The sequence below is a fragment of the Mesorhizobium sp. URHB0026 genome, assembly GCF_054059755.1.
Map to the genome: position 1 here is coordinate 1,226,091 of NZ_JBSSCN010000001.1, position 223,624 is coordinate 1,449,714.

219 protein-coding genes, 1 tRNA gene and 6 pseudogenes (1 of these 226 running past the window's edge) are annotated in these 223,624 nt (G+C 64.0%); 82 read left to right on the top strand and 144 right to left on the bottom strand.

Annotation, left to right across the window (positions count from 1 at the left end):
- The first annotated feature begins 127 nt into the window (after positions 1–127).
- Positions 128–571, top strand: a complete 444-nt coding sequence (locus ACVWWD_RS06210; protein ID WP_348524172.1) for a low affinity iron permease family protein — start codon at positions 128–130, stop codon at positions 569–571.
- 1 nt (position 572) lies between these two features.
- Positions 573–1,916 carry a phospholipase D-like domain-containing protein gene (locus ACVWWD_RS06215; RefSeq protein ID WP_023771748.1) on the top strand — a complete coding sequence of 448 codons (1,344 nt, stop codon included), beginning with the start codon at positions 573–575 and terminating at the stop codon, positions 1,914–1,916.
- A 56-nt stretch (positions 1,917–1,972) separates the two neighbouring features.
- Here ACVWWD_RS06215 and recQ read toward each other — a convergent pair whose 3' ends face one another.
- Positions 1,973–3,808: a DNA helicase RecQ gene (recQ, locus tag ACVWWD_RS06220; protein ID WP_352548841.1), complete on the bottom strand. Its 1,836-nt coding sequence runs from the start codon at positions 3,806–3,808 to the stop codon at positions 1,973–1,975.
- Between the two features lie 236 nt (positions 3,809–4,044).
- Between recQ and ACVWWD_RS06225 the strand changes: the two genes are divergently transcribed.
- Entirely contained in the window at positions 4,045–5,466 is a 1,422-nt protein-coding gene (locus ACVWWD_RS06225) for a coniferyl aldehyde dehydrogenase (RefSeq protein ID WP_457102959.1), read from the top strand.
- Between the two features lie 154 nt (positions 5,467–5,620).
- Here the strand turns inward: ACVWWD_RS06225 and ACVWWD_RS06230 are convergent, their stop codons facing one another.
- The 8 genes from ACVWWD_RS06230 to uxaC all read right to left on the bottom strand — a co-directional run bounded on the left by ACVWWD_RS06230 (position 5,621) and on the right by uxaC (position 12,785).
- On the bottom strand, positions 5,621–5,959 hold the full coding sequence (locus ACVWWD_RS06230; protein WP_352548838.1) for a cupin domain-containing protein: 339 nt from the start codon (positions 5,957–5,959) through the stop codon (positions 5,621–5,623).
- Between the two features lie 10 nt (positions 5,960–5,969).
- Positions 5,970–6,734, bottom strand: coding sequence for a 2-dehydro-3-deoxy-D-gluconate 5-dehydrogenase KduD (gene kduD / locus ACVWWD_RS06235; protein ID WP_023771752.1), 765 nt, complete (start codon positions 6,732–6,734; stop codon positions 5,970–5,972).
- Positions 6,731–7,582 carry a 5-dehydro-4-deoxy-D-glucuronate isomerase gene (gene kduI, locus ACVWWD_RS06240; RefSeq protein ID WP_352548836.1) on the bottom strand — a complete coding sequence of 284 codons (852 nt, stop codon included), beginning with the start codon at positions 7,580–7,582 and terminating at the stop codon, positions 6,731–6,733. The genes kduD and kduI overlap by 4 nt, the downstream gene beginning before the upstream one ends.
- A gap of 22 nt (positions 7,583–7,604) precedes the next feature.
- Positions 7,605–8,378 (bottom strand): FadR/GntR family transcriptional regulator, encoded by a 774-nt coding sequence (locus tag ACVWWD_RS06245; RefSeq protein ID WP_352548834.1) that lies wholly within the window; start codon positions 8,376–8,378, stop codon positions 7,605–7,607.
- Positions 8,379–8,490: 112 nt separating this feature from the next.
- Complete coding sequence (locus tag ACVWWD_RS06250) at positions 8,491–9,771, bottom strand: TRAP transporter large permease (RefSeq protein ID WP_023784229.1); 1,281 nt, start codon at positions 9,769–9,771, stop codon at positions 8,491–8,493.
- A gap of 3 nt (positions 9,772–9,774) precedes the next feature.
- Positions 9,775–10,299, bottom strand: a complete 525-nt coding sequence (locus ACVWWD_RS06255; RefSeq protein ID WP_023771756.1) for a TRAP transporter small permease — start codon at positions 10,297–10,299, stop codon at positions 9,775–9,777.
- A gap of 62 nt (positions 10,300–10,361) precedes the next feature.
- On the bottom strand, positions 10,362–11,339 hold the full coding sequence (locus tag ACVWWD_RS06260; RefSeq protein WP_352548832.1) for a TRAP transporter substrate-binding protein: 978 nt from the start codon (positions 11,337–11,339) through the stop codon (positions 10,362–10,364).
- A gap of 33 nt (positions 11,340–11,372) precedes the next feature.
- Positions 11,373–12,785 carry a glucuronate isomerase gene (gene uxaC, locus ACVWWD_RS06265; protein WP_031252060.1) on the bottom strand — a complete coding sequence of 471 codons (1,413 nt, stop codon included), beginning with the start codon at positions 12,783–12,785 and terminating at the stop codon, positions 11,373–11,375.
- Between the two features lie 151 nt (positions 12,786–12,936).
- Here uxaC and ACVWWD_RS06270 point away from each other — a divergent pair, with 151 nt between their 5' ends.
- Positions 12,937–14,445: a mannitol dehydrogenase family protein gene (locus ACVWWD_RS06270; RefSeq protein ID WP_352548830.1), complete on the top strand. Its 1,509-nt coding sequence runs from the start codon at positions 12,937–12,939 to the stop codon at positions 14,443–14,445.
- A gap of 137 nt (positions 14,446–14,582) precedes the next feature.
- Here ACVWWD_RS06270 and ACVWWD_RS06275 read toward each other — a convergent pair whose 3' ends face one another.
- The 8 genes from ACVWWD_RS06275 to ACVWWD_RS06310 all read right to left on the bottom strand — a co-directional run bounded on the left by ACVWWD_RS06275 (position 14,583) and on the right by ACVWWD_RS06310 (position 23,455).
- The gene (locus tag ACVWWD_RS06275; protein WP_023771760.1) at positions 14,583–14,990 is read right to left on the bottom strand and encodes a F0F1 ATP synthase subunit epsilon; all 408 of its coding nucleotides are present in this window, start codon (positions 14,988–14,990) and stop codon (positions 14,583–14,585) included.
- Between the two features lie 111 nt (positions 14,991–15,101).
- A complete protein-coding gene (gene atpD / locus ACVWWD_RS06280; protein WP_352548827.1) occupies positions 15,102–16,697 on the bottom strand; it encodes a F0F1 ATP synthase subunit beta in 1,596 nt (531 codons plus the stop codon).
- Positions 16,698–16,767: 70 nt separating this feature from the next.
- Positions 16,768–17,652, bottom strand: coding sequence for a F0F1 ATP synthase subunit gamma (locus ACVWWD_RS06285; protein ID WP_023771762.1), 885 nt, complete (start codon positions 17,650–17,652; stop codon positions 16,768–16,770).
- 46 nt (positions 17,653–17,698) lie between these two features.
- On the bottom strand, positions 17,699–19,228 hold the full coding sequence (gene atpA / locus ACVWWD_RS06290; protein ID WP_352548825.1) for a F0F1 ATP synthase subunit alpha: 1,530 nt from the start codon (positions 19,226–19,228) through the stop codon (positions 17,699–17,701).
- A complete protein-coding gene (locus ACVWWD_RS06295; RefSeq protein WP_023771763.1) occupies positions 19,228–19,788 on the bottom strand; it encodes a F0F1 ATP synthase subunit delta in 561 nt (186 codons plus the stop codon). The genes atpA and ACVWWD_RS06295 overlap by 1 nt, the downstream gene beginning before the upstream one ends.
- A gap of 246 nt (positions 19,789–20,034) precedes the next feature.
- Entirely contained in the window at positions 20,035–20,430 is a 396-nt protein-coding gene (locus ACVWWD_RS06300; protein ID WP_023771764.1) for an AGROH133_08824 family phage infection protein, read from the bottom strand.
- 96 nt (positions 20,431–20,526) lie between these two features.
- Positions 20,527–21,222: an aspartate/glutamate racemase family protein gene (locus ACVWWD_RS06305; protein WP_457102960.1), complete on the bottom strand. Its 696-nt coding sequence runs from the start codon at positions 21,220–21,222 to the stop codon at positions 20,527–20,529.
- A 49-nt stretch (positions 21,223–21,271) separates the two neighbouring features.
- On the bottom strand, positions 21,272–23,455 hold the full coding sequence (locus tag ACVWWD_RS06310) for a primosomal protein N' (protein WP_352548820.1): 2,184 nt from the start codon (positions 23,453–23,455) through the stop codon (positions 21,272–21,274).
- A 91-nt stretch (positions 23,456–23,546) separates the two neighbouring features.
- Here ACVWWD_RS06310 and fsa point away from each other — a divergent pair, with 91 nt between their 5' ends.
- Positions 23,547–24,203 carry a fructose-6-phosphate aldolase gene (gene fsa / locus ACVWWD_RS06315; protein WP_023771766.1) on the top strand — a complete coding sequence of 219 codons (657 nt, stop codon included), beginning with the start codon at positions 23,547–23,549 and terminating at the stop codon, positions 24,201–24,203.
- A 67-nt stretch (positions 24,204–24,270) separates the two neighbouring features.
- On the opposite strand, the gene ACVWWD_RS06320 is transcribed toward fsa, so the two are convergent.
- The 3 genes from ACVWWD_RS06320 to leuS all read right to left on the bottom strand — a co-directional run bounded on the left by ACVWWD_RS06320 (position 24,271) and on the right by leuS (position 30,194).
- Positions 24,271–26,730: a DNA translocase FtsK gene (locus tag ACVWWD_RS06320; RefSeq protein ID WP_352548819.1), complete on the bottom strand. Its 2,460-nt coding sequence runs from the start codon at positions 26,728–26,730 to the stop codon at positions 24,271–24,273.
- Positions 26,731–27,004: 274 nt separating this feature from the next.
- Complete coding sequence (gene lptE, locus ACVWWD_RS06325) at positions 27,005–27,583, bottom strand: LPS assembly lipoprotein LptE (protein ID WP_023771768.1); 579 nt, start codon at positions 27,581–27,583, stop codon at positions 27,005–27,007.
- Positions 27,570–30,194, bottom strand: coding sequence for a leucine--tRNA ligase (leuS, locus tag ACVWWD_RS06330; RefSeq protein ID WP_457102961.1), 2,625 nt, complete (start codon positions 30,192–30,194; stop codon positions 27,570–27,572). The genes lptE and leuS overlap by 14 nt, the downstream gene beginning before the upstream one ends.
- 154 nt (positions 30,195–30,348) lie before the next feature.
- On the opposite strand from leuS, the gene ACVWWD_RS06335 reads away from it, so the two are divergent.
- From ACVWWD_RS06335 to ACVWWD_RS06350, 4 genes and pseudogenes are all read left to right on the top strand, one after another.
- Complete coding sequence (locus tag ACVWWD_RS06335; RefSeq protein WP_352548814.1) at positions 30,349–31,011, top strand: YggS family pyridoxal phosphate-dependent enzyme; 663 nt, start codon at positions 30,349–30,351, stop codon at positions 31,009–31,011.
- A gap of 67 nt (positions 31,012–31,078) precedes the next feature.
- The gene (locus ACVWWD_RS06340) at positions 31,079–31,333 is read left to right on the top strand and encodes a type II toxin-antitoxin system Phd/YefM family antitoxin (RefSeq protein WP_023771771.1); all 255 of its coding nucleotides are present in this window, start codon (positions 31,079–31,081) and stop codon (positions 31,331–31,333) included.
- Positions 31,333–31,724 (top strand): annotated as a pseudogene (locus tag ACVWWD_RS06345) (PIN domain-containing protein). Before ACVWWD_RS06340 ends, ACVWWD_RS06345 begins: the two are co-directional and overlap by 1 nt.
- Before the next feature lie 156 nt (positions 31,725–31,880).
- Entirely contained in the window at positions 31,881–32,930 is a 1,050-nt protein-coding gene (locus tag ACVWWD_RS06350) for an aldo/keto reductase (RefSeq protein ID WP_352548810.1), read from the top strand.
- Between the two features lie 62 nt (positions 32,931–32,992).
- On the opposite strand, the gene ACVWWD_RS06355 is transcribed toward ACVWWD_RS06350, so the two are convergent.
- Positions 32,993–33,898: a LysR family transcriptional regulator gene (locus tag ACVWWD_RS06355; RefSeq protein ID WP_352548808.1), complete on the bottom strand. Its 906-nt coding sequence runs from the start codon at positions 33,896–33,898 to the stop codon at positions 32,993–32,995.
- Between the two features lie 122 nt (positions 33,899–34,020).
- On the opposite strand from ACVWWD_RS06355, the gene ACVWWD_RS06360 reads away from it, so the two are divergent.
- On the top strand, positions 34,021–35,202 hold the full coding sequence (locus tag ACVWWD_RS06360) for an MFS transporter (RefSeq protein WP_352548806.1): 1,182 nt from the start codon (positions 34,021–34,023) through the stop codon (positions 35,200–35,202).
- Positions 35,203–35,257: 55 nt separating this feature from the next.
- The gene (locus ACVWWD_RS06365) at positions 35,258–36,292 is read left to right on the top strand and encodes an aldo/keto reductase (RefSeq protein WP_352548804.1); all 1,035 of its coding nucleotides are present in this window, start codon (positions 35,258–35,260) and stop codon (positions 36,290–36,292) included.
- A gap of 69 nt (positions 36,293–36,361) precedes the next feature.
- On the opposite strand, the gene ACVWWD_RS06370 is transcribed toward ACVWWD_RS06365, so the two are convergent.
- A complete protein-coding gene (locus ACVWWD_RS06370) occupies positions 36,362–36,634 on the bottom strand; it encodes an usg protein (protein ID WP_023784217.1) in 273 nt (90 codons plus the stop codon).
- A gap of 317 nt (positions 36,635–36,951) precedes the next feature.
- Between ACVWWD_RS06370 and acs the strand changes: the two genes are divergently transcribed.
- Positions 36,952–38,907 (top strand): acetate--CoA ligase, encoded by a 1,956-nt coding sequence (gene acs / locus ACVWWD_RS06375; RefSeq protein WP_352548801.1) that lies wholly within the window; start codon positions 36,952–36,954, stop codon positions 38,905–38,907.
- The gene (locus tag ACVWWD_RS06380) at positions 38,907–39,653 is read left to right on the top strand and encodes an MOSC domain-containing protein (RefSeq protein ID WP_457102962.1); all 747 of its coding nucleotides are present in this window, start codon (positions 38,907–38,909) and stop codon (positions 39,651–39,653) included. Before acs ends, ACVWWD_RS06380 begins: the two co-directional genes overlap by 1 nt.
- 15 nt (positions 39,654–39,668) lie before the next feature.
- On the opposite strand, the gene ACVWWD_RS06385 is transcribed toward ACVWWD_RS06380, so the two are convergent.
- The 3 genes from ACVWWD_RS06385 to ACVWWD_RS06395 all read right to left on the bottom strand — a co-directional run bounded on the left by ACVWWD_RS06385 (position 39,669) and on the right by ACVWWD_RS06395 (position 44,003).
- Positions 39,669–40,937 carry an SAM-dependent methyltransferase gene (locus ACVWWD_RS06385; protein ID WP_023794825.1) on the bottom strand — a complete coding sequence of 423 codons (1,269 nt, stop codon included), beginning with the start codon at positions 40,935–40,937 and terminating at the stop codon, positions 39,669–39,671.
- A 334-nt stretch (positions 40,938–41,271) separates the two neighbouring features.
- Positions 41,272–42,750, bottom strand: a complete 1,479-nt coding sequence (locus ACVWWD_RS06390) for a TadE/TadG family type IV pilus assembly protein (protein WP_352548795.1) — start codon at positions 42,748–42,750, stop codon at positions 41,272–41,274.
- A 383-nt stretch (positions 42,751–43,133) separates the two neighbouring features.
- A complete protein-coding gene (locus ACVWWD_RS06395; RefSeq protein ID WP_023771780.1) occupies positions 43,134–44,003 on the bottom strand; it encodes a transglutaminase-like domain-containing protein in 870 nt (289 codons plus the stop codon).
- A 170-nt stretch (positions 44,004–44,173) separates the two neighbouring features.
- On the opposite strand from ACVWWD_RS06395, the gene ACVWWD_RS06400 reads away from it, so the two are divergent.
- On the top strand, positions 44,174–44,839 hold the full coding sequence (locus ACVWWD_RS06400) for an HAD-IA family hydrolase (RefSeq protein ID WP_023771781.1): 666 nt from the start codon (positions 44,174–44,176) through the stop codon (positions 44,837–44,839).
- 9 nt (positions 44,840–44,848) lie between these two features.
- Here the strand turns inward: ACVWWD_RS06400 and ACVWWD_RS06405 are convergent, their stop codons facing one another.
- Positions 44,849–45,070 (bottom strand): DUF1674 domain-containing protein, encoded by a 222-nt coding sequence (locus ACVWWD_RS06405; protein ID WP_352548792.1) that lies wholly within the window; start codon positions 45,068–45,070, stop codon positions 44,849–44,851.
- 105 nt (positions 45,071–45,175) lie between these two features.
- Here ACVWWD_RS06405 and htpX point away from each other — a divergent pair, with 105 nt between their 5' ends.
- Both htpX and ACVWWD_RS06415 read left to right on the top strand, forming a co-directional pair.
- On the top strand, positions 45,176–46,198 hold the full coding sequence (htpX, locus tag ACVWWD_RS06410) for a zinc metalloprotease HtpX (RefSeq protein ID WP_352548790.1): 1,023 nt from the start codon (positions 45,176–45,178) through the stop codon (positions 46,196–46,198).
- Positions 46,195–47,586, top strand: a complete 1,392-nt coding sequence (locus ACVWWD_RS06415) for an RsmB/NOP family class I SAM-dependent RNA methyltransferase (RefSeq protein ID WP_352548788.1) — start codon at positions 46,195–46,197, stop codon at positions 47,584–47,586. The genes htpX and ACVWWD_RS06415 overlap by 4 nt, the downstream gene beginning before the upstream one ends.
- A gap of 101 nt (positions 47,587–47,687) precedes the next feature.
- On the opposite strand, the gene ACVWWD_RS06420 is transcribed toward ACVWWD_RS06415, so the two are convergent.
- The gene (locus ACVWWD_RS06420) at positions 47,688–48,620 is read right to left on the bottom strand and encodes a phytanoyl-CoA dioxygenase family protein (protein WP_352548786.1); all 933 of its coding nucleotides are present in this window, start codon (positions 48,618–48,620) and stop codon (positions 47,688–47,690) included.
- A 422-nt stretch (positions 48,621–49,042) separates the two neighbouring features.
- On the opposite strand from ACVWWD_RS06420, the gene ACVWWD_RS06425 reads away from it, so the two are divergent.
- Positions 49,043–50,767, top strand: a complete 1,725-nt coding sequence (locus ACVWWD_RS06425) for a heparinase II/III family protein (protein ID WP_352548784.1) — start codon at positions 49,043–49,045, stop codon at positions 50,765–50,767.
- 105 nt (positions 50,768–50,872) lie between these two features.
- Positions 50,873–52,489, top strand: a complete 1,617-nt coding sequence (gene purH, locus ACVWWD_RS06430) for a bifunctional phosphoribosylaminoimidazolecarboxamide formyltransferase/IMP cyclohydrolase (protein WP_457102963.1) — start codon at positions 50,873–50,875, stop codon at positions 52,487–52,489.
- A gap of 160 nt (positions 52,490–52,649) precedes the next feature.
- Here purH and ACVWWD_RS06435 read toward each other — a convergent pair whose 3' ends face one another.
- Positions 52,650–54,023, bottom strand: coding sequence for an MFS transporter (locus tag ACVWWD_RS06435; protein ID WP_352552578.1), 1,374 nt, complete (start codon positions 54,021–54,023; stop codon positions 52,650–52,652).
- An 85-nt stretch (positions 54,024–54,108) separates the two neighbouring features.
- A pseudogene (locus ACVWWD_RS06440) lies at positions 54,109–58,897 on the bottom strand (NAD-glutamate dehydrogenase).
- A 138-nt stretch (positions 58,898–59,035) separates the two neighbouring features.
- Between ACVWWD_RS06440 and ACVWWD_RS06445 the strand changes: the two are divergent.
- Together ACVWWD_RS06445 and ACVWWD_RS06450 are read left to right on the top strand one after the other, a co-directional pair.
- A complete protein-coding gene (locus ACVWWD_RS06445; protein ID WP_023784205.1) occupies positions 59,036–59,599 on the top strand; it encodes a peroxidase-related enzyme in 564 nt (187 codons plus the stop codon).
- A 139-nt stretch (positions 59,600–59,738) separates the two neighbouring features.
- Entirely contained in the window at positions 59,739–61,559 is a 1,821-nt protein-coding gene (locus tag ACVWWD_RS06450) for an aromatic amino acid ammonia-lyase (RefSeq protein ID WP_023771791.1), read from the top strand.
- Between the two features lie 2 nt (positions 61,560–61,561).
- Here the strand turns inward: ACVWWD_RS06450 and ACVWWD_RS06455 are convergent, their stop codons facing one another.
- Positions 61,562–62,173: a LysE family translocator gene (locus ACVWWD_RS06455; RefSeq protein ID WP_352552573.1), complete on the bottom strand. Its 612-nt coding sequence runs from the start codon at positions 62,171–62,173 to the stop codon at positions 61,562–61,564.
- 438 nt (positions 62,174–62,611) lie between these two features.
- Here ACVWWD_RS06455 and ACVWWD_RS06460 point away from each other — a divergent pair.
- Positions 62,612–63,238, top strand: a pseudogene (locus tag ACVWWD_RS06460) (DUF1062 domain-containing protein).
- A gap of 55 nt (positions 63,239–63,293) precedes the next feature.
- On the opposite strand, the gene typA reads toward ACVWWD_RS06460, so the two are convergent.
- Entirely contained in the window at positions 63,294–65,123 is a 1,830-nt protein-coding gene (typA, locus tag ACVWWD_RS06465; RefSeq protein WP_023771793.1) for a translational GTPase TypA, read from the bottom strand.
- A 198-nt stretch (positions 65,124–65,321) separates the two neighbouring features.
- Here typA and ACVWWD_RS06470 point away from each other — a divergent pair, with 198 nt between their 5' ends.
- The gene (locus ACVWWD_RS06470; RefSeq protein WP_031241339.1) at positions 65,322–65,603 is read left to right on the top strand and encodes a hypothetical protein; all 282 of its coding nucleotides are present in this window, start codon (positions 65,322–65,324) and stop codon (positions 65,601–65,603) included.
- A 190-nt stretch (positions 65,604–65,793) separates the two neighbouring features.
- Here the strand turns inward: ACVWWD_RS06470 and ACVWWD_RS06475 are convergent, their stop codons facing one another.
- Positions 65,794–67,077 carry an MFS transporter gene (locus ACVWWD_RS06475; RefSeq protein ID WP_352552570.1) on the bottom strand — a complete coding sequence of 428 codons (1,284 nt, stop codon included), beginning with the start codon at positions 67,075–67,077 and terminating at the stop codon, positions 65,794–65,796.
- Positions 67,078–67,151: 74 nt separating this feature from the next.
- Between ACVWWD_RS06475 and ACVWWD_RS06480 the strand changes: the two genes are divergently transcribed.
- Both ACVWWD_RS06480 and ACVWWD_RS06485 read left to right on the top strand, forming a co-directional pair.
- Entirely contained in the window at positions 67,152–67,769 is a 618-nt protein-coding gene (locus ACVWWD_RS06480; RefSeq protein WP_023784201.1) for a TetR/AcrR family transcriptional regulator, read from the top strand.
- 44 nt (positions 67,770–67,813) lie between these two features.
- Complete coding sequence (locus ACVWWD_RS06485; protein WP_352552567.1) at positions 67,814–68,407, top strand: hypothetical protein; 594 nt, start codon at positions 67,814–67,816, stop codon at positions 68,405–68,407.
- Between the two features lie 9 nt (positions 68,408–68,416).
- Here ACVWWD_RS06485 and ppa read toward each other — a convergent pair whose 3' ends face one another.
- From ppa to ACVWWD_RS06515, 6 genes are all read right to left on the bottom strand, one after another.
- On the bottom strand, positions 68,417–68,950 hold the full coding sequence (ppa, locus tag ACVWWD_RS06490; RefSeq protein ID WP_023771797.1) for an inorganic diphosphatase: 534 nt from the start codon (positions 68,948–68,950) through the stop codon (positions 68,417–68,419).
- Positions 68,951–69,141: 191 nt separating this feature from the next.
- The gene (locus tag ACVWWD_RS06495; protein WP_352552564.1) at positions 69,142–69,648 is read right to left on the bottom strand and encodes a GNAT family N-acetyltransferase; all 507 of its coding nucleotides are present in this window, start codon (positions 69,646–69,648) and stop codon (positions 69,142–69,144) included.
- 244 nt (positions 69,649–69,892) lie between these two features.
- Complete coding sequence (locus ACVWWD_RS06500; RefSeq protein WP_023771799.1) at positions 69,893–70,531, bottom strand: TPM domain-containing protein; 639 nt, start codon at positions 70,529–70,531, stop codon at positions 69,893–69,895.
- Positions 70,532–70,540: 9 nt separating this feature from the next.
- Positions 70,541–71,404 (bottom strand): TPM domain-containing protein, encoded by an 864-nt coding sequence (locus tag ACVWWD_RS06505; protein WP_435054043.1) that lies wholly within the window; start codon positions 71,402–71,404, stop codon positions 70,541–70,543.
- Positions 71,405–71,432: 28 nt separating this feature from the next.
- Positions 71,433–72,245, bottom strand: coding sequence for a TPM domain-containing protein (locus ACVWWD_RS06510; RefSeq protein ID WP_457103617.1), 813 nt, complete (start codon positions 72,243–72,245; stop codon positions 71,433–71,435).
- A 99-nt stretch (positions 72,246–72,344) separates the two neighbouring features.
- A complete protein-coding gene (locus ACVWWD_RS06515) occupies positions 72,345–72,983 on the bottom strand; it encodes a LemA family protein (protein ID WP_352552560.1) in 639 nt (212 codons plus the stop codon).
- 165 nt (positions 72,984–73,148) lie between these two features.
- Here ACVWWD_RS06515 and ACVWWD_RS06520 point away from each other — a divergent pair, with 165 nt between their 5' ends.
- From ACVWWD_RS06520 to ACVWWD_RS06545, 6 genes are all read left to right on the top strand, one after another.
- Positions 73,149–73,400 carry a hypothetical protein gene (locus ACVWWD_RS06520; protein ID WP_023771802.1) on the top strand — a complete coding sequence of 84 codons (252 nt, stop codon included), beginning with the start codon at positions 73,149–73,151 and terminating at the stop codon, positions 73,398–73,400.
- A gap of 13 nt (positions 73,401–73,413) precedes the next feature.
- Positions 73,414–74,298 carry a pyridoxal kinase PdxY gene (gene pdxY, locus ACVWWD_RS06525; RefSeq protein WP_023771803.1) on the top strand — a complete coding sequence of 295 codons (885 nt, stop codon included), beginning with the start codon at positions 73,414–73,416 and terminating at the stop codon, positions 74,296–74,298.
- Positions 74,295–75,086, top strand: coding sequence for a DUF429 domain-containing protein (locus ACVWWD_RS06530; RefSeq protein WP_352552555.1), 792 nt, complete (start codon positions 74,295–74,297; stop codon positions 75,084–75,086). The genes pdxY and ACVWWD_RS06530 overlap by 4 nt, the downstream gene beginning before the upstream one ends.
- Before the next feature lie 147 nt (positions 75,087–75,233).
- Positions 75,234–75,878 carry a carbonic anhydrase gene (locus ACVWWD_RS06535; protein WP_023771805.1) on the top strand — a complete coding sequence of 215 codons (645 nt, stop codon included), beginning with the start codon at positions 75,234–75,236 and terminating at the stop codon, positions 75,876–75,878.
- Positions 75,875–76,309: a nuclear transport factor 2 family protein gene (locus ACVWWD_RS06540; protein WP_352552552.1), complete on the top strand. Its 435-nt coding sequence runs from the start codon at positions 75,875–75,877 to the stop codon at positions 76,307–76,309. The genes ACVWWD_RS06535 and ACVWWD_RS06540 overlap by 4 nt, the downstream gene beginning before the upstream one ends.
- Before the next feature lie 89 nt (positions 76,310–76,398).
- A complete protein-coding gene (locus ACVWWD_RS06545; RefSeq protein ID WP_457102964.1) occupies positions 76,399–78,453 on the top strand; it encodes a M3 family metallopeptidase in 2,055 nt (684 codons plus the stop codon).
- On the opposite strand, the gene ACVWWD_RS06550 is transcribed toward ACVWWD_RS06545, so the two are convergent.
- From ACVWWD_RS06550 to ACVWWD_RS06565, 4 genes are all read right to left on the bottom strand, one after another.
- Positions 78,454–79,974, bottom strand: a complete 1,521-nt coding sequence (locus ACVWWD_RS06550) for a M81 family metallopeptidase (RefSeq protein ID WP_457102965.1) — start codon at positions 79,972–79,974, stop codon at positions 78,454–78,456.
- A gap of 80 nt (positions 79,975–80,054) precedes the next feature.
- Positions 80,055–80,879: a carbohydrate ABC transporter permease gene (locus tag ACVWWD_RS06555; protein ID WP_023771809.1), complete on the bottom strand. Its 825-nt coding sequence runs from the start codon at positions 80,877–80,879 to the stop codon at positions 80,055–80,057.
- Positions 80,876–81,745, bottom strand: coding sequence for a carbohydrate ABC transporter permease (locus tag ACVWWD_RS06560; protein ID WP_352552977.1), 870 nt, complete (start codon positions 81,743–81,745; stop codon positions 80,876–80,878). The genes ACVWWD_RS06555 and ACVWWD_RS06560 overlap by 4 nt, the downstream gene beginning before the upstream one ends.
- A gap of 412 nt (positions 81,746–82,157) precedes the next feature.
- A complete protein-coding gene (locus tag ACVWWD_RS06565; RefSeq protein ID WP_023771811.1) occupies positions 82,158–83,384 on the bottom strand; it encodes an ABC transporter substrate-binding protein in 1,227 nt (408 codons plus the stop codon).
- 178 nt (positions 83,385–83,562) lie between these two features.
- On the opposite strand from ACVWWD_RS06565, the gene ACVWWD_RS06570 reads away from it, so the two are divergent.
- Genes ACVWWD_RS06570 through ACVWWD_RS06580 form a run of 3 tightly spaced genes read left to right on the top strand, consistent with a single transcriptional unit; the run spans position 83,563 to position 86,304 of the window.
- Entirely contained in the window at positions 83,563–84,333 is a 771-nt protein-coding gene (locus ACVWWD_RS06570; protein WP_352552980.1) for an SDR family NAD(P)-dependent oxidoreductase, read from the top strand.
- 2 nt (positions 84,334–84,335) lie between these two features.
- Positions 84,336–85,406, top strand: coding sequence for an ABC transporter ATP-binding protein (locus tag ACVWWD_RS06575; RefSeq protein WP_023784190.1), 1,071 nt, complete (start codon positions 84,336–84,338; stop codon positions 85,404–85,406).
- A gap of 16 nt (positions 85,407–85,422) precedes the next feature.
- Positions 85,423–86,304: a MurR/RpiR family transcriptional regulator gene (locus ACVWWD_RS06580; protein WP_023784189.1), complete on the top strand. Its 882-nt coding sequence runs from the start codon at positions 85,423–85,425 to the stop codon at positions 86,302–86,304.
- Positions 86,305–86,468: 164 nt separating this feature from the next.
- On the opposite strand, the gene ACVWWD_RS06585 is transcribed toward ACVWWD_RS06580, so the two are convergent.
- Both ACVWWD_RS06585 and ACVWWD_RS06590 read right to left on the bottom strand, forming a co-directional pair.
- Positions 86,469–86,783 (bottom strand): DUF167 family protein, encoded by a 315-nt coding sequence (locus ACVWWD_RS06585; RefSeq protein WP_023771815.1) that lies wholly within the window; start codon positions 86,781–86,783, stop codon positions 86,469–86,471.
- Positions 86,784–86,790: 7 nt separating this feature from the next.
- Positions 86,791–87,084: a YggT family protein gene (locus ACVWWD_RS06590; protein ID WP_023771816.1), complete on the bottom strand. Its 294-nt coding sequence runs from the start codon at positions 87,082–87,084 to the stop codon at positions 86,791–86,793.
- Between the two features lie 148 nt (positions 87,085–87,232).
- On the opposite strand from ACVWWD_RS06590, the gene ACVWWD_RS06595 reads away from it, so the two are divergent.
- The 4 genes and pseudogenes from ACVWWD_RS06595 to ACVWWD_RS06610 all read left to right on the top strand — a co-directional run bounded on the left by ACVWWD_RS06595 (position 87,233) and on the right by ACVWWD_RS06610 (position 89,129).
- Positions 87,233–87,308 (top strand) — tRNA-Ala (locus tag ACVWWD_RS06595).
- Positions 87,309–87,618: 310 nt separating this feature from the next.
- Positions 87,619–88,269: pseudogene (locus ACVWWD_RS06600) on the top strand (XRE family transcriptional regulator).
- 251 nt (positions 88,270–88,520) lie between these two features.
- On the top strand, positions 88,521–88,850 hold the full coding sequence (locus ACVWWD_RS06605; protein WP_352552984.1) for a nitroreductase family protein: 330 nt from the start codon (positions 88,521–88,523) through the stop codon (positions 88,848–88,850).
- A gap of 27 nt (positions 88,851–88,877) precedes the next feature.
- Positions 88,878–89,129 carry a hypothetical protein gene (locus ACVWWD_RS06610; protein WP_352552986.1) on the top strand — a complete coding sequence of 84 codons (252 nt, stop codon included), beginning with the start codon at positions 88,878–88,880 and terminating at the stop codon, positions 89,127–89,129.
- 119 nt (positions 89,130–89,248) lie between these two features.
- Here the strand turns inward: ACVWWD_RS06610 and ACVWWD_RS06615 are convergent, their stop codons facing one another.
- From ACVWWD_RS06615 to ACVWWD_RS06630, 4 genes are all read right to left on the bottom strand, one after another.
- The gene (locus ACVWWD_RS06615) at positions 89,249–90,193 is read right to left on the bottom strand and encodes an energy transducer TonB family protein (RefSeq protein WP_352552988.1); all 945 of its coding nucleotides are present in this window, start codon (positions 90,191–90,193) and stop codon (positions 89,249–89,251) included.
- On the bottom strand, positions 90,190–90,657 hold the full coding sequence (gene exbD / locus ACVWWD_RS06620) for a TonB system transport protein ExbD (RefSeq protein ID WP_023771825.1): 468 nt from the start codon (positions 90,655–90,657) through the stop codon (positions 90,190–90,192). Before exbD ends, ACVWWD_RS06615 begins: the two co-directional genes overlap by 4 nt.
- Before the next feature lie 13 nt (positions 90,658–90,670).
- A complete protein-coding gene (gene exbB / locus ACVWWD_RS06625) occupies positions 90,671–91,597 on the bottom strand; it encodes a tonB-system energizer ExbB (protein WP_457102966.1) in 927 nt (308 codons plus the stop codon).
- 66 nt (positions 91,598–91,663) lie between these two features.
- Positions 91,664–92,317: an ATP-binding cassette domain-containing protein gene (locus ACVWWD_RS06630; protein WP_352553001.1), complete on the bottom strand. Its 654-nt coding sequence runs from the start codon at positions 92,315–92,317 to the stop codon at positions 91,664–91,666.
- A gap of 305 nt (positions 92,318–92,622) precedes the next feature.
- On the opposite strand from ACVWWD_RS06630, the gene ACVWWD_RS06635 reads away from it, so the two are divergent.
- A complete protein-coding gene (locus tag ACVWWD_RS06635; protein ID WP_023784180.1) occupies positions 92,623–93,309 on the top strand; it encodes a cysteine hydrolase family protein in 687 nt (228 codons plus the stop codon).
- A 6-nt stretch (positions 93,310–93,315) separates the two neighbouring features.
- On the opposite strand, the gene ACVWWD_RS06640 is transcribed toward ACVWWD_RS06635, so the two are convergent.
- Both ACVWWD_RS06640 and ACVWWD_RS06645 read right to left on the bottom strand, forming a co-directional pair.
- Positions 93,316–94,257, bottom strand: coding sequence for an LLM class flavin-dependent oxidoreductase (locus tag ACVWWD_RS06640; RefSeq protein WP_352552993.1), 942 nt, complete (start codon positions 94,255–94,257; stop codon positions 93,316–93,318).
- A gap of 154 nt (positions 94,258–94,411) precedes the next feature.
- Entirely contained in the window at positions 94,412–94,567 is a 156-nt protein-coding gene (locus tag ACVWWD_RS06645; RefSeq protein ID WP_023771829.1) for a hypothetical protein, read from the bottom strand.
- Between the two features lie 293 nt (positions 94,568–94,860).
- On the opposite strand from ACVWWD_RS06645, the gene ACVWWD_RS06650 reads away from it, so the two are divergent.
- Positions 94,861–95,628 carry an SDR family NAD(P)-dependent oxidoreductase gene (locus ACVWWD_RS06650; protein WP_023771830.1) on the top strand — a complete coding sequence of 256 codons (768 nt, stop codon included), beginning with the start codon at positions 94,861–94,863 and terminating at the stop codon, positions 95,626–95,628.
- A 90-nt stretch (positions 95,629–95,718) separates the two neighbouring features.
- Here the strand turns inward: ACVWWD_RS06650 and ACVWWD_RS06655 are convergent, their stop codons facing one another.
- From ACVWWD_RS06655 to ACVWWD_RS06700, 10 genes are all read right to left on the bottom strand, one after another.
- Positions 95,719–96,663: an ABC transporter permease gene (locus ACVWWD_RS06655; protein WP_352552996.1), complete on the bottom strand. Its 945-nt coding sequence runs from the start codon at positions 96,661–96,663 to the stop codon at positions 95,719–95,721.
- The gene (locus ACVWWD_RS06660; protein ID WP_352552998.1) at positions 96,660–97,715 is read right to left on the bottom strand and encodes an ABC transporter permease; all 1,056 of its coding nucleotides are present in this window, start codon (positions 97,713–97,715) and stop codon (positions 96,660–96,662) included. The genes ACVWWD_RS06655 and ACVWWD_RS06660 overlap by 4 nt, the downstream gene beginning before the upstream one ends.
- Positions 97,715–99,202, bottom strand: coding sequence for an ATP-binding cassette domain-containing protein (locus ACVWWD_RS06665; RefSeq protein WP_435054048.1), 1,488 nt, complete (start codon positions 99,200–99,202; stop codon positions 97,715–97,717). Before ACVWWD_RS06665 ends, ACVWWD_RS06660 begins: the two co-directional genes overlap by 1 nt.
- Before the next feature lie 261 nt (positions 99,203–99,463).
- Entirely contained in the window at positions 99,464–100,495 is a 1,032-nt protein-coding gene (locus tag ACVWWD_RS06670) for a BMP family protein (protein ID WP_140662476.1), read from the bottom strand.
- A 153-nt stretch (positions 100,496–100,648) separates the two neighbouring features.
- Positions 100,649–101,854 (bottom strand): 3-oxoadipyl-CoA thiolase, encoded by a 1,206-nt coding sequence (gene pcaF, locus ACVWWD_RS06675; RefSeq protein ID WP_457102967.1) that lies wholly within the window; start codon positions 101,852–101,854, stop codon positions 100,649–100,651.
- A 1-nt stretch (position 101,855) separates the two neighbouring features.
- On the bottom strand, positions 101,856–102,656 hold the full coding sequence (locus ACVWWD_RS06680; protein ID WP_352595854.1) for a CoA-transferase subunit beta: 801 nt from the start codon (positions 102,654–102,656) through the stop codon (positions 101,856–101,858).
- Complete coding sequence (locus ACVWWD_RS06685; protein ID WP_457102968.1) at positions 102,653–103,510, bottom strand: CoA transferase subunit A; 858 nt, start codon at positions 103,508–103,510, stop codon at positions 102,653–102,655. The genes ACVWWD_RS06680 and ACVWWD_RS06685 overlap by 4 nt, the downstream gene beginning before the upstream one ends.
- Before the next feature lie 65 nt (positions 103,511–103,575).
- On the bottom strand, positions 103,576–104,874 hold the full coding sequence (locus tag ACVWWD_RS06690) for an NAD(P)/FAD-dependent oxidoreductase (RefSeq protein ID WP_352549715.1): 1,299 nt from the start codon (positions 104,872–104,874) through the stop codon (positions 103,576–103,578).
- Between the two features lie 2 nt (positions 104,875–104,876).
- The gene (locus ACVWWD_RS06695) at positions 104,877–106,247 is read right to left on the bottom strand and encodes a glutamine synthetase family protein (protein WP_023784171.1); all 1,371 of its coding nucleotides are present in this window, start codon (positions 106,245–106,247) and stop codon (positions 104,877–104,879) included.
- A 16-nt stretch (positions 106,248–106,263) separates the two neighbouring features.
- The gene (locus ACVWWD_RS06700; protein WP_023771840.1) at positions 106,264–106,614 is read right to left on the bottom strand and encodes a glycosyltransferase; all 351 of its coding nucleotides are present in this window, start codon (positions 106,612–106,614) and stop codon (positions 106,264–106,266) included.
- A gap of 6 nt (positions 106,615–106,620) precedes the next feature.
- On the opposite strand from ACVWWD_RS06700, the gene ACVWWD_RS06705 reads away from it, so the two are divergent.
- Positions 106,621–106,944, top strand: coding sequence for a hypothetical protein (locus ACVWWD_RS06705; RefSeq protein WP_023771841.1), 324 nt, complete (start codon positions 106,621–106,623; stop codon positions 106,942–106,944).
- Between the two features lie 337 nt (positions 106,945–107,281).
- On the opposite strand, the gene ACVWWD_RS06710 is transcribed toward ACVWWD_RS06705, so the two are convergent.
- The 6 genes from ACVWWD_RS06710 to ACVWWD_RS06735 form a co-directional block, all read right to left on the bottom strand.
- Positions 107,282–108,097, bottom strand: coding sequence for a hypothetical protein (locus ACVWWD_RS06710; protein ID WP_023771842.1), 816 nt, complete (start codon positions 108,095–108,097; stop codon positions 107,282–107,284).
- 280 nt (positions 108,098–108,377) lie between these two features.
- Positions 108,378–109,139: an SDR family NAD(P)-dependent oxidoreductase gene (locus ACVWWD_RS06715; RefSeq protein ID WP_023771843.1), complete on the bottom strand. Its 762-nt coding sequence runs from the start codon at positions 109,137–109,139 to the stop codon at positions 108,378–108,380.
- A 10-nt stretch (positions 109,140–109,149) separates the two neighbouring features.
- On the bottom strand, positions 109,150–109,962 hold the full coding sequence (locus ACVWWD_RS06720; RefSeq protein ID WP_023771844.1) for an ABC transporter permease: 813 nt from the start codon (positions 109,960–109,962) through the stop codon (positions 109,150–109,152).
- Entirely contained in the window at positions 109,962–110,852 is an 891-nt protein-coding gene (locus ACVWWD_RS06725) for an ABC transporter permease (RefSeq protein ID WP_198019198.1), read from the bottom strand. Before ACVWWD_RS06725 ends, ACVWWD_RS06720 begins: the two co-directional genes overlap by 1 nt.
- A gap of 36 nt (positions 110,853–110,888) precedes the next feature.
- Positions 110,889–112,052 carry an ABC transporter substrate-binding protein gene (locus ACVWWD_RS06730; RefSeq protein WP_015315088.1) on the bottom strand — a complete coding sequence of 388 codons (1,164 nt, stop codon included), beginning with the start codon at positions 112,050–112,052 and terminating at the stop codon, positions 110,889–110,891.
- Positions 112,033–113,169, bottom strand: a complete 1,137-nt coding sequence (locus ACVWWD_RS06735) for an ABC transporter ATP-binding protein (RefSeq protein WP_352549647.1) — start codon at positions 113,167–113,169, stop codon at positions 112,033–112,035. Before ACVWWD_RS06735 ends, ACVWWD_RS06730 begins: the two co-directional genes overlap by 20 nt.
- Positions 113,170–113,283: 114 nt before the next feature.
- On the opposite strand from ACVWWD_RS06735, the gene ACVWWD_RS06740 reads away from it, so the two are divergent.
- Positions 113,284–114,096 carry a response regulator transcription factor gene (locus ACVWWD_RS06740; protein WP_352549650.1) on the top strand — a complete coding sequence of 271 codons (813 nt, stop codon included), beginning with the start codon at positions 113,284–113,286 and terminating at the stop codon, positions 114,094–114,096.
- Between the two features lie 27 nt (positions 114,097–114,123).
- Here ACVWWD_RS06740 and ACVWWD_RS06745 read toward each other — a convergent pair whose 3' ends face one another.
- The 5 genes from ACVWWD_RS06745 to ACVWWD_RS06765 form a co-directional block, all read right to left on the bottom strand.
- Positions 114,124–116,184, bottom strand: a complete 2,061-nt coding sequence (locus ACVWWD_RS06745) for a 3-hydroxyacyl-CoA dehydrogenase NAD-binding domain-containing protein (RefSeq protein WP_352549652.1) — start codon at positions 116,182–116,184, stop codon at positions 114,124–114,126.
- A 116-nt stretch (positions 116,185–116,300) separates the two neighbouring features.
- Positions 116,301–117,248, bottom strand: coding sequence for an ABC transporter permease (locus ACVWWD_RS06750; protein ID WP_352549654.1), 948 nt, complete (start codon positions 117,246–117,248; stop codon positions 116,301–116,303).
- A gap of 3 nt (positions 117,249–117,251) precedes the next feature.
- Positions 117,252–118,232, bottom strand: a complete 981-nt coding sequence (locus ACVWWD_RS06755; RefSeq protein WP_352549656.1) for an ABC transporter permease — start codon at positions 118,230–118,232, stop codon at positions 117,252–117,254.
- A gap of 1 nt (position 118,233) precedes the next feature.
- On the bottom strand, positions 118,234–119,754 hold the full coding sequence (locus ACVWWD_RS06760; protein WP_457102969.1) for a sugar ABC transporter ATP-binding protein: 1,521 nt from the start codon (positions 119,752–119,754) through the stop codon (positions 118,234–118,236).
- Positions 119,755–119,803: 49 nt separating this feature from the next.
- Positions 119,804–120,817, bottom strand: coding sequence for an ABC transporter substrate-binding protein (locus tag ACVWWD_RS06765; RefSeq protein WP_023771853.1), 1,014 nt, complete (start codon positions 120,815–120,817; stop codon positions 119,804–119,806).
- 210 nt (positions 120,818–121,027) lie between these two features.
- Here ACVWWD_RS06765 and ACVWWD_RS06770 point away from each other — a divergent pair, with 210 nt between their 5' ends.
- The 8 genes from ACVWWD_RS06770 (at position 121,028) to ACVWWD_RS06805 (ending at position 130,207) form a co-directional block, all read left to right on the top strand.
- Positions 121,028–123,445, top strand: a complete 2,418-nt coding sequence (locus tag ACVWWD_RS06770; RefSeq protein ID WP_352549661.1) for a glucan 1,4-alpha-glucosidase — start codon at positions 121,028–121,030, stop codon at positions 123,443–123,445.
- A gap of 49 nt (positions 123,446–123,494) precedes the next feature.
- Positions 123,495–124,511, top strand: a complete 1,017-nt coding sequence (gene gnd, locus ACVWWD_RS06775) for a phosphogluconate dehydrogenase (NAD(+)-dependent, decarboxylating) (protein ID WP_140618400.1) — start codon at positions 123,495–123,497, stop codon at positions 124,509–124,511.
- 22 nt (positions 124,512–124,533) lie between these two features.
- Positions 124,534–125,910, top strand: a complete 1,377-nt coding sequence (zwf, locus tag ACVWWD_RS06780; RefSeq protein ID WP_015315078.1) for a glucose-6-phosphate dehydrogenase — start codon at positions 124,534–124,536, stop codon at positions 125,908–125,910.
- 14 nt (positions 125,911–125,924) lie between these two features.
- Positions 125,925–126,629, top strand: a complete 705-nt coding sequence (locus ACVWWD_RS06785) for an ROK family protein (protein ID WP_352549664.1) — start codon at positions 125,925–125,927, stop codon at positions 126,627–126,629.
- A gap of 189 nt (positions 126,630–126,818) precedes the next feature.
- On the top strand, positions 126,819–127,301 hold the full coding sequence (locus ACVWWD_RS06790) for a MucR family transcriptional regulator (protein ID WP_198019200.1): 483 nt from the start codon (positions 126,819–126,821) through the stop codon (positions 127,299–127,301).
- Between the two features lie 123 nt (positions 127,302–127,424).
- The gene (locus tag ACVWWD_RS06795) at positions 127,425–128,525 is read left to right on the top strand and encodes an aminotransferase class I/II-fold pyridoxal phosphate-dependent enzyme (protein WP_352549666.1); all 1,101 of its coding nucleotides are present in this window, start codon (positions 127,425–127,427) and stop codon (positions 128,523–128,525) included.
- 158 nt (positions 128,526–128,683) lie between these two features.
- Positions 128,684–129,922 carry an MFS transporter gene (locus tag ACVWWD_RS06800; RefSeq protein ID WP_352549668.1) on the top strand — a complete coding sequence of 413 codons (1,239 nt, stop codon included), beginning with the start codon at positions 128,684–128,686 and terminating at the stop codon, positions 129,920–129,922.
- A 15-nt stretch (positions 129,923–129,937) separates the two neighbouring features.
- Positions 129,938–130,207, top strand: coding sequence for a hypothetical protein (locus ACVWWD_RS06805; protein WP_051407630.1), 270 nt, complete (start codon positions 129,938–129,940; stop codon positions 130,205–130,207).
- 57 nt (positions 130,208–130,264) lie between these two features.
- Here ACVWWD_RS06805 and ACVWWD_RS06810 read toward each other — a convergent pair whose 3' ends face one another.
- The 6 genes from ACVWWD_RS06810 to hemC form a co-directional block, all read right to left on the bottom strand.
- A complete protein-coding gene (locus ACVWWD_RS06810) occupies positions 130,265–130,981 on the bottom strand; it encodes a glutamine amidotransferase (protein ID WP_023771860.1) in 717 nt (238 codons plus the stop codon).
- Between the two features lie 15 nt (positions 130,982–130,996).
- Positions 130,997–131,476, bottom strand: coding sequence for a tellurite resistance TerB family protein (locus ACVWWD_RS06815; RefSeq protein WP_015315071.1), 480 nt, complete (start codon positions 131,474–131,476; stop codon positions 130,997–130,999).
- 37 nt (positions 131,477–131,513) lie between these two features.
- The gene (locus ACVWWD_RS06820; protein WP_352549671.1) at positions 131,514–133,106 is read right to left on the bottom strand and encodes a heme biosynthesis protein HemY; all 1,593 of its coding nucleotides are present in this window, start codon (positions 133,104–133,106) and stop codon (positions 131,514–131,516) included.
- A gap of 10 nt (positions 133,107–133,116) precedes the next feature.
- Positions 133,117–134,595 carry a COG4223 family protein gene (locus tag ACVWWD_RS06825; RefSeq protein WP_352573652.1) on the bottom strand — a complete coding sequence of 493 codons (1,479 nt, stop codon included), beginning with the start codon at positions 134,593–134,595 and terminating at the stop codon, positions 133,117–133,119.
- A gap of 109 nt (positions 134,596–134,704) precedes the next feature.
- Positions 134,705–135,421: a uroporphyrinogen-III synthase gene (locus tag ACVWWD_RS06830; protein ID WP_352549675.1), complete on the bottom strand. Its 717-nt coding sequence runs from the start codon at positions 135,419–135,421 to the stop codon at positions 134,705–134,707.
- A 2-nt stretch (positions 135,422–135,423) separates the two neighbouring features.
- Complete coding sequence (gene hemC, locus ACVWWD_RS06835; RefSeq protein WP_457102970.1) at positions 135,424–136,350, bottom strand: hydroxymethylbilane synthase; 927 nt, start codon at positions 136,348–136,350, stop codon at positions 135,424–135,426.
- A 101-nt stretch (positions 136,351–136,451) separates the two neighbouring features.
- Here hemC and tsaD point away from each other — a divergent pair, with 101 nt between their 5' ends.
- The 7 genes from tsaD to ACVWWD_RS06870 are packed head-to-tail and all read left to right on the top strand — an operon-like array spanning position 136,452 to position 141,232.
- Positions 136,452–137,537 (top strand): tRNA (adenosine(37)-N6)-threonylcarbamoyltransferase complex transferase subunit TsaD, encoded by a 1,086-nt coding sequence (tsaD, locus tag ACVWWD_RS06840; protein ID WP_457103618.1) that lies wholly within the window; start codon positions 136,452–136,454, stop codon positions 137,535–137,537.
- Positions 137,534–138,556, top strand: a complete 1,023-nt coding sequence (locus ACVWWD_RS06845) for an NAD(P)H-dependent glycerol-3-phosphate dehydrogenase (RefSeq protein WP_457102971.1) — start codon at positions 137,534–137,536, stop codon at positions 138,554–138,556. The genes tsaD and ACVWWD_RS06845 overlap by 4 nt, the downstream gene beginning before the upstream one ends.
- 37 nt (positions 138,557–138,593) lie before the next feature.
- Positions 138,594–138,890, top strand: a complete 297-nt coding sequence (locus ACVWWD_RS06850) for a YciI-like protein (RefSeq protein WP_352549682.1) — start codon at positions 138,594–138,596, stop codon at positions 138,888–138,890.
- A 39-nt stretch (positions 138,891–138,929) separates the two neighbouring features.
- Entirely contained in the window at positions 138,930–139,355 is a 426-nt protein-coding gene (locus ACVWWD_RS06855) for an EVE domain-containing protein (protein ID WP_023771868.1), read from the top strand.
- Entirely contained in the window at positions 139,352–140,035 is a 684-nt protein-coding gene (locus ACVWWD_RS06860) for a class I SAM-dependent methyltransferase (protein WP_457102972.1), read from the top strand. The genes ACVWWD_RS06855 and ACVWWD_RS06860 overlap by 4 nt, the downstream gene beginning before the upstream one ends.
- Before the next feature lie 23 nt (positions 140,036–140,058).
- Positions 140,059–140,475, top strand: coding sequence for a DUF1761 domain-containing protein (locus ACVWWD_RS06865; protein ID WP_023771870.1), 417 nt, complete (start codon positions 140,059–140,061; stop codon positions 140,473–140,475).
- 13 nt (positions 140,476–140,488) lie between these two features.
- Entirely contained in the window at positions 140,489–141,232 is a 744-nt protein-coding gene (locus tag ACVWWD_RS06870; protein ID WP_352549688.1) for a glycosyltransferase family 25 protein, read from the top strand.
- A gap of 4 nt (positions 141,233–141,236) precedes the next feature.
- Here ACVWWD_RS06870 and gcvA read toward each other — a convergent pair whose 3' ends face one another.
- On the bottom strand, positions 141,237–142,169 hold the full coding sequence (gene gcvA / locus ACVWWD_RS06875; protein ID WP_023771872.1) for a transcriptional regulator GcvA: 933 nt from the start codon (positions 142,167–142,169) through the stop codon (positions 141,237–141,239).
- A 166-nt stretch (positions 142,170–142,335) separates the two neighbouring features.
- Here gcvA and ACVWWD_RS06880 point away from each other — a divergent pair, with 166 nt between their 5' ends.
- Positions 142,336–142,596: a hypothetical protein gene (locus tag ACVWWD_RS06880; protein ID WP_023771873.1), complete on the top strand. Its 261-nt coding sequence runs from the start codon at positions 142,336–142,338 to the stop codon at positions 142,594–142,596.
- Positions 142,597–142,662: 66 nt separating this feature from the next.
- On the opposite strand, the gene ACVWWD_RS06885 is transcribed toward ACVWWD_RS06880, so the two are convergent.
- Positions 142,663–143,199, bottom strand: coding sequence for a L,D-transpeptidase family protein (locus ACVWWD_RS06885; RefSeq protein WP_198019203.1), 537 nt, complete (start codon positions 143,197–143,199; stop codon positions 142,663–142,665).
- A gap of 144 nt (positions 143,200–143,343) precedes the next feature.
- On the opposite strand from ACVWWD_RS06885, the gene ACVWWD_RS06890 reads away from it, so the two are divergent.
- Together ACVWWD_RS06890 and ACVWWD_RS06895 are read left to right on the top strand one after the other, a co-directional pair.
- A complete protein-coding gene (locus ACVWWD_RS06890) occupies positions 143,344–144,027 on the top strand; it encodes a response regulator transcription factor (RefSeq protein WP_015315056.1) in 684 nt (227 codons plus the stop codon).
- A gap of 123 nt (positions 144,028–144,150) precedes the next feature.
- Entirely contained in the window at positions 144,151–144,606 is a 456-nt protein-coding gene (locus tag ACVWWD_RS06895) for a Crp/Fnr family transcriptional regulator (RefSeq protein WP_023771875.1), read from the top strand.
- 157 nt (positions 144,607–144,763) lie between these two features.
- On the opposite strand, the gene ACVWWD_RS06900 is transcribed toward ACVWWD_RS06895, so the two are convergent.
- The 7 genes from ACVWWD_RS06900 to tesB all read right to left on the bottom strand — a co-directional run bounded on the left by ACVWWD_RS06900 (position 144,764) and on the right by tesB (position 152,834).
- On the bottom strand, positions 144,764–145,570 hold the full coding sequence (locus tag ACVWWD_RS06900; RefSeq protein WP_352549692.1) for an exodeoxyribonuclease III: 807 nt from the start codon (positions 145,568–145,570) through the stop codon (positions 144,764–144,766).
- A 100-nt stretch (positions 145,571–145,670) separates the two neighbouring features.
- Entirely contained in the window at positions 145,671–146,351 is a 681-nt protein-coding gene (locus tag ACVWWD_RS06905; protein ID WP_023771877.1) for an outer-membrane lipoprotein carrier protein LolA, read from the bottom strand.
- A 133-nt stretch (positions 146,352–146,484) separates the two neighbouring features.
- On the bottom strand, positions 146,485–149,139 hold the full coding sequence (locus tag ACVWWD_RS06910) for a DNA translocase FtsK (RefSeq protein ID WP_023784150.1): 2,655 nt from the start codon (positions 149,137–149,139) through the stop codon (positions 146,485–146,487).
- A 210-nt stretch (positions 149,140–149,349) separates the two neighbouring features.
- Positions 149,350–149,625 carry a hypothetical protein gene (locus tag ACVWWD_RS06915; protein WP_023784149.1) on the bottom strand — a complete coding sequence of 92 codons (276 nt, stop codon included), beginning with the start codon at positions 149,623–149,625 and terminating at the stop codon, positions 149,350–149,352.
- Between the two features lie 325 nt (positions 149,626–149,950).
- Entirely contained in the window at positions 149,951–151,306 is a 1,356-nt protein-coding gene (locus ACVWWD_RS06920) for an ammonium transporter (protein ID WP_457102973.1), read from the bottom strand.
- A 31-nt stretch (positions 151,307–151,337) separates the two neighbouring features.
- Entirely contained in the window at positions 151,338–151,676 is a 339-nt protein-coding gene (locus ACVWWD_RS06925) for a P-II family nitrogen regulator (RefSeq protein ID WP_015315049.1), read from the bottom strand.
- 297 nt (positions 151,677–151,973) lie between these two features.
- Entirely contained in the window at positions 151,974–152,834 is an 861-nt protein-coding gene (tesB, locus tag ACVWWD_RS06930; RefSeq protein WP_023771879.1) for an acyl-CoA thioesterase II, read from the bottom strand.
- A gap of 110 nt (positions 152,835–152,944) precedes the next feature.
- Here tesB and ACVWWD_RS06935 point away from each other — a divergent pair, with 110 nt between their 5' ends.
- On the top strand, positions 152,945–154,204 hold the full coding sequence (locus tag ACVWWD_RS06935) for a ubiquinone biosynthesis hydroxylase (RefSeq protein ID WP_352549696.1): 1,260 nt from the start codon (positions 152,945–152,947) through the stop codon (positions 154,202–154,204).
- 113 nt (positions 154,205–154,317) lie between these two features.
- On the opposite strand, the gene ACVWWD_RS06940 is transcribed toward ACVWWD_RS06935, so the two are convergent.
- From ACVWWD_RS06940 to ACVWWD_RS06950, 3 genes are all read right to left on the bottom strand, one after another.
- Entirely contained in the window at positions 154,318–154,848 is a 531-nt protein-coding gene (locus ACVWWD_RS06940) for a hypothetical protein (RefSeq protein ID WP_023784146.1), read from the bottom strand.
- Positions 154,849–154,987: 139 nt separating this feature from the next.
- Positions 154,988–155,344: a YciI family protein gene (locus ACVWWD_RS06945; RefSeq protein WP_352549699.1), complete on the bottom strand. Its 357-nt coding sequence runs from the start codon at positions 155,342–155,344 to the stop codon at positions 154,988–154,990.
- Positions 155,341–155,568 (bottom strand): hypothetical protein, encoded by a 228-nt coding sequence (locus ACVWWD_RS06950; protein ID WP_023784144.1) that lies wholly within the window; start codon positions 155,566–155,568, stop codon positions 155,341–155,343. Before ACVWWD_RS06950 ends, ACVWWD_RS06945 begins: the two co-directional genes overlap by 4 nt.
- A gap of 212 nt (positions 155,569–155,780) precedes the next feature.
- On the opposite strand from ACVWWD_RS06950, the gene ACVWWD_RS06955 reads away from it, so the two are divergent.
- Positions 155,781–156,206: an OsmC family protein gene (locus tag ACVWWD_RS06955; RefSeq protein WP_023771884.1), complete on the top strand. Its 426-nt coding sequence runs from the start codon at positions 155,781–155,783 to the stop codon at positions 156,204–156,206.
- 156 nt (positions 156,207–156,362) lie between these two features.
- On the opposite strand, the gene ACVWWD_RS06960 is transcribed toward ACVWWD_RS06955, so the two are convergent.
- The 7 genes from ACVWWD_RS06960 to ACVWWD_RS06990 all read right to left on the bottom strand — a co-directional run bounded on the left by ACVWWD_RS06960 (position 156,363) and on the right by ACVWWD_RS06990 (position 161,597).
- Positions 156,363–156,992 (bottom strand): YceH family protein, encoded by a 630-nt coding sequence (locus ACVWWD_RS06960; RefSeq protein WP_352549701.1) that lies wholly within the window; start codon positions 156,990–156,992, stop codon positions 156,363–156,365.
- A 53-nt stretch (positions 156,993–157,045) separates the two neighbouring features.
- On the bottom strand, positions 157,046–157,825 hold the full coding sequence (locus ACVWWD_RS06965) for a succinate dehydrogenase iron-sulfur subunit (RefSeq protein ID WP_023771886.1): 780 nt from the start codon (positions 157,823–157,825) through the stop codon (positions 157,046–157,048).
- Positions 157,825–158,259: a hypothetical protein gene (locus ACVWWD_RS06970; RefSeq protein WP_023771887.1), complete on the bottom strand. Its 435-nt coding sequence runs from the start codon at positions 158,257–158,259 to the stop codon at positions 157,825–157,827. Before ACVWWD_RS06970 ends, ACVWWD_RS06965 begins: the two co-directional genes overlap by 1 nt.
- A gap of 2 nt (positions 158,260–158,261) precedes the next feature.
- A complete protein-coding gene (gene sdhA / locus ACVWWD_RS06975) occupies positions 158,262–160,097 on the bottom strand; it encodes a succinate dehydrogenase flavoprotein subunit (protein WP_023794796.1) in 1,836 nt (611 codons plus the stop codon).
- A gap of 4 nt (positions 160,098–160,101) precedes the next feature.
- Positions 160,102–160,497 carry a succinate dehydrogenase, hydrophobic membrane anchor protein gene (gene sdhD, locus ACVWWD_RS06980; protein ID WP_352549705.1) on the bottom strand — a complete coding sequence of 132 codons (396 nt, stop codon included), beginning with the start codon at positions 160,495–160,497 and terminating at the stop codon, positions 160,102–160,104.
- Positions 160,497–160,913 carry a succinate dehydrogenase, cytochrome b556 subunit gene (gene sdhC / locus ACVWWD_RS06985; protein ID WP_023771890.1) on the bottom strand — a complete coding sequence of 139 codons (417 nt, stop codon included), beginning with the start codon at positions 160,911–160,913 and terminating at the stop codon, positions 160,497–160,499. Before sdhC ends, sdhD begins: the two co-directional genes overlap by 1 nt.
- Positions 160,914–161,171: 258 nt before the next feature.
- Positions 161,172–161,597, bottom strand: a complete 426-nt coding sequence (locus ACVWWD_RS06990) for a hypothetical protein (RefSeq protein ID WP_352549707.1) — start codon at positions 161,595–161,597, stop codon at positions 161,172–161,174.
- Positions 161,598–161,838: 241 nt separating this feature from the next.
- Here ACVWWD_RS06990 and ACVWWD_RS06995 point away from each other — a divergent pair, with 241 nt between their 5' ends.
- Positions 161,839–162,231, top strand: a complete 393-nt coding sequence (locus tag ACVWWD_RS06995; RefSeq protein ID WP_435053032.1) for a hypothetical protein — start codon at positions 161,839–161,841, stop codon at positions 162,229–162,231.
- 39 nt (positions 162,232–162,270) lie between these two features.
- Here ACVWWD_RS06995 and ACVWWD_RS07000 read toward each other — a convergent pair.
- Positions 162,271–163,431 (bottom strand): annotated as a pseudogene (locus tag ACVWWD_RS07000) (diguanylate cyclase); the annotation flags it as partial.
- A 75-nt stretch (positions 163,432–163,506) separates the two neighbouring features.
- On the bottom strand, positions 163,507–164,703 hold the full coding sequence (locus ACVWWD_RS07005) for a GGDEF domain-containing protein (RefSeq protein WP_023784138.1): 1,197 nt from the start codon (positions 164,701–164,703) through the stop codon (positions 163,507–163,509).
- Positions 164,704–164,852: 149 nt separating this feature from the next.
- Here ACVWWD_RS07005 and ACVWWD_RS07010 point away from each other — a divergent pair, with 149 nt between their 5' ends.
- On the top strand, positions 164,853–165,170 hold the full coding sequence (locus ACVWWD_RS07010; protein ID WP_023771895.1) for a hypothetical protein: 318 nt from the start codon (positions 164,853–164,855) through the stop codon (positions 165,168–165,170).
- A 36-nt stretch (positions 165,171–165,206) separates the two neighbouring features.
- Here ACVWWD_RS07010 and leuC read toward each other — a convergent pair whose 3' ends face one another.
- The 7 genes from leuC to rplS all read right to left on the bottom strand — a co-directional run bounded on the left by leuC (position 165,207) and on the right by rplS (position 171,058).
- Positions 165,207–166,616 carry a 3-isopropylmalate dehydratase large subunit gene (leuC, locus tag ACVWWD_RS07015; protein ID WP_023771896.1) on the bottom strand — a complete coding sequence of 470 codons (1,410 nt, stop codon included), beginning with the start codon at positions 166,614–166,616 and terminating at the stop codon, positions 165,207–165,209.
- Between the two features lie 255 nt (positions 166,617–166,871).
- Positions 166,872–167,507: a class I SAM-dependent DNA methyltransferase gene (locus tag ACVWWD_RS07020; protein ID WP_023784135.1), complete on the bottom strand. Its 636-nt coding sequence runs from the start codon at positions 167,505–167,507 to the stop codon at positions 166,872–166,874.
- A 56-nt stretch (positions 167,508–167,563) separates the two neighbouring features.
- The gene (locus ACVWWD_RS07025) at positions 167,564–168,373 is read right to left on the bottom strand and encodes an amino acid ABC transporter permease (protein ID WP_352549709.1); all 810 of its coding nucleotides are present in this window, start codon (positions 168,371–168,373) and stop codon (positions 167,564–167,566) included.
- Positions 168,374–168,471: 98 nt separating this feature from the next.
- Positions 168,472–169,269: a transporter substrate-binding domain-containing protein gene (locus ACVWWD_RS07030; RefSeq protein WP_023771900.1), complete on the bottom strand. Its 798-nt coding sequence runs from the start codon at positions 169,267–169,269 to the stop codon at positions 168,472–168,474.
- A gap of 169 nt (positions 169,270–169,438) precedes the next feature.
- Entirely contained in the window at positions 169,439–169,939 is a 501-nt protein-coding gene (locus tag ACVWWD_RS07035; protein ID WP_352549710.1) for a MarR family winged helix-turn-helix transcriptional regulator, read from the bottom strand.
- Positions 169,936–170,349: an organic hydroperoxide resistance protein gene (locus ACVWWD_RS07040; RefSeq protein ID WP_023784132.1), complete on the bottom strand. Its 414-nt coding sequence runs from the start codon at positions 170,347–170,349 to the stop codon at positions 169,936–169,938. The genes ACVWWD_RS07035 and ACVWWD_RS07040 overlap by 4 nt, the downstream gene beginning before the upstream one ends.
- Before the next feature lie 157 nt (positions 170,350–170,506).
- The gene (gene rplS / locus ACVWWD_RS07045; protein WP_013892267.1) at positions 170,507–171,058 is read right to left on the bottom strand and encodes a 50S ribosomal protein L19; all 552 of its coding nucleotides are present in this window, start codon (positions 171,056–171,058) and stop codon (positions 170,507–170,509) included.
- 338 nt (positions 171,059–171,396) lie between these two features.
- Here rplS and ACVWWD_RS07050 point away from each other — a divergent pair, with 338 nt between their 5' ends.
- Entirely contained in the window at positions 171,397–172,149 is a 753-nt protein-coding gene (locus tag ACVWWD_RS07050) for a sulfite exporter TauE/SafE family protein (protein WP_023784131.1), read from the top strand.
- Here ACVWWD_RS07050 and trmD read toward each other — a convergent pair.
- Together trmD and rimM are read right to left on the bottom strand one after the other, a co-directional pair.
- Positions 172,131–172,829 carry a tRNA (guanosine(37)-N1)-methyltransferase TrmD gene (trmD, locus tag ACVWWD_RS07055; RefSeq protein WP_023784130.1) on the bottom strand — a complete coding sequence of 233 codons (699 nt, stop codon included), beginning with the start codon at positions 172,827–172,829 and terminating at the stop codon, positions 172,131–172,133. The two genes, ACVWWD_RS07050 and trmD, sit on opposite strands and share 19 nt — an antisense overlap.
- Positions 172,826–173,425: a ribosome maturation factor RimM gene (gene rimM, locus ACVWWD_RS07060; protein ID WP_023771905.1), complete on the bottom strand. Its 600-nt coding sequence runs from the start codon at positions 173,423–173,425 to the stop codon at positions 172,826–172,828. Before rimM ends, trmD begins: the two co-directional genes overlap by 4 nt.
- 114 nt (positions 173,426–173,539) lie before the next feature.
- Here rimM and ACVWWD_RS07065 point away from each other — a divergent pair, with 114 nt between their 5' ends.
- On the top strand, positions 173,540–174,478 hold the full coding sequence (locus ACVWWD_RS07065) for a tyrosine recombinase XerC (RefSeq protein WP_352573677.1): 939 nt from the start codon (positions 173,540–173,542) through the stop codon (positions 174,476–174,478).
- A gap of 62 nt (positions 174,479–174,540) precedes the next feature.
- Positions 174,541–175,608 (top strand): TraB/GumN family protein, encoded by a 1,068-nt coding sequence (locus ACVWWD_RS07070; protein WP_352549631.1) that lies wholly within the window; start codon positions 174,541–174,543, stop codon positions 175,606–175,608.
- 740 nt (positions 175,609–176,348) lie between these two features.
- Here ACVWWD_RS07070 and lpdA read toward each other — a convergent pair.
- The 12 genes and pseudogenes from lpdA to mdh all read right to left on the bottom strand — a co-directional run bounded on the left by lpdA (position 176,349) and on the right by mdh (position 188,262).
- Positions 176,349–177,755: a dihydrolipoyl dehydrogenase gene (gene lpdA, locus ACVWWD_RS07075; protein WP_352549629.1), complete on the bottom strand. Its 1,407-nt coding sequence runs from the start codon at positions 177,753–177,755 to the stop codon at positions 176,349–176,351.
- A gap of 23 nt (positions 177,756–177,778) precedes the next feature.
- Complete coding sequence (locus ACVWWD_RS07080; protein WP_352549627.1) at positions 177,779–178,534, bottom strand: SDR family oxidoreductase; 756 nt, start codon at positions 178,532–178,534, stop codon at positions 177,779–177,781.
- Positions 178,531–178,997, bottom strand: a pseudogene (locus ACVWWD_RS07085) (hypothetical protein). Before ACVWWD_RS07085 ends, ACVWWD_RS07080 begins: the two are co-directional and overlap by 4 nt.
- 78 nt (positions 178,998–179,075) lie before the next feature.
- Complete coding sequence (gene odhB, locus ACVWWD_RS07090; protein WP_352549625.1) at positions 179,076–180,353, bottom strand: 2-oxoglutarate dehydrogenase complex dihydrolipoyllysine-residue succinyltransferase; 1,278 nt, start codon at positions 180,351–180,353, stop codon at positions 179,076–179,078.
- A 32-nt stretch (positions 180,354–180,385) separates the two neighbouring features.
- The gene (locus ACVWWD_RS07095; protein ID WP_352549623.1) at positions 180,386–183,370 is read right to left on the bottom strand and encodes a 2-oxoglutarate dehydrogenase E1 component; all 2,985 of its coding nucleotides are present in this window, start codon (positions 183,368–183,370) and stop codon (positions 180,386–180,388) included.
- 142 nt (positions 183,371–183,512) lie between these two features.
- A complete protein-coding gene (sucD, locus tag ACVWWD_RS07100; RefSeq protein WP_023775429.1) occupies positions 183,513–184,415 on the bottom strand; it encodes a succinate--CoA ligase subunit alpha in 903 nt (300 codons plus the stop codon).
- A gap of 27 nt (positions 184,416–184,442) precedes the next feature.
- Positions 184,443–184,859, bottom strand: a complete 417-nt coding sequence (locus ACVWWD_RS07105; protein WP_031241316.1) for a PIN domain-containing protein — start codon at positions 184,857–184,859, stop codon at positions 184,443–184,445.
- Complete coding sequence (locus ACVWWD_RS07110) at positions 184,786–185,091, bottom strand: hypothetical protein (protein ID WP_352549621.1); 306 nt, start codon at positions 185,089–185,091, stop codon at positions 184,786–184,788. The genes ACVWWD_RS07105 and ACVWWD_RS07110 overlap by 74 nt, the downstream gene beginning before the upstream one ends.
- A gap of 83 nt (positions 185,092–185,174) precedes the next feature.
- Positions 185,175–185,672 carry a DUF1579 family protein gene (locus ACVWWD_RS07115; protein WP_023794780.1) on the bottom strand — a complete coding sequence of 166 codons (498 nt, stop codon included), beginning with the start codon at positions 185,670–185,672 and terminating at the stop codon, positions 185,175–185,177.
- A 3-nt stretch (positions 185,673–185,675) separates the two neighbouring features.
- Entirely contained in the window at positions 185,676–186,047 is a 372-nt protein-coding gene (locus ACVWWD_RS07120; RefSeq protein ID WP_023794779.1) for a cupin domain-containing protein, read from the bottom strand.
- A gap of 4 nt (positions 186,048–186,051) precedes the next feature.
- Positions 186,052–187,245 (bottom strand): ADP-forming succinate--CoA ligase subunit beta, encoded by a 1,194-nt coding sequence (gene sucC, locus ACVWWD_RS07125; RefSeq protein WP_352549619.1) that lies wholly within the window; start codon positions 187,243–187,245, stop codon positions 186,052–186,054.
- 48 nt (positions 187,246–187,293) lie between these two features.
- Entirely contained in the window at positions 187,294–188,262 is a 969-nt protein-coding gene (mdh, locus tag ACVWWD_RS07130; RefSeq protein WP_352549617.1) for a malate dehydrogenase, read from the bottom strand.
- Positions 188,263–188,523: 261 nt separating this feature from the next.
- Here mdh and ACVWWD_RS07135 point away from each other — a divergent pair, with 261 nt between their 5' ends.
- Positions 188,524–188,904, top strand: a complete 381-nt coding sequence (locus ACVWWD_RS07135) for an N-acetyltransferase family protein (RefSeq protein ID WP_457102974.1) — start codon at positions 188,524–188,526, stop codon at positions 188,902–188,904.
- A gap of 73 nt (positions 188,905–188,977) precedes the next feature.
- On the opposite strand, the gene ACVWWD_RS07140 is transcribed toward ACVWWD_RS07135, so the two are convergent.
- From ACVWWD_RS07140 to ACVWWD_RS07185, 10 genes are all read right to left on the bottom strand, one after another.
- Entirely contained in the window at positions 188,978–189,517 is a 540-nt protein-coding gene (locus ACVWWD_RS07140; RefSeq protein ID WP_023794777.1) for an NADPH-dependent FMN reductase, read from the bottom strand.
- 36 nt (positions 189,518–189,553) lie between these two features.
- Complete coding sequence (locus ACVWWD_RS07145; protein WP_352549614.1) at positions 189,554–190,174, bottom strand: pyridoxamine 5'-phosphate oxidase family protein; 621 nt, start codon at positions 190,172–190,174, stop codon at positions 189,554–189,556.
- A gap of 19 nt (positions 190,175–190,193) precedes the next feature.
- Complete coding sequence (locus tag ACVWWD_RS07150; RefSeq protein ID WP_023763224.1) at positions 190,194–190,868, bottom strand: septation protein A; 675 nt, start codon at positions 190,866–190,868, stop codon at positions 190,194–190,196.
- A 55-nt stretch (positions 190,869–190,923) separates the two neighbouring features.
- The gene (gene ftsY, locus ACVWWD_RS07155) at positions 190,924–192,798 is read right to left on the bottom strand and encodes a signal recognition particle-docking protein FtsY (RefSeq protein WP_352549612.1); all 1,875 of its coding nucleotides are present in this window, start codon (positions 192,796–192,798) and stop codon (positions 190,924–190,926) included.
- Positions 192,799–192,810: 12 nt separating this feature from the next.
- On the bottom strand, positions 192,811–194,136 hold the full coding sequence (gene mtaB, locus ACVWWD_RS07160) for a tRNA (N(6)-L-threonylcarbamoyladenosine(37)-C(2))-methylthiotransferase MtaB (protein WP_023782136.1): 1,326 nt from the start codon (positions 194,134–194,136) through the stop codon (positions 192,811–192,813).
- Positions 194,136–195,020, bottom strand: coding sequence for a diaminopimelate epimerase (dapF, locus tag ACVWWD_RS07165; protein WP_023782135.1), 885 nt, complete (start codon positions 195,018–195,020; stop codon positions 194,136–194,138). The genes mtaB and dapF overlap by 1 nt, the downstream gene beginning before the upstream one ends.
- A 93-nt stretch (positions 195,021–195,113) precedes the next feature.
- Positions 195,114–195,275 carry a DUF1328 family protein gene (locus ACVWWD_RS07170; RefSeq protein ID WP_015315001.1) on the bottom strand — a complete coding sequence of 54 codons (162 nt, stop codon included), beginning with the start codon at positions 195,273–195,275 and terminating at the stop codon, positions 195,114–195,116.
- 175 nt (positions 195,276–195,450) lie between these two features.
- Positions 195,451–195,849: a hypothetical protein gene (locus tag ACVWWD_RS07175; protein ID WP_457102975.1), complete on the bottom strand. Its 399-nt coding sequence runs from the start codon at positions 195,847–195,849 to the stop codon at positions 195,451–195,453.
- Positions 195,831–196,016, bottom strand: a complete 186-nt coding sequence (locus ACVWWD_RS07180) for a hypothetical protein (RefSeq protein WP_352549608.1) — start codon at positions 196,014–196,016, stop codon at positions 195,831–195,833. Before ACVWWD_RS07180 ends, ACVWWD_RS07175 begins: the two co-directional genes overlap by 19 nt.
- A gap of 78 nt (positions 196,017–196,094) precedes the next feature.
- Positions 196,095–197,105, bottom strand: coding sequence for an MBL fold metallo-hydrolase (locus ACVWWD_RS07185; protein WP_023793612.1), 1,011 nt, complete (start codon positions 197,103–197,105; stop codon positions 196,095–196,097).
- Positions 197,106–197,311: 206 nt separating this feature from the next.
- On the opposite strand from ACVWWD_RS07185, the gene ACVWWD_RS07190 reads away from it, so the two are divergent.
- The 3 genes from ACVWWD_RS07190 (at position 197,312) to zapE (ending at position 199,733) form a co-directional block, all read left to right on the top strand.
- Positions 197,312–197,755 (top strand): VOC family protein, encoded by a 444-nt coding sequence (locus ACVWWD_RS07190; protein ID WP_023774511.1) that lies wholly within the window; start codon positions 197,312–197,314, stop codon positions 197,753–197,755.
- Positions 197,756–197,893: 138 nt separating this feature from the next.
- On the top strand, positions 197,894–198,433 hold the full coding sequence (locus ACVWWD_RS07195) for a protease inhibitor Inh/omp19 family protein (protein ID WP_023774510.1): 540 nt from the start codon (positions 197,894–197,896) through the stop codon (positions 198,431–198,433).
- 91 nt (positions 198,434–198,524) lie between these two features.
- Complete coding sequence (gene zapE / locus ACVWWD_RS07200; protein WP_352549602.1) at positions 198,525–199,733, top strand: cell division protein ZapE; 1,209 nt, start codon at positions 198,525–198,527, stop codon at positions 199,731–199,733.
- 38 nt (positions 199,734–199,771) lie between these two features.
- Here the strand turns inward: zapE and ACVWWD_RS07205 are convergent, their stop codons facing one another.
- Positions 199,772–199,981 (bottom strand): tautomerase family protein, encoded by a 210-nt coding sequence (locus tag ACVWWD_RS07205; RefSeq protein WP_352549600.1) that lies wholly within the window; start codon positions 199,979–199,981, stop codon positions 199,772–199,774.
- A 162-nt stretch (positions 199,982–200,143) separates the two neighbouring features.
- Positions 200,144–201,064 carry an SMP-30/gluconolactonase/LRE family protein gene (locus ACVWWD_RS07210; protein ID WP_023774507.1) on the bottom strand — a complete coding sequence of 307 codons (921 nt, stop codon included), beginning with the start codon at positions 201,062–201,064 and terminating at the stop codon, positions 200,144–200,146.
- 281 nt (positions 201,065–201,345) lie between these two features.
- Here ACVWWD_RS07210 and ACVWWD_RS07215 point away from each other — a divergent pair, with 281 nt between their 5' ends.
- Positions 201,346–201,513: a hypothetical protein gene (locus tag ACVWWD_RS07215; protein ID WP_023774506.1), complete on the top strand. Its 168-nt coding sequence runs from the start codon at positions 201,346–201,348 to the stop codon at positions 201,511–201,513.
- An 84-nt stretch (positions 201,514–201,597) separates the two neighbouring features.
- On the opposite strand, the gene ACVWWD_RS07220 is transcribed toward ACVWWD_RS07215, so the two are convergent.
- Genes ACVWWD_RS07220 through ACVWWD_RS07230 form a run of 3 tightly spaced genes read right to left on the bottom strand, consistent with a single transcriptional unit; the run spans position 201,598 to position 207,393 of the window.
- A complete protein-coding gene (locus tag ACVWWD_RS07220) occupies positions 201,598–204,933 on the bottom strand; it encodes an error-prone DNA polymerase (RefSeq protein WP_352549595.1) in 3,336 nt (1,111 codons plus the stop codon).
- The gene (locus ACVWWD_RS07225; protein WP_352549593.1) at positions 204,930–206,408 is read right to left on the bottom strand and encodes a DUF6504 family protein; all 1,479 of its coding nucleotides are present in this window, start codon (positions 206,406–206,408) and stop codon (positions 204,930–204,932) included. The genes ACVWWD_RS07220 and ACVWWD_RS07225 overlap by 4 nt, the downstream gene beginning before the upstream one ends.
- Positions 206,350–207,393 (bottom strand): ImuA family protein, encoded by a 1,044-nt coding sequence (locus ACVWWD_RS07230; protein ID WP_023782130.1) that lies wholly within the window; start codon positions 207,391–207,393, stop codon positions 206,350–206,352. Before ACVWWD_RS07230 ends, ACVWWD_RS07225 begins: the two co-directional genes overlap by 59 nt.
- 177 nt (positions 207,394–207,570) lie before the next feature.
- Here ACVWWD_RS07230 and ACVWWD_RS07235 point away from each other — a divergent pair, with 177 nt between their 5' ends.
- Positions 207,571–207,993, top strand: a complete 423-nt coding sequence (locus tag ACVWWD_RS07235; protein ID WP_023774502.1) for a metallopeptidase family protein — start codon at positions 207,571–207,573, stop codon at positions 207,991–207,993.
- Between the two features lie 16 nt (positions 207,994–208,009).
- On the opposite strand, the gene ACVWWD_RS07240 is transcribed toward ACVWWD_RS07235, so the two are convergent.
- Together ACVWWD_RS07240 and ACVWWD_RS07245 are read right to left on the bottom strand one after the other, a co-directional pair.
- Positions 208,010–208,216, bottom strand: coding sequence for a DUF1737 domain-containing protein (locus tag ACVWWD_RS07240; protein ID WP_023782129.1), 207 nt, complete (start codon positions 208,214–208,216; stop codon positions 208,010–208,012).
- Between the two features lie 37 nt (positions 208,217–208,253).
- Positions 208,254–209,141 carry an HpcH/HpaI aldolase/citrate lyase family protein gene (locus ACVWWD_RS07245; protein ID WP_352549589.1) on the bottom strand — a complete coding sequence of 296 codons (888 nt, stop codon included), beginning with the start codon at positions 209,139–209,141 and terminating at the stop codon, positions 208,254–208,256.
- Positions 209,142–209,390: 249 nt separating this feature from the next.
- Here ACVWWD_RS07245 and ACVWWD_RS07250 point away from each other — a divergent pair, with 249 nt between their 5' ends.
- From ACVWWD_RS07250 to ACVWWD_RS07265, 4 genes are read left to right on the top strand one after another with little or no spacing between them, the layout of a single operon-like run.
- Complete coding sequence (locus ACVWWD_RS07250) at positions 209,391–210,959, top strand: DUF4153 domain-containing protein (RefSeq protein WP_435054005.1); 1,569 nt, start codon at positions 209,391–209,393, stop codon at positions 210,957–210,959.
- A 3-nt stretch (positions 210,960–210,962) separates the two neighbouring features.
- The gene (locus ACVWWD_RS07255; protein ID WP_023774499.1) at positions 210,963–211,655 is read left to right on the top strand and encodes a response regulator transcription factor; all 693 of its coding nucleotides are present in this window, start codon (positions 210,963–210,965) and stop codon (positions 211,653–211,655) included.
- Entirely contained in the window at positions 211,646–213,262 is a 1,617-nt protein-coding gene (locus ACVWWD_RS07260; protein ID WP_457102976.1) for an ATP-binding protein, read from the top strand. The genes ACVWWD_RS07255 and ACVWWD_RS07260 overlap by 10 nt, the downstream gene beginning before the upstream one ends.
- A 26-nt stretch (positions 213,263–213,288) precedes the next feature.
- Entirely contained in the window at positions 213,289–214,455 is a 1,167-nt protein-coding gene (locus tag ACVWWD_RS07265) for an NAD(P)/FAD-dependent oxidoreductase (RefSeq protein WP_352549584.1), read from the top strand.
- A gap of 39 nt (positions 214,456–214,494) precedes the next feature.
- On the opposite strand, the gene ACVWWD_RS07270 is transcribed toward ACVWWD_RS07265, so the two are convergent.
- The 5 genes from ACVWWD_RS07270 to ACVWWD_RS07290 form a co-directional block, all read right to left on the bottom strand.
- On the bottom strand, positions 214,495–215,226 hold the full coding sequence (locus tag ACVWWD_RS07270; protein WP_352549582.1) for a DUF72 domain-containing protein: 732 nt from the start codon (positions 215,224–215,226) through the stop codon (positions 214,495–214,497).
- 132 nt (positions 215,227–215,358) lie between these two features.
- Positions 215,359–215,784: an SRPBCC family protein gene (locus ACVWWD_RS07275; protein ID WP_352549580.1), complete on the bottom strand. Its 426-nt coding sequence runs from the start codon at positions 215,782–215,784 to the stop codon at positions 215,359–215,361.
- A 42-nt stretch (positions 215,785–215,826) separates the two neighbouring features.
- Positions 215,827–216,273 carry an SRPBCC family protein gene (locus ACVWWD_RS07280; protein ID WP_352549578.1) on the bottom strand — a complete coding sequence of 149 codons (447 nt, stop codon included), beginning with the start codon at positions 216,271–216,273 and terminating at the stop codon, positions 215,827–215,829.
- Entirely contained in the window at positions 216,273–216,590 is a 318-nt protein-coding gene (locus tag ACVWWD_RS07285; RefSeq protein WP_015314978.1) for an ArsR/SmtB family transcription factor, read from the bottom strand. Before ACVWWD_RS07285 ends, ACVWWD_RS07280 begins: the two co-directional genes overlap by 1 nt.
- 80 nt (positions 216,591–216,670) lie before the next feature.
- Entirely contained in the window at positions 216,671–217,111 is a 441-nt protein-coding gene (locus ACVWWD_RS07290; RefSeq protein WP_352549576.1) for a GNAT family N-acetyltransferase, read from the bottom strand.
- A 151-nt stretch (positions 217,112–217,262) separates the two neighbouring features.
- On the opposite strand from ACVWWD_RS07290, the gene leuD reads away from it, so the two are divergent.
- From leuD to leuB, 6 genes are all read left to right on the top strand, one after another.
- Entirely contained in the window at positions 217,263–217,868 is a 606-nt protein-coding gene (leuD, locus tag ACVWWD_RS07295; protein WP_015314976.1) for a 3-isopropylmalate dehydratase small subunit, read from the top strand.
- A gap of 51 nt (positions 217,869–217,919) precedes the next feature.
- A complete protein-coding gene (locus ACVWWD_RS07300) occupies positions 217,920–218,855 on the top strand; it encodes a hypothetical protein (RefSeq protein ID WP_352549573.1) in 936 nt (311 codons plus the stop codon).
- A 156-nt stretch (positions 218,856–219,011) separates the two neighbouring features.
- Positions 219,012–220,016 (top strand): L,D-transpeptidase family protein, encoded by a 1,005-nt coding sequence (locus ACVWWD_RS07305; protein WP_457102977.1) that lies wholly within the window; start codon positions 219,012–219,014, stop codon positions 220,014–220,016.
- A 123-nt stretch (positions 220,017–220,139) separates the two neighbouring features.
- Complete coding sequence (locus ACVWWD_RS07310; RefSeq protein WP_023782119.1) at positions 220,140–220,523, top strand: RidA family protein; 384 nt, start codon at positions 220,140–220,142, stop codon at positions 220,521–220,523.
- Between the two features lie 13 nt (positions 220,524–220,536).
- Positions 220,537–220,887, top strand: a complete 351-nt coding sequence (locus tag ACVWWD_RS07315) for a VOC family protein (RefSeq protein ID WP_352549569.1) — start codon at positions 220,537–220,539, stop codon at positions 220,885–220,887.
- Between the two features lie 231 nt (positions 220,888–221,118).
- A complete protein-coding gene (leuB, locus tag ACVWWD_RS07320; protein WP_023793595.1) occupies positions 221,119–222,222 on the top strand; it encodes a 3-isopropylmalate dehydrogenase in 1,104 nt (367 codons plus the stop codon).
- Here leuB and ACVWWD_RS07325 read toward each other — a convergent pair whose 3' ends face one another.
- The 3 genes from ACVWWD_RS07325 to ACVWWD_RS07335 all read right to left on the bottom strand — a co-directional run.
- Positions 222,223–222,672, bottom strand: coding sequence for a MarR family winged helix-turn-helix transcriptional regulator (locus tag ACVWWD_RS07325; protein WP_352549566.1), 450 nt, complete (start codon positions 222,670–222,672; stop codon positions 222,223–222,225).
- Complete coding sequence (locus ACVWWD_RS07330) at positions 222,665–223,093, bottom strand: SRPBCC family protein (protein ID WP_352549564.1); 429 nt, start codon at positions 223,091–223,093, stop codon at positions 222,665–222,667. The genes ACVWWD_RS07325 and ACVWWD_RS07330 overlap by 8 nt, the downstream gene beginning before the upstream one ends.
- A gap of 136 nt (positions 223,094–223,229) precedes the next feature.
- Positions 223,230–223,624, bottom strand: partial view of a DUF805 domain-containing protein gene (locus ACVWWD_RS07335; protein WP_352549562.1) — the 3' portion only. The gene runs 334 nt beyond the window's last position; the window shows 395 of its 729 coding nt (coding positions 335–729); its start codon lies off the right edge, out of view; its stop codon occupies positions 223,230–223,232.

Below are 223,624 nucleotides of genomic sequence, written 5' to 3' on the forward strand. Positions count from 1 at the left end.
TGGAAAGGGTATTGGCGCAGTACTCGCCGGGCTGCCTTGAGAACGTCCCGACGCTGGGGCGCTCCGAGAAAGGCCCGCGATCGCAAGGCTCCCATTGCAACCTCTGACGCTTCAGCCATTCGAGACAATGCCCAACCAATACGGATGGTCAGGGCCTGATGGCTCCCGCCAGACAACCGTGCTGCACGGCAGCCTTCGCCGACGCGCTCGCGGGAACCTGCGTTACCGTGGAAAGTTCCTGCTGATGGCAAATCACCCCATTACCGGCGCCCTCACCTCGATCGGCACGTGGACCTCCCGTCCGGCAGCATTCCTGGTTCTGCTGGCCTATGCGATCTTCTGGATCGTTTTCGATCGGCAAAGCTTGAACTGGCATGGCGCGGCCACACTCCTCACCTGGGCCATGACGCTCTTCATTCAGCGGGCTGAACATCGCGATACCCAGGCCATTCATGCCAAGTTGGACGAAATGCTGAGATCAAACAATTCTGCTTCGACCATCACCCGCATCGACGATGAAGAGCCCGAGGACATCGAAAAACATCGCGATCGCAAGCAGCAGGGCGACTGACATGCGCGCTACCGGTTTCGTGGCGTTGCTGAGAGGCGCGAAGCCAACGCGGTTGGGCCGAAAGTTCAGCCCGCTGCTCAAGACACTAAGCTATGTGGCCGTTGCGGTTGTCGCCGGTCTGGTCACGTTGGCGGCCATAAACCTGACCCCTGAACCGCGCGTTTTGCGGACGATCGTCGCGCATCGTTTCGACGCATCGGACCCCCAGTTCGCCAGGTCGATGAGCAGCTACTCGCTGGGACAGATGTCAAACGCGAACGCGGTGCAGACCCTTGTGAACGGCGACGAGATTTTTCCTTCGATGCTCCAGGCGATCGGCGCGGCCCGGTCCACCATCGATTTTGAGACCTATATATATTGGTCTGGGGACGTCGGAAATGAATTCGCACAAGCCTTGGCGGCCAAGGCGCGGCAAGGTGTCGAGGTCCGGGTGCTTGTCGACTGGGTCGGCAGTCTGCCTTTCGATGAAGATCTCATCCACATCATGACAGGAGCCGGCGTGAGGTTCCAACGCTACCGGCCGATCCATTGGTATACGTTGGACCGTGTGAACAACCGGACCCATCGCAAACTGCTCATCGTCGACGGACGGGTGGCTTTTACGGGTGGCGTCGGCATCGCCGACAATTGGCGCGGAGACGCCCGCAATCCGGATGAATGGCGCGATACGCACTATCGGATCGAAGGGACCGCCGTGCCTGCTTTCCAGGCGGCTTTTGCCGAAAATTGGTTGGAGACGACCGGTGAGGCATTGCAAGGTCAAAAGTTCTACCCTCCGCCCGAACCCGCGGGGTCGCTCGGCGCCCAGCTGATACTTTCTTCGCAGCCAAATGGCTCGGAGAACATGGAATTGATGATGCTGGCCGCGATAGCCGCCGCCAAGGATCACCTGCGGATCGGAATGGCCTATTTCGTCCCCGACGACATCGCCCTCCAGCAGATTCTGGACGCCAGGAAGCGAGACGTGTCTGTCGATGTGATCGTTCCGAACGCGCTGACGGACGTGCCATTGGTTCGGAAGGGCTCGCGCTATTTCTGGGGCGACTTGCTTAGGGCCGGTGTGCATATCTACGAGTTTCAGCCCACCATGTATCATCCCAAGCTGCTGATCGTTGACGACGTCTGGACGAGCTTTGGTTCCACCAATCTGGACGAACGCTCCTTGCGGCTGAACGATGAAGCCAGTCTGAACGTCTACGGCAGGGATTTCGCAAACACGCAGATCGACCTGTTCAACCAGGACCTTGGGAGATCCCGGCGGATCACCCTGGCTGAATGGGAAGCGCGTCCCCTGCGGGAAAAAATTTCGGACTGGCTGGCCAGCAGGCTGCGCTCCCAACTTTGATAACCTAGCCTATACTGCTCGTTGGATCAGCCAGATCAGCCCTCGCCGTCAAGCTTTCAACCAGCCTGTTGCGCCGCGATCGCGGCCAGAAAAATCGCGCCAAACTCCTTGAGCTTGGCCCCTCCCACGCCATTCACTTCGGCAAACGCATCGAGGTCGCGCGGGCGGCGGGCGGCCATGTCGATGAGCGTGCGGTCGGAAAACACCACATAGGCCGGCACCTGGCGCTCCTTGGCGAGCCGCAGCCGCAGCGACTTGAGCGCCGCCAGCAGCGAAGCATCGACGCCCTCGGCTTCCGCGGCGGCGCCTTCCCCGGGACGCTTCCTGCCCCGCACGAAAGGATCCCGCGTCTCGACGCGATACTGGAATGCAATCTCGCCACGGCCGAGCGCGCGGCCGCTTTCGGAGATGGCGAGACCGCCATGGCCCTCGGGATCCGGCATGAGGAACCCGCCGGCCACCAGTTGCCGGATCAGCGACAGCCACACTGTCTTCCTGTGCGCGACGCCGGCGCCAAAACTGCTGAGTGTTTGATGAGCTCTCGCCAGCACCTTCTCGGTCTCGTGGCCAAGCAGGATATCGGTGACATGGGACGCGTCGAAGCGCTCACCGCTCTCTGCAATTGCCGCGAGGATCTTCCGTGCTTCGGTACTGCCATCGGCGCGCGGCGCCTGATCGAGGCAGTTGTCGCAATTGCCGCAGGCTTGAGCCTCTTCGCCGAAATAACCGAGCAGCACCTGGCGGCGGCATTGCGCGGTCTCGCAATAGCCGATCAGCGTGTCCAACCGGCGGTGCGACCGCCTCTTGTGCTCTGACGAGGCATCCTCGTCGTCGATGAACAGCCGGCGCATGCGGATGTCGCCAAGGCCGTAAAGCATATGCGCCTCGGCCTCGCGTCCGTCGCGGCCGGCTCGGCCGATTTCCTGATAGTAGGCTTCCAAGCTGCCCGGCATATCGGTGTGGAAGACATAGGCGACGTCAGGCTTGTCGATGCCCATGCCGAACGCGATGGTCGCCACCATGACGACGCCGGACAAGGTCATGAAGGCGTTTTGATTGGCTTCACGCGCCTCCTTGTTCATGCCGGCGTGATAGGCGAGCGCGGTGACGCCGTTGCGCTTCAGAAAGGCCGCCATCTCTTCGGTTTTCTTGCGCGACAAGCAATAGATGATGCCGCTCTTGCCCGCATGGCGCTCGATGAAGCCGAGCAGCTGGCGCTTGCTGTCCTGCTTGGGCGCGATGGCCAGCTTGATGTTGGGCCGGTCGAAACCCAGCACCAGCGTTTCGACCTGCTCGGCGAACAGGCGGGCGGCGATGTCGGTGCGCGTACTCTCATCGGCCGTCGCCGTCACCGCGACGATCGGCACATTGGCAAAGATACCGCGCAACCGGGAGAGATCCTCATACTCGGGCCGGAACGCCGGACCCCATTGCGAGATGCAATGCGCCTCGTCGATGGCGATCAAGCTGACGTGGAGCCTGGAGAGGGCGTCCAGCATGCGCTCGGTCATCAGCCGCTCCGGCGCCAGATAGAGCAGCCGCGTCTGGCCAGATGCCACACGGCGCCAGGCGGCGACGTTGGCCTCGCGGTCGAGCGAGGAATTGATCGTATCGGCCGCCACGCCGGCAAGCCGCAGCGCCGCGACCTGGTCCTGCATCAGAGCCACCAGCGGCGAGACGACGAGAGTGAGCCCGCCCAAAACCAGCGCCGGAACCTGGTAGCAGAGCGATTTGCCCGCGCCCGTCGGCATGACGGCCAGCACATGCCGCCCGGCCAGCAGCGCATCCATCACGTCGGCCTGGCCGGGACGAAAATCGTCGAAGCCGAACACGTCCTTCAGGACGCGCCGCTTGGAATCGCCGGCCAGCATGCTCGCCGCCTGTGCCGGCATCAGGCGGCCACCTGGCGGCAAGCGATATTTCGCGTACGGGAGAGATCGGGGAAGATGGTCAAGGGCGACTCCTTGTGAGGCATTGGAGTAGCCCACCGCTCATCCCACCACAACCGCCCTTCAATGCCCTCGGCAACACTGCCGGCGCCGCCTTCCCCAACGGCACACGCACCTCTGGTGGATTCCGCCACGTTGCGATGTAAGCTTGCCTTTGCCGACACGCCAAGGAGGGCGCGATGCTGCAGGTGAGACAGGATTTGCTGGGCGAACGGTTCCGGCTGCAGCGCGTCGCCTTCAAGGCACAACCATTTCCCGACCTTGGCGTCCGCAAGGATCGGCTGAGGCGCCTGCTGGCGCTGACCGAGCGGCACGAGACTGAAATCTGCGCGGCGATCGACGCCGACTTCGGCGGCCGCTCGGCGCATGAAACCCGCCTGGCCGAACTGTTCGTCGTGCGCGCAGGCATTCGCCATGCGCTCGCCCATGTCGGCGGCTGGATGCGGGAGCGCCGGATTGCCACCACCTTGCCGTTCCTGCCAGGCAGGAACCGCCTCGTGCCGCAGCCGCTCGGGGTCGTCGGCATCGTGTCGCCCTGGAACTATCCCTTCCAGCTCGCCGTCGCGCCGGTTACGGCAGCGCTTGCCGCCGGCAACCGCGTGCTGGTCAAGCCGTCCGAACTGACGCCGGCCTTCTCTGGGTTGCTGGCCAAGCTGGCCGGCGAACATTTCGCCCCGGACGAACTCAGCGTCATTTCCGGTGATGCCGATACGGGGAAGGCCTTCGTCTCGATGCCCTTCGATCATCTGCTGTTCACCGGTTCGACCGCGGTCGGCCGCCAGGTCGCGATCGCCGCCGCCGCCAACCTGACCCCCGTCACACTCGAACTCGGCGGCAAGTCGCCGGCGATCCTCGATCCCTCCTGCGATCTCGACACTGCGGTCGCCAGCGTCGCCTATGGCAAGTTGTTGAATGCCGGGCAGACCTGCATCGCGCCGGACTATTTGCTGGTGCCGAAGGGACAAGCCGGTACGGTCGCCGCGAAGCTCGCCATCGCCATGGCGCGGCTCTACCCCTCGCTGCGCGACAACCCCGACTATACCTCCATCATCAGCGACCGGCATTACCAGCGCCTGCGCGCCATGGTCGCGGAAGCCCGCGAGGCCGGCGCCGACGTCACCGAAATAAATCCGGCCGGCGAAGCGTTCGGCGCCACGAGCCGGAAGCTCCTGCCGACCCTGGTCAGCAACGCCGGCCCCGATCTGCGGCTGATGCGCGAGGAGATTTTCGGCCCGGTGCTGCCGATCGTCGAATACGCCACGGTCGACGATGCGATCGGCCATGTGAACCGGGCCGACCGGCCGCTGGCGCTCTACTGGTTCGGCAACGACAGCGGCAACCGCCAGCGCATCCTGCGTGAGACGGTCGCCGGTGGCGTCACCATCAACGACTGCATGCTGCATCTGGTGCAGGAGAACCAGCCCTTTGGCGGCGTCGGCGCCAGCGGCATGGGCGCCTATCACGGCGAATGGGGTTTCCGCACCTTCAGCAAGGAGAAACCGGTCTTCCTGCAGTCGCGCTTGAGCGCGGGGAGCCTTCTGCGGCCGCCCTATGGCAAGACGTTCGAACGGCTTTTCGGCCTGCTCAGGCGCATCACCTGACGTGCATTAAGTCTATCTTCACCATGATGGGGTAGCTTTCGCACCTGCGGTGATGTTTGGAGTACCGCGGGCTCCGTTGGCGCCCAGGCAACAAACCCGCGCTTCCTTGGAGGCGCGGGTTTTTTCGTTGGCCGAGAAATCGTCGGCGACGCGGTCAGGCGAGGAAATCGGCGCGGTGCGGCGTGAAACTGTCGACCAGCCGCCCCGGCTCGAGCGCCTTGACGCCGTGCACCAGGCCGGACGGCACGATGAAGCTCCCGCCGGTCTCGACGATTTCGGTCCGGCCGTCGATGGTCACCTCAAAGCGGCCTTCGGCGACATAGCTCGCCTGCACATGCGGATGCGAATGCAGGGCGCCGACACCACCCTTATCGAAACCGAATTCGACCATCATCAGTTCGTCGGTGGAGAGGAGAACCCGCCGGCGATTGCCGTCCGGGGTCGGGGTCCAGGCACCCTGGCCGGCATGCGCGAACATCTTCGGCTCGGTCATTGTCTTCTCCTCATCGCGCAAGCCATCCCCCGTCCACCGGCACCACCGCGCCATGCATATAGTTCGAGGCCGGCGCCAGCAGGAAGACGGCGGCATCGCCAATGTCTCCGGGCTCGCCCCAGCGGCCGGCGGGAATGCGCCCAAGGATGGCCGCGCTGCGGTCGGGATCGGCGCGCAGCGCCTGTGTGTTGTTGGTGTCGATATAGCCCGGCGCTATGCCGTTGACGTTGATGCCCTTCGCCCCCCACTCGCAGGCGAGCAGCCTAGTGAGGCCGAGCACGCCATGCTTGGAGGCCGTGTAGGACGCGACGCGGATGCCGCCCTGGAAACTCAGCACCGAGGCGATGTTGACGATCTTGCCCTGGCGTCCACCGGCAAGGACGCGCCGCGCAAAGGACTGACACAGCAGGAAGACGGACTTCAAATTGACGTCGATCACGTCGTCCCAGTCGGCTTCGCCGAGATCGACGGCATCGGCTCGCCGGATGATGCCGGCATTGTTGACCAGCCCGTCGATCGGACCGTTTTGGTCCCAGACGCGGTCCAGCATCGGTCCGACTGCTGCCGTGTCGGCAAGATCGATGCTCATCGCCTCGAATTGGCCGCCCACCGCGCCGACCTTGCTCACGGTGTCGTCCATCGACGAGCGGCCGACGCCGATCACGGCGCCACCGGCGCGCGCGATCGAGACCGCGATGCCTTGGCCGATGCCGGTGTTGGCGCCGGTCACCAGGATGCGCTTGCCGGCCAGGCTGAAGGCTGTGAGGTCGCTCACCGCAGCATGTCCATCGCCACCGGATCGACATCGGTGTAGTCGACATTGTCGCCGGCCATCGCCCAGATAAAGGCATAGTTGGAGGTGCCGGCGCCAGAGTGGATCGACCAGCCCGGCGCCAGCACCGCCTCCTCGTTGCGCATGACGATGTGGCGTGTCTCGTCCGGCTCGCCCATGAAGTGGAAGACGCGCGCCGCCTCGTGCAGGTCGAAATAGAGGTAGGCCTCCATGCGCCGGTCATGCACATGGCACGGCATGGTGTTCCAGATGGAGCCCGGCGCCAGCTGGGTCATGCCGACGACGAGCTGGCAGGTCTTTGTTCCCCCGGCATGGATGAACTGGAAGATCGAGCGCTCGTTGCAGGCCTCCTTGCTGCCGAGATCGAGGCGCTTGGCGTCATCGAGGCGGATCAGCCGGCTCGGATTAGCCTGATGCGCCGGGGCGCTGAGCAGATAGAACTTGGCGGGGTCGTTCTTATCGGCGGAAGCGAAGGAAACCGTGTCAGCGCCCATGCCGAGATAGAGCATGTCGCGCGCCCGCAGGTCGAAGAACTGGCCGCCGGCTTCGATCGTGCCGGCGCCGCCGATGTTGACGGCGATCAATTCGCGCCGGTCGAGAAACCCGTTGGTGCCGGTCGGCTTGATCGCTTCCAATGGCAATGCCGTTCCCACGGGCATGGCGCCGCCGACGATCATGCGGTCGTAGTGCGTGTAGGTCAGGCTGATGCGGCCGGGCTGGAAGAGGTCCTCGATATGGAAATTATGGCGCAGCTCGTCCGTTCCCATGGCGGCGGCGGCCGCCGGGTCGATGGCGAAGCGCGATGTATAGTCGATGTGGTTCTGGCTCATCTCTGTCCTGGCTTTCGGTGGATCATTCGCCCGCGGCCGCCTTGACCGAACTGGCGTAATAGGCCTGTCGCGCCTGCAGGCGCGCGCGATAACGCTGCTGGCTAGCGCCGAGATGGGCGCGCATCGCCTCGCGCGCGGCTTCGGCATCGCCGGCCGTGATCGCGTTCAGGATTACCAGATGCTCGCGCTGCAGCCCGCGCTGGTAGCTGTCGGACTGCGCCAGTTCGGTCGACCAGGGCGAGGTCACGTCGCATGGAATGGCGCGCCGGCCGAGCACGTCGAGCATCTCGACATAGAACGGGTTGTTGGTGGCGCTGGCGATGGCGCGATGGAAGGCCAGGTCGGCCGGGCCGGTCGGCTGGCTGCCGAGCAGCAGCCGCTCGAACTCGAAGAAGGCTTCCTGGATCGCCGCCTCCTGCGCGGCGTTGCGGCGGATGGCGGCGAGCCCAGCCGATTCGATCTCGATCGCCAGCCGCACCTCGAGCACGTTGAGCGCGACCGAATCCTTGGCTCCCAAGTCGGCGGCCAGCGCCCCGAACATGGTCGAAATATGCTCGGTGACGAACACCCCGGCGCCCTGCCGCGGCTCGACCAGACCGTCGGCGGCAAGCTTGGCCAGCGCCTCGCGGATGACTGTGCGGCTGACGCCGAAAGTTTCGGTCAGCTGGCCCTCGGTCGGCAGCTTGTGGCCGGGCAGGATCTCGCCCGCCTGCAGCTGCTTGCGGATCGCCCCCATGACGGTTTCCGACAGCTTGGGTTTTCTCTCGATCCTGAGGTCGTTTGCGGTATCGGACACCTCGGTGACCTCCTAAAGCAATTGCAGGACAAGCGCGTAGCGGTTTTTTCGTCGTGAATTGCGTAAAAACAAAGAGTTACGGTTCAGCGATTCTAACGATCGCTGAACCGCTCTAATGGAACAGGCCCGGCAGCCACAATGAGATTTCCGGGACGTAGGTGACAAGCATCAGCACGGCGAAGGCGGCGCCGTAGAATGGCCAGATCGAGCGCATCGCGGTCCAGATCGGAATGCGGCCGATCGCGCAGCTGACGAACAGAACCGCGCCGACCGGTGGCGTGCAAAGCCCGATGCCGAGATTGAGGATGAGGATGACGCCGAAATGCACGGGATCGACGCCATAGGCCATGACCACCGGCAGGAAGATCGGTGTCGTGATGATGATCAGCGGCGACATGTCCATGAAGGTGCCGAGGATGAGCAGGACGACGTTGATCAGCAGCAGGATCACCAGCTTGTTGTCGGACACCGACTGCAGAAAGGCGACCAGCGCCGCCGGCACCCTGAGATAGGCGAGCAGCCAGCCGAAGGCCGCCGCGCAGCCGATGATCATCAGCACCATGGCCGTGGTGCGCACCGAGGCCGTCGTCGCCGCGACGAAATCGCCCCAGCTCATCGAGCGGTAGATGATCAGCGTCACCAGGAACGCGTAGACGATGGCAATGCAGGAGCTCTCGGTCGCGGTGAAGACACCGGACCTGACGCCGCCGAAGATGATGGCGATCAGGATGAGCCCGGGAATGGCGGCGACAAGCAGCTGCAAGGCCCGGCCGAAGCCGGCGAAGGGCTCCGTCGGATATCCCCGGCGGCTGGCGACCCAATAGGCCGTTATCATCAGCGACAGCGCCAGCAGCAGACCCGGTAGCACGCCAGCCGTGAACAGGTCGGCGATCGAGATACGGCCGCCGGCGGAGATCGAATAGATGATCATGTTGTGGGACGGTGGAATGAGAAGGGCGATGATGGCCCCGACAGAGGTGATGTTGACGGCATAGTCGATGCCGTAGCCGCGCGCCTTCATCTGCGGAATCATCAGCCCGCCGACCGCCGACGCATCCGCCACGGCCGAGCCGGAGATGCCACCGAACATGGTCGATGCGGCGATGTTGACCTGCCCCAGACCGCCGCGCAAATGACCGACCAGGGAGCCTGCCAGCGCGACCAGCCGAGCGGCGATACCACCGCGCACCATCAGGTCGCCGGCGAAGATGAAGAACGGGATGGCCATCAGCGAAAACACGGCGACGCCGGAATTGAGCCGCTGGAACACGACGACCGGCGGCAGGCCAAGCGTGAGGATCGTGGCGAAGCTGGCGACGCCGAGACAGAAGGCGATCGGCGTGCCGATGACCAGCAGGAACACGAAGGTGCCGAACAGGACGATCAGGGCCATGGTTCAGGGCTCCTCGCCGGTTGCATGAATGTCGGCGTCGACGGGCAGGCCGGCAAAGCGCCCGGCCAGCCGTTCCAGCGAAAACAGGCAGACCAGCGCCCCACCCAGGATGACCGGCAGGAAGCTGGCGCCGCCCGGCAGGGCAAGTGACGGCATGACCGTGTTCCAGGTCAGCCTGGCCAATTGCACGCCATAGACGATCATGCCGGCGCCGAAGGCCAGCACGACAAGGTCGGAAATGCTGCGCAGCACCGCCTTGGCCGAAACAGGGAGGACATAGAGCAGCACGTCGAAGCCGAGATGGGTGCGTTCGCGCACGCCGACGGCGGCGCCGAGAAAAATGAACCAGCCCATCAGCAGTACCGAGAAGGGTTCCGTCCAGCTTGGCGAACGGTTCAGCACATAACGCGAGAAGACCTGCCAGAAGATGATGATCGTCATCAGCGTCAAGCCGGCGCCACTGATCCAAAGCGCCAGCCTGGCAAGTCCCGACAGGACCCGCTCCGCACCCAGCCAGAATCCTCGCATGGCCGACGCGTCCGAAGGCAGCGCGGAGGTCTCCGCGCCGCTCGATCCATTGCCCCTGCCGTTCATTTCTCGGCCTGTATGCGGGCGGCCAGGTCCTTCAATTCAGGCGTCGACAAGTACTTGTCGTAGACGGGCTTCATCGCGTCGATCAGCGGCTGCTTGTCGATCTGGCTGACCTTGACGCCCGCGGCCTCGACGATGCCGCGCGACTTCTTCTCCTGCGCGTCCCACAGTTCGCGCATCTTGACGACGCTGTCCTTGGCTGCCTGGCGCACGATCGCCTGGTCTTCGGGCGAGAGCTTGGCCCAGCTTGCCTTCGACATGACCAGCACTTCCGGCACGATCTGGTGTTCGTCCATCGTGTAATGCTTGGCCACTTCGTAGTGCTTAGCGGATTCGAAGCTCGGCCAGTTGTTTTCGGCGCCGTCGATGACGCCGGTCTGCAGCGCCGAATAGACTTCGCCATAGGCCATCGGCGTGGCGTTGGCACCTAGCGCGTTGACCATGTCGACGAACACATCGGACTGGATGACGCGGAACTTCATGCCTTTCATGTCCGCCATCGAGGTAATGTCCTTCTTGGTGTTGTAGAAGGACCGAGCACCGGAATCGTAGAAGGCGAGGCCGACGAGATCATGCGCCTCGAAGGCCTTCAGGATCTGGTCGCCGACACCGCCGTCCATGACGTGGCGCATGTGCTCGACGGAGCGGAACATGTAGGGCAGCGACGGCACGGCGGTCTCCGGCACGATGCCGTTGAACGGTCCCATCGAGACACGGTCGAGGTCGATGACGCCGGCCTGGGTCTGCTCGATCGTGTCCTTTTCCTCGCCGAGTTGCGCCGAGTGATAGACCTCGATCGAATAGCGGCCGGCGGTGCGCTGCTTGATCAGGTCGCCCATGTACTTGACCGCCTCGACGGTCGGGTAACCGTCTGGATGGGTATCCGAGGATCGCAGCACGGTTTCGGCGTTGGCAGCGCCGATCAGCAGCGAACCGATGGCGAATGTCGCGGCCGTCAATTTCGAAAAATGCAACATGACTTCCTCCCATTGAAAATCGAAACGCCCGGCTCAGAGCCGGTACGCATTCTTGGCAAGCGTGTAGGCAAGCTCCTTCGCGAGTTCATGCGCCTCCTCCTCACGCAGCCTGTGCTCGGCGACGAGACGCGCCAGGAACGCACAGTCGACCCGCCGCGCCACGTCATGGCGGGCCGGGATCGACGGAAAGGCGCGGGTGTCGTCGTTGAAGCCGACCGTGTTGTAGAAGCCGGCGGTCTCGGTGGTCATCTCGCGGAACCGGCGCATGCCTTCCGGGCTGTCGTGGAACCACCAGGCCGGCCCGAGCTTCAGCGCCGGATAGACGCCGGCCAACGGCGCCAGTTCGCGCGCATAGCTGGTCTCATCCAGCGTGAACAGGATGACGGTCAGGTCACGCTCCAGCCCGACGCAGTCCAGCAATGGCTTCAATGCCGTTACATAGTCGGTCCGGGCCGGGATATCGAAACCCTTGTCCCTGCCGAATTTCTGGAAAGCAGAAGCCGAATGATTGCGCATGGAGCCGGGATGGATCTGCATGACCAGCCCGTCGTCCCGGCTCATCTTGGCCATCTCGGTCAGCATCTGCGCGCGAAACAATTTTCGCTCGCGCTCATCCTGCGAGCCGGCGCGGACCCGGTTGAACAGCTCCTGCGCCGCCGCGTCGGAAAGATTGGCGGTCTCCGCCGTCGGATGACCGTGATCCGACGACGTCGCGCCGAAGCTCCTGAAGAAGGCGCGCCGCTGGCGATGCGCGTCGAGATAACCGGCCCAGGTCCCGGTGTCGCAGCCGGTGATCTCGCCGAGCCGATCGAGATTGGCCGAAAAGCCTTCGAAATCCGGATCGACGACGGCGTCCGGCCGATAGGCGGTGACAACACGGCCCTCCCAGCCGCTGTCGCGGATCATCTGGTGCCATTTGAGATCGTCGAGCGCGCCTTCGGTCGTCGCGATGACCTCGATGTTGAAGCGCTCGAACAGCGCCCGAGGGCGGAAGTTCTCCCACTGCAGCAGCGTTGCGATCGTATCGTAATGACGGTCGGCGGTCGCGGCGCTCAAAGGCTCTTCGATGCCGAACAGATGCGCAAGGACATGGTCGAACCACAACCGGGTCGGCGTGCCACGGAAGAGGTAATAGTGTTCGGCGAACAGCCGCCAGATCGCCCTGCCGTCGGTCTCGACGGGCGCACCATCGAGGGTCGGCACGCCGAGAGCCTCCAGCCGCACGCCCTGACTGAACAGCATGCGAAAAATATAGTGGTCCGGCACGATGAGCAGTTGCGCGGGATCGGGGAACGGCTCGTTCAGCGCATACCAGCGCGGGTCGGTATGGCCGTGAGGACTGATGATGGGCAGGTCCTTGATGCCGGCGTAGAGAGCGCGGGCGATCGACAGCGGACGCGCCTCGGCTGAAAACAGCAAATCCGCATTGGTCAGTGCCACGGCCATCCTCCGGCTCCATGGGTAGGATCGGTCAGAAATAATGTCAACATACAAAAATCTGGTTGTTGTATGATGACTCCTAAGCGAAGCTAAGCATTGTCGGCGGACGCCGTCAGTGTTACCCCGCAAACCGTTCCACGAGATGAGTGCCGAATTGATGACAGACCGCCGCCTTTCCAACCGCACGGCGCAGGCATTGCCGGTCAAGGTCGCCGCGCCTCGATATGAGCGTGGCGCGATCACGCCGGGCATCGTGCATCTGGGCGTCGGCGCCTTTCACCGCGCCCACCAGGCCGCTTATATGGATGAATGCCTGGCGGCCGGCGAAACGGACTGGGGCATATCAGGCGTGTCGCTGCGCAGCGCCGATACGCGCGACGCGCTGGCGCCGCAGGACGGGCTATACACCTTGGCGGTGCGCGGCAGCGGCGGCGAGAAGCTGCATGTCATCGGCTCGATCGGCTCGCTGCTGGTGGCGCCGGAAGACCCGGAAGCGGTTCTGGCGGTGCTGGCCGATCCGCGTACCCGCATCGTGACGCTGACGATCACCGAGAAAGCCTATTTGCGGGCGGCCGGCGGCGGATTGGACGCGGCGCATGCCGACATCGTCCACGACCTTGACAACCCGCGAACACCGAAGACGGCGCATGGTTTTCTGACCGAAGCGCTCGCCCGGAGGCTGGCTGCTGGCACCCCGCCCTTTACCGTGCTTTGTTGCGACAACCTGCCGGCCAACGGCGCCACCTTGCACCGGCTGCTGATCGAATTCGCCACGCGGCGCGATGCCGGTGCCGGTTCGGCGGCCGATGCCGGAATGGCCGACCACATCGCCGGTCACGTCGCATTTCCGTCAAGCATGGTCGACCGCATCGTGCCAGCCACGACCGATGCCGACAGGGCGCGGATAGCGGGCGAACTTGGTGTGGACGACGCCTGGCCGGTGATGACGGAACCCTTCCGCCAGTGGGTGATCGAGGACGATTTCCCGACGGGCCGTCCGGCCTGGGAAAAATTCGGCGTCACCATGGTTGGGGATGTCGCTCCCTTCGAGGACATGAAGCTGAGGCTGCTCAACGGCGCGCATTCGGGCATCGCCTATCTCGGCCTGCTCAGCGGCCACGCGACGGTCGACAGTGCCTTCGCCGATCCGGCGATCCGGCGGTTCATCGACGCGCTATGGCAAGAGGCCATAACAACGTTGCCGGACGATGCCGGCCTCGACCCATCAGCGTATACGGCTGAGCTTGCGGAGCGTTTTTCAAACACGGCACTTGCCCACCGCACGGCGCAGATCGCCAATGACGGCAGCCAGAAACTGCCGCAGCGCATTATCGCCTCGGCTGTCGAGTGCCTCGAAGCCGGCACCGAGCTGGTCCATCTCACGCTGGTGGTGGCTGCCTGGATCGCCGCCTGCGCGGCGCGCGGAAAGGCGTTGCCGGAAGGCCATTTCACCGATCCGCTCGATGCGCCGATGACCGCGCTTTTGGACCAGCAGCTGCCGGCGAACGAAACCGTGACGGCGGTGTTTGACATGGCCGGCTTCGCCCGGGATCACGCCGAGCGCCAGACGCTGATGGAACTCGTGGCCGTCCATCTCGTCCACCTGCGACGAGACGGCCCGACTTTGGCCTTCGCCGCGCTCGGCATAGAAGCTGAAGGACAGTAAGGCGCGAGCGGTACAGAACCTTGATGTCGTCGCGCACCTCCAGCACCGCCGCCACGCCAACTCTCACGCCACAATAGCCCGACAAACAAAAAAAGCGGGGCAAGGCCCCGCTTCAATCCGTCACCTTGAGACGAGTTTCAGGCCGGCAGGATCGCGCCTTCCAGCGTGGTGAGCTGGCTAAGGAATTGTTCGGCCTTGCTGCGCGACTGATCGTCCTTGGCGTCCGCGGCATCTTCCCTGGCCTCCTGGATGCGGCGGGTGAGATCGGCGCGGTCGACGTCCTTCACCGCGACAGCCGATTCCGCCAGCAGCGTGCAGCCGGCCGGGACGATGTCGGCGAAGCCGCCGAACACGACATAGCGTTCCTCGCTCCCCGAGGCGCTCTTCACCGTGACGACACCCGGCTTGATCGTGGTCATGACCGGCGCGTGATGAGCCATGACGGTCATCTCGCCTTCGGCGCCTGGAATAACGACGGATTCGACCTCGGCGGAAACCAGCAGACGCTCCGGGGAAACCAGTTCGAACTTGAAAGCTTCAGCCATGTCAATTTACCGGGGAGGGAATAGTGAGTAGTCGATAGTGATGGGAGCACGAAACGCCCAGGTCACGCCGCTATTCTCTTCTCGCTGCCCACTACTCCCTATTCGCTTGATTTACGCCGCTTCTGCCGCGAGGCGCTGTGCCTTGTCGACCGCTTCCTCGATGCCGCCGACCATGTAGAAGGCGGCTTCCGGCAGGTGGTCGTAGTCGCCGTTGCAGAGGCCCTTGAAGCCCTTGATGGTGTCGGCGAGGTCGACGAGCTTGCCAGGCGCGCCGGTGAACACTTCGGCGACGAAGAAGGGCTGTGACAGGAAGCGCTCGATCTTGCGGGCGCGGGCCACCGTCTGCTTGTCCTCTTCCGAGAGCTCATCCATGCCGAGGATGGCGATGATGTCCTGCAGCGACTTGTAGCGCTGGAGGATCGACTGCACCTGGCGGGCGACGCCATAATGCTCGTCGCCGACGACCAGCGGGTCGAGCATGCGCGAAGTCGAGTCCAGCGGATCGACGGCCGGATAGATGCCCTTCTCGGCGATCGAACGGTTGAGCGTCGTCGTCGCGTCAAGGTGAGCGAACGAGGTCGCCGGTGCCGGATCGGTCAAGTCGTCGGCCGGCACGTAGATCGCCTGCACCGAGGTGATCGAGCCCTTGGTGGTGGTGGTGATGCGTTCCTGAAGCGCGCCCATGTCGGTGGCGAGCGTCGGCTGGTAGCCCACGGCCGACGGGATGCGGCCGAGCAGCGCCGACACTTCGGAACCCGCCTGCGTGAAGCGGAAGATGTTGTCGACGAAGAACAGCACGTCCTGGCCCTGGTCGCGGAAATATTCGGCGACCGTCAAGCCGGTCAGGCCGACACGGGCGCGCGCGCCCGGCGGCTCGTTCATCTGGCCGTACACCAGCGCTGCCTTGGAGCCTTCGCCGCCGCCCTTCTTGTTGACGCCGGATTCGATGAACTCGTGATAGAGATCGTTGCCTTCGCGGGTGCGCTCGCCGACGCCGGCGAACACCGAGTAGCCGCCATGCGCCTTGGCGATGTTGTTGATCAGTTCCTGGATCAGCACGGTCTTGCCGACGCCGGCGCCGCCGAACAGGCCGATCTTGCCGCCCTTGGCATAGGGCGCCAAGAGGTCGAGCACCTTGATGCCGGTGATCAGGATCTGGGCTTCCGTCGACTGCTCGACATAGGTCGGCGCCGGCTGATGGATCGAGCGCATTTCGATTGCGTCGACCGGGCCTTCTTCGTCGACCGGTTCCCCGATGACGTTGATGATGCGGCCGAGCATGCCCGGGCCGACCGGCACGGTGATCGGAGCGCCGGTGTCGCGCACTTCCTGGCCGCGCACCAGACCTTCGGTGGAGTCCATCGCGATGCAGCGCACGGTGTTTTCACCCAGATGCTGGGCAACTTCGAGCACCAGGCGGTTGCCGACATTGGTCGTCTCGAGCGCGTTCAGGATCGCCGGCAGGTGATCGCCGAATTGCACGTCGACAACGGCGCCGATGACCTGCCGAACCCTGCCGACAACGCCGGTGGCTTTCGTGACCACGGCCTGCGTCTTGGCAACCACGGCCTTGGCCGGCGCTGCTGCTGCCTTGGCCGGAGCAGCTTTTGCCGCCGCCGCCGGAGCCCTGGCCGCCTTCACGGGGGCTGCTGCCTTGGGGGCTGCCGTCTTCGGAGTTGCCTTCTGGGGGGTCGCTGCTTTCGCCATCGTCTTTACCCTTTTCGTCCTTTGTTTCTCACGCGGTCCGGTTCGCGGGAAAGTCACCCGCGGACCGCGCCTAGAGCGCCTCGGCGCCCGAAATAATTTCGATCAGTTCCTTGGTGATCTGCGCCTGCCGCTGGCGGTTGTAGGTGATCGACAGCTTGTTGATCATCTCGCCGGCGTTGCGCGTCGCATTGTCCATGGCGCTCATCTTGGCGCCCATTTCGCCGGCGGCGTTTTCGAGCAGCGCCCGGAAAACCTGCACGGAGATGTTGCGCGGGATGAGGTCGGAGAGGATTTCGCCCGGCTCCGGCTCATATTCATAGACGGCGCTGCCGCCATCCACCGCCGCGGCCGGAGCCGAAGCGACGCCGGCCGGGATGATCTGCTGCGCGGTCGGGATCTGGCTGATCACCGACTTGAACTGCGAATAGAACAGCGTGCAGATGTCGAAGGCGCCCTCGTTGAACAGATGAATGACCTTCTTGGCGATCGCGTCGGCATTGACGAAGCCGAGCGTCTTGACCTCGCGCAGATCGACGCGGTCGATGATCATCGATGCATAGTCGCGGCGCAGGATGTCGAAACCCTTCTTGCCGACGCAGATGATCTTGACCTGCTTGCCATCGGCCAGAAGCCGGCGGATGTGATCGCGGGCAAGACGGGCGATCTGCGAATTGAAACCGCCGCACAGGCCGCGCTCGGCGGTGCAGACCACGAGCAGATGCACGGCGTCCTTGCCGGTGCCCGTCATCAGCGCCGGGGCATCGCCGCCACCGCCGATCGCTTGGGTGATGTTGGCCAGCACGGAACCCATGCGCTCCGAATAGGGGCGCGCCGCTTCCGCCGCCTCTTGCGCACGGCGCAGCTTCGCCGCGGCGACCATCTGCATCGCCTTGGTGATCTTCTGCGTCGCCTTGACCGAGGCGATACGGTTACGAAGGTCTTTTAATGAAGGCATGCTTCAAACCTGATCCCGTCTTGTCTCATCCGGACTGGCGCTTCGCTCAGGCGAAGGTCTTGGCGAAGGCGTCGATCTCGGCCCTGAGCTTGGCGCGCAGATCGTCCGAAAGCGCCTTTTCCTTGCGGATGGCGTCGAGAACGTCCTTGCCCGCCGCACGCATGTGGCTGAGCAGGCCGTGCTCGAACTTGCCGACCTGGTTGACCGGCAGCTTGTCGAGATAGCCGTTGACGCCGGCGAAGATCACCGCGACCTGCTCTTCCGTCTTCAGCGGCGAGAACTGCGGCTGCTTCAGGAGTTCGGTCAGGCGCGATCCGCGGTTGAGCAGGCGCTGCGTGGCGGCATCGAGATCCGAGCCGAACTGCGCGAAGGCCGCCATTTCGCGGTACTGCGCGAGCTCGCCCTTGATCGAACCGGCAACCTGCTTCATCGCCTTGATCTGCGCGGCCGAGCCGACGCGGCTGACCGAGAGGCCGACGTTGACGGCCGGACGGATGCCCTGGAAGAACAGGTTGGTTTCGAGGAAGATCTGGCCGTCGGTGATCGAGATCACATTGGTCGGGATATAGGCCGACACGTCGTTGGCCTGCGTCTCGATGATCGGCAGGGCGGTCAGCGATCCGCCGCCCAGATCGTCGTTGAGCTTCGCGGCGCGCTCGAGCAAGCGCGAGTGCAGGTAGAAGACGTCGCCGGGATAGGCTTCGCGGCCTGGCGGGCGGCGCAGCAACAACGACATCTGGCGATAAGCGACGGCCTGCTTCGACAGATCATCATAGCTGATCAGCGCATGCATGCCGTTGTCGCGGAAATATTCGCCCATGGTGCAGCCGGCGAACGGCGCCAGGAACTGCATCGGCGCCGGGTCGGAAGCGGTAGCGGCGATGATGATCGAGTATTCGAGCGCGCCGCGCTCTTCCAGAACCTTGACGAACTGCGCGACGGTCGAACGCTTCTGGCCGACGGCGACGTAGACGCAGTAGAGCTTTTCCTTTTCCGGGCCGTTATCGTGCACCGACTTCTGGTTGAGCATCGTGTCGAGGATGATGGCGGTCTTGCCGGTCTGGCGGTCACCGATGACCAGCTCGCGCTGGCCGCGGCCGACCGGGATCAGGGCGTCAATGGCCTTGAGGCCGGTTGACATCGGCTCGTTGACCGATTTGCGCGGAATGATGCCTGGTGCCTTGACGTCGACGCGCTTGCGTTCGGTCGCTTTGATCGGGCCCTTGCCGTCGATCGGGTTGCCAAGCGCGTCGACGACGCGGCCGAGCAGGCCGGGGCCGACAGGAACGTCGACGATGGCGCCGGTGCGCTTGACGATGTCGCCTTCCTTGATGTCGCGGTCGGCGCCGAAGATGACGACGCCGACATTGTCGGCTTCGAGGTTGAGCGCCATGCCGCGGATGCCGCCTGGGAATTCGACCATTTCGCCGGCCTGGACATTGTCGAGGCCATAGACGCGGGCGATACCGTCACCGACGGACAGCACCTGTCCGACTTCGGAGACCTCGGCCTCCTTGCCGAAATTCTTGATCTGATCTTTCAGAATTGCGGAAATTTCCGCGGCGCGGATGTCCATCAGCCGACCTCTTTCAGTGCAAGCTTGAGCGAATTGAGTTTGGTTTTGAGCGACGTATCGATCTGGCGCGAGCCCATCTTGACCACCAACCCGCCGAGCAGCGATGGATCGACGGTGACGGAAATGGCCACGTCCTTGCCGGCAACGCCCTTCAGCGCGGCCTTGAGTTCGGTCTGCTGGGCCGCGGTCAGCTCATGAGCCGACGTCACCTCGGCGGCAGCCTCGCCACGGTGCTCAGCGGCGATCTGGCGGAATGCCTTGATCATGCCGGGCACCGCGAACAGGCGGCGGTTCTTGGCGACGACGCGCAGGAAATTGCCGGTCAGACCGATGATGCCGGCCCTGTCGGCGATCGCCCCGATGGCCTTGGCCTGGTCCTCGCTGGAGAATACCGGGCTGTTGATCAGCCGGGTGAGGTCGCCACTGCCCGCGAGCATGGCCTCGAAACTGGTGAGATCGGCCTCGACCTTGGCGACGGAATTTGCCTGCGATGCCAGTTCGAACAGCGAACCGGCATAGCGTTCTGCGACACCTGAGATTGGCGATGACGATTGAGCCACGGACCGTCTTTTCTCTTGTCTGACAGGCCGCAGATTGTTGGCGCGAGCAAAAACTCTGGCTAAATCTTTGACCTTACTGCATTTTTTCAAGCACGGAGGCGCGGCTTCCGCTATCCCCGGCCGAAAGTCGATTGCCGTCTAGCACAGGCATTTTAAGACCGCAATGCGTCGTTCCGCATGGTTTTCAGGCACTATTGTCGCATCCGGCGAAAGATCAGCGTCCCGCGCGCCTGAATACCCCAGGATTCAGGGCACAAAGCCGAAGGCAAAGGCGAGCGGCAAGGCCGCGAGCGCCAATTCCACCACAATGGAAATCCAATTGAAAGGTGTATTGGCGCCATCGGACATCATCGACAGCAGCCGGCCGAAGGCGGTGAACAGCCATGAAAATCCGAGCGCCATGTAGACCAGCGGCTGCGCGAGCAGGATGCAGCACAGGCCGACTCCGAGATAAAAGCCCGACATGCGGCCGCGCCCCTCGGCGATCGCCGCCGCCTTCTCGGGTTTCGCCTGCAGGCGCAGGATACGGAACGCCAGCCCCGGCGCCAGGAAAAACAGAAGGCCGAGCAGCACGGTGAAGACCGCGCTCGACCAGGCCAGCCATTCGCCCTGGCTCGTCGGCCATGGAAGCGCAAAATCCATCGTGTCCCCTCGAAATGCCTGTTTTGAAAATCGCCGACATTCTAGCGAAGGAAAGACCCGGCGCCAGATGGCTTCAGCCACTTTAGGAGGCGCGCATCAACCCAGTGCGAATTCCACCGCCGCCTCGGCATGGATGCGCGTCGTGTCGAAAACCGGAATGTCGAAATCCTCCTGGCCGATGAGCATGGTGATCTCGGTGCAGCCCATGATCAGGCTGTCGGCGGCTTCGTCGCGGCGCAAGCGGTTTGCCTCGGCGACATAGGCCGCCTTCGAGGCTTCTGTGACGATGCCCTGACAGAGTTCTTCGTAGATGACGCGATGCACCATGTCGCGCCCGGCCGAATCTGGCACCACTGGCGACAGGCCGTATTTGTCGGCAAGCCGGCCCTTGTAGAAGTCCTGCTCCATGGTGAACCGCGTTGCCAGCAGCGCTGGCCGCCGAAGGCCGGCCCGCCTGACCGTGGCCGCGGTTGCGTCGGCGATATGGATGAGCGGGATCGACACAGCCGCCTGCACCTGGTCGGCCAGTCTGTGCATGGTGTTGGTGCACAGAAGCAGGCCCTCCGCACCGCCGGCCTCAAGTTTGTGCGCGGCATCGATCAGCAGCGCGCCGGCACCGTCCCAGTCGCCATCATGCTGCCGTTCGGCAATCTCGGCGAAATCGAACGACCAGAGCAGCAGCCTCGCCGAATGCAGGCCGCCCAGCCGCTCGCGCACGATCTCGTTGAGCAGGCGGTAGTAGATGGCGGTCGATTCCCAACTCATGCCGCCGAGCAGGCCTAAGGTTTTCATCAGATCTTCCGTTTCTCTCGTCGTGACAGCTGGAGCTGAATTTGTGTTCCTACAAAAAGCTCTGCGGGTCGATGTCGACCTGCACCCGAACCGAGCCGCGCTGTTTCGGCCCGTTGGCCAGCATGGTGCGGATGAACCCCTGCATGTCGGCGCGCCGTTCGCCCTGGATCAGCAGGCGGAAGCGGTGGCGACCGCCGAGCAACGATAATGGCGCTTCCGCAGGCCCGAGCACGAACAGATCCGGCGCCTCCGGTGCGGAGCGGCGCAGGCCGCGTGCATGGGCTTCCGCTTCCGCCCGCGTCACCGCGCTGACGATGACGCCTGCCAGCCGGCCGAAGGGCGGCAAGGCAGCGCGTTCGCGCTCTGAAATCTCGCGCTGGTAGAAAGACTCGGCATCGCCGGAGACGATCGCCCGCATCACCGGATGGTCGGGCTGGAAGGTCTGCAGCAGGCCAAGGCTCTTCTTGCCGGTGCGGCCGGCACGGCCGGTCACCTGGCTGAGCAGCTGGAAGGTGCGCTCGGCGGCACGCGGATCGCCATTGGCAAGGCCTAGGTCGGCATCGACGACGCCGACCAGCGTCATGTTCGGGAAATTGTGACCCTTGGCGACCAGTTGCGTGCCGATGACGATATCGGCCTCGCCATTGGCGATAGCCTCCAGTTCCAGCCGCAACCGCCGTACACCCCCCATGATATCCGACGACAGCACGATGGTGCGCGCGTCCGGGAAATGCGTGACGACCTCTTCGGCGATGCGCTCCACCCCCGGCCCGCAAGCGACCAGATGGTCGAGCGTGCCGCATTCGGGGCAGGCTTCCGGCCGGCGCTCATTGTGACCGCAGTGATGACACACCAACTGGCCGCGAAAGCGGTGTTCGACCAGCCAGGCCGAGCACACCGGGCAGCCGAAACGGTGGCCACAGACCCGGCATAGCGTCAGCGGCGCATAGCCCCGCCGGTTGAGGAACAGCAGCGATTGCTCCTTCTTCTCCAGCGTCTTGCGCATATGGTCGATCAGCATCGGCGACAGGAAGCCGCCACGCGCCGGCGGCGCGCGGCGCATGTCGATCGACTTGAGATCGGGAAGTGCCGCCTCGGCGAAGCGGGCGGAAAGCACAGCCCTGGCATAGCGGCCCTGGCTGGCGTTGACCCGGCTCTCGACCGAAGGCGTTGCCGACGCCAGCACGACGGGAAAGCCGCCAATATGGCCGCGCACGACAGCCATGTCGCGCGCATTGTAGAAAACGCGGTCTTCCTGCTTGTAGGCCGGGTCGTGCTCCTCGTCGACGACGATCAGGCCGAGCTGCTTGAACGGCAGGAAGAGCGCCGAGCGCGCGCCGGCGACGACACGCACGCCCCCTTCCGCCACTTGCCGCCAGACTTTTTCGCGCATCCTGGGCGGCAGGTCGGAATGCCACTCGGCTGGCTTGGCGCCAAAGCGCCCCTGGAACCGTTCGAGGAAAGCATGCGTCAGCGCGATTTCCGGCAGCAGGATCAGCACCTGTTTGCCCTGATCGAGCGCGGCGGCCACCGCCTCGAAATAGACCTCGGTCTTGCCCGAACCGGTAACACCATCGAGCAGCGAGACATTGAACGCGCCGGCCGCGACATTGGCGCGCAGCATCGACGCGGCGTCGTTCTGGTCCGGCATCAGGTCCGGCAGGGCATAGCTTGGGTCGGGTGCGGCCACCACAGGGCGCGGCGGGATCATCACCGTTTCGAACACGCCTTGCGCTTTCAGCCCCTCGATTACGGTCGACGACACGCCGGCGGCGTGCGCCAGCCCCGAGCGCGTCCAGGCAAGCCCTCCTTCGGCTGTCTCCAGCACCCGCGTCCTCGCATCGGTCATCCGATCCGGCATGACGAGTGTCCGCTGCAGCCCTTCGATCCAGGGTTCGGGATCGAAAGCTTCCGGCGCACGCAACAGCATGCGCGCCACCATGCCCGGCGCCGACAGCGTGTATTGCGCCACCCAGTCGACGAAGCGGCGCATGGCGCGGTCGATCGGCGGACAGTCGAAAACCTGTTCGATCGGGCGCAATTTCCTGGCATCGACCTGCTCGACCACGCCGTCCCAGACGATGCCGGCGACCTGGCGCGGCCCAAGCGGCACGCGCACGATCGAGCCCGGCACCACCCGCATGCCGGCCGGCACGGCATAAGTGTAGGGGCGTTCGGCCGGCATCGGCACCAGCACCGGTGCGGCTGCGACAAAGGGCGAATCTTCGATCATGAGGCGTGACCTTGCCCCGACTTTGGTCTAGATCAAAGAGCAAGGCTGAACGTGCCTTCCCAAGCACGACGAAATCGTCAGGAGACCCGCCATGAAATTTTTTGTCGACACCGCCGACGTCAAGGATATCCGTGAGCTGAACGATCTGGGGCTGCTCGATGGCGTCACCACCAATCCGTCGCTGATCCTGAAATCCGGCGGCAAGATCGCCGAGGTCACCAAGCAGATCTGCGACATCGTCAAAGGTCCGGTCTCGGCGGAAGTCGTGGCGAGCGAGTACAAGCAGATGATGGCCGAGGCCGAGGTGCTGTCCAAGATCGCGCCCAATGTGTGCATCAAGGTGCCGCTGACGCTGGACGGCTTGAGAGCCTGCAAGACGATCCGCACCGAGATGAACCGAATGGTCAATGTCACGCTGTGCTTCTCGGCCAATCAGGCGCTGCTCGCGGCCAAGGCCGGCGCATCCTTCATCTCGCCTTTCGTCGGCCGCGTCGACGATACCGGCGCGGACGGCATGGAACTGATCCAGGAGATCCGCCAGATCTACGACAATTACGATTTCCAGACCGAGATCCTTGTCGCCTCGGTGCGCACGGTGAACCATATCAAGCAGGCGGCGCTCATCGGCGCCGACGTCGTGACCGCACCGCCGGCGACACTGAAGGCATTGGTGAAGCACCCGCTTACGGACAAGGGTCTGGAGCAGTTCACCGCCGACTGGGCCAAGACCGGCCAGAAAATCGGCTGAGACTATTCAGCTCCAATGAAAAAGGCCGGGCAACCGGCCTTTTTGTTGGCGTCATGACAGCCTCCGCTCAATCCGCGTCGTCAGTGTCAGGCACGGCCGCCGGCTGGCGTTTGCCTGCCATGATCTCGCGCTTGCCGACATGGTTCGGTGCGCCGACCAGACCTTCCTTCTCCATCCGCTCGACCAGTGAAGCGGCGCGGTTGTAGCCTATGCCGAGGCGGCGCTGGATGTAGGACGTCGAACATTTCTTGTCGCGCAACACCACCTTGACCGCCTCGTCATAGCTGGAATCGCCCTCCTCCGCGGCAACGGCTCCCTTGTCGAAGACCGCTCCCTGGTCGTCTTCCTCTTCCTCTTCATCCTCGTCGGCCGTAACGGTCTCCAGATATTCCGGGCGGCCCTGCGCCTTCAGATGCGCCACGACATGCTCGACCTCTGCGTCGGACACGAAGGGGCCGTGCACGCGGGCGATGCGCCCGCCGCCCATCATGTGCAGCATGTCGCCCTGGCCGAGCAGCTGCTCGGCACCCTGCTCGCCCAAAATGGTGCGGCTGTCGATCTTGGAGGTGACCTGGAATGAGATTCGGGTCGGGAAGTTGGCCTTGATAGTGCCGGTGATGACGTCGACGGAAGGCCGCTGCGTGGCCATGATCAGGTGGATGCCGGCGGCGCGCGCCATCTGCGCCAGGCGTTGGATGGCGCCTTCGATCTCCTTGCCGGCGACCATCATCAGGTCGGCCATCTCGTCGACGATGACGACGATATAGGGCATCGGCGCGAGGTCGATCTCCTGCTGTTCGAACAACGGCTCGCCGGTGCCCTTCTCGAAGCCGGCCTGCACGGTCATGACGACCGTCTCGCCCTTGTCGCGGGCGGTGGCGGCGCGCTCGTTGTAGCCGTCGATGTTGCGCACGCCGAGCCGCGCCATTTTGCGATAGCGGTCCTCCATCTCGCGCACAGCCCATTTGAGCGCGGTGACCGCCTTCTTGGGATCGGTGACGACGGGGGTCAGAAGGTGCGGGATACCGTCATAGACCGACAGTTCGAGCATCTTCGGGTCGACCATGATCAGCCGGCATTCTTCCGGTTTCAGCCGGTAGAGCAGCGACAGGATCATGGTGTTGATGGCGACCGACTTGCCGGATCCCGTGGTGCCGGCGACAAGCAGATGCGGCATCTTGGCCAGCTCGGCGATGACAGGTTCGCCGCCGATCGTCTTGCCAAGGCAAAGCGCCAGCTTGCAGCTGGTCTTGCGGAAGCCCTGCGATTCGATCAGTTCACGGAAATAGACGGTCTCGCGGGTCTCGTTCGGCAGCTCGATGCCGATGACGTTGCGGCCGGGCACCACGGCGACGCGCGCCGAGACCGCCGACATGGAGCGCGCGATATCGTCGGCGAGACCAATGACACGGGAGGATTTGACGCCGGGCGCCGGCTCGAACTCATAGAGGGTAACGACCGGACCAGGGCGAACATGGATGATCTCGCCTCGCACGCCGAAATCCTCCAGCACGCTTTCCAGGAGATCTGCATTCTGCTCGAGCCGCTCCTGCGACATGTAGAAGCCCTGCCCTTCCGGCGGCTGCTGCAGCAGCTCCTCCGAGGGAAGCTCGTAGCCTTCGCCCGTCACCGGCTGCACAACCTTGCCAGCCATGGGCAGCGACGGACGCACGGCGAGATTGGTTTCCTCCACACGTTGCGCAAATGGCGCCCGGGCGGCGCTGGCTGCGGCAGGCGCCGTCGCGGCCGTTGTCCGAGCCAGCCGGGCGGCTCTGCCTGCCGGGACGGACGGCTCGACCACGACCTTGTTGGAGTTAGCCGGAAAGACGTCCGGCAGGGTGGGTGGAACCTGGCCAGGAAGGCACTCGATGACACGGAACAAGGCGGTGACATCGGCCACCGCCGGTCCGGAGTCACCGGCCCGCACGGCGGCAACCAGCGGAGCCGGGACCGGTACACGTGGGACCGGGCTGACTTGGCGGGCCGGCGTCACGTCGACCAGAAGCGGCGCCAAGCCCTCGAAGAAAGCATGATCCGAAAGATAGGGCCGCCGGGCTTTTTCAGCGGGGGCTGCTTTGACCGGCGCGCCATTCCCGACAACGGGCGCCGGGCGCGTGGCCGCTCGTGCCGTTGCTGGCGCCTTTAGAGCCGACGGCGCAACGCCTTTCGCCGTCTCCCCGCTACGCGCCGGCTGAGCGGACCCGGCCGGTGCCGGTCCGCGATGCATAACGACGCCAGGCCCGACCTGCTGCGTCGGGAGCGCCTGCGGGTCGTCCTGCCAGGCAACTTCGTCCTGCGGTTGGCGGTGCTTTGGCTCATAGTCCGGCGTGCGTGTAAAACGCACATTGGGTGCAAGGAAAAAATACTCTTGCCAGGCAGGGCTTTCGGTGTCGCCACCCTGCGGGAAAGAAGCGCCGGACTGGCGGACGTCGACCTTGCCGCGCGGGCCGCCGGAACGCTCTCCTTGGGGGTCATCGGGCGCAGCTGTGTGCAACGAATTGATCCGAGAAAAACGCCTGGCTTCCATGCTCAAGACTCACTGTGAAACGACTGCCGAGCAATAGGGAGCGAGTGGTTAACAGTTGCTTCCTGTCAGCGTCGCTGGAGCGATCGAGGCACATCTTTCGCGGCGAAGCGCTTGGCTGGAAAGCGGGCTAACCCTGGCCACGTGAAAACCCGCGGTCAGGCTTCGCATGGCACCAAAGCCCGGCTGCCGGCGCGTTTCCATCGCCCTGACACAGGATAGGGATATCGAGAGAATGAGAGATGGCGTTCGGCCCTCTTTTGAGACGGCGACCGTGCTAGCTGGCCGCCTTGCCGTGCCGGGCCAGATCCTGGGCGATCGACAGCTGCAGGGCTTCAGCCAGCTCGCGCGCGGCGCGGTTCTCGGCGTCGATCTGCGCCCGGTAGGAGGCGAACTCCTGACGCGGCCTGTCGAAGGACGAGGTGATCGCCCGCTTGCCGACGGCGATCACCGCGCCGGTTTTCGCATCGGTCAGTGTGTAGCCCGCGGTCAGTGTCACCGACCCAGCCGTCGGCTCGTCTTGATCGGTTCCATTCTGTACCAGCGCCGAGGATTCAACGCCTTCGGTCACGCCGAGGTCGAGCGAATAAAGCGGCGAGGCGGGCTCGCCGGCGCCGCGCCCGAACCCGAAGATCAGATTGTTACGCACCTGCTGGGCATAGCGCGTCCGGACCGGCTTGACGGCGATCGATGCCATCTCGGCATTGGCGGTCGAGCCCGTCGACAACGGCGCGCTCGAATAGAGCGGCCGCACCTGGCAGGCCGAAATGAACGCCAGCGAGCCGACGAGGCCGGCAAGCGCGATGCGGCGCAGCAGACGGCCCAGCTCTGTCTTTTCCCGGTCAGGCAACGACATTGACGATCCTCTGCGGCACGATGATCACCTTGCGCGGAGCCTTACCTTCAAGTGCTTTCTGCACGAAGTCGAGAGCCAAGACCGCTTTTTCGACCGCACCTTGGTCCGCGTCGCGGGCAATTGTCAAATCCCCCCGCTTCTTGCCGTTGACCTGCACCGGATAGGTGACTTCGTTGTCCAAGACCAGCGCCGGATCGAAAGCCGGCCAGGGCCGTTCGGCCACCAGATCGACGCCGCCCAGCGTCTCCCAGCACTCTTCAGCCAGGTGCGGCATCACGGGCGCGATCAGATGCACCATGATCTCCACGGCCTCGCGGCAGGCGCTTTTCAGCGCCGGAACGGCCTTGCCTTCCGCCACTTCGTTTAGCGGGGCTGTCAGCGCGTTGGCCAGTTCATAGATGCGAGCAATGGCGCGGTTGAAGGCGAGCTTCTCGATGTCTTCGCCAACCGCCTTCAGGATCTTGTGCGCGGCCTTGGAAACCGCCCCGGCCTCGCCATCATTGGCCGCCTTGGGCGTGACCCCTGCCAGCGTCTCGGCCGCCGTCGACACCAACCGCCAGATGCGCTGCATGAAACGATGCGCGCCGGCGGCACCGTCGTCGGTCCACTCGACATCGCGCTCGGGCGGCGAATCCGACAGCATGAACCAGCGCGCCGTGTCGGCGCCGTAGCCATCGGTGATGTCTTCCGGGCTCACCGTGTTCTTCTTCGACTTCGACATCTTCTCGAGCGGCCCGATGGTGACCGCCTCGCCGGTGGCGACGTCGATGGCGCGGCGCTTGCCGTCGACGTCTTCCAGACGCACCTCGGTCGGCGCCAGCCAGCGCCCATTCGACGCCGAGCCGACACGGTAGGTTTCGTGGACCACCATGCCTTGCGTGAACAGGCCCTTGAACGGCTCGGCCAAGGCAACATGGCCGGTCTCGCGCATGGCGCGGGTGAAGAAGCGCGAATAGAGCAGATGCAGGATCGCATGCTCGATGCCGCCAATATATTGGTCGACCGCCAGCCACTCGTTCGCTGCCTTGGGATCGGTCGGCTCATGCGCCCAGGGCGCGGTGAAGCGGGCGAAATACCAGGACGAATCCACGAACGTATCCATCGTGTCGGTTTCGCGCCGCGCGTCCTTGCCGCATTGCGGGCACTTCACATGCCGCCAGGTCGGGTGACGGTCGAGCGGATTGCCTGGCCGGTCGAAATCGACATCGTCGGGCAGCTTGACCGGCAGATCGGCCTTCGGCACCGGCACCACACCGCAATCCTCGCAATGGATCATCGGGATCGGGCAGCCCCAGTAGCGCTGGCGCGAAATGCCCCAGTCGCGCAGGCGGAAATTCACCTTGCGCTCGGCCATCGGCCGGTTGCCGATGGTCTTTTGCTCCAGCAGCCTGGCGACTTCATTGAAAGCGCTGTCCGGCGGCATGCCGTCGAGGAAGCGCGAATTGATCATCGCGCCATCGTCGACATAGGCCTCGTCGACGATCTGGAACGTCTTGGGATCGGCTCCGTCAGGCATCACCACTGGCACCACCGGCAGGCCGTATTTGTTGGCGAAATCGAGGTCGCGCTGGTCATGCGCCGGGCAACCGAAGATGGCGCCGGTGCCGTATTCCATCAGCACGAAATTGGCGACGTAGACAGGCAGCATCCAACTATCGTCGAAAGGATGGACGACGCGGATGCCGGTGTCGAAGCCTTTCTTCTCGGCCGTCTCGAGCGCCGCCACCGAAGTGCCCATATGGCGTACTTCGTCGATGAACTTCGCCAAGGCCGGATTGGTCTCCGCGGCCTTCTTGGCCAGCGGATGATCGGCGGCGATTGCCATGAACGAGGCACCGAAAATGGTGTCGGGCCTTGTCGTGTAGACTTCCAGCTCATGCTCGCCGGCGATTTCCGAGGCCAGCGGCCAGCGGATCAGCAGGCCTTCCGAACGGCCGATCCAGTTCTGCTGCATCAGCTTCACTTTTTCGGGCCACTCGTGGAGACCGTCCAACGAATCCAGCAAGTCCTGGGCAAAGTCGGTGATCTTGAAGAACCATTGCGTCAGCTCGCGCTGTTCCACCAGCGCGCCGGAGCGCCAGCCGCGCCCGTCGATGACCTGCTCGTTGGCGAGCACCGTCATGTCCTCCGGATCCCAGTTGACCTTGGAGGATTTGCGCGTCACCAGCCCCTTCTCGACGAAGTCGAGGAACAGCATCTGCTGGCGGTGGTAGTAGTCGACGTCGCAGGTGGCGAATTCGCGCGCCCAGTCCAGCGACAGGCCCATCACCTTGAGCTGCTCGCGCATGGCGGCGATGTTCTGGTAGGTCCATTCCTTGGGATGCACCTTGTTCTGCATCGCGGCGTTCTCAGCCGGCATGCCGAAGGCGTCCCAGCCCATCGGGTGCAGCACGTTGAAACCCTTGGCGCGCTTGTAGCGGGCCACCACGTCGCCCATCGTGTAATTGCGGGTATGGCCGATATGGATGCGACCCGACGGATAGGGGAACATTTCCAGCACGTAGTATTTCGGGCGCGGATCGTCATTGTGCGCTCCGAAAAGCTTCTTCTCGGCCCAGGCCTTCTGCCATTTGGGTTCTGACGCGCGCGGGTTGTATCGTTCGGTTGCCATGGGACGTTTTTCACTTAAAAGCATGCGGACTGCGGGCAAGAGCCCGGCAGTTCATGAAATGTGGTCCGGGTGTTCACCATGGTTTGGCAAACCCGTCAACCATATGGACATCGCGGCTGACACAAAACGCGGGTCAAAACAGCGGGATTTGCATATGGGCGACACCGTTCAGCAGTTTTTCACGGTCAAGGCGAAGATCGCCGCCGCCGAGCGGGAGGCGGGCCGTGAAGCCGGCGCGGTGACGCTGGTGGCGGTCTCCAAGACCTTCGACGCCGCCGACATAGGCCCGGTCATCGAGGCCGGCCAGCGCGTCTTCGGCGAAAACCGCGTGCAGGAAGCGCAAGGCAAATGGCCTGACCTGAAGGAAGCTTTCCCCGACATCGAACTGCACCTGATCGGCCCGCTGCAGTCGAACAAGGCGAAGGAAGCGGTGGCGCTGTTCGAGGTCATCGAGACGGTTGACCGCGACAAGATCGCCGTGGAGCTCGCCAAGGAAATTATCCGGCAAGGCCGTGGGCCAAAACTCTATGTCCAGGTGAACACCGGTTCCGAACCGCAGAAAGCCGGCATCGAACCGCGCGAGGCGGTCGCCTTCGTCAGACGCTGCCGGGAAGTGCACGGCCTCGGCATCGAAGGCCTGATGTGCATCCCGCCGGCGGACGAGAACCCCGGCCCCCACTTCGCCTTGTTGGAGAAACTCGGCGAGGAAGCCGGTGTCGCCAAGCTGTCGATGGGCATGTCCGGCGACTACGAGACCGCGATCGCCTTTGGCGCCACCAGCGTCAGGGTGGGTTCGGCGATTTTTGGAAGCCGGTAGCCCGAATTTCAAGCTTGCCGCGTCATGCGTCAATTCTATATCTAGCCAGGCTAGCTAGGAGCATTCCATGAACTGGCACCTTCAGGACGCAAAAAACAATTTCTCCAAGCTGGTCCAACGCGCGCGCAGCGAGGGACCGCAGACGGTAACGCTGCGCGGCGAGCGTGCCGCGGTGGTACTCTCCGCCGAGGATTACGACCGCCTGGCTGGAAAGAAGAAATCCTTGGCCGAATATCTTTTGACAGGTCCGGTTTGGGACGATGATTTCGCCGAGGAGGTCAACCGGCGTCCGGAAACGATGATCCGGAACGTCGATCTCTGATGTATCTGCTCGACACGAACATCATTTCCGATCTGCGGAGGCAGCAACCCAGGCCGACTGAATGGCTGGCTTCGGTGGATCCAACATCAGTGAACCTCAGCGTCATTACCCTTGGTGAGATCGAGCGTGGGATCGTCAAGCTGGGCAAGGTCGACCCCGGAAAGGCGGCACGCCTCGATCTCTGGCTACGGGAGCTTCGGCATGACAACGCCAACCGTATTCTTGCTGTCACGGAAGATGTGGCACTCACTTGGGGCCGCATCACCGCCGGCCGAACACGAGGCAGCGCTGACACGCTCATCGCGGCAACCATGATCTCATTCTGGTGACTCGCAATGTCGCCGACTTTGAAGACATTGGCTTGACGGTGCTCAACCCCTGGGCCGTCTAAGCGTCCCTATCTGCCCGGAGCGCGCCATTTTCGCCATGGCATATCGCTGGGCCTGATCCACAAGCGCCATTATACCAGCGCTATACCAGCGCTTGAAACGAAACGTACCGTTCCTATTTGCTTTGATGTCACCACACATCCTCCTGGAGTCTCACGATGCGTTACAATCAGCTTGGAAACACGGGGTTATTCGTCTCCGAACTTTGCCTCGGCACCATGACCTTCGGCGCCGCCGGCCAAAATGCCCAATGGGGCCTGATCGCCAGCCTCGACCAGAAGGGCGTCAACGAGATCGTCGGCCGCTCGATCGCCGTCGGCGTCAACTTCTTCGACACGGCCGACGTCTATTCCGTCGGTGAGTCCGAACGCCTGCTTGGTCAGTCGCTTAGGGACCTCGGTGTTGCCCGGTCAAACGCGGTCATCGCCACCAAGGTCCACGGCGCCATGGGTGAGGGACCAAACCAGCGCGGCTCCTCGCGCGGCCACATCATGGATTCGGTCGACGCCAGCTTGGAGCGGCTGCAGCTCGACCATATCGATCTCTATCAGTTGCACGGCACCGACGCGGTGACGCCGATCGACGAGACACTGCGGGCACTTGATGATCTCGTCTCCAGCGGCAAAGTCCGCTATGTCGGTGTCTCCAACTGGCAGGCCTGGCGCATCGCCAAGGCGCTCGGCATCGCTGACCGCAACGGCTTTGCCCGCTTCGAAACCATCCAGTCCTATTATTCGATCGCCGGCCGCGACCTCGAACGCGAGATCGTGCCGCTGATCAACGAGGAGAAGCTCGGCCTGATGGTGTGGTCGCCGATGGCCGGCGGGCTGCTTTCCGGCAAATACGGGCCCGGCGCGCCGGGCAATGGCGAGGGCCGCCGCGCGTCCTTCAACTTCCCGCCGGTCAACGAGGAGCGTGCCTGGGCGGCGGTCGCCGTCATGCGCGAGGTCGCCGAGAAGCATGATGTCGGCGTCGCGACCGTGGCGCTCGGCTATGTCCTGGCCAAGCCTTTCGTGATGAGCGTGATCATCGGCGCCAGCCGCATGGACCAGCTCGAGCAGAACCTTGCCGCCACCAGCCTCAAGCTCGATGCCGACGATCTCGCCAAGCTTGACGAAGTGAGCGCACTACCCGCCGAATATCCCGGCTGGATGGTCGAACGCCAGGGCGCCGGCCGTCGTCCGGCGCCTTTCGTGCCGAAGGCATAGCTCGTACCGCTGGCAAGCCAGTCCTTTGCAACGCCGCGCGTCGCATCGACGCGCGGCTTCGACTACAGCCGAACGGTCTCGGCAAGAAAGTCGAGAAAAGCCCGCACACGTGCCGGCAGGTGTTTGCCCTGGCCGACATAGACGGCATGCGTCGGCTCTTCGTCGCCGGGGTTGAAATCTTCCAGCAGCGGCACCAGCCGGCCGGCGGCAATGTCGGGCTCGACATGCCAGCGCGCCAGTCGGGCAATGCCGGCCCCGGCGACGGTCGTTTGGCGCATCGCCTCGCCATCGGTCAATGTCAGGTTTCCGACAACCGGGGTGATCACCGGCGCGCCTGCCGTATCGATAAAGGGCCAGCCGTCGATATGCCGCGCGAAACCGAAAGCGAGCATGTTGTGACGCCCGAGATCGGACAGCGTGCGCGGCGTGCCGTGTGCTTCGAGATAGGAAGGTGCCGCGACCACCACCATTCGGCTTTGACCGAGCTTGCGCGCCACCAGCCTCGATTCGCGCAGCGGCCCGGCGCGGATCGCGACGTCGGCCCGCTCTTCCAGCAGGTCGATCACGCTGTCGGTCAGCACAGCCTCGACGAAAATTTCGGGATAGCGCTCCAGAAAGCGCGGCAGCAGGTCCATCAGCCGGTGTTGGCCGAACGGCACGTAGCTGTTAACCCTCAGCCTGCCGCGCGGCGCGGCTCGTGCCGCGGCTTCTCGCTCGGCCTTATCCATGTCGGCGAGCACGCGCACGCCGCTGTCGTAGAACGCTGTCCCTTCCGGCGTGAGCTGGAGTTTGCGCGTCGAGCGGCTGACAAGCCGCGCCCCAAGCCGGGTTTCGAGCCGCGCTATCAGCTTGCTCACCGCCGATGGCGTCATCCGCAACCGCCGCGCCGCGGCCGAAAAACTGCCCGCCTCGACGACGCGCACGAAGACTTCGATCTCGCCGGAACGGTTGATTTCGGGCCTGGCCATCTGTGAATCTATTTCACAAGAAGTATGCCTTGGGCAAGTCTGGTTCACAACATGGCGGATCACGATCTTCCGGGCCGGGGCGCGAACTGAGCGTTCCATTGCCGACAGATGGGACCATCGCCATGCCTCTTGCTCTTTATGCCCTCGCCGCCGGTGCTTTTGGCATCGGTGTTACCGAATTCGTCATCATGGGCCTGCTCATCGATGTCAGCAAAGACCTCGGCGTGTCGATCTCCGCCGCCGGCCAATTGATCTCGGCTTATGCGCTCGGTGTCGTCATCGGTGCACCCGTGTTGACCATCGCCACAGGCAACTGGCCGCGCAAAACCGTGCTGCTTGCGCTGATGGCGATCTTCACGATCGGCAACCTCGCCTGTGCGCTGGCGCCCGATTACTGGACACTGATGGGTGCCCGCATCATCACCGCCTTCGCCCATGGCACCTTCTTCGGCGTCGGCTCGGTCGTCGCCACTGGTCTGGTCGCGCCCAACAGGAAGGCTTCGGCGATCGCGCTGATGTTCACCGGCCTGACCGTCGCCAACATCTTGGGCGTGCCCTTTGGCACCTGGCTCGGCCAGGCCTTTGGCTGGCGTGCGACCTTCTGGGCGGTGACCGCCGTCGGCCTCGCGGCCTTCGCCGTCATCCTGGCCCTGGTGCCGCGCGGCCAGGCAGCGCCGGAGAAGAGCGATCTGCGCACCGATCTCGCCGTGCTTCGCCGCACGCCCGTCCTGCTCGGCCTCGCCACCACGGTGCTCGGCTATGCCGGCGTGTCTGCCGTCTTCACCTATATCGCCCCGTTGCTCACCGAGATCAGTGGCTTCAGCGAAGCCGCCGTATCGCCGATCCTGCTCGTCTTTGGCGGCGGCCTCATCGCCGGCAATCTCGCCGGCGGCAAGGTCGCCGATCGCTGGCTGGTGCCGGCGGTGCTCGGCAGCCTCGTGGTGCTGGCGCTGGTGCTTGCCACGATGAGCTTCGCCATCCACAGCCAGGTCATGGCCGTGATCTATGTCGGTCTGCTCGGTGCCGCCGCCTTCGCCACAGTGGCGCCGCTGCAGATGTGGGTGCTGGAAAAGGCGCAAGGCGCCGGCCAGAGCCTGGCCTCATCGTTCAACATCGCCGCCTTCAATCTCGGCAATGCGGCCGGCGCCTGGCTTGGCGGCGCGGTCATCGCCCATGGCCTTGGATTGGGTTCGCTCACCTGGGTCGCCGCCCTGTTGCCGCTCGCGGCACTCGCCGTGGCCGGACTGGCGCTGCGCCTTGATGGTGGCACCACATCAGGTGCGCCTGTCTCCGTCCGGTCGTGACGCCAGCCGACATCCGTATCGTCCGACCTCTTCACAAACCACCAGGAGCAAGAAAATGGACTATCGACGTCTCGGCGCATCGGGCCTGAAAGTCCCGGTGCTTTCATTCGGCGCGGGCACCTTCGGTGGCTCCGGCCCGCTGTTCGGCGCCTGGGGCAACAGCGACGCGCAGGAAGCGCGGCGGCTGATCGACATCTGTCTCGAGGCCGGCGTCAACCTGTTCGACACCGCCGACGTCTATTCGAACGGCGCCTCGGAGGAGGTGCTCGGCGAAGCGATCAAGGGCCGTCGCGACGCGGTGCTGATCTCGACCAAGACGGCGCTGCCGATGGGCGACGGGCCGGGCGACTACGGCTCCTCGCGCTCGCGGCTGATCAAGTCGGTCGACGCCGCGCTGAAGCGCCTCGGCACCGACTATATCGACCTGCTGCAACTGCACGCCTTCGATGCCGGCACGCCGATCGAGGAGGTGCTGTCGACGCTGGATGACCTCGTTCGCTCCGGCAAGCTGCGCTATGTCGGCGCCTCCAACTTCTCCGGCTGGCAAGTGATGAAGTCGCTCGGCCTGGCGGAGAAGCACGGCTATCCACGCTATGCCGCGCATCAGGTCTACTATTCGTTGCTCGGCCGCGACTACGAATGGGAGCTGATGCCGCTCGCCCTCGACCAGGGCGTCGGCGCGCTGGTGTGGAGCCCGCTTGGCTGGGGCCGCCTGACCGGCAAGATCCGCCGTGGCCAGCCTCTGCCGGAAAAGAGCAGGTTGCACGAGACGGCTGATTTCGGGCCGCCGGTTGGGGACGAGCATCTCTATCGGGTCATGGATGAGCTCGACGCGGTGGCGCAGGAAACCGGCAAGATGGTTCCGCAGATCGCCATCAACTGGCTGCTGCGGCGCCCGACCGTTTCCTCCGTCATCATCGGCGCCCGCAACGAGGAGCAACTGCGCCAGAACCTCGGCGCCGTCGGCTGGACGCTGACGCCGGAGCAGGTGAAGAAACTCGATGAGGCAAGCGAAGTCACCGCGCCCTATCCGTACTTCCCCTATCGACGTCAGGAAGGCTTCGCCCGGCTGAACCCGCCGGCGGTTTGATGATGCGGCCGCTAACAGGCTAAGTCGCTGGACGGCGCCTGCCTAAACAGCCATCGCCGTCTTGCCATCTCAATGCAGCACGAACTCGCCATCCACCTTGCGCCATTCATTCGGCGCGATCAGCTTCTGGTGCGTGTAGACCACCGAATGCAGTGGCCCGTCGAGTTTGGCTTTCCAGAATTCGATGAACCGGATCAACACCGGAAACTTCGGAGCGATGTCGTAGTCCTGCCAGACGAAGCTCTGCAGGAGATGCGGGTGGTCGGGAAAATGATAAAGAATCTTGGCCGTGGTCAGGCCGTAGCCTTTGAGCATCAGGTCCATTTCAAGATGGTCGCGCATTATGGTCCCCTTGGGCGGTCCCCTGGTTGATTCTCCTTTCCTCCCAGCCGCCAATTGTGCGCGCCGTTACTTAACTGTCTATTGATTTTTGTTGATGCTAAAGGGTACTTTTCCCGCGAAAACATGCGGTTAGCAGCGAACATCGTTGAGTGCTGACAGTTTCGAAAAGCGCCCCTGCGGCATCCCGCCGCGCGAATCCAACGTCTAATGTTGCCGTCGCGACGGAACTGGTAATAATGCCGCCGAATTCGCGGCTGCGTAGCTGCGATCCCGCGGGCGTTTCAAGCCGGCGGACTGGTTCGGGAGGAAAGCCAAGAATGTCCGAGGTTCATGTCCATCGCGTCCAGCCGGCGTGGAAGAAGAACGCCCTGATCGACAATGACACCTACCTCAAATGGTATGCCGACAGCATGAAGAACGCGGACAAGTTCTGGAGCAAGCACGGCAAGCGCATCGACTGGTTCAAGCCTTTCTCCAAGGTCAAGAACACCTCCTTCGACGGCAAGGTCTCGATCAAGTGGTTCGAGGATGGCCAGACCAATGTCTCGTACAATTGCATCGACCGCCACCTGAAGAAGCGCGGCGACCAGACCGCCATCATCTGGGAAGGCGACAACCCCTACGACGACAAGAAAATCACCTACACCGAACTCTACGGGCACGTCTGCCGGCTCGCCAATGTGATGAAGAAGCACGGCGTCAAGAAAGGCGACCGCGTCACCATCTACATGCCGATGATCCCGGAAGCGGCTTATGCGATGCTGGCCTGCACGCGTATCGGCGCTATCCATTCGGTCGTCTTCGGCGGCTTTTCACCGGATGCCTTGGCCGGCCGCATCGTCGATTGCGAATCGACCTTCGTCATCACCGCCGATGAGGGCCTGCGCGGCGGCAAGCCCATCCCGCTCAAGGAAAACACCGACAAGGCGATCGACATCGCCGCCAAGCACCATGTCAAGGTCAAGACCGTCGTGGTCGTGCGCCGCACCGGCGGCAAGATCGGCTGGGCGCCGGGACGCGATGTCTGGTATCACGACGAAGTCGCGACGGTTAAGTCTGATTGCAAGCCGGAGAAGATGAAGGCGGAGGATCCGCTCTTCATCCTCTACACGTCGGGCTCGACCGGCAAGCCGAAAGGCGTGCTGCATACCACCGCCGGCTACCTCGTCTATGTCTCCATGACGCACCAATATGTCTTCGACTATCATGACGGCGACGTCTATTGGTGCACCGCCGATGTCGGCTGGGTGACCGGCCACAGCTACATCGTCTACGGGCCGCTCGCCAACGGCGCCACCACGCTGATGTTCGAAGGTGTGCCGAACTACCCCTCTCAGTCGCGCTTCTGGGAAGTCATCGACAAGCACAAGGTCAACATCTTCTACACCGCGCCCACGGCGCTGCGCGCGTTGATGGGTGCCGGCGACGCGCATGTGAAGAAGACCTCTCGCAAGTCGCTGCGCGTGCTGGGCTCGGTCGGCGAGCCGATCAACCCGGAAGCCTGGGAGTGGTATTTCAACGTCGTCGGCGACGGCAGGGTCCCGATTGTCGATACGTGGTGGCAGACCGAGACCGGCGGCATCCTGATCACGCCGCTGCCGGGCGCCACCGACCTCAAGGCAGGCTCGGCGACACGGCCCTTCTTCGGCATCAAGCCGGAGTTGGTCGATAGCGAGGGCAAGGTGGTGGAAGGTGCGGCTGACGGCAACCTCTGCATCACCGATTCCTGGCCCGGCCAGATGCGCACCGTCTATGGCGACCACGACCGTTTCGTGCAGACCTATTTCTCCGCTTACAAAGGAAAATACTTCACCGGGGACGGCTGCCGCCGCGACGCCGATGGCTACTACTGGATCACCGGCCGCGTCGATGACGTCATCAACGTCTCCGGCCACCGCATGGGCACGGCCGAGGTCGAATCGGCCCTGGTCAGCCATGACAAGGTTTCCGAGGCCGCCGTCGTCGGCTATCCCCATGATATCAAGGGTCAAGGCATCTATTGCTACGTCACCCTGATGGCCGGCGAGCAGCCGAGCGAAGATCTGCGCAAGGAGCTTGTCGCCCATGTCCGCAAGGAGATCGGCGCCATCGCCACGCCTGACAAGATCCAGTTCGCGCCCGGCCTGCCCAAGACGCGTTCGGGCAAGATCATGCGCCGCATCCTGCGCAAGATCGCCGAGGATGATTTTTCCGCGCTCGGCGACACCTCGACGCTTGCCGATCCGGCCGTGGTCGACGACCTCGTTGCCAACAGGCAGAACAAGAGGGGCTGATGCGGGAAGACGCGGCATTGGGCACCGTCACCCAGTTGTGGCGCTATCCGGCAAGTTCGCTCGCCGGCGAGCGCCGGGACACCATCCTGGTTGGACCGGTTGGCATCGAGGGCGATCGCCTGTTCGGTCTCGTCGATGTCTCGGACAATGAGATCGCCCGGCCCGATCGTGACGCCAAGTGGCACAAGGTGCCTCGCATCCGCACCCGGCTGGGCCGCGACAGCGAACTGGAAATAGCCGTTCCCGATGGCGACTGGCTTGCCGCACCCGGCGCCGAATGCGACCGCGCCGTGTCGGCCTATCTCGGCTTCGGCGCGTCGATCCGACCGTTCCGGGGGGAGAGCGCGGCCGGCTACGCCGGGCCGCTGACCGCGGAGCGCTACCGCAAGGCGCCGATCCATCTCCTGACCACGGCCTCGCTGGCACGGCTGAAGGCGCTCCATCCGGAGGGGGCCGCCGATCCGCGCCGTTTCCGTCCCAACATCGTCGTCGACATGGCCTCGGTCGACGGCTCGTTTCCCGAAACCGAATGGATCGGCAAGAAGCTCGCCATCGGCGACCTCGTCCTGACCATCTCCGAGCCGTGCCGCCGCTGCGGCTTCACCATCATCGCCCAGGATGGTTTCGACGATGATCCGGGCATCCTGCGCAATCTGGTCCGCCACAACGCCCACAATCTCGGCGTCTACTGCACCGTCGACCGGCCCGGCCGGGTCGGGATCGGCGCGCCGATGCGGTTCGTCTGACCTTCCGGCCCAAGCCTATCGATAAAGATCCGCCCGCGTCGGTGGCAGGCCGCTCGGGCCTCGCGCGCGTTTGGTGGCGACAGTCTGGAATATCTGCGCCGAGGCGCGTTCAAAGGTGATGGAGCAGCCGCTCAGGTAAAGCAGCCACAGCCGCGCCTTGGCTTCGCCGACCTCGGCGATCGCCTCGTCGAACCGCGCCTGCAGACGCTCGGCCCACAGCCTGCAGGTGCGGGCATAGTGCTCGCGCAAATTCTCGACATCGTAGACGAGGAAACCGTGTGCTTCGAGATTGCCCAATGTCATGCCGATCGTGTCGAGTTCGCCGCCCGGGAAGATGTATTTGATCAGCGCCTTGTATTCAGGCCCCTTGCGCAGGGTTTTCTTGATGTCGCCCTTGCTGCGCCTTGTGATGGCGTGATGCAGATAGATGCCGCCCGGTTTCAGCAGCCGGTGGACGGCGGAGAAATAAGTGTCATGGTTTGCCAGGCCCAGATGCTCGAACATGCCGATGGACGATATCTTGTCGAAGGTGCCGGTGAGTTCCGCGTAGGACTTTATCTCGATGGTTATCTTGTCCTCCAGACCCTCGGCGCGAATGCGCTCGCGGGCGAGTGAGGTCTGGGCTTGCGACAGCGAGACGCCGTGTCCGACGACACCATGGTTTTTCGCGGCGTGGATCAGCATCGCGCCCCAACCGCAGCCGATGTCGAGCAATCTTTCACCGGGTTTCAGCCGAAGCTTGCGGCAGATATGGTCGAGCTTGTCGACCTGCGCCTCGTCGATGCTGTTTGCGAAATCCTGGAAATACCCGCAGCTATAGACCATGCGCTCGTCGAGAAAGAGCCCGTAGAAGGCATTCGAGATATCATAGTGATGCTGGATCGCCTCCTTGCTGGAGCCGCTGACGAACGGGTTGCGACCGGCGAGATCAACCCGCGACGCCATCTGCTTTCTCGAAAACAGCACCGCCGGCAAGTCACGCAGAAGCGCCCGTTTGGGCAACGCCTTCAGCTTCGATCGCAGCTTGCCCGTCGAAGGCAGGGCATAGAAGTCGAACAGCGATCCGTCCTCGATGTCGACTGCCTTGGATATCCACATCTCGATAAGGGTCGACAGGGACGGTCGGCGAACGATCTGCCAGACAATGTCATGGTCGTTGATGATCAGCACGGGGCCGGTGGCGGGGCCGATCCGCTCACCGGTCCACAGCCTGACCGCGAAGCCGGGCTTGACCGCCTCGACTACCGTTCGAACGATGCGCGCAGCTCTTTCGGTGGCATCCATGCCCTTCCCCACGGTCGATGACGCGATGTTGTCCTTTTGGGCCGCGGATCGCAAGCACGTCACGCTTTTTCCATCCGGCATCTTGTCATTTGCTGCAACGCACCCCATCATGAGTGTGTGTTCAACAAATCGAAAGGAGGTGATCCGATGTCGAGTGATTTCGTTTTCCAGAACGTGGGCTCAGCGGATTGCACTTTCGGGAAGCAGTCTTCCCGTTAAGGCGCGAGATGCGCGGTCGGTGACCTAAGCGTCACCACCATTGAGCCGCGCCATGGACGGAAACACGGAAGGCCGCCGGCTTCGAAAGAAGCGGCGGCCTTTTCCTTTTCACGGATTATTGGGTCAGTACGACCTTTTCGGTGTTGCGGATGATTTCCTGAAAGGCATCATCCAATTCCAGGCCGGTGGACACCTCGAAATAATGCCTCTCGGCGGCGGAGGCGTCTTTCGAAGAACAATCCTTCAGCACCGCCTTTGCCTGGTCCCTCTCGGTTGCCGACATATCCTTATCGTTCAGGTCGAAGCCGATGGTGAAAATCTCGATGCCGTCATTTTTCATGTTGCCGCACAGCGTTTCAGCATTGCCGCGCGCAAGGTTGCCTTGGCTGTTGTATCTCCCAGCAACACCCGCGAAGGCGGTATTGAACTGGCCGTCGGTCATCAGGATCGCAACCTTGGCGACCTTCTTCGCATCGGCGTTCGAAGCGCCGTTGCCGAGATCGGCGTTCTTGATCGCAGCGCGCCATTGCGGCGACAGCATGTAATAGGTCCACTGAATGGCGATCGCGCCAGCCGTATAACCATCGGCCTGGAAGTCGTCGATCGAATCAAGCAATGCCTCCGAATCCGCGGTCAGCGGGATCACTTGCGCGTCAGGACATTTGTTCATTCCCTCGTCGCTGAGATGATCGTCCCGATTTACCAGGGCATAATATTTCTTACCGTTCCTGTCTGTGCGAACCGTGTCTGGACCATCCGCGCTCAAGTCGGCATCGCCGTTCTTGCTTTTGCGCTCTGTAGCGCAGTTGTCCGGGTGTGGCATGGCCGCCCCAACAATGGAGATGTAGTCGCTGAAGGACGGCAGCAGATTTTTGCCCGTCTTGGCAACAAGAAGCGAACTGCCGGCGACGGGTGGCAGTTCAGAACTCCCTTGCTTCTCGGCATAGACGTTTTCGGCCAGTTTTCCGGCGTTCACGCCAGATGCGTAGGGCACAATCGCGACCCGGACGCGGGGGTTCTTCGGGTCTTGGTTCTCGAGCATCGTCTTGACGGCATTCGTCGCAGCGACTTTCAGGTCGCCGATCTTATTGACGTTGCCCCGCTTGGCCATCGATCCCGTTATGTCGAGCATCATGGCCACCTCTATCTGCTTGTCGGAATAGAGCGCTGTGGTGGAAGCGCCGACGCGCTGCATGTCACCGGTGCTGAACAACGGGAAGTAGAGGCCGACATCGACATGGGCATCGGCCTGGACCGTGTTGGCGGTCCTGTCGACGATCAGCCTGTCGAGCACGATCTGGCCAGTGTGCAGAATGCCCGCCGCGCCGTTGGCGTCGAGAAAGGCCTGCACGGATTTGGTTGCGTCGGCCTCGTTGATGGCGCCGGTGGTCAGGTCACGTGCCGTCGATGTCACCGCCGCGTCGATGACGCCCTGCAGGCTCGATCTGGCGTTGTAGAGCTGCGTGATATTGACCGAGAAGCCCGCGGCCAGCGCCAAGACCGAGGCAGCAAAGCCGAACAGAACCGCGAAATTTCCACTGCGGTCTCCGGCGAAGCCGCCGACCGCGTGAACAAGACCCCCGTAATTCCGCATCCAACAGCCTCCACTTGCCTCGGCCTCGTCGCGGCATCGGGGGCAATGCAGGATTCCAGCCGGAACGAGAGGCGACCCGATCCGCGATCGGGAATTAACCAGCAGAACATTGTTTTTATTGGATTTTCACGGGGTAAGAAGGTGAACGGCTGGTAAACGTCAGCGAATATTACCGCGCACCTTTACCGGACGCTTACCATGCCCAGATCGATGTGCTGGTCCGGTGTCGGCGATGTCTTGTCGCGGCACAGCATCTTTGTCCCGAAGCGGGCCAACTGTCCCAGGATTGCGAAGCACGCCGGGGCACAAACTCGGACACGTGTGTTGAGATCCAGGTCAGGCCAGCCATTTGCCAGGCCGGCCTCCCCTGGATATCAACGTAGCTAGGCCAGCATCCGCGCGCTGACCGTCCTGTCAATGCCGTGATAGGGTGGATTGGACAGCCTGCCTTCCTGTTCGTAGGTCCATACCTTGAACAAGCTGAGTCGGTGCGGGCCGAAACTGTGCAGCAAGGGAACGTCGGTGGCGTCGCGGCCGCGCGCAATGACGACGCGACCGGTCCTTGGCCGGTTGTGGCGCGGGTCGAACGTATACCACTTGCCGTCGAGGAAGGCCTCCATCCAGGCCGAGAAATCCATCGGTGCGGGATCCGCCGGCACGCCGATATCGCCGAGATAGCCGTTCACGTAGCGCGCCGGAATGTTCATGCAGCGGCAGAGCGTGATCGCCAGATGGGCAAAGTCGCGGCATACCCCGACACGTTCCTCGTGCGCCTGCGCGGCGGTGCGGGTCGAACGCGCATAGCCGTAGCCGAAGGACAGGCGGTTATGGACATAGTCGACGATCGCCTGCACCCGCGCCCAGCCGGAAGGAAGATGGCCGAAAAGCTGCCAGGCGAGGTTGCTCAGATGGTCTGTCTCGCAATAGCGGCTCCCCAGGAGGTAGAAAAGCACCTCGTCGGGCAGCTCGGCGACCGGCATTTCCCGGGCCAGCGTGTTGACCTCATCCGTCTCACCGCTGTCCTCCACGACGGCGTCATAAAGGATGCGAAAGCCGCCGGCCGGCGCCGTAAAGCGGCGGCAGGCATTGCCGTGCAGATCGTGGTAGAGCCTGGTCGGCACCGAAGGCGAGGTCAGGACACGCGTCTGCCGCTTGATGTCGGCCTGCCTGTCCTTGTGAATTTCGAGCAGCGAAATGACCGGAGTGGCCTCGGCGCATTCGATGGCAATCTCATAGCCGAGGCGTATCAGCATGGGTATCGTCCCTTGGTTCGCGTGGTGGGAATTGTACGTTTGAAACGTTGCAAGGTGACGGTGGTTCCCTGCATCGCCCCCCAAATGCGCTCGCGCGCCTTTTCATGTCGGCGGCTTGGCGCTACGGTTGCGTCCTCCCTCGACCCCTCCCCCGCACTTCAAGGAAAATCATGTTTGCTGGCAGAAAATTCGCCGCCTTCCTCTTCGATATGGACGGCACGCTCATCAATTCCATCGCCTCGGCTGAGCGGGTCTGGGGCGATTGGGCGCGGCGTCACGGCCTCGACGTTGCGGCCTTCCTGCCGACGATCCACGGCGTACGGGCGATCGAGACAATCACCGCCCTGGCGCTTCCGGGCGTCGACCCGAGACACGAAGCGGATCTGCTGCTGAAGGCCGAGGCCGACGATCTCGAGGGTATTGTCCAGATCGCCGGGGCCGTGGCATTCCTCAATTCGCTGCCGCCGGAGCGCTGGGCAATCGTAACCTCGGCGCCACGCTCCCTGGCGCTTGCCCGCATGAAGGTCGCCGGCATTCCTGTCCCCGCGGTACTCGTCGCGGCGGAGGACGTTTCCCGCGGCAAGCCGGCGCCCGATTGCTTCCAGCTCGGCGCAAGACGGCTTGGCTTCGACGCGCGCGACTGCCTGGTGTTCGAGGATGCCCCGGCCGGCATCGCGGCGGCGGAGGCGGCGGGGGCTTCGGTCATGGTGATCAACGCCACGCACCAGCATCCCCTGGCAACACAGCATGCCGCGATGTCAGGTTATGACGCAATCGGCATCACCGTCGACGAGCGAGGCTGCGTTGCGCTCGAGCAGCAGCGCAACGCAGCTTGAGATCAGTCGCTAGAAATCACTGGTCAGGCCTTTGACCTCCCAGTCACCATAGCGGCCGGGCTCCTTGCCGCCACGGCCGCCGATCTCCCGCGGAAGTGCTGCTTCCTTGCGGCGGTAGTCATGCCGCCTTGCTTCGGCTTCCTGCAGCGCGCGGCGGGCGGCGGGCGTCAGCTCCTGTGGCGGCGTGCCATCGTCCGTGCCGGGCGGCGTTTTACTGGTTTCGTCGTTCATGCGATATTTCCAGTGGATTGAAACGGGAACGGGCGTTTCCCATCATATAGCGGTGACCTCACGAGGATCGAGCTTTTTTAACCACCATCCGGACAGGAGCAGACGATGAACACCATTCGCACCGCCATGCTTCTCGCCGCAATGACGGCGCTGTTCATGGGCGTCGGCTTTTTGATCGGCGGTTCGGGCGGCATGATGATCGCCTTGCTGGTCGCTGCCGGCACCAATTTGTTCAGCTACTGGAATGCCGACAAGATGGTGCTGTCGATGAACCGCGCCGTCGAGGTCGACGAGAACAATGCGCCGGAATATTACGCCATCGTCCAGGCGTTGGCCAAGCAGGCCGGCTTGCCGATGCCCAGAACCTATCTGATCGACAATCCGCAACCGAATGCCTTTGCCACCGGCCGCAATCCGCGGAACGCGGCGGTCGCCGCCTCCACCGGCCTGCTGCAGCGACTGACCCATGAGGAGGTCTCCGCCGTGATGGCGCATGAGCTTGCCCACGTCGAGCACCGCGACACGCTGACCATGACCATCGTCGCCACCTTTGCCGGCGCCATCTCGATGCTCGGCAATTTCGCCTTTTTCCTCGGCGGCAGCCGCGAAAACAACAATCCGTTCGGCTTTGTCGGCGTGCTGGCGGCGATGATCGTGGCGCCCTTCGCCGCCATGATCGTGCAGATGGCGGTCAGCCGTACTCGCGAGTACGAGGCCGACCGGCGCGGCGCCGAAATCTGTGGACACCCGCTGTGGCTGGCCTCCGCGCTTGACAAGATCGCCCGCGGGGCCGAACGCATTCCCAATCCCGATGCCGAGCGCAATCCGGCTATGGCGCACCTCTTCATCATCAACCCCCTGCATGGCGAGCGCATGGACAGTCTGTTCTCCACCCATCCGAGCACCGACAATCGTATCGCCGCGCTGCAGGCGATGGCACAGCGGATGGGCGAAGGCGCTCCGCCAGCCACGCAGCGCCAGGCGCCGATGTCAACGCAGGCTGACGAGCCGGAGATGACCGGACCGTGGGGCAAGCCAACCGCGCCAGAACCGGCGACCGAGCCGGCCAGGCCAAAATCCAATCCGTGGGGTCGCAATCCGACCGGGCCCAAGGGCCGGTGGTCGTGAGCGTCGCGGGCAGGGCGGCACCTCGACGCACGGTTTCAGGCGATCAGGATCACAATGCCGGCGGCGAATTCTTTGCCGGCCTCGCCGCGCGCAAGGCGGCGGCACGGCTGCTGGCCGCCGTCATCGACGCTCGCACGCCGCTCGACGGTCTGACCGATCACGAGAACGGCCATCCGCAATATAAGGCGCTCGACCTGCGCGACCGTGGCCTGGTACGCGCCATACTGGTCACCGCGCTGCGCTACCGCATGACCATAGCGGGGCTCCTGGCGCGGCGCCTGGAAAAGCCGCTGCCGCCCAACGCGACCGCCTTGTCGCATATTCTGCATGTAGCGGCGGCGCAGATCCTGTTCCTCGATATTCCCGACAGCGCGGCCGTCGACCTCGCGGTGACGCACGCCAAGTCCGATCCGCGTACGCAGCGCTTTTCCGGCCTGGTCAACGGTGTGCTGCGCACGCTCGCGCGGGCCAAGGAATCCGAGCTTCCGGCCGCGCTTGCCGCCGCCGACGAAGCGCCGAAATGGTTTTCCGACCGGTTGAAGGCCGCCTACGGCGCCGAGAAGGCCCGGCAGATCCTGGCTGCCCACCGCCACGAGGCGCCGGTTGATTTCTCGGTCAAGGCCGATCCCGAACTCTGGGCCGAAAAGCTTGGCGGCATTGTCCTGCCGACGGGCACGGTTCGGGTGGAGAAGCTTGCCGGCGCCGTCACCGAATTGCCGGGCTTCGCGGAGGGTGCATGGTGGGTCCAGGACGCGGCGGCCAGCTTGCCGGCAAGACTGTTCGGCGATGTCAGTGGATTGCGCGTCGCCGATCTCTGCGCCGCGCCCGGTGGCAAGACCGCGCAGCTCATTCTCGCCGGTGCCAAGGTCACCGCCCTCGACACTTCGAAGAACCGGCTGGCGCGGTTGACGCGGAACCTTGCGCGCCTCGGCCTCTCCGCCGAAATCGTCCAGGCCGACCTGCTCAAATACGAGCCGGCGGAGTTGTTCGACGGCGTGCTTCTCGACGCGCCATGTTCCTCGACCGGCACCGTGCGGCGACATCCCGACGTGCCGTGGACCAAGACGGCGGCGGACGTCGAAAAACTCGCCGACCTGCAACGCAGGCTGCTAGCCCGCGCCGTTATGCTGGTCAGGCCGGGCGGCCGGATCGTCTTTTCCAATTGTTCGCTCGATCCGCGGGAAGGCGAGGAACTCTGCCGCGCCTTCCTGGTCGACAATCCGGGGGTGACCACCGATCCTGTCCGGCCGGGTGAATTTGCCTGTCTCGACCCGTTCCTCACATCTGATGGAGCGCTGCGCACCACGCCCGCCGACATGGTGCTGGACGCACCCGCGATTTCCGGCCTCGACGGCTTCTACGCAGCCCGCATGCGACGCGTCGGCTAAAGCAATCCCAGGAAAAGTGTGTGACGGTTTTCCGTCCGGAATTGTGCGATAACAAAGAGTTAGAGCAGGCGGCGATCCCATCGAACGCTGAACGCTCTAGACTAAAGCATGTCATCAAGGCTCCAATGATTGCCCCAGCGGGCATCGATTTCGTCGTCGACATTCTGGTAGCGGATATCCGTCGACAGCCGGATCAGCCCATCGAGGCTCTGGTTGGTCGTCGAGGCATGGATCATGTAGGGCGAGTGAAGGACGATGTCGCCCGCTTCGAAATCCGCCATCAGCCAGCGCGTGTCGAACCGCTCCGCCATATCGGGCAGGTCCTTCGACACCCAGCCGCCCTCACTCATGTTGCGATTATAGGCACTGATGCGCTCCTGCGAACTGAGAGCGGAATTGTCCTTGTTGAACTGTCTCTCCAGGGCGGCGCCGACGGCATGTGATCCCTCCAGGTAGACCAGACCGCCCATGTCGACGGTCGTGTCGCCGATCGGTATCCAGGTCGTGACCACCCGGTTGGTGCCTCCGCGCAGATAGACGAGATCGTAATGCGCGGGCGTCGCTATGGCCGTTCCGGGCAAGGTGAAGCGCATGATCTTGCGTTTGTGCAGATAGGATAGGCCGCCCACGAAAGCGTCCATCAAGCGCGCTAGGCGCGGCTGCGCGCAAAAGCCCTCATAACCGGTTGACCGAACCACCGACATCAGCCGGCGCTCGGCGAGCTGACGGTCGACGGCACCACCCGAAGCGATGCCCAGCGAGGGATCCGTACCGGGTTCCAAAAGTCCGCTCTCGGCAAGATGGGAAAGCACCCAGCCACGAAAATCAATCACTTCCCTGCGGGGCAAAAGGCCCTTCAGCCAGACATAGCCTTGGGTCGTATAAAGATGCCGGATGGCTTCAATGCCGACGGACGGGTCGGTCGCGGAAAGGTATCCGAGCCTGTTCGGCATTGTCGACAGCCGCTTGCCGTCGGCTGTGAGGGCAACCGGCGGGATGTCCGGAAATGCCTGCTCATCCGTTGATACCGACATCTCATCACCTGGATCGTTTCGACCTTGGCCGGAGAATACCTTATCATTCGGACCGCTCCCATGGATAGGAAACCGACCTCTATTGCTCACGCCTTTCAGCCCTGCATCCTGTTCGCCGGGCAATTGCTGGCGGTATCGATTCGATCGAAACGGTTGCGACGAGGGTCGGGATCGGCGATGCCTTCCGCGTCCCGCGGCTCTTTCGGGAGCGCGAAAACGGCTGGCCCAGCGCGTTTGGCCGCCTCGCCAAGAAGACATAAGTTGCAGGGCAACCGGCTGTATGGCCCGGAAAAGACGTGACTTTTTTAGGGGCGACCCGGCCGCGGCCCCGTTAGGCGCCTTACCGAGGCGAAATCCGCCTTCGCATAAGTTCTTGAATCATATAAGCTTGTGCTTGGGATAGAGGACGACCAGGAGGGGTTTTGGCACTTGCTGCCGGCAACACGACGCGTCTGTGGACGCTGGTCGCGAAGGAGTTCTGGCGCAAGACGCGCCGGCGCCTGCGCGCCGGGCCGGTCTATCGCTGGCGCTATTCGGGCCGCACGCCCGAACGTGTCCTGATCGCACCGCCGGACCTGCGCCTCGCCGATCCGCAGATCGCGCTCGAGATCTACTACGGCCGTTATCCTCTGTCCGGCCACCTGGTCGAGACCGGCGGCAAGTCCCCTTTCCAGATCAACGTCCCCAACCACGGTTGGCAAAAAACGCTGCATGGCTTCCGCTGGTTGCGCCATATGCGCGCCGCCGGAACCGAGCTTGCCGCCGCCAATGCCCGTGCCCTGGTTTCGGACTGGATCGCCATACATGGCAATCATATTTCGGGCGTTGCCTGGGAGCCAGGCACGACGGCCAAACGCATCATTGCCTGGCTGCAGCACTCCTCCATCGTGCTGCAGGGTGCCGAGTTCCCCTTCTACCGCGCTTTCCTGAAATCGCTGGCCATGCAGATCCGCTATCTCAGGTCGATGGCGCGCGAAATGCCCGACGGCAAGGACCGGCTGCGCGCCCGCATCGCGCTGGCCTTCGCGGCGCTGTCCCTGCCGGCGCCGGCCTCGGCGCTGCGCGGCGCCACCCGCAACCTCGCCGGGGAACTCAATCGCCAGATCCTTGCCGACGGCGGCCACATCTCGCGCAACCCGATGGCGGTGCTGGAAATCCTCGCCGACCTCCTGCCGCTGCGCCAGACCTATGCCAACCAGGCCGAAGCGCCGCCGCAGGCGCTGATCGGCGCCATCGACCGCATGCTGCCGGCACTGCGCTTCTTCCGCCACCAGGACGGCAGCCTCGCCCGCTTCAATGGCATGGGCGCCACAATCCATGACCGCATCGCCACCATCCTGCGCCATGACGACACCGCCGGCGCGCCGCTGCTGCATGCGCCGCATTCGGGCTATGAGCGGCTGGCGATGGGCGGCACCACCGTCATCGCCGATACCGGCCTGCCGCCACCGGTCGACGTGTCCAATGCAGCGCATGCCGGCTGCCTCGCCTTCGAACTGTCGTCGGGCCGCCAGCACTACATCGTCAATGCCGGCATCGACACCTACGGCGCCGCCGAGTTCCGGCCGCTGGCCCGCGCCACCGCCGCGCATTCGACAGCTACCATCAACGACACGTCTTCGGCGCGTTTCACCCACGCGCTGCGGGTAAACGACCAGTTGGGTTCACCGTTGATCGGCGGCCCGCAGCAAGTGCAGTGCAAGCGCATCGACCAGAAGGGCGTCCACGGCTTCATCGCCCGTCATGACGGCTATCTCCAGCGTTTCGGCTTCCTGCATGAGCGCGAGCTGAAACTCTCCTCGGACGGCAATGTGCTGGCGGGCCGGGACCGGTTCCAGCGGCCCGGCAGCACTGCGATCCGCAACAATGGCCGCGATTTCATCACCGTGCGCTTCCACGTCCACCCCGACATCAATCTGCTGCAGGACGAGCAGGAGCGGCTGGTCCTGACCGGCGATCAGGCCGATACGTGGGTGTTCACCTCTAGCGAAGTGGCGCCCGAAGTTGAGGAATCGATCTATTTCGCCGGTCTTGGCGGTCCGCGCCGCAGCCGCCAGATCGTGCTCGCCTTCAAGGCGTCCGAAGTTGCCGAAGTCCACTGGCAGCTGACCCGGACAAAGATCGCCGGTTATCCCGAGAACAATTGAGCTTGCGGCGGCAATGGCACGCCGCAAAATAAGCCAACGCTTGATTTCCGAGCCTCATGTGCTACGGCGCGGGCACGCTCCTCCAGACATGAAAGGCCGCCAGCCATGGCCGTTCCTGCCAAGAACATTCCCGCCCCCGACCTCGTTCCGGTCCGCCGTGCGCTGCTCTCCGTCTTTGACAAGACGGGCTTGATCGACTTTGCCAGGGCACTGGCCGCGGCCGGCGTCGAGCTGGTCTCCACCGGTGGCACGGCAAAAGCGATCGCCGAGGCCGGCATGGCGGTGCGCGACGTCTCCGAGCTCACCGGCTTCCCCGAGATCATGGATGGCCGCGTCAAGACGCTGCACCCGTCCGTGCATGGCGCGCTGCTTGGCGTGCGAGACGACCCCGAGCACGCATTGGCGATGCGCAGATACGGCATCGAGCCGATCGATCTCGTCGTCTCCAATCTTTACCCGTTCGAGGAAGTCCGCCGCTCCGGCGCCGACTACGCGTCGATCGTCGAGAACATCGACATTGGCGGCCCGGCGATGATCCGCGCCTCGGCCAAGAACCACGCCTATGTCGCCATCGTCACCGATCCCGGCGACTACGCCGCGGTGCTCAACGCGCTGGAGATGAACATTGGCTCTCTGTCGCTGGATTTCCGCAAGAAGCTGGCGGCCAAGGCCTTCGCCCGCACCGCCACCTACGATGCGGCGATCTCGGGCTGGTTCGCCGAGGCGCTGGAGATCGAGCATCCAACCTGGCGCGCTTTCGGCGGCAGGCTGGCCGAGGTGATGCGCTACGGCGAGAACCCGCACCAGGGCGCCGGCTTCTACGTCAATGGCGACAAACGGCCAGGCGTCGCCACGGCGCGGCAGCTGCAGGGCAAGCAGCTATCCTACAACAACATCAACGACACCGACGCCGCCTTCGAACTGGCCGGCGAATTCGATCCGAACCGCTCGGCCGCCGTCGCCATCATCAAGCACGCCAACCCGTGCGGCGTGGCCGAAGGCACATCGCTGAAAGCGGCCTACGCCAAGGCGGTCGCCTGCGATCCGGTCTCGGCGTTCGGCGGCATCGTCGCCTTGAACCGCACCCTTGACGCCGAGGCAGCCGAGGAAATCGTGAAAACCTTCACCGAGGTGATCATCGCGCCCGACGCCACCGACGAGGCTGCGGCAATCATAGCTGCCAAGAAGAATTTGCGCCTGCTCGTCACCGGCGGCCTGCCGGACCCGCGAACGGCCGGCACGACGGTCAAGTCGGTTTCGGGCGGCCTGCTCGTCCAGGGCCGCGACAATGCCGTGGTCGACGACCTTAACCTGAAAGTGGTGACGAAGCGCGCGCCGACGCCGGCTGAAATGGCCGATCTCAAATTCGCCTTCCGCGTCGCCAAGCACGTCAAGTCGAACGCCATCGTCTACGCCAAGGACGGCGCCACGGTCGGCATCGGCGCCGGCCAGATGAGTCGGGTCGATTCCTCGCGCATCGCCGCGCGCAAGGCGATCGACGCGGCGGAGACCGCAGGCATGGCGGAGCCGTTGACCAAGGGCTCGGTGGTCGCTTCGGACGCCTTCTTCCCCTTCGCCGATGGCCTGCTGTCGGCCATCGAAGCCGGTGCCACCGCCGTGATCCAGCCGGGCGGTTCAATGCGCGACGACGACGTCGTCGCCGCCGCCGACGAACACGGCGTCGCCATGGTGTTCACAGGCGTGCGGCATTTCCGGCACTAGTCTAACCTGCCGCTCGGCGCTGAGATGCTCCACGAATTCGCTCCGCTGAGTCGACTGGTGCGGTTTTCGAGAACCGAGCGGAGCGGACATTGGCATCCGTGAGCACCGGAAGCGCGGAAAATCGCGGCAGGGCGGCCAGTAGGGTGAATTATCGAAGGGTCTACTCCGGCCGATCCGCCGGATACGGTGTGCGAACCAGGATCGCCATGCCGATGGCCAGGAACAAAATAATCGCCGCCATGCCAAGCCGGGCCGAGCCGCTGGTTGCAGTAATCGTCGCCACCATGAACGGAGCCAGGAAACTGGTTGCCCGACCGGCCAGCGCGTAGATGCCGAAATAGCGGCCGGATTCGGCTGCGGTCACGCTGCGCGCCATGTAGGAGCGCGACGAGGCCTGCACCGGCCCGAAGGCCAGGCCAATCAGCAGGCCGTACATGATGTAGGCCTTTTCGGCCGCCGTACCGAACAGGCCGCCTGAGTCGACGGTCGAAAGCTGGATCAGGCCGAGCAGCGTGAATCCAGGCCCGGTCGAGACCACGCCGATGGTGGCGATGGACAGCATGACCAGCGAAATCATCACCACCGCCTTGGAGCCCAGCGCGGTGTCCAGACGGGCGGCGACCCAGCAGCCGAAGATGGCGACGACATTTAGTATGATGCCGAACATCCCGATCTCGGTGATCGACCAGTGGAACATGCCCGCCGCGAAGGTGCCGCCCAGCGCCAGCAAGGCATTGACGCCATCCTGGTAGATCATGCGGGCGACGAGAAAGCGGAAGATGCCGCCACGCTTGCGCACCTCGGCCAGCGTCGACTTCAGTTCCGACAGGCCTTCGCGCACCGCCGGCCCGATCGGGATGCCCTTAATGGCGTCGGGCGTAAAAAAAAACATCGGCAGGATGAACAGGAAATACCAGCCGGCGGACAGCGGCCCTGTGGCGCGAGCATCCTCGCCCAGCTGCGGATCAAGCCCGAACAGCGGGGTGATGCCGATGATCGTCTTGCCGGTCTCCGGCGAGCCGGCCAAGCACGTGACGACGAAGATCAGTGCGATCATGCCGCCGAGATATCCGAGGCCCCAGGCCACGTTGGAGACGCGGCCTATCTCGCTCTTCGGCACTAGCCGCGGCATCATGGAATCGTTGAAGACTGTGGAGAACTCCGCTGCCACCGACGCAAGCGAGAACAGCGCCACGATCAGGAACAGGTTGGAACCCGGCGCGGCGAACCAGAGCAAGCTAAGACTGGTGACCTTGATCGCCGCGAAAAACGCGATCCATGGCTTGCGCGGCCCTGTCTGGTCGGCGATCGAACCGAGGATCGGCGACAGCACCGCGATGACCAGCCCAGCCGCGGCGATGCCATAACCCCAGACGGCTTGGCCCGTGGTCGGATCGTCCGCCATGCGCGAAACGAAATAGGGGCCGAAGATGAAGGTGGTGACGACCGTGAAGAACGGCTGCGCCGCCCAGTCGAAGAACATCCACCCCCAGATGCCGCGCCCGGATGCCCGCTGCACTGTCTCTACCGCCATAGTGATTCCCTCGGCGTCCGCTCCGCCCATTTCGGGCGCCATGTCTGCATGTTTCGAATGATCATGCAAACGGACAACCGCTGGCTCACATCCCCGTCAGATCGCTCATCAGCCCCGACGCAACCGACAGTCGCGACACGGTGATGTCGCCGCCCTCCGTCAACGCCTGCAGCCGTTCGCGGATGCGCGCCACCCGCTCGCCACCCGCTTCCAGCCAGGCCGCCACCGGATCGGCCGCCTTACTATGGCCGGTAAGCGCGGCGATAGCGATGCCGCGCCGCGCCGCGCCGATCGTGTCGGTGGCGCGGGACAGAGCGAGCTGGTCATAATAGTCCGATGGCGTGATCGAGCGCGCCGCATCCTCGACGCGCGGGATGCGGAAGGCATCGCTGACGGCGAAGAACGCCTTGGCCGCCGCGACAATATCGGCACCGGCGGTGCGGGCCGTCAGCGCGACGTCGGGGATGAGCTCCGCCGCCTCGCTCATCGCCAACTGCTCGGCCAGCTTTTCCGGGGCGCCCGCCTTGAACAGCCCGTGCCGCTTCTCCTCGATCCGCTCGCGCGAAAAAGCCGGCAGCAGCGAAACAAGCTTGGGCTCCAGCGCCGTGCGCGCATCCTGCAGTTCGGCTATGCGCTGGCCGAGCGGTGCCGTCCCGGCATCGTTCTTCAGATACCAGCCGCTGCTCATATAGATAAGCCGGCTCACCATCTGATAGAGATCGAGTTGCACCTGGCCGTCGACTTGGTTGTCGAGCGCGTCGATCTCGCGATAGAGCGCGGGCAGCGCAAAGCCATCGCGCACCACGGCGAAGGTGCGCACCACATCGGCTGCGGTGCGCCCCGTCGCTTCCTGCAGCCGGTTGACGAAGGACGGCCCGCCGCGATTGACCAGGTCGTTGGCGACGACGCGGGCGATGATCTCGCGGCGCAGCCGATGGCCGTGGATCTCGGAAGCGTATTTCTTCGCCATCCGGTCAGGGAAATAACCCATCAGGTCGCGGTCGAAATGCGCATCGTCAGGCACGTCGCTGGCGACGATGTCGGAAAACAGCACGATCTTGGCATAGGCGAGCAGCACGCCGAGCTCGGCCCGGGTCAACGGCTCACCGCGCGCCTCGCGCTCGGCAAGGGCTGCCGGCGACGGCAGTGTTTCCACGACACGATCGAGCAGGCCGCGCGCCTCCAGCGCCGTCATGAAGCGGCTCTGATGCGCGATGTCGGCGAGGCCGCGTTTGCGGGCGATCGAAAGCGCCAGCGTCTGCTGGTAGTTGTTGGACAGCACCAGGGAGCCGACCTCTTCGGTCATCTCGGCCAGCAGCTTGTTGCGCGCCGGCCGCGTCAGCGATCCCTTGCGCATCGCCGACGCCAGCGCGATCTTGATGTTGACCTCGACGTCGGAGCAGTTGACGCCGCCCGAATTGTCGATCGCGTCGGAATTGCAGCGGCCGCCATTCATGCCGAACTCGATGCGCGCCCGCTGCGTCACGCCCAGATTGGCGCCCTCGCCGATCACCTTGGCGCGCACATCCAGCGCCGTGATGCGGATGGCATCGTTGGCGCGGTCGCCGACCTCGGCATTGGTCTCGGTCGATGCCCTAAGATACGTGCCGATGCCGCCGAACCACAAGAGGTCGACCGGCGCCTTGAGGATGGCGGTCATGATCTCGACCGGTGTAGCGGTCGTCTTGGCGAGTCCTATCGCCGCCGCCGCGGCAGCCGGCAAGGTGATCGATTTCTGGCTACGCGAAACGATCACGCCGCCGTCCGACAGCTTGGTCTTGTCATAGTCCTGCCAGCTCGAACGCGGCAACGCGAACATGCGCTCGCGCTCTGCCATCGAGGCCGCCATATCGGGATCGGGATCGATGAAGATGTCGCGATGGTCGAAAGCGGCGATCAGCCGCGTTTTCGGCGACAACAGCATGCCGTTGCCGAACACGTCGCCCGACATGTCGCCGACGCCCACGACAGAGAAGGGCGAGGTCTGGATGTCGCGGTTGATCTCGCGGAAATGCCGCTTGACCGCTTCCCAGGCTCCCTTGGCGGTGATCCCCATCTTCTTATGGTCGTAGCCGGCCGAACCGCCGCTTGCGAAGGCGTCGTCGAGCCAGAAGCCGTGCTTTTCGGAGATGGCGTTGGCGGTGTCGGAGAAGGTTGCCGTGCCCTTGTCGGCGGCGACGACGAAATAAGGATCGTCCTGGTCGCGGCGCACGACACCCGCCGGCGGAATGACGCCGTCCAGGCCGATATTGTCCGTGATCGAAAGCAGGCTGGAAACGAAGTTCTTGTAAGCCGATGTGCCGGCCTCGAAGATCGCGTCGCGTCCGGCGCTCATCGGCAGTTTCTTGGGATAGAAGCCGCCCTTGGCGCCGACCGGTACGATGACGGCGTTCTTGACCTGTTGTGCCTTGACCAGGCCGAGCACCTCGGTGCGATAGTCCTGGGCGCGGTCGGACCAGCGCAAGCCGCCACGCGCCACCGGGCCGAAGCGCAGGTGCAGGCCTTCGACCTCCGAGCCGTAGACGAAAATTTCCCGCCATGGCCGCGGCGCTGGCAATCCCTCGACCGCCTGCGACTCAAGCTTGATCGCCAGCGATTGGCCTTTTTCTTTCGTATCGGCAACGAAATGATTGGTGCGCAGCGAGGCTTCGATCAAATTGAGGTAGCGGCGGATGATGGTGTCGTCGTCAATGTTGGGCACATCCTCCAGCGCATCCCTGATCTTTGCCTTGAGGTGCTTTGCCGCCACCACGCCTTCGGTTTCGGCCGTGGGACCGAGCCGGGCGATGAACAGCGCGTGCAGGCCGCGCGCGATCTCGGGATAGCGGTTGAGTGCGGCGGCGATGAAATCCTGGCTCTGCGGGATGCCGACCTGCTGCAGGTAACGGCCATAGGCACGCAGGATGGTGATCTCGCCCGACCACAGGCCGGCGGTCTGGGCAAGGCCGTTATAGCCGTCATTGTCGACGTCGCCGCGCCACACCGACAGGAAAGCGTCCTCGAACAGCGCGCCGCCGTCGGCGAGGTCGATCGGCTTGCCGTAGCTGTTCTCCAGTTCCATGTCGTGGATGAAGACCAGGCCCGACTGGTCGTCGCCGACTTCGAAAGTCCGCTCGCTGATGACGCGGAAGCCTATGTTCTCCAGCACAGGAACGCGCCGCGACAGTGCCACGGGGCTGCCATGGTGATAGATCTTCAGCGCCGCCTGGTGGGGCTTCTGCTCGGCATGCCGGTAGTAATCGATGGCGATCGGATTGCCGGCGCTGATCTTGGCGATGCGTCCGGCATCGGCCAGCGCAACGCCAGCGCTGAACGTATCCCGGTAGCTCTCTGGCAGCCGCGCGGCGATGGCTTTCAACGCCGGGTCGCTGCCGCTGGCTTCGGCCCGCATCGGCAAGCGCATCTTCCCAGGTGCGCACGATGTCGCGGATCGCCGCCTCTATTGTCGCCTGCTCGACCTTCGGCGTCTTGCCGCCGGAGCGGCCGATGATGAAGTGCACGCGCGCCAGCCCGCCTTCCGGGAAAGCCGGGTAATAGGCCGACAGCCGGCCCTCGAACGCGGTTTTCAGATAGGCGCCGATCTTCTCGCGCACGACGCTGTCGTAGCGGTCGCGAGGCACGAAGACCAGGATCGAGACGAAGCGGTCGAACTGGTCGGCGCGCACCAGCGCCCGCACGCGCGGCCGCTCGACCAGGCCGAGAATGGCAGCGGCATGCTTGCGCAGGATCGGCACCGGCACCTGGAACAGCTCGTCGCGCGGATAGCTTTCCAGCACGTTGATCAGCGCCTTGCCGGAGTGGTCGTGGCGGTCGAACCCCGACTTGGCGATGATGGTTTCGGCCTTGGACCTGAGATACGGGATCTTCATCACCGAGCGTGTGTATGCGGTCGAGGTGAACAGTCCGACGATGCGCAGTTCGCCCGCCAACGCACCCTTGGCGCTGTAGGTCTTGACGCCAATGTAATCGAGATAAATGCGCCGGTGCACCAGCGACTTGGCATTGGCCTTGGTGACGATCAGCGGCTCCGGTCCGTGCAGGAAGGCGCGGATTTCAGGCGTCGTCGTCACGGCCTCGGTGCCGCGCCTCAGCACCAGCACGTCCGGGTCGGTCAGAATGCCGAGGCCCGGTTTTTCGGCGCGCTCCAGATTGCCGCTTTCCTCGCCGCCGGTGTACTTGAATTCACGCATGCCGAGGAAGGTGAAATTATCGTCGCGCAGCCACTCCAGGAAGGCGATAGCCTCGGCGACGCTCTTCTTGTCGAGCGGCACCGCCGAATAGCGGAATTCGGAGATGGCCTGATCGAGGCGGGCCAGCATCGGTCGCCAGTCGTTGACGGCGGCATGCACCTGGCCGAGCATCTTGCGCAGCCGCTCGGTCAAGCCATTTGCTTGTTCGGGCGTCAGCCGGGGAATATGCACATGGATCACGCTCAGCCGGTCGTGGCTGCCGTCATCCCTGGCGAAATTGCCATCGCCGAGGATTTCGTCGACGCCCGTCTTGCCGTGGCGAACCGTGACCACCGGATGGGTGACCAAGGTCGGTTCACCGGCGGTTTCTGTAACCTCGCCGAGAATGGAATCGAACAGGAAGGGCATGTTGTCGTTGACGACCGTGATGACGGTCACCGGGCGGCCTTCGCGAACCACGCCCGAATCGGCTTCGACGGCGACGACGCACTCACCCTTATTGTGGGCGGCGACCGCCTGACCGGCCAGATCGGCGGCACGCTCGAGGTCGGCCACGTCATAGGCGGCGATATCCTCCGCCGGCGCGCGGGCGAGCAGGTAATCGGCGAGCCTGGCCGGCCTGTCGTCGGCCTTAGCCGCAGGTGCCTTCTTCTTCGACTTAGCTGCGGACTTCACGCTGGCCATGACGCTTCTTCCCTCCCGTCGCATGCTTTTGCGACTATGGTAGCAGATGACCGCTGTTTGGCGACAAAGGTTTGACGGCTTGCCAAGAATTCTCGGAATTCGGCGGCAAGGCTTCGCATGACGAGGAGAAATGACACGATGACCGGCAAAATCACCGCGCTAGACCTGGCCGCCGGAGAGCTGAGCGAGCCGACAAAAGCCTATTTCGCCAAATGCGAGGAAAAGCTCGGCCTCGTCCCCAACGTGCTCAAGGCCTATGCCTTCGACGACAAGAAGCTGCGGGCCTTCACCGACATGTACAATGACTTGATGCTGGGCGAGTCCGGCCTGTCGAAACTGGAACGCGAGATGATCGCGGTCGCCGTCTCCTCGGTCAACCATTGCTACTATTGCCTCACCGCGCATGGCGCGGCGGTGCGCCAGCTCTCGGGCGATCCCCTGCTTGGTGAGATGATGGTGATGAATTTCCGCGCCGCCGATCTTTCGCCGAAGCAAACGGCAATGCTCGAATTCGCCGTCAAGCTTACCGAGGAGCCGGCCAGGATCGTCGAGGCCGACCGCGCTGCCCTGCGCCAAGCCGGCTTCAGCGATCGCGACATCTGGGATATCGCCTCGACCGCGGCCTTCTTCAACATGTCGAACCGTGTCGCGTCCGCGATCGATATGCGGCCGAACGACGAATACCACGCCATGGCGCGATAGGGCCACGCGCGTTCCACCATCGGTCCTACTTCGCATCAAGCGTTGACAGGCGAATGCCGCCAGCTAGTTTTCCGGAAACAAAATTTCCAAGGGGTGAAACTTGATGCCCGAGGCCAACGCTTCGTGAATGGGATCCTCTATGCTTGATGCAATTGCCAAACCCGGGATTTTTCTCCGCGCCCTGAGCATGACGCTGGCGCTCGCCGCTCCACCCGCTCACGCCTTCGAGGCGTCATCCGTCTACCAGCCCATTTTCGAGACAGCGGCGGCCAAGACAGTAACCTTGACCGGCCACGACCTGACCGTCGAACAGGTCATCGACATCGCCCGCAATGGCGCCAAGGTCGAGCTCAGCCCCGAGGCGCTGCAACGTTCGACGGACGCTTATGGCCTGCTGCTCGAAGGTGCCGCCGAGGGTATCACCATCTACTGGTTCAACCGTGGCGCCGGCGACCAGCGCGAGACGGTGATCTTCTCGGGCGATCCGACGACGCCCGAAAACAGCAAACTGCTCAAGGATCAGCAGCTCGCCCGCTTCAAGGGTGGCGTCAACAGAGGCTACGGGCCGGAGCTGCAGGAAGAAGCGCTGGTGCGCGCCATCATGGCGATCCGCGCCAACACCATGTCCTACGAGGCTGCCAGCCCGCAGCTGACGCACCTGCTGGTCGACATGCTGAACAAGCGGGTGACGCCGGTCGTGCAATCGCGCGGCACGTTAGGCGAAGGCGACCTCGCGACGCTCGGCAATATCGGTGCGACCATGGTCGGCGAAGGCGAAGCCTATCTCGATGGCGTCCGCATGCCGGCCACACAGGCCCTTTCCCAGGCCGGTCTGAAGCCTCTCGAACCTTTCGCCGCCGACCAGGCCGCGCTGATCAGCACCAATGCCTACGCACAGGCACAGGCGGTGCTTTTGCTGGAGGACGCGCGAAAACTGCTGGAGTGGACCGACCTCAGCTACGCCATGGGGCTGAACGGCATGAATTCCAGCGTGACGCCGATTTCCGCACCCGTGCAATCCATGCGGCCTTACCCATGGCTGACATGGGATGCCGCGCGGGTCATGGACATGATCAAGGGCAGCTATCTCTTCGATGAGGACCAGACCCGCATCATCCAGGATCCGGAAAGCATGCGTGCCTCCAGTCAGCGCCAGGGCTCCGCCTGGCAGGCCTGGGCGGATCTGCGTCAATCCGTGCTGCTCTCCATCAATTCGTCGGATCACAATCCGGCCGTGCTGCCGGGCCTGACGCCGCAGAGCTCGCCTGAGCTGAGCACGCCGCAATTCATGAAATATTATATCAAGGGCGGGCCGCTGAGTGGCGGCAAGTCCGGCTATATCTTCTCCAACGCCAACTGGGATCCTTATCCCATGGCCAATCAGGTCGAGGCTTTCACCATCTCGCTCACCAATCTCGGTGTCGCGGTGGCGCAGCGCATCGAGCGCTTCCGCAACCCCTTCTTCACCGTGGTCAAGCCGGCCGATGTGCTGAAGCCCGACGAGCGCAAGGACATCCCGACCTTCGATGGCTATCTGCCGACCGATCTCTGGCAGGAACTGGCCGACCTCGGCACGCCGGTGACGCCGAATGGCCAGGCGATCGTCGCCACCGTCGAGGACCTGGAAGGGCAGACCCGCATCAAGACGCAACGCGCCCGCGAGGCGGTCGACATATCCTTCCATCTCTTGGCGCAGGACCTGTTGACGGCGAGCTATTGGATGGAAATCCGCAAAGCGCAGAATCCGCAGCGGAAATTCGGTGAGGCGCCAACCGCGGCGCTCGAGGCGCTGCGCCAGGTGATCCCCTGGCATCAGGAGGCATCGGAACGGCAAAAGCGGCCGCTCGGCATGGTCGCCTACGATTTCATGCAGGAGAACCCGGCCTCGAAATTCTATTCCGGCGGACCGCCGGCACCGACGGCCGCCGCCATGCCCGCGGCCGGCGTCTTGCCCAGATAGCCTTACCGCGCCGCGATGGCCGCCGCCGCACCGGCCATCGTCGTGGCGCTGACGCGGTTGGCGATCTTCATGGCGCGCTTGCTCCTGAGGAGCTTGCGCGCCTGCGAGGCGGCGAGCACCCAGGCGAGATCGATGGCGATCAGCACCACCGCCATGGTCGCCGTCAGTTCGACCCAGCCGACGAGACCAACCGAAGCGAGGTCGATGATGGTCGGCAACAGCGCCAGGTAAAACATCATGATCTTGGGATTGCCGAGCGTGACGGCCATGCCGGCGAAGAAAAGCTTGCCGGCCGAATCCTCACGCGGCATCTCGCCGTCCTTGGCGTCGACCGGCGCCGTCCACATCTTCCAGGCAAGATAGGCCAGGTAGAGAACGCCGACCCATTTTACGACGACGAAAGCGAGATGGAAGGTCTGTGCCACCACGGCCAGCCCAAACACCGCCAGAGACAGCCAGATGCCTTCGCCGATCCACATGGCAAGCAGGAACGGAAACACATCGCGAAACCCCTTCGAGATAACGCGCGCGACAAGCGCCGCGATCGATGGGCCAGGCGAACCGGCGGCCACGAACAAGGCGGCGGCGAAGATCAGCAGCGAGGCGAGGTGCATGGCGAGGGTCTCTGCGTCAGGGCTCCATCAATCACAATAACCCGACAGCTGGGTCTCTGGCAAAGGCAAGACAATATGGACCATGGCCGCTGTCTCTACAGCGTGGCTTGGGGAGCCCCTTGCAGCCCCAGCGTCACGCCGCTAGAAGGGCCGCCGCGAAACAATTTCGAGCTTCACTTTGCCCCAGTAACCACCGGTCTCGTCAACTCCCCCGACACACCTGCATGGCGCCGGATCAGCGGTGCCCGTTTGCAATTTTCATGTGTTCCTCTGGGCGGCGGTTCGAGACCGGTTTGGCATTGCTGAACCGCTGTCGCTCGGCTTTCCGCTAGCGACACCTGACATCACAATCTCCGCAGCCACCCGCCACGCCGCGCCCACATGGGCATCTCGATAGCGCCGACCGGATGAACTTCCCAACGGGAAGGACTTACCGGCATGTCTTCGGCCCTGCGCATCCACTGGACGATCGCGCCTGAAATCGCACCACGCCCCCTGATCAACTGCAATCGCTGCGGCTTCGTGAAAGCCTATCGCTGCAGCGAGAAATTCCGCGTCAACGCCAACGGCAAGCGCATCGACGTGTGGCTGATCTACCGCTGCGTCGACTGCGACAATTCCTGGAATTTCGGCATTCTCGAGCGCTGCAACCGGCGCGATATCGCGCCGGCACTGCTGGCGGCGCTCGAAAGCAATGATCCGGCACTGGTCCGGAGCCATGCCTTCGACATCGTCGCCCTGCGCAACCAGGTGGGACGCGTCTAACAGTTTCCTGACGCCGTCGTGCGCAAGCGGGTGATCGGCGGGATTAAGCAAGGCGCGACGGCGCTGGAACTTCGGCTCGGTCTGGAAGTACCGGTATCGTTGAGGCTCGACCGGCTGCTTGCCAACGAACTCGGCATCTCGCGGTCGCGGCTTCAGGCGTTGGATGAGCGGAGGCTGCTGACCATCGAGCCGGATGGAGCAAAGGCCCTGCGCAAACCGGTCCGAGAGGGAGTGACAATCCGCATCGATCTCGCCAGCGAGCCCGACCGGCGGACCATCATCTCGGCCGCTGGTGGATGAACGAAAGAAGGCGGAGCACAAGTGCTCCACCCTCTCAAACTCGGAAAAGCAAACCTTACGCCGCGCCGACCGCCTTCGACGACTTCTCGAAACGCTTGCGCTCGTTCGGGTCGAGATAGAGTTTGCGCAGGCGAATGGTCTTCGGCGTCACTTCGACCAGTTCGTCGTCCTGAATCCAGGCCAGCGCGCGCTCCAGCGTCATGCGGATCGGCGGGGTGAGCTTGACCGCCTCGTCCTTGCCGGCGGCGCGGATGTTGGTCAGCTTCTTGCCCTTCAGCACGTTCACTTCGAGATCGTTGTCCCGGCTGTGGATGCCGATGATCATGCCCTGATAGACCTTGACGCCGGGATCGATGACCATCGGGCCGCGGTCTTCGAGGTTCCACATGGCGTAAGCCACCGACTCGCCCTGTTCGTTGGAGATCAGCACGCCGTTCGTGCGACCAGGCAACTCGCCCTTATAGGGCTCGTAGGCATGGAACAGCCGGTTCATCACGGCGGTGCCGCGCGTATCGGTCAACAGTTCCGACTGGTAGCCGATCAGGCCGCGCGTCGGCGCGTGGAACACGATGCGCTGGCGATTGCCGCCCGAGGGACGCAGCTCGACCATTTCGGCCTTGCGCTCCGACATCTTCTGCACGACGACGCCGGCATGCTCCTCGTCGACGTCGATGACGACTTCCTCGACCGGCTCCAGCAATTCGCCGTTCTCGCCCTTCTGCATGACGACGCGCGGACGCGAGACGGCGATCTCGAAACCTTCGCGGCGCATGGTCTCGATCAGGACGGCGAGCTGCAATTCGCCGCGGCCGGAAACGAAGAACGAATCCTTGTCGGGCGATTCTTCGATTTTCAGCGCGACATTGCCTTCGGCCTCGCGCAGCAGACGGTCACGGATGACGCGGCTGGTGACCTTGTCGCCTTCGGTGCCGGCCAACGGGCTGTCGTTGACGAGGAAGGACATGGTCACGGTCGGCGGATCGATCGGCTGTGCATGCAGCGCCTCGGTCACCGCCAGGTCGCAGAACGTGTCGGCGACGGTGCCTTTCGACAGGCCGGCAATGGCGACGATGTCACCCGCCTGCGCTTCTTCGATCGGCTGGCGCTCGAGGCCACGGAAGGCAAGGATCTTGGAGATGCGGCCTGTCTCGATCTGGGTGCCGTCATTGTGCAGCACCTTGACCGCCTGGTTGGACTTCAGCGTGCCGCTCTCGATGCGGCCGGTGATAATGCGGCCGAGGAACGGGTTTGCTTCCAGGATGGTGCCGATCATGCGGAACGGGCCGGGATGAACAGTCGGCGCCGGCACATGCTTGATGACGAGGTCGAACAGCGGCGCAAGCTGCTGGTCCTTCGGGCCTTCCGGATTTTCCGACACCCAGCCATCGCGGCCCGAACCATAGAGGATCGGGAAGTCGAGCTGCTCGTCGGTGGCGTCAAGCGCGGCGAACAGGTCGAACACCTCGTTGACCACCTCGACATGGCGCGCGTCCGGCCGGTCGATCTTGTTGATGACGACGATCGGCCTCAAGCCCACCTTCAGCGCCTTGCCGACGACGAACTTGGTCTGCGGCATCGGGCCTTCGGCGGCATCGACCAGCACGATTGCCGAATCCACCATCGACAGGATGCGCTCGACCTCACCGCCGAAATCGGCGTGACCGGGCGTGTCGACGATATTGATGCGCGTGTCCTTCCAGTCGACCGAGGTCGCCTTGGCCAGGATGGTGATGCCGCGCTCCTTTTCGAGATCGTTGGAATCCATGGCACGCTCGGCGACGCGCTGGTTGTCGCGGAAGGAGCCGGACTGTCTCAAAAGCTGGTCGACCAGGGTGGTCTTTCCATGGTCGACGTGCGCGATGATCGCGATATTACGGAGGTTCATGATTCTGGTCTCGGAAGCGTTGCAGGCAGCAGGCCAAAGGCGCTGCCTCTTTCGGTTGCGCGGCTCATACAGGGTTTTTCGCAGTTGCGAAAGGGGACGCGCGACACCAAATACTCATCAAATCTTAAGCATCTGCGTGTGAAATGATTTTGTTAACCAAGGCGGGAACCTTTTCAGGGCCCGGACAGTTCGAACGTCATGACCGATAGACTCAACCGATTTTGGCCGCTTATCGCTTCCGCCGCCTTTGCGATGCTGCTTGCGGCCAACGCCGCGCAGTCGGCCGCGACGCTGAAGGAAACGCGGCCCGTCTTGCCGGATAACTCGCCTTCCGCGCAGCAGGCCTTTGCCGACGCGCCCGACGGCGTCGACCCGGTGGTGACCGGCCCGGTCAGTGCCGCCTTCAAGCAGAGACAGGCCAGCGCAAACTGCGATAGCGCGGTTTGGCCCAACATTCCAATGGTCTGCTACCCCGATTGATCGTTCGCGCCTGTCCTTACACGCTGAGATGTGTTGAGGTTCAGGTCAGGCCGAGCCGAAAATGGTGGATTAGAGAACCGGAGCGGAGCGTACATTTTGTACGTGAGCACAGTTCTACTGCAACGCAGTAGAACTGGAAGCGCAGGAAGCCGCTGTTTGCAGGCCGGCCTTACCTGAACATGGACGCGCCTCAAGCCGGCTGCGGTTCCGGATCGAAGGCCGGCTGGCTGGTGTTGATCAGGAGCGAAATACAGGCCGCCGCGATCGCCGTCATGCCGGCGATCAGGAACGCCAGTTCGTAATTGCCTTGCAGTTCACGCATCGTGCCGCCGAAGGCGGCGGCGGTGGCGGCACCCACCTGATGGCCTGCCACGATCCAGCCGAACACGATCGGCCCGCTGCGGTCGCCGAAGGCTTCGTTGGCGAGCCTTAAAGTCGGCGGCACGGTGGCGATCCAGTCGAGACCATAGAGCACGGCGAAGATGATCAGGCTGGTTGCCGAGAAGCCGGAATAGGGCAAATAGATCAGCGACAGGCCACGGATGGCATAGTAGACGCCGAGCAGTTTGCGCGGATCGTAACGATCGGTGAGCCAGCCGGACAGCGTCGTGCCGATCAGGTCGAAAATACCCATCATCGACAACAGGCCGGCCGCCTGCACCTCGCCGATGCCCATGTCGCCGCAGAAGGCGATCAGATGCGTGCCGACCAGCCCGTTGGTGGTGAAGCCGCAGACGAAGAAGGTGGCGAACAGGTACCAGAAAACCCGCGTCCCGGCGGCGCGGCGCAGCGTGTTGAGCGTATGCGCCAAGAAATTGCCCTGTGACGCGGGCGAAGTCGGCGGCACATCATCCGCCTCGGCGCCATAACGCACCATGCCGATCGAGGACGGGCGCTCTGGCACCAGCAACCAGACCAGAGGGATCAATGCCGCGGTGGCGATCGCGACAGCGATGACGACAGGCTGCCAGCCGCCTGTCTGGGCAAGCGAGGCGATCAGCGGCAGGAAAATCAGCATGCCGGTGGCGCTGGAGGCCGACATCAACCCCATGACAAGACCGCGATTGGTCTTGAACCAGCGGTTGACGATGGTGGCGCCAAGGACGCTGGCGACAGCGCCGGATCCGATGCCGGAAAAAACGCCCCAGGTGATGAACAGATGCCATGGCTTGGTCATCAGCAGGCTGAGCGTGGTCGAAGCCGACATCACCACCAGCGACGCCAACAGCGTGCGGCGCAGGCCGATGCGTTCCATGAGCGCCGCGGCGAACGGACCGGTCAGCCCATAGAGCAGGATGCCGACGCCCGCGGCGAGCGAAATGACGTCGCGCCGCCAGCCGAAACTGTTTTCGAGCGGCAGCATCATGACCGAAGGCGCCGAGCGCAGGCCGGCCGCGATCAGCAAGCAAAGGAAGATGACGCCCACCACGACGAAAGCGTAGCGCTGGCCAAAGGGACGGGATTGAGCTATCATGTTACTGACCGGTACGTTGCAAGGTGGAAGCATGTATACGTACCGACCGGTAACATTGTCAATCGAGTCCCATCATGCCAAGCGACAAAAATATTGAACCGACCATCAGCGACGGTCATGCGTCGGCGCCACCCAAGGCCGCCAAGAAGATCCTCGACGTGGCCTATGACCTGTTCTACCGGCGCGGTATCCGGGCGATCGGCGTCGACGAAATCGTCAAACGTGCCGGCGTCACCAAGCCCAGCCTCTATCGCAGCTTTCCCTCCAAGGACGAGCTGGCTGCCTCCTACCTCAGGCAATACGATCTTGAATATTGGGAGCGTTTCGACGAGGCCGTCGCCGCCAATCCCGGTGACCCGCGCGCTCAGATCAAGGCTTTTCTGACCCGCATCGGCAAGCGAACGCAAGTGGCGGACTATCGCGGCTGCGGAATGACCAATGCGGCGGTCGAATATCCCGACCACAGTCATCCGGCTCGCGTCGTCAGCGAGGCCAACAAGCAGGAATTGCGCCGCCGCTTGCGCGCCATGGCGGCTGCGATGGGCGCGCTAGACCCTGACACGCTGGGGGACGGGTTGCTGCTGCTTATCGAAGGCGCCTATATCAGCGGCCAGCTGTTCGGCCTCGGCGGACCCGCGCAGTCGGTTGCCCGCAACGCCGACTTGCTGATCGAAGCCAGCTTGAAGAAATAGCGATTGGCGATACGCTGGGGCGACCTCCAAGAGAGATCTCCGCCATGCGCAGCCTGTTGATCCCGCTCACCTTCGCCGGCCTTTGCCAGGCGGCACAGGCCGGCGACATATCGAGCACCTACACCGACCTCGACTGGAAGAAGGACTGCGTGACCTATGCGCGGGCCGAGCAGGGCGACGGCGACTGGGCCGACTTCGCCTGCTCCGGCTATCGAGGCTATCCCGTACTGGTCGGATATGACGACGCCCGCGAATCGCTGTTCTATGGTTTTCCGCCCGGCGGCGACATGACGTCCGCCTGGGAAAGTTTTTCCGCCTTCAATTCGTCCGGAGCCAAGGTCGAGTGGCGCGTCGAAACCAATGGCGACAAAGCCGTGCCGTTCGCGGCCATCCACCGTCGCTCGATCAGCAATGGCGAGGACGAGACCAAGAAGACCGAGGTGCTGCTCGTCGCCAAGGTCGCCCAGATGGACGCCCGCGAAGGCTGCACCGTCGGCCTGGTGCTGGCCACCGGTAACCCCGCCGCCAATGACCAAGCGCGCAAGATCGCCGACGAGAAGGCAAAAGGCTTCGCCTGCGGCAAGGACAAGCGCGTGGTGATTGGCGACGTGCCGGCTTTCGGCCGGGTCGATAACTGACCGCTCGAGCTACTTGCTCGTCTTCGCCCGGTCGATCGCGTCCATGATCATCTTCTTGGCGTATTTGGAATCATGCCAGCCTTCGATCTTGACCCATTTGCCAGGTTCCAGATCCTTGTAGTGCTCGAAGAAGTGCTGCACCTGCTGGCGCGTGATGTCGGGCAGTTGCGTGTATTCGGTGACGTTCTCGTAGCGCAGTGTCAGCTTCGGCGACGGCACCGCGATGATTTTTTCATCCTGGCCGGCATTGTCTTCCATGATCAGCACACCGATCGGCCGCACGTTGATCACGCAGCCCGGCACAAGGGCGCGTGTGTTGCAGACCAGCACGTCGATCGGGTCGCCGTCGCCCGACAGCGTGTGCGGCACGAAACCGTAATTGCCGGGATAGCGCATCGAGGTGTGCAGGAAGCGGTCGACGAACAGCGTGCCGGCCTCCTTGTCCATCTCGTACTTGATCGGCTCGCCGCCGATCGGCACTTCGATGATGACATTAACGTCCTCAGGCGGATTCTTTCCGGTGGCTATGGCTTCGATGCGCATGTCTTTTGTCCCTCTCTCGATTGGCAGGAGATAGCGGGCGGCGCAAAATGGTGCAATGCGGCGAATGGTGCTTACAGGCGTCCGACGAGACGCGACGGCGGTCGAGCCGTTCAATCATCGGCACAAGATGTTTCAGCGTCGTGATGTGCGTGAGCCCGCGACCACGCCTTCCGCGATCATCCCCCAGGCGGTCAGTCCCAGACGAAGGCGACCTTCTTCAGCGCCTTCTGCTCAAAAATCTCGACCCCTTCGGCGATGTCGCGGCCCCCGGCCCCGGCATAGAAGGAAAGTGCGTTCTGGTTGTCTTCCAGCGCCCACACCACCATGCCTTTCAGTCCATGGTCGGCGAGACGTGCCCTGGCCGCCGAAAACAGCCGCCTGCCGAGCCCTATGCCCTGATATTCCGGGCGAAGGTACAATTCGTAGATCTCGCCCTGCTGCTTGAGCTCCTTGGCGCGGTTCTTGCCGATCGTCGCATAGCCGGCGATCGTGCCGCCGATCTCGACGACGAGGACGGTGGCGGCGCGGCGGATGGCGTTGGCCCACCAGTCGCTTCCGCGACGGTTGATCATCGATGTCAGCGTGCGGTGCGGAATGATTCCGCTATACGCGCCGCGCCAAGCCTCGAGGTGCACTTCGGCGATGGCGCCGGCATCGCGCGGGTCTGCCTTCCGAATGTCGATCGTCAGCGTATTCATGATTAGTTAACCATAAACCCGCATCGCCCGATTGCAAGAGTCCGGGCGGCCCATGGTCCGCTTTCGCACAGACAATCATGACACTGCCGACATTGGCCAAAGCCTGCCTGAAAACGCGCTCAGCCGAGGCGGATGGCGTGGCTTTCGAGTACCCGGAGCGCAGCGGGCTTTTAGGGTTTGTGGCATCGGAAGCCCAGAAAGCCGCGTCGGGCGTTCGGCTGAGTAGCATTTGCTAGGTAGGCTTTCAGATTTCGACCAGATGGTCGTCGAGCTCGTTGGTATCGCCCGAAGTAACCGGAAAGTGTTCGGCCAGCACTGCCCCCACCCGCTCGATCGCCTTGACGAAACCGTCGGCAAGCCGATCGTCGCCGGCATGCGCGGTCAGATCGCGCACCACGCCGTCCCAGACATGCTGGCCGACCTTGGCGTCGATGCCCGAATCGGCGACCACTTCGGCGTAGCGCTCGGCGATCGATACGAAGATCAGCACGCCGGTGCGCGCCGTGGTGCGATGGACGTTGCGGGCGAGGAACTGCTTGACCGCATTGGCGTGCGCAGCCTGATAGCGCAGCCGACGCGGCACCATATGGATGCGCAGGCCGGGGAGCGCCCACAACAGGGCCAGCACGCAGGCCAAGGCCAGCAACTCAGCGATGACGAAATGCGGCAGGCGGATGGTGAGCCACCAGGCCTCCAGCCCATAGGCGACCGCCAGGCTGACGGCCAGCATGCCGAGTGTCGCCATCAAGGCCGCGGGAGCTAAGTAACCCTCGCTGGCATGCGCCACGACGCAGTAGATCTCGCCGTCGGTTTGCGCTTCGGCCGCGCGGATCGCAGCGGCGATGCGCTCATGATCCTGCGGGCTGATCGGTCGTGTTGCCATGATCTTGTCTCACCAGCTTCCTGAAGAACCGCCACCGCCGGACGAGCCACCGCCACCGGAAAACCCGCCGCCACTGCTTGACCCCGACGACCAGCCACTGCCGGAACCGCCCGAGGACCAGCCGCCGCCCGACGACCTCGTCCAACCGCTGGTTCCGGATGATCCACTCGCACCCTGGCCATAACGAAACGTCATGCCCAGCCATCGATACACGCCTGGCGACAGCTTTGTGCCGAACATCGGCGGCAGGAAGGCCATTGCCAGGCCACCCAAGAACATCGTCGCCCACAGGATCAGAAACACCGCGACGACCGGATCCACGGGAGTACTGCTGCCGGCGGGATTGCGCTGGCCGCGCGCCTCCAACTCCTCCGGATTGCCGTTCAGCACCATGATCATGTCGTCGACGGCCTTGGAGATGCCGCCCGGGAAATCGCCGGCGCGAAAGGCCGGCACCATGTCGTTTTCGATGATCAGCTTGGTGTGCAGGTCGGTCAGCGTGCCTTCCAGCCCGTACCCGACCTCGATGCGCATCTTGCGGTCGTTTGGCGCAACCAGGAGCAGGACACCGTTATTCTCCTTGGCCTGGCCGAGCTTCCAGAAGCGGAACAGCCGGTTGGCGTAGGGCTCGATCTCCTCGCCGCCGAGGCTGGGGATGGTGGCGACGACGATCTGGTCCGAGCCCTTGGTTTCGAGCTCGGCGAGTTTTTGGGTCAGCGTGGCACGTGTGCCGGCATCGATGATGCCGGCATTGTCGACGACGCGACCTGTCAGAGCCGGAAGGTCGGCGGCGAAGGCGGCGATCGAGGCAAGCAGCACAGACGCCAGGATGATTAAGGCCAGGCGCAGCCGCGAAGCGCATTGGCCGGGCATTGAATGGACGGCAGCTCTGACCATGGCGTTACCAGCTTCCCGAGGAGCCGCCGCCGCCGGACGAGCCACCGCCACCGGAAAAACCGCCACCGGAGGACCCTCCGCCGGAGGACCAACCGCCTCCGCCGGACGACCAGCCGCCGGACGATGATCGCCGGTGCGGCTCGAAGGTCATGCCAAGCCAGCGATAGCGCCCGGGCCCGAGTTTCTGGCCGAAGATCGGCGGCAGCACCGAGGCCGCGATGCTGCCGAAGAAAATGATCGCCCAGATGCCGATGAAAATGGCGAAGAACAGGTCGTCGGAATTGAAGGGTGCTTGCTCGTTCCGTTTGCCGCGCGCTTCCAGTTCTTCCGGATTGCCGTTCAGCACCATGATCATGTCGTCGACGGCCTTGGAGATGCCGCCCGGGAAATCGCCGGCGCGAAAGGCCGGCACCATGTCGTTTTCGATGATCAGCTTGGTGTGCAGGTCGGTCAGCGTGCCTTCCAGCCCGTACCCGACCTCGATGCGCATCTTGCGGTCGTTTGGCGCAACCAGGAGCAGGACACCGTTATTCTCCTTGGCCTGGCCGAGCTTCCAGAAGCGGAACAGCCGGTTGGCGTAGGGCTCGATCTCCTCGCCGCCGAGGCTGGGGATGGTGGCGACGACGATCTGGTCCGAGCCCTTGGTTTCGAGCTCGGCGAGTTTTTGGGTCAGCGTGGCACGTGTGCCGGCATCGATGATGCCGGCATTGTCGACGACGCGACCTGTCAGAGCCGGAAGATCGGCGGCGAAGGCGGCGAACGGGAGGAAGAGGATGCCGGCAAGAAGGCCAACAAAGGAAAGGTAGGCGTTCCGCAGCGCCCCCCTTGAGGGGGAGATGTGCAGCAGGACAGAGGGGGGTGTTTGCACGCCGGCGGTCCGTCTTTTAGCGGAATTTGTTCCGGTGACGGTCGCCGTTCACCCGCCCTGCTTCGTGCCGAAATCGACCTTCGGCGGCTGCATCTTGTCCTCGTCGACAGTGAAGTTGGCGAAGGGCTCGCTGCCGCGGAACCAGAATGTCGCCCACAGCACCGACGGGAAGGTCTTCAGTGTCAAATTGTAGTCCCTGACGGCCTGGATGTAGTCGCGGCGGGCGACGGCGATGCGGTTCTCCGTCCCTTCGAGCTGCGCCTGCAGCGCCAGGAAATTCTGGTTGGCCTTAAGGTCGGGATAGGCTTCCGACACTGCGATCAGCCGCGACAGCGCGCTAGTCAGCCCGGCCTGGGCATCCTGAAACTTTTTGAGGGCTTCCGGGTCCTTCAGCGTTTCCGGCGTCACCGTGATCTGCGTTGCCTTGGCGCGCGCTTGGACAACGGCGTCGAGCGTGTCCTTTTCATGCGAGGCATAGCCCTTGACCGTCTCGACCAGATTGGGAATGAGGTCGGCGCGTCGCTGATACTGGTTCAACACCTCGCTCCATGCCGCCCTGGCGTTTTCTTCCGCCGTCGGGATCGTGTTGTAGCCGCAGCCGGCAAGCAGCGGCAGCACGATTGCCATCATCAGGAAGGCGGGCAGCGTGCGAAATGTCGATGGTCGAGCAAGGCGCTGGGCAAGCATGAAGGGATCCCTCGATAGAAAGTTGCATCCGAAGCATTACCACAATCGGCGCGCAAGAAAACGGACTCGGTCTCTGAAGCAGACTCGGCATGAATTGTGCCCGCCCCAAGGCCCTGTGATTGGCCCGGTGAACGCGATAAGGTTCGATCAGAACGGGATATCACCATGGCGAAACGCCAGGACAGCGACAGTGAATCGCGCCGTATCCTCCAGCGCGTCGCGCAGGAGACCGATCCGGCCGGCAATTCTTTCGTGGCACGGACGACGAAAGGCGTGCGCGACCACGTCTCGGCGGCCGATGCCGACCGCACGGATCCGATTGAAGTCTGGGGCACGCGCGTTGGCAGGATACTCGGCCTGCTTCTGGCGCTGGGCCTGATGGTCTGGCTCGTGCTTTTCCTCACCCGGGGCAGCTAGGAATCAAGAAACAATGAGCGCCGAAAAAACCGACGCGCCGCGCGCGGTCATCGTCATATCCAGCCATGTCGCCCGCGGCTCCGTCGGCAACCGCGCGGCCGTCTTCGCGCTGGAGACACTGGGCTTTCCGGTCTGGGCCGTACCTACGGTCACCCTGCCTTGGCACCCCGGCCATGGCCGCGCGACCCGCATTGTGCCGCCGCTCGACCAGTTCAAGGCGTTGATGGCCGATCTGGAGCGCGCGCCGTGGCTGGGCGAGGTCGGGGCCGTGCTGTCGGGCTATCTCGGCGAGGCCGGCCAGGCCGAGGCGGTCGCCTCGCTGGTGGCCGCGGTCAAGGCGAGGACGCCCGATGCCGTTTATATCTGCGATCCGGTGATGGGTGATTCCGGCGGCCTCTACGTGCCCGAGCCCACCGCCGCCGCCATGCGCGACTGGCTGATGCCGATCGCCGACATCGCTACCCCCAACCGCTACGAGCTGGAATGGATGGCCGGCGCGCCGCTGCCCGATCTGAAATCGGTGATCTCGGCCGCACTCCATGCCGGACCGTCGACCATGCTGGTCACCTCGGCACCGTCGATGATGTCAGGCGGCACCGGCAATCTGCTGCTCGACGGCACCCAGGCGCTGCTGGCCGAACATCGCCTGATCGACAAGCCGCCGAACGGCCTTGGCGACCTGACCGCGGCGGTCTACCTGGCGCGCATCCTGTCCGGCCAGCCGGCGATCAAGGCCCTGCAGTCCACGACGGCGGCGGTCTACGAGATCCTGGCGCGCACGGCAAAACGCGGCGGCGACGAGTTGCAGCTCGAAACCGACGCGCAGAGTCTGTCGCACCCGATGGCCATGGTCCAGCTTCGTCACCTCACGCATCCGGGGCGGGACCGCCGGGCGTGACGCCGGCCAAGGTCGTGCTCGTCGGCGCCGATGGCTGCAAGGCCGGCTGGATCGCCGTGCGGAGCGAACCCGGGCCGACACTTCGTAACCCGGACGCCGCGCCTTCGGTCGATGTCTTCCCTTCGTTCACCGCCCTGCTGGCGGCGATCCCCGATGACGCGATCGTCGCCGTCGACATGCCGATCGGTCTACCGGAATTTTCGCAAAAGGGCGGGCGCGGGCCGGAAGCGCTGGTGCGGCCGCTGCTTGGGGCTCGCCAGTCCAGCGTCTTTTCGATCCCGTCCCGGGCCGCGCTCTATGCCGACACCAGCGGCTTCAACACGATCAAAGCCTGGTACGCGGCGCATATCAGGGCAAGCGAAGTGGCCAAGGCCACATCCAACCCGCCGCGCGGCGTTTCCATCCAGGCCTTCGGCATCTTTTCGAAAATCCGCGAGATCGACACATTGCTGATCGTCCGGCCCGAACTGCGCGGTCGCATCTTCGAATCGCATCCGGAAGTCGCCTTCTGCCGCCTGAACGGCGATCACGCCATGCTGTTGCCGAAGAAGATCAAGGGCAGCGTCAATCCGGCCGGCATGGCGGAGCGCAAGGCGCTGCTTTGCCGGCATGGCTATGACATGGATTTCCTCGACCGGCCGCCGCCACGTGGTGCGGCCGCTGACGATTTCCTCGATGCGGCCGCCATGATGCTGATTGCCGGCCGCATCGCCAGCGGCGACGCGAAGCCGTTTCCCGACCCGCCTAGCGCTGACGGTTTTGGCATACCGGTCGCTATCTGGGCGTGACAATGTCAGCGCGCGTCCCGCTTTGGCGCATGGCATTTATGGCTAGCTCCTACAATTCCGCATTGCTCGTAGCGGGCTTTTGCCGTTAGAGGCTTTCCTCGACCGCAACGAGCTGCCGCCTCCAACCCGGAAAGGCCTTAGCCGCCCATGCCTCATCTTCCCGAACACCTCCTCGCCGGCTACCGCAATTTCATGAACGGCCGCTACCTCACCGAGAGCGGCCGCTATCGCGAGCTCGCCCGCGAAGGCCAGGCGCCCGAGACCATGATCGTCGCCTGTTGCGACTCGCGATCCGCGCCCGAGGCGATCTTCGACGCCGGCCCCGGCGAACTCTTCGTCTTGCGCAATGTCGGCAATCTGGTGCCGCCTTACGAGCCGGACGGCGAGTTTCATTCGACCTCGGCCGCGCTCGAATTCGCCGTGCAGAGCCTCAAGGTCAAGAATATCGTGGTCATGGGCCACGGCCGCTGCGGCGGCATCCGGGCCGCGCTCGACCCCAACTCCGCGCCGCTGTCTCCCGGCGACTTCATCGGTAAATGGATGAGTCTGATCGCGCCAGCCGCCGAGACGGTGTCGGCCAGCACCTTCATGACGGCGACGGAACGCCAGACCGCCCTGGAGCGCATTTCGATCCGCTACTCCCTCGCCAATCTCAGGACCTTTCCCTGCGTCTCGATCCTCGAGGGCAAGGGGCGGCTGTCGCTGCACGGAGCCTGGTTCGATATTTCGACCGGCGAGCTCTGGGTGATGAACAAGGAGACCGGCGATTTCGAGCGGCCGGTGCTGGAATGAACGGTACGGCGCGCCAGGCAATGAACGTCCGGCCGGTCGTTTTCACGGCGGCCGCGCTGATGATAGCGATCGTTGCTGCTCGCGCCGATGACCGCGCCATTATAAGCCGCTGGTATTCGGCGCTGCTGGTCGCCGATCGCACCGAGCTGACGGACCTGCTCGCCGACGACGTCCGCATCAAGCTTGACGACCTCGGCGTTGTCCAGAGCAAGCTGGAATTCATAGCCTCGCTCGACGAATGGAAAGGTGCGGTTGCGGGAGCCGCGATCCGCCATCGCATCGAGAGGACCGAAGGCGGGGTCACCACCGTGATCGCCTGCTACGACTTCCCCAACAACGACATGCTGATGCAGGAAACCTTCGCGGTGAGCGACAACCGAATCACCGCCAATTCTCAGGCGGCAATCGCTGAAAACTGCGAGGGCTACTGAGGCGCAGCGGCCACTGGCATATTGCGGGCTCGCGAAGCGCGCCCTACATCGGTGACACCCTCCTTCCTGACGCCAGCGAAAGACCCTCCATGCCCTCACCGAAAGCCGTCGATCTCGCCGCTCATCCGCTGACCGCGTGGCGACGCCCGCTCGGCCTGCCCGATTTCGCCCATATTGGCGACGGTGATTTCTCCGCCGTCTTCGACGCCGCGCTGAAGGCGCATGAGGCCGAGATCGACGCGATATCAAGCAGCAAGGCTGCGCCGAGCATCGAGAACACGCTTGCCGCGCTTGAGCTCGGGGGCGAGGCGCTGGATCATGTCTCGTCGATCTTCTGGTGCCGCGCCGGCGCCTACACCAACGAGACCATCCAGGCGCTGGAGCGTGACATTTCGCCGAAGATGTCGCGGCACTTCTCGGCCATCTCGATGAACGAGAAGCTGTTTGCCCGCATCGACGATCTCTACCGGCGCCGCGAGAGCCTAAACCTCGATCCCGAGACGCTGCGCGTCCTGGAGAAGACCTGGAAAGGCTTCGTCCGTTCCGGCGCCAAGCTCGACGCCGACGGCAAGACGCGGCTGGCCAAAATCAACGAGGAGCTGTCGTCGCTCGGCACGACTTTCGGTCAGAACGTGCTGGCCGATGAGCGCGACTGGGCGCTGTTCCTCGACGAGGCCGATCTCGCCGGCCTGCCGGATTTCGTGAAAAGCTCGATGGCCGAGGCCGCCGAGATGCGCGGCCGGAAGGGCCGCTACGCCGTAACCCTGTCGCGCTCGATCTATGAGCCGTTCACGACCTTCTCCGACCGCCGCGACCTGCGCGAGATCGCCTATCGTGCCTTCACCATGCGCGGCCAGAACGGCGGTGCGTCAGACAACACATCCGTGGTGCGCGACATGCTGAAGCTGCGCGCCGAAAAGGCGAAGCTGCTCGGCTACGCCTCCTTCGCCGCGCTCAAGCTCGACGACACCATGGCCAAGACACCGAAGGCGGTGCATGCGCTGCTCGATCCGGTCTGGGAAAGGGCACTGGAAAAGGCCGCCGCCGACCAGAAAGAGCTGGAGCGTCTGGCCGCCGAGGCCGGCAGCAACGAAAAATTCGCCGCCTGGGACTGGCGCTTCTACCAGGAGAAGCTGCGCGCCGAGAAGTTCGCTTTCGATGAGGCGGAGCTGAAACCCTATCTGCAGCTCGACCGCGTCATCGACGCCTGCTTCGACGTCGCGACACGGTTGTTCGGCATCACGTTCGAGGAGAAGAAGGGCATCGCCGCCTGGCATCCGGACGCGCGCGTCTTCGTGGTCAAAAATGCCGACGGCAGTGAGCGCGGCCTGTTCCTCGCCGACTATTTCGCGCGGCCGTCAAAACGCTCCGGCGCCTGGATGAGCGCGCTGAAGTCCGGTTATAAGCTTGGCCATGGCTCGAAGCCGGTGATCTACAACATCATGAACTTCGCCAAGCCGCCAGCGGGCGAACCGGCCCTGCTGTCCGTCGACGAGGCGAAGACCTTGTTCCACGAATTCGGCCATGCGCTGCATGGCATGCTGACCGACGTCACCTGGCCATCGGTGTCGGGCACCTCGGTCAGCCGCGACTTCGTCGAACTGCCCTCGCAGCTCTACGAGCACTGGCTGACGGTGCCGGCGGTTCTGGAAAAGCACGCGCTGCATGTCAAGACCGGCAAGCCGATGCCGAAAGCGCTGCTCGACAAGATGCTGGCCACGCGCACCTTCGGCGCCGGCTTCGCCACCGTCGAGTTCACCGCCTCTGCCTTGATGGACATGGCCTACCATGCACGGCCCGACGCGCCGGAAGAGCCGCTTCGTTTCGAGGCCGAAACGCTTGCGACCCTGCATATGCCGGATACCATCGCCATGCGCCATCGCACCCCGCATTTTGGCCATGTCTTCGCCGGCGAGGGCTATTCGGCCGGCTACTATTCCTACATGTGGTCGGAGGTGCTGGACGCCGATGCTTTCGCCGCCTTCGAGGAAACCGGAGACCCCTTCAACCCGGCGCTGGCCGAGCGGCTGAGGAAGAACATCTACGCCGCCGGCGGCTCGAAGGATCCGGAAGAGCTCTACACCGCGTTTCGCGGCAAAATGCCGTCGCCGGCAGCGATGATGGTCAAGCGCGGATTGGTGTGACTAGCAATCATGCCGTTCGTGGGGGAGATTGGCAGCGTCGCCCGCGGCACCCTTCCAGGGATCGGCCACCCTTGGCCACACTAGCCGCGCCAGCTTCGTGTAATTCGTCGCCGCCGGATTGCTGGGATAGGAACTCGGCGCCGCGACATAGATGATCTCGGCGGCGATCGGCTCGAAGCCGGCGTAGAAATGGTTTGTCGACTTGATCAGCAAAATGTCTTTCGACAGCGGATCGATGCCGATGTTGGAGAAGACATCCGGCTCGAAGGTCTGGGTGCGATTGGTATTCAGGATCACATCGACTTCGGTGCCCTCGATGCGCACCACCGCTGATGGCCCCAATGTCACCCGGCTCGGGCCAAAACTCTGCCAACCCTCGGCAACCGCTTTCAGCACCTTGACGCGTGCGTCGATCGGTTCGCCCGCCTGGGCGCCAGCTTTGCCGCCGAAGCGCAGGTCGATGACCGCGCCCTCGCCGGCAGCCTGGCAGAAAGTCACCGCGATCGGATCCCAGATCGTCGCCACGCCGAATTTGTCCAGGCCCCGCGCCAGCATCTGGCGCAGCACGACGGTGCCGTCGCCGGGAACGCCGCCGCCGGGATTGTCCCAGATATCGGCAATGACCACCGGCTTGCCCGGCTTTTCCTTGCGCACGGCCAGAGCCCGATCGATGCCGTCGGCCGTACTCAGCATCGTCATCGCGGTCGTTTCGCGCATGGCATAGAGCTCGCGTCCGAGCCGCTCCGCCAGCGCATCGCCCTTGGCCTTGTCATTGTCGGTGACGACAAGGAGGCGCGTGCCCATTTCGGGCACGTCGGCGGCCATGAAGCCGTGGATGACCGAGACCGACAGCACGCCGTCCTTGCCGTGCAGCGCCTTGATGCGGTCGACGAAGGAGCGCATCGGTTCGCGGCTGGTCGGCAGCACCTGGATCATGCGGCAGTCGAAAGTTGAGATGACCGGCTTGATTTCGCCGCGCGCCGCAGCCAGGCCAAGCTCGACGACATGCTCGCCGCGCTCGTAGAAATCAGTGTGCGGGAATTCGAGGAAATAGGCCATGATGTCTGACGCCGCCACGCGCTTCGGCGTCAGATGGCTGTGCGGATCGAACTCGCAGGCAATCACCACCTCAGGCCCGACAATGCCCCGCACGCGCTCCAGCAGGTCGCCCTCGCAGTCGTCATAGCCTTGCGCCACCATGGCCCCGTGCAGGCCCAGAATAACGGCATCGACCGGCAATGCAGCCTTCAGTTGATCGAGGATCTCATCGCGCAGCGCCTCATAGGTCTGCCGCTGCACGAGGCCGCCAGGCTCGGCCCAGGTGGCGGTGCCCTCGATCACGGTCAGGCCTTCGGCGGCCGCGCGGCGGCGCAGCGCCACGATCGGCGAGGAGCACAGGGTCGGCGTTTCCGGATGCTTGCCCGGCCCGGCATAGAACGCCATCTCGAAAGAGGCCCGGTCGGTTGGCACCGGCGAGAAGGTGTTGGTTTCCGTCGCCAGCGAGGCGGTGAAGATACGCATGAAAACTCCGTGGACTTCTTGTTGTTTCGCAATTCCGGACGGAAAACCGCTGGGCACTTTTCCTAGAGGTGCTGGGATTGCTATTTGACAGCCCCGAGCGCCAGCCCCCGGACGAGATAGCGCTGCAGCCAGATGAACAGGATCGCCACCGGCAGCGTCGCCAGCAGCGTCGCCGCCATGACGTGGTGCCATTCGATCGTGTAGCGCCCGGCAACCAGCGAGAACACCTGGATCGGCAGCGTATAGCTCTCCTGGCTACGCAGCATGGTGAGCGCCACGACGAATTCGTTCCAGGCATTGATGAAGGTGAAGATCGCCGTCACCGCGATCGCCGGCAGGCAGAGCGGTAGAAACACTTTTCGTAGCGTCAGCCAGCGGCCGGCGCCTTCCATCCAGGCCGCCTCCTCAAGGTCGCGCGGAATGGTGTCGAAATAGCTCTGCAGCATCCAAACGGTGAAGGCGACGTTGAAGGCCATGTAGATGAAGCCGAGCGCGGTGGTCGATTCGACCAGTCCCCAGGCAGCCATCAGCCGGAACAGGCCGAGCACCAGCACGATCGGCGAGATCATCTGGGAGATCAGCAGGAACTGGCGGAACGCTCCATAGCCGGCAAAGCGGAAGCGCGACATTGCATAGGCCGCCGGGACGGATATGAGGATGGCGCCGACGGTGGCGATGACAGACACATAGAGCGAATTGGCCAGCGCCCGGCCGAAGCCGGTCGCCACCCACATGTCGGCAAAATTCGACCACCGGAACTCGCTCGGCCACCAGGTCGGCGTCAGCACTTCGGTACGCGGCTTGACCGCTGTCAGGAACATCACCGCGAAGGGAAAGATCGTCACCACGATCAAGGGAGCCAGCAGCAGCCAGGCGATGACGGTGCGCTTCAGCTTGGCCTTCATGCGCGTTGCTCCCGCATGGCAAGGCGCACATAGATCATGGTGAAGATCAGCAATATGGCGAACATCACCAGCGAGACCGCCGAAGCCTCGCCGAGCTTGCCGATACGGAATGCCAGCTTGTAGAGGTGGGTGACCAGGATGTCGGTCGAGTTGGCCGGCCCGCCCTGCGTCATCACCCAGATGATCGGGAACGAGTTGAAGACGTAGATGGTGTTGAGCACGATGGCGATGTTGATGAAGGGTTTCAGAAGCGGAAAGGTGATCTCGCGGAACTGCTGGAGCGGCGTTGCCCCTTCGAGCGCCGCCGCCTCATAGAGATCGTCCGGGATCGAGGACAGGCCGCCGAGAAAGATCGTCGTGGTGAACGGCACCGTCACCAATATGCCGATCAGCACCTGCATTGGAAACGCCGTCTCGGCGCTCGCAAGCCACTGGATGTTGTGGTCGATCAGGCCAAGTCCGATCAGCGCCGAATTCAGCATGCCGCTTTCACCGCTCAGCGCCCAGCGCCAGACCACGGCCGTCATGGTCAGCGACACTGCCCAGGGCAGCATGATGATGACGCGGGCAAGGCCACGGCCATAGAAATCGGTATTGAGGATCATCGCCACCGGGACCGAGAGCAGCAACGCGCCGCCAACCACCAGCACCGTCCATAGCCCTGTGCGCCAGAGGGCGGCGACGAAGTCGGGATCGGCTGTCAGCGCGGCGAAATTGGCAAGACCGCTGAACTCGCGCAGCTGACCAAAGCGATTGACGTCATGCGTGGCGATCTGGATCAGGTCCCAGACCGGCCAGAAGATGACCACCGCCGCCAGGAACAGACTGGGCAAGGTCAGGAGATAGGGCAGGAGGCGATTTTGCATCGGCTGATTTGGGACCATGTTGCGAGGTATTGGTGGCGCTGGCTCGCCCAGTTGGCCCTAGGCGCTCGGTTTCGAACTCTTTCCGACGTCAGTGCCGCCCCTCACCTGCCCGCCGGCATCCTCTCCCCGTATAGTGACGGGGAGAGGGGGCGCCGTCGCCACCGCTTTCGCCAATCTCCGGCCTCGCAGGAATGGCGCCGAGGCTGCCGCCAGGCCTTTCTCCCAGTCACTATACGCGGAAAAATGCCCGGCAGTGCAATGAGGGGCGGCGCCGACATCGCCGATTTTGTCCTTTGCCTGAGGGATTGCCCTATCGACCTTCCTCGCTTGCACGCGGCGAGCCGTTGCATATTAGAAGAGTGGCGCGCCCCGCCTGAATTTGGCGCGCGCCACGGACGCAGGGAGATACGCCCTACTTCTTCAGCACTGCGTTGGCCTTGGCCGCCGCTTCCTTCAAGCCTGCCTCGGGATCGCCGCCAAGATAGATCTTCTGCATGGCATCCGACGTGATCTGGGCAACTTCTTCCCAGCCTGGGATGACCGGCGCGAAGCGGGCATCAGGCAAGAGCGCGGTGAAGGCGGCCAGATCCGCGTTGTTGATGTAATAGTCCATCTTGGCCTCTTCCTTGTTCACCGGCAGGAATCCTTCGCCCTGCGTGAACTTGGCGCGCTGTTCCGTGGTGAACAGGAAGTCCATCAGCTTCCAGGCCTCATCCTTGTTCTTGGAGTTCTTGAACATGATCATGGAGTCGGTGACGCCGTAGGTGCCGCGCGCACCGGTAGGACCGGCCGGGATGGCGGCAACGCCATATTTGAGGCTCGGCGCCTCGTCCTTGATCTGGTTGGACAGGAAGGGCGCCGTGATCATCATGCCGACCTTGCCCTGCTTGAACAGGTTCTGCACGTCCTCGCGATTGTTGGAGGTGACGCCGGGCTCCGTCAGCCCCTCGTCGATCATCGACTTGTAGAGCTTCGCCGCTTCGAGCGCGCCCGGCGTGCTCAGGCCCGACGTGCCGTCCTTGTTGAGGATCTCGGTGCCCTGCGACCACATCGCGTAGTAGTAATAAACGTCGGTCTCGATCTCCTTGCCCTGAAGGCCGAAACCGAAAGCACCCTGCGCCTTGATCTTGCGAGCATCCTCCTGCAATTCGGTCCAGGTTGCCGGTGGCTTGGCTATGCCGGCCTTCTCGAACAACTCCTTGTTGTAATACATGGCGCGCGCCGAGGCGGCGATCGGCAGGCCGTAGGTCTTGCCGCCCATGATCGAGGGCGACAGGAAGGTGTCGATGAAGCGACCCTTGAAGTCAGGCGTGATGTAGCTGTCGAGCGGCTCGGCGACGTCCTGCTGGACGAAGTCGATCAGCCAGCGCGTGCCGATGATGGACAGATCGGCGTTGGTGCCGGCGGTGATGTCGGTGGTTAGCTTCTGCAAGAGCACATCCCATGGCACCACCTCGAACTTGACCGTGATGCCAGGGTTCTTCGCCTCGAACTCCTTCTTGACCTGCTCGAAATACGGACCGGTCTTGGCGCTGTATTCGGCGACGGTGACCCGCACTTCGCCGGCCTCTGCCTGCGCCGCGAAGGCCAGAATGCCCATTCCGGCCATCAGGCCGGCAGTCCATTTCGCAAGGTTCATCCGATCTCTCCCATTGTTTCGCGCATTCGCGCTCCTTGTGCCGCCGGCACAAGGTTTATGTGACTTTCCTACATTATCGATGAATTCGCCGCTGGCAAGCGGATTAATATGTTGCTAAATTACATCCTGGTCTTTAGCCTCTCCGGCATCTGCGTGACTTGAGGGAGGAGCAAGCGCCGTGGTTTCGAGAGCCGAATTCGAAGGCAGGACCGCCGTCGTCACCGGCGCCGGTGGCGGCCTTGGCTCGGCGATTGTCGCACTGCTGGCCGGCAGGGGCGCGCGGGTGGTCGGCTGCGACCAATCCGGGGAGGCGCTGGCGAGCCCGCACCTTGCCTCGCGGCATGTCTTCGACCTTCTCGACCGGGCTTCCATCGAGGCGGGGATCGCCGCTGTTCTCGACCGGGACGGCGTGCCCGATATCCTGATCAACAATGCCGGCTGGACGCGCGCCGAAACGCTCGATGCGCTGACGGCGGACACGATCGAACATGAACTCGACCTCAACCTGACCGGTGTGATGACTTTCGCCGACCCGCTGGTTAAGGCGATGGCTGCACGCGGTTCGGGCAGCGTCGTCTTCATTTCTTCCGTCAACGCCATCGCGCATTTCGGCAATCCGGCCTACGCCGCCGCCAAGGCCGGCATCAACGCCTATGCCAAGTCGATCGCCGTCGAACTCGGCCGTAGCGGCGTGCGCGCCAATGTAATCTGCCCCGGATCGATCCGCACCGCCGCCTGGGACCATCGCCTTGCCAAGAACCCTGACATAATCGGCAAGCTGCAGCGGCTCTATCCGCTCGGCCGCATCGTCAACGCCTCGGAAGTCGCCGAAGCGGTGGCTTTCCTTGCCTCGGACCGCGCCTCGGGCGTAACAGGCGTGGTGATGCCCGTCGATGCGGGATTGACCGCCGGCTGCCTGCCGTTCATCGACGACATATTGGGAGCGTGACCATGACCGACGTCCTGTTTCGCAACCTCTCGAAATCCTTCGGCCAGCACAAGATCCTCGAGGAGATCAGCCTCGACATCAAGAGCGGCGAGTTCGTCGTGCTCGTCGGCCCGTCCGGCTGCGGCAAGTCGACCTTGCTGCGCATGCTGGCGGGCCTGGAGACCATCAGTTCCGGTGACCTCCTGATCGGCGGCACGCGCGCCAACGACCTGCCGCCGCAGCAGCGCAACATCGCCATGGTGTTCCAGTCCTACGCGCTGTTCCCGCATCTGAAGGCTTCCGACAATATCGGCTTCGGTCCGAAAATCCGGGGCGAGAGCCGCACCGCCATCGACCAGAAGGTCAAGAAGGCGTCCGGCGTCCTCAACCTGTTCTCCTATCTCGACCGGTATCCCCGCCAGCTCTCGGGCGGCCAGCGCCAGCGTGTCGCCATGGGCCGCGCCATCGTGCGCGAACCCTCGGTGTTCCTGTTCGACGAGCCGCTCAGCAATCTGGACGCGCAGTTGCGCGTGCAGATGCGCACCGAGATCAAGGCGCTGCACCAGCGGCTGAAATCCACCATAGTCTACGTCACCCACGACCAGATCGAGGCCATGACCATGGCCGATCGCATCGTCGTGATGGACCGCGGCAGGATCCAGCAGGTCGGGCCGCCGCTGGAGCTCTATGACAGGCCGGCCAACAAGTTCGTCGCCGGCTTCCTCGGCTCGCCGTCGATGAGTTTTGTGTCCGGGGCACTGAAGACGACGCCCGGGACGACCTGGTTCGAGTCGGTCGGCGGCGGCCGGCTTGCGCTTGCCGGGGACCCGGTGCCGGCAGGCAGTGCCGTTGAGGCGGGCATCCGGCCGGAGCATTTCATCGTCGGTGAAGCCACTGATACCATGACGCTCAAGGTTGACGTGGTCGAGCCGACCGGTTCCGAAACCCATGTCTACGGCGCCATTGGCACTGATCCGGTGCGCGCCGTGTTCCGCGACCGGGTGCCGGTGCGGCCGGGCGACCTGCTGCCGGTCTCGGTCGACCCAGGCAACATCCATCTGTTCGACACGGCGACGGGCCTGCCGCTGAGATGACGACGGAAACTCGGACATGAAGACGCCGGCCGACATCATCACGCGGCTGCAGCTGATGTCGCAGGACGGCACCAAGTCGGATCGCCGCCTGGCAAACCTCGTCCTGTCCGACCTCGACTTCGCCTCCAAGGCCGCGATCTCCGACATCGCCGCGCGGGTCAGCGTCAGCGAACCGACGGTCACCCGCTTCTGCCGCAATCTCGGCTGCGAGGGGTTGCGCGACTTCAAGTTCTATCTGGCCCAAGCCATCGCCATCGGCGGCCAGTATCTGTCGCCGGAGCCATTGAGCCGCGACGCCCGCGAACAGCGCATTGCGTCGGCCATCACCGAAGCGGCTGTTTCAGCCATCCAGCGCGCCAGCGAGAACCTCGACATGACGACGCTGGTCGACGTCGCCGCGCGCCTTGCGGCATCAGGCAATGTGCTGTGCATAGGTTCGGGTGGCATTTCCTCGATGATGGCGACCGAAATGCAGAACCGGCTGTTCAGGCTCGGCCTGTCGGTTCTGGCACAGATCGACGGACAGCTGCAGCGCATGTATGCCGCCGTTGCCACGCCAGACACCACCGTGGTCGCCTTCTCGGTCTCCGGCTATGCGCGCTCGGTCATTGAGGCGGTGCAGGTCGCGCAACAATATGGGGCCGCCACGGTGGCGGTCACCGCGCCCGACTCCGCACTGGCCAAGGTCGCCGACACTGTCATCCAGCTACAGCCGTTCGAGGACGGCAACATCTACAAGCCGACATCGTCACGTTACGCGTTGCTGGCGATCGTCGACATGATCGTGACCTCGGTCGCCGAGACACGCGGCCCGAAGGTGCTGGAGAACCTGCGCCGCATCAAGCAGAGCGTGAACACGCTGAAGGTCGACGACCCGCGTTTGCCGCTGGGCGACTGACGAGCCGGCGCCGAAAAAATCTGCCAATTCGCCCCAAGCGGGTGAGGACTGGTCCGCGCAGTGGACGGAAAGCCAATTGGCTTGCTTTCCGAACGACGAACGCCCGGAGCGACAGCGCAGGACCGCGTCCGGCAGGACGGAGGGGGCGCTGTCCCGCCTGCATCTCAATTTTGGAAAAGCGCTCCGACAGCTGTCACCAGCGCCTCCGGATCGCCCAATATCCTCAACGTCTTGAGGCGGGCCGTACCGCCGGCAACGACCGAAACGGCCGATGCCGGAACACCCAGCGCCCTGGCGACCAGCTTCTCCAGCGCTTGATTGGCGGCGCCATTTTCCGGCACGGCGCGGACCCGCGCCTTCACGTGACTGCGTCCGTCCGCCAATGTTTCGACGAGGTCGAGCCGGTCCATGGAAGACTTAGGCGTCAGCCGCACGAACAGATCGACGCCGTTCTCGCGCATGCGGAACGGCGCGCTCATGCGATCGTCAGGCCAGCAGCAGCGGCGCGATCGTGGTGAGAATGAACTGCCTGAGGAAGAACAGGATCAGCAACAAGATGATCGGTGAGATGTCGATACCGCCAAGGTCGGGCATGAAGCGGCGGATCGGCCGCAGCGCCGGCTCGGTCAGGCGGTAGAGCATGTTCCCGATGCTGCCGACGAACTGGTTGCGCGAGTTGACGACGTTGAAGGCATAGAGCCAGGAAAAGATCGCCGAGGCGATGATGACCCACCAATAGAGGTCGAGCGCCATGACGATGGTTTGAATGAGGGCGAGCATGCCGGACTCCAATTGTTGCCGACATGTAGCCATTACGCGCCAAACCGGCAAGGGCAGGGTTCCGCCACGCGACCGGCAGCCGGTTTTTCAGTGAAGCGCCGCCTTGACAGGAAACCGCGGCGCCCGATAAATGCGCCATCCGCTGGACGGGGCTGTAGCTCAGCTGGGAGAGCGCGTCGTTCGCAATGACGAGGTCAGGAGTTCGATCCTCCTCAGCTCCACCAGCGGAATAATCGTCGCCTTTGACCGTTCCGGCAAGGCGCGGCCGGTATACGCCGCGGCGCGATGCAAAGCGCAGCCCCGATCCCCCGAATAATGGCCAAATGGCATTTCGCCGTCTCCGCGGCGAAATGGTTTTCAATTGGACTTATGGCGATGGCTGGTGTCCGCTCGATGCTATTTTTTGGAAGCCGGCCCATTAGACTGGCGTTCTCAAATCAGTTTTTTCGTGTGTTGTTACAAGGCGTTTCGGCCGGCGACCGAAGGCGCGATAGAGATTCGAATCGAATGAAGAAGCCGCCGCAGAAGCAAAAAGTGTCCATTCGCGAGAACCTCGCTGCAAATCTCAGGCGGCTCTGCAAGGGCCAAGCTGATCTGCGACTACCTGCACGTCGAAGAAGCCGAACTGTACCGGGACCCCGGCATCCCCGAGCCGGCGGCTCTCGGCCTGCCGCCGATTTTCGAAAGCCTGTCACCCAGATGATCCGCCCACCCGCCCCGTCGATCGCCGGCGGCATCTATTTCACCTATTTTTCAATTCCGACCCGCTCCGATCTGCTGATGCGGTCGGTGACCTTCGTGCGGCGTGAGGCCGAGCTGGTCACGTTCCGCAGGGTCACCGGATGGTCGGAGCATCGTGGCTCGGCATGGGCGCGGGGACGCGGCAATCATTGTGGGGTGGCGATCTCGCGCCTTAACTGGATCTATTTCAGCGGCGTCAACCGCCGCCAGACAGGCGAGCCGTCGCTGATCTCGGTGCAATGGGCGCCTATCGCCGAACCGGTGCTGACGGGCAAGGCCATGCTTCTGACCGAAGCCGGGCCGGCATTCGTGTCCGTCATCATGCGGCAGGATAGGTCCAATATCAGGCCCAGGCATGCGATCCGCATGGCGCATGCCGTCAGGCTCGACGATCCCAGCCTCGACCAGCTCGTCGTCGGCCTCGCTCGGGACGGGCTGGCCTAGCCGCTTGCTTACGCTGGATAAGAACAAGAATATCCCGAAAAAGCGTATGCTAGCGATTGCCTGCTCCATGGCCGAGTAAAATCGATTTTTTTAGACTTTCACACAAGAAAGATATTTTAGCTGATATTGGATTTACTACAATTTTAACAGACCATTAACTCTCCCGACCTTACCTTTCTTCTCGCGGATCCCTTTCCGGGATCTTTCGACAAATCCCTTGGGGTCGGGAAATGTGGGAAAATGACCAAGAAGTGAACAACGCGCCATGCCCGTGCCTGATCCTGCTTTATGCCAGGCTCGACCGCACGATGTGGAAACATGGTCACGCCAACGCCTACCGCGTCGTGCTGATCGAGGCGGGCCATATTGGCCAGAACATGATGCTGGCGGCGACCAGGCACTGCTTGTCGGCGTGTCCGACGGCGGCGCTGAGCCATTCGGCGGTCAAGCGCCTTCTGAGCCTCGACCGCCTCACCGACCCGCCCATTCAGTTGACCCTCTCAACCCCGGAACTTGACACCGCATTCGGCCGGTCGACTAGCCGACCTAATATGTCCAGTTCAGCCAGTACGCATTCCTAGAGTTCCATCCGATGACAGGAGCAGAACATGTCAAATCAGGCCTTACGTCAGTCAGAGCTCGATAGTCTTCAATATATCGCGACGATGACCAATGAGCTGGTGCAGATGGCCGAAGCAGGCCGCTTCCCCATGATCTCCTATCTGCTCGGCATGGCCTATGCCGAGGCCTTCGACGTCTTGCGCGGCGCACGGCCAGCACGACATGCGCAACTCAGCGGCAACCCGATGCACCCCAAGGCACACGCGAAAGACAACCACGCTCAGCCAAGAACAGCGTAGCGAGACGCAATTGTCGGCCTTGCGGCACGGCTGGCTCGCGGCCGAGCCGTTGGGAGACGCTCGATACGCTGCAAAGCTTGCTGCCGCTGCTGAGAAACGCGGCCGCCGACCCACATGCATTAGTCCCGCAAACTGAACACGAATGGCGCTGTACGGCTGACGCGCGGGCCGAGTTCCGCCGGCGGCGCCGGCACGGTCGCGCCCTGCAGCACCGCCAACGCGGCTCGGTCGAGCTCGGCATCGCCGGAGGAACGGGCGACCCGGGCCGACAGGACCCGGCCGGATGGGTCCATTGTGAAAGTCACGTTCACATTACCCTGCGCGCGCCGGGATTTCGCGGCGCTTGGGTAGCGCTTGTGGCGATTGATCCACGCCGTCAGCCGCGATTCCCATTTGGCCGGGCTGACACCCGAGAGCCCGGCCGCCGATCTCGGCGCCGCCGCCTTGGCCGCAGGCTTGGCCTCGGCGCTCGCGGCACTTGCCGTCTTCGGTGGCTCGGCCTTTTTCTTCTTCGGCCTTGGCCTTGGCTTGTCGACCGGCTTTTTGACCTTGGCTTCGGCCGGTTTCTTTTGCTTGCGCCGCTCCGTCGGCTTTGCCCGCGGCAGCGGAACGACAGCCTCCGGCGCGACGGTCTCGACAATATCGGGGACGACCTCTTCCAGCGGCGGCTGTTCGACCGGTTCGGCCTTCGTCATCTCCGTGGGCTCATTGGGCGGGACCATCTCGGCCTCGGCAACAGGCTCCGCTTGCTCGGCCACCTTGTCAGGCTCGGCCTCGGCTGCCTTCTCGGTCTCTTCGACCGGCTCGGTCCGGTCGGGAATGGCCGCGTCGGGGATCGCGGCCTGTTCGGGCACCGCCGGCGTTACCATCATCGGCGCCATTTCGATCACCAGGGCCGGTGGCGCTCCGCCATCCGACAGGTCGACTGGACTGAAATTCCGCACGGCATAAGCGACCGCGACATGAGCCCCAAGCACAAGCACCGCCGCGGATGCCCATAGGCCAAGGTCGCGCCAGTCGAAGCGCGACAGCACCACCGTGGGCGAGGCGGCCGATTGCGTCATGGAGCGGCCGTTTTGCCTGGCGCCGGCGCGGCGATATCACCGGTCGGCGCGGCCTCCAGACCGACCAGCGCGATCTTCAGATAGCCGGCTGCCCGCAGCAGGTTCATCGCCTCCATCAGGTCGCCATAGGCGACCGCCTTGTCGGCGCGCAGGAATATCCGCGTCCGCTTGTCGCCCTTGGTACGGCTGCCGAGCGTGGCGGCAAAAGCCGGGCGCGGCACCGTGTCGTTGCCGATCGTTAGGCTGAGATCGTCCTTCAGCGTCAGGAACAGCGGCGTCTCCGGTCGCGGCGCCGGCGTCGCGGTCGAGCCGGGCAGGTCGACATTGACATCCACCGTCGCCAGCGGTGCGGCGACCATGAAGATGATCAGGAGCACAAGGATGACATCGATGAAGGGCGTGACGTTGATCTCGTGGCTTTCCTCGAGGTCGTCGTCCAGCGTCTGTCGAATTCTGCTCCTCATGGCGTCGCTCCCGCTACTCCGCCGCCAAGGCTGTCGCCGGCGCTATCGCGCGGAAATCGAGGTCGCGGCTGACCAGCCGTTCGACGCCGGCCGAGGCGTCGGCGAGGATCTGCCGGTAGCCGGCTATCGAGCGGGCGAAGACGTTGTAGATCACCACAGCTGGGATGGCCGCGACGAGACCCATCGCGGTGGCCAGCAGCGCTTCGGCGATGCCCGGCGCGACCACGGCGAGATTGGTGGTCTGGGCCCGCGAGATGCTGATGAAGGCGTTCATGATGCCCCAGACGGTGCCGAACAGGCCGACGAAAGTCGCGGTGGAACCAATCGTCGCCAGAAGGCCAGTGCCGCGCGACATGCGCCGCGACGCAGCCGCCTCGATGCGCGACAGGCGCGAGCTGACCCGTTCCTTCAGTCCGTCACCGCCGACATGGTCGAGCGCATCGGCCGAAAGCGCGGCCTCTTCTTCCGCTGCCCGCACTAGGAGCGCGCCGGGGCCGCCGCCGCGGTCGAGCGCGCGGCTCGCCTGCTTCAGCGTCGCGGCATCGCCGATCGCCAGGACGGCACGGCGGAGGCGCAGCTTGCCGTCGAAAATCTCCAGCGATTTGGCCAGCCATGTCGTCCAGGTGACGAGCGACGCGAAGGCCAGTCCAGTCATCACCGCCTTCACGATGATGTCGGCCGCCTTGAACATGCCCCATGGCGACAGGTCATGCGGCAGGTTCAGGTCCATCGCTCCGGCAGGCGCGGCCTCGGCCGGCGCTGTCGCGCTCGGCTGGCCGGCTGGCTGCGCGGGCGCCATGGCAGCTGGTGCTGCTTGTACCGGCGCGGCAGGGGCCTCAACCGCTGGAGAAGAGCCGGCCGGTTGCCCCTGGGCCATCGCCCCGGTTGTCCCCAGGATAAGCGATGCGACCACCGCCGCCAACAAACCATGTCTCGACATGAGCTTCTTCCTTGTTCTCACGGCGGCCAGCCGCTTGCTTGGTTCCTGCAATCGCTGGCGACGACTTCACCGCACATGGCCGACGGGTTGGCCGGTGACGGGATGCGCGAACACACCTATCTCGACGCAGAAAATGCCCTTGAGCACATCGCTCCGCATGATTTCGTCCGGTGTGCCGCGCGTCAGCAGCTTGCCGTCCTTCAGCGCGATCAGCTCATCGCGGTAGCGCGCCGCCATGTTGGGGTCGTGCAGCACCACGACGACGCACAGGTCGCGCTTGCGGCTGAGCTCCCTGACCAGGCCCAGCACCGCGACCTGATGTGCGAGGTCGAGCGCCGAGATCGGCTCGTCGAGCAGCATGACGCCGAAACGCCCAAGCGCGCCGTGCCATGGATAGCGTCCAAGCGTTGCCAGCTCGCGCACGGTCAAGCCCGTCGCCGCCGGCGTCGTCCGCGGCAGATAGGCAAGAGCCCGCGCCAGCTCGCGCGCGCCCCATTGGGATAGCGGCCGCGCGGCGAAAGTGATGGCGCCGGAGCTTGCCGGCTGCTGGCGCGCCAAAAGCTTGATCAGCGTCGATTTGCCCGAACCATTATGGCCGATCAGCCCGTAGACGCGCGTGCGCCGCAATTCGAGCGAGACCGGACCGAGCAGCGTCCGCCCGTTGACGGCGAAACACACTGCATCGACATCGAATGCTGTCTGGCTATCGGCTTCGCCCATGGTCACGGCATTTCTCCAGCCCGGCCGCCGCATTCCGATCCTGGCTGCGGAGGCAGGTGCCCGGTTGACTATGAAACATGAACGTAATAGTCAAGATTTAAGGTGACCGCAACACTCGGCAATTTGGGAATGCGCCGCAAAACTGAAACGCTCCAGGGCGGGCGTCATTGTTGCCGCGTACGGGCCGTCGTTCGCGCAGCCGGCCGATCCGCGCCGGCGATCTCCGGCCCGGACCGCATGTCGGCACCAGGTGTCGCCGCATCGATGCGGACACGCTAGGGTGAGCCGGCGGCAAGGAGCTCCGGATGATCAACGCGACACCCTTCGACTACCCTTATGACGGCCGGCTGGTTGCCGAAAACACCGCGCTGGTCGTCATCGACCTGCAACAGGATTTCCTGTCGACATCGGGCTATTTCGCCAGGAAGGGGTATGACCCCTCGCCGCTGCGGGCGATCCTGCCCGTCGTGAACCGCCTGATCGCCGCCGCGCGCAAAGCCGGCGTCAGGGTCATCCACACCAGACAGGGTTACCGCGCCGACATGGCCGACATGATGCCCTACGAGAAATGGCGCCGCAAGCGTTCCGGCCTCGACGGCACCGACGTCCTGCTGCGCTCAGGCGCTGGGTTCCAGATCGTTCCGGAGATCGACGTCGCGCCGCACGACATCATCGTCGACAAGACCTGCAACAGCGCCTTCACCTATACGGATTTCGAGCTTGTGCTGCGTGCGCAAGGCATCACGCATCTGATGTTTTCCGGATGCACGACGGATGTCTGCGTCCACACCACGCTGCGCGAGGCCTGTGACCGCAATTTCCAGTGCCTGACGATTTCGGACGCCTGCGCCAGCGGCGACAGACAAGCGCATGAAGCGGCGTTGCACATGGTGACGGTCGAGGACGGCGTCTTCGGCGTGCTGGCCGATTCGGACGCTGTCATTAAGGGCCTGTCGCGGCTTGGCGACAGGCCTGAAGCAACAGACGATTGATGGGCTTCACCCCGCTGCTCGCGTCTCCAATCCTGGGCGAGGCGCATAAGCTCCAGGCTGGAACTCGCTGGCCTCCCGGCGCGCCAGCGAGTTGCGCAGCAGCGCCAATGTTTCCCGGCCGGCTGTCGCGATCTCGCGCGGCGTGTCGACGCCGACGATCATGAACTCATCGATTCCGAGCCCGGCATAGGCGAGCAGCGACAGCGCGACCTGGGCCGGCGGGCCGGATAGGTCCACGGCCTTGTGGCCGGCGGCGGAAACACCCTGGTGGATCCTGACCGGAAGCGCGAAGCGCAGTTTGCCGGCACGGCCATGTTCGGCCGCGGCGCCACGTGCCCGCTCCATTAATTGCCTGATATCGTCGATCGGCCCCGGCGCCAGTTCGAAGACATCGGCATGCCGGCCGGCCACCTTCAGCGCCGTTCCGGATTGCCCGCCCATGCGCACCAAGAGGTCGGCGCCATGTGGGCCCTTGCGCGGCACATAACCGTTTTTGATGCTGTAGAACGCGCCTTCGTGATCGAAGGGCCGATCGTTCGACCACAGCCGCTTCAACAGCACCAGATATTCGTCGATGCGCTGCCAGACGACGCCATGTCCGACCGGCCGCGTCTCGGCATCGTCGTCGTTCAAGGGCTCGCTGATCATCCTGAGCGCCAGCCGTCCGCCGCTCTCCCTGTCGATGGCGGCCAGCTGGCGGGCAGCCACCGTCGGTTCGATCACGCCGGCCCAGTGGGTGAGCACCACTTCCAGCGAAGCGGTGCGGTTGAGCACCTGCGACGCAAGATCCATGTTGGTCAGCAGCCCGGCCGAATCGTCGACGACGATCTTCTGGAAACCGCCGTCCTCGATCAGCCCGAGCTTGGTCGAGGTCTCGGCGAAGTCATAGAAAAAGGGAACCGCCGCGTCGGCGGTCTTGCCGGGTATATGCGTGAATTCGATCGGCATTGTCATCTCCTCCATCACTGGAATCACTGATGCTGTGAAATGCACATCCTCAGGCGCGCGAAAACGCTCCGGGATCCGGCTCATTCAACTCCGATTGCCTGCAACTCCGATTGCCTGAAAGCTGTGGGGCAGCTGCCCCTGTCGATCCCGCGCCTTAGGGAATAAGGCCCAGCACGACTGCCCCGGTGAACACGAACGCAAGGGCAAAGACGAGATAGGCGAAAGCGCCGGCATAGGCCGGGCGAAAGCCCTGGGCATTGGCCACTCGCTGGCCGTTGCTGTCGGTCTGGGCGTTCTGCAAATAGGACATGTCGACCTCCGTCTTGCCGCTTAATCTATAAAATTTGTAGACTTTGTCGATTGCTATTTTCGTGCAACTGGCAGAATTATTTTCTCATAGAGAGCCGAAAAATGGTGTGAAGTTGCTGTTGGCATGGGTCCCGGCAACCGATCGGAAGAGCGCGGCGGCATCGCTCCATGCGCATGCGAGGGACCTAGGTGCTTGTCATTGCTGCGCCTATTTCGTGCATTGGCCAGTCGGTTCAGGAGGGGATAGCATCGCTGCCAGTCAACCTGATTATCCAAACGAGTGGGAGCAGAAAAATGGGCACAAGACTGGCCGGCAAGGTCGCCATCATTTCGGGCGGCGCGACGGGAATGGGGGGCGCGGCCTCGGAACTGTTCGCCGCCGAAGGCGCCAAGGTGGCGATCATCGACCGCAACGGTGCGGCCGCCGCGGCAACCGCGGCCGCGATACGCGCGCGGGGACACGTAGCCGAACACTGGGTGGCCGACGTGTCTGATGAGGCCCAGGTCGCGGCTGCGGTTACAGGGGCGACCGAAAAGCTCGGACCTGTCACCGTGCTGTTCAACCATGCCGGCACCATCGTGATTAAGCCGTTCCTGGAGACGACGGTTCAGGAATGGGACTGGCTGCACGCCGTCAATGTGCGCTCGATGTTCCTCATGACGCGTGCCGTGCTGCCCGGGATGATCGCGGCGGCCGGGGGCTCGATCGTCTGCACCTCGTCGATCTCGGCGGTGGCGGCAACGCCGAACGAAGTGCTCTACGACACCACCAAGGGCGCTTGCCACATGTTCGCCCGCGCCATCGCGGTGGAATTCCGCGACCGCAACATCCGTTGCAACGCGGTTTGCCCCGGTTTCATCCGCACGCCGCACGGTCTGCGGGAAGTTGCCGATCTCGGTAAGCTCGGCGTCGATGTATCCGATGCCGCACTTGCGGCGCAGCAGGGCCGCATCGGCGAGCCTGAAGAGGTGGCGAAGGCAGCGCTTTACCTGGCCAGCGACGAGTCCAGTTTCGTCAACGGCACGCATCTGTTTGTCGATAATGGGTTTACAGCGATGTGAGGCGTCCCAAGGTCCAGTCTTCATCCCGGGACAGCTTGACGCCCTTCCTCTCCCCCTCCGGAGGGATAGGAAGGACACCCAATCCTGAGTCTATCGCTCTTCCCTTCGAAACGGCTTGAGCAGCGCTGATGGCGCCATCGCGTTGCGCGACATGACGGCCATGGCGACGATGGTGAAGATGAACGGCAGCATCAGGAACGCCTCGTAAGGGATGTGGCCGAGGCCGCTCGCCTGCATGCGCAATTGCAAGGCATCAACGAAGGCGAACAGCAGCGCGGCCCCTGCCGAGCGCCAGGGATCCCAACGGCCGAAGACGACCAGCGCGATCGCCACCCAGCCGCGCCCGGAAACGACGCCGAAGGTGAAGGCGTTGAACTGCGCCATCGAAAGGAAAGCACCAGCGAACCCCATCAGGGCGCCGCCGAGAATGACGGCCTGGAAGCGCGTGGCAATCACGCTGACGCCGGCAGAGTCGGCCGCGCGCGGGTTCTCGCCGACCATGCGCACCGACAGCCCCCACGGGGTGCGGTAGAGGATGAAGGCGGCCAAAGGAACGGCCAGGATGGCCATGTAGACCAACACAAACTGATTGAACACCGCGGGTCCCAGCACGGGAATGTCCGAGAGAACCGGGATCGGCAGCGTCTGAAAACCCTTGATGCTCGGCGGCACCGGTTGCTGGCCGAAGATCAGCCGGTAGAGGAAATAGGCCAGCCCCGACGAGAACAGCGTGACGCCAATGCCGCAGACATGCTGGCTGAGGCCGAGCACCACCGTGAACAGCGCATGCAGTGCGCCCATCAGCATGCCGGTCAGCACCGCCACCAGGACACCGAGCCACAGGCTTCCACTGAGGCTGGTGGCGGTGAAGCCGGTCATGGCGCAGAGCAGCATGATGCCTTCGATGCCGAGATTGAGCACGCCGGCCCGTTCGGAGAACATTTCGCCGAGCGTCGCAAAGGCTAGCGGCGTGGCGATGCGGATGATGGCGGCGAGAAAGCCGACCTGAAAAATCTGTTCGAACACCGCGCTCATCCGATGGCTCCGACGCGGCGGATGCGATAGGCCGTGAACAGCAGCGCCACCAGCATGGCAAGCAGCGCCGTGCCCTGGATGACGTCGCTGAGGAAGGCCGGCACGCCGGTCGCGCGCGACATAGCCTCGGCGCCGGTCATCACGGCTGCGAGGAAGATCGCCGCCGGCACGACGCCGAGCGGGTTGAGCCGCGCCAGCATGGCGACGACAATGCCGGAATAGCCGTAGCCCGGCGAGATGTCGCTCATCACCTGGAAATGCACGCCGCCGACCTCGCCGACGCCGGCCAGCCCCGCCAACGCGCCCGACAGCAGCGCCGTCGACAGCAGCACGCGCTCGACATGGATGCCGCCATAGCGTGCCGCTTCCGGGTTTTCGCCGGTGACCCTGATCCGGAAGCCCAGCGTCGTGCGCACGATCAGGAACCAGACCAACGGGGCCGCGATAAGCGCCGCGACGACACCGAGATGCAGCCGCGTGCCTTCGACCAGCACCGGAAAGTTCGCCGAATCCTCGATCGGCGGCGAGATCGGATAGCCGCTGAAGGTGTCCTTCCACGGTCCCTCGATCAGCGCCATCAGGGCATAATAGATGACCGAGTTGAGCAGCAAGGAGCTCACGACATCGTCGACCTTGAACTTTACGCGCAGCGTCGCAGGCACCAGCGCGACCGCCGCGCCCGCGGCCGCCCCCGTCAGAGCCATGAAAAGCATGGCAAGCGGTCCTGGCATCGGAATCGCACCGACGAAACAGCTCGCCACCGCGCCGGCCAGCAATTGCCCTTCGGCGCCGATGTTCCAGAACTTTGCGCGGAAGGCGACCGCCACCGCCAGCCCGGTAAAGATCATCGGGGCGGCACGGACCAGCGTTTCGGTGATGGCGTAGCTGTCGCCAAGCGAGGCCGTGAACATCACGCCGTAGGACTCGAACACCCCCGCCCCGGCCAGCGCGATCAGGCCGCTGCACAGGATGAGCGTAGCGACAATCGCCAGCAGCGGCAGCGCGAGGTTGAACCAGGCGGGCGTGGACGTGCGGACTTCGAGGCGGAACATCAGTGGCCCTCCGCGCCCGTCATCAGCAGGCCGAGCCGGGCGACGGTCGCGTCGGCACTGTCCAGCGTGCCGACGATGCGGCCCTCATACATCACCGCGATGCGGTCGCACAGCACCAGCAGTTCCTCCAGATCCTCGCCGATGACGATGATGCCGCAGCCCTTGGCGCGCATGTCGAGGAATTTTTCATGGATGAAGCGCGCCGCACCGATGTCGAGGCCACGTGTCGGCTGTGAGACGATCAGCACCTTCGGATCGAAAGCAAGCTCGCGCGCCAGAAGCGCCTTCTGCAGATTGCCACCGGACAGCGCGCCGGCGCGCGTCATCGGCCCGGGACATCTGATGTCATAGGCCTTGATCTGTTCTTCGGCGAAAGCGCGGATCGCATCCGGCTTGAGCAGGCCCTTGGCGGAAAAGGCTGAAGTACCGATGCGCGGCAGCACCATCGAATCGGCGAGCGGCAAATTGGTGACCAGCCCCGTCGTCATGCGATCTTCCGGGATGCGGCCAAGGCCGAGTGCCTGCACTTCGCGCGGCGAGAAGCGCACGACCTGTTTGCCGGCTATTGTCATTTGACCGCTGTCGGGCGCACGCGTGCCCGAGATAGTCTCCGCGAGCGCCCGCTGACCATTGCCGGAGACGCCGGCGATGCCGAGGATTTCGCCGGCACGAACCGCGAGTGAGACATCGCGCAACGCCGTGCCGGAATGCTTCGAGGTTGAAATGCCTTCGAGCGTCAGCACATCGGCGCCGGGCGTCGACGATCCTCTTGCCGGCGGCACGATCTCATGGCCGCACATCAGTTCAGCCATTGCAGCCGACGTCGTGTTGGCTGGGTCGTCGACACGGCCCGCGACGCGGCCATGCCGCAGCACGGTGCAGCGATGGGTCAGCGCCCGCACCTCGTTGAGCTTGTGCGAGATGAAGATGATGCCCAGGCCTTGCGCCGCCATCGAGCGTAGGGCCGAAAACAGCCCGTCGACCTCGCTCGGCGCCAGCACCGCCGTCGGCTCGTCAAGGATCAAGAGCTTGGCGCCGCGAAACAGCGCCTTGACTATTTCGAGCCGCTGTTGCTCGCCGACCGACAGCGCCGAGACCGGCTGATTGGGATCGAGAGTCAGCCCGTGCTGGCTGCTGATTTCAGCAAGCCGCGCCAGCCCGGCGCTGCGGTCGATTCGTCCCGATTTGCCAGGAATACCGATGAGCAGATTTTCCAGCACGGTGAGCCGTGGCGCCAGATGAAAATGCTGATGCACCATGCCGATGCCCGCGGCCAGCGCATCGGCCGAGCTGGTGATCCTGACTGGCTGGCCCTGGATCAGGATCTCACCGGCATCCGGCGCGTAGGCACCGAACAGCACGTTCATCAATGTCGTCTTGCCGGCGCCGTTCTCGCCGAGCAGCCCGAGGATTTCGCCCGGCGCCACGCCGAGATCCACAGCCTCGTTCGCCTTGACGGCGCCGAAGGTCTTGGTGATGCCGCGCATTTCGATGAGTAGGGCGGACGTCGGCAAGGGGTCTCCTGACTTTGCGATCCAGCTTAGCCCCCCGGAGAGCGGCGCTGCACCCCCTCTGGCCTGCCGGCCATCTCCCCCTCAAGCGGGGAGATCAGATGTCACTTCGGCTCTCGGCACCACCAGCGTTTGGAGAGACAAGCACTGCCGGCGAGCTGCAATCTCCCGCCTTGAGGGGGAGATGGCCGGCAGGACAGAGGGTGGCGCCACGCGCCAGCCCCTCAACCATTAGCGTCAATCCGAAACCGGCGTGTTCTCGTCGACGTCGACGCGGAAATTGCCTTCCAGGATCTCGGCCTTCTTCTTCTCGACCAGATCCTTGACCTCGGCGGGCAAGGTCTTGTCGAACTTGTGGAAGGGCGCCAGATACGAACCGCCCTTGGCCATGCGCGAGAAATCGCCATAATCCTGCGCCGTGTAGACACCGGCCTTGACCAGCTTGATCGCCTGCTCGACCGTCGGGTACATGTCCCAGACCGGACCGGTGATGACGGTGTCGGGGCCGAGACTCGACTGGTCGGACATGTTGGAGATGGCGAAGATCTTCTTTTCCACCGCCGCCTCGATGACGCCGAAGCGCTCGGCATAGATGACATCGACCCCGGCATCGATCTGCGCCACCGCGGCTTCCTTGGCCTTGGGCGGATCGAAGAAGGAGCCTATGAAGGCGACCTTCTTCTTGACGTTCGGGTTGACCTCCTTGGCGCCGGCGAAGAAGGCGTTGACCAGCCGGTTCACTTCCGGAATGCCCATCGCCGCCACCGCGCCGACCGTGCCTGACTTCGACATCTTGCCGGCGATCATGCCGGAGAGATAGGCGGGCTCGTGGATCCAGTTGTCGAACACGCCGAAATTCGGCTCGGCCGGCCCGGCGCCAGAGCCGAACAGCCAGGCTGTCTTGGGAAACTGCTTTGCCGTGCGGCGCGATTCACGCTCGGCGGCGAAGGCATCGCCCAGCACCAGCTGGTACCCGCCCTGCGCATATTCGCGCATGACGCGGCTGAAGTCGGCGGTCTGGACCTTTTCCGACCATTTGTATTCGATGCCCAATTCCTTCTCGGCCTTCTGCAAGGCGACGTGGATCTGGTTGTCCCAGGGTTCCTCGATCGGCGTGGCGAAGATCGCCGCAACCTTCAGTTTTTTGCCCGCCGCGAAGGCCGCACCCGGCAGCATCGTCGCGGCCAGGCCAAGCGCGCCGAGCTCCAGCACGTTGCGCCGCGACAGCCCTTCGCGCATCGAATGAGATCTGTTCTTCCGGTCTTCCATTGAAGTGCCCCTCTGTTTGACAGCCGTGTCGAGCCGGCCGTTCCTGAAATCAGACAGGGAACTATGGAACGGGTCCGGACTTTTGTCCACATGGTCAAATTTGGCAGGCTCGAGCATATCCACTCTCCTGGCCCAGCCAGGAAGGGCGATTGTTCAGGCCCGTTCGAGCGCGATGGCAATGCCCTGGCCGACGCCGATGCACATGGTGGCCAGCGCGTAGCGGCCGCCGCGCTCACGGAGCTCCAGCGCCGCCGTGCCGGATATGCGCGCGCCCGACATGCCCAGGGGATGGCCAAGTGCGATGGCGCCGCCATTCGGGTTCACGTGCGGCGCATCCTCGGCAATACCGAGCTGGCGCAGCACGGCGATGCCTTGCGAGGCAAAGGCTTCGTTGAGTTCGATGACATCGAATTGTTGCGGCGTCAGGCCAAGCCGCGCGCAGAGCTTCTGCGTCGCTGGCGCCGGACCGATGCCCATGATGCGCGGCGCGACCCCGGCGGCGACCCCGCCAAGAATACGGGCGATCGGCGTCAGCCCGTATGTCTTCACCGCCGCTTCCGAGGCAACGATCAGTGCCGCCGCGCCGTCATTGACGCCCGACGCATTGCCGGCCGTCACCGTGCCACCTTGCCGGAACGGCGTCGGCAATTTGGCCAGCGCCTCGACGGTTGTGCCGGCGCGAGGATGTTCATCCTTCGACACGATGACCGCATCGCCCTTGCGCTGCGGGATGGTCACCGGGGTGATCTCCTTCGCCAGCCGGCCATTGGCTTGTGCGGCGACAGCCTTGTCCTGGCTGTGCACGGCAAAGGTATCCTGGTCCGAGCGGGAAACCGCGAAGTCTTCCGCCACATTCTCGCCGGTCTCCGGCATGGAATCGACGCCATACGGCCTCTTCATCAGCTGGTTGACGAAGCGCCAGCCAATGGTGGTGTCGTAAATCTCGGCATTGCGCGAGAAGGCAGCGTCGGCCTTGGGCATGACGAACGGCGCGCGGCTCATCGATTCGACACCACCCGCGATCATCAGTTCCGCCTCGCCGGCCTTGATGGCACGCGCCGCGATGGTCAGCGCATCCATGCCCGAGCCGCACAGGCGATTGACCGTCGAGCCCGGTATCTCCTTCGGAAGTCCAGCCAGCAGCAAGGCCATGCGTGCCACGTTGCGGTTGTCCTCGCCGGCCTGGTTGGCGCAACCATAGACGACGTCGTCGATCCGCTGCCAGTCGATGCCGGGATTGCGTTCGGCCAGCGCCTTCAAGGGGATGGCAGCAAGGTCGTCGGCACGAACCGAAGACAGCGAACCGCCGAAGCGACCGATCGGCGTGCGGATGTAGTCGCAGATATAGGCCTGGGCCATTTTATGCAGCCTTTGTTTTTCCGGTTCCCTCATGCGCCGCCTTGGTGCGGGCCTGCAGGTCGCGCAATGTCGCGAGTTCGAGTTCGCTTGGCGCCGGTGTTTCGTCAAGCGCCTCGGCGAACTTAACAACCCAGCCACAGCTCTCCTGCACCTGCTGACGGGTGACCCCGGGATGCAGAGAGACAACGGTGAATTCCTTGGTCACCGGATCCGGCTTCCAGATGGCGAGATCGGTAATCAGCAATGTCGGGCCGGATGTATGGATGCCCAACCGCTGTCGGTGGTCGCCGCCCTCGCCATGGCCGAAGGAGGTGAAAAAATCGATCTTCTCGACCATGCCGCGCTCGGTTTGCGCCATGGTGATGTAGATCTCCTTCGACGACGTCGCGATCTCCGGTGCGCCACCGCCGCCGGGCAGTCGGGTCTTGGGATGGAAATAGTCGCCGATGACCGTGGTGTTGATGTTGCCGAACTTGTCGAGTTGCGCCGCGCCCAAAAAGCCGATCGAAATGCGGCCGCCCTGCAGCCAGTAGCGGAACATCTCCGGCACGGCTACGGTGGTGACGGCGGTTTCGCACAATTCGCCATCGCCGATCGACAGCGGCAGCACGTCGGGCGCCGTCCCGATCGTGCCGCTCTCATAGATCAAGGTCATGTCGGGCGCATGCGTCAGCCGCGCGACGTTGCAGGCCGCGGACGGCGCGCCGATGCCGACGAAGCAGACGTCGTCATTCCTCAGCGCCCGGCTTGCGGCGATGGTCATCATCTCATTGGGGGTGAAGCCGAGATGATTGTCGCTCATGCCGCTTTCCTCAAATGATCCACCCGGGCCGCGAAATCGTCGGCGCTCTTCTCGATCACGTTGGCCTGCATCCAGGCCCGGAATTTTTCGCGGTCGGCGGCAATCTCGTCCCATTCGAGATAGGCCGCGTTGTCGCGCGCGTAATAGCCATGGGCATAGGAGGGGTGCGAACCGCCCGGCACGACCGAGATCGCCGCGATCGCCCAACGCGGCAGCACGGTCAGATTGGGATGGAGATCGTCAAAATTGTCGACCACCTCCTCGACCGTCACCACGGCGCGTTTGGCCGCCAGGACCGCTTCCTTCTGGATGCCGATGATGCCCTCTACCAGCACATTGCCTTTCCGGTCGGCTTTCTGCGCATGGATGAAAGTGGTATCGGGCCGGATGGAAGGCACGGCCGCCAGCACCTCGCCGCTGAACGGACAAGTCACCGATTTGATGTTCGGATTGACATCAGTCAGCCCGGTGCCGCGGTAGCCGCGTAACACCGCGCAGGGCAGGCCGGCCGCGCCCGCCTCATAGGCATTGGCCATGCCGGCATGGCTGTGTTCCTCGACCTCGATCGACCGGGGAAACCCGTTCTCGATCGCATCGCGGGCGCGCCGCAGCAGGCCGACACCGGGATTGCCGAGATAAGAGAAGACGATCTTCTTGGCCATGCCCATGCCGATCATCTGGTCGTAGATCAGGTCCGGCGTCATGCGGATCAGGGTTAGGTCGCGAAACCCCTGGCGGATCGCCTCATGCGCTGCGGCTGTCGGGATCAGATGGGTGAAGCCTTCGAAGGCGACCACGTCGCCATCGTTGAGGTTCTCCGCAACGGCCTGCTTGAGCGGCAGGAATTTGACCATTGATCGGGCTCCGATTCAAAAAGGCCGTCCCGCCAGGGTCTGAAAGTGGCGAAACTACACACCCCTCAATGCTTGATCCTATCCCGCATCGCGTACCAAAGCATGCCCAGCACATAGAGCGGCCCGCGCAGCGCCGTGCCTCCCGGGAACGGCATTGGTGTCAACGTCGAGAACAGGTCGAGCCGTGAGGCGTCGCCGGTGATCGCCTCGGCCAAAAGCTTGCCCGAGAGCGTCGACAGGATGACGCCCTTGCCGGAATAGCCGTGCGCGAAATAGACTTCGCCATAATGCCCGACATGCGGCAGCCGCGAGGTCGTTACCGACACCAGCCCGCCCCAGGCATGATCGATGCGGCAGCCCTTGAGTTGCGGAAAGGTGCTCTCCATGTGCGGCCGCACGAAACCGGCAATGTCAGCCGGCGGTGACGGCGTGTAGCGCTCGCCGCCGCCGAACAGCAGGCGTCCATCCGCGGACCTCCGGTAATAGTTGACGACGAAGCGTGTATCGGACACCGCGACATTGGCCGGGATGACGTTTCGCGCGCCCTCCAGCGGCTCGGTAGCGACAATGTAGTTACCGACCGGCATGATGCGGCTGTTGACGCGCGGCTCCAGCCCGTTGAGCAGCGCGTCGCCCGCCAGCACGACATGTCGGGCCCGCACCGATCCCTTTGCCGTCGAGACCCGGATCGAGGGTTCGCGCTCCAGCTTCACGGCCACCGAATTTTCGTGGATGAACACGCCGGCCGCGACAGCCGCGCGGGCAAGCCCAAGCGTGTAGTTGAGCGGGTGCATGTGGCCGCCGAGCGGCTCATACATGGCGCCATGATAAGGCGTGTCGACCTTGGCCCGAGCCGCCGCCGCCGAGAGTATCTCGACCTCGCGGAATTTCATCGCGCTCTCGAGGCACTTGGCCTCTTCTTCCAGATCCCTGAGATCGGATCCGTTGACCGCGCCGACCAGATGGCCGGTCAGCCTTAGATCGCACTCGATGGCATTGCGCTCGATGAGCTCGAGCACCAGGCCGCGCGCTTCGAAAGCGAGATCGAACAGCATCTTGGCCCGCTCGGCTCCGTAGATCTTGACCAGACCCTTGGCGCCTTTGCGCAGGCCGGGGATCATCTGGCCGCCATTTCGGCCCGATGCGCCCCAGCCGATCTTGCCGCCTTCGAGCAGCACCACCTTCAGCCCGCGTTCGGCGGCGTGAAGGGCGGCCGACAGCCCGGTGCAGCCGCCGCCGACGACGACCAGGTCGGTTTCGACATCGCCGACGAGCGCCGGATGGTCCGGCGCCGGATTGGCGGTGGCGACGTAGTAGGATTTGCCGATATCGAGACCGGAATTGAACCCCGTTAAAGATTCCATCATCACACCTTCAGCAAGAGGTGATCGCGTTCCCAGCTCGTCACCACGCTTTGGAATAGGTCGAGTTCGACGCTCTTGACGCGCAGATAGGTCTGGAAGAAGTCCTCGCCGAGCAATTCGCGTACCGGGCCGCAGGCGGCGAAGCGGTCGAGTGCCTCCTCCATGGTCTTCGGCAGCGTGCTCCTGATCTTGTAGGCGTTGCCCGACGCCTCGGCCGAGCGCGCCAGTTTCTGCTCGACGCCCAGATAGCCGGCAAGCAGAGACCCGGCGATCGCCAGATAGGGATTGCAATCCGCCCCAGGCAGCCGGTTCTCCACCCGCCGCGCGGCGCGTCCTCCCGCCGGCACGCGCAGGCCGCAGGAGCGGTTGTCGTGCGACCACTCGATATTGGCGGGTGCGCTGTGGTTGGGCCTTATGCGGCGGAAAGAGTTCACGTTTGGCGCGAACAGCGGCATGATTTCCGGAACATATTTCTGCAAGCCGCCGATGAAGTGTCCAAACATCCCGGTATCGGCATCGTCGCCGCTGGCGAAAAGCGGGTTGCCGGCCTCGTCGACGACCGACATGTGCAGATGCATCGAGCTGCCGGCTTGCGCCGTGATCGGCTTGGCCATGAAAGTCGCATGCATGCCGCATTGCTGCGCGGCCTGCCGCGTAAACCGCTTGAACAAAAGCACCTGGTCGGCCAGCGGCAGGGCGTCGCCATGCAGCAGGTTGATTTCCAGCTGCGCCGTGCCCGATTCATGGATCAGCGTATCCAGCGGCAGACCGGCCGCCGCTGAATAGTCGTAGATGCGCCGGATCACCGGCTCGAATTCTTCCAGCGCTGCCATGTCATAGGGATGCTGCACACCCTCGGCGCGACCATTGGCGCCGACCGGGGCGGTCAGCGGTTTGTCCGGATCGGGGTTCGGCGCGATCAGATAGAATTCGAGTTCCGGCGCCACCACCGCGCGCCAGCCGCGCTGGCGATAGAGATCGAGCACGGCGCGCAGCACGTGGCGTGGCGAGGCCATCCATGGCCTGCCGTCCATGTGGAACGCGTCGGCGAAGACATAGGCCTTGCCCGCCCCCGCACCCGGCGCCAGGCACAGCGTCGAGACATCGGGCACCATGCGCATGTCGGGGTCCGAATAAGCAAAACCCTCGTCGATAGAGCCGGAATAGCGACCGTCGATGCTGACCAGGAAGGCGCTGCTCGGCAGATAGAGCGCGCGGTCTTCCAGCGCCTTGAGGAGTTTGGCGGTCGGCAGCGCCTTGCCGCGCAACACGCCGTTCATGTCGGGCACCAGGCATTCGACCTCGGTGATGCCGTGCTGCGTGAGCCAGGCCTTGGGGTCGTTGGTCGCGGTGTTAGTGTTTTTGTCGGGCATTTCGTTCAAGTCCGTATCAGAGAGAGAGTATGGCTTGCGCGGCCATTTCCGTTCCGGGTTGCAGCGCCATCCGGGCTGCATTGTCCCTGAGGCGGGCGCGCATGGCGTCATCGGCCAGCAGGCCGAGAATGGCTCTCTTCAATCCCCCTTCGGTCCAGCCGTCGCGGCCGATATGATCGCCGACGCCGGTTTCTCCGGCGCGTGGCGCATTGTCGTGCCCGTCCCAGCAATAGGGCATGATCAGCGACGGCACGCCGAAGCGCAGCGCCTCGCAAAAGCTGTTATTGCCGACGTGGATGAACAGGTCAGACTTCGGCGCCACCGAGGGCTGCGGAACCCAGGCGTCGACGTAGACATTATCGGGCACCGCGCAATGGTGGATGAAGGCTGGACGCCCCGGGCGCGCAAGGCCTGTGCGATGCCAATGCAGTTCAGCGCGGCGCCAGGGCCCGCCTTGGAAAACAGCGCGACGGTCGGGCTGGCTTTACGCGTCAATTCATCCTCTTCAATCCGGCCGGCTGATCACGCCGAACAGTGCGGCTCCGTGCCTGGCCGCCTGCGGTCGCCGGCTGCGGGAGAGGCGCAGGTGGATGCGAAACAGATCGGCACCCAGTTCATATCGCCGGTTGTCGAGATGGTCGAGTGTATTGAGGTGCTCGCGCAACGATTGCTTCAGCCGGAAGACGTTGATGCATGAGTCGGAGCGGCTGGGTGTGTGTAAAACCGGCGGCGCGGCAGAGCCGCGCCGTTCGACGTCGCTCCGGCTCGATCCGGTCGAGTGTCGTCGCCGTATCGCCGATCGAACGCAGATAGGTCGTCAGTCGCGGCAGTACGCCAAGGACGCCAGCAGCAGATTGGCCGCGCCATGCAATTCCAGGAAAAATGTCTAGCGATTTTCGCCGGCAATCGGGCCGAAGCGAGGAGCGGTTCTGCGTTGTCGTTGAACGGCAGCGGCTCCAGGAGGACAACAATGCCGCCGGGCCAAGCCCAGCGGCATCTCCTTTGGTGACTACTGCCTTTTCAGCGACGAACCGCTACGGCGTCGTTCCCGCCTGAAGCTTGGCCGCCGTCTGGTCGATCTTGCCGGCAAGAACACCTTGGGCCCAGGCCGTGACCCCGGCGTCGACCGGTTTGTTGGCCATGTCCGTCAGCGCCGCGTCGAGCGATGCATCATCGGTGCCTACCGCTGCAGCGGCAGCCGCGGCCACGGCCTCATCGGCCGCCGTATTGTCGGCGTCGACCACCGCCTGCTGGGCGGTGATGTCAGCCTGCAGCGCCGATATCTGGCCGGGCAGGGCCGCCTGCTGTTCAGGTGTCATGGCGTCGATTTCGGCCTGAGACAGCGACGTCAGTGCGCTCAACTGCGAATTCAGCGTATCCAGTTGAGCCTGGGCCGCGGCAGCCGTAGCAGCGGCCGCCGCAGCCGCGGCCTGCGCATTCTTGGCTTTCGCGGACTGCGTCACGAATGCCTGAATGGCGGCGAACTTCTTGCTCTTGGAGTGCGTATAGGCGTTGACGTTGCGCTGCAGCGAGTTCAGCCGGCCGAGCTTGGCGTGGATGTTCTTGTCCTTGGGTACGGATGAGACCTTTGTGTCCGTGTCAACCGTGGTGTCGGCCGTTGTGTCCGTTTCCGTCTTGCCTGCCCGGCCCGGTGCCGACGACGACTTGCCGTGCGAAGCACCGCTGTTGCCGTTGCCATTCCCATGGGTGCCGCCATTGCCATTGCCATTGCCGCCGCCATTGCCTCCAGCATTGCCGCCGCCATTGCCATGCCCATTGCCGGCGAGCGCCGGAGACGCCAGAAGCGCCAATGCGGCAACGGCCGCGAACAGTGTTTTCCGGTTTGTCATGGTAATCTCCTCGGGAATCGCCGCACTCGCCCACCGCTGAACCACCTGCGTATGAGAAATCGCTAATGATACCCGGTAAACTTTAGACAAATGCGGTCTCAATCCGAGAGCGCGCGCTGTGCCGTACGCATAACAAGTTGAAAAGAAACAGAAAAACCCCCTGTGACCTGGTATGGCACTGAAGTCCCATGCCCGCTAGACCTTGGTCTTGTGCCGTCCGGCATCCAGCGAAACGACAGAAAAAGCGGCTTAAATGGAAAGGTCGATCGATGAAGCAGCGTCAGCCGATGCTCTCGCCGCCATCTATCACCAGCGCCTGCCCGGTCATGAAGGATGAACGGTCCGAGACGAGGAACAGGATCGCCTCGGCGATCTCTTCGGCCACCGCCCAGCGCCCCATCGGGATCTTGGTGCGGACATAGGTTTCGATCGCCTCGCGTCCGCCCATCTGGGCGATGAACGGCTCATTGAATGGGGTGTCGACCCAACCCGGGCAGAGCGCGTTGACGCGCACATTGTGCCGGGCATAGTCGAGCGACATCTGCCTGGTCATCGCCACCACCGCGTGCTTCGACGTCGCGTAGGCGATCATCTCGCGGTCGTAGAACACACCCGAATTCGAAGCCGTGTTGAGGATGACGCCGCCGCCTTGCGCGATCATCGACGGCATGACGATCCTCGCCGCGAGGAATTGCGCCCGCACATTGACCCGCCAGGAGGCGTCCATGCCGGCGGTCTCGACCTCGGTCAGCGTGCCGCCGACCTGGATGCCGGCATGATTGTGCAGGATGTCGATGCGTTGATATCTGTCGAGCGTACCGACGATGAGCTGGTCGACCGCATTGTCGTTCGAGACGTCGGTCGCGATCGCCTCGGCCCGGCCGCCTGCCGCCCGGATATCCGCGGCCGTTGCCTCGCCGGCGGCCTCATCCCTGTCGGCGATAATGACCACCGCGCCTTCCCTGCCCATGATCATGGCGCCGGCACGTCCGATGCCGGAGCCGGCGCCTGTCACCACGGCGATGCGGTCTTTGAGGATCATGGAGCGGCTTTCAGTTTGACGGCTTGCGCTGGCGCAGCTGCCATTGGGCAAGCACCACGAGCAGGACGGAGGCGACGAGCACGATCGTCGCGATGGCGTTGATCTCCGGCGTTACGCCGCGCCGGATAGAGGCAAAGACATATATCGGCAGCGTCGTCTGCGCGCCGGCGACGAAGAAGGCGACGATGAAGTCGTCGAAGGAGAAGGTGAAGGCGAGCAGGAAACCGGCGACCACCGCCGGCATGATCTGCGGCAGGACGATCGAGCGGAAGGTCGTCAACGGCGTGGCGTATAGATCGCTGGAGGCCTCGACCAGATTGCGATCGAGGCTGCCGAGCCGCGTGCCGACGATCATCGTCACCAGCGCCATCGAGAACAGGCCATGCGCGGCGATGATCGAGCCGTAGCCGAGCGACAGGCGCGGCGGCTGGTCGCCCGGCCAGACCGAGGCGAGGAACGGATTGACGACCGCGAACAGCTGAACGAGTGCAACCAGCGTCGAGATCCCGATGACGACGCCCGGAACGACGATCGCCGCGCCAAGCAGCCCGTCGAAGACCGCGCGGGTTCTGGCGCCGACACGCGCCAGGCCAAGCGCCGCTGCGGTGCCGAACACCGCCGCCAGCAGGGCGCTGGTGGTGGCGATGAACAGGCTGTTCTTCAGCGCCTCGACCAGGAACGGGTTGGACAGGGCCTTGCCGTACCACTGCACCGAGAAACCGGTGAACTCGCTGGCATGGTGGCCGGCGTTGAAGGAAAACAGCACGACCAGCACGATCGGCAGGTAGAGGAACGCAAAGACGGCAATGACGAAGGCGCGCATCAGATGAGGTCCACCCGGCGAGCGCCCGCAACGCGGTTCGAAATGCGGTTGGCGACAATCAGCACCACCACCGAGACCAGCACCAGCGTGATCGCGATGGCCGACCCGAACGGCCAGTTGCGCGACTGCAGGAAGAGGTCGACCAGCGCGTTGCCGATGAAGAACACCTTGCCGCCGCCGAGCAGCGTCGGGATCAGGTATTCGCCGAGCAGCAGGATCATGACCAGCGAGAAGCCGGTCATCACGCCCGGCAGCGACAGCTTCAGGGTCACGCCGACAAAGGTCGACAACGGCGTCGCGCCGAGATCGGCGGAGGCCTCCAGCAGCCTTCGGTCGAGCCGTTCGAGGCTGACATAGATCGGCAGGATCATCAGCGGCAGATAGCCGTAGACGATGCCGAGCAGGACTGCGCCCGGCGTGTTGATCAACCTGACATCCTCGATGCCGGCAAAGGCGAGCAGCGCCGGGATGCCGCGTCCACCCAGAATGTACATCCACGCATATGTCCGCATCAAAAGGCTGGTCCAGAACGGAATGACGACCAGCGCGAGCAGGATCAGCCGCCAGCGCTGCGGCGCCTGCAAGGCGAGGTAATAGGCGACCGGATAGGCGACAAGCAGGCAGGCGAGCGCGCCAACTGGCGCCAGCACCATCGTGTTCCAGAACGCGGTCGCCCGTGCCGGGAGATTGGCATATTGCGCCAGCGTGAAGGCTGCCTGGTAGCCGCCCTCCGGCGCCCGCTCGCCGACGCTGAACACGGCGATGGCGATGAATGGCAGCACCAGGAACACCACCAGCCATGCCGTCGCCGGCGCGAGCAGCAAGGCGGTCAGAAAATTACGCCGAAATCTGTTGCCGTGCATCGAAACCGCCCCGGTGCCGGCGGGCATGGGCCCGCCGGTCGATTGTCTTTATCCAGGCCGCTCTCAAGCCGATTTGAAGCGCGCCATCAGTTCGGCACGGCCCGGGTCGGTCAGCGTTGCCGCCGCGCCGAATTCGAGCGGCGTCAACAGCTCCGCCGCCGGATAGAGGATCGGATTGTCGAGCACTTCCTTGGGCAGCAGCTTGTTGACGCGCGCATCCGTCGAAGGCGCGCCGTTGGCGAGGTGCTCCTTCACCGCGACCTGCGGGTTCATCAGATAGTTGAGCAGCGCATAACCGGCGGGCTTGTTCGGCGCGTCCTTCGGAATCGCATAGAAATCGGTCCAGATCTCGCCGCCCTCCTTGCCCAGCACATAGGCGATCTCGGGAATGTCGCGATGCAGCTGCGCGCCGTCATTGGTCCAGCACATCGTCATCCACGCGTCGCCCGCACGCATACCGGGCTGGTAGTCGGACGAGACGGCGAACAGATGCGGCTTGACCTTCAGCAGCAGTTCCTCTGCCTTGGCGAGCTCGTCCTGCTTCAGCGAATTGAACGAATAGCCGTAATATTTCAGCGCGTTGCCGATGGTGGTGAGCTGGTAGTCGTGCACCATGGTGCGGCCATCGCCCTCGGCCATGGCGGTATCCCAGAACTCCTTCCAGCTCGTCATCGGCTTGGTCAGCTTCTTGGTGTTCACTGCAAAGCCTGTGGTGCCCCAGTTCTTCGGCACGGCGTAGATCACCTTGTCGATCGTGCCCTCGGAGGTAAAGCGCGGATCTTCCTGGGTGCCGTCGAAATTCGGCAGCTTCGCCATCTCCAGCGGCTCGATGATGCCGAGCTTCTTGTAGGTCGAGATCGTATAATTGGTCGGCACGAACAGGCTCCAGCCCGAGGCGCCGGCCTGCAGCTTGGCCAGCATCTCCTCATTGGAGCCGAACACGTTGACCTCGACGGCGACGCCGGTGTCCTTCTTGAAGTTCTCGAAGGTCTGCGGGTCATGGTAGTTCGGCCAGGTGGCGATCGACATGCGATCGCCAAGGCTTTCGGCGGCGAAGGCAGGCGTCGGCATGATGCCGATCTCGCGCGCCATCACCGCCGTTGCGATGCCAAGGCCGGTGAGGCCAAGGAAGTCGCGGCGGCCGATCGAGCCGCGCTTCAGGCGCATCAACTGGTCGACGAAATTCTCCGGGCTTATCGGCAGTCCGTCACGATATGATTTCGACATGTTTGTTTACCCTCTGGTTGGTCCCGTTATTCTTGGTTTCCGGAAACGCCAGCGGCGTTCCCATGGCATAGCCGATGGCGACGGGTTCACCCGGCTTGAAGAGATTGCCTTGGCCGATCAGGTGATCAGCCTTGGCGAGCAAAGTGCCGATGCCCTGCACTTCGATCGCGTATTCCGCGGTCGAGCCGAGGAATATCCGGTTGCGGACGATGCCCTTGAGCGGACCGCTTTCGGGAGCGCCAAGGCTGAGCGATTCAGGGCGCAGACTGACCGAGACGGTCTCGCCTTGTAGAAGCGCGGTTCGCTTGCGCGCCGCGACCACAGTGCCGTCCGCCAGCGCCACGTCCACCAGGTCGCCCGTGTGCCCGGCGACGGTGCCGCTCAACAGATTGGTCTTGCCGACGAAATCGGCGACGAACAGGTCGGCCGGCTCATCATAGATCTCGCTCGGCTGGCCGAGCTGGACGATGCGCCCGCCATTCATGACGCAGACGAAATCGCTCATCGACAGCGCTTCCTCCTGGTCGTGGGTCACCAGCACGAAGGTGATGCCGATCTCGCGCTGCAGGTTCTGCAGCTCGATCTGCATGTCGGTGCGCAGCTTCTTGTCGAGCGCCGCAAGCGGCTCGTCGAGCAGCAGCACCGCCGGCTTGTTGACCAGCGCGCGCGCCAGCGCGACACGCTGCTGCTGGCCGCCGGACAGTTCGTGGATCTTGCGGCCGCCATAGCCGGCGAGCCGCACCATTTCGAGCGCTTCGCCGGCCCGCCGGCCGATATCGCGCGACGACAGCCGTGGCGTTGCCTGGCGCAGCCCATAGGAAACGTTGGCTTCGACATCGAGATGCGGAAACAGCGCGTATTGCTGGAACACCATGTTGACCGGCCGTCGGTAGGGCGGCGTGCCGGCCATGTCCTGGCCACGGATGAACACCTGGCCTTCGCTCGGCTGTTCGAACCCGCCGATCATGCGCAGGCAGGTGGTCTTGCCGCAGCCGGACGGTCCAAGCAGCGCAACGAAGGCGGAGGGCGGCACGGCAAGGTCGATGCCGCTGACCGCGGTCACCGCGCCATAGCGCTTGGCGACGCCGCGAAATTCGATGTCGGGCACTGCGGTCAAGGCTGCGGGCTCCAGGACGATGCGATTTCAAGACGCTACCAGAGCCAATGGCATCTAGTATATACCTCGTAGGTGGTATATCTGATCTATTTTCCCGTTTAAGGGGGTATTGGATTGAGCGTTTCCCGCAGCGACGAATACAGCCGGCTCGCCACCCTTGTCGCGGCGACGCGGGAGACGAGCGGGGATCTCTTCGGCCCAGCGATGGTCGATTGGCTGCGGCAGCATGTCGGCTTCGACCATTGCGTGGTCTTCGGCTATCGGGGTGCGGCGCGCCCGCCACTGCTGTTCGAGACCTTCACGCCGACCGAAAGCCACGTCTTCGTCGCGCTCTACCAGGAAGGCCCCTACCTGCTCGACCCCTTCCATCACGCGGCGGTCGAGCGCAAGGAAGGCTTCTGGCGCATGCGCGAACTGGCTCCTGATCGCTTCTACGCCAGCGAATATTTTCGCTCCTATTACAGCCAGACCAGGCTGGCAGAGGAAGTCGGCTTCTTCGTGCCGCTGCCGGGCAAGGACGCGCTGGTGCTGTCGCTGATGCGGCTAAGCGCTTCCGGTCCGTTCGGCACCGCCGATGCCAGGCTGCTGCGCGACATGGCGCCGGCGGTGATCAGCTTCACCAGGCTGCGCTGGCCAACCCTTCCCACCGAGGAACCGGCCGAGACGAAGCAGGACGAGGAAATCACCGAGGTCAACGAGTTCGACCGCGCCCATATCTGGAAAAGCCTGTCGCTGACGCCACGCGAAAAACACGTCGTCGACCTAGTGCTGCAGGGCCATTCGACAGAATCGATCGCCAGGGCCATGCGCATCGTGCCGGGAACCGTGAAGGTCCATCGCCGCAACATCTACCGCAAGCTCAAGATCAAGTCGCAGGCCGGCCTTTTCGCCCGCTTTGTCGAGATCATCGACGCGCGGATACGGTGATTCCCGCAGGCCGCTGACTACCTCGGATCAGACTTGCCATGAGCCGGTTTCGGCCATCCGCTCAAGCAAAGGAGCCGGTTTGAAAACATCCTTGCCTGTCCGCTCATGCCAATACCTGAGTCGCCCGACGATCCTGTCCGCGCCTTCGAGGCCGGCCCAGAACATCGGGCCGCCCTTGCCGACGGGAAAGCCATAGCCATTGACCCAGACGACATCGATGTCGGACGCACGGGCAGCGATTCCCTCCTCCAGAATCTTCGCCCCCTCGTTGATCAGGGGATAGAGTGTGCGCTCGATGATTTCGTCGGCGCCTATCGTGCGCGGCACGATGCCCTTTTCCGCCGCCTTGCCGCGAATTAGCGCCTCGACCTCGGGATCGGGCACCGGCATTCGCGAACCGTTCTCGTAGAGATAGAAGCCACGGCCGGTTTTCTGGCCGAAACGCCCCTGTTCGCACAGTGTGTCGGCGATGACGGCCGTCAGGCCCCGCGCCTTGCGGTTGCGCCAGCCGATGTCGAGACCGGCAAGGTCGCCCATCTGGAACGGACCCATTGGCCAGCCGAAATCGGTGAACGCCTTATCGATCTGGCTGGGGGTAGCGCCTTCGAGCAGCAGCGCCTCGGATTCCGAGCCGCGCGCGGCCAGCATGCGGTTGCCGACGAAGCCGTGGCAGACGCCGACGACGACAGCCACCTTGCCGATCCGGCGTGCAAGGTCGACCACGGTCGCCAGCGCATCGGGTGCCGTTTTTTCGGCGCGTACGATCTCCAGCAGTTTCATGACGTTGGCCGGCGAGAAGAAATGCAGGCCGAGGACATCCTGCGGCCGCGAGGTCGAGGCGGCGATTTCGTCGATGTCGAGATAAGAGGTGTTGGTGGCGAGGATGGCGCCCGGCCTCGCCACCGCGTCAAGCTTCCCGAAGATTTCTTTCTTGACCGCCATGTCCTCGAACGCTGCCTCGACGATCAGGTCGCAATCGGCGAGATCGGCATGGTCGACCGTGCCTTTGAACTGGGCGAGCCGCTGCCGCTTGGCATCCTCGCTCAAGGAGCCGCGTGCAACCGAGACGGTGTAATTCTTCTCGATCGTCGCCAGCCCGCGCCGCAGCGCCTCCTGGCTGGTTTCCAGCAAGGTGACGGGAAAGCCGCCATTGGCGAATGCCATGGCAATGCCGCCGCCCATTGTGCCGGCGCCGATGACACCGACGCGGGCGATCCTGCGCTTGACGACATCCTTGCCGGGAAGCTTGGCCGCCTCGCGTTCGGCGAAAAACAGATGCCGCTGGGCGCGCGACTGGTCGCTGGCGACGAGCTTGACGAACAGCGCCCGCTCCTCCGCCAGCGCCTCGTCGAAGGGCAGCGTGACGGCATTGCGCACCGCCTGCGCACAGGCAACAGGCGCTTCGAGGCCACGCGCTTTGCGGGCAAGATCCGCGACCTCGGCATCGAAGGCGGCAAGGTCGGTTTCCTTGAGGACGTCGTCGCGGTCGCGTACCGGCGTGAACGGACCACCCTTGCGGGCCATCTCGCGGACGAAATTGACGACGTGGGTGGTCAGATCGCCTTCGAAAACGGCATCCACCAGGCCGGCGCCGTATGCCTCATCGGCACCGATCGGTGTACCGGAAACGATCATCTTCAATGCCTTGGCGGCGCCAACCAGGCGCGGCAGCCGCACCGTGCCGCCGCCACCGGGCAGGATGCCGAGCTTCACCTCGGGCAGGCCGAGCCTTGCGCCTTGATCGGCAACGCGGAAATGGCAGCCGAGCGCCAATTCCAGCCCGCCGCCGAGCGCGGTACCCTGGATGGCGGCGACGGTCGGCTTGGCAATGGCTTCCAGCACCGCCACGATGGCGCGCAATTCCGGGTGCTGCATCGGCTTGCCGAATTCGGTGATGTCGGCACCGGCAACGAAGGTCCGGCCGGCGCAAGCAATGACGATTGCCGCGACCGATGCGTCATCGCGCAAAGCGGCCAGAGCCTGCATCAGCGGTTCGCGGACGTGGAAACTCAGCGCGTTTACCGGCGGATTGTCGATGGTGACGATGGCGACGCCACCCTCGTTCGCGACGCTGACAGAACTGGACAAGTGGGGGCCTCCCAAGACCGACTGAGATCGGGGACCGGTTTACAAGGCCACGCCGCGAATGGGAACCGGCTGGTCCAATCGTTGGCAAGGCTGCGGTCGCGCCGGAGACGTTGCGGTCAGCGCACCGCCTTCTTGCCGCCCGCAGCCGTGATCACCCCTACGATGATAAGCCCGGTCAGCAAGAGCCGCACCCCGGCGCTGACGCCGAATGTGTTGAGCATGGTGAGCAGCAGCACCAGGAACAGCGCCGCCCCCCAGACGCCGGGCACATTGGCCTTGCCGCCCGCCACCGACGTGCCGCCGATGACGACCACGGCGATCGAAGCGAGCAGGTATTCGTTGCCGATGTCGACGTTGGCGCCGCGGAAATAACCGGCGAGCAGCGCGCCGTCGATGCCGCCGAGCGCGCCCGACAGCGTATAGGTGAGGAAGCGGATGCGCCCGACATTGACACCGGCGAGCCAGGCGGCGCGGATATTCTGGCCGATCGCCAGCACCGAGCGGCCATAGATCATGCGCTGCAAGGCGATGGCCGCTGCGATGGTGAACAGCACGGTGAGGATCGCCAGCACGGGTACGCCCAGCACCTGCCAGTTGGTGAAATCGGCGAAGCCAGGCGGCGGCTTGATCTGCAGTCCGCGCCCATAGCTGATGTCGACCGACTGGATGATGAAGCTCGCCGACAGCGTGGCGATGATCGGCGGGATGCGCAGCGCCCAGATCAGTAGATAGTTGATGGCCCCGATCGCGGCGCCACAGGCGAGCGCCGCCAGCAATCCGACCAGGATCATGGCATCGCTGCCGCCCATCACCTTCATGGCGACCGCGCTGGCGAGGCCGATATTGGCCGGCAGCGACAGATCGACATTGCCGGGTCCAAGCGTGATGACGAACATCTGGCCGACACCGACGATGACGGTGAACACGGCAAGCGACAATGCCGCCGTGACCATGCCTCCGCCGCCATAGCCCCCTGTGAAGGCGATCGTCGCCAGCCACACCAGCAGCGCACCGACAAACGACCATATCCAGGGTTTTGTGAGCAGGGTCTTCAGCGAAGCCATCGCTCACCGTTCCCTGCGGCTGATCAGCACCCGCGCCGCAAGCACGATGATCAGGATGGCGCCGTTGGCGGCCACCTGCCAGTCGGGCGGAATGTGCATGAAGGTGAGCAGCGGCGAGGCGGCCAGCGCCAGCGTCAGCGCGCCGATGACGGCGCCGATTGGCGAGACCCTGCCGCCGACGAACTCGCCGCCGCCGAGGATGACCCCGGCGATGGCCAGCAGCGTGTAACCATTGCCGATATTGGCATCGGCCGAGGTGGTGATGCCGATCAGCGCCATGCCCGACAGAACGCCGAACAGGCCGGCCAGCGCAAACAGCACGATCTTGGTCTTGAGCAGCGACCAGCCGGCGCGCTTGAGCGCCGCCGGATTGCCGCCCGAGCCGCGCAGGATCACCCCATAGGAGGTACGCATCAGGCCGAAATGCACGACGGCCGCGATCAGCAGCGCGGCGATGATCGGAAACGGAATGAAAGGCGGCTTGAACGACATGATCGCCAAAAGCCAGTCCGGCGCCTTGCCGCCCGGTTTTGGCAGGACGAGAATGGCGAGGCCCTGCCAGACGAAGCTCATGCCGAGCGTCACCACGATGGAGGGCAGGTTGCGCAGATGGATCAGCGCGCCGAGCAGCGCAAAGATGCCGATCGATCCGGCGAGAATAAGGACTCCAATGAGTGGCGCATCCTTCAGCCAGGTCGCGGTGACGCAACCGACAAAACCGACAAAGGTGCCGATCGAGAGATCAAGCTCGTTGCCGGCGATGACGAACATCTGCGCGATCGTCGCCAGCGCGATCGGAATCGCCAGGTTCAACATCAGGCTGAAGCCGAAATAGCTGATGGCGCGCGGATTGAGCCAGGCGATCGCGAGCAACACCAGCGCTAGGGATAGCGCGGGCAGCAGGCCGCGCAACAGCCGCGCCCGCGCCGCCGCATTGCGTGCCGCCGATCCCTTGAAGCCATTGTCGATTGGCGTCGCCGTCATCTCAGGCCGCATCGCCGAAGGAGGACTGGATGATCTTCTCTTCGGTCAGCTCGTCGCGCGTCAGATTGGCGACGATGCGGCCGTTCTTGAAGACATAGATGTGGTCGCAATTGTCGAGCTCTTCGGTTTCGGTCGTGTACCAGAGGAAGGAGCGTCCGCGGCCCGCCTCCTCGCGCACGAGATCGTAGACCTCCAGCTTGGTACCGATGTCGACGCCGCGCATCGGGTCGTCCATCAGCACGATCTGGGCGTCGGAGCCGAGCGCCCTGGCGAACAGCGCTTTCTGCTGGTTGCCGCCCGACAGCGAGAAGATGTTGTTGTTCATGTCAGGCGTGCGGATGCCGATCTTCTTCTGCCAGAACGCGGCCAATTCGGCCTCACGCTGGGGTGAAATCAACAGCCCGTTGCGCAAGCGCGCCAGCGAGCGGATGCCGATGTTTTCGGCAACCGACCATTGCGGGAAAATGCCATCGGACTGGCGGTCGCCCGCCACCAGCGCGACCGGCGCCGTCACCTCGATGCCGGGCTTGGCGCGTCCGGCGGCGTCGAAGATACGCAGCAGCAAGTCGGTCTGTCCGTGACCGGCCAGCCCGGCAAGGCCGATGATCTCGCCCGCGCGCGCGACGAGATCCTTGCCATCCGCCTGTCCGGCGGGCCGCGCCCGGACGCGAAGCGGATTGGCGCCTGTCTTGGCGGCAGCGGCCTGCGCGGCGGTCTTCGCGCGCACCTCGGCTCCGCCCATCACGGTCACCAGCCGGTCGCGATCGAAGGCGCCAGCCGCGTCCGACGCCACCACCTTGCCGTCACGCATCACCACGATCCGGTCGGCGTTCCGCAGCACCTCGCCCAGCACGTGCGAGATCAGGATGCAGCTTTTGCCGCCGGCGACGAAGCGGCGCACGAAGGCCAGCAACTGGCCCGATGTGTGCGCGTCGAGCGACGAGGTCGGTTCGTCGAGGATGACCAAGTCGAGCCGGTCCTGAGTCACGGTGAAGGCACGCGCCACCTCGACCATCTGGCGCCGGCCGATCGACAGATCGCTGACAATGTCCCAGGCCGAGATGCCATGGTCCGGAAAGATTTCGTCCAGCTTGGCGGCGATCAGCTCCGCCGCCTTGCGCCGCCAGCCGAAGCCGGTGAGCGAAGCATGATTGATGCGCGTGTTTTCGGCGACGCTGAGATTGGGGCACAGCGACAGTTCCTGGAACACGCAGCGTATGCCAAGCTGCTGCGCCCGCGACACCAAGTAGTTGTCCTCGATGCCGCCATGCACGGTGATCGTGCCGCCGTCGGGCGTCGAGGTCCCGGCCACCATGTGCATCAGCGTCGACTTGCCGGCGCCATTATGGCCGACGAGGCCGACGCACTCGCCGGGCCCGACATGGAAATCCACCCCGCCTAGCGCCCTGACGGCGCCGAAATGCTTTTCGGCACCGTCAAGTCTTACGATGTCAACGCTGACGGCGCCGAATTGGTTTTCGGCGCCGCCCTGTCTGATGATGTCCGCGTCGCCTGCAGCCATGCTCAACGATATCCGCTCGATGATGCCCGCGGCAACGCGTCTGCGACTTTCACTTGATATTGGCTTTGATCGCCGCGATGGCATCTTCCTGCGTGTATTCGTGGGTGGCGACACCGCCCTCCTTGATCTTGGGCAAGGCCGCCTCGAAATCGTCCTGGGTGAAGGCCAGATACGGCACCAGCAGATCGTGCGGAATGTCCTTGCGGCCATCGAGCACCTGCTGCGCCACCCAGAAGGCGAGCGTCGATACGCCCGGCGCGATCGAAGCCGACCAGGTCTGATAGCCGTCCTTGTCCTTCTGCTCCTTCCACCACTTCAATTCGTCCTGCCGGTTGCCCATGATGATGGTCGGGCGCGGCTTGCCGGCGGCGGCGAAGGCTTGCGCGGCGCCATAGCCGTCACCGCCCTGGTCGACGATGCCGACGACGTCGGGCAGCGACGGCAGGATGGTCGCCACCGCCTTCTGAGCCGTGGTCTGGTCCCAGTCGCCGGTGACAGAACCGACGATCTTGAATTCGGGATGCGCGGCCACACCTTCGAGGATGCCTGCATGGATGGCATCGTCGATCGAGGTGCCGGCAAGCCCCCGGATTTCAAGCAGATTGCCGCCCTTGGGCTGGAACTTGGCCATGTGCTCGACTTCCTGCTTGCCCATGTCCTTGAAGTCGACGACGACGCGATAGGCGCAAGGCTCGGTGACGGTGCCGTCGAAGGAGACGACGGTGATGCCGGCATCGCAGGCCTGCTTGATGGCGCCGTTGAGCGCATCCGGCGAGGCGGCGTTGATGACGATGGCGTCATAGCCCTGCAGGATCAGGTTCTGCACCTGGGCGGCCTGGGTCGGCACTTCCTTGTCGGCGGTGGTGAAGACATCGGCCGCGCCGACGACCTTGTCGTCGACGGCCTTCTTGGTGACGATGCCATAGCTGTCGAGCATCGCCTGCCGCCACGAATTGCCGGCATAATTGTTGGAGAACGCGATCTTCTTGCCGCTGGTGTCCGCAAAAGCCGTACCGGCCGCGAGCACCGCTGCAAGCGTGCTGAGAACCAATAGTTTCTTCATGTGATACTCCTCCCGAGAGTTGCTGATCAGTTTGATTGTCGACGAATTTCGCGATTGCGATCCTGTTTTTTATCTATTGTCAGACAAAAGTGCAGAAGGCCGGCGGGCTGTCAACTGCAATCCGATGTGCGCCGGCGATCAACTTGCGGTGCGCTGATTGAAATGGCGTCGTTTGATGGCTAGGCATGCGGGCCAGGAGAGCGAACAAGCATGGCAGTGACGCCGACTGTGCCGCCGGGCGCACCGGGAATTCCCGCGCGCTGGACCTCAAGCGCCAAGAGCGGAGTCGGCTCGGCGCTTTCGCCGTCCAGCCGCGTCTGGTTCTCCATCAGCCACGGGATCCTGAACGAGGTGTATTACCCGCGCGTCGACAGCGCCTGCACGCGCGACCTCGGCCTCATCGTCACCGGCAGGGATGGCTATTTCTCCGAGGAGAAGCGCGATGCCTCGCACGGCATCGGGCCGTTCGAGGACGGCGTGCCCGCCTACAGGCTGGCCAATACAGCCGATGACGGCGCCTACCGGATCGAGAAGCGTATTCTGGCCGATCCGGCGCGTCCGACCTTGGTGCAGGAAATCACCTTCAGCCCGATCAAGGGCTCCGCGGCCGACTACCGCGTCTACGCGCTTCTGGCGCCGCATCTGGTCAATGCCGGCATGGGCAACACCGCCTGGGTCGGCGAGTACCAGGGAAAGCCTGTCCTGTTTGCCTCGGGGCGCGGCACCTGCCTGGCGCTGGTCTCGTCGCTGCCCTGGCGGGATTGCTCGGCCGGCTATGTCGGCTTCTCCGACGGCTGGCAGCAACTCAACAATACCGGCAAGCTCGACACGGCTTGCCGGCGTGCCGAGGACGGCAATGTCGCGCTGACCGGCGAGATCGGCTTCACCGCCGCCAACACAAAAACCGTGCTGGCGCTGGGTTTCGGGACGACACCGGACGAAGCCGCCGAAAACGCCTTCGCCAGCCTGAAGCAGGGTTTTGAACCGGCGGCGAAATTGTACGTCGAACAATGGCGCAAATGGCAGGCGGGGCTGCTGCCACTGGACCGCCACGCGGTCCCCGGAGTGAACAGCTACCGCGTCTCCACCGCGGTGCTGGCAACCCACCGGTCGTCGGCAATGCCCGGGGCGGCGGTGGCCAGCCTGTCGATCCCATGGGGATTCAACAAAGGCGACGATAATCTCGGCGGCTACCATCTTGTCTGGCCACGCGACCTGGTCGAAACGGCGGGCGGCTTTCTCGCCGCCGGCGATGCCGCTTCGGCGCTGCGGATCCTGGAATATCTCCGCTTCATCCAGCAGCCGGACGGCCATTGGCCGCAGAACGCATGGCTCGATGGCTCCGCTTATTGGCCTGGCATCCAGATGGACGAATGCGCCTTTCCCTTGCTGCTGGCGGATGCCCTGCATCGCGCTGGCCACTTGCCGCGTGCCAGGCTGAAGGCCTTCCTGCCGATGATCGAGCGCGCCGCCTCCTATGTCGTGCGCAATGGTCCGGTCACCGGCGAGGACCGCTGGGAAGAAGACGCCGGCTATAGCCCGTTCACGCTGGCCGTCGAGATCGCGGCACTGCTTGCCGGCGCCGACCTGCTCGACGCCTGCGGCAAAGCGGCGGAGGCGGCCTACCTGCGCGAAACAGCTGACTGTTGGAACGACCAGGTCGAACGCTGGACCTATGTCAGCGGCACCGCCATCTGCAAGACCGTCGGCGTCGGCGGCTATTATGTCCGCATTGCGCCGCCCGACGACCCCGACGCCGGCTCGCCGAAGGACGGCTATGTGCCGATCAAGAACCGCCCACCCGGCGACACGGACCGGCCGGCCGAGGAAATCGTCAGCCCGGATGCGCTGGCGCTGGTGCGCTTTGGCCTGAGAGCCGCCGACGATCCGCGCATCGTGGACACCGTCAAGGTCATCGACACGCAGCTGCGCTGCGAACTGCCGCAAGGGCCGCTCTGGTACCGCTATAACAGCGACGGCTATGGCGAGCATGAGGATGGCGCGCCCTTCGACGGCACCGGCCAGGGCCGGCCCTGGCCCCTGCTGGCCGGCGAAAGGGCGCATTACGAGCTGGCCGCCGGGAGCAAGGACAAGGCGGCCAGCTTGCTCGATGCGCTGGAACGGTCGGCCGGGCCTGGCGGCCTGCTGCCCGAACAGGTGTGGGACGGCGCCGATATTCCCGAACGCGAGTTGCTGCATGGCAAGCCATCGGGCAGCGCCATGCCACTGGTCTGGGCGCATTCCGAACACATCAAGCTGCTGCGCTCGCTCCGCGATGGCGCCGTCTTCGATATGCCGCCGCAAGGCGTGAAGCGCTACATCCAGGACAAGACCGTATCGTCGTTCAGGGCGTGGCGCTTCAACAACAAGATTCGCGCACTGCCCGAGGGCAAGACATTGCGCGTCGAGCTGCTGACGGCGGCCACCGTCCACTGGAGCACGGACAATTGGGCAACCGCCCACGACAGCCGGACAGCGGAAAACGCTTTCGGCCTTCACCTTGTCGATCTACCCACGGCCAGCCTCCTCAACGGAAGCACACTGCTCTTCACTTTTTTCTGGCCCGGAACCGGCGATTGGGAGAATGTCGACTTCTCCGTCATGTCAGGCGCGCAGGACAGCCAGTAGATCCTTCCTCGACAACCCCAGAAAATCTCTAGGAAACAGGGACGAAACCATGCAGATCGGAATGATGGGACTGGGCCGGATGGGCGCCAACATGGTGCGGCGGCTGATGCGCGACGGCCACGAATGCGTCGTCTATGACATCAACCCGGCCAGCGTCGCGGCGCTTGTGAGCGACGGCGCCTTGGGGGCGGCATCCCTGGAAGAATTCGTCGGCAAGCTGGCCAAGCCGCGCTGTGTCTGGCTGATGCTGCCGGCGGCGATCACCGGCAGGATCATCGATCAGGTCGCGGCGCTGATGGAGCCCGGCGACATCGTCATCGACGGCGGCAATTCCTACTATCACGACGCCGTCGACCAGGCCGCGAAACTGGCCACCAAGGGCATGCATCTTGTCGATGTCGGCACCAGTGGCGGTGTTTGGGGGCTGGAGCGCGGCTACTGCCTGATGATCGGCGGTCCCGACGTGGCGGTGCAGCACCTCGATTCGGTCTTTGCCACACTGGCGCCTGGCGCTGATGCCGGCGCGCCCACCCCGGACAAGACCGCCGGCACCGCGCCCTATGGCTACCTGCATTGCGGACCGAGCGGCGCCGGCCATTTCGTCAAGATGGTGCACAACGGCATCGAATACGGCGTCATGGCCGCCTATGCCGAAGGCATGAACATCCTGAAGTCGGCCAATGCCGGCAAACGGCAGCGGACGGCCGACGCCGAGACAAGCCCGCTGGAAAACCCGCAATACTACCAGTTCGACATCGATCTTCCGCAGGTGGCCGAGGTGTGGCGGCATGGCAGCGTCATCGGCTCCTGGCTGCTCGATCTCACCGCCGGCGCGCTGAAGAGCGATCCGGGTCTGGCGCAATTCGGCGGCCGGGTCTCGGATTCCGGCGAGGGCCGCTGGACGCTGAAGGCGGCGATTGACACCGGCGTGCCGGCACCGGTGCTGTCGTCGGCCCTGTTCGACCGCTTCTCCTCGCAAGGCGAATCCGAATTCGCCGACAAGCTGTTGTCCGCCATGCGCTATGCCTTTGGCGGGCACATCGAAAAGCCGAAGGGCGGCAAGTGACGGCGACAGGGGAGACGCTCGCATGAGCCAGGAACGGTCCGATACGCTGGTGCTCTTCGGAGCGACCGGCGACCTCGCCCACAAGAAGATATTTCCAGCGCTTTACCAGATGGTCGCCAAGGGCACGCTCACCGAACCGGTGATCGGCGTCGCCTTCGATGCATGGGACTTGAAGCAGTTGCAGGACCGCGCCCGCGACGGCATCGTCCATGCCCTCGGCGCCGTCGATGAGACGGTCTTCGCCAAGTTCGCGTCGCTGCTGCGCTATGTCAGCGGCGACTATCGCGATCCCACAACCTTCGAGAAGCTGAAGACGGCACTCGGCAGCGCCCAGCGGCCGCTGCATTACATGGCGGTGCCGCCGTCCATGTTCGAGACCGTCGTGCAAGGGCTGGAGCAATCCGGCACCGCGCATGGCGCGCGGCTGATGGTCGAAAAGCCGTTCGGCCACGATCTGCAGTCGGCGCGCTGGCTGAACCGGGTGCTGCACCTGGTGTTCGACGAACAGTCGATCTTCCGCATCGACCACTATCTCGGCAAGGAGGCGATCCAGAACTTGCTCTATTTCCGCTTCGCCAACTCCCTGCTGGAGCCGATCTGGAACCGCAATTACGTCGAGAGCGTGCAGATCACGATGGCCGAGGATTTCGGCGTCGAGGGGCGCGGGCGGTTCTATGACGATGTCGGCGCCATCCGCGACGTCATCGAGAACCATCTGCTCAACATACTCCTGCTCCTGGCCATGGAGCCGCCGGTCGGCCGCTCCGCCGACGACCTGATCGACGAGAAGGTGCAGGTGTTGCGCGCCATCCGGACATTGACGAAAGACGATGTCGTGCGCGGCCAGTTCACCGGCTATCTCGCCGAGCCCGGCGTGGCGCCGAACTCGCCGGTCGAGACCTTCGCGGCGGTACGCTTTTTCGTCGACACCTGGCGCTGGCAGGACGTGCCGTTCTTCATCCGCGCCGGCAAGAACATGCCGGTGCATGTCACCGAGGTGGTGGTGCGGCTGAAACGGCCGCCGCTCGATGTCTTCGACCCGATCAAACCCGCCGACCAGAATTACGTCCGCTTCCGCATCGACCCGCAGGTGATGATCGCCATCGGCGCCCAGCGCAAGGCGCCCGGCGACGACATGATCGGCGAGCAGGTGGAACTCACCGCGCTCGACGATTCGAAGGGGGACATGCCGCCTTATGAACGGCTGATCGGCGACGCCATGAACGGCAACGGCCAGCTCTTCACCCGCCAGGACGCCGCCGAACTCGCCTGGCGCATCGTCGGTCCGGTGCTCGGCGACACCACGCCGCCGCATCTTTACGAGCCGAGGACGTGGGGGCCAGCGGACGCCATGGCCGGCTTCGGGCCGCCCAATGGCTGGATCGACCCGGTCGCATGAGTGGAGGGGACGAGATGGCCAAGGTGGTTAAGAAGGCTGCGTCGGACACCGGGCAGGTCGTGCTGGCGATCGACATTGGCGGGTCGCACGTCAAGATCCTGACCAGCGACGGTGGCACCGAGCGCCGGACGGATTCCGGGCCTGACCTGACGCCAAGGCAGATGATCGACAAGGTGAAGAAGCTCGCCGACGGCCTGACCTACGACGTTATCTCGATGGGCTATCCGGGCCCCGTGCGTCAAAACAAGCCGGTGCTCGATCCCATGAATCTCGGCAAGGACTGGGCTGGCTTCGATTTCACCGCTGAGTTCGGCAAGCCGGTCAAGGTGGTCAACGACGCGCTGATGCAGGCCCTCGGCAGCTATGAGGGCGGGCGCATGCTGTTCCTCGGCCTCGGAACCGGCCTCGGTGCGGCGATGGTCCTCGACAATGTCGGCCAGCCGATGGAACTCGCCCACCTTCCCTACAGAAAAGGCCAGAGTTTCGAGGACTATGTCGGTGAACGCGGCCTCATAAAGCGCGGCAAGAAGAAGTGGCGCGGTCATGTCTTCAACGTCGTCAACCGGCTACGCGCCGCCCTGCAGCCAGACTATGTCGTCATCGGCGGCGGCAATGTCGACAAGCTCGACGAATTGCCCCCCGACTCCAGGCGCGGTGACAACACACGCGCCTTTGAAGGCGGATTTCGTCTGTGGCGCGACAAGGCGCTGATCGTCTGATATTATTACAGTTTAGTATAGTTGTTCAAAATGCCGTGTGATGTCGCGCCGATAGATTGCATTGTGCAGATTTGCCGACTAGGAAGTCAGCCCGACTACATCGCGTCGCGCGCGACGCTCGAAGACGACTCACTTTAATTTTGCGCATCATCCTTTTTGAAAACGGCCCCATTTTCGAGGTTATGCGCCATGGATGGAGGAAATAGATTGACCGACGAAAACAGCCACGCCAGCAAGACCCTCGACCTTCTCGAACTGACGGCCCATATCGTATCCGCCTATGTAGAGAAGAATCGCCTGCCTGCGTCCGGCCTTCCCGAGCTGATCGCCAGCGTTAGCGCCTCGATCAGCGGGCTCGGCCAGCCGGTCGCCCCCGTGGCGGCACCGCTGGTCCCGGCCGTCAACCCGAAGAAGTCGGTGACGCCGGATTTCATCATCTGCCTCGAGGACGGCAAGAAATTCAAATCGCTGAAGCGTCATCTCGGTGTGCATTTCGGCCTGACGCCGGACGCCTATCGCGCCAAATGGGGCCTGCCTTCGGACTATCCGATGGTTGCCCCCAACTACGCGGCTTCGCGCTCCGAACTGGCGAAGTCGATCGGCCTCGGCCGCAAGGCCGCCGTGGTCGCCCCCGTCAAAGGCAAGGGCCGGAAGGCCAAAGTCCTGGCCTGAGGCGATTTGACGCTGAGCCAATCGTAAGAACGACTGGAACAGAAGCCTGCCGGCGAATTCGCCTTGGCAGGCTTCGTGCTTTTGTGGCTTGGATAACCCGGGACAAGACGATCTGGGGGAGCCATGAACTACACCAGAATGGTGATCGAGAAAGAAGCGCCGGAGGAGTACGGCTACGATCGTATCCGTTACAACCTCTCCGAAAGTTCGATCGCCGATCAGAAACTTTCCGACATCGGCCTCTCGCTGCCTGATCTGACCCTTTTCTATGGCGAGCATCGTGGCGACAGGGAATTGCGCGCGCTGATCGCCGCGCAGGATGCTGGCATCGCGCCCGACGATGTGCTGGTCACGGCGGGTGCGGCCGGCGCGTTGTTCATCATCGCCACCTCGCTGCTCTCGGCCAGCGATCACCTTGTCGTCATCCGGCCCAACTACGCCACCAACATCGAAACGCCGCGGGCGATCGGCTGCGCCATCAGCTTTGTCGACCTAGCCTTCGACGAAAGCTTCGCCATCGACGTCGAGCGCGTTAAGGCCGCGATGCGGCCGAACACGAAGCTGATCAGCGTTACTTGCCCGCACAATCCGACCGGCACCATGATGAGCCGTACCGAATTGGACGCGCTGGTCGCGCTCGCCGAGGCCAGCGGCTGCCATCTGCTGGTCGACGAAACCTATCGCGATCTCTCCTATGGCAGGCGGCTGCCTTCGGCGGCCTCGCTGAGCAAACAGGCCATCAGCGTCTCGTCGCTGTCGAAAGCCTTCGGCATTCCCGGCATCCGCATCGGCTGGCTGATCACCAGGGATGCGGCCCTTCAGGAGACATTTCTGGCCGCCAAGGAGCAGATCGGCATCTGCGGCAGCGTCGTCGACGAAGGCATCGCGCGCGGCGTGCTGGAGGGCCGCGACGCTTTCCTGGCGAAGCTGCTGCCCGAAATGGCCAGCCGCCGGGACATCGTCCAGGCCTGGATCGACCGCGAGCCGCTGGTCGACTGGGTGCGGCCAGACGGCGGTGTCGTCGGCTTTCCGCGCCTCAATGTCGAACCCGGCTTCGACTTCGACCGCTTCTATGTCAGGCTGCTGGAAGATCACCGCACCTATGTCGGGCCCGGCCACTGGTTCGAAATGGAAAAGCGCTTTTTCCGCGTCGGCTTCGGCTGGCCGACGGAGGCCGACTTGAAAGGCGGGCTGGAAGCGATTTCAGCTGCGCTGCGGCAGTAACTTCCGCGTGCTATCGGTGGTGCGGATCGAAAGTCGCTTGATCCGGGTTTGATTTTAAAGCATATCCGCCCCGAACTTTACCAAGTTCCATTGGTCGAACAGCGCCCATTCGGGAAGTGCCCCGCGCGCCGATGCCCACAGCAACGGGGCCTCACTGCATGATACCAGAACAAACCTTGCCCGAGCAGCGTTACGCGGCTTTCCGGCACAGAGCCTTCCTCAGCTACTGGACGGCGCGCTTTCTCACCACTTTCGCGACCATGATCGTTTCAGTGGCCGTAGGCTGGCAGGTCTATGATCTGACGCGCGACCCGTTCGATCTCGGCATTGTCGGCATCGTCCAGTTCCTGCCGTCTCTGCTTCTGGTGCTGGTTACAGGTGTCGTCGCCGACCGTTTCGGCCGCCGGCTGATCATGACGCTGGCGACCTTGGTCGAAGGTGCCTGCGCGCTGGCTCTGCTGCTTCTGACCCTGCGCGGCCTTACGACCCCGCTGCCGATCTTCGCCGTGCTGGTCATGTTCGGCATTGCCCGCGCCTTCTACGGGCCGGCTTCGTCCTCCCTGTTCGCCAATCTCGTGCCGCAGCGCGATTTCGCCAATGCCATCGCCTGGAACTCCTCCGCCTGGCAGACCGCGACGATTGTCGGCCCGGTCGCCGGCGGCTTGCTCTATGGTGTGTCGGCGGAAATGGCCTATGCGACCGCCGCGGTCCTGATGCTCGCCGCCGCGTTGCTGATCTTCACCATCCCCAAGCCCGCGCAACAGACCGCCACCGACAAGCCGACAATGGAGACGCTGTTTGCCGGATTCCGCTACATTTGGAGCGAGAAGATCGTGCTCGGCGCCATCTCGCTGGACCTCTTCGCCGTGCTTCTGTCCGGCGCCTCGGCGCTGCTGCCGGTCTATGCCCGCGATATTCTGCAGCTTGGCCCCTGGGGCCTCGGCCTGCTGCGCTCGGCACCGGGGATCGGCGCGATCTGCGTCGCCGTCTGGCTTGCGGGCCATCCTATTCGCGACCGCGCCGGCAAGATCATGCTGAGCTTCGTGGCGGCGTTCGGCGCCTGCACCGTGCTGTTCGGCCTGTCGACCCTCACTTGGCTCTCGATTGTGGCACTTGCCCTGCTCGGCGCCACCGACATGTTCAGCGTCTATATCAGGGAAACGCTGATTCAGCTGTGGACGCCCGACGAGGTGCGCGGCCGCGTCAACGCCGTCAACCAAGTCTTCGTCGGCGCCTCCAACGAGGTCGGCGAATTTCGCGCCGGCACCATGGCGGCGCTGATCGGCACGGTTCCGGCGGTTGTGATCGGCGGCGTCGGCGCCGTCGCGGTTGCCGGCCTGTGGGCCTATCTGTTCCCGGCGCTGCGCAAGGTGAGGCACCTCAAAGGACGAAACTGACGGGGCAGCGAATCTATGCTAAGCCCCCGCCGAACCAACCAAAGGACGACACAAGTGAGCGAACCGACCGTGGCCGAAGCGACCGAAAATATCTACGCATCGCTCCGGGCGGACAATGCCGACATCGATGTCCATATCGCGACGCTCAAGGCAGCGCTGGGGCGAGAAGGGATAAAACAGGCGGTGTTCGATCCTGCCAAATTGGCGCAGAGCAACCGCTCGGGCCGCAAGTTGATGCAGGCTTATTTTCGGCAGCGCGGCGTGAGCGTAACGTTTTCGGACTAGTTTTTAGGCTCGAAGGCCCGCTGTCATAAGTCGGCGGTCAAAGCGCCGGCCCAGGCACTACCGCGCCACAGGTTCGCCAAAAATCGTGCGCAAAAACTCGTCGAGCCAGCGCTTCAAATGCATGTCCCATATCAGCCGGCCGCCGAGGTGGTCGCGGCCGGGCTGAGCGCCCGGCAGTTCGAAACGATGGGCGCCGCGCACTACCCAGCGCTGCATCATCACTCGGGTCAGTTCGCCGTGGAACTGGATGCCCCAGGCATTATCGCCATAGCGGAAGGCCTGATTGGGATAGGTCTCGTTCGTGGCCAGCAGCGTCGCGTCGCACGGCAGCGAAAAGCCTTCGCGATGGAACTGGTAGACCATCTCCGGCCAGTGCATCAGTTTCTTGCCAGCCTCGGTCGCTTTCAGCGGATACCAGCCGATCTCGACCAGCCCTTCGCCATGGCCCTCGACCTTGCCGCCGAGATGATTGGCCAGCATCTGCGCCCCAAGACAGATGCCGAGCAGTGGCCGGTTCTCCCTGAGTGGAATCTGCAGCCAGTTGGTCTCGCGACGGACGAACTCGTCCTCGTCATTGGCGCTCATCGGACCGCCGAAGACGACCGTGCCGGCGTGGCCATCCAGTGTCCCCGGCAAGGCGTCGCCGAGCGGCGGGCGGCGGATGTCGAGATCGAAGCCCTCTTCGAGCAGCATGTGGCCGACGCGTCCGGGGCTCGAATTCTCCTGATGCAGCACGATCAGGATTTTTGGTTTCGACCTCGTCTGGCGCGGCATGGGACGGCGAAAATCCTATTCGTCCGAGGATGTTCCGGTGGCGCCCGGCGCGTGCGCCGCCGCCTTGCGCCGCGCCTCGACGCGGTCGTGGCGTTCGACACCGATCAACTCGGCGACACGCCACACCGTGTTGTCCTCCAGCTCATGCAGTTCGCCATCGGCATAAACGATCTCCCACATCAGGCCGATGAACGCCTTGCGCCCCTCCGCGTCAAGGTGGCGCTTGAGCACGCTGGTGAAGGCGTAGAGGTCGATCGCCTCGTTGTCAGCCCGCTCGCCGGCGGCGGCGAGTGCTTCGAGTTCGGCGCCGCTGATCGAATAGCTTTGCGCCAGCACCGCCTTGAACCGCTCCCATTCGACATCCTGGCGCACGCCGTCGGCATTCATCACATGGTAGAGCAGCGCCGAGGCCGCGACGCGCGGATCGTCCGTGCTGGCATGGCTGCCGGAGCCGGCCGGCAAATCCCTGAGAAACGACAGAACGCGCTCGAACATCAATTCATTCCCAAACGGCCCAACGGCCTGCCCAAAATCAAAACAGCCGGAACCGACGGGGCGACTTTTCCGCCTCGTCGTCCGGATCGACGCCTGGATCGTCCGGCAGCCGCGCCAGTTCTTCCGCCGGCTCGACGGCCTCGGCGTCGGCGGGCACCGCGGCAAAGGCGGCGGCCGTGACCGGTGTGACATGATCCTCGCGGCTTTCGGCGTCCTTGCCCGTCGCCTCGTCGCCCGGTGCGGCGTGATCGATCACCTCGACCGGCCTTTCCGGCCTGCCCGGCGCCTCGATGGCCACTGCCGGGGCGTCCGGCACATCGCGGCTGTCGATCAGCTGGCCAAGCCGCTCCATCGGCGCGCGCCATTCGAACGCGTCGAGCCGGCCGGTGACCGGCGAGACCGGCGCCCAGCGCTCGGAGATAACGCCGTCGGCGACCCAGGCAGGATCGCGCGGGGCTCGCACCGCCTTGGACAGCAGCTGCCGCACCTTGCCCTGGTCGCCGGTCTCGGCCTCCTCGATGTCGGCGAGCAGCAGATAGGCGCCCTCGCGTCGGTCCATCCGGATCGCGGCCTCTGCCTCACGGCGGGCGGTTGAAAAATCCTGCGCGTCGAGCGCGGCACGCGCCACCGTCATCGACGATTCGGCGTGGTTCTTCTTCATTTCCTGCAGCTTCTTTGCCCGGTTCAGCCGATCGAGCACGGCGTCACCCGGCCTTGCATGGGTGTAGAGCTCGGCAATTTCGGGATGCGGGTCGGCCTTCCACGCCGCTTCGAGGATCTTCGAGCCCTTGCGCACGTCATTCTGCTTGAACAGCGCCGCGGCGGCGGCAACGGCGGCGGGGGCGAAATCCGGTTGCAATCTGTTGGCTTCGATCGCCGCTGTCCTGGCAGCCGCGGGATCGCTGTCGGCGAGCGACTGCGCCTTGGCGGTCAACAGCACGGCGCGGCGGCGGTTGGCGGCGTCACGCTCGATCTGCCGCGTCGACTTCTGCGCGTCGACCAGTTTCAGTGCACCATCCCAGTCGCCGCGCGCGGTCAGTTCCTCCAGCGTCGATTCGGCCGCCCAGGCCAGTTGCGGCGCCACTGCGGCGGCACGGCCGGCGTAGTGCCGGGCGGCGTTGCGGTCGCCCAGGCGTTCGGCTTCCAGGTAAAGCCCACGCAGGCCGAGCAGCCGCATTTCGGGATCGTCGAGCATGCTCTCGAATTTTTGGCGCGCGCCTTCATGGTCGCCTTCGAGCAGCGATGCCTGTGCTTCGAGCAGATGGATCAGCGGCTCCTGGTCGGAGCGGATCAGCTTGGCTGCTTCCTTGGTCTTCTTGCGGGCAAGCGCCCCGTCGCCGGCGCCGGCGGCGATCATGCCGGTCGACAGCGCCTGATAGCCACGATCGCGGCGGCGCACGCGAAAATAGCGCGAGATGGTGTAGGGGCTGTTCCACAGCGACTTGATGAGCCACCAGACAATCATCACCGCGGCGACGACAGCGACGACGGCAACCGCCGCCACCATGAGGCTCACCTGGTACTGATAGCCGTTGAAGGTGACGACCATGTCGCCCGGCCGATCGGCCAGCCAGGCAAAGCCCAGCCCGAGCGCGAAGACGACGATGAGGAAGGCGAGCAGGCGGATCATCGTGTTGCCCTCATGCCTTCATCGCGCCGGAGATCAGCGCGTCGACCTGGGTTTCGACCTCGATGCGCGCCTTCAGTTTGCCGGCAAAGTCGGCGCCCGCGGCCTTCGCGGCTTCAGGCAGCGTGTCATATTCGCTGAGTGCCTTGGCATAGTCGCCCTCGGTGATCGCAACCTCCATGCGCGCCACGATTTCCGGTGCGCCGGCGCCTTCGACGGCACCGATCGGCCGGACCTTGACCAGCGATTCAGCGCTCGACATCAGGTTCTGAAGGAAGCCGGCATTCTGATCGACCGGCGTGGCGGCGGCGACCATGGCATTGGCGGCGGCATCCATCTTCGAGGCGATCTCGGTACGGGTCGGCACGCCCTTTTCGGCATAGGGCCGCAAGGTCGCGAGTTCGGGCGCGTCAGGCGAAATCGCGGCCAGCGTATCGAGTTCGGCCGAAAACGGCGCGCCGCGGTCGAGCGCCGCCTTCAGCGCCGAGGCCGCGATGGCGAGTGCGATCTTTGGCTGCGACGCTTGCGCATCGACCTTGCCGGAAAGCTGCGACACCGACTGCTCCAGCGCGGAGAGACGGCCTTCCTGTGCCTTCGCCGACTCGCCCGTCGACTTCACCAGCGCATCGAGACCCGCCAGCTTTTCGTTGAGCGGGCCGAGATCGACAGGCGCCGCGCTGCCTGCCGTGCCGAGGGCTGCCACCGTGGTTTCGATCTGCTTGACTTTGTCGCCCAGCGCGGCAAGCCCGGCATTGTCGCCCGCACCACCCTGTTCGACCGCTGATTTCAGCGCCGCGACATCGCTCTTGACCTGATCCAGCGCCGACGACAGGCCGTCGACCTTGGCCGATGCACCGCCGCTGCCGCCGGCTTCCCTCATGTCCGCGATTTCGCTCTTCAACGAGGCGATCTCGCCATTGACGCCGTCTAGCGAGGCACCGGGAGCGGCACGCGGCGCACCGAGCACGCCGGCAAATTGCAGGCCACCGGCCCCGACCAGGGCGATGACACCACCGATGATGCCGGCGGCGATGCCGTTGAGGCCGCCCCGCTTCGGCTGCGTGGCCATCGGTTCGCTCCTTGAATCGGTTTTACCGAAAGCCGCCTTGGTCTCGGCGGTTTTGGCGTTTGCATCCTCGAAATTGTAGTCGAAAGCCTTGGCGCGGTTGGGGGATGTATCCGTACCGGGATAAGGCATTTCCGGCTCAGTGGCTTTGGCCTCGGCTTGCGGTGGCACTTCGGTGCCAGGCTGCCCGGCGGCGGCATCGCCATGCTCCCAAGGTTCGAGATCGGTCTGGTCGTCATGTACCGGCTCTTCCGGGGGCTCTGGCCGCGAGGCGTTCGCCGCCTCCTCGGCCTTCGCCTCGTCGGTCTGAGCGGTATTCTTGGCGGCATCCTCGTCGACGATGCGTGAGACGGCGCCCGGATCGAGATCGATGGTCACCGGCTCGCGGCGGCCTTTCGAGTGTCGCATCTTCGGCGTCTTGACCATGCAGGGGCTCCGCAAATTCGCTTCGTCTCAACGCCTGGCGGCGCGTGATGGTTCAGAAAGGGTCTAGCACATCACCAAGCGGTGAAAAGGGGCGGTGTGATGACGCGGGTCAGGGCCGTGCCCGCAAAAGTGCCAGCAGCGCCTCCTCGTCGGGCCGCGCGGCAACGTGCATTGCTTTGCCGGTGCTGTCGCCGAAAGCGACGGCAATCCGCGCGGAAAGCGCGAAAAAGTGCGTGTTTTCAAAGGCGCTCTGCAGGGCAGGTCGCCTGGCCAGGACCTGCATTTCGGCAGCCGCCTTGGCCGAATAGAGAAGCACCGCATCCACGGATTGGCCGGATATCAGCTGAAGGACCGCTTCCTCCGAATGGGTTACCGCAAGCGTGCCATAAGTCTCGACGGCATGGACCTGGACATGAGCAGCTTTCAGCCTCTGCTCGAAGGCATGAAAGCGCACACGCCCGCAGAGATAGACGATCGTTTTGCCGGAAAACGCGATTGCCATGCCGTCGGCCAGCGCCTCGGCATCGCCGGGCCCCTCATTGACCGAGAGAAAGCCGGCTTTGCGCGCGGCCTCCGCGGTGCTCCTGCCGACCGCATAACAGGGCAGGTTGGACAGGACCGCAATGATATCCCTGGAGGCATGGCGCACCGCATTAGCGCTGGTGATGGCGACGGCGGCCACGTCGTCCGGCACCCCCTTGGCATCGACCGGCATCGCCCTCGTCTCCGTCAAGGGCAGGAGAAGAGGTTCAAAACCCGTCTCCTCCAGCTTTCGCGCGGTGCGAGACGCACCCGGCTCCGGTCTGGTGACCAGGACGCGGAGCATCTTCAGAGCCAGCCGTCGAAAAACTTTTCGCCGGCCTCGGCACGCACCGTCCGCGCCGCCTCATCACCGATGCGGGCGGCGTCCTGTGCCGGCCCTTGTAGCTCGACCGTGTGCGACTGCGTACCGTCGGGCGATATGATCAGCCCGGCGAAAGAGAGCTTTCCGGCCTCGAACGCGGCGTAGCCGGCGATAGGCGTGCGGCAGGAGCCATCGAGCGCCGCCAGGAAGGCGCGCTCGCAGGCGAGTGCCTGCCCGGTCGCCACATCGTGGATCGCCACCAGCATCTTCTCGACCTCGCGGTCGCCGATACGGGTCTCGATGCCGATCGCACCCTGGCCTGGCGCCGGCGGGAAGCTGTCTAGCGGCATCAAGTCGGTGGCAACATCTTCCAGGCCCAGCCGCTTCAGGCCGGCATAGGCAAGGATGGTGCCGCTCGCGACCCCTTCGTCCAGCTTGCGCAACCGCGTCTGCACATTGCCGCGGAAGATCACCACCTCGAGGTCCGGCCGGATGCGGCGGATCAACGCCTGCCGCCGCAGCGACGAGGAGCCGACTTTCGCCCCTTCCGGCAGTTCGGCGATCGTCTTCGCCGCCTTGCCGACAAAGGCATCGCGCGCATCCTCGCGCGGCAGGAAGGCGGAGAGTTCCAGGCCGGGCGGCAATTGCGTCGGCATATCCTTCGACGAATGCACGGCGATGTCGATCGCTCCGGCGAGCAGGGCTTCCTCGATTTCCTTGGTGAATAGGCCTTTGCCGCCAGCCTCCGACAGCGGCCGATCCTGGATGCGGTCGCCGCTGGTCGAGATGACGACGACCTCGAACGCCTCCGCCGGCATGCCGTGCGCGGCCATCAGCCGCGCCTGTGTTTCATGCGCCTGCGCCAATGCCAGCGGGCTGCCGCGTGTTCCGATTTTCAAGATTGTTTGCATGGCGCGCGGTCCGTGATAACCCCCGGCTGGCTTTGCGTTTCCGGGCACTCTCCTAACGAGGAACGCCCTGACATACAATCTCTGGAGACAGCGACGAATTGATCCGCGTTCTGGGCATTGAGACGAGTTGCGATGAGACCGCCGCCAGCGTCGTGGCGCTGGAGGGCGGCGCCGCGCCGAAAATCCTGTCCAACATCGTGCTCTCCCAGATCGAGGAACATGCCGCCTTCGGCGGCGTCGTGCCGGAGATCGCCGCGCGCGCCCACGTCGAGGCGCTGGACGGCATTGTCGAGGCCGCACTCGCCGATGCGGGCGTGGCGCTGGCCGATCTCGATGCGATCGCCGCCACCGCCGGGCCAGGCCTCGTCGGCGGGCTGATCGTCGGCCTGATGACGGCCAAGGCAATGGCCGCGGCGGCCGGCAAGCCGCTCATCGCGGTCAATCACCTCGAAGGCCACGCCTTGACGGCGCGGCTGACCGACGGGCTCGAATTCCCCTATCTATTGCTGCTGGTCTCCGGCGGCCACACGCAGATTCTTGCCGTGCGCGGCGTTGGCGACTACCAGCGCTGGGCCACCACCATCGATGACGCGCTCGGCGAAGCCTTCGATAAGACCGCCAAGATGCTCGGCCTGCCCTATCCCGGCGGTCCCAATGTCGAGAAGGCAGCGCTGTCGGGCAATGCCTCGCGCTTTGCCTTCCCACGGCCGATGAAAGGCTCCGCACAGCCCGATTTCTCCTTCTCCGGCCTGAAGACCGCCGTGCGCCAAGCGGCGACCGCCATCGAGCCGCTAAGCGACCAGGATGTCGCCGACATCTGCGCCTCGTTCCAGGCGGCCGTCGCCGATGCGCTCGCCGACCGTGTTTCTCGCGCGCTGGAACGCTTTCGCGAAACATTCCCCGGCAGGGGAAACCCGGCGCTGGTCGTCGCCGGCGGCGTCGCCGCCAACCGCACGGTCAAGGCAACGCTGGAGCGGCTTTGCACTGACGCCGGTTTCAGCTTCGTCGCGCCACCACTGAAGCTTTGCACCGACAACGCGGCGATGATCGCCTGGGCCGGTATCGAACGCCTGCGAGAAGGCGTGGCGCAGGAGAACGGCTTCGATTTCGTGCCGCGCTCTCGGTGGCCCCTGGACAGCGTCTCGGCGCCAATGGTCGGCTCCGGCCGTCGCGGAGCCAAGGCATGACCGATCGAGCCAAGAAGAGCGGGGGCCCCGGCAAAAGCGGCTGGCATGTCGCCGTGCTCGGCGGCGGCGCCTGGGGCACGGCGCTGGCGCTGGCCATGCTTCGCGCCGGCCATACGGTGCGGCTGTTCGCGCGTGATCCTGAAACCGTCGCCGCGATCGGCCGGGGCGAGAACCCACGCTATCTCCCGGGCATCGCCATCGCGCCCGGCATCGAGGCGACGAGCGACATGGAGGCAGCCCTCACTGGGGCCGATTGCGTGCTGGCGGTGACGCCGGCTCAGGCGTTGCGGGCCACGCTGGCCGCCGCGAGGGATCATATGCCGGCCGGCATTCCGCTCGTGCTCTGCGCCAAGGGCATCGAGCGCGACACCGGCGCCTTGCTGTCGGCAATCGCTGCGGAAATCGTGCCGCCAAACCCGGTTGCCGCCCTGTCGGGGCCGAGCTTTGCCAGCGATGTCGCCCGCGGCCTGCCGACGGCCGTGGTGGTGGCCGCTGGCGACGAGGCGCTTGCCGCAAACCTTGCCGCCCGTTTTTCGGCTGAAAACCTGCGCTGCTATTCGAGCGACGACTTGATCGGCGTCGAGATCGGCGGCGCCTTGAAGAACGTCTTCGCCATCGCCGCCGGCGCTGTCACCGGGGCCGGACTCGGGGCCAGCGCCCAGGCGGCCATGGTGACGCGCGGCTTCGTCGAACTGCGCCGCATCGGTGCCGCCTTCGGCGCCAGGCCCGAGACCCTGATGGGGCTTTCCGGCCTTGGCGACCTGCTGCTTACCTGCTCGTCGGCGCAGTCGCGCAATTTCGCCTATGGGCTGGCGCTCGGACAGGGCAAGGCTCTTTCCGGATTGCCGCTGGCCGAGGGCGTGCCGACCGCGGCGATCGCCGCCCGCATCGCCACCGAGCGCGAAATCGATGCGCCGATCATAGCCGCGGTCGCTGCCATACTGGACGGCACCATCACAATCGGGCAGGCCGTGACGGCGCTGATGACCCGGCCGCTGAAGACCGAAACCAACGATTGATCCCCACACTCTGATCCAATCACCCAGGAGAAAGACCATGCTGTTTGCTCTGATTTGCAAGGACAAGCCCGGAAGCCTGCAGATGCGCCTCGACACGCGGCCCGAGCATGTCGCCTTTCTCGAAGGGCTGAACGGCGACAAGAAATTGGCCTTTGCCGGTCCGTTCCTCGACGCCGACGGCAAGCCCAATGGCAGCCTCGTGGTGGTCGAGACGCCCGATCTGGCCAGCGCGCGGGCTCTGTCGGCCGCCGACCCCTACGCCAAGGCCGGCCTGTTCGAAAGCATCGAAATCCGCCAGTGGAACTGGACGTTCAACAAGCCGGCGGCTAGTTAATTCGCGGCGCCCGCGACTGAGCCGCACGGAGGAGAGAAAATGAACTACTGGCTGTTCAAATCCGAACCCTCGGTTTTCTCCTTCGAGGCGTTGAAGGCCAAGGGCAAAGCCGGCACGCAATGGGACGGCGTGCGCAACTACGCCGCCCGCAACAACATGAAGGCCATGCAGGTCGGCGATCTCGGCTTCTTCTACCATTCCAACGAGGGGCTGAACGTGGTCGGCATCGCCGAGGTCTGCGCGCTGGCCCATCCCGACACCACGTCGGATGATCCGCGCTGGGAATGTGTCGACATCCGCGCCGTCAGTGACATGCCGAACCCGCCGACGCTGGAAGAAGTCAAAGCCAATCCAAAACTGGCCGAGATGGCGCTGGTACGGCTCGGACGGCTTTCCGTGCAGCCGGTGACCCCGGCCGAATGGAAGGAAGTCTGCCGTATGGGCGGCCTGACGCCTGCGCCGTGACGGCACTTACACCCGATAGCGCCAAGCAATTCGTTCTCGACAACACGGCGCTGATGGCGCCGCCGCATGTGCCTGAGATTCGTCTCCACCTCGCCGACGAAGCGCATGATCTCTGGCAGCGGACAGAGGATGAACTGGTCGAGATCGGCCTGCCGCCGCCCTTCTGGGCGTTTGCCTGGGCGGGCGGCCAGGGCCTCGCCCGCTATGTCCTCGACAATCCCGATTTGGTGCGAGGCAAGCGCGTGCTCGACTTCGCTTCGGGCTCCGGCCTCGTCGCCATCGCCGCCGCCAAGGCGGGCGCTGCCGAGGTAACCGCCGCCGACATCGACCCGTTCTGCGCCACCGCGATCCGCCTCAACAGCGAGGCCAACGGCGTCGGCGTCGGGTTCCTCGGCACGGACTGTGTGGGCACGGACGCGGGCTGGGACGTGGTCCTGGCAGGCGACGTCTTCTATGACAAACCCTTTGCCGACCGGCTGATGCCGTGGTTTTCGACGCTCAAACGGCGTGGCGCCGACATTCTGGTTGGCGATCCCGGCCGGTCCTATCTGCCGCGATCGGGGCTGGAGCCGCTTGGCGTCTATCAGGTGCCGGTGACAAGGGCGCTCGAGGATGCCGAAGTCAAACGCACTACGGTATGGCGACTCCTTGACGCTATCGCCGAACAGGCGTTTCCATAAAAACCAAACAGGAGGGGGAACTCATGGATTTTTCAGCAGTGAATTGGCTGGCGGTGATCGCCGCCGCCGTCGTGGCCTGGCTGTTCGGTGCCGCCTGGTACATGGCGTTGAGCAAGCCCTGGCTGAAGGCCGCCAAGCTCGATCCGGCGACGATGAAGAAATCGCCGCTGCCCTTCGTTATCTCCTTCATCGCCGAACTGCTGATGGCCTACATCATGGCCCTGGTCGTCGGCGCGATGACGGGTGGTGAGCCGACCTGGCTGGCCGGGCTGATCTTCGGCTTCGTGCTTTGGCTGGGTTTCGTCGCCACGACGCTGTCGGTCAACCATCGCTACGAGAATTTCGGCTGGGACCTGACCCTCATCGATGGCGGTCACTGGCTTGGCGTGCTGTTGATCATCGGCGCGGTGATCGGCTGGTTTGGCGCCGCAGCAAGCTGACGGTGCGTTGACGATGGCGGACGAGTCCGGATTTCCCCGCGACCTGGTGTTCACCAGGATCTGCCACGTCAAGCAGGGCTACGACCAACGGCGCCGGCACATCGTGCGCGAGTTCGACCGGCGGGGCGTGCCGGTCACCTTCTACACCGACTGGGACAGGGCGGAAATCACCCCGGAGATTCGTGCTGAATTGGTCGCTCCCGATTTTGTCCACCCGGCGCAGGTCTCGCTGGCGCTGAAGCATGTCGGCATCTGGCGCGACTTCCTCGAAACCGACCTGCCCTATTGCCTGGTCTTCGAGGATGACGTCTTCCTCGCGCGCGACTTCGTCGCCAAATTCCGGCAAGGGCTGGCCGAACTCGGCAGCCCGATGCGCAAGGCCGTCATCTATCTCGGCAACGGCAGCAACTACTACACGCCGAGTTGGAAATTGCGCAGGGGCCAGAGGCTCTACCCGGCGCTGCATGCCAGGTGCGCGGATTCCTATCTCATCACCCGTCCGGTCGCCGAAGCCCGCTGTGCCTGGATCGATCAACACAAGATCTACACCGTGATCGACCACCAGATCGAGCAGATGGACGAGAAACTGGGGGTTGAGATGCTGTGGTTCGAGCGGCCAATCGTCGAGCAAGGCAGCGAAAACGGCGCTTTCCAGACTTCCGTCGCCGGCAAGATGCAGCCGCTGCTCTACAAGAAGCTGAAATGGAACGTGAAGAAATACCGACGCATGATCTTCGGCCACAACGCCCGGTCCTGACGATCTAAAGTTTGTCCGCCGTTCGCGTCCTGGAAACTTCCTCTAGGATCCATTCGCGGAAGGCGACAATGCGGGGATCGTCGGCCATGGCTTGGGGATAAACCAGGAAATAGGCGTATTCCGGCGCAACCCTGATGCTGAGTTCGAAGGGCCGCACCAGCCGGCCCTCGGACAGGTCGTTGGCCACCATGGCGAAATCGGCGAGCGCGACGGCATTGCCGTCGAGCGCTGCCTGGACCGCATCCGTCGATGTGCCGAAAACGACTGTGCGGCTGTCGTCGAAATCGTTGATGCCGGCCGCCGCCATCCACATGCGCCAGTTCGGCCATGTCACGCCCTGGCGGGCCCATTCGATATGAGCAAGCGTGTGGTTGAACAGGTCGCGCGGCTCGCGCAGGGGCGGCCCGGACGTCAGCAGGCCCGGACTGCACACCGGAATAATGATGTTGTCGAACAGGCGGTGCGCGCTGAGCCCCGGATATTTGCCGGCGCCGAAGCGGATGCCGACATCGACGTCGTCGAGATCGAAATCGCGCAGGCCATAGGCGATGTCGAACCTGAGTTCGATGCCCGGCCGCTGCTGGCGGAAATTCTCGACGCGCCGCATCAGCCATTTCGCCGCGAACTGCGCGTCCAGCGTCACCTTCAGAAATTCGGTGCCGCGCGCCATCTTGCGCGCCCGCATCACGGCACGGCCAAGCAGGTCGAGCGTGTCGGTCGCCGCCTCGTAAAGCACCGTGCCCGCCTCCGTCAGCCGGATGGTGCGGCTGGTGCGGGTGAACAGCACGATGCCGAGCTGATCCTCGATTTCCTTGATCTGGTGGCTGACCGCGGCGGGCGTCAGGCCGAGCTCGTCGGCGGCACGGGTGAAGTTGAGGTGCCGCGCCGCCGCCTCCAGCGTCCTGAGCGCCCGCGTTCCCGGCAAGAGCGCTGCCATCAGCGTGCGACCTGATCGAAGCGGCTCATGGAGCCTCAATCCTCAAATAAAACTTGACGATGAGAAAAGAACTACTCGTTTCCCGTTTGTTTTTCAATACGGCATGATTGCGGCATCAAAGACACCATCAAACCGGATTTGATGTCCGGAGAATACGGATCACCTCATGTCTCACATCGCTCTTCGCCCTGCATACATCGCCCGGCCAGACTGGATGTCGGCTGCCCGTACCTGGCTGCGGCAGGCCAGGGTCGCGATCAACCTTCCCTACGAGATCAACCTTCCCCACCAGAACGTCGAGGACCTCTCCGATCGCCAGTTGCGCGATGTCGGGGCCGCCCGCAGGGACATCGCCCGGGCCATGGACCGCGAGACAGGCCGGTTGGGCCTTCTCGACATCGGCTGGCAGCGGAATAGGAAGGGATAAGCGAGCATGGGAGTAGGATGATGCGACTTTAGCGTGTCTGCTGCCGCCAAGACTTCCCTATTCCCCCTATCTCACCACCCTTACCACTGTCCGGTCCGACAGGAGCGGCAAGAGCCGCGCCATCGTGCGCGCGGTTACCGCCACGCAGCCTTCCGTCGGCGTGAAGCCGGGACGCGCCAGGTGGAAGAAGATGGCGCTGCCGCGCCCGCGCCGGCGCGGCGCGATGTTCCAGTCGAGCACCAGGCAGGCGTCATAGAGCCGGTCGTCGCGCCGCATGCGTTCGTGGCTGGCGCCGTAGGGAATCTTGACCGGCCTGTTATAGTTGCGGTCGTCCGGCACTTCGCACCAGCCGAGGTGCGGCCCGATCGGCGCCATCGCCAGGCGCGTTCTGCGGCCGGCGGCAAACTGATCCTCCCGGAAATAGCCCGCTAGGATGCGCATCGAGGCGAGCGGCGTGGCGCCGTCGCCTTCGCGCTTGCCGGCCGAGATGCCGCCGCGCCCCAGCGCGCACGCAAACACCGTTTTGCCGGCCTGCAGCAGGCCTTGGCTTGGATGGCCGGGTCTAGCCCGCACGGTCAGCACGCGCAGCCGTTTTGCCAAAATTGCGCCGGCTGCATTGCGATCGCGTTTTTTCTTGTATGATCGTGCCACGGAACAAATCACTGTGATCGGCTATTGTGCCGGCCAGCTTCCGCATAAATACGCAGCGGTCAACTGAATTCACTTTTCAAAACAACGGATTGATCCATGACCTCACGTACCATCCTGATCGTCGATGACGATGACGACCTGCGCGGCACGCTGGTCGAGCAACTGTCCCTCTACGAGGAATTCGATGTGCTGCAGGAAGCGACTGCGGCAAAAGGCGTCACCGCTGCGCGCGGCGGGCTCATCGACCTGCTCATCATGGATGTGGGCCTGCCCGACATGGACGGCAGAGAAGCGGTGAAAATCCTGCGCAAGGGCGGCTACAAGGCCCCCATTATCATGCTGACCGGCCACGACACCGATTCGGACACGATTTTGGGTCTCGAGGCCGGCGCCAACGACTATGTGACCAAGCCGTTCCGGTTCGCGGTGCTGCTTGCCCGCATCCGGGCACAGCTGCGCCAGCATGAGCAGAGCGAGGACGCGACCTTCTCGGTCGGCCCCTACACCTTCAAGCCCAGCCAGAAACTGCTCATCGATCAGCGCGGCGGCAAGGTGCGGCTGACGGAAAAGGAGGCCTCGATCATCAAGTATCTCTATCGCGCCGACCAGAAGGTGGTGACGCGCGACGTGCTGCTGGAGGAAGTGTGGGGATACAATTCCGGCGTCACCACGCACACGCTGGAAACCCATGTCTACCGTCTGCGCCAGAAGATCGAGCGCGATCCTTCCAATGCTGAAATTCTTGTGACAGAAAGCGGCGGCTACAAGCTGGTTCCTTAAACATTTCACCATTCAAATGAGCGGTTCGGGCGGGGCCGCTTTCGGGTACGATCCTGTCGAAGGGGGATTCTGGGACCGTACCGCAGAGGAGGGATTGGACTGACCGTTCGGGGACACAGCTAGATGGCGCTGGATGACGACATCCGCATCCTGTCCGCCGTGAGGCTTTTCGAGGGCTTCACGCAGGAACAGTTGCGCCTGCTCGCCTTCGGTGCCGAGGCCACTTTGGTGCAGGCCGGCCACAAGCTTTATCGCGAGGACGATGTGGCCGACTCGGCCTATGTCGTGGTCAGCGGGCGTATCGTGCTCTATCGCGAGCAGGATGGCGAGCGCATCCCGATCGGCAAGGTCGGCCCCGGCACGATGCTCAGCGAGCTGGCGCTGATCGCCGATACCAACCGGCTGACCAGCGCCTCGGCCGAAATCGACTCGGAAGTAATAAGGCTGAGCCGCAAGATGTTCCGGCGCATCCTGGAGGAGTATCCGGAATTAGCGGTGAAACTGCATCAGCGCATCTCCGAGGAATTTCACGACATGATCCGACGCATCGAGGAATTGGCCCCACGCTTTTCGGGTTGACCTGGCATTTGGCGTCGTAGGGGTCGCGATTCAGGTCAAGCCGGGGCGAAGACGGTGGATTCCAAGAACCGGAGCGGAGCGTCCTTGAAGTACGTGAACACCGGAAGCTCAGGAAGCCGCCGTTTGCAGGCCGGCTTCACCCGAATATCGATACACCCTAACCCAGATCGAACCGGGCAATAACTGGCACATGGTCCGACGGCCGGTCCCAACCACGGGCGGCTCTAAGGATCTCGTAGCCGGCAAAACTGGGCACCAGGTTTGCCGACGACCAGACATGGTCGAGCCGCCGGCCGCGGTTGGAGGCCTCCCAATCCTGCGCCCGATAACTCCACCAGGTATAGAGCTTCTGCTCCCATGGCACGTTGTGCCGCATCAGGTCGACCCAGCCGCCGGCGCGCCGCATCGCCTCGAAGCTTTCGGTCTCTACCGGCGTGTGGCTGACCACGTTGAGCAATTGCTTGTGCGACCAGACATCATGCTCCAGCGGCGCGATGTTGAGGTCCCCGACCAGCACCGACGCCGACACCTCGCCGTGTTCGGCGCGGATGGCGTTCATCTCGGCGACGAAATCGAGCTTGTGCCTGAACTTCCTGTTGATCTCGGGATCCGGCTCGTCGCCACCCGCGGGCACGTAGAAATTGTGCACCAGGATGGTCTTGCCTCCGGCCTGTACCGTCACCGACAAGTGGCGACTGTCCTCGATGTCGCAGAAGCGGCGCTTTTCGACCACCTCGATCGGCCGCCGCGCCACCGTCGCCACGCCGTGATAGCCCTTCTGGCCATGGAATGCGATGTAGGGATAGCCGACCTTGCGAAAGGCTTTTTCGGGAAACAGCTCGTCCGGGACCTTGGTTTCCTGCAGGCAGAGCACATCGGGCGCGTACTCATCGAGCAGGCGTTCGACAATCGGCATGCGCAGGCGCACGGAGTTGATATTCCAGGTGGCGATCGAAAAGGGCATGCGGAGGGGGTCCGGCAAGAGATCGCCATTCTACTGCCAGTCGCGCGCCGCAAAAACAAGCCAGCCCGCTCCGCTAACAGGCCTGGCTATATCGGCGGGCCTACCGCGTCTTGGTGTTCAGCTCGCGATTGGCCGTATAGTCGATGGCAAAGGTATCGGGCGCGAAGCTGACGCCTTCCTTGGTGTTGAAGATCATCACCGTCGTGTCCTTGCCCTGCGCGTCGGTGATCGTCCACTGCCGCAGATCATAGGTTTTCGGGTCGAACATCATGGTGATCCGCGCGTTGCCGAAAACCGACTTGTCGGAAAGCTGGATGGTTGTGAGGTCGTCTTCTTCCTTGACGCTCTTGACGCGGTTGCCGGAGAGGTCGATGTGGTCGTCGAGCAGCAGCTTCAGCGGCGTCTTCGACAGCGGATAAAGGTCCGACGTGTTCAGTTTCTTGTTGAGTATGGCAACCGATCTGCCGTCGGAAATCACCCGGAAATTCGAAGACCCGTCGTAGTTGAAGCGGATCTTGCCCGGCCGTTCCAGGAAGAATTTTCCGCCGGTCTGCTCGCCCTTGGGACCGAACTGCACGAATTCGCCGCTCATCGATTTGACCGCCGAGAAATGGTCGGCGATCTTCTGTGCCGCCGCCGGTACGGCCGCTTGTGCCGATGCGAGCAACTCGAATCCGGGCACCACGTTGAGGGCGGCGGCACCCGCGAACACCAGGCCGAGGCCGAGCAATTGGCGGCGTGTCGGGGCAAAATCGCTGAGCGCTGAAAGATCGTTTTTCATATCGGTCACTCTCGTCCGGTTCCTGATTTGGTCGCTGTCGTGAACCCCCAGTTGGGCTGAAGTTTGGCGAGGCGATCGCTGCTCAGTCGGTGAACGCGCCAGAAGGTTCAAAGTTGCCGCGAACTCTCCACTGTCAGAACTTGTCGTCTTCGGTCGGCACCAGGATTTCGCGTTTTCCGGCATGGTTGGCCGGGCCGACAATGCCTTCCTTTTCCATCTTCTCGATGATCGAGGCAGCTCTGTTATAGCCGATGCCCAGACGCCGCTGGATGTAGCTGGTCGAGGCCTTGCCGTCCCGCAGCACCACCGAAACCGCCTGGTCATAAGGGTCGTCGGAATCCTCGAAATTGCCGCCCCCCCCGCCGCCCGAACCGCCCTTGCCGGACGGCTCGTCGTCGTCCTCGCCGTCGTCCTCGGTGATGGCGTCGAGATATTCCGGCACGCCCTGCAGCTTCAGGTGCCCGACGATCTTCTCGACCTCGTCGTCAGAGACGAACGGCCCGTGCACGCGCTGGATGCGGCCGCCACCCGCCATGTAGAGCATGTCGCCCATGCCGAGCAGCTGCTCGGCGCCCTGCTCGCCCAAAATAGTGCGGCTGTCGATCTTGGACGTCACCTGGAAGGAGATGCGGGTCGGGAAATTGGCCTTGATGGTGCCGGTGATGACGTCGACCGACGGACGTTGCGTCGCCATGATGACATGGATGCCGGCCGCACGCGCCATCTGCGCCAGGCGCTGCACCGCGCCTTCGATGTCCTTGCCGGCGACCATCATCAGGTCGGCCATTTCGTCGATGATGACAACGATATAGGGCATTGGCTCGAGATTAAGGTCCTCGGTCTCGTAGATCGCCTCGCCGGTCTGGCGGTCGAAGCCGGTCTGCACGGTGCGCGAGATCTTTTCGCCCTTCTTCTCGGCCTGCTGCACGCGGGCGTTGAAGCCGTCGATGTTGCGCACGCCGACCTTGGACATCTTGCGGTAGCGGTCCTCCATTTCGCGCACGGTCCATTTCAGCGCCACCACCGCCTTCTTCGGGTCGGTCACGACGGGCGTCAGAAGATGCGGGATGCCGTCATAGACGGAGAGTTCGAGCATTTTCGGATCGATCATGATCAGCCGGCACTCCTGCGGGGTGAGCCGGTAGAGCAGCGACAGGATCATGGTGTTGATGGCGACCGACTTGCCCGAACCGGTGGTGCCGGCGACCAGCACGTGCGGCATCTTGGCGATGTCGACGATGACGGCCTCGCCATTGATCGTCTTGCCCAGCGCCAGCGCCAGCTTGGCCTTGGTCGTCTCGAAGTCGCGGCTGGCCATGATCTCGCGGAGGTAAACCGTTTCGCGCTTGGCGTTGGGCAGTTCGATGCCGATGGCGTTGCGTCCCGGCACCACGGCGACGCGGCAAGCGATCGCGCTCATCGAACGGGCGATGTCGTCGGAAAGGCCGATAACCCGCGACGACTTGATGCCCGGCGCGGGCTCGAGTTCGTAAAGGGTGACGACCGGACCCGGGCGAACGGCAATGATCTCGCCCTTGACGCCGAAATCCTCCAGCACGCCTTCGAGCAGGCGCGCATTCTGTTCCAGCGCGTCCTTGGAAAGACTTGGGTCGCGCGCGACATTCTTCGGTTCGGACAGGAAATGCAGCGACGGCATTTCGAACCTGTCGGAGCCGATCAGCGAGGTTTGCGCCTCGCGTTGGACGCGCGCGCCCGGCACGGGTCTCGCCGCCGGCGCCTCCACCCGGGTGGCGGCATCGGAACGGAACTGCTGGACCTTGGTCTGAGCGCGCCGCTGGGCGACGGGCTCGTCATCGAAATCCATATCCACGTCGTCGCGGCCGAAGACATCGTCGTCGTCCGGGTCGACGGAGACGCTGCGGTCGTTGACCATGGCGGCGAAGAATTCCGGTTCGACACGGGCGCGGCCGTCATGGCTCATGCGCTGCTCGGCGAACTCGGCCGACTCGACGCGTTCGGCGGCGCGGCGCCAGGCGCTGGCGCGCGGCTCCATCTCCGGTTCGAACTCGTCGTGCTCCTGCCTGCGGCGCACCGCGCGACGATGCATCCACGCGCGGAATGAAAGCCACCAATGGGTGATGGCGCCCAGCGCCAGTATGCCCTCGTCGCCCTCGTCCTCGTCATTGTCGAACAGAAGCTCGTCCTCGCGCGGGTCCGCGGCGGCCGGTTCTTCCATCACGGCGAAGCCGTTCTTGCGCCCGAGCAGCGCGGCGCCATAGGCGAACAGCCAGAGCGCGGGCGCAGCCAGCACTATGGCGAGCACGCTGGCCACCAGCCCGCTCGGATAGCCGCCGATGAGGACACCGGGGATCTTGAGCACCATGTCGCCGAAGACGCCGCCGAGGCCGGTGGGCAGCGGCCAGGTCTTGGGCGGAACGATGCAGCCGGCGATGGCGGCGGCCAGCAGCGCGAAACCGAACCAGAACAGCCCGCGCCTGGGCAGCCGGTCGACACCGCGCGCCGAAAACAGGAGGTATCCCCAGATCACCGCCGGAACCAGCGCGGCGACCGCGGCAAGGCCGAAGAACTGCATGGCGAGGTCCGAGAACACCGCGCCGGCATAGCCCATGGCGTTGGTGACGGTGTTGGCGGTGGCGTGCGAGAAGCTGGGATCGGCGACGTTCCAGGTCGCGAGGCTGGCGACGGCGAAGGCCGTGAACGCGAACAGGCCAGTGCCGATCAGCCGGCCGACCTGGCGCCGCGCGAATGCCTGGATGCCGTGCCCCGTATCGGTCAGCGCGAGCGGTGCTGAAGCCCCTGAACGCATGCTCTTCCTCGTCAGTGATTGCCTGGCAGGAGCGCATGACGCACTCCGGCAGATTCGGATGCCAGACTAGGCGTGGGAAGGTTAAGGGCGCATTAACTATAAGACCGGGGGCGAGCGCCCTTTTTGGCACCGACATCTACCAGTGGCCGGACCATATGAAAAATGGCGGGCGCCCTTGCCCGCCATCCATTCGTTGGGTCGGGCAGCGTGCTACTTGCTGCCGCCGAGCATTTTCACATTGGCGCAGAACTCGGCGTGCGGCTTGCTCATCGCCGCGTCCTGGCATTCCTTCATCATGGCGTCCTGCTTCTCCTTCGGCATGGCCATGAAAGCTGCCTTGAACTCCTCCATCGGCTTCATGGTTTTCATGCTGGAATCGGTGAAGAACGGCGCCATGTTGTCCGGCTCGTCCAGCGCGCCGGCAAATGCAAAGCCGCTGACCATGGAAAGTGCGAGTGCCCCGAGGCAGACATTCTTGAGGTTCATGAGAAAAATTCCTTCCCTGTTTCAAAAACAAGAGCGTCAAAACGACGATCGCCTCCTGAGTTCGGCGACAGAGCGGTCGATGTTTCCTCGAAAAGCTTCTTCACGCGAACGTGATTGCGCGGACTCGGACGAAGCGAGAACGAATTTGCAAAAAAAGAGGCCCGGAGCGATCCGGGCCTCAAGGCGTGAACTCCTTGCGGGAGCGTCACGACGGGATGCTTTAAAAGCAATTCCAGAAAAAGGGATTCGCGGTCCCTCCGGAACTGCGCGGCAAACATGGGGCCGGCGGGAGGAGGGTTCCGCCGGCCCCGTTGGCAAGGATGCCTTACGGCACCACTTCGCCATGCTGAGAGATGTCGAGGCCTTCGACCTCTTCCTGGGTCGTCGGACGCAGGCCGACCAGCGCCTTGACGACGTAGAGGATGACGAAGGTGGCAACCGCCGTCCAAATAATGGTGACGGCGACACCGTAGATCTGCTTGCCGAGCGAAGCGCCCGACGAGAGGCTGTTGATCGCAGGGTCGGCAAGCACGCCGGTCAGCAGAGCGCCGACCACGCCGCCGACGCCATGCACGCCGAAGGCATCGAGCGAGTCGTCATAGCCGAACATGTGCTTCACCTTGACCGCCGAGAGGTAGCAGACGACGCCAGCGACGATGCCGACGATGAAGGCGCCGGTCGGGTTGACGAAACCGGAAGCCGGTGTCACCGCGACGAGGCCTGCGACGGCGCCCGAGATGATGCCGAGCACGGAAGGCTTCTTGGCGATGATCCATTCGGCGAAGATCCAGGCCAGTGCCGCGGCGGCGGTGGCAACCTGGGTGTTGAGCATGGCGGCACCGGCAAGGCCGTCGGCCGCCAGTTCCGAACCGGCGTTGAAGCCGAACCAGCCGACCCACAGCAGCGATGCGCCAATGACCGAATAGACAAGGTTATGCGGCGCCATGTTGGTGGTGCCATAGCCTTCGCGCTTGCCGAGAACCAGAGCGCAGACGAGGCCCGCGACACCGGCATTGATGTGGACGACCGTGCCGCCGGCGAAGTCGAGCACGCCAGCCGTACCGAGGAAGCCACCACCCCAGACCCAATGCGCGATCGGCACGTAGACGATCAGCAGCCACAGCGCCATGAAGATCAGCAGTGCCGAGAACTTGAAGCGTTCGGCGAAGGCGCCGGCAATCAGCGCCGGCGTGATGATGGCGAAGGTCATCTGAAACATCGAGAAGACGAATTCAGGGATGTTGGCCACACCCGGCAGCCACAGGCTGGCGGTGGTGATGCCGTGGTGGAAGAATTTCGAGGTGCCGCCGAGATAGGCATTCATGCCGCCGCCGTCGGAAAATGCCAGCGAATAGCCGAACATGAACCATAGCACCGTCACCAGGCAGGTGATGGCGAAGCTCTGCATGACGGTGGCGAGCACGTTCTTCTTGCGCACCATGCCGCCGTAGAACAGCGCTAGGCCCGGGATGGTCATCATCAGCACCAGCGCCGTGGAGGTCAGCATCCAGGCGGTGTTGCCGGTATCGAGAACCGGGGTGGGCGCGGCAGCAGGTGCGGCTGCAGCGGCAGCGGGTGCGGCTTCCTGCGCGAAGGCGGCGACGCTGCCCAGCGCTGCGAGAGCGAGCGTGCCCAGAAGGGCCGCCCGTCCCGTCGTCTTCAAGGTGGAAGGAATATTCATTGAACTCTCCATTGGAATACGTGTTCGCCGCTCAGAGCGCGTCGCTGTCTGTTTCGCCGGTGCGGATGCGCACCGCCTGGTCGATGCCGAAAACGAAGATCTTGCCGTCGCCGATCTGGCCGGTCTTGGCAGCGGCTGTGATCGCTTCGACGGCCTTGTCGACCATGTCGGCCGCGACCGCGACTTCGATCTTGATCTTCGGCAGGAAGCTGACCGCGTATTCCGCCCCCCGATAGATTTCCGTATGCCCCTTCTGACGCCCGTAGCCTTTGACTTCGGTGACGGTCAGGCCCTGGATGCCGACGGCGGTAAGCGCTTCGCGTACCTCGTCCAGCTTGAACGGCTTGATGATTGCCATCACGATTTTCATAAGGTTCACCCTTTGCTGTTGCGGTGCCCCGCGTTTGCACGACTTCACCGATCCCAAAGAGCCGGAGAGTGCTCCCAAGGATTCAAGCTCCGTGCCAAGTGCCGAAGCAGGGTGTTAAGCTATTGTAAACAAAAGGAATGGAGCGACCGTCATTAATAGCTGTGTGCGTATGCGGCGCGCCACGTGCTCAAAATTTAAGCATTTTTGCGAAATTGCCTAATTTGCCGGCTTTGAGCATGATCAGGAAAATGGAATCGGCTTTCGCAAAGAATCTTGCTCAAAGAAAACAACGAATGCTCAACGCTTGAGCCGGATCAACCCTTCCTGTGCCATCGAGGCGATCAGCGTGCCATCGCGGGCATACAGCGTGCCGCGGCTGAAACCGCGCGATCCCGAGCTCGACGGACTGTCCTGCGCATAAAGAAGCCAGCCGTCGAGCGAATGCGGCCGATGGAACCACATCGAATGGTCGAGGCTGGCTGCCTGGATGTCGGGATCGAACAGACCGCGCCCATGGGCGAAGGTCGAGGTGTCGAGCAGCGTCATGTCGGAGAGGTAGGCGAGCAGCACCGACTGCAGCGCGCGGTCGTCGGGAACCGGCCCGGCAAGTCGGATCCAAACATTCTGCCGGGGGGGCAGTTTGTCGCGGCTTTCATAGTGCTGGAGGTTGACTGGCCGCAGTTCCAGCGGTCGCTCGCGCGCCCAGAAACGGCGAACCGCCTCCGGCACCCGGTCGGCCGTTTCGAGCAGTTGGCGCTGCGTCTTCAGCCCTTCCGGCGGCGGCACGTCGTCAGGTAGCGCGAACTGGTGCTCGAGCCCCTTCTCGTCGACCTGGAACGAAGCTTCCAGCGAAAAGATCGCCTGTCCGTGCTGGATTGCCAGCACCCTCCGCGTGGTGAAGGAACCGCCGTCGCGAATGCGATCGACCTCGTAGATGATCGGCACCTTGATGTCGCCGGGGCGCATGAAATAGCCATGCAGCGAATGCACGAAACGGTCCGGCTCCACCGTTCGCTGCGCCGCCACCAGCGCCTGCGCGATGGTCTGGCCGCCGAACACGCGCTGCCACTCCACCTGGGGGCTGCGACCACGATACAGATTGTGTTCCAGCCTCTCGAGGTCGAGAATGCGCAGAAGCTCGTCGATCGCCGCCGTCATGTTTTGTGACCTCGCCGCAAAATTGCTATGGCGGTTTCCGACAGGAAGAACGAGCCGTCAAGGCCGCAAGCAAGGGCGCAAGCCCCGTCGGCACGCAAGGAGCCAAGACAATGGAACGCAAGGCGGACGCCAAGGCCAGATCCGGGCTCGATGTCCTCGTCGCCGGTGCCGGCTATGTCGGCCTAGCCGCCGCGGTCTCGCTGAAACAGGCCCGCCCGGGCCTCGCCGTGGCGCTGGTCGACGCGGCGCCCGCCGGTTCCTGGGAAAGGGATGGCCGCGCTTCCGCCATCGCCGCGGCGGCGTGCCGCATGCTCGATCAGCTCGGTATCTGGGCCGAGATCGCGCCGAAGGCGCAGGCGATCACCGAGATGATCATCACCGATTCACGCAGCGCCGATCCGGTGCGCCCGGTCTTCCTGACCTTCGGCGGCGAGGTGGCGCCGGGTGAGCCCTTCGCGCATATGGTCACCAACAGGGCGTTGAACGGCGCCTTGCGGGCCAAAGCCGAAAAGCTCGGCATCGACATCATCGAAGGCGTGGCGGTGCAAGGTTTTGAGACCGATGGGGCCGGCATGTCGGTGCATCTGGCCGACGGCGCCACGTTGGCGACGCGGTTGCTGGTTGCCGCCGATGGCGTCAATTCCAAACTGCGCGACATGGCCGGCATTAAGACGGTCAAGTGGGAATATGGTCAGTCCGGCATCGTCTGCACCGTGGCACATGAACGCCCGCATAACGGCCGCGCCGAAGAGCATTTTCTGCCCGCCGGCCCGTTCGCCACGCTGCCCCTGACACCCGGCGAGGACGGCACCAACCGCTCGTCGATCGTCTGGGTCGAACGGGCGGAAGATGCGAAAACGCTCGTCGAAGGCGACGATCTCGTCTTCGAACACGAACTTGAACAGCGTTTTGGGCTGAAGCTTGGAGAGATCCGCGTCGCCGACAAGCCGCGCGCCTGGCCGCTGGGTCTCACCATCGCGCGCGCCTTCGTGGCACCGCGCATAGCGCTTGCCGGCGATGCCGCCCACGGCATCCATCCGATCGCCGGCCAGGGCCTCAATCTCGGCTTCAAGGATGTGGCCGCTCTTGCCGAGGTGATCGTCGAGGCCGACCGGCTAGGTCAGGACATCGGCGCGCTCGACGTGCTGGAACGCTACCAGCAATGGCGGCGTTTCGACACCGTGCAGATGGGCATCACGACCGATGTGCTGAACCGGCTGTTTTCCAACGACATCACCCCGCTGCGCACCGTCCGCGACATCGGTCTCGGTCTCGTCGAGCGTATGCCACGGCTGAAGGAGTTCTTCATCCGCCAGGCATCGGGACTGTCGTCCGGCACGCCGAGGTTGCTAAAGGGCGAGGCGATCTGATCGTCTCGCTGACTTAACGTCGCGGGCTGTGGCCTGCGCCGCGTCGCTCCGCTCCTTGCTCCGCCATGGGATGACTATGCGGCGGGAGTTTCGCGCCAATCGCCGAGGCGATCTCAGTTCACTTCAAAACCAAGCTTCTGGCGCAGTCGCAGCATGCGCTGGTCGGGTATCTTCAGGCTCTGCTCTCCGCCCTGAGCCACCCGGTTCAGCATTTGCAGCAGATCGTCCCGTTCGTTCGGGTCGAGGCGTTCGCGCAGGAAGGGCGCCAGCTTGTCGATGACGATGGTGGTGTCGTCTATCTGCGACGCGGCCCACTTGGCGTAGACGACCGCCTCGTCGGTCTTCTTCGGCCCGGCCGCGATCTGCGAAATCACCTCGCGAATGACGGCCTCGCGCCGCGGCAGAACAGGACCATCTTCCGAAACGATCGCGGTGATCAGCGTCGCGGCCGCCACGACCGGATCATCGATCGCCGTCAGCGGCGAGAGTGCGGCCTGCTTGCGCAGCTTCTTGCGCCTGATGTTGCCTTGAACGCGCCCGACGACTTCGGCGACCTCCCGCGCGGCGTCGTTCATCGCCTTCATCCGGTACCACCACAATGCCGCCGCTCCGAGCACGCCAAGGACAGCAATCAGGAAAGGCATGTCCAAATCCCCTAAAGTCTTGGGGCGACGATAGGAGAACTCGTGGCTTGCTTCAACACGCAAGAAATTGAGTCCCGGCAAGACGAGACGTTCGCTCAACAGAACGCACTGGGTTTCCAAGTGAGCGCATGACAGGGAATTATGACCCCGGCACGTTGTAGATCGCGCGCACCTCGATCGTGCCGATTTCGGCCAGGGGAATCTCACTGGCGATGTCCAGCGCCTCGTCGAGATCCTGCGCTTCGATCATGACGAAACCGAGCAACTGCTCCTTCGTTTCTGCGAACGGCCCGTCGGTGATCAGCTGCTTGCCCTTGCGCCGCCGTACGGTCTTCGACGTCTTCACCGATTGCAGTGCCTGCGCGATGATCAGCTTGCCTTGTTGACCCAATGACCTGTCATAGGCCAGCGAGTCGGCATCGAGCTTGGCGGCACCCTCGGCGGTCAGCGCATGGAGGTCTTTTTCCTGACCATAGACCAGACAGACATATTTCATCTCGAGCTCCCTTCTTGTGACAAACCATAGGCTGCGGCGACAACCATGTCAGCCTTGCCCGCGACCGTTGCCGCATGGTCGAGAAGGCATTCCGCGACCGTGATGATGGCAAGGGCCGCCAGCAGCCTGCCGAGGCCGGACGCCGGCGGGTCCAGCCAGAAGTCCTCCTGTCGCTCAGGCCCGCGGCCTGGCCTCTTCCATAGCGCAAAAAACAGATTGTCCATGTGAACCTCCATCCGGCCACAAATCCCGTGGCCGCCCGCAGGACGAGCGGCCCGGATGGAAGCCGACATTTTTGCATGGGTATTTTTTCGGCGGAAAAGGCCGTCATCGTGCCGTGGTCCAAACAGCGCAGTGGTCTTCGCCCACGTCCGCGCTATAGTTGGCCGGACGCTGGCTCACCCAGGACAAGTTCACGACAACCCAGGAGGACTTCATGGACCGCACCGCAAACGCCGTCTGGAAAGGCAATTTGAAAGAGGGCAAGGGCACGCTCGACACGCAGAGCGGAACCCTTAAGGGTACGCCCTATTCGTTCAAGGCGCGCTTCGAGGACGAAAGCGGCAAATCCGGGACCAATCCGGAAGAACTGATCGCGGCCGCCCATGCCGGCTGCTACGCCATGCAGCTGTCGCATTTCCTCGCCGAGAACGGCACGCCGGCGCAAGAACTCGACGCTAAGGCCGTGGTCACGCTGGTTCCCGGCACCGGCATCACCGGCAGCGCCATCACCCTGGTCGGCAAGGTGCCCGGCATCGATGCGGCGAAGTTCAAGGAATTGGCCGAGAAGGCCAAGGCCGAATGCCCGGTCTCTCAGGCGCTCGGCGCGATCAAGGTTTCGCTCGACGCCAGGCTTGGCTGAAGGGTTTGGCCTGAAGTGACAAACGCCGGCTCCAGGGCCGGCGTTTGTGCATCGGAGATTGGCGGAAGCGGTTGCAGCATCCAATCTGGCCCATCGTGAGGGAGATGCCCGGCAGGACAGAGGGGGCCGTCCCGTCGACGTCTCGGATTGGCGGCCTCAACCGCCCAGCGCGTCAAGCCGGGCGCGAAGGGCCGCGACTTCCTGCTCCAGCGCCTCCAACCTCGCTTCCAGATTGGAGGCAGGCGCGGCCGGCGCACTGCGCTGAGCCGAGAGGACGGCAACATCCACCGGACCGGCGAGGAGATGCACGTAGCGGTCCTCGCGTTGGCCTGGCCCGCGCGGGATTTCCTGGACCAATGGCGGCCGGCGGCCGATCAGCATGTCGAGTTCGCCGCGCAGGTCTTCGATCGATGAAAACCGCGCCATGCGCTCAGCGCGCGCCAGGAGCTCATGTGCCGTCTGAGGTCCGCGCAGCAAGAGCAGACCGAGCAACGCGGTCTGCGGCGTGGTCAGCGAGAAACGCTGCGCCATCTGATGCTCGTAGCGCTCCACGCGCGAACCGAACATCTGCCGTACAAGTCCCTTCTGCTCAAGCAGTTTCAGCGCCCTATGCACCTCCGTCTGTTCCAGCGCCATGACCGGCTCACGCGCCGTCTTCTGGTTGGCGGCGGCAAGTGCGGCGTTGAGCGTCAGCGGATAGACGTCGGGCGTCAGCTCTTTCTTCTCGATCAGGCAGCCGAGCACGCGGGCTTCGGCAGGAGAGAGGATGGGAAGGTCTTCGCTCATGAGATTGGCTATGCTTTCGAGTTTGGCGGGACAGCGTCCTCCGTGCTGCCGGACTAAACCCTTCTCTCCACCATCATCTTCTTGATCTCGGCGATCGCCTTCGCGGGATTGAGCCCCTTCGGGCAGGTCTGCGCGCAGTTCATGATGGTGTGGCAGCGATAGAGCCGGAACGGGTCTTCGAGATTGTCGAGCCGTTCCCCCTTGGCCTCGTCGCGGCTGTCAATCAGCCAGCGATAGGCCTGCAGCAGCGTCGCCGGGCCGAGATAGCGGTCGCCGTTCCACCAATAGCTCGGGCACGAGGTCGAGCAGCAGGCGCACAATATACACTCGTAGAGCCCGTCGAGCTTTTCGCGGTCCTCGTGGCTCTGCAGCCATTCCTTGGCCGGCGTTGGCGAAACCGTCTTCAGCCATGGCTCGATGGAGGCGTGCTGGGCGTAGAAATTGGTAAGATCGGGCACCAGGTCCTTGATCACGGGCATATGCGGCAGCGGGTAGATCTTGACCGCGCCCGATATGTCGTCGCAGCCCTTGGTGCAGGCGAGCGTGTTCGAACCGTCGATGTTCATGGCGCAGGAACCGCAAATGCCTTCGCGGCAGGAGCGGCGCAAGGTCAGCGTCGGGTCGATCTTGTTTTTGATCCACAGCAGCGCGTCGAGCACCATCGGCCCGCAATCGTCCATGTCGACGAAATAGGTGTCCATGCGCGGGTTCTCGTCGTCGTCCGGCGACCAGCGATAGATTCGGTATTCTCTGAGATTGGTGGCGCCCTCCGGCTTCGGCCAGGTCTTGCCCTGCTGGACCTTCGAGTTCTTTGGGAGTGTGAGTTCGACCATTACCTCAGGTCCTTTCGGATGACGAGCTTCAGCCCGGACCAGATTTCGTTCACGGCGGCGACCTTGACGTCGACAAGATCGAGCTTGAGCGCTTCAGCGCGGACAACGCCCTCGGTGACGTCGGTGGCCACTTTCGAGGCCTTCTTTGGCCAGGAAACCCAGACCATGCCGTCGCGCTTGATCGCCGTCTCGAGTGCGCCGAGGCGCTCCTCGATCTCGGCGCGCTGTCTCGTGAAGGCGTGGACGGCGTCGTATTTCAGCACAGCACCTGAAATGTCGGACCAATCGGCCAGCCGGTCGACGTAGGCAAAATCGACAGCCTCGGCGAGGTCCGCGAGTTCGGGCGGCAGTGCGATGAAGGCGGCAATCATCCCATCCTTCAGGCCGAGCTTGGCCGCAAGGGGCGTACCGGAATATCCCGCCGCCGTCGCCATCCTCAGTACACCCTGGCCTTCGGCGCAATCTTGGCCAGACTGATGCCGCCGTCCTTTTCGGCCAGCAGCGGTTCGGTATGCACCGGCCGATAGGTCAGCGTCACCGTGCCGTCCTCGCTGAGATGGGCGAGCGTATGCTTGCGCCAGTTGGCGTCGTCGCGTGCGGAAAAATCTTCCCGAGCATGCGCGCCACGGCTCTCCTTGCGCGCCTCGGCGCCATAGACGGTGGTGATGGCGTTGGCCATCAGGTTTTCCAGTTCCAGAGTCTCGACCAGGTCCGAGTTCCAGATCATCGATCGGTCGAAGACTTTGAGATCCTTGAGCTCGGTCCAGATTTCCGAAATACGCTTGCAGCCGCTTTCGAGCGATTCCTGCGTGCGGAACACCGCGGCATCTTCCTGCATCGCCTTTTGCATCTTTTCACGAAGGACAGCCGTCGGCGTCGAGCCGTTGGCATGGCGGAGCCGGTCGAAACGATCCATGATCTTGTCGACCGAAGCCTGGTTGGGCGACGGGATCGCCGCCTTGCGGTCAATGACCTGGCCGGCGCGGATCGCCGCGGCGCGGCCGAACACCACGAGGTCGATCAGCGAGTTCGAGCCAAGCCGGTTGGCGCCGTGCACGGAAGCGCAACCGGCCTCGCCGACCGCCATCAGGCCGGGCGAGACCCGGTCGGGGTTGTCCGCGGTTGGATTGAGCACCTCGCCCCAATAATTGGTCGGCACGCCCCCCATATTGTAGTGCACCGTCGGCAGCACCGGGATCGGCTCCTTGGTCAGGTCGACGCCGGCGAAGATTTTCGCCGACTCCGAAATGCCTGGAAGCCTTTCGTGCAAGACCGCCGGATCGAGATGATCGAGGTGCAGGAAGATGTGGTCCTTGGCCTTGCCGACGCCGCGGCCCTCGCGAATTTCCAGCGTCATGCAGCGCGAGACGACATCGCGCGAGGCGAGGTCCTTGGCCGACGGTGCGTAGCGCTCCATGAAGCGTTCGCCCTCGGAGTTGACGAGATAGCCGCCCTCGCCGCGCGCGCCCTCGGTAATCAGGCAGCCGGCGCCATAGATTCCGGTCGGGTGAAACTGCACGAACTCCATGTCCTGCAACGGGAACCCCGCTCGCGCCGCCATGCCGCCACCGTCGCCGGTGCAGGTGTGCGCCGAGGTCGCCGAAAAATAGGCGCGCCCATAGCCGCCGGTCGCCAGCACCACCATCTTGGCCGAGAAGCGGTGGATCGTGCCGTCGTCCAGATTCCACGCTACGACGCCTGTGCAGGTGCCGTCCGGTTCCATGATCAGATCGAGCGCGAAATACTCGATGAAGAACTGCGCGTTGTTCTTCAGCGACTGGCCGTAGAGCGTGTGCAGGATGGCATGGCCGGTGCGGTCGGCGGCCGCACAAGTGCGCTGCACCGGCGGCCCGTCGCCATAGTTCATCATGTGGCCGCCGAACGGCCGCTGGTAGATCTTGCCCTCTTCGGTGCGCGAGAACGGCACGCCGTAATGTTCGAGTTCGTAAACGGCGGCCGGGGCTTCGCGCACCAGATATTCCATTGCATCGACATCGCCCAGCCAGTCCGAGCCCTTGACGGTGTCGTACATGTGCCACTGCCAGGAATCCGGGCCCATGTTGGACAGCGACGCGGCGATGCCGCCTTGCGCGGCAACCGTGTGCGAGCGGGTCGGGAACACCTTGGTGATGCAGGCGGTGCGCAGGCCCTGTTCGGCCATGCCAAGCGTGGCGCGAAGCCCGGCGCCGCCGGCGCCGACGACGACCACGTCGAACTTGTGATCGACAAAGGTATAGCCTGATGTGTTGGCTGATTTCGTGTCCTGGGCCAAGACTTCAGCCTCCGAATGCCAGTTTCAGCAGGGCGAAGAGCGAAGCGGCGCCGACTGCTATGGTGAAGAATGTGTTGAGGGCGATCAGCGCCAGCTTCATGCCTTCGCCATGCACATAGTCCTCGATGATCACCTGCATGCCGATACGCATATGATAGAGCGGCGAGATGAGCACCAGGGCCATCACCAGCGCCACGAACGGGTTGGCGAGCGCTGCCCGCACCTGTGCATAGCCGGCGCCGTTGAGCGCGATCAGGAACCCGGTGAAAAACAGGATCAGCGGGATGTTGGCGATCGCCGTCAATCGCTGGCGCCAGAAATGCCCGGTGCCTTCGCGGGCAGAGCCCAGGCCGCGCACCTTGGCCAGCGGGGTGCGCATGTCGGTGTTCTTCGCACTCATCACAAGGCTCCCCGCGCCATGGTGCCGGCGACCCAGATCAGCAGCGTGAGCAGAATCGAGCCGGCAAGCGTCGCCCAGGCGATCCTCGAGGCGGCGTGCTTTTCAAGCCCGGCGCCGGTGTCCCAGATCAGATGGCGGACACCGCCAAGCATGTGATGCATCAGCGCCCAGCTATAGCCGAACAGGATCAGCCGCCCGAGCCAGGTGCCGAAGGCCCAGTTCACCCAATCGAAAGCCGGCTGCGAGGATGCCGCCGCCATCAGCCAGACGGCAACCAGCAGCGTGCCGAAGTAAAGCGCGCCCCCGGTGATGCGGTGGATGATTGACATCGTCATGGTGATCGGCGGCCGGTACACGCTCAGGTGCGGCGAAAGCGGCCTTTCGCGTCTGGCTTGGGTGGCTGGTGATTTGCTCATGGCTGCCCCAGTTCGGCGTCTGCCGCTCAGGTGGAAATGCGGCATTGCCGCTTCCGGTTGCGACTTCGGACAGCCGGTTTCTAATGCTCTTTTTGCACCGCGTCAAAGCCAGAAAACCGTTTCGAAAACGTAATTTAGTCTGACTAAAAGGTCGGATACGGCTTCAATCGATTAGCGGGTGGAGCGGCCGAAGCCGGCTCGATATCGCTGCAGTGCAGCATGTCTGGATAGGGGCGCGGCCGTGTCGAGATTTGTGTCTCACCGGGTGCAGGTCCGCGGTGTGGACCCCCTCTTCATCACCAGCGCCTCGCGTCCGTCGATCACGATTGCGTCATGCGTGACCGCCTGGTAGCGGCTGCTCTGGTTTGCCGGTGACGCCGCGAACTCCTCGGTGACGCCCTCCTGGCCGACCACGCGCAGCGACGTGCCGAGGTTTTGAATGGTGATCATGCCGCCATTGCCGCATCTGTAGGTGGCAGTGCCCGTGGTGAAGCGCGGGGCGGTGAGATCGGTGGTGATCTTGGTCGCCGGTCGCGCGGACTGTTGCTGGACGGGAGCGGCAGGCGCCACCAGGGGTGTCGCTGTGTTGGCGGCCTTGGGCGCGCCGTCCTCCGGCACACAGGCTCCAGCCGCGAGAAACAGCGGAATAGCGAACGACACCCGAAGCGTTCGGTCAAACATCATGTGCTGCCCCCTCATGGCCGGGCACGCTAGCCACGCGGGGCGCCAAGATCAAGTTTACCCCGGATTAGACCGGCCATGTCGACCCATTGGGGACATCGGCGGCGCCCGCGAAATTAACCATGTTCATTAAGAGACGGTCGTCGGGCCGCTCCTCCCCTTAACAAAGGTTAAGAAAAGGTTAATTTCCGATTCGGATCAGATCGGGGCGCGATCTCTCTCGCGCCGACACAGGGAGAGCGACATGCGGTCGAAATCAGAGCGGGCCAAATCAGTGCGGACCAAATCAGTAAGGACAAGCCTCGCGGCCCTCACGCTGGCAGCGCTTGCCGTCACGGTGGCCGCGCCGGCCGAGGCCGGCTTGCGCCATCATGACCGCGTCTACGCCGATTCGTTCGGCAATCTCGTCATCGACAGCGCAGCCGGCTACAAGCGCATCATCGTCGGCGAAGGCAAGCTGGCCAGGCAATTGTCCGACTACACCAGCGCCGGCCAGCCCAAGGTGATCTACCAGGACGAATCCGACGACATATCGGGCGAAGGGGACTGCTATCGCCCACCAGTGTTCGTCAAGGGCCGCTCCTATATGTACGGCCTGTCCGACGGCGAAATGCCGGAGCTCAGCCCCTGCCGTTGATGCGGCTTGGCCGATTTTGACCACCGCCAGCCCATCGGCTGGCCCGGTGGAGACACGCACGCAGTCGCGCCCGGCGTTCTTTGCCAGGTAGAGCGCTTCATCCGCGCGCCGCATCAGGTCGGAAAAGCCTTCGCTCACGTGGAGCTCGGCAATGCCGAAGCTCGACGTGCAGCGGTTGTCGGCCGGCAACCCGCTGATAGGCAATGCGCCGAACGCGTGGCGGGTGCCTTCCGCGAACAGCCGGGCGGCTGCAAGGTTGGCGCCTGTCAGGATAACGGCGAACTCCTCGCCACCGATGCGGCCAAGCACGTGATGGCCCTCGGCCGCTTCTCGCAGCAGGCCGGCAAAGGCCTCGATCACCCGGTCGCCGGACGCATGGCCGAAGCTGTCGTTGACAGACTTGAAATGATCGAGATCGGCGATGACCATCGCCACCGGCACGCCCAGGCGCCTGGCGTCGCGTACGGCCAGCTCCGCATGACGCGTGAAGCCGCCACGGTTGAGCAGGCCCGACAGCGTGTCCACCTCCGACTTCGACGTCACTTCGGCAAGCACATCGCGAACGAGAATGCCCAGCGTCAGCAGCGCCAGCGCCAAGGCAAAGACAGTGCCCAGCGACTGCGACACCAGCGCGTAGCTGCTTTGCAGATAGGCCTGCGGATTGGCGCCCCAGCCGCCGAGCGCATGCGCGATGAACGGCTTTGAGGCAAACTGCAGGCCGCTGGCCACCAGCACCGCCATCAAGATCAGATCGAGCCGACCGCGGCTTTGCCTGGACGTCCAGACGATGCCAAGGCCAACGAACTGCATGGCGGCGTAGGGCAGCTGGTAGGCCATGATGCGGGTGAGCGACTGGCGCGGCAGATCCTGCACGAAATAGACCGCGATGGTGGTTGCGGCCAGGAAGAACAGCATCGGCGTCCATGGCGGCGCCACGCCATATTTGCGAGCAAGTCCGCCGTTGAAGGCAATGGTGGCGCCGAGGAAGACGGCAAAGGCCGTAACCACGGGAAGCCGCGCATCGTTGAAGGCCGGAATGCTGAATTCGATCGCTGAATAGACCACGCCGAGGACATAGGCTGACGCCAGCCAGCGCGCCGGCGCGCGGCCGGCATCGTGGAACGAGACAGCCATGAAGGATGCCGCCAGCAGCCCGGCAACCGCCAGATTGATCAACAGGATGAAGTTGGCGCCGCTCATCTATCCTCAGACCCCCGCCGACAGCTAAACATCGACGGGCGAAAAAGACGTTAACGCGAAGCGCGGACGCGGCGGTCAGCTGGCCCTGAGCGGCTCCGGCACGAACACCGTCTCCGGTCGCTCATAGGAGAGGCGCACGCTGTCGCGACCGTTTTTCTTGGCCTTGTAAAGCGCCTCGTCGGCCCGTCGCATCAACGGTTCCAGCCTCTCCTCGCCGCTGCGGGCCGCCACGCCGAAGCTGGCGGTGACCTTGGTGCCGGCGGGAAGCCCGTCGACGCCGCCAGCCGAATAGAGTGTGCGCACCGCCTCGGCGAACAGCCGCGCCGCGGCGAGATCGGTCAGCGGCAAAAGCACGGCGAATTCCTCGCCGCCGATGCGCCCCGCGGCACCTCGTGCTCCCGTGGCCGAGCGCAGCTTCCCGGCAAAATCCGCGATCACGCGGTCGCCGGCGGCATGCCCGTGCATATCGTTGAGCGCCTTGAAATGGTCGAGGTCGGCCAGCACCAGCGCCACCGGGAATTTGGCCGCGGCGCAACGCTGCAGCAGCATGGCGGCGCGCTCCTCGAAACCCCGGCGGTTGAGCAGCCCCGAAAGCGGATCGGTATGGGTCTCGGTCTTCAGCGCCTTCATCACGTCGAGCGCGGCGGCGGTGAAGAGGCAAAGCGCGATCAGCAGCGACAGCAGCGCGTGCGACAGCAGCGCCGTCGTCCAGTAGGACGAGCCGTAGAAACCGTCATAGCTGGCGAAGGGCCCGTGCGCGATGACGACCGCCAGGGTGCGCACGAAGAAATTGACGCCGGACAGCAGCGACAGCACGAACAGGATCTTTTCCGTCGGACCATTGTTGCGCACCGGACGCAGTTCGGCGGCGACGAGCAGGCTGACGCCGCCGAAACCGAAATTCATCGCCAGGATCCGCCAGGTGAGATCCGGGGTGACGAACAGGAACCACGCGAATGCCGCAAGGCCGCCGCCCGCCAGCACGGCGATCCCCGCGCCGGGCACCTTCCTGCCGTAGCGGGCGATGATGGCGCCGGACAGGCAACAGGCGGCGATGGTGAAGCAGAGGTTCGAGACCAGCTTGGTCAGCGTCACACCGATGGGCAAGGTGAAATATTGGAACAGGAAGCCGGGCGCCGAGACGCAGTAACTGAGCGCCAGCACAGCCAGATACGGGCGATGACGCTGGTGGAACCACAGCATGAGGAAGGCCGCGCCGAGCGCCAGCGCGATCGTCGGATTGAGCAACGCTATGAACAGGCCGGTGTCCAAAGGACCGTGACTTCCCCTCTGCTGACGTCGCGGAAGACCTTATCGGGCAAGCCCAAACAAGCCGTTAAGCCTGGGCTGTCGGCGCCGTATGTTTGCGGGAACCCGGTGCTGTCGGAAGCGTTCCTGAATCCACAATCCAGGAGCAGGCCATGGCCGACACGATCACATTGACCGACCACGATGCAATCCGTTCATGGGCTGCCGGGCGTGCCGGCTTTCCCGCGATCGTCGACATATCGCCAGAGGCTGGGACGCAGCCCATGCTTAGGCTGGTCTTCGGCCAGCACGCCTATCAGGACCAGGACCAGCCGGAACGGCCCGTCAACGCCGGCGGCTATGAGCTTGTCGAATGGGACGAGTGGTTCAAGCTCTTCGACGAAGAGCAGTTGGCGCTCGTGGTCGCGGCGGACGAACCTGGTCGCCGCGAGGAATTCCACGAACTCATCCGGCGCGACAGGAAGACTTGACTCGAGCCGCAAGGTTCGGGTCAAGTCCAGCCTGGCTTATTTCCAGTCGCGAATGTCGACGAAGTGGCCGGCAATCGCCGCCGCCGCCGCCATGGCCGGCGACACCAGGTGGGTGCGGCCCTTGAAGCCCTGGCGGCCCTCGAAATTGCGGTTCGAGGTCGAGGCGCAGCGCTCATGCGGCTTCAGCCGGTCGTCGTTCATGGCCAGGCACATCGAACAGCCCGGCTCGCGCCAGTCGAACCCGGCGGCGCGGAAGATCTTGTCCAGCCCCTCGGCTTCGGCCTGCTCCTTGACCAGGCCGGAGCCCGGCACGATCATGGCATCGACATGCGGGCTGACCGTCTTGCCCTCGACCACCTTGGCGACGGCGCGCAGATCCTCGATACGACCGTTGGTGCAGGAGCCGATGAAGACGCGGTCGAGCGTGATGTCGGTGATCTTCGTCCCCGGCGTCAGGCCCATATAGTCGAGCGCGCGCAGCTTGGAGGTGCGCTTGTTCTCGTCGGTGATGTCTTCCGGGTTCGGCACGATGCCCTGCACGGAGACGACATCCTCGGGCGAGGAGCCCCAGGAGACGATCGGCGGCAGCTTGGCCGCGTCGAGCACGATCACCTTGTCGAAATGCGCGCCTTCGTCGGTCTGCAGCGTCTTCCAGTATTCGAGCGCCGCGTCCCAGGCAGCGCCCTTCGGCGCGCGCGGCTTGTCCTTGACATAGGCGAAGGTGGTCTCGTCGGCCGCGATCAGGCCGGCGCGCGCGCCGCCCTCGATCGACATGTTGCAGATCGTCATGCGGCCTTCCATCGACAGCGCACGGATCGCCTCGCCGGCATATTCGATGACATAGCCGGTGCCGCCGGCGGTGCCGATCTCGCCGATGATGGCAAGGATGATGTCCTTGGCGGTGACGCCTTCCGGCAGCACGCCATCGACGCGCACCAGCATGTTCTTGGCCTTGCGCTGGATCAGCGTTTGCGTTGCCAGTACATGCTCGACTTCCGACGTGCCTATACCATGCGCCAGCGCGCCGAAAGCGCCATGCGTGGAGGTGTGGCTGTCGCCGCAGACGATGGTCATGCCGGGCAAGGTAAAGCCCTGCTCGGGGCCGATGATGTGGACGATGCCCTGGCGGATATCGTTCTCCGAATAATATTCGACGCCGAAATCCCTGGCGTTCTTGGCCAGCGCTTCGACCTGGATGCGGCTTTCCTCGTTCTTGATGCCGAACTTGCGCTCGGGCGAGGTCGAGACGTTGTGGTCGACGACAGCCAGCGTCTTTTCCGGGTGACGGACCTTCCGGCCGCTCATGCGCAGGCCTTCGAAGGCCTGCGGGCTGGTCACCTCATGGACGAGGTGGCGGTCGATGTAGAGCAGGCAGGTGCCGTCGTCCTGGCGGTCGACGACATGGTCGTCGAAAATCTTGTCGTAGAGGGTGCGCGGTGCGCTCATGTGCTTAAATCCGTCGATATGAGAATGGGAAAGAGCTGATGCCGCAAGCCCGCGGCCGGCCGTCAGGGATCAGCGAAGTCGGCTGGTCAGGGCGCCGGACACGCGCGCGGAAAAGCGCGACGGCAGGCGCTTTCTGTCCTGCAGCACGAAACCCTTGTAGGCCGGATCGCTGAAAAGCTTTTCCATGGCGGGCTAGATAGCAATGTTTTGGCTCTTCGGCAATTGCGGCGTGTCGCCAGCACTTCTTCCCTCGGCTTACATCACCTCGAACACAAAAGTCTTCACCAGCGCATCCGGCTCGGCGATCGCATAGCAGCGGAACCACGGACTTTGCTCGACCGGCCGCCATTTTCTCGCCTGCTCCAATTCGTCGAACACGGCCTGAAATCCGCCGCTCTCAAACACCTGGTCGCGCACGGTGAAGATGGCGTGGCCGCCCTTTCGCGTGATGCGGACAAGCTCGCGCAGGCCGGTGGCCGGCGCATGGCTGATGGTGAACACACCGGTGGAGAAGAAGGCGCGAAAGTGCCCGTCCGGCCAGGGCAGCGGACCGCCGAGCATCGCCTTTTTCAAATCCCTGTAGGCATTGCGGCTGCCGGCGATCTTGAGCATGTCGTCGGAGAGGTCGAGCCCGGCGATCTCGCCGTAGCCCAGCGCCTTCAGCGACGGCGCCGACAGGCCGGTGCCGCAGCCGGCATCGAGCAGCGGGCCTTCGCCCGCCGGCACATGTCGCGCCACCCAGGCGGTGATCAGGAACGGCAGCAGATACCCGAGCGAAGCGGTCTCGCTGTCATAGGTCGCTGCCCAGTCGGCATAAGCCTTGGCCAGCCCTTCCGGTGTGTCGGCCGAATAGACCGAATCCAGTGCCGCGTTGGCCTTGTCGACATTCATCGCCTGCATCCTCCCGAGCGTCTCATGGCGATCGTAGCCCGGCCCGCGCCGGACTTCTATCGCTCGTGCTGGCGGCGCAAACGCCGCTCCAGCGCCCTGAGCGCCAGCGACAGGCCAACGGTGAGGATGAGATAGATGTAGGCTGTTATCGAATAGGTCTCGAAGAAGCGGAACGAGCCGGCGGCGTAGATTTTGCCCATCTGCGTGATGTCGGCGACGCCGAGCACCGAGACCAGGGAGGAATCCTTGACCATGGCGACGAAGTCGTTGCCGAGCGGCGGCAAAATGGTGCGGATGGCCTGCGGAAACACGATCAGCCGGAAACGCTGCGTGCGCGAAAGCCCGAGTGCCTTGGCCGCCTCGATCTGACCTTTCTCGACCGACTGGATGCCGGCGCGAAAAACCTCGGAGATGAAGGCCGAATAGCCGATGGTCAGCGCCATGATGGCGCGCCACAGCAACGACACGTCACGCACCAAAAGCTCGCCGAGGACGCCGGCGTTCTGCAATGGCGCGGTCAGCCCGTTCCAGGCCGCGACGAAGGCCGGCGCGCCGGCAAAGGCTATCCAGAACAGCAGCACGAGGATCGGCACGCCACGAATGATCTCGACATAGAAGCGCGCGATCTGCCGCAGCCAGGCCGAACCCGACAGTCCCATCAAAGCAATGCCGAGGCCGATCACCGACGCCAGGACGAAGGCGATCACGGTCACGAAGATGGTGATGCCGATGCCCTTGGCGACAGTGGCGAAGACCTGCGCATAGAGATCGCTGGCGGCGATGGCGAGGGCAGCGGCCAGCGCAAGGATACCGGCAACAGCGAGCCACCAGGGGAAGTCGGGTTTGGAGATGGTGGGGGCTGCCATTAGGCGGCGTAAAGAGTATCGAAGGATGGCGCCCAGGCGTCCCCCAGACGCAAACTCGGCGCGAGTTCCCTCACACGCTCCGCCCGCGTCAAGACGGCTCACTGCCCCATCTTGTAATCAAGGAACCACTTCTTGTTCAGCGCATCCAGCGTGCCATCCGCCTTCAGCGCCGCGATCGCCGCGTTGACCGGCTTCACGAGGTCGGATCCCTTGGGAAAGATGAAGCCGAAATCCTCGGTGCCGAGCGGGCCGCCGATCAGCTTCAGCTTACCCTCCGAAGCATCGACATAACCCTTGCCGGCGGTGCCGTCTGTCAGCACGACATCGACGTCGCCGGATTTCAGTGCCTGCACGGTGGCGCCAAACGTCTCGAACAGTTTGATGCGCGGGTTCTGCTCATTGCCGTCGAGCACACTGTAGACGGCGGTGTAGAACGGCGTGGTGCCGGCCTGCGCGCCAATCAGCCCGTCCTTGAAGGCGCCGAAGGTCTTGGCGTCGGTGAAACGGCTTTCATCGCCGCGCACCAGCATGAATTGTTCCGAGCGCATATAGGGATCGGAGAAGTCGACCTTCTGCTTGCGGTCGTCCTTGATCGTGATGCCGGTCATGCCGATGTTGTACTGGTTGTCGGAGACCGCCTGGATCATCGCATCCCAGGAGGTGTTCTGGTACTCGACCTTGAAATTGAGCCGCTTGGCGATCTCGTTCATAGCGTCATATTCCCAGCCGATCTGTTTTCCCGTCTTGGCATCGATGAACTGCAGCGGCGGATAGGCGTTTTCGGTCACCACCACCACCTTCTTGCCGCCGAGATCGGGCAGCGCTTGCGCGAAGGCGGCAACGGGCGCCAGGACCAGAGCCAACAGGCCGGCCAGCAGCATTTTCGATTTGGTCATGACACACTCCCCGAAATGATTGGCCGCGCGATGCTTGCGCGGCAGAGAAATCGGCGCCGACTTTAGCTTTCCGCGAGCGCCTTGCAAGACGGGTCCACTGCGACCTTGCGCGTTGACGTGGATTCCAGTGCTTCCGGGGGGCGGTTTTTGAGGACAGTCCTTGCCGCGATCAATCTTGCTCGGTCGCGGCTTCGCGCAATCCCGCGACAAGGCGGGTGAGCGTGCCGTGAAGGGTTTTGAGCTCAGCCCGCTCCAGCGGCATGCCGCAATCGAGCGCCGCCTGCACATCCTTCATGTTCGCGCGCAGCGCCTGGCCCTTGGCCGTCGGCTCGACCAGCACCCGGCGCTCGTCGACGGCATCGCGCCGGCGGGTGACGAGGCCGCCCGCTTCCATTCGCTTGAGCAGCGGCGTCAGCGTCGCTGAATCCAGGCCGAGCGCTTCGCCAAGGTCGCCCACGGTGCTCGGCGCGCGTTCCCACAGCGCCAGCATCACCAGATATTGCGGATAGGTCAGGCCGAGCGGATCGAGCAACGGCCGGTAGAGCTTGGTCATTAGTCCGCTCGCCGAATAGAGCGCGAAACAGAGCTGTTGATCGAGCCGTGGCACTGGGTGCGCCCCGGCGGCCTCCGCCGGGGCTTCTCTGGCTTTCGTTTCGACCTTTGTCGTCATGCCGCCTTTACCGAAAGCGCCACCTCGATATTGCCCCTGATGGCATTCGAATAGGGGCAAACCTGATGCGCTGCCGATACAAGCGCTTCCGCCGTCGCCTGATCAAGCCCTTTCGTCTCCGCTGCCAACGCGACGCCGAGCTTGAAGCCCTCGCCATTGGGAAGCAGGCTGACGGTGGCCGCTACCGCGGCATCTTCGAGCGGCAGCTTCTGCTTGCGCGCGACAAAGCGGATCGCGCTTTCGAAGCAGGCGGCATAGCCGATAGCGAAGAGCTGTTCGGGATTGGTCGCGCCACCCGGTCCGCCGAGTTCCTTGGGCATCGCCAGATCGACCTTGAGCAGGCCGTCGCTGGTTTCGCCATGGCCGGCGCGACCGCCCGTCACCTGGGCCTGTGTGGTGTAGAGTGCCATCTTCCATACTCCAATTATATTGCGTACTATTATTTAGTACACAATCTGATTGAACGTCAATTGCCGACCCCCAACTCCGATGGCTGAACCCGTTCACAGTTCGGTGAAACGAAAAAAGGCGGCCGAAGCCGCCTTTTTCAAATTCTTCGTCGAACCCCTATTCGGCCGGGGTCGCTTCGGCGGCAGCCTTGGCGGCTGCTTCAGCCTCGGCGGCTGCCTTCTTCTCGGCGGCTTCCTTGGCTGCCGTCTCGGCGGCCAGTGCCTGGGCGGCTGCGACCTTCTCGGCCTCGATGCGTGCCTTCTCGGCGTTCAGCGCGTCGCGCTCCTCATCATTCAGCTTGCGGGCGCGCACGCCGGTGTTTTCCGAGATACGGGCCGACTTGCCGCGACGATCGCGCAGGTAATAGAGCTTGGCGCGACGCACCTTGCCGCGGCGCACGATCTCGACGCCTTCGACCATCGGCGAGTAGACGGGGAACACGCGCTCGACGCCTTCGCCGTAGGAGATCTTGCGGACGGTGAAATTTTCCTGGAAGCCGGAACCGGCGCGGGCGATGACGACGCCCTCATAAGCCTGGACGCGGGTGCGGGTGCCTTCGGTCACGCGGACCTGGACGCGCACGGTGTCGCCGGGCTGGAATTCGGGAAGCTTGCGCTTGGCTTCGATCTTGGCGGCCTGTTCGGCCTCGAGCTGACGGATGAGATCCATCTAAAAATCCACTTCTTGTTCTTCCGACAGTCAGAGCGCCCTACGCTAGCCTTGCAGTTCCATTGACCGCTCGGCTATGTCCTTTGTCTCCAAGACATTTGTCTCCCAGACATCGGACAGGGGCGACTACACCGTCATTGTTGACGGGTCCGGCAGATTTGTTCTTGCCGGTACGGGCGGGCACATACAGCTATTTCGGCGCTTTGTCACGCCTTGCCCGTGCATTTTTTGCCGGCATGGCTCCCAGCATGGCACCATCTTAATCCTGCCGTGCGGGGTTGCGTCTGTCCACCAAGCTTCCTAAGCCAGAATTGCACACTTCTTCACGGCGGCCATCCATGTCTGTCTTCGACGCCATCCTGCTCTTCCTGGCGGGCTTTCTGTCAGGCGCCGCCAATGCGGTCGCCGGCGGCGGCACCTTCATCACCTTCGGCGCCATGACACTGGTCGGCGTCCCCCCGATCGTGGCCAACGCCACCTCCTCGGTGACCCAGTTCCCCGGCTATATCACCTCGACCCTCGCCTACTGGGCCGACATCAGGCACTTCTGGCGCGGCGCGCTGCTGCTCTGCCTGATCTCGGCCGTCGGCGCGCTAGCCGGCGCCCTGATCCTGCTGGCGCTCGACAATCCGTCCTTTCGCGTCTTGGTGCCGTGGCTGCTTTTGGGCGCGACGGCACTGTTTGCCGCCGGGCCTTGGCTGAAGCCGGCGCCGAAACCCGGACACGAAGCGGCTGTCGGCTCGCTCGCCGGCTCGCTGGCGCAATTCGTCACCGCCATCTATGGCGGCTTCTTCGGCGCCGGCATGGGCGTGATGATGCTGGCCACCCTCGGCCTGACCCAGGCCGGCGACTACCATCGGCTGAACGCGCTGAAGAACATGCTGGCCGTGGTCATCGCGGCGGTCGCCATCATCGTCTTCGTCTCCGGCGGCGTCGTCGCCTGGCCGGAGGCGATCGTCATGATCCCGGGCGGCGCGCTGGGCGGCTATGCCGGCGTCTGGATCGCCAAGCGCGTACCGCAGAACGTGGTGCGCGGCTTCGTCATCGCCGTCGGCCTGTTTCTGGCTTTTTACTACTTCAGCAAAGGCTGATCGCCGAACAGATCGGGTCGCCGCTCTTTCGTCAGCGTCTCCGACTGCGCTCGGCGCCACGCGGCGATCTTCTTGTGATTGCCGGAGATCAGCACTTCGGGAATCTCCCGGCCCTCGAATTCCTGCGGTCGCGTGTAGTGCGGATGTTCGAGCAGGCCGTTTTCGAAACTCTCTTCGTCCCCGGAGACCGCATTGCCCATCACCCCGGGCAACAGCCGCACCACGGCGTCGAGCAGCACCAGCGCCGCCGGCTCGCCACCGGACAGGATGAAATCGCCGATCGAGACTTCCTCCAGTCCCCGCGCATCGATCACTCGCTGATCGACGCCTTCGAAGCGGCCGCACAGGATGACGGCACCGGGCCCGGCGGCGAGTTCGCGCACGCGAGCCTGCGTCAGTGGTTTGCCGCGAGGGCTCATCAGCAGGCGCGGACGCAAATCGCCCTCCGGCGAGGCATGGTCGATCGCCTTCGCCAGGACATCGGCGCGCATCACCATGCCGGCGCCGCCGCCGGCCGGCGTGTCATCGACGGTGCGGTGCTTGTCGGCGGCGAAGTCGCGGATCTGTATAGCATCCAGCGACCATGTGCCCGCCTCCAGCGCCCGCCCGGCCAGCGACAGGCCAAGCGCGCCCGGAAACATTTCGGGATAGAGCGTCAGCACCGACGCGGCAAAACTCACCGGTTGCCCCCGGCGTCGCGCGGTCCGCGCGGCCGGCCCTTGGGGTCGAAATCCTCCTCGCGCGACGCCTCGCCGTCCTCGTCCTCGACCAGTCCAGCCGCCACCGGGTCGACGCGGACAAAGCCCTCGGCGACCGACACGGCAGGCACGGCGGCTTGCGTGAACGGGATCAGCACACCTTTGCGCCCGGCGAGCGTCACATCGAGAATGTCGCCGCCGCCGAAATTGTGCACCGCGACAACCTTGCCGATGGCGGCGCCGGTATCATCCCGGATCTCCAGCCCGATCAGGTCGGCATGGTAGAATTCGTCCTCCTCGCCATCGTCGGGCAGCATCGAGCGATCAACGAACAGCTCCGTGCCGGCGAGCGCCTCGGCCGCATTGCGGTCGCTGACACCCTTGAACCGCACCACGACAACGGTGTTGGCAGGCCTTATGTCGGTTATCTGAAAGGCTCGTCCATCCCTGGCGTAGAGCGGCCCATAATCCGCCAACGCCATTGGCTCGCCGGTGAACGTTTTTACCCTCAGTTCGCCCTTGATGCCGTGCGCGGCGCCGATTACGGCCATCTGGACGGGGTTCTGCGGCTTGCTCATGGGCGAAAATCCTTTGTCCTGCTCTAGCGCCGCCTCGCGGTCATTTCAATAACGGGCTCTTCACGGCTTCCTAACCCGGCTGCCGGAAAATGACGCCGAACCGGAACAGAACCCATGCAGGAATTCCTCATACCGGCAAAAGCCGATCTCCAGGCCGCGCGCGAAAGCTGGCTGAAGATGCTGGCGCGGGAACGCCGGCTCTCGCCGGCAACCGTCGAAGCGTATGAGCGCGATTCACGCCAGTTCCTGCACTTCCTCACCGGCCATATCGGCGGACCGCCCGGCATTTCAGATATCGCCGACCTGCGCCCGGCCGACCTGCGCGGCTTCCTCGCCGCCCGCCGCCATGCCGGCGCCGGCGCCCGCACGCTTGGCCGTGGCCTGGCCGGCATTCGTTCACTGCTGCGGTTCCTTGAGCGGCGCGGCCTCGCCAATGCGGCTGGTGCCGCGGCCTTGCGAGCGCCACGCCAGCCCAAATCGCTGCCCAAGCCCCTGACGGCGAGCGATGCCAGGCACGTGGTCTCCGTCGAGGGGCAACTGGCGGAAGAACCCTGGATCGCCGCCCGCAACGCCGCCGTGCTGACGCTGCTTTACGGCTCGGGCCTGCGCATTTCGGAAGCGCTTGGCCTCGCCGCCGCCGACCTGGCGTCGGAAGCCGACACCGTCCTGCGCGTCACCGGCAAGGGCGGCAAGACACGGCTGGTGCCGGTACTGCCGGTGGCGCGCAGGGCGATCGCCGAATACCGCCGGCTCTGCCCCTATCAGCTCGATCCGAAGGGCCTGCTGTTTCGCGGCGCGCGCGGCGGCCCGCTCAACCCGGCCATCATCCAGCGTGACATGGCGAAGCTGCGTTCGGCGCTCAACCTGCCGGACACGGCGACGCCGCATGCCTTGCGCCATTCCTTCGCCACCCATCTGCTCGGCCGAGGCGGCGATCTGCGCACCATCCAGGAACTCCTGGGCCACGCCAGCCTGTCAACGACGCAGATCTATACCGGCGTCGACACCGCAAGGCTGCTCGAAATTTACGAATCGGCCCATCCCAGGGCATGAACCCTTCAATTTTGCCCTCCCGATTAACGGTTTTGCCGCTTTTCAGTCCTAGGAATGGGACCATGAAACGTGTCATTGCCATCGCCGACCGTGCGGCTTCCGTCTCGCTGAAACTGCTTGTCGCGCTCAACGTGCTGTTTTTCCTGTCTTTCCTTGCTGTCCTGCTGTTCGCCGTCGGCAGGGCGCACGCGGAAATTCCGACCTGTACCGGCGCCGACATGCTGTCCGCCTTGCAGAAGAACAACCCTGCCACCTACGGCAAAATCGAGGCCGAGGCGGCTGCCACGCTGAACGGCAAGGGGCTGCTGTGGAAGCTGGAAAAGTCAGGCGAACAGCCATCCTACCTGTTCGGCACCATGCACATGACCGATCCGCGCGTCACCACGCTGCCGGCCTATGCGCAGAAGGCCTTCGATGCAGCCGGCACCCTCATCATCGAGACCACCGACGTGCTCGACAAGCAGAAGATGATGACGGCGATGCTGAAGGAGCCGGACCTGATGATGTTCACCGACTCCACGACGCTTTCGTCACTGCTGTCGCCGGACGAAGCGGCGGCCATGAACGCCGCGCTCGACGCGCGCGGCATCCCGCCGGCGACAGTCGCCAAGATGAAGCCGTGGATGCTGTCGGCCATGATGGCGCTTCCGGCTTGCGAGCTCGCCCGCCAGTCCAGCGGCGCGCCGGTGCTCGACGTGAAGCTGGCGGAGAGCGCCAAGGCGGCCGGCAAGCCGGTGGAAGGATTGGAAACGGCCGAGAGCCAGCTGCGCGCCATGGCTTCGCTGCCGCTCGCCTTTCACATGAAGGGTCTGGTCGACACGCTGAAGCTGGGCGACAAGGTCAACGACATCAACGAGACCATGATCGTGCTTTACCAGCGTGGCGACACCGGCATGTTCTGGCCGCTGTTCCGCGCCGCCATGCCCGAGGAGCAGGACGACCCCGCGGGCTACGCCGCCTTCGAGGAAACCATGATCACCAGCCGCAACAAGGTGATGGTCGATCATGCCGAGCCGATCCTGGCCAAGGGCAACGCCTTCATGGCGGTCGGCGCGCTGCATCTGCCCGGTCCAGAGGGACTGGTCGAGGATTTCCGCAAAGCCGGCTATACTGTCACCGCCGTCAATTGAGTCGGACGGCAGCGGAGGCACGCAAACGCTGCGTTTCCGGCGTTTTCCTCCGCTAGAGTGAAACCCATTCAACGGTTGCGCGTTGATGGATGTTGATTGACCTTTTTCATTTTCCCGGAGGACACATTTATGGCGAACACACCAAATCCAAACGATCCGTACAATTCTACCACCAATGCCCCTCGGCCGAGCGGCGGTGGCGGCAGCCCCTGGCTGATTGCACTGGTCGTCGTCATCCTGGCGATTGTCGCGTATTATGTTTTCGGAAGAAGTGGCGAGCACCCGGCACCCGCCGAACCGCCAGCGGCCAGCACACCAGCTCCGGCGCCCGCGCCGGCTGAACCGATGAAGCCCGCCGAACCGGCCAAGCCAGCGCCTGCTCCCGCCCCAGCTCCGCCTCCTGCGCCCGCCCCGGCTCCTGCACCAGCGCCGGCTCCCGCACCAGCGCCTGCGCCGGCCAACTGATCGGCTCGAATCAAAAAAGCGAACGGCCCGCTGAAAGGCGGGCCGTTTTGTTTTGGGTGATGACCGTTGGGGGGTCTTTGGCGCCAAGCCACCCCCGCGCGTTCGTCATCCTCGGGCTTGACCCGAGGATCCATGCCGCGACCTCGGCCGAGGAATGCAGCGGACCAGAATTCCGCACCGCAGGAGCGCTCTGAAGTCACGGCATGGAGCCTATGGTCTACGCCGCGTCGCTTCGCTCCTTGTTCCGCCATAGTATGACCAAGCGTTGGGCACCCTTAGATGTGGATCGGCTTGAAGAAGGTGGCCAGCGCCGCTTCCTTCACCGCTTCCGACATCGTCGGATGGGCGTGGCAGGTGCGGGCCAGATCTTCCGACGAGCCGCCGAACTCCATCAGCACCGCCGCCTCATGGATCATCTCACCGGCGCCGAAGCCGACGATATGGACGCCGAGCACGCGGTCGCTCTGCTTGTCAGCCAGGATCTTCACGAAACCGTCGGTATGCAGCATGGCGCGCGCGCGGCCATTGGCGGTGAAGGGGAATTTGCCGACCTTGTAGTCGATGCCGGCCTTCTTCAGCTCTTCCTCGGTCTTGCCGACCGACGCGATCTCCGGACTGGTGTAGACGACGCTCGGAATGACGTCATAGTTCACATGGCCGGCCTGGCCGGCGATGGTCTCGGCCACGGCCACGCCCTCGTCCTCGGCCTTGTGCGCCAGCATCGGCCCGGCGATGACGTCGCCGATGGCGTAGATCCCGGGAACACTGGTCCTGAGATGCCCGTCGGTCTTGACCCGGCCGCGCTCGTCGACCTCGACGCCGGCTTCCTTCAGCCCGAGGCTGTCCGAAAAGGCGCGGCGTCCCGTCGAGATCAGCACGGCATCGGCCTCGATGGTCTCGACCGCGCCACCCTTGACGGGCTCGAAGGTAACGGTCGCGCCTTTCTTGGCCTTGGCGACGCCGGTCACCTTGGCGCCGAGCTTGAACTCGAAGCCCTGCTTGGAGAGCAACCGCTGGAACTGTTTCGACACCTCGCCGTCCATGCCGCCCAAAATGGTGTCGAGGAACTCGACCACAGTGACCTTGGCGCCGAGCCGTGCCCAGACCGAGCCGAGCTCGATGCCGATGACACCGCCGCCGACTACCACCAGATGGCCCGGCACCTTCTCCAATGACAGAGCGCCCGTCGACGAAACTATGACCGTCTCGTCGAAGTCGACCTTGACGCCGGGAATGCCGGCGACATCGGACCCGGTGGCGATGACGATGTTCTTGGTCTCGATCTCCTCGACCTTGCCGTCCTCGCCGGTCACCGAGACCTTGCCTGCGGCGACCACCTTGCCGGTGCCGCGGAAGGCATCGATCTTGTTTTTCTTGAACAGGAAGGCGACGCCATTGACGTTGGACGACACCGTCGCATCCTTGTGCGCCATCATTTTCTTCAGGTTCAGCTTGGGTGCCGGAATTTCGACGCCGAGCGTGTCGAAGGAATGGCCGGCCTCGGCGAACATTTCCGATGCATAAAGCAGCGCCTTGGACGGGATGCAGCCGATGTTGAGGCAGGTGCCGCCGAAGGTCGCGTTCTTTTCGACCACCGCGACCTTCAGCCCAAGCTGTGACGCCTTGATGGCGCAGACATAGCCGCCCGGTCCGGAGCCGATGATAACCACGTCATAAGCCATGTTTGTTTCCCTTTGCTTGGGGTTCAGCGGCCGCCGCTGACATTCAGGATCGCGCCCGTCGTATAGGACGCGGCATCGGATAAAAGATAGAGGACCGCACCGGCGACTTCATCCGCCGTGCCCGCCCTTTTCATCGGCAGCAGATCGCGGACCCGCTCTATCCGGTCCGGCTGGCCTCCGGAGGCGTGGATCTCGGTGTCGATGATGCCCGGCCGCACCGCATTGACGCGAATGCCTTCCAGCGCCACTTCGCGGGCAAGCCCGATGGTGAAGGTGTCGATGGCGCCCTTGGAGGCGGCATAGTCGACATATTCGCCCGGCGAGCCTAGCGTCGCCGCCGCCGACGAGATGTTGACGATCGCACCGCCCGACCCGCCATGCCGCTTCGACATGCGCTTGACCGCCTCGCGGGCGCACAGGAACGAGCCGATGACATTGATGCGCATCATGCGTTCCAGCCGCGAAACATCCATCTCGTCGACGCGCGCCTTGACGTCGACGATGCCGGCATTGTTGACGAAGGCGTCGAGGCGGCCAAAGGCGCGGTCGACGGCGCCGAACATGGCCACGATATCGGTTTCCTTGCCGACATCGCCCCTGACGGCAACGGCTTCGCCGCCGCCGTTCCTGATCTCGGCGACCAGCGCATCGGCGGCGGCCTTGTTGGAGGCATAATTGACCGCGACGCGATAGCCCGCCTCCGATCCCAGTCGGCAGATGGCGGCGCCGATGCCGCGGCCGCCGCCGGTGACCAGCAGCACTTTTTGCGTCGCGCTCATTCCTGGCATCCCTTCATCGCGAACACATCGGATGGCACTTTCGAAAATCCGCCGCCGCCATACGCCCGGGTTGCCTAAGCACCGGCCCGAGATCGGGCAGGATCAGCGTCTTCGGCGCCTCGACACCCTCGGCCGGCAAAAGCCCGACAGTGCCCTTGTCGTCGGACGTGTAGATGACGCCGTTCCACAGCGTGCAGGCGGCAAGCTCCTCGCCGGTCACGTCGCCTTCCGGGCACTTGTACATCAGCGCGCCGTTCGGCCGCGCAACATCCGCGGTCCACATGACGATGCCGTTCAGCACCACATTGTTGTCGAGGATCAGCCGGAACGTGTTGGTGACAACAGCCGATGTGCCGGTCGGGGTAAAATCGATCTCGCCGCCACTCTGGACGTCGCCATAGACGGCAAGCTCGATTGGACAGGCGGCCTGGGCGGCTGCGGTAGCCATCACGATTCCGGCCATCAACACAACCGGTTTGGTGGCTCCAAGCAAACGGGCCATCATTGGCCGCTCTTTGCCGCAAGCCGCCATCCGACCGCCTCAGAGATCGAGCACCAGCCGTTCCGGATCCTCCAGGCTTTCCTTGACCCGCACCAGGAAGGTCACGGCTTCCTTGCCGTCGACGATGCGGTGATCGTAGCTGAGCGCCAGATACATCATCGGCCGGATCACGATCTGGCCGCCGACCACGACCGGCCGGTCCTGGATCTTGTGCATGCCGAGAATGCCCGACTGCGGCGCATTGAGGATGGGCGTCGACATCAGCGACCCGTAGACGCCACCATTGGAGATGGTGAAGGTGCCGCCCTGCATGTCGGCGACCGACAGCTTGCCGTCGCGCGCGGCGATGCCCAGCCGGCCGATATCCTTCTCGATCTCGGCGATCGACATCTGGTCGGCATCGCGCACGACCGGAACCACGAGACCCTTTTCGGTGCCGACCGCGACACCGATATGGGCATAGTTCTTGAAGATGATGTCGGTCCCGTCGATCTCGGCATTGACCGAGGGGATTTCCTTCAGCGCGTGGGTGACGGCCTTGGTGAAGAAGCCCATGAAACCGAGCTTCACGCCGTGCTTCTTCTCGAAAACGTCCTTGTACTTGGTCCTGAGCGCCATCACCGCCGACATGTCGACTTCGTTGAAGGTGGTCAGCATGGCGGCGGTAGACTGCGCCTCCTTCAGGCGGCGCGCGATGGTCTGGCGCAGCTTGGTCATGCGCACGCGCTCCTCGCGCGAAGCATCGTCGCCCGACGACGGCGCCCGAACCGCGATCGGTGCCGGCGCTGCCTTTGGCGTCTCGGCCGGCTGCGACGGCGCACCCTTGGAGATGGCATCCAGCACGTCGCCCTTCAGCACCTGGCCCCGCTTGCCCGAGCCGGAGAGCTGGTCGACCGACAGATTGTTCTCGGCGATCAATTTTGCCGCCGCCGGCGCCGGCGGCATGGTGCGCGGCTCGACCGGTCCGGCATCGCCGGCAACCTTGGCGGTCTCGGCCGCGGCCTGCTTGGTGGTGGATGCCGCGTCAGGGCTGGACGCCTGCGCGACCGCTTGCGGCTTGGTCGCGGGACCAGCCGCGCCACCGGCCGAAATCGACCCGAGCAGGGCCCCGACGCCGACCGTCTCGCCTTCCCCAACTGTAATCTCACCGAGCGTCCCGGCGGCGGCGGCGGGCACCTCTATCGTCACCTTGTCGGTCTCGAGCTCGACCAGCGGCTCGTCCGCGGCAATGGCATCGCCGACCTTCTTGAACCATTTGCCGACGGTCGCTTCGGTGACGGATTCGCCGAGTGTGGGAACGCGGATTTCGGTAGCCATTGTGCCTGTCCGTTCTTTCGGTTCTGTTCTGCTTATTCGCCGAGCGCGTCTTCGAGCAAGGCGGCGAGCTGGGCGAGGTGCTTCGACATCAGCCCGGTAGCCGGCGACGCGGCCGCCGGACGGCCGGTGTAGCGCACCCGCTGATGCTTGGCGTCGATATGCGCCAGCACCCATTCCAGATACGGATCGATGAACGACCAGGCACCCATGTTCTTGGGCTCCTCCTGGCACCACACCATCTCGGCGTTGCGGAAGCGTGACAGCTCGGTGATCAGCGCCTTGGCCGGGAACGGATAGAGCTGTTCGACGCGCAGCAAATAGATGTCGTTGATGCCGCGCTTCTCGCGCTCCTCATAGAGGTCATAATAGACCTTGCCCGAGCACAGCACGACGCGGCGGATCTTGGAATCCTTGGTCAGCTTGATCGCCTGGTTGGGCAACAGCTGGGCATCGTCCCACAGCAGCCGGTGGAACGAGCTTTCGCCCGAGATTTCCGGCAGCGTCGACACCGCCCGCTTGTGGCGCAGCAGCGACTTCGGCGTCATCAGGATCAGCGGCTTGCGGAAGTCGCGCTTCAGCTGCCGGCGCAAGATGTGGAAGTAGTTGGCCGGCGTCGTGCAGTTGGCGACTTGCATATTGTCTTCGGCGCAGAGCTGCAGGAAGCGCTCCAGCCGGGCGGAAGAATGTTCCGGGCCCTGGCCTTCATAGCCATGCGGCAGCAGGCAGACGAGGCCAGACATTCTGAGCCACTTGCGTTCGCCCGACGAGATGAACTGGTCGAACACCACCTGGGCTCCGTTGGCGAAGTCGCCGAACTGCGCCTCCCACAGCGTCAGCGCCTTCGGCTCGGCCAGGCTGTAGCCATATTCGAAGCCCAGCACCGCTTCTTCCGACAGCATCGAGTTGATGACTTCGTAACCGGCCTGCGCCGCCGACAGATTGTTGAGCGGGATGTAGCGGGTCTCGTCGCGCTGGTCGTAAAGCACGGAATGGCGCTGCGAGAAGGTGCCGCGCTCGGAATCCTGGCCAGAAAGCCGGATCGGATTGCCGTCGAGCAGGATCGCGCCGAAAGCCAGCGCCTCGGCCGTCGACCAGTCGATGCCTTCACCGGACTCGATCGCCTGGCGCCGGTTTTCGAGGAAGCGGATGATCGTCTTGTGCGCTTCGAAACCCTTCGGCACCTCGGTCAGCTTCTTGCCGATTTCCTTCAGTGTCTTGACCGGTACCGCGGTCTTGCCGCGCCTTGTCTCGTCCTGGTTGTCGGCCGTGCGCAGGCCTGACCAGGCGCCGTCGAGCCAGTCGGCCTTGTTTGGCTTGTAGTGCTGGCCGACTTCCCATTCGGCTTCCAGATGCGCGCGCCAGTCGGCCTTCATCTGATCGAGCTCGGCCTGGGTGATGTGCCCTTCGGTGATCAGGCGATCGCCATAGATCTGCACTGTCGTCTTGTGGGTGCGGATGTTGCTGTACATCAGCGGCTGGGTGAAGGCCGGCTCGTCGCCCTCATTGTGGCCGAAGCGGCGGTAGCAGAACATGTCCACGACCACCGGCTTGTGGAATTTCATGCGGAACTCGATCGCCACCTTGGTGGCGTGCACCACAGCCTCCGGATCGTCACCATTGACGTGAAAGATCGGCGCCTCGATCATCTTGGCGACATCGGACGGATAGGGCGATGAGCGCGAGAAGCGCGGATTGGTGGTGAAGCCGATCTGGTTGTTGATGATGAAGTGCAGCGTGCCCGCGACGCGGTGGCCACGCAGGCCCGACAGGCCGAGGATCTCGGCGATCACGCCCTGGCCGGCGAAGGCGGCGTCGCCATGCAGCAAGAGCGGCAGCACCTTGGCCCGCTCTTCCAGCGGCACGATCTCCTCGCGGCCGCGGCCGAACAGGGAATCCTGCTTGGCGCGCGCCTTGCCCATCACCACGGGATCGACGATCTCCAGGTGCGACGGGTTCGCCGTCAGCGACAGGTGAACCTTGTTGCCATCGAACTCGCGGTCCGACGAGGCACCGAGATGGTACTTCACGTCGCCCGAGCCCTCGACCTCGTCGGGGGCCGCCGAGCCGCCCTTGAATTCGTGGAAGATGGCTCGGTGCGGCTTGGCCATAACCTGAGAAAGCACATTGAGGCGGCCGCGATGGGCCATGCCGAGCACGATCTCCTTCATGCCGAGCTGGCCGCCGCGCTTGACGATCTGCTCCAACGCCGGGATCAGCGATTCACCGCCGTCGAGACCGAAGCGCTTGGTGCCCTTGTACTTGACATCGATGAACTGCTCGAAGCCTTCCGCCTCGACCAGCTTCTGCAGGATCGCCTTCTTGCCGGTGGCGGTGAACGAGATCTCCTTGTCGGCGCCCTCGATACGCGCCTGGATCCAGGCCTTTTCCTCGGGATCGGAAATATGCATGAACTCGACGCCGAGCGTCGAACAATAGGTGCGGGTGAGAATCTCCAGCATCTGCCGGATGCTGCCGAATTCGAGCCCTAGCACATTGTCGAGGAAGATCGGCCGGTCGTAGTCGGCTTCGGTGAAGCCGTAATTCTCCGGCGACAGTTCGTTGTAATCCTCGAGCGTGTTGATGCCGAGCGGATCGAGATTGGCGTGCAGATGGCCGCGCATGCGGAAGGCGCGGATCATCATGATGGCGCGCACGGAATCGCGTGTCGCCTGGTGCACATCGGCGTCGGACAGCACGACACCGTTGGTGACGGCCTTGTCCTTGACCTTCTTTTCCAGGTGCTTCTCGACGATGCCCCAATTGCCGTCCAGCGCCGACACCAGCTCGCCATTGGCCTGCAGCGGCCAGGAAGGTTTCGCCCACGAAGCGCCCTTGGCGTTCCTGCGCACATCGCCGGCATCGTCCTTCAGCCCGGCGAAGAACTCCTGCCACTCGGGATTGACCGAGGCGGGATCGTCCTCATACGCCGCGTAGAGCGCGTCGATGTAATCGGCATTGCCGCCATAGAGGAAAGAGGTAAGCGAAAATTGGTCGTTGGCCTGATCTTGTCTTGCCATGTCGTTTCAGCGGAGCCTGGCTCCGTCTCCTTTCGAGGGAATAGTGAGTAGCGGGTAGTGAGTGGAATGGAATTTTCGGCTCAGCTGCTACTCACCCGTTCTTCCCTTCTTCACTACTGACTACCTGCTACTCACTACTGCCTTAACCCTTGATCGCCTCGACCAGCGTCGTGCCCAGCCGTGCCGGCGACGGCGAGACTTTTATCCCGGCCGATTCCATCGCCGCGATCTTGTCTTCCGCGCCGCCCTTGCCGCCGGAGATGACCGCGCCGGCATGGCCCATTGTGCGGCCCGCCGGCGCGGTGCGCCCGGCGATGAAGCCGGCCATCGGCTTCTTGCGACCACGCTTGGCTTCGTCCTTGAGAAACTGCGCGGCGTCTTCCTCGGCCGAACCGCCGATCTCGCCGATCATGATGATCGACTTGGTCTCTTCATCAGCCAGGAACATCTCGAGCATGTCGATGAACTCGGTGCCCTTGACGGGGTCGCCGCCGATGCCAACGGCAGTGGTCTGGCCGAGGCCGACATTGGTGGTCTGGAACACAGCCTCATAGGTAAGTGTTCCCGAGCGCGAAACAACGCCGACCGAGCCCTTGCGGAAGATGTTCCCGGGCATGATGCCGATCTTGCATTCGTCAGGGGTAAGCACGCCCGGGCAGTTCGGTCCGATCAGTCGCGAGGCCGAGCGATCGAGCCGCGCCTTGACCTTGATCATGTCCATCACCGGAATGCCTTCGGTGATGCAGACGATCAGCGGGATCTCCGCCTCGATCGCCTCGATGATGGCTTCCGCGGCGCCCGCCGGCGGCACGTAGATGACGGAGGCGTTGGCGCCTGTCTTTTCCTTGCCTTCGGCGACAGTGGCGTAAATCGGGAGGCTCTCGCCTTTCGAGCCCGTCCAGGTCTCGCCACCTTTCTTGGGATGGATGCCGCCCACCATCTTGGTGCCGTGATAGGCCAGCGCCTGTTCGGTATGGAACGTGCCGGTCTTGCCGGTCAGGCCCTGCACCAGCACCTTGGTGTTCTTGTCGACGAGAATGGACATGGGTGATTACGCCTCTGAATTCAGCGATTACAAGAAAGGATTGACGGCTCGGACCGAGCCATAAACCTGGTTGTGGTTGAGGTCTTCGGTGTAGAAAATCGGCGCGCCGAGATACCCGGCCGCTGCGAGAAGCGCGGCGTCGTAGTAGTGAATTCCGTAACGTCGCGCGAGGTCCAGTCCCGCGCGAACATAGCTTTCATCGACAGGCACCAACGGGCAGGTGCCGAGGAGGACCAGCCACTGGTCGAGCAGATCATCGCCAAGGAGGGATTTCCCGCGCGCCACTGCGGTGAATTCGGCCAAAGTCTGGCCCGACACGCCAAAGACAGTGCTCGATACCAGCTCTTCAGCGATTGGCGCGCGGCGCGGATCACGATTCTTCTCCGAAGCCGCGTAGATCAGGACGTTCGTGTCGAGAAAGCAATCGATCTTCCCGGTCGGCATAGGCGTCCCTTCGATCCCACTTGTAGGGGGTGTCGGCGCTATCGCTCCGTTTCGCGGCCTTGTCCATGAGCCGCTTCATTCCCGCCTTGGCCCAAGCAATCCGGTCTTCCTGCTCGACTTCGTGCGCAAGCAGGGAACGAATGAGGGCGTTGAGCGTCGTCTTGCGACGTTCGGCAAGGCCTCGCGCCTGTTCAAGCAGAGCCTCGTCCATGGCCAGGGTGACGTTCTTCATGGTCCATCTCCACATAAATACACAGCCATAATATGTGTGTTTATGTGTAATTCTTCAACGGCCTTGCGCAGGATCTCCATCGATCAGCCTTCCCTCAACTCGGAAGGCAAAACGCGCCGGTAGAGGCCTCTCACCATGTCTTGCCAAGCATCGCTGCCGATCGGCTGAAACTCCAACCGCATGCGATAGCTGTCACCGCCATCGAAATCGTAACTCACGCGCGCGGCTCCGCGCGACGATGAGCGCAGCAGCGTCAGTGTGTTGCCATCCCACGTGCCTGTCGCCGGCGACACCGGCACAAAGCCCATCGAATCGAACTGATGCATGGTGAAGAGGCTGTTCTGCTGGTCGAAGCCGAACACGCAGTGCGACCCGAACGAGATCGTACCGTCGCGGCGCTGGCGATAGCGCTGCACCACGAACTGGCCGCCGAACTCAGCCTGCGCCAGCACTTCGGACGTCGCTGGGCCGCCATCGGCCCATTGCGTGTCCGAGACCTCTTCCTCGCCGCGCCACGCGCCGACCAGCGCCTGCAAGCGCTGGTGACCGTCAGAGAGCGAGGAGAAGGAGGCCGCGTTCATCGGTCAGAGCCGCTTCAGATCGGTGACCGTCAGGCCGCTCTTGGCATTGCCGGTGTTGAGTGTCGTCGCCGGTTCGAACATCAGAACCACCGGCTCCGATGTCAGCGAACGCGGGCGATGCTCGACGCCCCGCGGCACGACGATGAAGTCGCCCTCGCCGAGCTCGATCGGCCCGTCGCGGAAATCGATGGCGATCCTGCCGCGCAGCACGAGAAAAGCTTCGTCCTCATTGTCATGCGCGTGCCAGTCGAAGACCTCGCCGAACTTGGCGACCTTGGCCTGGCTGTCATTGATGTCGCCGGCGATATGCGGATCGAAGACCGCGGTGATCTTCTGATCCGCCGCCTCAACCAGGTTTATCTTGCGTGGAGGCACCGGATCAGCCCTTCACCGCCGCCACGATCTTCTTGGCCGCATCGTCAAGATCGTCGGCCGAAACCACGTTCAGGCCGCTGTCGTTGATGATCTTCTTGCCGAGCTCGGCATTGGTGCCTTCCAGGCGCACGACCAGCGGCACCTTGAGCCCAACTTCCTTGACCGCGGCGATCACGCCCTCGGCGATGATGTCGCACTTCATGATGCCGCCGAAAATGTTGATCAAGATGCCCTTGACCGCCGGATCCCTGGTGATGATCTTGAACGCCGCCGTCACCTTCTCCTTGGACGCGCCGCCGCCGACATCGAGGAAGTTGGCGGGCTCGGCGCCATAGAGCTTGATGATGTCCATCGTCGCCATGGCAAGGCCGGCGCCGTTGACCATGCAGCCGATATTGCCGTCGAGCGCGACATAGGCGAGGTCGTATTTCGACGCCTCGATCTCCTTCTCGTCTTCCTCGGTGGTATCGCGCAGTTCGAGCACATCGGGGTGGCGAAACAGCGCGTTGTTGTCGAACGACACTTTCGCGTCGAGCACGCGCAGGCGGCCGTTCTTCATCACGATCAACGGGTTGACCTCGAGCAGGCTCATGTCCTTTTCGGCAAAGGCCTTGTAGAGGATCGGGAACAGTGTGCCACCATCCTTGGCCGCTTCGCCGTCGAGCTTCAGCGCGTCGTTGAGCGCCTTGACGTCCTCAGCCGTAACGCCCTTTTCCGGATCGATGGCGACGGTGATGATCTTTTCCGGCGTGTCGTGCGCGACGCCCTCGATGTCCATGCCGCCCTCGGTCGAGACGACAAAGGCGATGCGGCCGACCGAGCGGTCGACCAGAATGGAGAGATAGAGTTCGCGCTCGATGTCGGCGCCGTCCTCGATATAGAGGCGGTTGACCTGCTTGCCGGCCGGGCCGGTCTGCTTGGTCACCAGCGTGTGGCCGAGCATCTCGTTGGCGTTGGCAACGACCTCGGCCACCGACTTCGCCAGCCGCACGCCGCCCTTGGCATCGGGGCCGAGCTCCTTGAATTTGCCTTTGCCGCGGCCGCCGGCATGGATCTGGCTCTTGACCACATAGAGCGGGCCGGGCAGCGCTTGTGCCGCGGCTTCCGCCTCGCTTGCCTTGAAAACCGGCACGCCTTCGGCCACCGGCGCGCCAAAGCTCTTCAGCAGCGCCTTGCCTTGATATTCATGGATGTTCATCGGGAACTATCTCCAGGGTCGTTTTGCCGGGGTGACGTTTGGGCGGGGTTACTTCGAGGCGAGCTGCGGCGCGATCTTGACGCAGGCCTCGGTCAGGCCCTGCACGGTCGCCACCGATGCCTCGAACATCTTCTGCTCGGCCTTGTTGAGGTCGATCTCGATGACGCGCTCGACACCGCCGGCGCCGATCACCACGGGCACGCCGACATAGGTACCCTTGACGCCATACTGACCGGAGAGGTGTGCTGCGCAAGGCAGCACGCGCTTCTTGTCCTTGAGGTAGGATTCGGCCATCTGGATAGCCGAGGCCGCCGGCGCGTAATAGGCCGAGCCGGTCTTCAGAAGACCGACGATCTCGGCGCCGCCGTCGCGGGTGCGCTGCACGATCTGGTCGAGCTTTTCCTTCGAGGTCCAGCCCATCTTGATCAGGTCGGGAAGCGGAATGCCCGACACCGTGGAATAGCGGATCATCGGCACCATGGAATCCCCGTGGCCGCCGAGCACGAAGGCGGTGACGTCCTCGACCGAAACCTTGAATTCCTCGGCCAGGAAGTAGCGGAAGCGCGCGCTGTCGAGCACGCCGGCCATGCCGACGACATGGGTCTTGGGCAAGCCCGAAAACTTCTGCAGCGCCCACACCATGGCGTCGAGGGGATTGGTAATGCAGATGACGAAGGCCTTCGGCGCGTACTTCTTCAGCCCTGCGCCAACCTGCTCCATGACCTTCAGGTTGATGCCCAGCAGGTCGTCGCGGCTCATGCCCGGCTTGCGCGGGACCCCGGCGGTGACGATGCAGACATCGGCGCCCTCGATGCCGGCATAGTCGTTGACGCCAATCAGCCGGGAATCGAAACCATCTACCGGCGACGACTGCGCGATATCGAGGCCCTTGCCTTGCGGAATGCCCTCGGCAATATCGAACAGCACCACGTCGCCGAGATCCTTGAGGCCGATCATGTGGGCGAGTGTGCCGCCGATCATGCCCGAGCCGATCAGCGCTATCTTGTTGCGTGCCATGTGAGGATGATTTCCCTTTGTCTGTGACGCGCCAACACGGCGTCGAGGAAGAGGCCGGACCGCTGCGGGGAACCGCGAATTTCCCGCACCCAATAGCTCTGGTGCGGAATATATTCAAACGATTATTTCGACCCCTGCATTTTCAATCGGTTAGTGTGTTCGGGATTTACGTAAACGTCAAAGTTTGTAAGCCTACTTGGGAGAATTTACACAATGGCGGTTGAGATCAGAAGGCTATATCCTGGAGATGACGCCCTTGTGATGCGGATTGCCGACGACGTGTTCGACGAGCCGGTGCGGCCCGATCGCCTTGCCAGCTATCTCGCGCAATCGGGCCATTTCATGATCGTGGCCCTGGCCGAGGACGTTGTCGTCGGCCAATGCGCGGCGATCATTCACCGCCATCCGGACAAGGCGCCCGAACTCTATGTCGACGAGGTCGGCGTCTCGCCAGCTTTCCAGCGCCAGGGAATCGCGCGCGGAATGCTCGACGCCATGTTCGCGCTCGGCCGTGAGCAAGGCTGCGAAGAGGCATGGGTCGGCACCGAGCCGGACAATCTGCCTGCCCGCGCACTTTACGGGGGGCACAAGGAGGCGCATGACGAGGCGGAGACCTTTGTGATGTACGTTTATCGGCTGTAGCGATTGGCCGACGCCTCCGGTCCTTCCAGGACGACGACACGACGGCGTCCGCTCAGATTTGGCACGAGTCCGCTCAAATTTGACGCGAGCGGATGAACGCCGCGAAGGCTGACAGGCCATCGCGAATTGTCCGCACGTTTGCCGGCTCTCCCAGAATGCGTTCAACCTCCGCCGGCTTCTTGCCGAGGAGCGAAACCTCGAGCACGGCCTCTTCGCAAAGCGCGAACGACATGGTCCGCATGATCTCCGCCAGCGCCGCGCGGGCGTAGAGCGAGCGTGGGGAGGCGTGCGCCAGCATCGCCGGCTTGCCGACGGCGGCGTCGCGCGAAACCAGCCAGTCGAGCGCATTCTTCAGCCCGCCAGGCACGCCATGGGCATATTCGGGACAGGAGACGATGACACCGTCCGCGCCGGTGACGGCCTCGATCAGATCGGAGACGTCGCGCGGCGTCCGCTCGCCCTCGGCGTCGGGGTTGAAGATCGGCAGCCGGCCAAGCCCGTCATAGACGGTGACGCGACAGCCCGCTGGCGTGTTCAGCGCCAGTGCCGCGACCAGGGCCGAATTGGTGGAGGCCGCCCGCAGGCTGCCGGATATCGCAATGAGGTTGAGCAAGGCGGACCAGTCCAGACGAATCGGGGGCCGAGAACCCTACCACATCGTCTGTTTGTACTCGCCGTCCAGCCAGCGGTCGGTCGCCTCGGCCGAATCGGCCAGTGCCAGCTGGTCGCGCAGGATCTGGCCGAGCGTCGGCAGCGTGGCGCGATCATGCCAGCTGTCGGGCTTCCACAAATCGGAGCGCATGAAAGCCTTGGCGCAATGCATATAGGCGGCCTTGACCACGACCACGATGACGCTTTGCGGCGCCTTGCCGTCGACCGCAAGGCGCTCGCGCAAGGTGGCATCGACGGTGATGCGGGCATCGCCATTGACGCGCAGCGTCTCGTTCATGCCTGGGATGAGGAAGAGCAGCCCGACCGAGGGATTGCGGATGATGTTTTCAAGAGTATCCAGCCGATTGTTGCCGGGCCGGTCAGGGATGGCGATGGTGTTCTCGTCGAGAATGGCGGCGAAGCCGGGCTTGTCGCCTTTCGGGGTGACGTCGGCATTGCCTTCGCCGTCGGACGAGCCGATCAGCACGAATGGGCTCTTGCCGATGAAGGAGCGGCAATGGGCGTCGAGCGCCTTCAATTCCTTGCGGATCGAGCCATCGGTCGGGCGCGGCGTCTTGTAGATCGTCCGCAGCTCCTCCTGGGTGGTGACGAATTCCATGGCTCTCCCCTTTGCAACCTTATTTGCCGACTTTCTCTTCGCCGCCGGCCTTGTCGTCCAGCGAGTGGCGCAGGATCAGCGGCATCTGGCTGAAGGTGAACAGAAGCGTGATCGGCATGATGCCCCAGACCTTGAACGTAACCCAGGCGTCGGTGGAAAAATTCCGCCAGACGACTTCGTTGACGAGGGCCAGGAACAGGAAGAACAGGCCCCAACGGAAGGTGAGCTTGCGCCAGCCTTCGGCATCGAGCTTGAATGCGGACTCGAAGACATAGCCGAGGAGCGAGCGGCCGAAGTACAGGCCGCCGAGCAACACGCCGCCGAACAGCGTGTTGACGATGGTCGGCTTCATCTTGATGAAAACGTCGTCCTGCAGATAAAGCGTCAGCGCGCCGAAGATGAAGACGACGACCCCCGACACCATCGGCATGATCGGCAAGGTGCGGGTGAGCAGCCATGAGGCGATCAGCGCGATCGCGGTCGCGGCCATGAACAGGCCTGTGGCGACGAAGATAGGGCCGCCGAATTCAGCCAGCACGGGCAATTTCTGCGTCAGCCACTCGCCGCGCGCATTGGCGAAAAAGAAGACGAGCAGCGGCCCAAGCTCCAGCGCCAGCTTGAGCACGGGATTGATGCCTTCCTTCTTCTCTTTCTGCGGGTCGGACGGATCGCGTTCGAGAATGGGTGGGTTCATGGTTTCCTTCTAACGCACGCTCATCCGGAAGCCTCGCTTCCGGCAACATGCCTGTTCAAGCCACTCCAGCGATCGCCCGGGCGAATTCGCTTGCGGAAAACGGTTCGAGGTCGTCGACCTGTTCGCCGACGCCGATGAAATAGACCGGCAATTTATGCTTTGCCGCGATCGCCACCAGAATACCGCCCCGCGCCGTGCCGTCCAGCTTGGTCATCACCAGGCCGTTGACGCCGGCGATATTGCGGAAGATCTCGACCTGGTTGAGTGCGTTCTGGCCGGTCGTGGCGTCGACCGTCTGCAGCACGGTGTGCGGCGCTTCGGGATCGAGCTTGCCCAGCACGCGGACGATCTTTTCCAGCTCCGCCATCAGTTCGGTCTTGTTCTGCAGCCGGCCGGCGGTGTCGATGATCAGCACGTCGGAGCCGGCTTCTTTTGCCCGTTCGAAGGCATCGTAGGCGAGACCGGCGGCGTCGGCGCCGAGCTTGGAGGCAATGACGGGCGACTTCGTGCGTTCGCCCCAGATCTTCAGCTGTTCGATCGCGGCGGCGCGGAACGTGTCGCCGGCGGCCAGCATCACCGACAGGCCGCCATCGGTCAGCTTGGCGGCGAGCTTGCCGATGGTCGTGGTCTTGCCGGTGCCGTTGACGCCGACCACCAGGATGACATGCGGCTTGTGCGAGAGGTCGAGCTCGAGTGGCTTCGCGACCGGGGCGAGCACCTTCTCCACCTCGGCCGCCATGACGGCGCGCACGTCGGTATCGGAAACATCCTTGCCGTAGCGGCTGGCGGCCAGTGAATCGGTCACACGCAGCGCCGTTTCGACGCCGAGATCGGCGCGGATCAGCACGTCCTCCAGGTCCTGCAGCGTCTCCTCGTCCAGCTTGCGCTTGGTGAAGACGCCGGCAATGTTGCCGGTCAGTTCGCGCGAGGACCGGGCTAGCCCGTCCCGCATGCGCTGGAACCAGGATTGCCTCGGCGCCGGTTCCGGCGCCTTCTGCGACTCGGCCTTCTGCTCGACCTTCCTGGCGACCGTCACCTTGCCGGGAACGGGTTTTGGCTCCCGGGCGGGCTGCGGGACCGGTTGAGGCTCGGGCGCGACCTCGGCGACGACCGGCTGCGTCTCGACCGGTGCAGGCTGGCGAATAGGCGGGGCGATTTCAGCTGGTGGCGCTTCGAGCGTCGCTTCGACGGCAGGTCCGCGCTGTCCTTCATGCTCTCCCCGCAAACCGGGCGAGGACGGCGCTGAAGCCCCTTCCTTCGCCCCGACCCTATACGGGGAGAAGGTGCCGGCAGGCGGATGAGGGGCAGCGACGGCCTTTGAAGGCTGCTCGACGGCGGCCGCCGAGGGCGGCACTTCAACCGGCGCCGCCGGCGGCACCTCGATCGGGGCGGGCACCTCGGCCGGCACTTCGACTGGCAGCGTCGGCGCTTCGACGGGCGCGGGTTCCGGTCGCCTCTCGGGACGCGAAGGAACGATCTCCGGCTCCGATGGCGCCGGCGGGATCTCCGGCGGCCGCGGCTCGGGCGTGGGCTCCGGAACCACGGCCGGCGGGACCTCGTCCGGCGCAGGCGGCTCGGCAGGCGTCTCGGGCGCGGGTTCTTCCTGCGGCTGGGGTTCCGGCAAAGGTTCCGGCTCAGCTGGAACGGTCGGCTCCGGCGTAGGCGGAATGGTCGGGGCAGGCTCTGGCGTCGGCTCCTCGGCGGGCGCTGGCCTTACCTCCTCACGGGGAGGGTGGGGCACGGTCGCCGGCGCGGCTTCCGCCGCAGGCTGCTCGCGCTTCAAAAACTCCGGCACGGCCTGCTCGGCCGCCGGTTTCAGCGCGTCGAGCTGGTCCCATTTGATCGGGGGCAGCGGAGCGGTCTCGTCGATGCGCTCCTCGACGACCTCCTTCTTGCCGAACGAAAATATCTTCTTGAAAAAACCAGCCATGCTTATGTGTTCTCAGGCGGCGCGGGCGGGAAGGGGGGCGGCTAACAGCCTGATCCCGTCGTGGCCGGTTATATCAGCCTCGACAATCTCTCCGGGCGCGCCGGTGCCGAGTGCGGCAAGCGTGAACCCTTCGGTGCGGCCAAGGCCGTCGCGCTCGATCAGAACCGACTGACGGCTGCCGGCGAGCGAGGATAGGTGGCGCTGGTAGGCCGCTTCGCCGGCGGCGCGCAGCCGGGCGGCGCGCTGCTTGACCAGCTCTCGACGCAGCTGCGGCATGCGCGCGGCGGGGGTGCCTTCGCGCGGCGAAAACGGGAAGACGTGGAGATGGGTCAGGCCGCACTCCTCGACGATTTTTTCCGAGTTCTCGAACATGGCGTCGGTCTCGGTCGGGAAACCCGCGATAATGTCGGCGCCGAAAACAATGCCGGGCCGCAGTTTGCGCACATCCTCGCAAAAGCGGATCGACTGATCGCGCAGATGCCGGCGCTTCATGCGCTTTAGGATCATGTCGTCGCCCGACTGCAGCGACAGATGCAGATGCGGCATCAGCCTGGGTTCTGTGGCCAGCGCATCGAGCAAGTCGTCGTCGGCCTCGATCGAATCGATGGAGGACAGCCTGAGCCGCTGTACGTCGGGCACCTGACGCAGGATGGTCTTCACCAGCTTGCCGAGCTTCGGCGCGCCTGGGAGGTCGGCGCCGAAAGACGTCATGTCGACGCCGGTCAGCACGATCTCGGCGTAGCCATTGCCCGCCAGTCGCTTGACCTGCTCGACCGCGGCGCCCATCGGCACCGAACGAGAATTGCCGCGGCCATAGGGGATGATGCAGAAGGTGCAGCGGTGGTCGCAGCCATTCTGCACCTGCACGAACGCACGGGCCCGGCCCTCGATGGCGTCGACCATGTGGCCGGCGGTCTCACGCACCGAAAAGATGTCGTTGACGCGCGCCTTCTCGGTGTCGTTGACGCCGAAATCCGGCAGCGCGCGATAGGAATTGGCCTTCAGCTTCTCCTCATTGCCAAGCACGAGATCGACCTCGTCCATGGCGGCGAATTTTTCGGGCTCGGTCTGCGCGGCACAGCCGGTGACGATGATGCGCGCGGCCGGGTTGTCGCGGCGCGCCTTGCGGATTGCCTGCCTGGCCTGGCGCACCGCTTCGCCGGTGACGGCGCAGGTGTTGAAGATGACGGCGCCGCCGCCCAGTGCGCCGAGGCCCGCATTTTCGGCCTCGCGCCGCATCACTTCGGACTCGTAGGTGTTGAGACGGCAGCCGAAAGTCACCACGTCGATGCGGCCGGGCTGCTTCGCCACGTCGACGTCCTTGGCCAGAGCTGACATCACGCCGCGCTTTCGGTGTCGCGGGCCCATTGTCCGGTCGACGGATCGAAGCTGCCGGAGAATTCCCACTCGGCCGCGCCGGTCAGGATGACGTGGTCGTCCTCGCGCCACTCGACATGCAGCGTGCCGCCGCCGGGGGTCAAAAGGTTGACGCTGCGGCCCGTGCGCCTGGTGCGCGCGGCGGCAACGACAGCCGCGCAGGAGGCGGAGCCGCAGGCCTTGGTCAGGCCGGCGCCACGCTCCCAGGTGCGGATGATCATGCTGTCGGGCGAGGTCACCTGCGCGATGGTTATGTTGGCGCGCTCGGGAAAGATCGGATGGTTTTCGAGCAGCGGGCCGAAACGGTCGAGTTCATAGGTCCAGACATCGGCGTCGACCCAGAAGATGGCGTGTGGGTTGCCCATCGAGACGGCCGAAGGCGAATGCAGCACCGGAGCGTCGATCGGGCCGACCTGCAATTCGATCATGCGGGTGTCGCGGAACTCCTCGGCCAGCGGAATGTCGCGCCAGCCGAAGCGCGGCGTGCCCATGTCGACCGAAATCGAGCCGTCCGCGTGTTCGCGGGCATTCAAGATCCCGGCCACGGTTTCGAAGGTGAAGGTCTTCTCGCCGGTCTCGGCGGCCAGCGCCTGGACGACACAGCGCATGCCGTTGCCGCAGGCCTGCGCACCCGAGCCGTCGGAATTCAGGATGTCGACGAAATAGGCGGTGCCCGGCGTCCTGGCGTCGTGGATCGCCATGATCTGGTCGAACCGCGTCGAGGCATCGGCATTGAGCGCGACGGCAGCCGCGGCCGTCACCCGATCCGCACGGCCACGCATGTCGGCAACGATGATCTCGTTGCCGATGCCGTTCATCTTGGCGAAAGGGGCCGTGCCTGCCATTGCTCCGAAATTTCCATGTCCGTTCGGCGCTATATGGCGGAAACGGGCAGGAATTACCAGTGCGCAGCCGCTTTCACGACGAAGGCGACGGACTTACGTCACCGCAAAGACCCCAAGCAAGATCAACAGGAAGATGATGAGCACGATGCCGATGAGAATGCGCGCGCCTGTGGCGGCCGCGCCCGCCAGCGCCGGCATGCCGAGCAGGCTCGCCGCGGCGGCGATGATCAGGAGAATGATGATCCATTTGAGCATGGGAACGCCTCGCAAGCCGGACACATTGAAACCGGTTGAAAAACGCGGCTGTCGTGCTTTGGGTTCCCGGGGCCGGGAGATAGCGCTTGCAGGTGTGGTTTCAGTCGGCGCCAATCGAACGGATGACCCGCGCCGGAGCCGTCTCCATTGGACATCGTGGTTTCCCGGCATCGCCTCAGCCGGCGATCTCGATATCCGTGTTGAAGGGAGCCGTCTTGCTCGAATTCTCGTCATGCATGACGAAGTCGCACCGGTATTTGCCGGCCGGCAGGCCGTCGAGGGAGAGGTCGAGTTTGAAGAACAGTTCGCGATTGTGCGAGCGAGAGGCGATCTGAACACGGCCGACCTTCTCCATTGTGCCGAGCTTTTCGCCGGCTGCCGACACGACGGTGATGTCGACAGAAAGCGCGATCATGCTGTTGCCGAGGCCGTCCTTGCCGTAGCCGTAGCCGACCGGCTCCATGTACAGCACGATTTTCTCCCCGGGCTTGTATATGTGGTTGGCGCGCTCGCTGTAGATACCGAAGCCAGAGGCGGTGTCGACCTGCTTGACGTTCAGGACGCCAAGGGGCATCGCTTGCCAGAGCGCTTCCTGGGCGCTGCTGAATTTCTCCAGCGCACCGCGCCATCACCCGACTGGAGCAGCTTCTCGGCCTCGGCCGCCCGATCGCTGATATCGCCCGCGAAAGCCGCCGGCACCGAGACCGCCAGCGCCAAAAGACCTGCCATGATTGACTTCATCTGATCCCTATCCTGTCCGCGGATGACCATCAGCGAATACCATGGCAGCGTAAACGGTCATTCCAGCCATCGAGGCGATCATATCCGGGGCACTTCCCAGATCTCGCCGGGCCGCAAGGCGCGAAAGCGCTCCTGTGGGATGCCTCGGCCGTCCAGCGCCTCGGCCAGCTTCCGGGCAGGCTCGTCGAACGGCTCGTCGGTGAGCTGGAACGTGCCCCAATGGCAGCCGGCGGCGAAGGCCGCGTTGCACAACGCCATGCCCTGGACCGCTTCCTCGGGGTTCTGGTGCTGCGGCGCCATGAACCAGCGCGGCTCGTAGGCGCCGATCGGCAGTATGGCGAAGCGGAAGCCGCCATGCCTGTCCGCCATCAGCCGATAGTTGATGCCGCCGTGGAAGCCGGTATCGCCGGCGAAATAGATTTTTCCACCCGGCGTCTCGATGACGAAGCCTGCCCACAGCGCCATGCGCCGGTCGCGAGCCCCGCGCGCCGACCAGTGATGCGCTGGTTCGACGTGGATCGCGGTGCCGTTGGAGACATCGACCCTGTCGCCCCAGTCATGCGCGGAAAGCCGCGTGCCGGGCACCGCGGCGGCGATGATGGCATCATTGCCGAGAGGCGTCACCACCAGCGGATCGTGCTTCTCCTGCAACTGCCTCAGCGTGGCAAGGTCGAGATGGTCATAGTGGTTGTGGCTGACCAGCACGAGGTCGATCGCCGGCAGATCGCCAAGGGCGATACCCGGCGGATTGACGCGCCTGGGTCCGGCAAAGGAGAACGGCGACGTGCGCTCCGACCAGACCGGATCGGTAAGGATGTTCAGCCCGGCGGTCTGGATCAGCAAGGTCGAATGGCCGACCATGGTCACGCTCAGATCGGCGCCTTCGACAGTCGCGGCCGGCTTTGCCTGCGCAAAGGGGCTCGGGCTGGCAGCAGGCCATTTCGAGCGTTGGCCGCTGAACTGCCATTTCAGCAGATCCTTGAAGGGGCCGGGCATCCGGCCGCCGGGATTGAAGAACAGGCTGCCGTCGAAATGGTCGCTGGGCGGGCCACTGTAGTAGCGGTTGGCGGCTTTCTTTCTGGCGGCCAAGGTCTGCGCTCCGGGGGGTTTCGGTGAATTCTTTGTTTTCACGCAATTCCCAGGGGAAAGGGCTGCGCGTTTTTCCCGGTAAACACCTTTCCGGGAATTGGCCATAGACATAAGCCCTGACGCGGCTGGCGCAAGCGTTTGCCGGCCGAAGGCCAGGGGCGGCAAGGCGGTCTCGGCTAGGATCGCGGCATCAGGAGGAAGACGCCATGGCGATGAAGCGGACGAAGACACCCTGGATGAAGGCCGAGGATTTCGGTCGCTCGCTGCCGCGCGGCATCGGCGTCAATCTGCTGGTATCGGACATGGCGGCGATGGTAGCCTTCTGCGGTGACGTGCTTGGCGCCCGCATCGTCTATGCCGACGAGGATTTCGCCGCGATCGAGCTTCTGGGATCCGTGTTCATGCTGCATGCGGACCATTCTTATCTCGACAATCCCATGACGGGCTCCATCGCGGGTGCGGAGACGCGCGGTGCCGGCATCGAACTGCGTCTCCATGGCGCGGAGCCCGACGCGATCGAGGCGGCGGCGCTGGAGCATGGCCACATCGTGCTGGCCGGCGCGATCGACAAGCCGCATGGTCTGCGCGAGTGCTATATCGTCGGACCGGACGGATATGTGTTCGTGCCAAGCGCGCCGCTCGCCGGGTGAGTGCGACAAATTTGCAACAATTCATACCGCAAACCCTATTTTAACCATATCGGGTTGAAATTTCGCCACCTTCTCCATCTTGGTGGAGGTGAGATTGCGCGGACGGCTTCCCCCCAGCCGGATCCGACGGAGGTTGTAATGAATTTTTCGAAAGGCGGCCTGGTGGCCGTATCCCTGGCGGCAATCGTTGCGAGCGGCTGCTCAACCTCACGCTTCTCGTCGATGGACGACCAGCAACCGGCGCCGCTGCAGCCAGCCCCCGCTGGCCAGGTGAGTTCCAACCAGCTGCCGCCGCCGGCCTCGCCCGGCACCACCGACCCGTCGCAGTTCCCGACCGCGCCGGCCAACACGCAGGTTGCTTCGCTGCCGCCGGACGGCGCGGCGCCAGCGGGTGCCGCCGATCTCAGCGCGGCGGCCGTCGCCGGTGTTTGGAATGTCAGCGTCTCCGGCCAGAGCTGCAAGGTGGCGACGCCGCAGACCAAGTTCGGCGCCGGTTTCCGCGCCGGGCCGCTGCATTGCCCGGCGCCGATCGACGGCATCAAGTCGTGGAACGTCGCCGGCAAGCAGCTGACGCTTTATGACGAGAATGGCGGTTCGCTGGCGCGGCTTTATTCGTCGGGCGGCTCGAAATTCGACGGCCAGACTTCCAACGGGCAACCGATCTCGCTTACGAGGTAGGACATGCCGATATCCAGGTGATGCCGGCGGCGTGACCTCAATCTCGGCACCCCCTTCCCTGGGTATCCTGCTCTGAATAGTGACGTGATCGATGCATCTGCGTGACGGCCTCCAGACCCATCCGACCGTCCGGCAGCGCTACGACCATCTGGTGGTATCAGGCGCGATCGAGCGCGATGCCGCGCAGGAAGAGATCGCCGCCGCGCTCGACCGGCTGACCGTCGAGATCTCGGCCAAGCGGCTGGCGCACAAGTCCAGTGCACTGGGCTGGCTGTTTGCCCGCAAGCGCGAGACGCACGAAGCGGTCAAGGGCCTCTACATCCACGGCGGCGTCGGCCGCGGCAAGACCATGCTGATGGACATGTTCTTCGAGCTCCTGCCGGTCAGGCGCAAGCGCCGTGTGCATTTCAACGACTTCATGGCCGACGTGCAGGACCGTATCCAGAAACACCGGCAGGCGCGCAAGGAAGGCACGGTCAGGGAAGACGATCCGATCCCGCCGGTGGCCAAGGCGCTCGCCGAGCAGGCCTGGGTGCTGTGTTTCGACGAGTTCTCGGTCACCGACATAGCCGACGCCATGATCCTGTCCAGGCTGTTCTCGGCACTGTTTGCCAATGGGGTCGTACTGGTCGCCACCTCGAACGTGGCGCCGCAAGATCTTTACCGTGACGGGTTGAACCGCCAGCTTTTCCTACCGTTCATCGCCATATTGGAACGCCACGCGCAGGTGCTGTCCCTGGACGGGGACAAGGATTACCGGCTGGAAAAGCTCGCCCGTACGCCGGTCTATGTCACGCCGGCCGATGCGGCGGCCGACCAGGCGCTCGATGAGGCCTGGCAGGCGATGACGCGCGGGGCGCCGACGGCCGAGACCTCGCTGACGCTGAAGGGACGCAAGGTGGTGGTGCCGGCCGCCGCTGGTGACGCGGCGCGTTTCACCTTCGCCGACCTCTGCGAAAAGCCGCTCGGCGCGCGCGATTACCTGGCGATCGCCGGGCGGTTTTCAACTGTTTTCATCGACCGTGTGCCGGTGCTGGGCGAAGGCAAGCGCAACGAGGCCAAACGCTTCATCCTGTTGATCGACACGCTCTACGACCATCATACACGGCTGGTGGTGAGCGCCGACGCGCTACCGCACGCGCTTTATGTGGCCAAGCGCGGCGTCGAGGTGTTCGAATTCGAGCGAACCGCATCGCGGCTGATCGAGATGCAAAGCCGCGACTGGCTGGAGAGCTGGGCGAAGCGCCGGACGGGTGAAAGTAGGGTCGGCGGAGGCACGGCCGCACCTTCACCTTCCTGAGCAGAGCCCGGGATTTGCAGCGCTCATCGCGCCTTGGATTACTTCTTGGCTCTCAACGTCTCGACGTCGGTCTTGCCGACATACCAGTCGCGGGCGTTGACCTCCTCGAAGACGACCCAAACGTCGTCATTGCCCAGCCCGGTGGCGTCCATGATGGCCGCCGTGACTTTCCTGGCGATGTCAGCCTTCTTGCCTACCGGATCGGCGGCGATCACTTCCTTGACGATGCGGATGTTGACGAATGGCATGACGCCCTCCTCTTGAATTGTGTCTGATACGGCCGACAGCCGGCCTCGAACTCCGCTCCGGCGAACCGCAGGATGGTTGCTCCGGAAGCCCCGGCAAAGCGGGCGCAGCGGCTATCCGCAAAACGGCCATTAAGGGCCGCCAGAGAAGCGTTTCCAGCAGGCTCAATAGGTCTTGGCCCCGTTCACCATCAATCGCACCGAATAAAGCGAGGTGGTGCCGGCGATGTAGAGACAGTTCAGCTTGGCGCCGCCGAAAACGCAATTGGCGGTCACCTCCGGTACCTTGACCTTGCCGATCAGCGTGCCGTCGGGATCGTAGCAATGGATGCCGTCGGCGGCACTCGTCCAGATACGTCCATCGGCGTCGAGCCGGAAGCCGTCGAACAGTCCGGCCGTGCAGTCGGCGAACACCTTGCCTCCGGAAACCTTCTTGCCGTGCTTGCCGACGTTGAACACCCGCATATGTGCCGGGTTCTCGGCGCCATGCGTGCGGCCGGTGTCGACCACATAGAGCAGGCTTTCGTCTAGCGAGAAGGCAAGGCCGTTCGGCCTGACCATGTCGGTGATGACAGCCTCGATATCGCCCGTATCGGGATCGACCCGGTAGACATGGCAGGCGCCGATTTCACTCTCCGCCTTATCGCCCTCATAGTCGGTGTCGATGCCGTAGGTCGGATCGGTGAACCAGATCGAGCCGTCGGACTTCACCACCGCGTCGTTGGGCGAGTTCAGCGGCTTGCCCTTCCATTTGGCGGCGATGGTGGTGATCGAGCCGTCATGCTCCGTGCGGCTGACGCGGCGGCCCGAATGCTCGCAGGTGACCAGCCGGCCTTGCCGGTCGACGGTGTTGCCGTTGGAATTGCCGGACGGCTGCCGGAAGACACTGACGCTGCCGTCCGTCTCGTCGTAACGCAGCATGCGGTTGTTCGGAATGTCCGACCAGACGACATAGCGGCCGGCGGCGAACCAGGCCGGCCCTTCCGCCCACCGGCAGCCGGTGAACAGCTTCTCCACCTGCGCGTTGCCGTTGAACAGGCGCCCGAAACGTGGATCGAGAACCTCATAATAGTCTGCGGCCGCCATGCATTTCCTCCCAGTCATCGGTGACACCGGATCAAGCCAGCCCGCAATCGATCTGGCAAGACAGGGTAACGCTAATTTGTAAGACAAAACGGAAGGCGGCTCGCCGGCCGGCCAGGCCGCGTCTTGCCAGACCTTAGGGAGCCATTAACCGGCTATGCGCTGGCTGCAATGGTGCATTGCAACATCTTCTTTTTGCAACGCACCATTCCTATGTCATGATCCGTACCGATCAAGGGAGGAATAAACGGCCGCGCCGAATGCGGCACAGAAGGAACCTTGCTATGATCTTCAACGACCTCATGACCCGCGCTCGCAGCAGCATCGCCAAGCGCAAGCACTACAATCGTCTCGTCGCCGAAATCGACAGCTTCTCCAGCCGCGATCTGGCCGATATGCGAGCCGACCGCTCGGAAATGCTCTACCAGATCCACAAGCAGATCTACGGCTGAGCAACCCATAGCGTTTGTCGTCTCGGGTCGCCGCCACGGAGCTTCGCTCCTGCTTTGCCCGTGGATGACGAAGGTGGGTCGGGCCTACTGAAAATTACGCCCTTTGGGCATGACCCTCTCCGCCTCTTCGGACAGCATTGCGAGATCCTGTCCGTCTTTCAGCATCGCGGGCCGTATTTCGGGTTGGCCGGAGCGGTCTGAAGGATCGGCGGCCGGCAGTGCGGTCGCACCGACCTTTTCCAGCAGCACGGTCAGCCAGGGCGTCAGGTCCTCGATCTTTTCGGCGACGATATGGACGACACCTGATTCCGACTGCAGTTTCCCGGTGACCTTCACAAACCGGGCACCCATGACGATGGGCCGGAAACGGATGAAGGTCCTTTCCCACAAGATGACATTGGCGACGGCCTTGTCGTCTTCGAGCGTGAGAAAGATCGCGTTGCCCTTGCCGGGGCGCTGGCGCACCAGCACCAGTCCGGCAACGCAGACCCGCCTGCCGTCGCGCACGGAAGGCAGGCTCGCATTGGGAGTGATGCCGGCGCGGTCGAGCCGCTCGCGCAGGAAGGCGACCGGATGCGCCTTCAGCGACAGGCCGAGCGAGCGGTAGTCATGGATGACATGCTCGCCGAGCGGCATTTTCGGCAGCCTCGTTTCAGGCTCCAACTCGCGCAGGCTGAGCGCCGGCTGGTCGAACAGCGGCAGCTTCTCGGCGGCACTCTTGCCGTCGAGCGCGCGGACCTCCCAAAGTGCCGCGCGGCGGTCGAGGCCGATGGAGCGGAAGGCGTCGGCCTGCGCCAATTTCTCGATCTCGTCGACATTGAGGCCGGAGCGCAGCCAGACATCCCGCACCGTCGAGTAGCCGGCGCCGCGCCGCTCGACGAAAATCTTCATGCGTTCCCTGGAAAGTCCCTTGATCTGCCGGAAGCCGAGCCGCACCGCATGCCTCGTCTCGATGACACCGCGCATTTCGGCATGGCGCGGCAGGATGCGGGCCGGGTCGAAAAGCGCCTTTTCCAAAGTGCAGTCCCAGACGGAGAAATTGACGTCGACCTCGCGGATGTCGACGCCATGGTCGCGGGCGTCGCGCACCAGCTGCGCCGGCTGATAGAAGCCCATCGGCTGCGAATTCAGGATCGCGGCGCAGAACACGTCCGGATAGAAGGTCTTGAACCAGCAGGAGGCGTAGACGAGCAGGGCGAAGGAAGCGGCGTGGCTTTCGGGAAAGCCATACTCGCCAAAGCCCTCGATCTGCTTGAAACAGCGCTCGGCGAAGTCTTTTTCGTAGCCTCGACCTGTCATGCCGTCGATCATCTGCTGGCGATAATTGCCGATCGTGCCGGTGCGCTTGAAGGTGGCCATGGCACGGCGCAGTTCATCGGCCTTGCCCGGCTTGAAGCCGCCGGCGACGATGGCGATCTTCATCGCCTGCTCCTGAAACAGCGGCACGCCCAGCGTCTTGCCGAGAATCTCTTTCAGCTCCGCCTTGGGATATTCGGGCTTTTCCTTGCCCTGCCGCCGGCGCAGATAGGGGTGCACCATGTCGCCCTGGATCGGGCCCGGCCGTACGATCGCCACCTCGATGACGAGGTCGTAGAATTCGCGCGGCTTGAGACGCGGTAGCATCGACATCTGAGCACGCGATTCGATCTGGAAGACGCCGAGCGTATCGGCACGGCAGATCATGTCGTAGACACGGGAATCTTCCTTGGCGATCGTATCCAGGGTCAATGGCCTGCCATAATCGTCTCTCACGCCGTAATGGGTCTCGAGCAAGGTGAAAGCGCGCTGGAGGCAGGTCAGCATGCCGAGCGCCAGAATATCCACCTTGAGGATTTTCACCGAATCGAGATCGTCCTTGTCCCATTCGACCATCTTGCGCTCGTCCATCGCCGTCTTGACGATGGGGACGATCTCGTCGAGCCGGTCCTTGGTGATGACGAAGCCGCCGACATGCTGGGAAAGGTGGCGGGGAAAGCCCATGATCTCGTTGGCGCGTTCCATCACATGCCGTGACACCGGATCCCTGCTGTCGAGGCCGCCGGCCCTGGCTTCCTTCTCGCCGAGTTCCGAGGTCGACCAGCCCCAGATCGAGCCGGAGAGAGACGCCCTGACATCCTCCGAAAGGCCCATCGCTTTCGACACTTCGCGCAGCGCCGAGCGGCCGCGATAGCTGATGACGGCGGCGGCGAGCGCCGTGCGCTTGGAGCTGTATTTTGTATAGATGTACTGCATCACCTCTTCGCGCCGTTCATGCTCGAAGTCGACGTCGATATCCGGCGGCTCGTTGCGTTCCTCGGAAATGAAACGCTCGAACAGCGTGTCGATCTTGTCCGGCCCGACCTCGGTAATGCCAATGCAGAAGCAGATGATCGAATTGGCCGCGGAGCCGCGGCCCTGGCAGAGAATGCCTTCGCCTCGGGCGAATTTGATGATGTCATGGACGGTCAGGAAATAACGGGCGTAATTCAGCCGCTCGATCAGGACGAGCTCTTCCTGGATTCGTTTTATCACGCTGGCGGGGATACCGCCGGGAAAGCGCCGGGCTGCACCTTCCCGAGCCAGCCGCTCCAGCTCCGCCTGCGGCCCGAGACCCGATTCCGTCGGCTCGTCGGGATAATTGTACTGAAGGTCGCCGAGCGAGAAGGTCAGCTCTTCGCCGAAACGCAGCGTCTCCGCCAGCGCTTGCGGATACCGGCGGAACAGGCGCGCCATTTCCTGCGGCGGCTTCAGATGGCGTTCGGCATTGGCGGATAGCTCCAGCCCCACCTCGGCGACCGGAACATTGAGGCGGATCGCGGTCAGCACATCCTGCAGCGGGCGCCGTTCGGCCGTGTGGTAGAGCACATCGTTGGTCGCCATCAGCGGGATGCCGCTGCTCTCGGCGAACGCCGCCGCCTGCTCGATCCGGAAGCGATCATGGCCGGCATAACAGGGTGAGACGCCGAGCCGCGGGGCCCTGCCGAAGCGATCCTTGAGTTCACGGAGCAAAGCCAGACTGTCTTGCGCGCCGGCCGCCAGATCGGGCAGGACCGCCAGCGACATCCGGTCCCCCCATTCGAGCAGGTCGTCGCGCCGGAGCAGGGTGGCGCCCTTTTCGGTCTCGTCACGCAGATTGGCCTGGGTGAGCATGCGGCACAGATGGCCCCAGCCCGCGCGGTCCCTGGGATAGGCGAGAATGTCCGGCGTGCCGTCGCCAAAAACCAGCCGGCAGCCGGGATGGTAGGCAAGCTTTTCGACCTTGGCCTGCTGCCAGGCGCGCACCACGCCGGCGACGCTATTGCGGTCGGCGAGCCCGATCGCGGAGAAGCCCATGAGCTTGGCCGCGACCACCAGCTCCTCGGGCTTGGAGGCGCCCCGCAGGAAGGAGAAATTCGACTGGATGCCGAACTCGGCATAGGGGATGACGGTCAGCGCGTTCATGCGAAGACCCCATGCATGAACCAGCGCGGCGGGATCTGCGAGACGCCGCCGTAAAGGCCTTGCCGGTACAGCCAGTAGCGGCGGCCACCGGCATCCTCGATGCGGAAATAGTCGCGTGTCGATGCCGCCGCATCGCCCGGCGCCTCGCGCCACCATTCGGCGGCGATGCGCTCCGGACCTTCGGCGCGCGTCACACGATAAAGCGCGCGGCGCCAGCGGAAATGCAGCGGCGGTCCCTCCGGCATTTCGGTGGCCGGCACCTCGATGGGCTCGGGCGAACGGAACAGCCGGATCGGTCGTTCCGGCGGGAAGATGGTCATCGGCGCCTGCATCCTGTCCGGCTTCTTGGGTGGCGTGGTCCGGCGCGGGGCTTCGGTGAAGGGAATGATGGCGACGGCGCGTTCCGGCAGATGGCTTTCCACGGGAACCGGCTGCAGAACCGCGCCCTCACCGAGGCGGGCGCGGATACGGTCGGCGAACAAGGCGATGTCGGCGCCGTCATCGGCCGCTTCGCCGGTCAGATCGGCCTGCTGCATGTCGAAAGCGGCAACGGCCAGCACCGAGAGGCGCACCAGGTCGAAGCCATATCCGGCATCGATATGCTGCTCGAGTGCCGCCAGCCTTTCATGGAACAATTTCCGGACCAGCAAGGGTTCGCGCATCGGCCGCGAGGTGCCGAGCGCGATGCGGCTGACGGCGCCGTCGACGCGAAAAAGCAGCAGCGCCAGGCTCCTTGCGCCTTCGCCGCGGCGTTCGAGGTCGGTCTTCAAGGTCGTCGCCAGCATGCCCACCAGCCGTTCTATTTCCTCCGTCAGCGTGACGGGCTCGGCGAGATGACGTTCGACCGAAAGCGACGCGACGGGAAGACGCGGTGAGATCGCCTCGTCGAGACGGCCAAGCGCCTGGTCGAGGCGCTGGAGCAGCAGGGCGCCGAACCGGCGGGCGAGCGGCGCGCGCGGTGCGGCCATGACGGCGCCCGCCGTGCGCAGCCCCACACTTTCCAGGCTGGTACGGGTTTCCGGCGCTATGCGAAGGGCGGCCAGCGGCAAGGGGGCAAGCAAGGCTTCCTCCTCGCCTGATGGAACGATGCGGTCGCCGCAAAACCGGGCCGCCGCCCAGGCCGCTCCGGGCGTGCCGGCAAGCCCGCCGCGGACGTCGAAACCCTGCTGGAAGAAGCGCGACAGGATTTCGTCCAGCATGGCGCGTTCGCCGCCGAACAGATGGGTGCAGCCGGTGACGTCGAGGAACAGGCCGTCGATGCCGTCCAGCGCCACCAGCGGCGTGTAGCGGTCGCACCAGTCGGCGAGGCCCTCGAGCAGGCGCCGGTCGGCCTCCGGATCGGCTTCGACGATGTCGATCGACGGATGCATGGCGCGCGCATCGGCAATCCCCATGTCGCGCTTCAGGTGCAGCGCCTCAGCCCGCGCGTCGAGGGCCGAGATGCGCTGCGCGTTGCCCTGGCGATGGCTGATCACGAGCGGTGGGTGAGATAGCTGCGGATGATCCGACGGCCGGGAACGCCAGGATTTCCCCAGACGCTGCCGCAGGATCCTTTCTGTCGCGAGATAGGGAAACCATAGGGACAGGATTCTCTGCCCATTCGTTGCTCGCCCTGCGCCTTTCCTCGCCCCTTCTTTCATCGAATTTGCGTTCATCGGGGTTCCACTCCAGTGTGAATTGTCCAGGCAGGGCCGTGCGGCTCTTGCCGATGCTGATGGTGAAGGCCGGGTGGCCGATCGAGCCGGCGAGCGGCCCGGCGACTGTTTCGCGCGGCACGGCCGGCGCCGACGCGACAATCAGACGAACAGGCGCCGCCGTCGGTTCGGGCTCGGCCGCTTGCCGCAGCAGGAACACCGGCCGGCCGGCACCTTGCGCCCGCGCATGCAGGCGGCGTGTCGCGGTCAGGTCCAGCCGCTGCGGATTGCCGCGGATCTCCAGGATGACGGCGGCAAGCGCGGTCATCCGGGCCGCCTCCTCGGCGATCCACAGCGCATCGACAAGCCGGGGCGCCTCGGAAAACAGCAATTGCCCGGGCTCGATGCCGAACGAGGCATGCAGCCCCCTGGCATAGGGAAAGCCGGCCTCGTGGAAAATTTCCGATGTCCCGATCCACAGGATGGGCAGCCCCTGCGCCTGGTTGAGGATCAGGCTGACCATCGACAGGGCGAAACCGGCGACGGCTCCTGCATCGCGGGTTTCCAGGCCATGGATTTCGGTCAGGGCGGCTTTCGGCAGGCCGCCGCTGAGCGCGGCATCGAGCCGCTCGATGCCAATGGGCAGGAAAGCATCCGGCAAGGCCGCGGCAAGGCCGCGCCGGACGATCGTCAGATCGCTGCCGGCGTCAGCATCAAGGGGCGCGCCAGCCGGTGCCTGCAGGCGCTCGGGCAGTGTTCCCTCGATCTTCGCGATCTGGCGGCGCAGGGCAAAAACAGTCTCCCGCGCCACGGCGGTCATCGCCATGACGGTCAGCTTTCACTCACAATTGTTCCTGTTATGTTCCTATAGATTCCAGAGGGGATCGGAAGAGTCAAGCAGAGTCATCAAGGAATTTATTCCTCTTCCTGCGCGACACCGGCGTACAGGCGTCATTTGCCTCGACCAGCGCGAACGCCTATATCCGGGATCAAAGGACAAAGCATGGCCCGCATCTACAAGACCCGCACCTGGCATGGTGAACTTGCGCCCTCGATGGAGGAATTGGAGTTCCTGGCCCTGGAGGCCTATGCCCACCTGCCGGAGGATTTTCGCAAGCTGACCGGCGAGATCGTCATCCAGATCGCTGAGTTCCCGACCGACGAGATCATGGACGACCTGTCGCTGGAAACGCCGTTCGACCTGCTCGGCCTGTTCGAGGGGCGCGGCATCGCCGAACGCTGGAACCCGCAAACAGGCGAAGGCCCGAACCGCATCACGCTCTACCGCCGCGCCATGCTCGACTACTGGGCCGAAAACGAGGAAACGCTGGGCGACATCGTCACCCACGTGCTGATCCACGAGATCGGCCACCATTTCGGCCTGTCGGACGATGATATGGAGAAGATCGAAGAGGCGGCGGAGTAGCTCTCGGCGTTTTCCCCTACCAGTCGCTGAGCTTCGTATCCGGTCCGTATTCCTGGCCATCGACATCCTTCACCACGGCCTGGCCGCAGCGCATGGTCTTGGTCTTCTTGTCGTAGGCGTAGGTCGGCGAGCCGAACAGGTGCCAGCCCTTGTTCAGCGCCGCCGCCACCTTATGGCAGAAGCTGGCGTCGTCCGGGGCGGTGAGAAAGCGGTAGAGTTTCATCGTCCAATTCCTGTCATGTATCCCAAATCGGCGAATATCATGCGCCGATGGCGGCCGCTTTCGCCAGAAGTTTTTCGGCCTGCGCCAAGTGCAACCGCTCGACCATCCTGCCATTCAGCGCGATGACGCCCTTGCCGCTGTTTTGAGCAAGCGCGAAGGCATCCTTCACCGCGCGCGCCTCGGCCAGCGCCTGCGCCGACGGAGCGAAGGCACGGTTGGCGGCCTCGATCTGCGATGGATGGATCAGCGTCTTGCCGTCAAAGCCCATGGCGGCGGCCTGCGTGCACTCACGCGCGAACGCGTCCGGGTCGCGAAAATCGTTGAACACGCCATCGAGCATGTCGATCCCGCCGGCGCGTGCCGCCAGCAGCATCTGCATCAGCCATGGCAGAAGATAGGCGCGATCCGGCGTCGCCAGCACGCCGGTATCCTTGACCAGGTCATTTGTTCCGGCGATGAAACAATCCAGGCGCGAGGCGGGGTCGCGGCCGAGTTCGGCAATGGCGCCGATGTTGAGCATGGCCTTGGGTGTCTCGATCATCGCCCATAGTTTCACGCTGTCCGGGGCAAAATTATCGTCCAGCACATCGCCGACTTCGAGCACGTCACGCGGCGTGTCGACCTTTGGCAGCAGGATGCCGTCCGGCTCCGCCTTGGCCACGGCCGCAAGATCGTCAGTGCCCCATTCGCTGGACAGCGCATTGACGCGCACCACCATCTCGCAGCGCCGGCCATTGGCATCAGGGCGGTTGGCGAAAATGCCGGTCAGTTTTTCGCGCGCGGCGATCTTGTCGGCGGGGGCGACGGCATCCTCGAGGTCGATGATGACCGCGTCGCAAGCAAGCTGCGCGATCTTGGCCAGCGCCTTGTCGTTGGAGGCCGGGACATAGAGCACGGAGCGGCGCGGGCGGTAGGTTTCGGTCATGCCAGATCTATGCCGTGTGTGGTCGGGCGAGGCAAGCCGATAGCCCTGCACGAAAACTGCACGCGCCTGCGGAAAACCTCCTCCGATCCGCCGCATCGCTTTCCTGCATGCCTGCGAGACAGTCGGCATGCACAAGCGAGCAAAACCCCGTCTACCTTACCGGCTGCGCAGCGAAGGCTGGTGGCTGGTCGACCCGCAACGCGCCAACCCCGCTGCAATTCCCCCGTTTGTCCGCAAGAGTCCGCCGCCATGGCGATGGGACGCCATCAGGAAAATCAGGCCGTGACCTCCTTCTTCCGCGCCGCGCCAAGCTATTGCAGCCGCTTGGGCGTCGCCGTGCTGCTGGTCGCGCTCGCCGATTTCCTGTTCTACGGCCAGCCCGCCGGGATCACGGTTCTGCTGTTCGCCATCCTGATTGCCGCCGCTGTGGTTGCCGTGCATCCCGCCGCCTTCAGCGACGGCAAGGTATGGCTCAAGTCGGCCGCCTTGCTTGTCGCGCTGTTGCCGCTCGCCGAGACTGTCAGTCCCTTGTCCGTCTCGATCGCCCTTGCCGCGCTGGTGGCGTTCGCGCTTTCGCTGAGCGGCCGGCTGCGACACCGCACGGCGCGCGTTGCAGGCCAGATCGTGCTGTTCGCACTGGCGGCGCCGGTCCGGTTCCTCAGCGATTTTCTCAAGTGGCGAAGAGTGGCGCGGCGGTTCGGCGGGCATCGCATAAGGCTGGCGGCGATCGCGGTCTGGGTGATGCCGCTGACGCTGGGCGCGGTCTTCGTCGCCCTTTTCGGCGCCGCCAATCCGGTCATCGAATACTGGCTGTCGCTGATCGATCTGATGAAGCTGCTCGACCTCGTCCAGTTGACGCGGATTGCCTTCTGGCTGTTCGTGCTTGCCGGCGTCTGGGCGTTTCTACGGCCGCGCCTGCCGCGCTTTCAGCGCCGCATCGCCAGGCCAAATCACCCTGCTGCCGATGCCCAGCCAGCGGCGGACAGGCACGCCGTCGAGGACATCGTCTTCGGCAAGGCCGCCATCCTGCGCGCGTTGATCGTCTTCAACGTTTTGTTTTCGCTGCAGAGCGGGCTCGACGCCACCTATCTGTGGGGCGGGGTCGCGCTTCCCGATGGTTTGAGCTACGCCGCCTACGCGCATCGCGGCGCCTATCCCTTGATCGTCACCGCGCTGCTAGCCGCCGGTTTTGTCCTTGCGGCGTTGAGGCCCGGCAGCGAGACATCGGCCGACCCGCTCATCCGCCGGCTGGTCTATGCCTGGGTGGCGCAGAACATCATGCTGGTCGTCTCATCGATCCTGCGGCTCGATCTCTATGTCGGCATCTATGCGCTGACCTACTGGCGCGTCGCGGCTTTCGTCTGGATGGGACTGGTGGCGGCCGGCCTTGCGCTGATCATCGCCCGTATCGCGCTCGGAAAATCCAGTGAATGGCTGCTCTCCGCCAATCTTCTGACGTTATCCCTGGCGCTTTATGTCTGCTGTTTCATCAACTTCGCAGCAACGATCGCCGATTACAATGTCGACCACTCTCTTGAAATGACCGGCCAGGGCATTCCCCTCGACGCCTGGTATCTCCGCTCGCTCGGGCCGGACGCGTTTCCAGCGCTCGATCGCTTCTTCGACCGTCGGCGCGGGACGGCCAATGCCGGTGCCGTCGGCGAACTGGCAAGGTTGCGCGGTGTCGATGAAGGCTGGTATCGCAGCCTGCAGGAAAACTGGCGAAGCTGGAGCTTTCGCGACTGGCGCCTACTTCGCTATCTCGACAACAGGCGGCCTATTGTTCCCAGCGTCGCAGAACCCGTGCCGGATCGCTAATCCATGCCGCATCACATCCTCGTCGCCGACGATGACCCGCATATTCGCGAAGTGATCTGCTTCGCGCTGGAAAAGGCCGGCATGAAAACGGCCGCCGTGTCCGATGGCGCCGCCGCTCTGCAGGCAATCGAACGGCGCACGCCCGACCTTGTCGTGCTCGACATCGGCATGCCAGAGATGGACGGGCTGGAGGTCTGCCGGCGGCTGCGTCACACATCAGACGTGCCGGTGTTGTTCCTGTCCGCGCGCGACGAGGAGATAGACCGCATCCTCGGGCTCGAAATGGGTGGGGACGACTATGTCACCAAACCGTTCAGCCCGCGCGAACTCGTCGCCCGCGTCAACGTCATCCTGCGCCGCGCCCGTCCGGCGGCGCTCGAACCGGCCGACGACAGGCAGTTCGCGCAGGGAAAACTCACCCTGGCGCCGGCCAGCCACGCGGCCGCCTTCGACGGCAAGCCGCTCGCCCTGACGGCGATCGAGTTCTCGATCCTGAAAGGGTTTCTGGCGCGGCCCACCCATGTGCTCGATCGCGACGCGGTGATGGCCAATGCCTATGCCGGCAAGATCCATGTGGCCGACCGCACCGTCGACAGCCATATCCGCAACATCCGCGCCAAGCTGGCGGCGATGGGTTGCCCGGAGGTCATCGAAACCGTGCACGGCGTCGGCTTCCGGCTCGGCCGATGCGGCTGACGACATCAAGCAAGTCGATTGGCAGCAAGTGGATCGGCCGCAAATGGCGGCCGCGCCTTGCCACGGTCGTCGTCGCCATCCTGATCCTGGTGATGTCCCTGCCGCTGGTCGGCCTGTTCTTCTTCCGCCTCTATGAGAACCAGCTGATCCGTCAGACCGAAGCGGAACTGATCGCACAGGGCGCCGCCATCGCCGCTATCTATGCCCAGGAGGTGCGCGACGCCGGCATTTCACCGGAAAAGCTTGGCGTGGCGATGCCGCTGGCGAATGGCACCACGAGCCGAGGCGCCAATCTCGATTCGCCCTATCGGCCGATCGAGCCGCAGCTCGATCTCGCCTCGGATTACGTGCTTCAGACCAGGCCGGTAGGGATCCCTGCCACGGTCGATCCAGCTTTCGCCGCGATCGGCGCGCGGCTGGCTGGGATTCTCGACGCGACGCAGAAGACCACGCTGGCCGGCTTCCGGCTGCTCGATCCCAGGGGCGTCGTGATTGCCGGGCGCGACGAGATCGGGCAGTCGCTCGCCGAGGTCGAGGAGGTGCGTGAGGCACTCGCCGGGCGCTATGCCAGCGCGCTCAGGCTGCGCATCCCCAACCAGCCGCCGCCGCCGCTCTATTCGGTCAGCCGCGGCACCAGGGTGCGCGTGTTCGTCGCCCTGCCGGTGGCCGTCGACGGCAAGGTCGCCGGCGTGGTCTTTGTCTCGCGGACGCCTAACAACATCATAAAACATCTCTATGGCGAGCGCGGCAAGGTGACGGCGGCAGCGATCGCCATTCTCGGCGGCACGCTGCTCATCGGCCTCGTTTTCCTGCGCACCGTCAGCCGGCCGATCTACGCGCTCATCGACCGCACCCAGCGCATCGCCGCCGGTGAGCGCAGCGCGATCCGGCCTCTCGACCACCATGGCACGCGCGAAATGGCGGAGCTTTCCGCCGCCTTTCTCGATATGGCCGAAAGACTACAGGCGCGCTCGGACGCCATCCAGACCTTCGCCACCCATGTCTCGCATGAACTCAAATCGCCGCTGACGGCGATCCAGGGTGCGGCCGAATTGCTGCGCGATTCAGGCAGCGGGATGGCCGATGAAGAGCGGCGGCGCTTCTCCGACAATATCGTCACAGATGCAGGGCGGCTCAACCTTTTGGTCCGGCGGCTTCTCGACCTGGCGCGGGCCGAAAACCTCGCGCCCAGCGGCGAAAGCACCTCGGTCGGCGCCGCGCTGGCGCTGCTCCCCGTCGACGCGAGGCTGGCGGTTGAGGTCGAGGCCGGCGGCGACCTGGCCTTCCGCATCTCGTCCGAGAACGCTGCCATCGTGCTTGCCAATCTCATCGACAATTCGGCCAGGCACGGCGCGACCCTAATTTCCATCACCGCCGCAAGCGCGAGCGGCAGGGTTTCCGTTCTGGTCAGCGACGACGGCGCCGGCATTTCGCCGAGCAACCAAGCGCGGATCTTCGAACCGTTCTTCACCACGCGGCGCTCTACCGGCGGCACCGGCATGGGTCTGGGCATCGTGCTGGCCCTCCTGAAAGCGCATGATGGTACGATCCGGCTGGTTGACTCCGAGCGCGGCACGCGCTTCGAGATCACTTTGCCGGTCGCGTAGATTGCGGACGGAGGATCGGAGAAAAAATGCGCTACGACATCGTCATCATCGGCGGGGCCATCGTCGGATCCTCGGTCGCCTACTATCTGCGCGAGGAAGGGTTTTCCGGCTCGATCGCGCTGATCGAGCGCGACCCGCAATTCGCCCATTCGGCGACGACGCTGTCCATGGCCTCGATCCGCCAGCAATTCTCCATTCCGCAAAACATCCGCCTGTCGCAGTTCACGCTAAAACTGTTTCGGCGGCTGAAGGAAGAATTCGGCACCGACGCCGATATCGGTTTTCGCGAGGGCGGCTATCTCATCCTTGCCGGCGAGGCCGGGCTGCCGATCCTGAAAGCCAACCACGAAGCGCAGGTCGCCGAGGGCGCTGACATCCTGCTCGAGGACGCCGAACAGCTGACGCGCCGCTTCCCCTGGCTGTCGGCCGAAGGCATCACCGCCGGCGCCTATGGCCGGACCGGCGAGGGCTGGTTCGACGCGCATGCGATGCTGATGCTGTTTCGCAAGGCGCTGCGGCAGAAGAAGATCGACTTTATCAGCGCGTCGGTCACCGGCGTCGAGCGGCGGGGTGACCGCGTCACCGGCGTCAGCCTCGACAATGGCGATCGGCTCGAGGCCGATACCGTCATCAATGCCGCCGGGCCGAATGCCGGCAAGGTCGCTGCCCTTGCCCAGCTTTCGCTGCCGGTCGAGCCACGCAAGCGCAACGTCTTCGTCTTCGAGGCGCGCGAGAAATATGCCGACATGCCGCTGCTGGTCGATCCCTCCGGCATCTATGTCAGGCCGGAAGGCTCGGTCTACCTCACCGGCGGCGCCGAGCCGGAGGAGGGCGACGGCCCGGCCGATCCCGGGGATTTCGACGTCGACTGGCCGCTGTTCGAAGAGGTGATCTGGCCGGTGCTGGCAACCCGCATCCCGGCCTTCGAAGCGATCAAGCCGACGCGCGCCTGGGCGGGGCATTACGACTACAACACGCTGGACCAGAACGCCGTCATCGGCCCCCACCCCGAGGTGACGAATTTCCTGTTCGCCAACGGATTCTCCGGCCATGGGCTGCAACAGGCGCCGGCGGTCGGCAAGGCGCTGGCCGAACTGATCGTGCATGGCGGCTACCGGACGATCGACTGCTCGGCATTTGGCTACGCGCGTGTCGCCGAAGGGCGGGCCTTCCGGGAATTGAATGTGATTTGAGGCGGCAAGTACGATCGACGTTAGCTGCCCCTCCAGGGTCTATGCCATCATTGCGTCGACCTTGAGCGCGTTGCCCAGCGCATTGCCTCCGGCCGTGTTGTCGAAAATTCCCCAGACCTCGGCACCCGAAGCGGCCGCTGCCTCGACTTGCCGGCTGAAGCGGTCGAGACTTTCGGCATCGTAGTCGGAATAATAGACGCGCGGCGCGCCATGCCAACGGAAATAGGCGAGGCCGGGCCAGCCGCCCGGCACCGCGGCAGGTGGCGCAGGAGCCGGATCGGCGGCAACGCGCGCGATCCGGCGAGCCGCCAGAAGTGCTTCAGCCCCTGCCTCGAACCAGTTGGGATGGCGCGGCTCGCAGACCAGCCTGGCTTGCGTTCGCTCGCCCAGCATGTCGAAGAAATCGCTCGCGACATCCGGCTCGAACGACAGGCTCGGCGGCAACTGCACCAGAAGCACGCTCAGCTTTCCACCGAGACCTTCGACCTCTTGGAGAAAGCTTTGCAAAAGATCGTTGCAGTCCACGAGACGGCGCTCATGGGTGATCGCCTTCGGCATCTTGGCGGCGAAGCGGAAGTGCTGCGGCACGGCGCGTGCCCAGCGGTCAAAGGTCTCGCGGCGGTGCGGCTTGTAGAAGGACGTGTCGATCTCGACGATCGGAAAGTGCCTGGAATAGCGTTCGAGATGCGATCCGGGTTGCGGGAAATTGTCCTTGTATCGCGTCGGAATGCCCCAGCCAGCCGTGCCTATGAAACATGCCTGTTTTCCCATGCATGGGATGTGGACCAGAACAGACGTGGGTCAAGGCGTGCGGAGGGCGCGTGACGACGCTCCACACGCCGATCAGGCCGCGGCCAGCTTTCCAGTCTCGATATGAGCTTGCAGCCAGGCCAGCACTCGTGCTCAGCCCTTGGCATGTTCAGCCGCCGCCTCTCGCAGCCCGCCAAAGCCGGCATGGCAGATGGTGACGCGCGTGCCGTCGGCGATAGGCTCCAGCAGCCATGCGACCCTGGTTTGCCGCCGGCCAAGCGTGGGATGGTCCCGACCATATGCCCACGTCTGCACGATCCGGCGCGGTGTTTCGATTTCGAGGAATTCACCGCTGGCCGGCAGGTCCCTACCGCCGGCCGTGCGCACGACAACGGTCCAGCGGCCGCCGACGCGATGGTCGGCCAACAGCGACCATCCTGTAGGTATCGGCTGACCCCCACCATTGCTCGACTTCCTTGCCGACCAGCGCCCCGAGACGCGTTCGGGAGGCGCGCCAATCTCGGCCGATGCCATGATCGTCTCGCCATTGGTCATGCTCCGCACCCTGAGAGCTTGCATGATCTATGCCTCCATGGAATTTGTTCCGCCAGCGAAACGAGCTCAAGCTTTCGACGGCGGACGCTCGAATCCCTTGCCCGTCTCGAGCAGGCTCTTCAGGCTGGCCAGCACCAGCGGCCAGCCCTTGGCGACATTGCCAATCAGCCTGTGCGGGCCCTCCGCCTCATGGGTCACGGCAAGTTTCATCAGCTCGCCGTCGGGCTCGATGGTGAAGGTGCAGCGCGTGTAGCCGTCCTCCCTGATCTCGGGCATCCATTCATTGCGCCATTTGATGACCAGGCGGCGTGGCGGGTCGATCTCGAGAATCTCGCCACTGTCGGCGACACGGCCGTCCGGGAAGATCAGCTTCCAGCTGGAGCCCACCTTCCACTCGCTCTCCTGATAGGAGCAGAGGAAGAACTGCCGGTTGAACTCCGGGTCGGTCAACGCCTCCCAGAGTTTCTCCGGCGTGGTGCGGATGTAGGTTACATAAACGAAGCTGTTGCTCATCAGTCTTCCCTTTCGAGGCGTTTCTTCAGGTCACTCAACGCATCAAGCCGATGGCGCTCGAACTTGCCGATCCAGCGCTCGGCGATCTCGTTGATTGGAACCGGGTTGAGGTAGTGCTCCTTCTCTCGGCCCCGGCGGATGGTGGTAACGAGGTTCGCTTCTTCCAGGATCGCCAGGTGCTTGGTCACCGCCTGGCGGGTCATGGCCATCTCTGCGCACAGCGCATTCAGCGTCTGTCCGTTCCTGGCATGGAGGCTGTCCAGCAATTGCCGGCGTGTCGGGTCGGCCAGGGCGCGAAAAACGGCATCCATGCTCATGGCTTAATATGCAACCATTTGGTTGCATGTCAAGCGACAAGACCGCGCACCGTTGACGATGGATAGATCACAGAAGAAAGTCAGCGCTTGCGGGAGATCCAGAAGGCGTCGGGCATGCGCTTCATGCCGATGCGTTCATAGAATCCGACAGCGTCGGGCATGGAAACCAGGCTGATGGCGACCGACGGTCCGAGCTGCCGGGCCACCTCGTCCATCAGCCCCTTGCCGATACCCAGGCCTTGCGCCTTGGCCGATACGGCAAGATCGCTGATGTAGCAGACCCAGGAAAAGTCGGTCAGGCAGCGGGCCACGCCAATCAGCGGCGTGGCTTCCTTGTCGAGATGCGCCATGTCGAGACGGGCGGTCACGATCAGGTTGGCGCCCTCCAACATCGCCTTCAGCCTTGCCTCGTCATCGACAGGCCGGACTTCGCCGAGACCGGACTCCACCAGCACGCGGCGGAATTCGGAAATGCCGAGCGCCGGTTCACGCGCATAGAGGACGTGGGAGTTTTCCGCCATGGGACCAGACTGCACCATCGGGCGGTGAATTCGAAGCTGTTTTGCGCAGCGCCCTTATGCCGGCCCGCACGAACAGTGCCTTTTATTTGCCCCCGGCTTTGTGTAAACCGGGCCCCAGCAAATCCCCCTAACGAAAACACGGGCCAAAGCCATGGAAAAATTCACCAAGCTCACCGGCGTCGCCGCTCCCATGCCGATCGTCAATGTCGACACCGACATGATCATCCCGAAGGATTATCTCAAGACGATCAAGCGCACCGGGCTTGGCACCGGCCTGTTCGCCGAGATGCGCTACAAGGACGACGGCTCCGAAAATCCGGATTTCGTGCTCAACAAGCCCGCCTACCGCAAGGCGCAGATCCTCGTCGCCGGCGACAATTTCGGCTGCGGCTCGAGCAGGGAACACGCGCCATGGGCGCTGCTCGATTTCGGCATACGCTGCGTCATCTCGACCTCGTTCGCCGACATCTTCTACAACAACTGCTTCAAGAACGGCGTGCTGCCGATCACCGTCAGCCCCGAGGACCTGGAGAAGCTGATGGATGACGCATCGCGCGGCTCCAACGCCACCCTGTCGGTCGATCTCGAAGCCAAGGAAATCCGTGGTCCGGACGGCGGCGTGGTCACCTTCGACCTCGACGACTTCAAGCGGCACTGCCTGCTCAATGGGCTCGACGACATCGGCCTGACCATGGAAAAGGCAGGCGCCATCGCCTCGTTCGAGAAGAAGAACGCCGAACTGCGCCCCTGGGCCTGAGCGGCCGCCAGGACCGGCCCCTTTCCGGGCTGGGTCGAGGGAGGGACAGTCATGACACATCAGCTTCTTGCCGGCGTTTGCGGGCTGGCCTTGTTGCTGGGGCCCGCCGCGGGCGTGCTCGCGCAGACCCAGACGCCCGCCGCGCAACAGCAGCCGGCGTTGGAAAAGCCGGCCACCGATCAGGATGCGGGAACCAACGCCGCCGACGCCGCTGACGACGACAAACAGGCGCCGGTGCCGTTCGAAGGCGGCCACCTCACCATCACGCAGCCGGAGCAGGACGGCGAGAAGGTGCTTGCTTATGACGGTAAGCAGCTGGCCAGCAATTACGATGTCTTCTTCGACAAAATTGTGGAAGTTGGCGGCGTCAAGGTGGCCCTGTTCGATGTTGGCGATGGCGGCAATCAATGCGGCCCGGCGACGGTGATCGTCTGGAAGCCGGAAGGCGGCGCCATCCAGAGCACCAAGGTCGAGCAGGACGATTGCGGAGCGCCGCCCGCGGGAGTGTCCGACAACGCCATCTATTTCGTGCCCTATCTCCTGCCGGGGGACCAAAAGCCGGCCCTGCAGTGGTCGCCGACGGATGGGCTGACGATTTCGGGCAATCTCACCTACATGCCGGAACCCGGCACCGACTGGAAAGACATCGATCCGGAAAAGTACCAGAACATCATCGACGCCTTCCACAATGAGGCTGTCTACAAGGAAGCCGAAAAGCTGCTCGGCAAGGACATGCCCGAAATGGCGACCAGCCTGCTGGTCGGCGGCGGCACGGAAAAGACCGCGTCCGGCGCCTTCTTCGCCAGCGGCTGCGTGCCGCACGATTGTGGCGGCAATGACGGCTTCATGGCCGTCGACCCGGCCAAGCACCAGCTCTATTTCGCCCGCCGCGGCGACAATGGCCAACCGAACGCCTGGCCGGCGCTGGCGACATGGCCGGCCGATGTGAAGGAAGCGCTGGACAAGGCGCTGGGGTCGGCGAACTAGCCAGGGCATTTCCGGCGAAAGGGAGGCGCCTCCAGGGCTCTGCCCCTTTTTCACGCAGGACCGCGTCAACGGCGATATTCGCCGGGACAATGGAACCAGATGGGCCGCGCGGCGTCATAGAAGCAGTTTCGCTCGGCAGTGCCTGGAGTAACATCGATGGTCAGGCTCGTTCTTCTGGCGCTTGTTCTGTTCGCCCTCTCAACTGGCGCCACAGAGGCGGCAAAGCTGGACGCAGCCGCCGTCAACAACGCCCAATTCACCGACGCCGCAACGAAGGGCGTCGACGCGACCGTGTTGAAGGCACAGGTCCTTTTGGATCGGGCGCGCTTCTCGCCTGGCCTGATTGACGGCCGCCAGGCGGAGAACTTCACCAAGGCGGTCCGGGCATTCCAGGCGGCCAACGCTCTGCCCGCCGATGGCAGGCTCAACCGGGAGACCTGGGACAAGCTGGTCGCAACCTCGCCAGACGAGGTTCTTGTGAATTACGAGTTGACGCGCAAGGACGTGCGTGGACCGTTTGCCAAGCGCATTCCGGCCAGTATGGAAAGAATGGCTCGCCTGCGCAGGCTCGGCTACCGCGGTTCGCTGGAACGGATCGCGGAGCACTTCCACATCAGCGAACAATTGCTGCGAAGGCTCAATCCGGGCATCAGCTTCAGGAAGGCGGGCGCAAAGGTGCTGGTGCCGGCTATCGACCGAGGCGATCCGCCCCCAGCCGCTGTCAGCGTCGAGGTCGACAAGGCCGCGCGCCAGGTTCGCGTTCTCGACGATTCCGGCAAAGTGGTTTCGGTCTACCCCGCCTCGATTGGAAGCGAAGAGAAGCCGGCGCCGAGCGGCGAGGCACAAGTCACACGCGTGGTCCACAATCCCACCTATCACTACGATCCCCGCTTCGCCTTCAAGGGGGTGAAAACCAAACGGCCCTTCACCATCGCTGCCGGACCCAACAATCCTGTCGGATCGATCTGGATCGATCTGTCCATTGAAAGTTACGGAATTCACGGCACGCCCGAACCAGGCAAGATCGGGAAGACCTTTTCGCATGGTTGCATCAGACTGACCAATTGGGATGCCGAAGACCTCGCCCTTGGTGTGCACAAAGGCACAAAGGTTGTCTTCACCGGAGAAACGGCTGAATCATCCGCGGGCCAACCCGGCTGACGCATCGCGGGAAAGAGAGCCGGCCCGTCGAGGCCGCGGATTCTGCACCGCCGATCCATCCGTATTGGCCCATGCCAGGATCGGTTTTTCCCCGCAAAGTAGCTGCGACAATGCGAGGCCCCCATGCGCAAGCTCATCTCAACCGGCTCGCCGTTCGAAAAGACCGCCGGCTATTCACGTGCCGTGGTGCAGGGCGACTGGTGCTTCGTGTCCGGGACGACCGGCTACGATTACGCCACCATGACGATGCCGGACAGTGTCGAGGCGCAGACGCGCAATTGCCTGGCGACGATCGGCAAGGCGTTGCAGGACGGCGGCTTCGAGATGTCCGACGTGGTGCGCGCGCACTACTACATCACCGACCAGGCCTTCGTGGATGTCGTCTTCCCGATCCTTGGCGAGACATTCGGCGACATCAGGCCCGCGGCGACGATGATCGTCTGCGAGCTCAACAAGCCGGAAATGAAGATCGAGATCGAGGTGACGGCGCTGCGGCGTACGGTGTGAGGAGACTTCCGCCATGAAGGTCCGGCGTATCGTGGCCAATATCGAAACACCGGACGCGGCAGCGGCCAGCCGTTTCTACCATGACGTGCTTGGCCTCGACATCCTGATGGATCAGGGCTGGATCGTAACCTACGGTTCCGAGGACACGATGCAGCTCCAGGTCAGCTTCATGGCGCAGGGCGGATCCGGTACGCCGGTGCCGGATCTGTCGATCGAGGTCGACGATGTCGATGCGGCATTCAAAGCCATGAAGGACGCCGGCTTCGCCGTCGAATACGGGCCCGCCGACGAACCGTGGGGCGTGCGGCGCTTCTATGTGCGCGATCCGCTGGGACGGCTGGTCAACATTCTCTCGCACCGGTGAGCGCATCTTCCGCGGGCCAGGTAACTTGGACATGCCGGCGGCACAGCGCCCCCCCTCTGCCCCGCCGAGCAGAGGGAGGCGTGAAGGAATCGCGGCGATAGGTTCTTCGTCCTCCCCTTGCGCTGTAACCGCTTGGCGTTTAGCAAGGCCGCGTCGCACAGCGCCGCGCGCCTCTTTGGCGCGCAAAGGACGCTGTGCAAACCGAACGCATTCTTTCTGGGACAACTCACCATGGCAACGAAGCATCTTTTCCTGCTCCCCGGCGACGGCATCGGCCCCGAGGCGATGGCCGAGGTCAAGAAGCTGATCGCGGCCATGAACGCAAAGCTCGGCAGTGGCTTCGTCACCGACGAGGGCCTGGTCGGCGGCTGCGCCTACGATGCGCACGGTGCGGCGATTTCCGATGCGGACATGGAAAAGGCTATGACGGCGGACGCCGTGCTGTTCGGCGCCGTCGGCGGGCCGAAATGGGATGCCGTGCCTTACGAGGTGCGCCCCGAGGCCGGCCTGCTGCGCCTGCGCAAGGACATGGAGCTGTTCGCCAATCTCAGGCCCGCCATCTGCTATCCGGCGCTGGCCGCATCGTCCTCGCTGAAGCAGGAAGTCGTCGAAGGCCTCGACATCCTCATCGTGCGTGAGCTGACCGGCGGCGTCTATTTCGGCGAGCCCAAGCAGATCATCGATCTCGGCAACGGCCAGAAGCGCGGCATCGACACGCAGGTCTACGACACGTTCGAGATCGAGCGCATTTCAGGTGTCGCTTTCGAGCTCGCGCGGACGCGCAAGAACCATGTGACGTCTATGGAAAAGCGCAACGTCATGAAGTCGGGCGTGCTGTGGAACGAGGTCGTCACCCAGACCCACAAGGCACGCTATTCCGACGTCAAGCTCGACCATATGCTGGCCGACGCCGGCGGCATGCAGCTGGTGCGCTGGCCAAAACAATTCGACGTCATCGTCACCGACAATCTGTTCGGTGACATGCTGTCCGACATCGCCGCCATGCTGACCGGCTCGATCGGCATGCTGCCGTCGGCCTCGCTCGGCGCGCCTGATGCCAAGACCAAGAAGCGCAAGGCGCTGTACGAGCCGGTGCACGGCTCGGCACCCGACATTGCCGGCAAGGGCATCGCCAACCCGATCGCCATGATCGCCTCCTTCGCCATGTGCCTGCGCTATTCCTTCGGCATGGTCGATGAAGCCGACAAGCTCGAAGCCTCAATCGCCGCCGTGCTCGACCAGGGCCTGCGCACCAAGGATATTTTCTCCCCCGGCATGACCGAGGTTGGTACGGTCGAAATGGGCGACGCGATCATCGCCAAGTTCCTGGGATAATCAGCGGATCTCGCCGGCAAGCTGCTGCAGCAGACCGACGAGCTGCGTCTCGTCCACCGGCTCGAAAAACACTGAGTCGGCGGCCTCGACGGCGACGATCGCTTGCTGGGCGGCGGCCGCCCCGGCGGCTGTGACGCGGATCACCTTGGCCCGGGAGTCCCGGGGATCCGCTTCGCGTACGATCAAGCCCTTGGCCTCCAGCCGGGCGACGACGTCCGAGGTCATCTTCACCTCGGTGCCGGCCTGGGCGGCGAGTTGCACCTGGTTGGGCGGTTCGCCATTGCGGCCAAGCCACATCGCCGAGGCGAGCAGCACGAACTGGACATGCGTCAGGTCGAGCGGCGCCAGCGCCGCTGTCATGACGCGCTGCCAGCGCATGGTGGTTCGCCAGAGCAGCAAGCCGGGGCTCTCCGATGCCCCGCCCTTGAAGCGCGTGTGGAGTTCAGCCATGGTTCGCCAACGCCTCCGCCTGCTCGAACAACTTGGCCATCGACACGTCGAAATCGCCACTGATCTGGGGCCCGAGTTCCGGGCCGACCTCTTCGGCCGAAGGGCCTGAGATATCGAGCCGGTGCGTCACCTGCGTGCCGCCTTCGACAGGCACCAGAGTGTGCCGGAACAGCAGCTTGGTGTCGCCGAACGAAGTTTCATCGGCATAGGTCACGTTTTCGACGAGATCGACGATGGTCGATTCGAACGTGTCCTGACCGACCGGCGTTACCGAGACGCGGGTGCCCTTGGCGAATGGCCCATGCAGCACGAAGGTATCGGAGCCTTCATAAGTCAGGCGGCCTTCATGCAAGGCCTTGAGCGCGTTCCAGATGGCTTGCGCAAGAAGGGGGGAAGTCGCGGTGTATTCATTGGTCCACATCGTTTTGCTCCATTCAACGATTTAATCTGCGCATAGATTATCCGCGCGCGGATTAAATTGCAAGCGGAATCTTCATCTGCCACGAAGATCGGCTGAACCGTCGTTTTTTGGAGTGACTTTTCTCGGGACCTGGCTCCTAAACTCTGACTCCCGCCGGCACCGGTCCCCACTGGTTTTCACGCGCCTGGGTCGGGATCAGCGCGAAGACCAGGATGATCAGGCTGCCGATGCTGGGGACCAGGATCACCAGATAGAGCCAGCCCGACAAGCCGATATCGTGCAGCCGGCGCACGGTCATGCCGAGGCCGGGCAGGAGCGTCGCCAGGAGGAAAGTGCCGCAGAGGCCGACCGTCACCGCCGCCGAGACATCTGTGTCGAAATTGCCCATTTCGATATCGGTGAAGATGCCGATGCCGCCGACGATCAGCAGGCAGACCACCCAGAACAGGCAATAGCCCCAATATTCCTTGCGGCGGGCGCGGCCGGCGAAGTTGAAGTAGTTCTGCGTCAGTCCACGCCAGAAATAGCCCC

Coding starts and splice junctions, on each gene's coding strand:
- ACVWWD_RS06210 (WP_348524172.1), top strand. CDS start 128: ATGCCCAACCAATACGGATGGTCAGGGCCTGATGGCTCCCGCCAGACA.
- ACVWWD_RS06215 (WP_023771748.1), top strand. CDS start 573: ATGCGCGCTACCGGTTTCGTGGCGTTGCTGAGAGGCGCGAAGCCAACG.
- recQ (WP_352548841.1), bottom strand. CDS start 3,808: ATGCCGGCACAGGCGGCGAGCATGCTGGCCGGCGATTCCAAGCGGCGC.
- ACVWWD_RS06225 (WP_457102959.1), top strand. CDS start 4,045: ATGCTGCAGGTGAGACAGGATTTGCTGGGCGAACGGTTCCGGCTGCAG.
- ACVWWD_RS06230 (WP_352548838.1), bottom strand. CDS start 5,959: ATGACCGAGCCGAAGATGTTCGCGCATGCCGGCCAGGGTGCCTGGACC.
- kduI (WP_352548836.1), bottom strand. CDS start 7,582: ATGAGCCAGAACCACATCGACTATACATCGCGCTTCGCCATCGACCCG.
- ACVWWD_RS06250 (WP_023784229.1), bottom strand. CDS start 9,771: ATGGCCCTGATCGTCCTGTTCGGCACCTTCGTGTTCCTGCTGGTCATC.
- ACVWWD_RS06255 (WP_023771756.1), bottom strand. CDS start 10,299: ATGCGAGGATTCTGGCTGGGTGCGGAGCGGGTCCTGTCGGGACTTGCC.
- ACVWWD_RS06260 (WP_352548832.1), bottom strand. CDS start 11,339: ATGTTGCATTTTTCGAAATTGACGGCCGCGACATTCGCCATCGGTTCG.
- uxaC (WP_031252060.1), bottom strand. CDS start 12,785: ATGGCCGTGGCACTGACCAATGCGGATTTGCTGTTTTCAGCCGAGGCG.
- ACVWWD_RS06270 (WP_352548830.1), top strand. CDS start 12,937: ATGACAGACCGCCGCCTTTCCAACCGCACGGCGCAGGCATTGCCGGTC.
- ACVWWD_RS06275 (WP_023771760.1), bottom strand. CDS start 14,990: ATGGCTGAAGCTTTCAAGTTCGAACTGGTTTCCCCGGAGCGTCTGCTG.
- atpD (WP_352548827.1), bottom strand. CDS start 16,697: ATGGCGAAAGCAGCGACCCCCCAGAAGGCAACTCCGAAGACGGCAGCC.
- ACVWWD_RS06285 (WP_023771762.1), bottom strand. CDS start 17,652: ATGCCTTCATTAAAAGACCTTCGTAACCGTATCGCCTCGGTCAAGGCG.
- atpA (WP_352548825.1), bottom strand. CDS start 19,228: ATGGACATCCGCGCCGCGGAAATTTCCGCAATTCTGAAAGATCAGATC.
- ACVWWD_RS06300 (WP_023771764.1), bottom strand. CDS start 20,430: ATGGATTTTGCGCTTCCATGGCCGACGAGCCAGGGCGAATGGCTGGCC.
- ACVWWD_RS06305 (WP_457102960.1), bottom strand. CDS start 21,222: ATGAAAACCTTAGGCCTGCTCGGCGGCATGAGTTGGGAATCGACCGCC.
- ACVWWD_RS06310 (WP_352548820.1), bottom strand. CDS start 23,455: ATGATCGAAGATTCGCCCTTTGTCGCAGCCGCACCGGTGCTGGTGCCG.
- fsa (WP_023771766.1), top strand. CDS start 23,547: ATGAAATTTTTTGTCGACACCGCCGACGTCAAGGATATCCGTGAGCTG.
- ACVWWD_RS06320 (WP_352548819.1), bottom strand. CDS start 26,730: ATGGAAGCCAGGCGTTTTTCTCGGATCAATTCGTTGCACACAGCTGCG.
- lptE (WP_023771768.1), bottom strand. CDS start 27,583: ATGTCGTTGCCTGACCGGGAAAAGACAGAGCTGGGCCGTCTGCTGCGC.
- leuS (WP_457102961.1), bottom strand. CDS start 30,194: ATGGCAACCGAACGATACAACCCGCGCGCGTCAGAACCCAAATGGCAG.
- ACVWWD_RS06335 (WP_352548814.1), top strand. CDS start 30,349: ATGGGCGACACCGTTCAGCAGTTTTTCACGGTCAAGGCGAAGATCGCC.
- ACVWWD_RS06340 (WP_023771771.1), top strand. CDS start 31,079: ATGAACTGGCACCTTCAGGACGCAAAAAACAATTTCTCCAAGCTGGTC.
- ACVWWD_RS06350 (WP_352548810.1), top strand. CDS start 31,881: ATGCGTTACAATCAGCTTGGAAACACGGGGTTATTCGTCTCCGAACTT.
- ACVWWD_RS06355 (WP_352548808.1), bottom strand. CDS start 33,898: ATGGCCAGGCCCGAAATCAACCGTTCCGGCGAGATCGAAGTCTTCGTG.
- ACVWWD_RS06360 (WP_352548806.1), top strand. CDS start 34,021: ATGCCTCTTGCTCTTTATGCCCTCGCCGCCGGTGCTTTTGGCATCGGT.
- ACVWWD_RS06365 (WP_352548804.1), top strand. CDS start 35,258: ATGGACTATCGACGTCTCGGCGCATCGGGCCTGAAAGTCCCGGTGCTT.
- ACVWWD_RS06370 (WP_023784217.1), bottom strand. CDS start 36,634: ATGCGCGACCATCTTGAAATGGACCTGATGCTCAAAGGCTACGGCCTG.
- acs (WP_352548801.1), top strand. CDS start 36,952: ATGTCCGAGGTTCATGTCCATCGCGTCCAGCCGGCGTGGAAGAAGAAC.
- ACVWWD_RS06380 (WP_457102962.1), top strand. CDS start 38,907: ATGCGGGAAGACGCGGCATTGGGCACCGTCACCCAGTTGTGGCGCTAT.
- ACVWWD_RS06385 (WP_023794825.1), bottom strand. CDS start 40,937: ATGGATGCCACCGAAAGAGCTGCGCGCATCGTTCGAACGGTAGTCGAG.
- ACVWWD_RS06390 (WP_352548795.1), bottom strand. CDS start 42,750: ATGCGGAATTACGGGGGTCTTGTTCACGCGGTCGGCGGCTTCGCCGGA.
- ACVWWD_RS06395 (WP_023771780.1), bottom strand. CDS start 44,003: ATGCTGATACGCCTCGGCTATGAGATTGCCATCGAATGCGCCGAGGCC.
- ACVWWD_RS06400 (WP_023771781.1), top strand. CDS start 44,174: ATGTTTGCTGGCAGAAAATTCGCCGCCTTCCTCTTCGATATGGACGGC.
- ACVWWD_RS06405 (WP_352548792.1), bottom strand. CDS start 45,070: ATGAACGACGAAACCAGTAAAACGCCGCCCGGCACGGACGATGGCACG.
- htpX (WP_352548790.1), top strand. CDS start 45,176: ATGAACACCATTCGCACCGCCATGCTTCTCGCCGCAATGACGGCGCTG.
- ACVWWD_RS06420 (WP_352548786.1), bottom strand. CDS start 48,620: ATGTCGGTATCAACGGATGAGCAGGCATTTCCGGACATCCCGCCGGTT.
- purH (WP_457102963.1), top strand. CDS start 50,873: ATGGCCGTTCCTGCCAAGAACATTCCCGCCCCCGACCTCGTTCCGGTC.
- ACVWWD_RS06435 (WP_352552578.1), bottom strand. CDS start 54,023: ATGGCGGTAGAGACAGTGCAGCGGGCATCCGGGCGCGGCATCTGGGGG.
- ACVWWD_RS06445 (WP_023784205.1), top strand. CDS start 59,036: ATGACCGGCAAAATCACCGCGCTAGACCTGGCCGCCGGAGAGCTGAGC.
- ACVWWD_RS06450 (WP_023771791.1), top strand. CDS start 59,739: ATGCTTGATGCAATTGCCAAACCCGGGATTTTTCTCCGCGCCCTGAGC.
- ACVWWD_RS06455 (WP_352552573.1), bottom strand. CDS start 62,173: ATGCACCTCGCCTCGCTGCTGATCTTCGCCGCCGCCTTGTTCGTGGCC.
- typA (WP_023771793.1), bottom strand. CDS start 65,123: ATGAACCTCCGTAATATCGCGATCATCGCGCACGTCGACCATGGAAAG.
- ACVWWD_RS06470 (WP_031241339.1), top strand. CDS start 65,322: ATGACCGATAGACTCAACCGATTTTGGCCGCTTATCGCTTCCGCCGCC.
- ACVWWD_RS06475 (WP_352552570.1), bottom strand. CDS start 67,077: ATGATAGCTCAATCCCGTCCCTTTGGCCAGCGCTACGCTTTCGTCGTG.
- ACVWWD_RS06480 (WP_023784201.1), top strand. CDS start 67,152: ATGCCAAGCGACAAAAATATTGAACCGACCATCAGCGACGGTCATGCG.
- ACVWWD_RS06485 (WP_352552567.1), top strand. CDS start 67,814: ATGCGCAGCCTGTTGATCCCGCTCACCTTCGCCGGCCTTTGCCAGGCG.
- ppa (WP_023771797.1), bottom strand. CDS start 68,950: ATGCGCATCGAAGCCATAGCCACCGGAAAGAATCCGCCTGAGGACGTT.
- ACVWWD_RS06495 (WP_352552564.1), bottom strand. CDS start 69,648: ATGAATACGCTGACGATCGACATTCGGAAGGCAGACCCGCGCGATGCC.
- ACVWWD_RS06500 (WP_023771799.1), bottom strand. CDS start 70,531: ATGGCAACACGACCGATCAGCCCGCAGGATCATGAGCGCATCGCCGCT.
- ACVWWD_RS06505 (WP_435054043.1), bottom strand. CDS start 71,404: ATGCCCGGCCAATGCGCTTCGCGGCTGCGCCTGGCCTTAATCATCCTG.
- ACVWWD_RS06515 (WP_352552560.1), bottom strand. CDS start 72,983: ATGCTTGCCCAGCGCCTTGCTCGACCATCGACATTTCGCACGCTGCCC.
- ACVWWD_RS06520 (WP_023771802.1), top strand. CDS start 73,149: ATGGCGAAACGCCAGGACAGCGACAGTGAATCGCGCCGTATCCTCCAG.
- pdxY (WP_023771803.1), top strand. CDS start 73,414: ATGAGCGCCGAAAAAACCGACGCGCCGCGCGCGGTCATCGTCATATCC.
- ACVWWD_RS06535 (WP_023771805.1), top strand. CDS start 75,234: ATGCCTCATCTTCCCGAACACCTCCTCGCCGGCTACCGCAATTTCATG.
- ACVWWD_RS06540 (WP_352552552.1), top strand. CDS start 75,875: ATGAACGGTACGGCGCGCCAGGCAATGAACGTCCGGCCGGTCGTTTTC.
- ACVWWD_RS06545 (WP_457102964.1), top strand. CDS start 76,399: ATGCCCTCACCGAAAGCCGTCGATCTCGCCGCTCATCCGCTGACCGCG.
- ACVWWD_RS06550 (WP_457102965.1), bottom strand. CDS start 79,974: ATGCGTATCTTCACCGCCTCGCTGGCGACGGAAACCAACACCTTCTCG.
- ACVWWD_RS06555 (WP_023771809.1), bottom strand. CDS start 80,879: ATGAAGGCCAAGCTGAAGCGCACCGTCATCGCCTGGCTGCTGCTGGCT.
- ACVWWD_RS06560 (WP_352552977.1), bottom strand. CDS start 81,745: ATGCAAAATCGCCTCCTGCCCTATCTCCTGACCTTGCCCAGTCTGTTC.
- ACVWWD_RS06565 (WP_023771811.1), bottom strand. CDS start 83,384: ATGAACCTTGCGAAATGGACTGCCGGCCTGATGGCCGGAATGGGCATT.
- ACVWWD_RS06575 (WP_023784190.1), top strand. CDS start 84,336: ATGACCGACGTCCTGTTTCGCAACCTCTCGAAATCCTTCGGCCAGCAC.
- ACVWWD_RS06580 (WP_023784189.1), top strand. CDS start 85,423: ATGAAGACGCCGGCCGACATCATCACGCGGCTGCAGCTGATGTCGCAG.
- ACVWWD_RS06585 (WP_023771815.1), bottom strand. CDS start 86,783: ATGAGCGCGCCGTTCCGCATGCGCGAGAACGGCGTCGATCTGTTCGTG.
- ACVWWD_RS06590 (WP_023771816.1), bottom strand. CDS start 87,084: ATGCTCGCCCTCATTCAAACCATCGTCATGGCGCTCGACCTCTATTGG.
- ACVWWD_RS06610 (WP_352552986.1), top strand. CDS start 88,878: ATGTCAAATCAGGCCTTACGTCAGTCAGAGCTCGATAGTCTTCAATAT.
- ACVWWD_RS06615 (WP_352552988.1), bottom strand. CDS start 90,193: ATGACGCAATCGGCCGCCTCGCCCACGGTGGTGCTGTCGCGCTTCGAC.
- exbD (WP_023771825.1), bottom strand. CDS start 90,657: ATGAGGAGCAGAATTCGACAGACGCTGGACGACGACCTCGAGGAAAGC.
- exbB (WP_457102966.1), bottom strand. CDS start 91,597: ATGTCGAGACATGGTTTGTTGGCGGCGGTGGTCGCATCGCTTATCCTG.
- ACVWWD_RS06630 (WP_352553001.1), bottom strand. CDS start 92,317: ATGGGCGAAGCCGATAGCCAGACAGCATTCGATGTCGATGCAGTGTGT.
- ACVWWD_RS06635 (WP_023784180.1), top strand. CDS start 92,623: ATGATCAACGCGACACCCTTCGACTACCCTTATGACGGCCGGCTGGTT.
- ACVWWD_RS06640 (WP_352552993.1), bottom strand. CDS start 94,257: ATGCCGATCGAATTCACGCATATACCCGGCAAGACCGCCGACGCGGCG.
- ACVWWD_RS06645 (WP_023771829.1), bottom strand. CDS start 94,567: ATGTCCTATTTGCAGAACGCCCAGACCGACAGCAACGGCCAGCGAGTG.
- ACVWWD_RS06650 (WP_023771830.1), top strand. CDS start 94,861: ATGGGCACAAGACTGGCCGGCAAGGTCGCCATCATTTCGGGCGGCGCG.
- ACVWWD_RS06655 (WP_352552996.1), bottom strand. CDS start 96,663: ATGAGCGCGGTGTTCGAACAGATTTTTCAGGTCGGCTTTCTCGCCGCC.
- ACVWWD_RS06660 (WP_352552998.1), bottom strand. CDS start 97,715: ATGTTCCGCCTCGAAGTCCGCACGTCCACGCCCGCCTGGTTCAACCTC.
- ACVWWD_RS06665 (WP_435054048.1), bottom strand. CDS start 99,202: ATGCGCGGCATCACCAAGACCTTCGGCGCCGTCAAGGCGAACGAGGCT.
- ACVWWD_RS06670 (WP_140662476.1), bottom strand. CDS start 100,495: ATGGAAGACCGGAAGAACAGATCTCATTCGATGCGCGAAGGGCTGTCG.
- pcaF (WP_457102967.1), bottom strand. CDS start 101,854: ATGGCCCAGGCCTATATCTGCGACTACATCCGCACGCCGATCGGTCGC.
- ACVWWD_RS06680 (WP_352595854.1), bottom strand. CDS start 102,656: ATGAGCGACAATCATCTCGGCTTCACCCCCAATGAGATGATGACCATC.
- ACVWWD_RS06685 (WP_457102968.1), bottom strand. CDS start 103,510: ATGGTCAAATTCCTGCCGCTCAAGCAGGCCGTTGCGGAGAACCTCAAC.
- ACVWWD_RS06690 (WP_352549715.1), bottom strand. CDS start 104,874: ATGGAATCTTTAACGGGGTTCAATTCCGGTCTCGATATCGGCAAATCC.
- ACVWWD_RS06695 (WP_023784171.1), bottom strand. CDS start 106,247: ATGCCCGACAAAAACACTAACACCGCGACCAACGACCCCAAGGCCTGG.
- ACVWWD_RS06705 (WP_023771841.1), top strand. CDS start 106,621: ATGGTGGATGAAGGCTGGACGCCCCGGGCGCGCAAGGCCTGTGCGATG.
- ACVWWD_RS06710 (WP_023771842.1), bottom strand. CDS start 108,097: ATGACAAACCGGAAAACACTGTTCGCGGCCGTTGCCGCATTGGCGCTT.
- ACVWWD_RS06715 (WP_023771843.1), bottom strand. CDS start 109,139: ATGATCCTCAAAGACCGCATCGCCGTGGTGACAGGCGCCGGCTCCGGC.
- ACVWWD_RS06720 (WP_023771844.1), bottom strand. CDS start 109,962: ATGCGCGCCTTCGTCATTGCCGTCTTTGCGTTCCTCTACCTGCCGATC.
- ACVWWD_RS06725 (WP_198019198.1), bottom strand. CDS start 110,852: ATGCCCGCCGGCACCGGGGCGGTTTCGATGCACGGCAACAGATTTCGG.
- ACVWWD_RS06730 (WP_015315088.1), bottom strand. CDS start 112,052: ATGTCGAAATCATATCGTGACGGACTGCCGATAAGCCCGGAGAATTTC.
- ACVWWD_RS06750 (WP_352549654.1), bottom strand. CDS start 117,248: ATGGCTTCGCTGAAGACCCTGCTCACAAAACCCTGGATATGGTCGTTT.
- ACVWWD_RS06755 (WP_352549656.1), bottom strand. CDS start 118,232: ATGACGGCGACGCCAATCGACAATGGCTTCAAGGGATCGGCGGCACGC.
- ACVWWD_RS06760 (WP_457102969.1), bottom strand. CDS start 119,754: ATGGCTGCAGGCGACGCGGACATCATCAGACAGGGCGGCGCCGAAAAC.
- ACVWWD_RS06765 (WP_023771853.1), bottom strand. CDS start 120,817: ATGAAGAAACTATTGGTTCTCAGCACGCTTGCAGCGGTGCTCGCGGCC.
- ACVWWD_RS06770 (WP_352549661.1), top strand. CDS start 121,028: ATGGCAGTGACGCCGACTGTGCCGCCGGGCGCACCGGGAATTCCCGCG.
- gnd (WP_140618400.1), top strand. CDS start 123,495: ATGCAGATCGGAATGATGGGACTGGGCCGGATGGGCGCCAACATGGTG.
- zwf (WP_015315078.1), top strand. CDS start 124,534: ATGAGCCAGGAACGGTCCGATACGCTGGTGCTCTTCGGAGCGACCGGC.
- ACVWWD_RS06785 (WP_352549664.1), top strand. CDS start 125,925: ATGGCCAAGGTGGTTAAGAAGGCTGCGTCGGACACCGGGCAGGTCGTG.
- ACVWWD_RS06790 (WP_198019200.1), top strand. CDS start 126,819: ATGGATGGAGGAAATAGATTGACCGACGAAAACAGCCACGCCAGCAAG.
- ACVWWD_RS06795 (WP_352549666.1), top strand. CDS start 127,425: ATGAACTACACCAGAATGGTGATCGAGAAAGAAGCGCCGGAGGAGTAC.
- ACVWWD_RS06800 (WP_352549668.1), top strand. CDS start 128,684: ATGATACCAGAACAAACCTTGCCCGAGCAGCGTTACGCGGCTTTCCGG.
- ACVWWD_RS06805 (WP_051407630.1), top strand. CDS start 129,938: ATGCTAAGCCCCCGCCGAACCAACCAAAGGACGACACAAGTGAGCGAA.
- ACVWWD_RS06810 (WP_023771860.1), bottom strand. CDS start 130,981: ATGCCGCGCCAGACGAGGTCGAAACCAAAAATCCTGATCGTGCTGCAT.
- ACVWWD_RS06815 (WP_015315071.1), bottom strand. CDS start 131,476: ATGTTCGAGCGCGTTCTGTCGTTTCTCAGGGATTTGCCGGCCGGCTCC.
- ACVWWD_RS06820 (WP_352549671.1), bottom strand. CDS start 133,106: ATGATCCGCCTGCTCGCCTTCCTCATCGTCGTCTTCGCGCTCGGGCTG.
- ACVWWD_RS06825 (WP_352573652.1), bottom strand. CDS start 134,595: ATGGTCAAGACGCCGAAGATGCGACACTCGAAAGGCCGCCGCGAGCCG.
- ACVWWD_RS06830 (WP_352549675.1), bottom strand. CDS start 135,421: ATGCTCCGCGTCCTGGTCACCAGACCGGAGCCGGGTGCGTCTCGCACC.
- hemC (WP_457102970.1), bottom strand. CDS start 136,350: ATGCAAACAATCTTGAAAATCGGAACACGCGGCAGCCCGCTGGCATTG.
- ACVWWD_RS06845 (WP_457102971.1), top strand. CDS start 137,534: ATGACCGATCGAGCCAAGAAGAGCGGGGGCCCCGGCAAAAGCGGCTGG.
- ACVWWD_RS06850 (WP_352549682.1), top strand. CDS start 138,594: ATGCTGTTTGCTCTGATTTGCAAGGACAAGCCCGGAAGCCTGCAGATG.
- ACVWWD_RS06855 (WP_023771868.1), top strand. CDS start 138,930: ATGAACTACTGGCTGTTCAAATCCGAACCCTCGGTTTTCTCCTTCGAG.
- ACVWWD_RS06865 (WP_023771870.1), top strand. CDS start 140,059: ATGGATTTTTCAGCAGTGAATTGGCTGGCGGTGATCGCCGCCGCCGTC.
- ACVWWD_RS06870 (WP_352549688.1), top strand. CDS start 140,489: ATGGCGGACGAGTCCGGATTTCCCCGCGACCTGGTGTTCACCAGGATC.
- gcvA (WP_023771872.1), bottom strand. CDS start 142,169: ATGGCAGCGCTCTTGCCGGGAACGCGGGCGCTCAGGACGCTGGAGGCG.
- ACVWWD_RS06880 (WP_023771873.1), top strand. CDS start 142,336: ATGTCTCACATCGCTCTTCGCCCTGCATACATCGCCCGGCCAGACTGG.
- ACVWWD_RS06890 (WP_015315056.1), top strand. CDS start 143,344: ATGACCTCACGTACCATCCTGATCGTCGATGACGATGACGACCTGCGC.
- ACVWWD_RS06895 (WP_023771875.1), top strand. CDS start 144,151: ATGGCGCTGGATGACGACATCCGCATCCTGTCCGCCGTGAGGCTTTTC.
- ACVWWD_RS06900 (WP_352549692.1), bottom strand. CDS start 145,570: ATGCCCTTTTCGATCGCCACCTGGAATATCAACTCCGTGCGCCTGCGC.
- ACVWWD_RS06905 (WP_023771877.1), bottom strand. CDS start 146,351: ATGAAAAACGATCTTTCAGCGCTCAGCGATTTTGCCCCGACACGCCGC.
- ACVWWD_RS06910 (WP_023784150.1), bottom strand. CDS start 149,139: ATGCGTTCAGGGGCTTCAGCACCGCTCGCGCTGACCGATACGGGGCAC.
- ACVWWD_RS06915 (WP_023784149.1), bottom strand. CDS start 149,625: ATGAACCTCAAGAATGTCTGCCTCGGGGCACTCGCACTTTCCATGGTC.
- ACVWWD_RS06920 (WP_457102973.1), bottom strand. CDS start 151,306: ATGAATATTCCTTCCACCTTGAAGACGACGGGACGGGCGGCCCTTCTG.
- ACVWWD_RS06925 (WP_015315049.1), bottom strand. CDS start 151,676: ATGAAAATCGTGATGGCAATCATCAAGCCGTTCAAGCTGGACGAGGTA.
- tesB (WP_023771879.1), bottom strand. CDS start 152,834: ATGACGGCGGCGATCGACGAGCTTCTGCGCATTCTCGACCTCGAGAGG.
- ACVWWD_RS06935 (WP_352549696.1), top strand. CDS start 152,945: ATGGAACGCAAGGCGGACGCCAAGGCCAGATCCGGGCTCGATGTCCTC.
- ACVWWD_RS06940 (WP_023784146.1), bottom strand. CDS start 154,848: ATGCCTTTCCTGATTGCTGTCCTTGGCGTGCTCGGAGCGGCGGCATTG.
- ACVWWD_RS06945 (WP_352549699.1), bottom strand. CDS start 155,344: ATGAAATATGTCTGTCTGGTCTATGGTCAGGAAAAAGACCTCCATGCG.
- ACVWWD_RS06950 (WP_023784144.1), bottom strand. CDS start 155,568: ATGGACAATCTGTTTTTTGCGCTATGGAAGAGGCCAGGCCGCGGGCCT.
- ACVWWD_RS06955 (WP_023771884.1), top strand. CDS start 155,781: ATGGACCGCACCGCAAACGCCGTCTGGAAAGGCAATTTGAAAGAGGGC.
- ACVWWD_RS06960 (WP_352549701.1), bottom strand. CDS start 156,992: ATGAGCGAAGACCTTCCCATCCTCTCTCCTGCCGAAGCCCGCGTGCTC.
- ACVWWD_RS06965 (WP_023771886.1), bottom strand. CDS start 157,825: ATGGTCGAACTCACACTCCCAAAGAACTCGAAGGTCCAGCAGGGCAAG.
- ACVWWD_RS06970 (WP_023771887.1), bottom strand. CDS start 158,259: ATGGCGACGGCGGCGGGATATTCCGGTACGCCCCTTGCGGCCAAGCTC.
- sdhD (WP_352549705.1), bottom strand. CDS start 160,497: ATGAGTGCGAAGAACACCGACATGCGCACCCCGCTGGCCAAGGTGCGC.
- sdhC (WP_023771890.1), bottom strand. CDS start 160,913: ATGAGCAAATCACCAGCCACCCAAGCCAGACGCGAAAGGCCGCTTTCG.
- ACVWWD_RS06990 (WP_352549707.1), bottom strand. CDS start 161,597: ATGATGTTTGACCGAACGCTTCGGGTGTCGTTCGCTATTCCGCTGTTT.
- ACVWWD_RS06995 (WP_435053032.1), top strand. CDS start 161,839: ATGCGGTCGAAATCAGAGCGGGCCAAATCAGTGCGGACCAAATCAGTA.
- ACVWWD_RS07010 (WP_023771895.1), top strand. CDS start 164,853: ATGGCCGACACGATCACATTGACCGACCACGATGCAATCCGTTCATGG.
- leuC (WP_023771896.1), bottom strand. CDS start 166,616: ATGAGCGCACCGCGCACCCTCTACGACAAGATTTTCGACGACCATGTC.
- ACVWWD_RS07020 (WP_023784135.1), bottom strand. CDS start 167,507: ATGAATGTCGACAAGGCCAACGCGGCACTGGATTCGGTCTATTCGGCC.
- ACVWWD_RS07025 (WP_352549709.1), bottom strand. CDS start 168,373: ATGGCAGCCCCCACCATCTCCAAACCCGACTTCCCCTGGTGGCTCGCT.
- ACVWWD_RS07030 (WP_023771900.1), bottom strand. CDS start 169,269: ATGACCAAATCGAAAATGCTGCTGGCCGGCCTGTTGGCTCTGGTCCTG.
- ACVWWD_RS07035 (WP_352549710.1), bottom strand. CDS start 169,939: ATGACGACAAAGGTCGAAACGAAAGCCAGAGAAGCCCCGGCGGAGGCC.
- ACVWWD_RS07040 (WP_023784132.1), bottom strand. CDS start 170,349: ATGGCACTCTACACCACACAGGCCCAGGTGACGGGCGGTCGCGCCGGC.
- rplS (WP_013892267.1), bottom strand. CDS start 171,058: ATGGATCTCATCCGTCAGCTCGAGGCCGAACAGGCCGCCAAGATCGAA.
- ACVWWD_RS07050 (WP_023784131.1), top strand. CDS start 171,397: ATGTCTGTCTTCGACGCCATCCTGCTCTTCCTGGCGGGCTTTCTGTCA.
- rimM (WP_023771905.1), bottom strand. CDS start 173,425: ATGAGCAAGCCGCAGAACCCCGTCCAGATGGCCGTAATCGGCGCCGCG.
- ACVWWD_RS07065 (WP_352573677.1), top strand. CDS start 173,540: ATGCAGGAATTCCTCATACCGGCAAAAGCCGATCTCCAGGCCGCGCGC.
- ACVWWD_RS07070 (WP_352549631.1), top strand. CDS start 174,541: ATGAAACGTGTCATTGCCATCGCCGACCGTGCGGCTTCCGTCTCGCTG.
- lpdA (WP_352549629.1), bottom strand. CDS start 177,755: ATGGCTTATGACGTGGTTATCATCGGCTCCGGACCGGGCGGCTATGTC.
- ACVWWD_RS07080 (WP_352549627.1), bottom strand. CDS start 178,534: ATGAGCGCGACGCAAAAAGTGCTGCTGGTCACCGGCGGCGGCCGCGGC.
- odhB (WP_352549625.1), bottom strand. CDS start 180,353: ATGGCTACCGAAATCCGCGTTCCCACACTCGGCGAATCCGTCACCGAA.
- ACVWWD_RS07095 (WP_352549623.1), bottom strand. CDS start 183,370: ATGGCAAGACAAGATCAGGCCAACGACCAATTTTCGCTTACCTCTTTC.
- sucD (WP_023775429.1), bottom strand. CDS start 184,415: ATGTCCATTCTCGTCGACAAGAACACCAAGGTGCTGGTGCAGGGCCTG.
- ACVWWD_RS07105 (WP_031241316.1), bottom strand. CDS start 184,859: ATGCCGACCGGGAAGATCGATTGCTTTCTCGACACGAACGTCCTGATC.
- ACVWWD_RS07110 (WP_352549621.1), bottom strand. CDS start 185,091: ATGAAGAACGTCACCCTGGCCATGGACGAGGCTCTGCTTGAACAGGCG.
- ACVWWD_RS07115 (WP_023794780.1), bottom strand. CDS start 185,672: ATGAACGCGGCCTCCTTCTCCTCGCTCTCTGACGGTCACCAGCGCTTG.
- sucC (WP_352549619.1), bottom strand. CDS start 187,245: ATGAACATCCATGAATATCAAGGCAAGGCGCTGCTGAAGAGCTTTGGC.
- mdh (WP_352549617.1), bottom strand. CDS start 188,262: ATGGCACGCAACAAGATAGCGCTGATCGGCTCGGGCATGATCGGCGGC.
- ACVWWD_RS07135 (WP_457102974.1), top strand. CDS start 188,524: ATGCGGATTGCCGACGACGTGTTCGACGAGCCGGTGCGGCCCGATCGC.
- ACVWWD_RS07145 (WP_352549614.1), bottom strand. CDS start 190,174: ATGGAATTCGTCACCACCCAGGAGGAGCTGCGGACGATCTACAAGACG.
- ACVWWD_RS07150 (WP_023763224.1), bottom strand. CDS start 190,868: ATGAACCCACCCATTCTCGAACGCGATCCGTCCGACCCGCAGAAAGAG.
- ftsY (WP_352549612.1), bottom strand. CDS start 192,798: ATGGCTGGTTTTTTCAAGAAGATATTTTCGTTCGGCAAGAAGGAGGTC.
- mtaB (WP_023782136.1), bottom strand. CDS start 194,136: ATGTCAGCTCTGGCCAAGGACGTCGACGTGGCGAAGCAGCCCGGCCGC.
- dapF (WP_023782135.1), bottom strand. CDS start 195,020: ATGGCAGGCACGGCCCCTTTCGCCAAGATGAACGGCATCGGCAACGAG.
- ACVWWD_RS07170 (WP_015315001.1), bottom strand. CDS start 195,275: ATGCTCAAATGGATCATCATTCTCCTGATCATCGCCGCCGCGGCGAGC.
- ACVWWD_RS07175 (WP_457102975.1), bottom strand. CDS start 195,849: ATGCCCCTTGGCGTCCTGAACGTCAAGCAGGTCGACACCGCCTCTGGC.
- ACVWWD_RS07180 (WP_352549608.1), bottom strand. CDS start 196,016: ATGAAGTCAATCATGGCAGGTCTTTTGGCGCTGGCGGTCTCGGTGCCG.
- ACVWWD_RS07190 (WP_023774511.1), top strand. CDS start 197,312: ATGGCGATGAAGCGGACGAAGACACCCTGGATGAAGGCCGAGGATTTC.
- ACVWWD_RS07195 (WP_023774510.1), top strand. CDS start 197,894: ATGAATTTTTCGAAAGGCGGCCTGGTGGCCGTATCCCTGGCGGCAATC.
- zapE (WP_352549602.1), top strand. CDS start 198,525: ATGCATCTGCGTGACGGCCTCCAGACCCATCCGACCGTCCGGCAGCGC.
- ACVWWD_RS07205 (WP_352549600.1), bottom strand. CDS start 199,981: ATGCCATTCGTCAACATCCGCATCGTCAAGGAAGTGATCGCCGCCGAT.
- ACVWWD_RS07210 (WP_023774507.1), bottom strand. CDS start 201,064: ATGGCGGCCGCAGACTATTATGAGGTTCTCGATCCACGTTTCGGGCGC.
- ACVWWD_RS07215 (WP_023774506.1), top strand. CDS start 201,346: ATGATCTTCAACGACCTCATGACCCGCGCTCGCAGCAGCATCGCCAAG.
- ACVWWD_RS07220 (WP_352549595.1), bottom strand. CDS start 204,933: ATGAACGCGCTGACCGTCATCCCCTATGCCGAGTTCGGCATCCAGTCG.
- ACVWWD_RS07230 (WP_023782130.1), bottom strand. CDS start 207,393: ATGGCGATGACCGCCGTGGCGCGGGAGACTGTTTTTGCCCTGCGCCGC.
- ACVWWD_RS07235 (WP_023774502.1), top strand. CDS start 207,571: ATGGCCCGCATCTACAAGACCCGCACCTGGCATGGTGAACTTGCGCCC.
- ACVWWD_RS07240 (WP_023782129.1), bottom strand. CDS start 208,216: ATGAAACTCTACCGCTTTCTCACCGCCCCGGACGACGCCAGCTTCTGC.
- ACVWWD_RS07245 (WP_352549589.1), bottom strand. CDS start 209,141: ATGACCGAAACCTACCGCCCGCGCCGCTCCGTGCTCTATGTCCCGGCC.
- ACVWWD_RS07250 (WP_435054005.1), top strand. CDS start 209,391: ATGGCGATGGGACGCCATCAGGAAAATCAGGCCGTGACCTCCTTCTTC.
- ACVWWD_RS07255 (WP_023774499.1), top strand. CDS start 210,963: ATGCCGCATCACATCCTCGTCGCCGACGATGACCCGCATATTCGCGAA.
- ACVWWD_RS07260 (WP_457102976.1), top strand. CDS start 211,646: ATGCGGCTGACGACATCAAGCAAGTCGATTGGCAGCAAGTGGATCGGC.
- ACVWWD_RS07265 (WP_352549584.1), top strand. CDS start 213,289: ATGCGCTACGACATCGTCATCATCGGCGGGGCCATCGTCGGATCCTCG.
- ACVWWD_RS07270 (WP_352549582.1), bottom strand. CDS start 215,226: ATGGGAAAACAGGCATGTTTCATAGGCACGGCTGGCTGGGGCATTCCG.
- ACVWWD_RS07275 (WP_352549580.1), bottom strand. CDS start 215,784: ATGCAAGCTCTCAGGGTGCGGAGCATGACCAATGGCGAGACGATCATG.
- ACVWWD_RS07280 (WP_352549578.1), bottom strand. CDS start 216,273: ATGAGCAACAGCTTCGTTTATGTAACCTACATCCGCACCACGCCGGAG.
- ACVWWD_RS07285 (WP_015314978.1), bottom strand. CDS start 216,590: ATGAGCATGGATGCCGTTTTTCGCGCCCTGGCCGACCCGACACGCCGG.
- ACVWWD_RS07290 (WP_352549576.1), bottom strand. CDS start 217,111: ATGGCGGAAAACTCCCACGTCCTCTATGCGCGTGAACCGGCGCTCGGC.
- leuD (WP_015314976.1), top strand. CDS start 217,263: ATGGAAAAATTCACCAAGCTCACCGGCGTCGCCGCTCCCATGCCGATC.
- ACVWWD_RS07300 (WP_352549573.1), top strand. CDS start 217,920: ATGACACATCAGCTTCTTGCCGGCGTTTGCGGGCTGGCCTTGTTGCTG.
- ACVWWD_RS07305 (WP_457102977.1), top strand. CDS start 219,012: ATGGTCAGGCTCGTTCTTCTGGCGCTTGTTCTGTTCGCCCTCTCAACT.
- ACVWWD_RS07310 (WP_023782119.1), top strand. CDS start 220,140: ATGCGCAAGCTCATCTCAACCGGCTCGCCGTTCGAAAAGACCGCCGGC.
- ACVWWD_RS07315 (WP_352549569.1), top strand. CDS start 220,537: ATGAAGGTCCGGCGTATCGTGGCCAATATCGAAACACCGGACGCGGCA.
- leuB (WP_023793595.1), top strand. CDS start 221,119: ATGGCAACGAAGCATCTTTTCCTGCTCCCCGGCGACGGCATCGGCCCC.
- ACVWWD_RS07325 (WP_352549566.1), bottom strand. CDS start 222,672: ATGGCTGAACTCCACACGCGCTTCAAGGGCGGGGCATCGGAGAGCCCC.
- ACVWWD_RS07330 (WP_352549564.1), bottom strand. CDS start 223,093: ATGTGGACCAATGAATACACCGCGACTTCCCCCCTTCTTGCGCAAGCC.